Annotated in this window: 221 protein-coding genes, 2 tRNA genes and 1 pseudogene (2 of these 224 cut by a window edge); 89 read left to right on the top strand and 135 right to left on the bottom strand. The window is 72.1% G+C overall.

The window, feature by feature from the left end:
• The 7 genes from ACQPZP_RS15005 to ACQPZP_RS14975 all read right to left on the bottom strand — a co-directional run.
• A protein-coding gene (locus ACQPZP_RS15005) for a response regulator (protein WP_433478222.1) crosses the window boundary here: on the bottom strand, nucleotides 1-138 show its 5' portion. 519 nt of this gene lie to the left of the window's left edge; the window shows 138 of its 657 coding nt (coding positions 1-138); the start codon lies at nucleotides 136-138; the stop codon falls past the left edge of the window.
• Complete coding sequence (locus tag ACQPZP_RS15000; RefSeq protein WP_433478221.1) at nucleotides 135-1,367, bottom strand: sensor histidine kinase; 1,233 nt, start codon at nucleotides 1,365-1,367, stop codon at nucleotides 135-137. Before ACQPZP_RS15000 ends, ACQPZP_RS15005 begins: the two co-directional genes overlap by 4 nt.
• Nucleotides 1,368-1,422: 55 nt before the next feature.
• Entirely contained in the window at nucleotides 1,423-3,465 is a 2,043-nt protein-coding gene (locus ACQPZP_RS14995) for a cytochrome c oxidase assembly protein (RefSeq protein WP_433478220.1), read from the bottom strand.
• The gene (locus ACQPZP_RS14990) at nucleotides 3,458-4,081 is read right to left on the bottom strand and encodes a copper resistance CopC family protein (RefSeq protein ID WP_433478219.1); all 624 of its coding nucleotides are present in this window, start codon (nucleotides 4,079-4,081) and stop codon (nucleotides 3,458-3,460) included. Before ACQPZP_RS14990 ends, ACQPZP_RS14995 begins: the two co-directional genes overlap by 8 nt.
• An 80-nt stretch (nucleotides 4,082-4,161) precedes the next feature.
• On the bottom strand, nucleotides 4,162-5,271 hold the full coding sequence (locus tag ACQPZP_RS14985; RefSeq protein ID WP_433478218.1) for a DUF5685 family protein: 1,110 nt from the start codon (nucleotides 5,269-5,271) through the stop codon (nucleotides 4,162-4,164).
• 69 nt (nucleotides 5,272-5,340) lie between these two features.
• Nucleotides 5,341-6,639 carry a tetratricopeptide repeat protein gene (locus ACQPZP_RS14980; RefSeq protein WP_433478217.1) on the bottom strand — a complete coding sequence of 433 codons (1,299 nt, stop codon included), beginning with the start codon at nucleotides 6,637-6,639 and terminating at the stop codon, nucleotides 5,341-5,343.
• 14 nt (nucleotides 6,640-6,653) lie between these two features.
• Nucleotides 6,654-6,980, bottom strand: a complete 327-nt coding sequence (locus ACQPZP_RS14975; RefSeq protein ID WP_433478216.1) for a PucR family transcriptional regulator — start codon at nucleotides 6,978-6,980, stop codon at nucleotides 6,654-6,656.
• A 193-nt stretch (nucleotides 6,981-7,173) separates the two neighbouring features.
• Here ACQPZP_RS14975 and ACQPZP_RS14970 point away from each other — a divergent pair, with 193 nt between their 5' ends.
• From ACQPZP_RS14970 to ACQPZP_RS14950, 5 genes are all read left to right on the top strand, one after another.
• Nucleotides 7,174-8,619, top strand: a complete 1,446-nt coding sequence (locus ACQPZP_RS14970; protein WP_433478215.1) for an NCS2 family permease — start codon at nucleotides 7,174-7,176, stop codon at nucleotides 8,617-8,619.
• A 123-nt stretch (nucleotides 8,620-8,742) separates the two neighbouring features.
• Complete coding sequence (locus ACQPZP_RS14965) at nucleotides 8,743-9,930, top strand: glycerate kinase (protein WP_433479612.1); 1,188 nt, start codon at nucleotides 8,743-8,745, stop codon at nucleotides 9,928-9,930.
• A gap of 77 nt (nucleotides 9,931-10,007) precedes the next feature.
• The gene (gene ald / locus ACQPZP_RS14960) at nucleotides 10,008-11,123 is read left to right on the top strand and encodes an alanine dehydrogenase (RefSeq protein WP_433478214.1); all 1,116 of its coding nucleotides are present in this window, start codon (nucleotides 10,008-10,010) and stop codon (nucleotides 11,121-11,123) included.
• A 23-nt stretch (nucleotides 11,124-11,146) separates the two neighbouring features.
• Nucleotides 11,147-11,737, top strand: coding sequence for a histidine phosphatase family protein (locus tag ACQPZP_RS14955; protein ID WP_433478213.1), 591 nt, complete (start codon nucleotides 11,147-11,149; stop codon nucleotides 11,735-11,737).
• An 86-nt stretch (nucleotides 11,738-11,823) separates the two neighbouring features.
• The gene (locus tag ACQPZP_RS14950; protein ID WP_258938790.1) at nucleotides 11,824-12,123 is read left to right on the top strand and encodes a metal-sensitive transcriptional regulator; all 300 of its coding nucleotides are present in this window, start codon (nucleotides 11,824-11,826) and stop codon (nucleotides 12,121-12,123) included.
• 3 nt (nucleotides 12,124-12,126) lie between these two features.
• Here ACQPZP_RS14950 and ACQPZP_RS14945 read toward each other — a convergent pair whose 3' ends face one another.
• Nucleotides 12,127-12,657: a MarR family winged helix-turn-helix transcriptional regulator gene (locus ACQPZP_RS14945; RefSeq protein WP_433478212.1), complete on the bottom strand. Its 531-nt coding sequence runs from the start codon at nucleotides 12,655-12,657 to the stop codon at nucleotides 12,127-12,129.
• Between the two features lie 115 nt (nucleotides 12,658-12,772).
• Between ACQPZP_RS14945 and ACQPZP_RS14940 the strand changes: the two genes are divergently transcribed.
• Nucleotides 12,773-14,311 (top strand): DHA2 family efflux MFS transporter permease subunit, encoded by a 1,539-nt coding sequence (locus ACQPZP_RS14940; RefSeq protein WP_433478211.1) that lies wholly within the window; start codon nucleotides 12,773-12,775, stop codon nucleotides 14,309-14,311.
• Nucleotides 14,312-14,314: 3 nt separating this feature from the next.
• On the opposite strand, the gene ACQPZP_RS14935 is transcribed toward ACQPZP_RS14940, so the two are convergent.
• The 3 genes from ACQPZP_RS14935 to ggt form a co-directional block, all read right to left on the bottom strand.
• On the bottom strand, nucleotides 14,315-15,181 hold the full coding sequence (locus ACQPZP_RS14935; RefSeq protein WP_433478210.1) for an oxygenase MpaB family protein: 867 nt from the start codon (nucleotides 15,179-15,181) through the stop codon (nucleotides 14,315-14,317).
• 179 nt (nucleotides 15,182-15,360) lie between these two features.
• Complete coding sequence (cutA, locus tag ACQPZP_RS14930) at nucleotides 15,361-15,720, bottom strand: divalent-cation tolerance protein CutA (RefSeq protein ID WP_433478209.1); 360 nt, start codon at nucleotides 15,718-15,720, stop codon at nucleotides 15,361-15,363.
• The gene (ggt, locus tag ACQPZP_RS14925) at nucleotides 15,696-17,669 is read right to left on the bottom strand and encodes a gamma-glutamyltransferase (protein WP_433478208.1); all 1,974 of its coding nucleotides are present in this window, start codon (nucleotides 17,667-17,669) and stop codon (nucleotides 15,696-15,698) included. Before ggt ends, cutA begins: the two co-directional genes overlap by 25 nt.
• A 397-nt stretch (nucleotides 17,670-18,066) precedes the next feature.
• On the opposite strand from ggt, the gene ACQPZP_RS14920 reads away from it, so the two are divergent.
• From ACQPZP_RS14920 to ACQPZP_RS14895, 6 genes are all read left to right on the top strand, one after another.
• Nucleotides 18,067-20,316: an amino acid permease gene (locus tag ACQPZP_RS14920; protein WP_433478207.1), complete on the top strand. Its 2,250-nt coding sequence runs from the start codon at nucleotides 18,067-18,069 to the stop codon at nucleotides 20,314-20,316.
• Between the two features lie 198 nt (nucleotides 20,317-20,514).
• Complete coding sequence (locus ACQPZP_RS14915; protein WP_433478206.1) at nucleotides 20,515-21,348, top strand: NUDIX hydrolase; 834 nt, start codon at nucleotides 20,515-20,517, stop codon at nucleotides 21,346-21,348.
• A 49-nt stretch (nucleotides 21,349-21,397) separates the two neighbouring features.
• A complete protein-coding gene (locus ACQPZP_RS14910) occupies nucleotides 21,398-22,108 on the top strand; it encodes a J domain-containing protein (protein ID WP_433478205.1) in 711 nt (236 codons plus the stop codon).
• The gene (locus ACQPZP_RS14905; RefSeq protein WP_433478204.1) at nucleotides 22,024-22,482 is read left to right on the top strand and encodes a hypothetical protein; all 459 of its coding nucleotides are present in this window, start codon (nucleotides 22,024-22,026) and stop codon (nucleotides 22,480-22,482) included. Before ACQPZP_RS14910 ends, ACQPZP_RS14905 begins: the two co-directional genes overlap by 85 nt.
• Nucleotides 22,483-22,494: 12 nt before the next feature.
• Nucleotides 22,495-23,466, top strand: a complete 972-nt coding sequence (locus ACQPZP_RS14900; protein ID WP_433478203.1) for a hypothetical protein — start codon at nucleotides 22,495-22,497, stop codon at nucleotides 23,464-23,466.
• A gap of 2 nt (nucleotides 23,467-23,468) precedes the next feature.
• A complete protein-coding gene (locus ACQPZP_RS14895; RefSeq protein ID WP_433478202.1) occupies nucleotides 23,469-24,794 on the top strand; it encodes an adenylosuccinate synthetase in 1,326 nt (441 codons plus the stop codon).
• Here ACQPZP_RS14895 and ACQPZP_RS14890 read toward each other — a convergent pair.
• Together ACQPZP_RS14890 and ACQPZP_RS14885 are read right to left on the bottom strand one after the other, a co-directional pair.
• Nucleotides 24,749-26,185 (bottom strand): purine-cytosine permease family protein, encoded by a 1,437-nt coding sequence (locus tag ACQPZP_RS14890; protein WP_433478201.1) that lies wholly within the window; start codon nucleotides 26,183-26,185, stop codon nucleotides 24,749-24,751. The genes ACQPZP_RS14895 and ACQPZP_RS14890 overlap by 46 nt on opposite strands.
• Before the next feature lie 56 nt (nucleotides 26,186-26,241).
• Entirely contained in the window at nucleotides 26,242-27,204 is a 963-nt protein-coding gene (locus ACQPZP_RS14885; protein ID WP_433478200.1) for an isopenicillin N synthase family dioxygenase, read from the bottom strand.
• A 143-nt stretch (nucleotides 27,205-27,347) separates the two neighbouring features.
• Here ACQPZP_RS14885 and ACQPZP_RS14880 point away from each other — a divergent pair, with 143 nt between their 5' ends.
• From ACQPZP_RS14880 to ACQPZP_RS14870, 3 genes are read left to right on the top strand one after another with little or no spacing between them, the layout of a single operon-like run.
• A complete protein-coding gene (locus tag ACQPZP_RS14880; protein ID WP_433478199.1) occupies nucleotides 27,348-27,878 on the top strand; it encodes a hypothetical protein in 531 nt (176 codons plus the stop codon).
• Between the two features lie 58 nt (nucleotides 27,879-27,936).
• Nucleotides 27,937-29,187 carry an RNA-guided endonuclease InsQ/TnpB family protein gene (locus tag ACQPZP_RS14875; RefSeq protein ID WP_433478198.1) on the top strand — a complete coding sequence of 417 codons (1,251 nt, stop codon included), beginning with the start codon at nucleotides 27,937-27,939 and terminating at the stop codon, nucleotides 29,185-29,187.
• 12 nt (nucleotides 29,188-29,199) lie between these two features.
• Nucleotides 29,200-29,904: a 3-keto-5-aminohexanoate cleavage protein gene (locus tag ACQPZP_RS14870; protein ID WP_433478197.1), complete on the top strand. Its 705-nt coding sequence runs from the start codon at nucleotides 29,200-29,202 to the stop codon at nucleotides 29,902-29,904.
• Between the two features lie 6 nt (nucleotides 29,905-29,910).
• Here the strand turns inward: ACQPZP_RS14870 and ACQPZP_RS14865 are convergent, their stop codons facing one another.
• The 3 genes from ACQPZP_RS14865 to ACQPZP_RS14855 are packed head-to-tail and all read right to left on the bottom strand — an operon-like array spanning nucleotide 29,911 to nucleotide 32,841.
• A complete protein-coding gene (locus tag ACQPZP_RS14865; RefSeq protein WP_433478196.1) occupies nucleotides 29,911-30,522 on the bottom strand; it encodes an Rv1733c family protein in 612 nt (203 codons plus the stop codon).
• Nucleotides 30,523-30,565: 43 nt separating this feature from the next.
• On the bottom strand, nucleotides 30,566-32,167 hold the full coding sequence (locus ACQPZP_RS14860; RefSeq protein ID WP_433478195.1) for an MFS transporter: 1,602 nt from the start codon (nucleotides 32,165-32,167) through the stop codon (nucleotides 30,566-30,568).
• Nucleotides 32,164-32,841 carry an LppX_LprAFG lipoprotein gene (locus tag ACQPZP_RS14855; protein ID WP_433478194.1) on the bottom strand — a complete coding sequence of 226 codons (678 nt, stop codon included), beginning with the start codon at nucleotides 32,839-32,841 and terminating at the stop codon, nucleotides 32,164-32,166. The genes ACQPZP_RS14860 and ACQPZP_RS14855 overlap by 4 nt, the downstream gene beginning before the upstream one ends.
• Nucleotides 32,842-33,000: 159 nt before the next feature.
• Between ACQPZP_RS14855 and ACQPZP_RS14850 the strand changes: the two genes are divergently transcribed.
• The 3 genes from ACQPZP_RS14850 (at nucleotide 33,001) to ACQPZP_RS14840 (ending at nucleotide 36,414) form a co-directional block, all read left to right on the top strand.
• Nucleotides 33,001-33,074: transfer RNA gene (locus tag ACQPZP_RS14850), tRNA-Ile, on the top strand.
• Between the two features lie 151 nt (nucleotides 33,075-33,225).
• Nucleotides 33,226-33,396, top strand: a complete 171-nt coding sequence (locus tag ACQPZP_RS14845) for a hypothetical protein (RefSeq protein ID WP_433478193.1) — start codon at nucleotides 33,226-33,228, stop codon at nucleotides 33,394-33,396.
• A gap of 42 nt (nucleotides 33,397-33,438) precedes the next feature.
• Nucleotides 33,439-36,414 (top strand): WD40 repeat domain-containing protein, encoded by a 2,976-nt coding sequence (locus tag ACQPZP_RS14840; protein ID WP_433478192.1) that lies wholly within the window; start codon nucleotides 33,439-33,441, stop codon nucleotides 36,412-36,414.
• Nucleotides 36,415-36,451: 37 nt separating this feature from the next.
• On the opposite strand, the gene ACQPZP_RS14835 is transcribed toward ACQPZP_RS14840, so the two are convergent.
• From ACQPZP_RS14835 to ACQPZP_RS14805, 7 genes are all read right to left on the bottom strand, one after another.
• Nucleotides 36,452-37,609: a Glu/Leu/Phe/Val family dehydrogenase gene (locus tag ACQPZP_RS14835; protein WP_433478191.1), complete on the bottom strand. Its 1,158-nt coding sequence runs from the start codon at nucleotides 37,607-37,609 to the stop codon at nucleotides 36,452-36,454.
• Between the two features lie 93 nt (nucleotides 37,610-37,702).
• Entirely contained in the window at nucleotides 37,703-38,389 is a 687-nt protein-coding gene (locus ACQPZP_RS14830) for a GntR family transcriptional regulator (protein WP_433478190.1), read from the bottom strand.
• Nucleotides 38,386-39,552, bottom strand: coding sequence for an N-methyl-L-tryptophan oxidase (gene solA, locus ACQPZP_RS14825; RefSeq protein ID WP_433478189.1), 1,167 nt, complete (start codon nucleotides 39,550-39,552; stop codon nucleotides 38,386-38,388). Before solA ends, ACQPZP_RS14830 begins: the two co-directional genes overlap by 4 nt.
• Nucleotides 39,553-39,557: 5 nt before the next feature.
• A complete protein-coding gene (locus ACQPZP_RS14820) occupies nucleotides 39,558-40,385 on the bottom strand; it encodes an amino acid ABC transporter ATP-binding protein (protein ID WP_433478188.1) in 828 nt (275 codons plus the stop codon).
• A complete protein-coding gene (locus ACQPZP_RS14815; RefSeq protein ID WP_433478187.1) occupies nucleotides 40,382-41,329 on the bottom strand; it encodes an amino acid ABC transporter permease in 948 nt (315 codons plus the stop codon). The genes ACQPZP_RS14820 and ACQPZP_RS14815 overlap by 4 nt, the downstream gene beginning before the upstream one ends.
• A complete protein-coding gene (locus ACQPZP_RS14810; protein WP_433478186.1) occupies nucleotides 41,326-42,909 on the bottom strand; it encodes an aldehyde dehydrogenase family protein in 1,584 nt (527 codons plus the stop codon). The genes ACQPZP_RS14815 and ACQPZP_RS14810 overlap by 4 nt, the downstream gene beginning before the upstream one ends.
• A 28-nt stretch (nucleotides 42,910-42,937) precedes the next feature.
• Entirely contained in the window at nucleotides 42,938-43,966 is a 1,029-nt protein-coding gene (locus tag ACQPZP_RS14805; protein ID WP_433478185.1) for an ABC transporter substrate-binding protein, read from the bottom strand.
• Nucleotides 43,967-44,180: 214 nt separating this feature from the next.
• On the opposite strand from ACQPZP_RS14805, the gene ACQPZP_RS14800 reads away from it, so the two are divergent.
• The 3 genes from ACQPZP_RS14800 to ACQPZP_RS14790 all read left to right on the top strand — a co-directional run bounded on the left by ACQPZP_RS14800 (nucleotide 44,181) and on the right by ACQPZP_RS14790 (nucleotide 48,438).
• Nucleotides 44,181-45,803, top strand: coding sequence for a thiamine pyrophosphate-binding protein (locus ACQPZP_RS14800; RefSeq protein ID WP_433478184.1), 1,623 nt, complete (start codon nucleotides 44,181-44,183; stop codon nucleotides 45,801-45,803).
• Between the two features lie 200 nt (nucleotides 45,804-46,003).
• Nucleotides 46,004-47,242, top strand: coding sequence for a CaiB/BaiF CoA transferase family protein (locus ACQPZP_RS14795; protein WP_433478183.1), 1,239 nt, complete (start codon nucleotides 46,004-46,006; stop codon nucleotides 47,240-47,242).
• A complete protein-coding gene (locus tag ACQPZP_RS14790) occupies nucleotides 47,239-48,438 on the top strand; it encodes an acyl-CoA dehydrogenase family protein (protein ID WP_433478182.1) in 1,200 nt (399 codons plus the stop codon). The genes ACQPZP_RS14795 and ACQPZP_RS14790 overlap by 4 nt, the downstream gene beginning before the upstream one ends.
• A gap of 45 nt (nucleotides 48,439-48,483) precedes the next feature.
• Here ACQPZP_RS14790 and ACQPZP_RS14785 read toward each other — a convergent pair whose 3' ends face one another.
• Entirely contained in the window at nucleotides 48,484-49,257 is a 774-nt protein-coding gene (locus ACQPZP_RS14785) for an enoyl-CoA hydratase-related protein (protein WP_433478181.1), read from the bottom strand.
• Nucleotides 49,258-49,319: 62 nt separating this feature from the next.
• Here ACQPZP_RS14785 and ACQPZP_RS14780 point away from each other — a divergent pair, with 62 nt between their 5' ends.
• Complete coding sequence (locus ACQPZP_RS14780; protein WP_433478180.1) at nucleotides 49,320-49,712, top strand: DUF7715 family protein; 393 nt, start codon at nucleotides 49,320-49,322, stop codon at nucleotides 49,710-49,712.
• 17 nt (nucleotides 49,713-49,729) lie between these two features.
• A complete protein-coding gene (locus tag ACQPZP_RS14775) occupies nucleotides 49,730-50,026 on the top strand; it encodes an MTH1187 family thiamine-binding protein (protein ID WP_433468315.1) in 297 nt (98 codons plus the stop codon).
• Nucleotides 50,027-50,035: 9 nt separating this feature from the next.
• Here the strand turns inward: ACQPZP_RS14775 and ACQPZP_RS14770 are convergent, their stop codons facing one another.
• The 6 genes from ACQPZP_RS14770 to ACQPZP_RS14745 form a co-directional block, all read right to left on the bottom strand.
• Entirely contained in the window at nucleotides 50,036-50,782 is a 747-nt protein-coding gene (locus tag ACQPZP_RS14770; protein ID WP_433478179.1) for a neutral zinc metallopeptidase, read from the bottom strand.
• Nucleotides 50,783-50,851: 69 nt separating this feature from the next.
• Nucleotides 50,852-51,289 carry a MarR family winged helix-turn-helix transcriptional regulator gene (locus ACQPZP_RS14765; RefSeq protein WP_433468313.1) on the bottom strand — a complete coding sequence of 146 codons (438 nt, stop codon included), beginning with the start codon at nucleotides 51,287-51,289 and terminating at the stop codon, nucleotides 50,852-50,854.
• Entirely contained in the window at nucleotides 51,286-52,752 is a 1,467-nt protein-coding gene (locus ACQPZP_RS14760; RefSeq protein WP_433478178.1) for a DHA2 family efflux MFS transporter permease subunit, read from the bottom strand. The genes ACQPZP_RS14765 and ACQPZP_RS14760 overlap by 4 nt, the downstream gene beginning before the upstream one ends.
• Nucleotides 52,753-52,812: 60 nt before the next feature.
• Complete coding sequence (locus ACQPZP_RS14755; protein ID WP_433478177.1) at nucleotides 52,813-53,622, bottom strand: ABC transporter ATP-binding protein; 810 nt, start codon at nucleotides 53,620-53,622, stop codon at nucleotides 52,813-52,815.
• A 1-nt stretch (nucleotide 53,623) separates the two neighbouring features.
• Nucleotides 53,624-54,673, bottom strand: coding sequence for a FecCD family ABC transporter permease (locus tag ACQPZP_RS14750; RefSeq protein ID WP_433478176.1), 1,050 nt, complete (start codon nucleotides 54,671-54,673; stop codon nucleotides 53,624-53,626).
• On the bottom strand, nucleotides 54,670-55,719 hold the full coding sequence (locus ACQPZP_RS14745; protein ID WP_433478175.1) for a FecCD family ABC transporter permease: 1,050 nt from the start codon (nucleotides 55,717-55,719) through the stop codon (nucleotides 54,670-54,672). The genes ACQPZP_RS14750 and ACQPZP_RS14745 overlap by 4 nt, the downstream gene beginning before the upstream one ends.
• 134 nt (nucleotides 55,720-55,853) lie before the next feature.
• On the opposite strand from ACQPZP_RS14745, the gene ACQPZP_RS14740 reads away from it, so the two are divergent.
• The gene (locus ACQPZP_RS14740) at nucleotides 55,854-56,876 is read left to right on the top strand and encodes an ABC transporter substrate-binding protein (RefSeq protein ID WP_433478174.1); all 1,023 of its coding nucleotides are present in this window, start codon (nucleotides 55,854-55,856) and stop codon (nucleotides 56,874-56,876) included.
• Between the two features lie 11 nt (nucleotides 56,877-56,887).
• Nucleotides 56,888-57,712: a siderophore-interacting protein gene (locus ACQPZP_RS14735; RefSeq protein ID WP_433478173.1), complete on the top strand. Its 825-nt coding sequence runs from the start codon at nucleotides 56,888-56,890 to the stop codon at nucleotides 57,710-57,712.
• 1 nt (nucleotide 57,713) lies between these two features.
• Here ACQPZP_RS14735 and ACQPZP_RS14730 read toward each other — a convergent pair whose 3' ends face one another.
• On the bottom strand, nucleotides 57,714-58,328 hold the full coding sequence (locus tag ACQPZP_RS14730) for a response regulator transcription factor (protein ID WP_433478172.1): 615 nt from the start codon (nucleotides 58,326-58,328) through the stop codon (nucleotides 57,714-57,716).
• A complete protein-coding gene (locus ACQPZP_RS14725) occupies nucleotides 58,313-59,467 on the bottom strand; it encodes a sensor histidine kinase (RefSeq protein ID WP_433478171.1) in 1,155 nt (384 codons plus the stop codon). The genes ACQPZP_RS14730 and ACQPZP_RS14725 overlap by 16 nt, the downstream gene beginning before the upstream one ends.
• Before the next feature lie 74 nt (nucleotides 59,468-59,541).
• Between ACQPZP_RS14725 and ACQPZP_RS14720 the strand changes: the two genes are divergently transcribed.
• Entirely contained in the window at nucleotides 59,542-59,715 is a 174-nt protein-coding gene (locus tag ACQPZP_RS14720; protein WP_433478170.1) for a hypothetical protein, read from the top strand.
• Between the two features lie 583 nt (nucleotides 59,716-60,298).
• On the opposite strand, the gene ACQPZP_RS14715 is transcribed toward ACQPZP_RS14720, so the two are convergent.
• A tRNA-Asn gene (locus ACQPZP_RS14715) sits at nucleotides 60,299-60,371 on the bottom strand.
• Nucleotides 60,372-60,511: 140 nt separating this feature from the next.
• On the opposite strand from ACQPZP_RS14715, the gene ACQPZP_RS14710 reads away from it, so the two are divergent.
• Nucleotides 60,512-60,790, top strand: coding sequence for a YtxH domain-containing protein (locus ACQPZP_RS14710; RefSeq protein ID WP_433478169.1), 279 nt, complete (start codon nucleotides 60,512-60,514; stop codon nucleotides 60,788-60,790).
• Here ACQPZP_RS14710 and ACQPZP_RS14705 read toward each other — a convergent pair.
• The 10 genes from ACQPZP_RS14705 to ACQPZP_RS14660 all read right to left on the bottom strand — a co-directional run bounded on the left by ACQPZP_RS14705 (nucleotide 60,787) and on the right by ACQPZP_RS14660 (nucleotide 70,197).
• Nucleotides 60,787-61,281, bottom strand: coding sequence for a hypothetical protein (locus ACQPZP_RS14705; RefSeq protein ID WP_433478168.1), 495 nt, complete (start codon nucleotides 61,279-61,281; stop codon nucleotides 60,787-60,789). The genes ACQPZP_RS14710 and ACQPZP_RS14705 overlap by 4 nt on opposite strands.
• Nucleotides 61,282-61,299: 18 nt before the next feature.
• Entirely contained in the window at nucleotides 61,300-62,619 is a 1,320-nt protein-coding gene (locus tag ACQPZP_RS14700) for an amylo-alpha-1,6-glucosidase (protein ID WP_433478167.1), read from the bottom strand.
• 126 nt (nucleotides 62,620-62,745) lie between these two features.
• Nucleotides 62,746-63,552, bottom strand: coding sequence for an HAD family hydrolase (locus ACQPZP_RS14695; protein WP_433478166.1), 807 nt, complete (start codon nucleotides 63,550-63,552; stop codon nucleotides 62,746-62,748).
• Nucleotides 63,549-64,661 carry a cysteine protease StiP family protein gene (locus ACQPZP_RS14690; RefSeq protein WP_433478165.1) on the bottom strand — a complete coding sequence of 371 codons (1,113 nt, stop codon included), beginning with the start codon at nucleotides 64,659-64,661 and terminating at the stop codon, nucleotides 63,549-63,551. Before ACQPZP_RS14690 ends, ACQPZP_RS14695 begins: the two co-directional genes overlap by 4 nt.
• Nucleotides 64,658-66,010, bottom strand: a complete 1,353-nt coding sequence (locus ACQPZP_RS14685; RefSeq protein ID WP_433478164.1) for a phosphoribosyltransferase family protein — start codon at nucleotides 66,008-66,010, stop codon at nucleotides 64,658-64,660. The genes ACQPZP_RS14690 and ACQPZP_RS14685 overlap by 4 nt, the downstream gene beginning before the upstream one ends.
• On the bottom strand, nucleotides 66,007-67,164 hold the full coding sequence (locus ACQPZP_RS14680) for an HpcH/HpaI aldolase/citrate lyase family protein (RefSeq protein ID WP_433478163.1): 1,158 nt from the start codon (nucleotides 67,162-67,164) through the stop codon (nucleotides 66,007-66,009). The genes ACQPZP_RS14685 and ACQPZP_RS14680 overlap by 4 nt, the downstream gene beginning before the upstream one ends.
• Before the next feature lie 24 nt (nucleotides 67,165-67,188).
• Nucleotides 67,189-67,767 (bottom strand): TerD family protein, encoded by a 579-nt coding sequence (locus ACQPZP_RS14675; RefSeq protein WP_433478162.1) that lies wholly within the window; start codon nucleotides 67,765-67,767, stop codon nucleotides 67,189-67,191.
• 53 nt (nucleotides 67,768-67,820) lie between these two features.
• The gene (locus ACQPZP_RS14670; RefSeq protein ID WP_433478161.1) at nucleotides 67,821-68,951 is read right to left on the bottom strand and encodes a DUF475 domain-containing protein; all 1,131 of its coding nucleotides are present in this window, start codon (nucleotides 68,949-68,951) and stop codon (nucleotides 67,821-67,823) included.
• A 60-nt stretch (nucleotides 68,952-69,011) separates the two neighbouring features.
• Nucleotides 69,012-69,590: a TerD family protein gene (locus tag ACQPZP_RS14665; protein ID WP_433478160.1), complete on the bottom strand. Its 579-nt coding sequence runs from the start codon at nucleotides 69,588-69,590 to the stop codon at nucleotides 69,012-69,014.
• A 31-nt stretch (nucleotides 69,591-69,621) separates the two neighbouring features.
• Nucleotides 69,622-70,197 (bottom strand): TerD family protein, encoded by a 576-nt coding sequence (locus ACQPZP_RS14660; RefSeq protein WP_433478159.1) that lies wholly within the window; start codon nucleotides 70,195-70,197, stop codon nucleotides 69,622-69,624.
• A gap of 219 nt (nucleotides 70,198-70,416) precedes the next feature.
• Here ACQPZP_RS14660 and ACQPZP_RS14655 point away from each other — a divergent pair, with 219 nt between their 5' ends.
• A complete protein-coding gene (locus tag ACQPZP_RS14655) occupies nucleotides 70,417-71,667 on the top strand; it encodes a molecular chaperone DnaJ (RefSeq protein WP_433478158.1) in 1,251 nt (416 codons plus the stop codon).
• A gap of 13 nt (nucleotides 71,668-71,680) precedes the next feature.
• Here the strand turns inward: ACQPZP_RS14655 and efeB are convergent, their stop codons facing one another.
• The 20 genes from efeB to ACQPZP_RS14555 all read right to left on the bottom strand — a co-directional run bounded on the left by efeB (nucleotide 71,681) and on the right by ACQPZP_RS14555 (nucleotide 83,946).
• Nucleotides 71,681-72,913 (bottom strand): iron uptake transporter deferrochelatase/peroxidase subunit, encoded by a 1,233-nt coding sequence (gene efeB / locus ACQPZP_RS14650; RefSeq protein WP_433478157.1) that lies wholly within the window; start codon nucleotides 72,911-72,913, stop codon nucleotides 71,681-71,683.
• A 26-nt stretch (nucleotides 72,914-72,939) separates the two neighbouring features.
• A complete protein-coding gene (gene efeO, locus ACQPZP_RS14645; protein ID WP_433478156.1) occupies nucleotides 72,940-74,070 on the bottom strand; it encodes an iron uptake system protein EfeO in 1,131 nt (376 codons plus the stop codon).
• Nucleotides 74,071-74,180: 110 nt separating this feature from the next.
• Nucleotides 74,181-74,645, bottom strand: coding sequence for a YbjQ family protein (locus ACQPZP_RS14640; protein WP_433478155.1), 465 nt, complete (start codon nucleotides 74,643-74,645; stop codon nucleotides 74,181-74,183).
• 218 nt (nucleotides 74,646-74,863) lie between these two features.
• Complete coding sequence (locus tag ACQPZP_RS14635; RefSeq protein WP_433478154.1) at nucleotides 74,864-75,787, bottom strand: hypothetical protein; 924 nt, start codon at nucleotides 75,785-75,787, stop codon at nucleotides 74,864-74,866.
• Complete coding sequence (locus ACQPZP_RS14630) at nucleotides 75,784-76,122, bottom strand: hypothetical protein (protein ID WP_433478153.1); 339 nt, start codon at nucleotides 76,120-76,122, stop codon at nucleotides 75,784-75,786. Before ACQPZP_RS14630 ends, ACQPZP_RS14635 begins: the two co-directional genes overlap by 4 nt.
• Complete coding sequence (locus tag ACQPZP_RS14625) at nucleotides 76,122-76,556, bottom strand: hypothetical protein (protein ID WP_433478152.1); 435 nt, start codon at nucleotides 76,554-76,556, stop codon at nucleotides 76,122-76,124. The genes ACQPZP_RS14630 and ACQPZP_RS14625 overlap by 1 nt, the downstream gene beginning before the upstream one ends.
• A gap of 1 nt (nucleotide 76,557) precedes the next feature.
• Nucleotides 76,558-77,295, bottom strand: a complete 738-nt coding sequence (locus ACQPZP_RS14620) for a hypothetical protein (protein ID WP_433478151.1) — start codon at nucleotides 77,293-77,295, stop codon at nucleotides 76,558-76,560.
• 7 nt (nucleotides 77,296-77,302) lie between these two features.
• Nucleotides 77,303-77,668 carry a hypothetical protein gene (locus tag ACQPZP_RS14615; protein WP_433478150.1) on the bottom strand — a complete coding sequence of 122 codons (366 nt, stop codon included), beginning with the start codon at nucleotides 77,666-77,668 and terminating at the stop codon, nucleotides 77,303-77,305.
• Nucleotides 77,669-77,674: 6 nt separating this feature from the next.
• A complete protein-coding gene (locus tag ACQPZP_RS14610) occupies nucleotides 77,675-78,481 on the bottom strand; it encodes a fibronectin type III domain-containing protein (protein ID WP_433478149.1) in 807 nt (268 codons plus the stop codon).
• Entirely contained in the window at nucleotides 78,481-79,329 is an 849-nt protein-coding gene (locus tag ACQPZP_RS14605; protein WP_433478148.1) for a hypothetical protein, read from the bottom strand. Before ACQPZP_RS14605 ends, ACQPZP_RS14610 begins: the two co-directional genes overlap by 1 nt.
• 2 nt (nucleotides 79,330-79,331) lie before the next feature.
• Complete coding sequence (locus ACQPZP_RS14600; RefSeq protein ID WP_433478147.1) at nucleotides 79,332-79,487, bottom strand: hypothetical protein; 156 nt, start codon at nucleotides 79,485-79,487, stop codon at nucleotides 79,332-79,334.
• Nucleotides 79,488-79,491: 4 nt separating this feature from the next.
• Entirely contained in the window at nucleotides 79,492-79,746 is a 255-nt protein-coding gene (locus tag ACQPZP_RS14595) for a hypothetical protein (RefSeq protein ID WP_433478146.1), read from the bottom strand.
• A 1-nt stretch (nucleotide 79,747) separates the two neighbouring features.
• Complete coding sequence (locus tag ACQPZP_RS14590; RefSeq protein ID WP_433478145.1) at nucleotides 79,748-80,380, bottom strand: NlpC/P60 family protein; 633 nt, start codon at nucleotides 80,378-80,380, stop codon at nucleotides 79,748-79,750.
• Between the two features lie 89 nt (nucleotides 80,381-80,469).
• Entirely contained in the window at nucleotides 80,470-80,676 is a 207-nt protein-coding gene (locus ACQPZP_RS14585) for a hypothetical protein (RefSeq protein ID WP_433478144.1), read from the bottom strand.
• A gap of 1 nt (nucleotide 80,677) precedes the next feature.
• A complete protein-coding gene (locus ACQPZP_RS14580; protein ID WP_433478143.1) occupies nucleotides 80,678-81,862 on the bottom strand; it encodes a hypothetical protein in 1,185 nt (394 codons plus the stop codon).
• Nucleotides 81,859-82,221 carry a hypothetical protein gene (locus tag ACQPZP_RS14575; protein ID WP_433478142.1) on the bottom strand — a complete coding sequence of 121 codons (363 nt, stop codon included), beginning with the start codon at nucleotides 82,219-82,221 and terminating at the stop codon, nucleotides 81,859-81,861. Before ACQPZP_RS14575 ends, ACQPZP_RS14580 begins: the two co-directional genes overlap by 4 nt.
• A gap of 32 nt (nucleotides 82,222-82,253) precedes the next feature.
• Nucleotides 82,254-82,985: a hypothetical protein gene (locus ACQPZP_RS14570; RefSeq protein ID WP_433478141.1), complete on the bottom strand. Its 732-nt coding sequence runs from the start codon at nucleotides 82,983-82,985 to the stop codon at nucleotides 82,254-82,256.
• Nucleotides 82,986-82,988: 3 nt separating this feature from the next.
• Nucleotides 82,989-83,189 (bottom strand): hypothetical protein, encoded by a 201-nt coding sequence (locus tag ACQPZP_RS14565; protein ID WP_433478140.1) that lies wholly within the window; start codon nucleotides 83,187-83,189, stop codon nucleotides 82,989-82,991.
• On the bottom strand, nucleotides 83,189-83,812 hold the full coding sequence (locus tag ACQPZP_RS14560) for a hypothetical protein (RefSeq protein WP_433478139.1): 624 nt from the start codon (nucleotides 83,810-83,812) through the stop codon (nucleotides 83,189-83,191). Before ACQPZP_RS14560 ends, ACQPZP_RS14565 begins: the two co-directional genes overlap by 1 nt.
• The gene (locus tag ACQPZP_RS14555) at nucleotides 83,812-83,946 is read right to left on the bottom strand and encodes a hypothetical protein (RefSeq protein WP_433478138.1); all 135 of its coding nucleotides are present in this window, start codon (nucleotides 83,944-83,946) and stop codon (nucleotides 83,812-83,814) included. Before ACQPZP_RS14555 ends, ACQPZP_RS14560 begins: the two co-directional genes overlap by 1 nt.
• A gap of 48 nt (nucleotides 83,947-83,994) precedes the next feature.
• Between ACQPZP_RS14555 and ACQPZP_RS14550 the strand changes: the two genes are divergently transcribed.
• The 4 genes from ACQPZP_RS14550 to ACQPZP_RS14535 all read left to right on the top strand — a co-directional run bounded on the left by ACQPZP_RS14550 (nucleotide 83,995) and on the right by ACQPZP_RS14535 (nucleotide 85,382).
• Nucleotides 83,995-84,345, top strand: coding sequence for a hypothetical protein (locus tag ACQPZP_RS14550; RefSeq protein ID WP_433478137.1), 351 nt, complete (start codon nucleotides 83,995-83,997; stop codon nucleotides 84,343-84,345).
• Complete coding sequence (locus ACQPZP_RS14545; protein ID WP_433478136.1) at nucleotides 84,342-84,779, top strand: hypothetical protein; 438 nt, start codon at nucleotides 84,342-84,344, stop codon at nucleotides 84,777-84,779. Before ACQPZP_RS14550 ends, ACQPZP_RS14545 begins: the two co-directional genes overlap by 4 nt.
• A 118-nt stretch (nucleotides 84,780-84,897) precedes the next feature.
• Nucleotides 84,898-85,089, top strand: a complete 192-nt coding sequence (locus ACQPZP_RS14540; RefSeq protein WP_433478135.1) for a hypothetical protein — start codon at nucleotides 84,898-84,900, stop codon at nucleotides 85,087-85,089.
• Nucleotides 85,086-85,382 (top strand): hypothetical protein, encoded by a 297-nt coding sequence (locus tag ACQPZP_RS14535; protein ID WP_433478134.1) that lies wholly within the window; start codon nucleotides 85,086-85,088, stop codon nucleotides 85,380-85,382. Before ACQPZP_RS14540 ends, ACQPZP_RS14535 begins: the two co-directional genes overlap by 4 nt.
• A gap of 93 nt (nucleotides 85,383-85,475) precedes the next feature.
• On the opposite strand, the gene ACQPZP_RS14530 is transcribed toward ACQPZP_RS14535, so the two are convergent.
• Both ACQPZP_RS14530 and ACQPZP_RS14525 read right to left on the bottom strand, forming a co-directional pair.
• Nucleotides 85,476-85,670, bottom strand: coding sequence for a hypothetical protein (locus tag ACQPZP_RS14530; RefSeq protein WP_433478133.1), 195 nt, complete (start codon nucleotides 85,668-85,670; stop codon nucleotides 85,476-85,478).
• On the bottom strand, nucleotides 85,663-85,929 hold the full coding sequence (locus tag ACQPZP_RS14525) for a hypothetical protein (RefSeq protein WP_433478132.1): 267 nt from the start codon (nucleotides 85,927-85,929) through the stop codon (nucleotides 85,663-85,665). Before ACQPZP_RS14525 ends, ACQPZP_RS14530 begins: the two co-directional genes overlap by 8 nt.
• A gap of 112 nt (nucleotides 85,930-86,041) precedes the next feature.
• Here ACQPZP_RS14525 and ACQPZP_RS14520 point away from each other — a divergent pair, with 112 nt between their 5' ends.
• Nucleotides 86,042-86,293, top strand: coding sequence for a GntR family transcriptional regulator (locus ACQPZP_RS14520; RefSeq protein ID WP_433478131.1), 252 nt, complete (start codon nucleotides 86,042-86,044; stop codon nucleotides 86,291-86,293).
• Between the two features lie 318 nt (nucleotides 86,294-86,611).
• Here the strand turns inward: ACQPZP_RS14520 and ACQPZP_RS14515 are convergent, their stop codons facing one another.
• Nucleotides 86,612-86,794, bottom strand: a complete 183-nt coding sequence (locus tag ACQPZP_RS14515; RefSeq protein WP_433478130.1) for a hypothetical protein — start codon at nucleotides 86,792-86,794, stop codon at nucleotides 86,612-86,614.
• The gene (locus ACQPZP_RS14510) at nucleotides 86,791-87,129 is read right to left on the bottom strand and encodes a hypothetical protein (RefSeq protein ID WP_433478129.1); all 339 of its coding nucleotides are present in this window, start codon (nucleotides 87,127-87,129) and stop codon (nucleotides 86,791-86,793) included. The genes ACQPZP_RS14515 and ACQPZP_RS14510 overlap by 4 nt, the downstream gene beginning before the upstream one ends.
• Nucleotides 87,130-87,315: 186 nt before the next feature.
• On the opposite strand from ACQPZP_RS14510, the gene ACQPZP_RS14505 reads away from it, so the two are divergent.
• Nucleotides 87,316-87,462, top strand: coding sequence for a hypothetical protein (locus ACQPZP_RS14505; protein WP_433478128.1), 147 nt, complete (start codon nucleotides 87,316-87,318; stop codon nucleotides 87,460-87,462).
• Nucleotides 87,463-87,612: 150 nt separating this feature from the next.
• Here ACQPZP_RS14505 and ACQPZP_RS14500 read toward each other — a convergent pair whose 3' ends face one another.
• From ACQPZP_RS14500 to ACQPZP_RS14450, 11 genes are all read right to left on the bottom strand, one after another.
• Nucleotides 87,613-87,918, bottom strand: coding sequence for a hypothetical protein (locus ACQPZP_RS14500; RefSeq protein WP_433478127.1), 306 nt, complete (start codon nucleotides 87,916-87,918; stop codon nucleotides 87,613-87,615).
• 182 nt (nucleotides 87,919-88,100) lie between these two features.
• On the bottom strand, nucleotides 88,101-89,399 hold the full coding sequence (locus ACQPZP_RS14495) for a hypothetical protein (RefSeq protein WP_433478126.1): 1,299 nt from the start codon (nucleotides 89,397-89,399) through the stop codon (nucleotides 88,101-88,103).
• Complete coding sequence (locus ACQPZP_RS14490; protein WP_433478125.1) at nucleotides 89,396-90,232, bottom strand: bifunctional DNA primase/polymerase; 837 nt, start codon at nucleotides 90,230-90,232, stop codon at nucleotides 89,396-89,398. Before ACQPZP_RS14490 ends, ACQPZP_RS14495 begins: the two co-directional genes overlap by 4 nt.
• Entirely contained in the window at nucleotides 90,229-90,393 is a 165-nt protein-coding gene (locus ACQPZP_RS14485; protein WP_433478124.1) for a hypothetical protein, read from the bottom strand. Before ACQPZP_RS14485 ends, ACQPZP_RS14490 begins: the two co-directional genes overlap by 4 nt.
• 104 nt (nucleotides 90,394-90,497) lie before the next feature.
• Nucleotides 90,498-90,773, bottom strand: a complete 276-nt coding sequence (locus ACQPZP_RS14480) for a hypothetical protein (protein ID WP_433478123.1) — start codon at nucleotides 90,771-90,773, stop codon at nucleotides 90,498-90,500.
• 482 nt (nucleotides 90,774-91,255) lie between these two features.
• Nucleotides 91,256-92,152 carry a tyrosine-type recombinase/integrase gene (locus tag ACQPZP_RS14475; RefSeq protein ID WP_433478122.1) on the bottom strand — a complete coding sequence of 299 codons (897 nt, stop codon included), beginning with the start codon at nucleotides 92,150-92,152 and terminating at the stop codon, nucleotides 91,256-91,258.
• 92 nt (nucleotides 92,153-92,244) lie between these two features.
• Nucleotides 92,245-93,390 carry an RNA polymerase sigma factor RpoD gene (gene rpoD / locus ACQPZP_RS14470; protein ID WP_433479611.1) on the bottom strand — a complete coding sequence of 382 codons (1,146 nt, stop codon included), beginning with the start codon at nucleotides 93,388-93,390 and terminating at the stop codon, nucleotides 92,245-92,247.
• Nucleotides 93,391-93,462: 72 nt separating this feature from the next.
• Nucleotides 93,463-95,430 (bottom strand): DNA primase, encoded by a 1,968-nt coding sequence (gene dnaG, locus ACQPZP_RS14465; RefSeq protein WP_433478121.1) that lies wholly within the window; start codon nucleotides 95,428-95,430, stop codon nucleotides 93,463-93,465.
• Between the two features lie 201 nt (nucleotides 95,431-95,631).
• Nucleotides 95,632-97,170, bottom strand: a complete 1,539-nt coding sequence (locus tag ACQPZP_RS14460; RefSeq protein ID WP_433478120.1) for a M20/M25/M40 family metallo-hydrolase — start codon at nucleotides 97,168-97,170, stop codon at nucleotides 95,632-95,634.
• 80 nt (nucleotides 97,171-97,250) lie between these two features.
• Nucleotides 97,251-97,892, bottom strand: coding sequence for a Rid family hydrolase (locus ACQPZP_RS14455; protein ID WP_433478119.1), 642 nt, complete (start codon nucleotides 97,890-97,892; stop codon nucleotides 97,251-97,253).
• Nucleotides 97,889-99,496, bottom strand: coding sequence for an FAD-dependent oxidoreductase (locus ACQPZP_RS14450; RefSeq protein ID WP_433478118.1), 1,608 nt, complete (start codon nucleotides 99,494-99,496; stop codon nucleotides 97,889-97,891). The genes ACQPZP_RS14455 and ACQPZP_RS14450 overlap by 4 nt, the downstream gene beginning before the upstream one ends.
• 318 nt (nucleotides 99,497-99,814) lie before the next feature.
• Between ACQPZP_RS14450 and ACQPZP_RS14445 the strand changes: the two genes are divergently transcribed.
• The 7 genes and pseudogenes from ACQPZP_RS14445 to ACQPZP_RS14415 form a co-directional block, all read left to right on the top strand.
• Nucleotides 99,815-100,117, top strand: a complete 303-nt coding sequence (locus ACQPZP_RS14445; RefSeq protein ID WP_433468283.1) for an urease subunit gamma — start codon at nucleotides 99,815-99,817, stop codon at nucleotides 100,115-100,117.
• Nucleotides 100,114-100,440, top strand: coding sequence for an urease subunit beta (locus tag ACQPZP_RS14440; RefSeq protein WP_433468282.1), 327 nt, complete (start codon nucleotides 100,114-100,116; stop codon nucleotides 100,438-100,440). The genes ACQPZP_RS14445 and ACQPZP_RS14440 overlap by 4 nt, the downstream gene beginning before the upstream one ends.
• Nucleotides 100,433-102,163, top strand: coding sequence for an urease subunit alpha (locus ACQPZP_RS14435; protein WP_433478117.1), 1,731 nt, complete (start codon nucleotides 100,433-100,435; stop codon nucleotides 102,161-102,163). The genes ACQPZP_RS14440 and ACQPZP_RS14435 overlap by 8 nt, the downstream gene beginning before the upstream one ends.
• The gene (locus ACQPZP_RS14430) at nucleotides 102,163-102,855 is read left to right on the top strand and encodes an urease accessory protein UreF (protein ID WP_433478116.1); all 693 of its coding nucleotides are present in this window, start codon (nucleotides 102,163-102,165) and stop codon (nucleotides 102,853-102,855) included. Before ACQPZP_RS14435 ends, ACQPZP_RS14430 begins: the two co-directional genes overlap by 1 nt.
• A 60-nt stretch (nucleotides 102,856-102,915) precedes the next feature.
• Nucleotides 102,916-103,608 (top strand): urease accessory protein UreG, encoded by a 693-nt coding sequence (gene ureG / locus ACQPZP_RS14425; RefSeq protein ID WP_433478115.1) that lies wholly within the window; start codon nucleotides 102,916-102,918, stop codon nucleotides 103,606-103,608.
• Entirely contained in the window at nucleotides 103,605-104,417 is an 813-nt protein-coding gene (locus ACQPZP_RS14420; protein ID WP_433478114.1) for an urease accessory protein UreD, read from the top strand. The genes ureG and ACQPZP_RS14420 overlap by 4 nt, the downstream gene beginning before the upstream one ends.
• 41 nt (nucleotides 104,418-104,458) lie before the next feature.
• Nucleotides 104,459-104,923, top strand: a pseudogene (locus ACQPZP_RS14415) (ATP-binding cassette domain-containing protein); the annotation flags it as partial.
• 297 nt (nucleotides 104,924-105,220) lie between these two features.
• Here the strand turns inward: ACQPZP_RS14415 and ACQPZP_RS14410 are convergent.
• Nucleotides 105,221-105,373, bottom strand: coding sequence for a hypothetical protein (locus ACQPZP_RS14410; protein ID WP_433479787.1), 153 nt, complete (start codon nucleotides 105,371-105,373; stop codon nucleotides 105,221-105,223).
• A 4-nt stretch (nucleotides 105,374-105,377) separates the two neighbouring features.
• Between ACQPZP_RS14410 and ACQPZP_RS14405 the strand changes: the two genes are divergently transcribed.
• Nucleotides 105,378-105,773 carry a hypothetical protein gene (locus tag ACQPZP_RS14405; RefSeq protein WP_433479786.1) on the top strand — a complete coding sequence of 132 codons (396 nt, stop codon included), beginning with the start codon at nucleotides 105,378-105,380 and terminating at the stop codon, nucleotides 105,771-105,773.
• On the opposite strand, the gene ACQPZP_RS14400 is transcribed toward ACQPZP_RS14405, so the two are convergent.
• Nucleotides 105,774-107,183, bottom strand: coding sequence for a PLP-dependent aminotransferase family protein (locus tag ACQPZP_RS14400; protein ID WP_433478113.1), 1,410 nt, complete (start codon nucleotides 107,181-107,183; stop codon nucleotides 105,774-105,776). It abuts the gene before it with no gap.
• A gap of 83 nt (nucleotides 107,184-107,266) precedes the next feature.
• Here ACQPZP_RS14400 and ACQPZP_RS14395 point away from each other — a divergent pair, with 83 nt between their 5' ends.
• Together ACQPZP_RS14395 and ACQPZP_RS14390 are read left to right on the top strand one after the other, a co-directional pair.
• Complete coding sequence (locus tag ACQPZP_RS14395) at nucleotides 107,267-107,872, top strand: TIGR03086 family metal-binding protein (protein WP_433478112.1); 606 nt, start codon at nucleotides 107,267-107,269, stop codon at nucleotides 107,870-107,872.
• Nucleotides 107,869-108,288, top strand: a complete 420-nt coding sequence (locus tag ACQPZP_RS14390; RefSeq protein ID WP_433478111.1) for a hypothetical protein — start codon at nucleotides 107,869-107,871, stop codon at nucleotides 108,286-108,288. The genes ACQPZP_RS14395 and ACQPZP_RS14390 overlap by 4 nt, the downstream gene beginning before the upstream one ends.
• Here ACQPZP_RS14390 and ACQPZP_RS14385 read toward each other — a convergent pair.
• Nucleotides 108,237-108,629, bottom strand: a complete 393-nt coding sequence (locus tag ACQPZP_RS14385) for a MerR family transcriptional regulator (RefSeq protein ID WP_433478110.1) — start codon at nucleotides 108,627-108,629, stop codon at nucleotides 108,237-108,239. The genes ACQPZP_RS14390 and ACQPZP_RS14385 overlap by 52 nt on opposite strands.
• Nucleotides 108,630-108,760: 131 nt before the next feature.
• Here ACQPZP_RS14385 and ACQPZP_RS14380 point away from each other — a divergent pair, with 131 nt between their 5' ends.
• Nucleotides 108,761-109,630, top strand: coding sequence for an LLM class F420-dependent oxidoreductase (locus ACQPZP_RS14380; RefSeq protein WP_433478109.1), 870 nt, complete (start codon nucleotides 108,761-108,763; stop codon nucleotides 109,628-109,630).
• A 19-nt stretch (nucleotides 109,631-109,649) separates the two neighbouring features.
• Here the strand turns inward: ACQPZP_RS14380 and ACQPZP_RS14375 are convergent, their stop codons facing one another.
• From ACQPZP_RS14375 to ppdK, 6 genes are all read right to left on the bottom strand, one after another.
• Nucleotides 109,650-110,102 carry a GtrA family protein gene (locus tag ACQPZP_RS14375; protein WP_433479610.1) on the bottom strand — a complete coding sequence of 151 codons (453 nt, stop codon included), beginning with the start codon at nucleotides 110,100-110,102 and terminating at the stop codon, nucleotides 109,650-109,652.
• A gap of 80 nt (nucleotides 110,103-110,182) precedes the next feature.
• The gene (locus ACQPZP_RS14370) at nucleotides 110,183-111,373 is read right to left on the bottom strand and encodes an MFS transporter (RefSeq protein WP_433478108.1); all 1,191 of its coding nucleotides are present in this window, start codon (nucleotides 111,371-111,373) and stop codon (nucleotides 110,183-110,185) included.
• Nucleotides 111,374-111,406: 33 nt separating this feature from the next.
• Nucleotides 111,407-112,633, bottom strand: a complete 1,227-nt coding sequence (locus ACQPZP_RS14365) for an NAD(P)/FAD-dependent oxidoreductase (protein WP_433478107.1) — start codon at nucleotides 112,631-112,633, stop codon at nucleotides 111,407-111,409.
• A gap of 112 nt (nucleotides 112,634-112,745) precedes the next feature.
• Nucleotides 112,746-114,020: a deoxyguanosinetriphosphate triphosphohydrolase gene (locus ACQPZP_RS14360; protein ID WP_433478106.1), complete on the bottom strand. Its 1,275-nt coding sequence runs from the start codon at nucleotides 114,018-114,020 to the stop codon at nucleotides 112,746-112,748.
• A gap of 33 nt (nucleotides 114,021-114,053) precedes the next feature.
• The gene (locus ACQPZP_RS14355; RefSeq protein ID WP_433478105.1) at nucleotides 114,054-114,821 is read right to left on the bottom strand and encodes a YdcF family protein; all 768 of its coding nucleotides are present in this window, start codon (nucleotides 114,819-114,821) and stop codon (nucleotides 114,054-114,056) included.
• Between the two features lie 139 nt (nucleotides 114,822-114,960).
• The gene (gene ppdK / locus ACQPZP_RS14350) at nucleotides 114,961-117,657 is read right to left on the bottom strand and encodes a pyruvate, phosphate dikinase (RefSeq protein ID WP_433478104.1); all 2,697 of its coding nucleotides are present in this window, start codon (nucleotides 117,655-117,657) and stop codon (nucleotides 114,961-114,963) included.
• A gap of 324 nt (nucleotides 117,658-117,981) precedes the next feature.
• Here ppdK and ACQPZP_RS14345 point away from each other — a divergent pair, with 324 nt between their 5' ends.
• A complete protein-coding gene (locus ACQPZP_RS14345; protein ID WP_433478103.1) occupies nucleotides 117,982-119,868 on the top strand; it encodes a glycoside hydrolase family 15 protein in 1,887 nt (628 codons plus the stop codon).
• Nucleotides 119,869-120,018: 150 nt separating this feature from the next.
• On the opposite strand, the gene secD is transcribed toward ACQPZP_RS14345, so the two are convergent.
• Nucleotides 120,019-122,289 carry a protein translocase subunit SecD gene (gene secD, locus ACQPZP_RS14340; RefSeq protein ID WP_433478102.1) on the bottom strand — a complete coding sequence of 757 codons (2,271 nt, stop codon included), beginning with the start codon at nucleotides 122,287-122,289 and terminating at the stop codon, nucleotides 120,019-120,021.
• Between the two features lie 61 nt (nucleotides 122,290-122,350).
• On the bottom strand, nucleotides 122,351-122,770 hold the full coding sequence (locus tag ACQPZP_RS14335; protein ID WP_433478101.1) for a hypothetical protein: 420 nt from the start codon (nucleotides 122,768-122,770) through the stop codon (nucleotides 122,351-122,353).
• Nucleotides 122,771-123,070: 300 nt separating this feature from the next.
• Between ACQPZP_RS14335 and ACQPZP_RS14330 the strand changes: the two genes are divergently transcribed.
• Nucleotides 123,071-123,745, top strand: a complete 675-nt coding sequence (locus tag ACQPZP_RS14330; protein ID WP_433478100.1) for a hypothetical protein — start codon at nucleotides 123,071-123,073, stop codon at nucleotides 123,743-123,745.
• 106 nt (nucleotides 123,746-123,851) lie between these two features.
• Here ACQPZP_RS14330 and ACQPZP_RS14325 read toward each other — a convergent pair whose 3' ends face one another.
• The 3 genes from ACQPZP_RS14325 to ACQPZP_RS14315 form a co-directional block, all read right to left on the bottom strand.
• Nucleotides 123,852-125,240 carry a glycine--tRNA ligase gene (locus ACQPZP_RS14325; protein WP_433478099.1) on the bottom strand — a complete coding sequence of 463 codons (1,389 nt, stop codon included), beginning with the start codon at nucleotides 125,238-125,240 and terminating at the stop codon, nucleotides 123,852-123,854.
• A gap of 176 nt (nucleotides 125,241-125,416) precedes the next feature.
• On the bottom strand, nucleotides 125,417-126,817 hold the full coding sequence (locus ACQPZP_RS14320; protein WP_433478098.1) for a DUF1906 domain-containing protein: 1,401 nt from the start codon (nucleotides 126,815-126,817) through the stop codon (nucleotides 125,417-125,419).
• Nucleotides 126,818-126,947: 130 nt separating this feature from the next.
• Complete coding sequence (locus tag ACQPZP_RS14315) at nucleotides 126,948-127,232, bottom strand: antibiotic biosynthesis monooxygenase family protein (RefSeq protein WP_433478097.1); 285 nt, start codon at nucleotides 127,230-127,232, stop codon at nucleotides 126,948-126,950.
• A 28-nt stretch (nucleotides 127,233-127,260) separates the two neighbouring features.
• Here ACQPZP_RS14315 and ACQPZP_RS14310 point away from each other — a divergent pair, with 28 nt between their 5' ends.
• The 7 genes from ACQPZP_RS14310 to ACQPZP_RS14280 all read left to right on the top strand — a co-directional run bounded on the left by ACQPZP_RS14310 (nucleotide 127,261) and on the right by ACQPZP_RS14280 (nucleotide 132,915).
• Nucleotides 127,261-127,569 carry a DUF6703 family protein gene (locus ACQPZP_RS14310; protein ID WP_433478096.1) on the top strand — a complete coding sequence of 103 codons (309 nt, stop codon included), beginning with the start codon at nucleotides 127,261-127,263 and terminating at the stop codon, nucleotides 127,567-127,569.
• Between the two features lie 32 nt (nucleotides 127,570-127,601).
• Nucleotides 127,602-128,552 carry a metal ABC transporter substrate-binding protein gene (locus ACQPZP_RS14305; protein ID WP_433478095.1) on the top strand — a complete coding sequence of 317 codons (951 nt, stop codon included), beginning with the start codon at nucleotides 127,602-127,604 and terminating at the stop codon, nucleotides 128,550-128,552.
• Complete coding sequence (locus tag ACQPZP_RS14300; protein WP_433478094.1) at nucleotides 128,549-129,268, top strand: metal ABC transporter ATP-binding protein; 720 nt, start codon at nucleotides 128,549-128,551, stop codon at nucleotides 129,266-129,268. Before ACQPZP_RS14305 ends, ACQPZP_RS14300 begins: the two co-directional genes overlap by 4 nt.
• Entirely contained in the window at nucleotides 129,265-130,164 is a 900-nt protein-coding gene (locus tag ACQPZP_RS14295; protein ID WP_433478093.1) for a metal ABC transporter permease, read from the top strand. The genes ACQPZP_RS14300 and ACQPZP_RS14295 overlap by 4 nt, the downstream gene beginning before the upstream one ends.
• Nucleotides 130,161-130,547, top strand: a complete 387-nt coding sequence (locus tag ACQPZP_RS14290; protein WP_433478092.1) for a Fur family transcriptional regulator — start codon at nucleotides 130,161-130,163, stop codon at nucleotides 130,545-130,547. The genes ACQPZP_RS14295 and ACQPZP_RS14290 overlap by 4 nt, the downstream gene beginning before the upstream one ends.
• A gap of 227 nt (nucleotides 130,548-130,774) precedes the next feature.
• Nucleotides 130,775-132,388, top strand: a complete 1,614-nt coding sequence (locus ACQPZP_RS14285) for a M4 family metallopeptidase (protein WP_433478091.1) — start codon at nucleotides 130,775-130,777, stop codon at nucleotides 132,386-132,388.
• 101 nt (nucleotides 132,389-132,489) lie between these two features.
• Nucleotides 132,490-132,915: an OsmC family protein gene (locus tag ACQPZP_RS14280; RefSeq protein WP_433468252.1), complete on the top strand. Its 426-nt coding sequence runs from the start codon at nucleotides 132,490-132,492 to the stop codon at nucleotides 132,913-132,915.
• Between the two features lie 173 nt (nucleotides 132,916-133,088).
• Here the strand turns inward: ACQPZP_RS14280 and ACQPZP_RS14275 are convergent, their stop codons facing one another.
• Both ACQPZP_RS14275 and recO read right to left on the bottom strand, forming a co-directional pair.
• Entirely contained in the window at nucleotides 133,089-133,895 is an 807-nt protein-coding gene (locus tag ACQPZP_RS14275) for an isoprenyl transferase (protein ID WP_433478090.1), read from the bottom strand.
• Nucleotides 133,892-134,668, bottom strand: coding sequence for a DNA repair protein RecO (gene recO, locus ACQPZP_RS14270; RefSeq protein ID WP_433478089.1), 777 nt, complete (start codon nucleotides 134,666-134,668; stop codon nucleotides 133,892-133,894). Before recO ends, ACQPZP_RS14275 begins: the two co-directional genes overlap by 4 nt.
• A gap of 200 nt (nucleotides 134,669-134,868) precedes the next feature.
• Here recO and ACQPZP_RS14265 point away from each other — a divergent pair, with 200 nt between their 5' ends.
• Nucleotides 134,869-135,894 carry a M4 family metallopeptidase gene (locus ACQPZP_RS14265; RefSeq protein WP_433478088.1) on the top strand — a complete coding sequence of 342 codons (1,026 nt, stop codon included), beginning with the start codon at nucleotides 134,869-134,871 and terminating at the stop codon, nucleotides 135,892-135,894.
• Nucleotides 135,895-135,896: 2 nt separating this feature from the next.
• The gene (locus ACQPZP_RS14260) at nucleotides 135,897-136,151 is read left to right on the top strand and encodes a protealysin inhibitor emfourin (RefSeq protein WP_433468248.1); all 255 of its coding nucleotides are present in this window, start codon (nucleotides 135,897-135,899) and stop codon (nucleotides 136,149-136,151) included.
• 46 nt (nucleotides 136,152-136,197) lie between these two features.
• Here ACQPZP_RS14260 and ACQPZP_RS14255 read toward each other — a convergent pair whose 3' ends face one another.
• The 4 genes from ACQPZP_RS14255 to ACQPZP_RS14240 form a co-directional block, all read right to left on the bottom strand.
• Complete coding sequence (locus ACQPZP_RS14255) at nucleotides 136,198-137,394, bottom strand: erythromycin esterase family protein (RefSeq protein ID WP_433478087.1); 1,197 nt, start codon at nucleotides 137,392-137,394, stop codon at nucleotides 136,198-136,200.
• 197 nt (nucleotides 137,395-137,591) lie between these two features.
• Entirely contained in the window at nucleotides 137,592-139,304 is a 1,713-nt protein-coding gene (gene leuA / locus ACQPZP_RS14250; protein ID WP_433478086.1) for a 2-isopropylmalate synthase, read from the bottom strand.
• A gap of 242 nt (nucleotides 139,305-139,546) precedes the next feature.
• Complete coding sequence (gene ddaH, locus ACQPZP_RS14245) at nucleotides 139,547-140,323, bottom strand: dimethylargininase (RefSeq protein ID WP_433478085.1); 777 nt, start codon at nucleotides 140,321-140,323, stop codon at nucleotides 139,547-139,549.
• Nucleotide 140,324: 1 nt separating this feature from the next.
• On the bottom strand, nucleotides 140,325-140,936 hold the full coding sequence (locus ACQPZP_RS14240; protein WP_433478084.1) for a hypothetical protein: 612 nt from the start codon (nucleotides 140,934-140,936) through the stop codon (nucleotides 140,325-140,327).
• Nucleotides 140,937-141,037: 101 nt separating this feature from the next.
• Here ACQPZP_RS14240 and ACQPZP_RS14235 point away from each other — a divergent pair, with 101 nt between their 5' ends.
• Entirely contained in the window at nucleotides 141,038-141,877 is an 840-nt protein-coding gene (locus ACQPZP_RS14235; protein WP_433478083.1) for a hypothetical protein, read from the top strand.
• A 30-nt stretch (nucleotides 141,878-141,907) separates the two neighbouring features.
• Here the strand turns inward: ACQPZP_RS14235 and era are convergent, their stop codons facing one another.
• From era to ACQPZP_RS14220, 3 genes are all read right to left on the bottom strand, one after another.
• Entirely contained in the window at nucleotides 141,908-142,828 is a 921-nt protein-coding gene (gene era, locus ACQPZP_RS14230) for a GTPase Era (protein ID WP_433478082.1), read from the bottom strand.
• Between the two features lie 245 nt (nucleotides 142,829-143,073).
• On the bottom strand, nucleotides 143,074-146,451 hold the full coding sequence (locus ACQPZP_RS14225; RefSeq protein WP_433478081.1) for a BTAD domain-containing putative transcriptional regulator: 3,378 nt from the start codon (nucleotides 146,449-146,451) through the stop codon (nucleotides 143,074-143,076).
• Between the two features lie 52 nt (nucleotides 146,452-146,503).
• Nucleotides 146,504-148,636 (bottom strand): MMPL family transporter, encoded by a 2,133-nt coding sequence (locus tag ACQPZP_RS14220; RefSeq protein WP_433478080.1) that lies wholly within the window; start codon nucleotides 148,634-148,636, stop codon nucleotides 146,504-146,506.
• A gap of 132 nt (nucleotides 148,637-148,768) precedes the next feature.
• Here ACQPZP_RS14220 and ACQPZP_RS14215 point away from each other — a divergent pair, with 132 nt between their 5' ends.
• Nucleotides 148,769-149,104 carry a cytidine deaminase gene (locus tag ACQPZP_RS14215; protein WP_433478079.1) on the top strand — a complete coding sequence of 112 codons (336 nt, stop codon included), beginning with the start codon at nucleotides 148,769-148,771 and terminating at the stop codon, nucleotides 149,102-149,104.
• 120 nt (nucleotides 149,105-149,224) lie between these two features.
• Nucleotides 149,225-149,944, top strand: a complete 720-nt coding sequence (locus ACQPZP_RS14210) for a hypothetical protein (RefSeq protein ID WP_433478078.1) — start codon at nucleotides 149,225-149,227, stop codon at nucleotides 149,942-149,944.
• Between the two features lie 12 nt (nucleotides 149,945-149,956).
• On the opposite strand, the gene ACQPZP_RS14205 is transcribed toward ACQPZP_RS14210, so the two are convergent.
• From ACQPZP_RS14205 to ACQPZP_RS14190, 4 genes are all read right to left on the bottom strand, one after another.
• Nucleotides 149,957-151,285 carry a hemolysin family protein gene (locus ACQPZP_RS14205; RefSeq protein ID WP_433478077.1) on the bottom strand — a complete coding sequence of 443 codons (1,329 nt, stop codon included), beginning with the start codon at nucleotides 151,283-151,285 and terminating at the stop codon, nucleotides 149,957-149,959.
• Complete coding sequence (ybeY, locus tag ACQPZP_RS14200) at nucleotides 151,285-151,761, bottom strand: rRNA maturation RNase YbeY (RefSeq protein WP_433478076.1); 477 nt, start codon at nucleotides 151,759-151,761, stop codon at nucleotides 151,285-151,287. The genes ACQPZP_RS14205 and ybeY overlap by 1 nt, the downstream gene beginning before the upstream one ends.
• Nucleotides 151,758-152,834 (bottom strand): PhoH family protein, encoded by a 1,077-nt coding sequence (locus tag ACQPZP_RS14195; protein WP_433478075.1) that lies wholly within the window; start codon nucleotides 152,832-152,834, stop codon nucleotides 151,758-151,760. The genes ybeY and ACQPZP_RS14195 overlap by 4 nt, the downstream gene beginning before the upstream one ends.
• Before the next feature lie 121 nt (nucleotides 152,835-152,955).
• Nucleotides 152,956-153,300, bottom strand: a complete 345-nt coding sequence (locus ACQPZP_RS14190; protein ID WP_433478074.1) for a histidine triad nucleotide-binding protein — start codon at nucleotides 153,298-153,300, stop codon at nucleotides 152,956-152,958.
• A 300-nt stretch (nucleotides 153,301-153,600) separates the two neighbouring features.
• On the opposite strand from ACQPZP_RS14190, the gene ACQPZP_RS14185 reads away from it, so the two are divergent.
• Together ACQPZP_RS14185 and ACQPZP_RS14180 are read left to right on the top strand one after the other, a co-directional pair.
• The gene (locus ACQPZP_RS14185; RefSeq protein WP_433469970.1) at nucleotides 153,601-154,188 is read left to right on the top strand and encodes a SigE family RNA polymerase sigma factor; all 588 of its coding nucleotides are present in this window, start codon (nucleotides 153,601-153,603) and stop codon (nucleotides 154,186-154,188) included.
• Nucleotides 154,185-154,877, top strand: a complete 693-nt coding sequence (locus tag ACQPZP_RS14180) for a hypothetical protein (protein WP_433478073.1) — start codon at nucleotides 154,185-154,187, stop codon at nucleotides 154,875-154,877. Before ACQPZP_RS14185 ends, ACQPZP_RS14180 begins: the two co-directional genes overlap by 4 nt.
• Nucleotides 154,878-154,883: 6 nt before the next feature.
• On the opposite strand, the gene ACQPZP_RS14175 is transcribed toward ACQPZP_RS14180, so the two are convergent.
• From ACQPZP_RS14175 to hrcA, 3 genes are all read right to left on the bottom strand, one after another.
• On the bottom strand, nucleotides 154,884-155,615 hold the full coding sequence (locus ACQPZP_RS14175) for a 16S rRNA (uracil(1498)-N(3))-methyltransferase (protein ID WP_433478072.1): 732 nt from the start codon (nucleotides 155,613-155,615) through the stop codon (nucleotides 154,884-154,886).
• A 96-nt stretch (nucleotides 155,616-155,711) separates the two neighbouring features.
• A complete protein-coding gene (gene dnaJ, locus ACQPZP_RS14170; protein ID WP_433468232.1) occupies nucleotides 155,712-156,848 on the bottom strand; it encodes a molecular chaperone DnaJ in 1,137 nt (378 codons plus the stop codon).
• The gene (gene hrcA, locus ACQPZP_RS14165) at nucleotides 156,849-157,859 is read right to left on the bottom strand and encodes a heat-inducible transcriptional repressor HrcA (protein ID WP_433468231.1); all 1,011 of its coding nucleotides are present in this window, start codon (nucleotides 157,857-157,859) and stop codon (nucleotides 156,849-156,851) included.
• Between the two features lie 204 nt (nucleotides 157,860-158,063).
• Here hrcA and ACQPZP_RS14160 point away from each other — a divergent pair, with 204 nt between their 5' ends.
• A complete protein-coding gene (locus ACQPZP_RS14160) occupies nucleotides 158,064-158,876 on the top strand; it encodes a DUF3097 domain-containing protein (RefSeq protein WP_433478071.1) in 813 nt (270 codons plus the stop codon).
• 12 nt (nucleotides 158,877-158,888) lie between these two features.
• Here the strand turns inward: ACQPZP_RS14160 and hemW are convergent, their stop codons facing one another.
• Entirely contained in the window at nucleotides 158,889-160,097 is a 1,209-nt protein-coding gene (gene hemW / locus ACQPZP_RS14155) for a radical SAM family heme chaperone HemW (RefSeq protein ID WP_433478070.1), read from the bottom strand.
• A 39-nt stretch (nucleotides 160,098-160,136) separates the two neighbouring features.
• Entirely contained in the window at nucleotides 160,137-160,577 is a 441-nt protein-coding gene (locus ACQPZP_RS14150) for a hypothetical protein (RefSeq protein WP_433478069.1), read from the bottom strand.
• 156 nt (nucleotides 160,578-160,733) lie between these two features.
• On the opposite strand from ACQPZP_RS14150, the gene ACQPZP_RS14145 reads away from it, so the two are divergent.
• The 3 genes from ACQPZP_RS14145 to ACQPZP_RS14135 all read left to right on the top strand — a co-directional run bounded on the left by ACQPZP_RS14145 (nucleotide 160,734) and on the right by ACQPZP_RS14135 (nucleotide 163,843).
• Complete coding sequence (locus ACQPZP_RS14145) at nucleotides 160,734-161,711, top strand: hypothetical protein (RefSeq protein ID WP_433478068.1); 978 nt, start codon at nucleotides 160,734-160,736, stop codon at nucleotides 161,709-161,711.
• A 75-nt stretch (nucleotides 161,712-161,786) separates the two neighbouring features.
• Nucleotides 161,787-163,193 carry a hypothetical protein gene (locus ACQPZP_RS14140; RefSeq protein ID WP_433478067.1) on the top strand — a complete coding sequence of 469 codons (1,407 nt, stop codon included), beginning with the start codon at nucleotides 161,787-161,789 and terminating at the stop codon, nucleotides 163,191-163,193.
• Nucleotides 163,194-163,330: 137 nt separating this feature from the next.
• Nucleotides 163,331-163,843, top strand: coding sequence for a DUF4870 domain-containing protein (locus ACQPZP_RS14135; RefSeq protein WP_433478066.1), 513 nt, complete (start codon nucleotides 163,331-163,333; stop codon nucleotides 163,841-163,843).
• 3 nt (nucleotides 163,844-163,846) lie between these two features.
• Here the strand turns inward: ACQPZP_RS14135 and lepA are convergent, their stop codons facing one another.
• Nucleotides 163,847-165,691: a translation elongation factor 4 gene (gene lepA, locus ACQPZP_RS14130; RefSeq protein ID WP_433478065.1), complete on the bottom strand. Its 1,845-nt coding sequence runs from the start codon at nucleotides 165,689-165,691 to the stop codon at nucleotides 163,847-163,849.
• A gap of 238 nt (nucleotides 165,692-165,929) precedes the next feature.
• Between lepA and rpsT the strand changes: the two genes are divergently transcribed.
• Nucleotides 165,930-166,202 (top strand): 30S ribosomal protein S20, encoded by a 273-nt coding sequence (gene rpsT, locus ACQPZP_RS14125; RefSeq protein ID WP_433478064.1) that lies wholly within the window; start codon nucleotides 165,930-165,932, stop codon nucleotides 166,200-166,202.
• 51 nt (nucleotides 166,203-166,253) lie between these two features.
• Nucleotides 166,254-166,790, top strand: coding sequence for an RNA 2'-phosphotransferase (locus ACQPZP_RS14120; RefSeq protein WP_433478063.1), 537 nt, complete (start codon nucleotides 166,254-166,256; stop codon nucleotides 166,788-166,790).
• Here ACQPZP_RS14120 and ACQPZP_RS14115 read toward each other — a convergent pair.
• Nucleotides 166,732-167,259: a hypothetical protein gene (locus ACQPZP_RS14115; RefSeq protein ID WP_433478062.1), complete on the bottom strand. Its 528-nt coding sequence runs from the start codon at nucleotides 167,257-167,259 to the stop codon at nucleotides 166,732-166,734. The two genes, ACQPZP_RS14120 and ACQPZP_RS14115, sit on opposite strands and share 59 nt — an antisense overlap.
• A gap of 70 nt (nucleotides 167,260-167,329) precedes the next feature.
• Here ACQPZP_RS14115 and ACQPZP_RS14110 point away from each other — a divergent pair, with 70 nt between their 5' ends.
• Genes ACQPZP_RS14110 through ACQPZP_RS14100 form a run of 3 tightly spaced genes read left to right on the top strand, consistent with a single transcriptional unit; the run spans nucleotide 167,330 to nucleotide 168,610 of the window.
• The gene (locus ACQPZP_RS14110) at nucleotides 167,330-167,635 is read left to right on the top strand and encodes a helix-turn-helix domain-containing protein (protein WP_433478061.1); all 306 of its coding nucleotides are present in this window, start codon (nucleotides 167,330-167,332) and stop codon (nucleotides 167,633-167,635) included.
• Nucleotides 167,568-168,278, top strand: coding sequence for a substrate-binding domain-containing protein (locus ACQPZP_RS14105; protein ID WP_433478060.1), 711 nt, complete (start codon nucleotides 167,568-167,570; stop codon nucleotides 168,276-168,278). The genes ACQPZP_RS14110 and ACQPZP_RS14105 overlap by 68 nt, the downstream gene beginning before the upstream one ends.
• Complete coding sequence (locus ACQPZP_RS14100) at nucleotides 168,191-168,610, top strand: SRPBCC family protein (RefSeq protein ID WP_433478059.1); 420 nt, start codon at nucleotides 168,191-168,193, stop codon at nucleotides 168,608-168,610. The genes ACQPZP_RS14105 and ACQPZP_RS14100 overlap by 88 nt, the downstream gene beginning before the upstream one ends.
• A gap of 37 nt (nucleotides 168,611-168,647) precedes the next feature.
• On the opposite strand, the gene holA is transcribed toward ACQPZP_RS14100, so the two are convergent.
• Nucleotides 168,648-169,601, bottom strand: a complete 954-nt coding sequence (holA, locus tag ACQPZP_RS14095; RefSeq protein ID WP_433468218.1) for a DNA polymerase III subunit delta — start codon at nucleotides 169,599-169,601, stop codon at nucleotides 168,648-168,650.
• A 353-nt stretch (nucleotides 169,602-169,954) separates the two neighbouring features.
• Nucleotides 169,955-170,752, bottom strand: coding sequence for an NAD(P)H-binding protein (locus ACQPZP_RS14090; protein ID WP_433478058.1), 798 nt, complete (start codon nucleotides 170,750-170,752; stop codon nucleotides 169,955-169,957).
• 77 nt (nucleotides 170,753-170,829) lie between these two features.
• Here ACQPZP_RS14090 and ACQPZP_RS14085 point away from each other — a divergent pair, with 77 nt between their 5' ends.
• Nucleotides 170,830-171,342, top strand: coding sequence for a TetR/AcrR family transcriptional regulator (locus ACQPZP_RS14085; protein WP_433478057.1), 513 nt, complete (start codon nucleotides 170,830-170,832; stop codon nucleotides 171,340-171,342).
• A 205-nt stretch (nucleotides 171,343-171,547) separates the two neighbouring features.
• Here ACQPZP_RS14085 and ACQPZP_RS14080 read toward each other — a convergent pair whose 3' ends face one another.
• From ACQPZP_RS14080 to hflX, 5 genes are all read right to left on the bottom strand, one after another.
• Nucleotides 171,548-173,932, bottom strand: coding sequence for a ComEC/Rec2 family competence protein (locus ACQPZP_RS14080; protein WP_433478056.1), 2,385 nt, complete (start codon nucleotides 173,930-173,932; stop codon nucleotides 171,548-171,550).
• A gap of 50 nt (nucleotides 173,933-173,982) precedes the next feature.
• Nucleotides 173,983-174,576 carry a helix-hairpin-helix domain-containing protein gene (locus ACQPZP_RS14075; protein ID WP_433478055.1) on the bottom strand — a complete coding sequence of 198 codons (594 nt, stop codon included), beginning with the start codon at nucleotides 174,574-174,576 and terminating at the stop codon, nucleotides 173,983-173,985.
• 266 nt (nucleotides 174,577-174,842) lie between these two features.
• Entirely contained in the window at nucleotides 174,843-175,688 is an 846-nt protein-coding gene (locus tag ACQPZP_RS14070; protein ID WP_433478054.1) for a DegV family protein, read from the bottom strand.
• A gap of 134 nt (nucleotides 175,689-175,822) precedes the next feature.
• Nucleotides 175,823-177,037: an imidazolonepropionase gene (hutI, locus tag ACQPZP_RS14065; RefSeq protein WP_433468212.1), complete on the bottom strand. Its 1,215-nt coding sequence runs from the start codon at nucleotides 177,035-177,037 to the stop codon at nucleotides 175,823-175,825.
• Nucleotides 177,038-177,488: 451 nt separating this feature from the next.
• Nucleotides 177,489-178,925: a GTPase HflX gene (gene hflX / locus ACQPZP_RS14060; RefSeq protein ID WP_433478053.1), complete on the bottom strand. Its 1,437-nt coding sequence runs from the start codon at nucleotides 178,923-178,925 to the stop codon at nucleotides 177,489-177,491.
• 221 nt (nucleotides 178,926-179,146) lie between these two features.
• Here hflX and aceB point away from each other — a divergent pair, with 221 nt between their 5' ends.
• The 5 genes from aceB (at nucleotide 179,147) to ACQPZP_RS14035 (ending at nucleotide 185,560) form a co-directional block, all read left to right on the top strand.
• The gene (gene aceB, locus ACQPZP_RS14055) at nucleotides 179,147-180,754 is read left to right on the top strand and encodes a malate synthase A (protein ID WP_433478052.1); all 1,608 of its coding nucleotides are present in this window, start codon (nucleotides 179,147-179,149) and stop codon (nucleotides 180,752-180,754) included.
• Nucleotides 180,755-180,807: 53 nt separating this feature from the next.
• Entirely contained in the window at nucleotides 180,808-182,256 is a 1,449-nt protein-coding gene (locus tag ACQPZP_RS14050) for an FAD-linked oxidase C-terminal domain-containing protein (protein ID WP_433478051.1), read from the top strand.
• On the top strand, nucleotides 182,256-183,452 hold the full coding sequence (locus ACQPZP_RS14045) for an FAD-binding oxidoreductase (protein WP_433478050.1): 1,197 nt from the start codon (nucleotides 182,256-182,258) through the stop codon (nucleotides 183,450-183,452). The genes ACQPZP_RS14050 and ACQPZP_RS14045 overlap by 1 nt, the downstream gene beginning before the upstream one ends.
• Nucleotides 183,452-184,738: a (Fe-S)-binding protein gene (locus ACQPZP_RS14040; protein WP_433478049.1), complete on the top strand. Its 1,287-nt coding sequence runs from the start codon at nucleotides 183,452-183,454 to the stop codon at nucleotides 184,736-184,738. Before ACQPZP_RS14045 ends, ACQPZP_RS14040 begins: the two co-directional genes overlap by 1 nt.
• 108 nt (nucleotides 184,739-184,846) lie before the next feature.
• Complete coding sequence (locus ACQPZP_RS14035; protein WP_433478048.1) at nucleotides 184,847-185,560, top strand: hypothetical protein; 714 nt, start codon at nucleotides 184,847-184,849, stop codon at nucleotides 185,558-185,560.
• A gap of 3 nt (nucleotides 185,561-185,563) precedes the next feature.
• On the opposite strand, the gene ACQPZP_RS14030 is transcribed toward ACQPZP_RS14035, so the two are convergent.
• From ACQPZP_RS14030 to ACQPZP_RS14010, 5 genes are all read right to left on the bottom strand, one after another.
• Entirely contained in the window at nucleotides 185,564-187,096 is a 1,533-nt protein-coding gene (locus ACQPZP_RS14030) for an ABC transporter family substrate-binding protein (RefSeq protein WP_433478047.1), read from the bottom strand.
• Between the two features lie 137 nt (nucleotides 187,097-187,233).
• On the bottom strand, nucleotides 187,234-188,934 hold the full coding sequence (locus tag ACQPZP_RS14025; protein WP_433479609.1) for a dipeptide ABC transporter ATP-binding protein: 1,701 nt from the start codon (nucleotides 188,932-188,934) through the stop codon (nucleotides 187,234-187,236).
• Between the two features lie 44 nt (nucleotides 188,935-188,978).
• On the bottom strand, nucleotides 188,979-189,812 hold the full coding sequence (locus ACQPZP_RS14020; protein WP_433478046.1) for an ABC transporter permease: 834 nt from the start codon (nucleotides 189,810-189,812) through the stop codon (nucleotides 188,979-188,981).
• Nucleotides 189,809-190,804 carry an ABC transporter permease gene (locus ACQPZP_RS14015; protein ID WP_433479608.1) on the bottom strand — a complete coding sequence of 332 codons (996 nt, stop codon included), beginning with the start codon at nucleotides 190,802-190,804 and terminating at the stop codon, nucleotides 189,809-189,811. Before ACQPZP_RS14015 ends, ACQPZP_RS14020 begins: the two co-directional genes overlap by 4 nt.
• Before the next feature lie 101 nt (nucleotides 190,805-190,905).
• The gene (locus tag ACQPZP_RS14010; RefSeq protein ID WP_433478045.1) at nucleotides 190,906-191,883 is read right to left on the bottom strand and encodes a hypothetical protein; all 978 of its coding nucleotides are present in this window, start codon (nucleotides 191,881-191,883) and stop codon (nucleotides 190,906-190,908) included.
• A gap of 104 nt (nucleotides 191,884-191,987) precedes the next feature.
• On the opposite strand from ACQPZP_RS14010, the gene ACQPZP_RS14005 reads away from it, so the two are divergent.
• Complete coding sequence (locus ACQPZP_RS14005) at nucleotides 191,988-192,599, top strand: TetR/AcrR family transcriptional regulator (protein WP_433478044.1); 612 nt, start codon at nucleotides 191,988-191,990, stop codon at nucleotides 192,597-192,599.
• Nucleotides 192,600-192,979: 380 nt separating this feature from the next.
• Entirely contained in the window at nucleotides 192,980-194,941 is a 1,962-nt protein-coding gene (locus ACQPZP_RS14000; RefSeq protein ID WP_433478043.1) for a histidine kinase, read from the top strand.
• Between the two features lie 286 nt (nucleotides 194,942-195,227).
• On the opposite strand, the gene miaA is transcribed toward ACQPZP_RS14000, so the two are convergent.
• Entirely contained in the window at nucleotides 195,228-196,118 is an 891-nt protein-coding gene (miaA, locus tag ACQPZP_RS13995; protein WP_433479607.1) for a tRNA (adenosine(37)-N6)-dimethylallyltransferase MiaA, read from the bottom strand.
• A 149-nt stretch (nucleotides 196,119-196,267) separates the two neighbouring features.
• On the opposite strand from miaA, the gene ACQPZP_RS13990 reads away from it, so the two are divergent.
• On the top strand, nucleotides 196,268-196,495 hold the full coding sequence (locus tag ACQPZP_RS13990) for an antitoxin (RefSeq protein ID WP_433478042.1): 228 nt from the start codon (nucleotides 196,268-196,270) through the stop codon (nucleotides 196,493-196,495).
• Nucleotides 196,496-196,676: 181 nt separating this feature from the next.
• Here the strand turns inward: ACQPZP_RS13990 and miaB are convergent, their stop codons facing one another.
• Complete coding sequence (gene miaB / locus ACQPZP_RS13985; protein WP_433478041.1) at nucleotides 196,677-198,218, bottom strand: tRNA (N6-isopentenyl adenosine(37)-C2)-methylthiotransferase MiaB; 1,542 nt, start codon at nucleotides 198,216-198,218, stop codon at nucleotides 196,677-196,679.
• Between the two features lie 272 nt (nucleotides 198,219-198,490).
• Between miaB and ACQPZP_RS13980 the strand changes: the two genes are divergently transcribed.
• From ACQPZP_RS13980 to ACQPZP_RS13960, 5 genes are all read left to right on the top strand, one after another.
• Entirely contained in the window at nucleotides 198,491-199,213 is a 723-nt protein-coding gene (locus tag ACQPZP_RS13980; RefSeq protein ID WP_433479606.1) for an amino acid ABC transporter ATP-binding protein, read from the top strand.
• A gap of 38 nt (nucleotides 199,214-199,251) precedes the next feature.
• A complete protein-coding gene (locus tag ACQPZP_RS13975) occupies nucleotides 199,252-200,121 on the top strand; it encodes a glutamate ABC transporter substrate-binding protein (protein WP_433478040.1) in 870 nt (289 codons plus the stop codon).
• Between the two features lie 102 nt (nucleotides 200,122-200,223).
• The gene (locus ACQPZP_RS13970; RefSeq protein WP_433478039.1) at nucleotides 200,224-200,907 is read left to right on the top strand and encodes an amino acid ABC transporter permease; all 684 of its coding nucleotides are present in this window, start codon (nucleotides 200,224-200,226) and stop codon (nucleotides 200,905-200,907) included.
• Nucleotides 200,904-201,887 (top strand): amino acid ABC transporter permease, encoded by a 984-nt coding sequence (locus ACQPZP_RS13965; protein ID WP_433478038.1) that lies wholly within the window; start codon nucleotides 200,904-200,906, stop codon nucleotides 201,885-201,887. Before ACQPZP_RS13970 ends, ACQPZP_RS13965 begins: the two co-directional genes overlap by 4 nt.
• Nucleotides 201,888-202,076: 189 nt before the next feature.
• A complete protein-coding gene (locus tag ACQPZP_RS13960; RefSeq protein ID WP_433478037.1) occupies nucleotides 202,077-204,089 on the top strand; it encodes a prolyl oligopeptidase family serine peptidase in 2,013 nt (670 codons plus the stop codon).
• Between the two features lie 8 nt (nucleotides 204,090-204,097).
• Here the strand turns inward: ACQPZP_RS13960 and ACQPZP_RS13955 are convergent, their stop codons facing one another.
• From ACQPZP_RS13955 to ACQPZP_RS13935, 5 genes are all read right to left on the bottom strand, one after another.
• Complete coding sequence (locus ACQPZP_RS13955; protein ID WP_433478036.1) at nucleotides 204,098-205,333, bottom strand: glycerophosphodiester phosphodiesterase family protein; 1,236 nt, start codon at nucleotides 205,331-205,333, stop codon at nucleotides 204,098-204,100.
• 73 nt (nucleotides 205,334-205,406) lie between these two features.
• Nucleotides 205,407-206,966 carry a ribonuclease Y gene (gene rny / locus ACQPZP_RS13950; RefSeq protein WP_433479605.1) on the bottom strand — a complete coding sequence of 520 codons (1,560 nt, stop codon included), beginning with the start codon at nucleotides 206,964-206,966 and terminating at the stop codon, nucleotides 205,407-205,409.
• Nucleotides 206,967-207,416: 450 nt separating this feature from the next.
• Nucleotides 207,417-207,968, bottom strand: a complete 552-nt coding sequence (gene recX / locus ACQPZP_RS13945) for a recombination regulator RecX (RefSeq protein ID WP_433478035.1) — start codon at nucleotides 207,966-207,968, stop codon at nucleotides 207,417-207,419.
• Nucleotides 207,969-208,170: 202 nt separating this feature from the next.
• Nucleotides 208,171-209,283 (bottom strand): recombinase RecA, encoded by a 1,113-nt coding sequence (gene recA, locus ACQPZP_RS13940; protein ID WP_433478034.1) that lies wholly within the window; start codon nucleotides 209,281-209,283, stop codon nucleotides 208,171-208,173.
• A gap of 10 nt (nucleotides 209,284-209,293) precedes the next feature.
• Nucleotides 209,294-209,437 carry a hypothetical protein gene (locus ACQPZP_RS13935; RefSeq protein WP_433478033.1) on the bottom strand — a complete coding sequence of 48 codons (144 nt, stop codon included), beginning with the start codon at nucleotides 209,435-209,437 and terminating at the stop codon, nucleotides 209,294-209,296.
• Nucleotides 209,438-209,525: 88 nt separating this feature from the next.
• On the opposite strand from ACQPZP_RS13935, the gene ACQPZP_RS13930 reads away from it, so the two are divergent.
• The 3 genes from ACQPZP_RS13930 to ACQPZP_RS13920 all read left to right on the top strand — a co-directional run bounded on the left by ACQPZP_RS13930 (nucleotide 209,526) and on the right by ACQPZP_RS13920 (nucleotide 212,030).
• Nucleotides 209,526-210,395, top strand: coding sequence for an ATP-grasp domain-containing protein (locus ACQPZP_RS13930; RefSeq protein WP_433478032.1), 870 nt, complete (start codon nucleotides 209,526-209,528; stop codon nucleotides 210,393-210,395).
• A 108-nt stretch (nucleotides 210,396-210,503) separates the two neighbouring features.
• On the top strand, nucleotides 210,504-210,869 hold the full coding sequence (locus ACQPZP_RS13925; RefSeq protein ID WP_433478031.1) for a hypothetical protein: 366 nt from the start codon (nucleotides 210,504-210,506) through the stop codon (nucleotides 210,867-210,869).
• Between the two features lie 3 nt (nucleotides 210,870-210,872).
• Nucleotides 210,873-212,030 (top strand): glutathionylspermidine synthase family protein, encoded by a 1,158-nt coding sequence (locus ACQPZP_RS13920; RefSeq protein ID WP_433478030.1) that lies wholly within the window; start codon nucleotides 210,873-210,875, stop codon nucleotides 212,028-212,030.
• A 9-nt stretch (nucleotides 212,031-212,039) separates the two neighbouring features.
• Here the strand turns inward: ACQPZP_RS13920 and ACQPZP_RS13915 are convergent, their stop codons facing one another.
• Nucleotides 212,040-212,234: a DUF3046 domain-containing protein gene (locus tag ACQPZP_RS13915; RefSeq protein WP_433478029.1), complete on the bottom strand. Its 195-nt coding sequence runs from the start codon at nucleotides 212,232-212,234 to the stop codon at nucleotides 212,040-212,042.
• 9 nt (nucleotides 212,235-212,243) lie between these two features.
• Entirely contained in the window at nucleotides 212,244-213,518 is a 1,275-nt protein-coding gene (locus tag ACQPZP_RS13910) for an alpha/beta hydrolase fold domain-containing protein (protein WP_433478028.1), read from the bottom strand.
• 120 nt (nucleotides 213,519-213,638) lie between these two features.
• On the opposite strand from ACQPZP_RS13910, the gene ACQPZP_RS13905 reads away from it, so the two are divergent.
• Nucleotides 213,639-218,396, top strand: coding sequence for an Lhr family helicase (locus ACQPZP_RS13905; RefSeq protein WP_433478027.1), 4,758 nt, complete (start codon nucleotides 213,639-213,641; stop codon nucleotides 218,394-218,396).
• A gap of 3 nt (nucleotides 218,397-218,399) precedes the next feature.
• Here ACQPZP_RS13905 and secA2 read toward each other — a convergent pair whose 3' ends face one another.
• Entirely contained in the window at nucleotides 218,400-220,739 is a 2,340-nt protein-coding gene (gene secA2 / locus ACQPZP_RS13900; RefSeq protein WP_433478026.1) for an accessory Sec system translocase SecA2, read from the bottom strand.
• A gap of 234 nt (nucleotides 220,740-220,973) precedes the next feature.
• Between secA2 and ACQPZP_RS13895 the strand changes: the two genes are divergently transcribed.
• Nucleotides 220,974-221,111, top strand: coding sequence for a hypothetical protein (locus tag ACQPZP_RS13895; protein WP_433478025.1), 138 nt, complete (start codon nucleotides 220,974-220,976; stop codon nucleotides 221,109-221,111).
• 86 nt (nucleotides 221,112-221,197) lie between these two features.
• Here ACQPZP_RS13895 and ACQPZP_RS13890 read toward each other — a convergent pair whose 3' ends face one another.
• Nucleotides 221,198-221,746 carry the final stretch of an ROK family transcriptional regulator gene (locus ACQPZP_RS13890; RefSeq protein WP_433478024.1) on the bottom strand. The gene runs 675 nt beyond the window's last position, so the window shows 549 of its 1,224 coding nt (coding positions 676-1,224); its start codon lies off the right edge, out of view; the stop codon is at nucleotides 221,198-221,200.

The raw sequence follows: 221,746 nt of genomic DNA, 5'->3' as shown, positions 1-221,746 counted from the left end.
CCGCCGCACCTCGCCCGGCACCTCCGACCCGTCGGACGCCTCGCCGACGACGGTCAGGTCGTCCTCGGCGTCGATGATGGCCGCGAGCCCCGCCCGGATCAGCCGCTCGTCGTCGACCAGCAGAACCTTGATCGTCATGTTCCGGACCTTAGCGGCAGCGAGACCCGGAACCGCCAGCGGTCCCCGTCGGCCCCGGCGGTCATCTCGCCGCGCAGCACGGTCACGCGCTCGCGGACGCCGCCGAGACCGCGGCCGCCGCCGTGGTCGGCGCCGTCCCCGCGGTGCTCGCCGAGCGGGTTGCTCATCTCGACCTCCAGGCGTTCGCCGTCCGTGCCGAGCCGGAGCCGCACCGGCACCTTCCCGGCGTGCCGCAACGCGTTCGTCAGGCCCTCCTGGACGATCCGGTACGCCTCCCGCGACACCGCCGCCGGCACGTGCTCCACCCCGGGGTCCACCTCCGCGTCCAGGGTCACCCCGGCGATGCGCGTCTGCTCCAGCAGCCGGCCGAGGTCCTTCAGCGTCGCCTGCGGCGCCGGACGGGACGGGTCGTCGCGCAGCAGCCCGAGCACATGGTCGAGGTCCTCCAGCGCGGAGCGGGCCGACTCCTCGATCGCGCCGAGGGCCTCGCGGGCGAACCCGGGGTCGCTGTCGAGAACCCGCCCGGCCGCGCCGGCCTGCAGCGTCACCACGCTCAGCGCGTGCCCGACCGAGTCGTGCAGCTCCCGCGCCAGCCGGTTGCGCTCGGCGAGCCGGACCGCCTCGGACTCGACGGCGGCGAGCCGCTCGGCGGCGGTCGGCCCGAGGAACCACGGCGCCAGCCGGGACAGCAGCGCGCCGGCCGCGACGATCAGCGCGAGCAGCACCGCCAGCGACGCCACCCCGACCGGCGGGGCGGGCCACTGGTGCCAGGCGTCCTCCCAGCCCCAGGCCTCCAGGAACCGGGTGTCCCAGCTCACCCCCGGCGCCAGGATCATCACGACGGCGAACGGCGGCACCGCCAGGCTGAGCCCGCTGACCACCACCCCGACGCCGAGATGCAGGGTGAACCAGGCGGCGGCCCGGATCCGGCTCTCCCACGAGGCCGCCGACCCGGGCACGAGCGCCGCGGCCGGGCCGTTCAGGAGTTCCTTGGCGAGCGAGCTCTCCAGCAGCCGCACCGTCGGCACGAGCCCGGTGACGAACGTCGCCGCCGCCGGCACGACGGTCAGCATCACCACGGCCTTGGCCGCGCCGTCGCGGAACGGCAGCAGCGGCATCATGCTGATCGCGAGGAACCAGTACGGCATCAGCAGCGCGCCGCCCACGACCAGGTGGGACCAGCGCCGCCAGGTCGTCCGCTCGATCAGCGGCCGGAGCACACGGAGCACACATCGATCCTGGCAGACGGAGCGGCACGGCCACTCCCCCGCGAGAGGGAGAAGCTCAGGCGTTGCCCCTGCTCGTCTGCTCCCCTGCGGCCCGGTCGCGCTCGGCGAGCTTGGCGAGGCGGGCGTTGTAGGCGGCGAGCTCGTCGTCCTCGGCGCGCCCGCCGGGCTTGGCGGCCCGGTCGGCCTTGCGGTCCATGCGCCGCGCCTGCCGCTGATCGTCCAGGTACCACTGGACCGCCAGGACGAGCAGCACGATGAACGTCGGCACCTCGCCGAAGCCCCACGCGATCGCGCCCCCGGTGTGCTGGTCGTGCAGGATCGTGGTGCCCCACGGCGGGTCGACGGAGGTGTACCAGCCGCGGGCGAGCGCCTGGCTCATGTTCATCAGGGCGATGCCGAAGAACGCGTGGAACGGCATCGTGACGAACAGCAGCAGGAGCCGCCCGGGGTAGGGCAGCTTCCGCGGGGCCGGGTCGACGCCGAGCAGCACCCAGAAGAACAGCGACCCCGAGGCCAGGAAGTGCACCGTCATCGCGATGTGCCCGAGATGGTTGCGCATCGCGGCCTCGAACAGCGGCGTGAAGTACAGCACGAACGTGCTCGCCACGAAGATGATCGTCGCGACCGCCGGATGCGCGATGACCGCGAGGGGCCTGCTGTGCAGCACGGCGGTCAGCCATTCGCGCGGGCCGCGGTCGCCGCGGATCCGGGCGGGCTTCATTGCCCGCAGCGCCAGCGTCACCGGCGCGCCGACGACCAGGAAGATCGGCGTCAGCATGTTCAGCACCATGTGCTGGGCCATGTGCACGCTGAACAGGATCGGCGCGTACCTGGCGACGCCGGTCTGGGTGACGGCCACGATCGTCACGAGCCCGAGGAGCCAGGACACGGTGCGGGCCAGGGGCCAGGAGTCGCCGCGCCGCCGCAGCCGGACGACGGCGGCGAGGTAGGCGCCGCCGAGGACGACGACGAGCGCGGCGAAGAACAGGTCGAACTGCCACAGCGTCAGCAGCCGCGCCGGGGTGACCTCCGGGGGCATGTCGTAGCCGAGCAGCGCCTTGACCGCGGACTCGGGCTCGGCCGGCGCGGGCGGCGCGGTGCGGGCGAGCGCGACGGCGAGGCCCGTCGCGGCGGCCATCACGGCCGCCTCGGCGGACGCGAACCGGGCGAACGCCCGCGGCCTGCCGGCGTCCAGCGCGGGCAGCGTCCGGTTCCGGTGCCAGTGGCCGAAGAAGCCGAGCACGCCGAAAGCGACGATCTTGCCGAGCGCCAGCCGCCCGTAGTTCGTCTCGACCAGTTCCATCGGGTCGGGCAGCCGCGCGATCACGTTCACCAGGCCGCTGACGCCGACGGTGATGTAGCACCACACGGCCATGCGGCTGAACCGGCCCGCCATGAGCGGCAGCCGGTCGCGGCGCAGCAGCGCGTGCACGCCGACGATGGCGAGCCCGCCGACCCACGGGGCGACCGCGGCCACGTGCAGGGCGACCCCGGTCGTCGCGACGGAGTGGTTGGCGGCCGAGGCCGAGTGCCCGGTAAGCGGCGCGGGCAGCAGCGCGATCCCGCCCATGGCGAGCAGCCCGAACGCGGCGGTCGGCGTCGTGGTGGTGCGCGCCAGCAGCGCCACGACCACGGCGAGCAGCACCACGATCATGAGGGCGGTGCCCTGCGGCAGCGAGCCGACATAGCTGCTCAGCTCGCTGCCGGTGAGGACGTCCCCGACCGGCTGCCCGAGGACGTCCGCGACGGTGAACACGAGGGTGGCCGCCGCGGCGGCGGCCCAGCCGGCGGCGATCCAGGACGCCGCGTTCAGATAGCCGACGGCGTCCTTCGACAGCCGCGCGGCGCCGCGCCCGCCCTCGACGGGCAGGAACGCGGCGGCGGCGAGCAGGGCGCCGACGGTCAGCGCGGACAGCACGTCCATCGCGGTCCGGGAGACGGGCAGCCCCCACCGGGTGAGGGCGCCCGCGTCGCCGAGGCCGGGGATGACCTTCTCGGTGACCGAGCCGCCGAGGACGAGCCCGGCCACGAGAACCGCGGCGGAGGCCGCCAGGGCGACCGCCCCGGCCCGCCAGACGCCCAGGCTGCCTTTACTCACTTCCGGTTGCCGCCTGGTGCTTGCGCTTGGCGCCGTACACGATGCCGACGCCGATGCCGACTCCGACGAGCAGGCCGACGACGATCAGCACCCACAGCACGGCCCCGGAACCGGACTCCTCCGTCGCGGCGGCCTTTTCCTGGTCGGCCTTGGGCTGCTGCTCGCCGCCGGCGGCGGCGGACTGGGACGGCGCGGCGCCGGTCCCGCCGCCCACCACGGTGAACGTCAGGTCGTTATTCTCGATGGGGTGCCCGTCCCCGCCGACGACCCGGTAGGCCACCGTGTAGGACCCGGCGGGCAGCGGTCCCGACAGCTTCTGCGTGACCGTCGTCCCCGCGTGCTCGGCCGCCCCCGACTGGAACTCCTTCTTCGCGCCGTCGGTGACGACGACCTTCGCAAGGCTGATCTTGTCGCTGAAGACCAGCTTGACCTCGGTGACCGAGGCCGCCTCCTTGCCCTTGCCGGGCGTGCTGCTGACGAGCTGCGTGTGGGCCAGGGCGGGCGAGGCGGTGACGGCGCCGAACGCGAGCGCGAGGGCGGCGACGAGACCGAGACGGCGCACGGGCCGGCGGGGCTTGAGGATGTTCATGGACGGCCGGGCTCTCCAGTGGGTCAAGGGCTTCGTCTACCCTACTGAGCCCGCCGCCATGGCCCGTCCCGGGTCGGACGGAGGGGTGTACCGGGGGGCGCCGCCTGTCAGTCGCACCCGCAGTCACAGTCGCAGCAGTCGCAGTCGCAGCAGTTGCAGCAGTCACAGCAGCCGCCGTCACAGCCGTCGCACCCGTCACAGCCGTCGCAGTGCCGCGTGCACCAGCAGCGGTCGTCGCACGACTCGCCGTGGTACTTGCTCCACTCGGGCTGGAAGAGCCCGCAGGTCCCGCAGACGAGCGTCCCGGTGAAGCACGGGATCGGCAGGCCCGGACGCGGCGGCCGCGGCCCGTGCCTCGACAGCTCGGGCGCGGTGAAGGTGCGGTCGACCGAGCGGCGCACCTCGCGGTCCAGCAGCGCCCGGACGAGGCGCGGCCTCTCCAGTTCCACGTCGGCGAGGGCGAGCCGCAGGCCGTGCAGCGCGTCGTCGGCGTGCCGGCGGGCCTCGGCGGGCGTGGTGCCGGTGGCGAGCAGCGGGTTGTAGGCGCCCGCGGCCTCGTCCTCCGCGAGGTCCTCGACGGCGTCGAGCAGGTGCGCGAGGCGCCCGAAGAACCGGCCCGCCTCGGCGAGCGCCTCGGCGTTCGCCTCCCTGCCCGCGACGACGGCGGTGTGCGCGAACACGGCCGCGACGGCCGTCTCCGTGGGCTCGGTCAGGTCGAGGAGGCCGAGGCCGGGCGCCGCCTCCAGGGCGGGCTGCCGGGCGACGGCGTCGCGCAGCACCGACGGGTCGAAGCCGACGGCGGCGCCGGTCCGGACGCCCGCGGCGTCCCACCGGTCGGCCATCCGCCCCGCCGCGGCGGCGACGAGGCGCCGCGCGTACGGCCCGTCGCCGTCCGCCACGTGGTCGCGGGTCTTCCCGGCGGCGAGCAGCAGGGACGCGGCGGCGGCGAGCCGGGCGCCCTGCGCCTTCGCCGTGACGACCTCGGCGGTCTTCATCCCGCGCAGCGCGCAGGGACCGGCCTTGCGGCGCGGCGACGGCTCCGGCGCCTGCGCCTCCACCAGCACCGACACGAGCAGCCCGTCGTAGTTCGTGACGAGCCGCGCGGCCTGGCCGTGCTCCGCCCGCAGCGTCAGGCACAGCCCGCACAGGTGGGCCATCCAGTCCTTGAACAGAGAACCGCACAGAACATGCCGGCATGGCCGGACGATACCGAGCACCTACAAGTCCCCCATCTCAGGCGACCGCAGCATTTACTCATGGACGCGGCGGCGCCCTGAACGGTTCGGCTAGACCCCGACGCAGGTCAGCGCGCGGCGGTAGGCGGCCATGCGGGGCTCCTCGGCGGCACCGGTCCCGGCCAGCACCTCGGCGAGGTCGAACCACGCCTGCGCGGCCTCCCGGGAGGACTCCATCTCCTCCAGGCAGGTCGCGGCGCGGGTCAGCACCTCGACGGCCCGGTCCCGGCGTCCGAGCCGCACCGCCGCCTCGCCGAGCACGGTCAGCGCCCCGGCGGTGGCGCGGCGCGGGGCGTCCCCGAGCAGCTCCAGGGCCTCTTCGGCGAGCGCCACCGCCTCGGCGGGACGGCCGAGCGCGGTCTCCGCGCGGGCCAGCTCCGTCAGGCACCAGGCGACGTCGATCTCCCCGGACGAGCTGGCGCTGATCTCGCCTCGCACCCGGGTGAGCAGCTCGCGGGCGCGGGCGGCCTGGTCGGGCCGGGCGCGCAGCAGCAGCCCGGCGTAGATGACGCGGAGCCGGCCGAGGTTGCGGGGGTCCTCGCCGTCCCCGGCGAGCATGAGCGCGCGCTCGGCGAGCGCGACGCCGTCCTCGTACTCGCCGCGGATCTCCGCGACGTAGGCGGCCTCCCAGTAGGCGATCATGCGGGCGCGGGGGCTGCCGATCCGCTCGGCCCGCTCGACCAGCTGGCCGGCGAGCTGGCGGGCCCGGACGAGGTCGCCGCGCTCGATGAACGCCGACAGCAGCGCCGCGCCGAGGTGCACGGCGGCGTCGGTGGAGTCGGCGCCGGTCGCGATGAGGTGCCGCAGCGCGCTCTCGGCCGCCTCCACCCCGGCGCTCAGGTCGCCGCGCTCGCGCAGGCAGCGGCTCAGCGCGACGTGGACCTTCGCCCAGTGGTCGAGGTCGGCCTCGGCGGACGCCTCCTCGGTCAGCGCGGTCAGCCCGGCGATGGCCTCCTCCAGCTCACCGGCGGCCTCCAGCGCGAGGGCGTGGCCCCAGCGGGCCTGGTGCAGCATCTCCGGCAGCGCCACCGCGTCGGCGCTGGCCAGCACCTCGGCGAACCGGGCCCGCGCCTCGGCCGCCGCGCCGTTGCTCAGCGCGATCTCGGCGTAGTCGAGCGTGACCCGCAGCTCGTCCACGACGTCCTCGCTGACGCCGCTGACGAGGTAGGTCGCCGAGCAGTTCAGTTTCGCAGCGAGAAGCTCGACCACGCTCGGGGCCGGCACCCGCTTGTCGCTCTCGATCAGCGAGATGTAGCTGTCGGACAGCTCGGGGAAGGCGAGCTGCGCCTGGCTCACGCCCTGCCGGATCCGCAGGGCGCGGATGCGCTGCCCCAGTGTCTCCCGATCCATCGTGTGACCACCGCCTACAGTCTGCTACGGGTGCTCGCCGGCCGCGTCGCGCGAAGGGCGAGGAAGAAGTCGACTCGATCCTCAAGTGTGCCGAGATCCCGGCCGGTCAGGTCCTCGATTCGCCGGATTCGGTACCGAAGCGTGTTCACATGGACGTGCAGCCGCGTCGCGCTGCGGCTCCAGGACCCCGAACAGGACAGGAACACCTCCAGCGTGTGCACGAGCTCGGCCTGCCTGCTGCTGTCGTACTCCTCCAGCGGCCCGAGCATCCGGGCGCGGAACGACGAGCGCGTCCGCTCCGGTACCGAGGCCAGCAGGCGCACGTAGGAGTCCAGGGTCACGTCACCACTCCGGCCGGGGCTCGCATTCGCACCAGGGCAGGCTATAGCGGACGCATCGCCCCCGTCACGCTGCGAAGAGCGGGAATCACGTCGCGACACCTCCCGCGGGTCAGCCGGTCCCTCGACGGCCGGCCGGGACGGCTAACCTGTGCTCGCCCAGCCCGAGATCACGCTGCGGAAGCGGAGCGCCCTCATGCCCAAGACCAGTACCGCGAAGACCGACGACCCGCCGCCGGCCGGCGGGCGCGGGCCGCTGGAGCGGCTGTTCGACCTCACCGGCCGCGGCACGACCGTGCCGCGCGAGCTGCGCGGCGGCGTCACCACGTTCTTCGCGATGGCCTACATCATCCTGCTGAACCCGATCATCCTCGGCGGGGCGAAGGACGTCACCGGAGCGACGCTGTCGATCCCGCAGCTGACCACGATGACGGCGCTGTCCGCCGCGGTCACCACGGTGATCATGGGATTCGTCGGCAACGCGCCGCTCGCGCTCGCCGCCGGGCTCGGCATCAACGCCGTGGTGGCGTTCCAGGCCGCGCCGGTGATGACCTGGCCGCAGGCGATGGGCCTCGTCGTGATCGAGGGCGCGGTGATCGTGCTGCTCGCGCTCACCGGGATCCGCGAGCGGATCATGAACTCGATCCCGCTGGCGCTCAAGCACGCGATCGCGGTCGGCATCGGCGCGTTCATCGCACTGGTCGGCTTCTACGACGCGGGATTCGTCACCTCCAGCGCGACGAGCCCGCCGCTGACCCTCGGCACCGGCGGCCACCTGCGGACGTGGCCGGCGCTGGTGTTCGCGCTCACCCTGCTGCTGATGATCGTCCTGTACGTGCGGCGGGTGCCCGGCGCGATCCTGATCAGCATCATCGCCGGGACGATCGGGGCGGTCGCCGTCCAGGAGAACGTGTCCGTCAAGGAGGGCGGCTGGGGCGTGGTCACCCCGAACATGCCCGACAAGCTGTTCGCCGTGCCCGACTTCGGGCTGTTCGGAGAGATCGACCTCTTCGGCGGGTTCGGCCGGGCGGGCGTCATCACCGCGCTGGTCGTGCTGTTCACGCTGGTGCTGTCGGGCTTCTTCGACGCGATGGGCACGATCCTCGGCATCAGCGACGAGGCCGGCCTGGTGAGCGAGAAGGGCGAGGTGCCGCGGCTCGGCCGGATCCTGTCGGTGGACGGCCTGTCCGCCGCGTTCGGCGGCATCACGAGCTCGTCCGCCAACACGGTGTTCGTCGAGTCGGCGGCCGGCGTCGGCGAGGGCGCCCGCACGGGCCTGGCCAACATCGCGACCGGCGCGCTGTTCACGGTGACGCTGTTCCTCACCCCGCTCGCCGCGACCGTCCCGGCGCAGGCCGCGGCGCCCGCGCTGGTCGTCGTCGGCGCGCTGATGATGACGCAGGTCGCCAAGGTGACCTGGGACGACACGGACATCGCGATCCCGGCGTTCCTCACGATCGTGCTGATGCCCTTCACCTACTCGATCACCATCGGGATCGGCGGCGGGATGGTGACCTACGCGCTCATCAAGCTCGCCCGGGGGAAGGTCCGCGAGGTGTCGGTCTGGCTGTGGCCGGTGGTGGCGCTGTTCCTGGTCTTCTTCGCGATCGACCCGATCGAACAGTGGCTGAACGTGCGGTGACCGGCGCGCGACACGATTCTCCGGCCCATTCGGAAGTCTCGGGTGCTCTGGCGGGTGTCAAATAGTGCCGACATGGCGTAAGCAGAAGGTAGGGCCTTACCCCCCGGCGTGAAAGGCGTGGCTGTGGTGTCCGCGGACTCTCCCTCCCACCCGTCTCCGCCAGGTCACGTCCTGCTGGCGCCTGACAGGTTCCCGGGAGCGCTGACCGCGGCGCGGGCGGCCCGGCATCTCGCGGCCGGGCTGCGCCGCGCGCGTCCCGGCGTGCCGGTGGTGGAGCTGCCCGTGGCCGACGGCGGCGACGGCACCGTCGAGGCCGCGGTGGCGGCGGGCTGGCGGCGGATCGACGTCGAGGTCTGCGGGCCGACGGGCCGCCCGGTCGCCGCCCGGCTCGCGCTGAACGGGCACAGCGCGGTGGTCGAGCTCGCGGAGGCGTCCGGGCTGCGCCGGCTGCCGGACGGCAGGCCGCGCCCGCTCGTCGCGTCCAGCGTCGGGACCGGGCAGCTGGTCGCGCACGCGGTCCGGCTCGGCGCGCGCCGGATCGTCCTCGGCCTCGGCGGCGGCGCCTGCACCGACGGCGGCGCCGGACTCGTCCAGGGGCTCGGCGGCCGGCTGCTGGACGCGCTCGGCAAGGACCTGCCGCCCGGCGGGGCGGCGCTGCGCTCGCTGCACGCCCTCGACCTGCGCGGCCTCCCCGACATGTCGGACATCGAGGTGGTGGTGGCGGGCGACTCGGCCGGGCCGCTGCTCGGCCGCACCGGGGCCGCGGCCGTGGACGGCCCGCGCCGCGGCGCGACCCGCGACGAGGTGCGGCTGCTGGACGCCGGGCTGCGCCGCTGGGCCGACCTGGCAGAGGCGGCTGCCCGCACGGCGGCCCGCGACCTGCCCGGCGCCGGCACGTCCGGCGGCGTCGGCTTCGCGGCGCTCGCCTTCCTCGGCGCGACGATCGAGCCCGGCCCCTCGCTGATGCTCGATCTGCTGGGGTTCGCCGAGAAGGCGCGGGGCGCCCGGCTGGTCGTCACCGGCGAGGGCACCCTCGACACCCGGTCGCTGCGCGGCAGCGCGCCGATCGGCGTGGCCCGCGCCGCCGCCCGCGCGGGCGCGCCCGTCGTCGCCGTGGCCGGCCGCCGCGGCCTCACCGGAGAGCAGCTGCGCAAGGCGCGGATCCAGGCGGCGTACGCGCTGGCCGACATCGAGCCCGACGACGAGCGCCGCGTCCGCCGCGCCGGGCCGCTGCTGGAGCAGCTGACCGTCGCCATTGCCGACGAGTGGCTCCCGCCTTACATGGTGTCGTCGAAATGGTCGATGCCTTGACACACTGCACATAGCCGGAGGGTTTCTCCGCCACGCACGCTGTAGATAGGTCCTGGTCAGCGTTGACGGAGGAGCCTGTGAAGATCGGCGTCCCACGAGAGATCAAGAACCGCGAGTACCGGGTGGCGATCACCCCGGCGGGCGCGCACGAGCTCACCCGGCACGGCCACGAGGTGTTCGTCGAGCGCGGCGCCGGGCTCGGCTCGGCGATCCCGGACGACGACTACGCCGCCGCGGGCGCCAAGATCCTGGACGGCCCGGACGAGGTCTGGGCCGAGGGCGACCTGATCCTCAAGGTCAAGGAGCCGGTCGCGCCCGAGTACCACCGGATGCGGGACGGCCAGGTCCTGTTCACCTACCTGCACCTGGCCGCCTCCCGGGAGTGCACCGACGCGCTCCTGGCGGCCGGCGTCACCGCGATCGCGTACGAGACCGTCCAGCTCCCCGACCGCTCGCTTCCGCTGCTCGCCCCGATGTCCGAGGTCGCCGGGCGGCTCGCCCCGCAGGTCGGCGCGTACAACCTGATGTCCTTCAACGGCGGCCGGGGCGTCCTGCCGGGCGGGGTCCCCGGCGTCGCCCCGGCGAAGGTCGTCGTCATCGGCGGCGGCGTGTCCGGCCTCAACGCCGCGCAGATCGCCGTGGGCATGGGCGCTGACGTCACGGTCCTGGACGTCGACGTCGACCGCCTGCGCCACATCGACGCGATCTACCAGGGCCGCCTGCGGACGCTCGTGTCCAGCGCCTACAGCGTGGAGCAGGAGGCCCGGGCCGCCGACCTCGTCATCGGCGCCGTCCTCATCCCCGGCGCGCGGGCGCCCAAGCTGATCTCCACCGACCTGGTCGCCGCCATGAAGACCGGCTCCGTGCTCGTGGACATCGCCATCGACCAGGGCGGTTGCTTCGAGGACTCCCACCCCACCACGCACGACGACCCCACCTACAAGGTGCACGGCTCGACGTTCTACTGCGTGGCGAACATGCCCGGTTCCGTCCCGAACACGTCCACCTACGCCCTCACCGGCGTCACGCTTCCCTATGCCGTCCAGATCGCCGACAAGGGCTGGCGCAAGGCCCTGCACACCAACGCCGCCCTCGCCCTCGGCCTCAACACCCACGCCGGCACCCTCGTCTACGACCACGTGGCCGAGGCCCACGGCCTCCCCTACACCCCCCTCACCTCGATCTTGGCCTAGGGACGCCCCTCTAGAGTTGGGGCGTGGGCGAACTGATCCTGGTACGGCACGGGGAGACCGAGTGGAGCCGGGCGCGCCGGCACACCGGGCGGACCGACCTTCCGCTGACCGCACAAGGCGAGAAGCAGGCGCGGTCGCTGCGCGGGGCGCTGGACGGGCGGCGCATCGTGCGGACGCTGGTCAGCCCCGCGGAGCGGGCACGGCGGACGGCGGAGCTGGCGGGGCTCGGGGCGGACGAGGTGGACGCCGACCTGTGGGAGTGGGATTACGGCGGCTACGAGGGGATGAGCACGGCCGTGATACGCGAGGAGCGTCCCGGCTGGTTCCTGTGGGACGACGGGATCGTCCCGGGCGACGCCGAGCATCCGGGCGAGACGGTCGAGCAGGTCGGCGAGCGGGCGGACTCGGTCCTCGCGCGGGCACGGCCGCTGCTCGCGGACGGCGACGTCGCACTCGTCGCGCACGGTCACGTCCTGCGCGTGCTGACGGCGCGTTGGCTGGGCCTGGAGCCGGCGCAGGGACGGCTGTTCGCCCTCGGCACCGGGACCGTGTCGGCGCTCGGCACCGAGCACGAACGGCCGGTGATCAGCGCCTGGAACGTCCCGGCGCCGTAGTCCGGGCCAGCGCATAGGGTACCTGGTGGGGGATGTCCCCCAGGGGTACCCGGGCGTGCGCCCTTGGAAGGATTGCGAGGACGGAGATGGCGACCAGCGAGACCCCCACCCGCGGGTACACCGCCACGAAGGACCAGCTGCAGACCCGGCTGGCCCGGATCGAGGGCCAGGTGCGCGGCATCGACCGGATGGTCGACGAGGACCGCTACTGCATCGACATCCTCACGCAGATCAGCGCCGTCCAGGCGGCGCTGGACAAGGTGGCGCTGGGCCTGCTGGACGGGCATGTGCGGCACTGCGTGGCCGAGGGTGCCGAGGAGGGCAAGGGCGAGGCGATGTCCACCGAGCTGATGGCGGCCGTCGGGCGGCTGATGCGCCGCGGCTGAGCGTCACAGGCCCGGGTGACCGCCCGGGCAGCCTCCGCCGTCCGGGGCGCGCAGCCCCGTGCGCTCCATGGCCTCGACCAGGATGCGCCAGCCGCGCAGGAAGTGCGCGCGCTCGTCGGGGGCGAGCCGCTCCAGCGTCATCCGCAGCGGCCGCAGCCGGCGCCAGGCGAACCGCTCGATCATCTCCCGGTGCGCCTCGGCCAGGCTGACGATCATGCGCCGGCGGTCCCGCTCGTCCGGGCGGCGCTCGACGAAACCGCCGCGCTCCAGTTCCCCGACCAGCTGGCTGACCGTGGCCGGGTTGAGCGCCATGTGCCGCGCGAGCACGCCCACCGGCATCGGCCCGTTCAGCACGAGTTGCATCAGCGCCGGGACGTGCCGGGGTCCGAGCCCGGCGGCCTTCACCCGGTGGACGAGCTCTTCGGCGTCCGCGTGGCCGCCCTTCATGCCGCGGACCATCCGGCCCATGAGCTGGACCAGTTGCTCCAGGTCGGCGTCGACCGACGCGCCGGCGGCAGAGCGATCCTCGGACATACCTTGAAGTTCAACATATTCCGTGATGCACTGCAAAATGTTGAACTTCAAGGCGTTTCACGCCTTGACCGACGGGGACACGGGGCAACCGAGACTGCAGGCAAGGGGGCCGACCATGGCCGAAAGCCCGTCCACCGAACTGGCGCCGCCGGGCGGCGCCCCCGGCTCCGAACGTCTCGACCGGCAGACGATCCTGCTCGGCCTGGTGATCGTGTCGGGGACCGTGATGGCGATCCTCGACACCACGATCGTCAACGTCGCGCTGGAGACCCTCGGCCGCGACTTCTCCACCGACCTGTCGACGATCCAGTGGGTCATCACCGGCTACATGCTGGCGATGGGCACCGTCATCCCGCTCACCGGCTGGGCCGTCGACCGGTTCGGCGGGCGCCGCGTCTGGATGACGTCGATCGTGCTGTTCGTGTTCGGGTCGGCCCTGTCCGGCGCGGCCTGGAACATCGAGTCCCTGATCGTCTTCCGGGTCGTGCAGGGGCTCGGCGGCGGCATGCTGATGCCGACCGGCATGGCCATCCTGACGATGGCGGCCGGGCCGCGCCGGATGGGCCGCATCATGAGCATCGTCGGCGTCCCGATGCTGCTCGGGCCCGTCCTCGGCCCGGTGCTCGGCGGCTGGCTGGTCGAGGACGTCGACTGGCGCTGGATCTTCTTCGTCAACCTGCCGGTCGGCGCGCTCGCCCTGGCGCTGGCCTGGTGGAAGGTGCCGCACGACCACGGGGAGCACACCGCGCAGGCGCTGGACTGGCGCGGGCTGATCCTGCTGCCGCCGGGGTTCGTCCTGCTGATCTACGGGCTGTCCACGGCGAGCAGCAACGGCGGGTTCGGGGAGCCGTCCACGATCGCCTGGCTCGCCGGCGGCGTCGTCCTGGTCGGGCTGTTCGCGCTGCACAGCCTGCGGCTCCGGGAGCGCTCACTGATCAACGTGCGGCTGTTCGCCGACCGGACGTTCGCGACCGCCGCCGTCGCGGTGTTCTTCGTCGGCATCGCGCTGATGGGCTCGATGCTGCTGATCCCGCTGTACTACCAGACCGCCCGCGGCGAGGGCGCGTTCGCGGCGGGGCTGCTGCTCGCCCCGCAGGGCCTCGGCGCCGCGACCGCGATGCCGCTGGCCGGCGTGGTCACCGACAAGCTCGGCGCCGGGCGCATCGTGCCGGTCGGCATCGTGATCCTCGTGCTCGGCACCGTCCCGTTCGCCATGGTGGGCGCCGACACGTCCTACTGGCTGCTCGGCGGCGCACTCTACGTGCGGGGTCTCGGGCTCGGGTGCACGATGATGCCGACCATGTCGGCGGCGCTCACGACACTGAGCCGGGCGATGGTGTCGCGGGCCAGCAGCACCCTGAACATCATCGTCCAGCTCGGCGGGTCGGTCGGCACCGCGCTCCTCGCCGTCATCCTGTCCCGCCAGATCACCGACCGGATCCCGCAGGCCGCGGGCGGCGGCGCCGAGGGCGGCATGGGCGGCATCCCCGAACAGGTACGCGAGCAGGTCGCGCCGAAGCTGGCGGACGCGTTCGGCCACACGTTCTGGGTCGCGCTGATCCTCACCGCCGTGCTCATCCTCCCGGCGCTGCTGCTGCCGCGCCACGGCGCCCACGAGAACGACACGGTGCCGGACGCGCCCCCGACGGGGTGAGCCTCAGGAGGCGATCGACCAGGGGGCCAGGCCCGCCTCGTGCGCACGCGTGAGGCGCCTGGCCCTCCGGGCGTCCGGCGAGTACCGGAACCGCTCGGGGACGACGTGCGTGGTGCGGTACAGGCCCTTCAACGTCAGCGTCGCGGCCAGGTCGGACGTCGGCAGCCCCGGCAGCCCGTACATGCGGCGGGCCCAGCGCGGCAGCGTCGAGACGACCAGCATCCCGAGGCCCGGCGCGGCGAGCTTCAGCGGCAGCAGCGGACGCGGGACCACCGGGCTGAACATGCGGCGCAGCCCCTCGCGCGCCTCCCGGCACGCCCAGATCCGCCGCCGCATCTCCTCGTAGTACTCCCTCATCTCCGCGACGGAGGCGGGCACATCGGCCGGGTCGAGGCCGACGACGGCGGCGGCCCGGCGCTGCTCGTCCACGAACGTGTCGGCGTCCCGCGCGGTCAGCGGCACCCCCGCGCGGCGTGCCACGTCCAGGTACGAGTCGACCTCGCCCATGTGGACCCACAGCAGGTTCTCCGGATCGTCCACCGGGAACGTCTCGCCGGTCCGCATGTCGAGGCCGGTCAGCTTGGAGTGCAGCCGGCGCACGCGGCGGCCCACCCGCTCGACCTCCTCCTGCGTCCCGTAGGTGCGGACGCGGACGAACTCGACCGTCCGGCCGAGCCGCGCCCAGGCGGCGGCGGGGTCCATGAGCTCGGAGTTCTGCGCGGTCCCCCACATCGTCCGCGGATGCAGCGCCTGCAGCAGCAGCGCCCTGATCCCGCCGATGAACAGCACGGGCTCGCCCATGACCTCCCAGGTCACCGAGCCCGGCCCGAACAGGCCGTTGTCCGCCCGCTCCTCGCTCGTCTCGTGCACGCCGACCGCCTTCCGTCGCCGCGGCCGGCGAAACCGCGCCGACCAGGGTAATCAGACATTTACCCTGCCATGCCCGGCGCCACACGATCTAGAGGGAACGGCGTCATTGTGGGGGGACGCCCCCCACCCCCCGGCAGGAGCGGACTGACCGGCGCCCTCCGCTCCGCTCCGGTCGCCGGTCAGTCGTCGGCGTCCTCCACCGCTTCGTCACGCTCGCCGGGCTCGGTCTGCTCGGTGACCCAGGCGAGGTAGTCCATGCTGCCCGCCACCACCGGCGTCGCGATGATCTCCGGGGTGTCGTAGGAGTGCCCCTCGGTGATCAGGGAGGCCAGCTCGTCGAACCGGTCGGCGGAGGTCTTGAAGAGCACCATCCACTCCTCCGCCGACTCGATCTCGCCCTCCCACCAGTAGGTGCTGGCGATCGGACCCACCAGCTGCGCGCAGGCCGCGAGCCGCTCGGCGACCGCCGACCGGGCCAGCTCGGCGGCCTCGGCGCGGGAGTCGGTCGTGGTCGTCACCTGCACGTAAGAACGGGCCATGGCACGACTCCTTCCCGTTCGCCGTCCGCGCACGCCCGCGGCACGGAGGGCGATCGGGCCGGCCGGACGACCAGCGCGCTGCCACCGCCCCGCCGGGTCGGCTCCGCCACCGCCTGGACGAGACCGGGCCGCAGGAACTCCAGTCCCGTCGCGGCGCCGATCACGCCCGTCGGCGGGCCAGGGAAGAGTTCGAGGCGGTGCCCGCGCGCGGCGAGGTCACGGCCGTACCGGTCGATGAAGGCCTGCTCGGCGAACACCTGCGGGGTGTTGCGCTGCGTCGCGCGCGGCGCGCCGAGCGCTGCGGGCAGGTCCATTCCGAGGTCGATCCGGTTCATCAGGATCTGCAGCACCGTCGTGATGATCGTCGACCCGCCGGGCGTGCCGAGCGCGAGCTTCGGGCGGCCGTCCTGGAGCACGAGGGTCGGGGACATGCTGCTGCGCGGGCGCTTGTGCGGGCCGGGCAGGTTCGGGTCGGGCGCCTGGCCGGGCGCCGGCGGCTGGAAGGAGAAGTCGGTCAGCTCGTTGTTCAGCAGGAACCCGCGCCCGGGGACGGTGATGCCGCTACCGCCGAACTGCTCGATCGAGAGGGTGTAGGAGACGACGTTCCCCCACTTGTCGGCGACGACGAGGTGGGTGGTCTGCGGACCCTCCAACGCCAGCGCCCTGGTCTGGGTGCCCGGCGGGACGCACGGCTCGTAGCTCCCGTCCGGCGAGCCGGGGGCGACGGGCGCGGCGGCCGCCTGGTCCGGCTTGATCAGGCAGGCGCGCTCACGGGCGAACCCGGACGACAGCAGCTCGTCCAGGGGAACGTCGACCTTGTCGGGGTCGCCCACGTAGCGGCCGCGATCGGCGTAGGCGAGCTTGGACGCCTCCAGGTAGTAGTGCAGGGCCGTGACCGGGTCACGGGGGTCGAGCCGGAAGTTGCCCAGGATGTTGAGCGCCTCCCCCACCGTGGACCCGCCGGACGACGACGGCGGCATGCCGTACACGTCCGTCCCCCGGTAGGGCACGTGGGTGGGCGTGCGCCGCACCGCCCGGTAGTCGGCGAGGTCGTCCCGCTCCATCAGCCCCGGACGGACGGTGCGGGTGGCCTTCGGGTCGACCGGCGGCCTGGCGACCGTCCGGGCGATCTCCGCGCCGAGCCCGCCCTCGTAGAACCAGTCCGTGCCGCGCCTCGCCAGCTGCCGGTAGGTGGCGGCCAGGTCCGGGTTGCGGAACACCGAGCCGACCTCGGGCACCTTCCCGCCCGGCAGGAACAGCTTCCGGGTCGGGACGATGTCGCGGAAGCGCGCCTCGTTCACCGCGGTCTGGTCGTGGAACTCCTGGTCCACCACGAAGCCGCGGTCGGCGACCTTGATCGCCGGGCGCAGCAGGGTGCCGAGGTCGCGGCTGCCGAACCGGCCCAGCGCGAGGTCCCACTGGGCCAGGGTGCCGGGCACGCCCACGCCGAGGCCGCTCGTCACGGCCTGGTCGAACGGGAGGGGCTTGCCGGTCGCCGGGTCGATGAAGGAGTCCTGCCGCATCCGCGCCGGCGCGAACTCGCGGCCGTCGAGCGCGTAGACGCGGCGTGTCTTCGCGTCGTAGTAGGTGATGTAGCCACCGCCGCCGATCGCCGACACGTACGGCTCGGTGACCCCGAGCGTCGCACTCGCCGCGACGGCCGCGTCCATGGCGTTGCCGCCGCGCTTGAGGATCTCCAGGGCCGTCCGGCTGGCGTCCGGATCGACCGTGGAGACGGCGCCGCCGTACCCCGTCGCGACCGGCTGCCTGGCCGGCGGCTTCGGGTGCCCCGTGCCCGGCGCGGCGGCCGGCGCGGCGCCCGCGGCGGCGGGGACGGTGAGGGACGCGGTGACCGCCAGCGCGGCGACGAGGGCCGTGCGGCGCGTGCCCCGCGACCGCCTCGGGGACCGGAACGTGGACGACGGGCGCAAGGGCGATGAGCGGAACACCGGACCTCCAGACGAACGCGGCGTCCTTACGGTGCCACCGATCTTCGCCCGGCGCCACCGTCCGCACCGGCCGACCCCGGACGCTTCGCGGCCCATGGCGGCGACCCGGCGGAGAAAGATCATAAAGCGCTTTCCCCTTTGGAAATGGGGCGCATTCGATCGGAACGGTCCATCGGAAAAAGGTGTTCGGCGGCACCGCACCGAGCGTGAGGAAATCACCGGGGCACGCCGCCGACCTGCGGCTTGGCAGTATCCGACAACAGCGAGAGGCCATCAATCCTGACCAAAACGTTGCGATTATGCTCATACCTGGTGAATTCTTAGGGACTTCGGCAAGCCGTCACCTCGCGAACAGCGGCGCGGGTTCGGGCCTTGGGGGACACCTATGACCTTGGACATGCGCATGCGCAACAACATGTTCCGCCGGCTGCCGGTCGAGCAGGCGACCGGCAGGCTCTACGGCGGCCGGCACCGGCTCCGCGTGGTCTACCGGACCCGCGATCTCGTGGTGCTCGGCCTCGGCGTCATGATCGGCTCCGGCATCTTCAAGATCGCCGGCGAGCAGGCGTCCTCGACCGCGGGCCCCGGCGTGCTCGTCTCGTTCCTCATCGCGGGCGGCGTGTGCGTGCTCGCGGCGCTCGCCTTCGCCGAACTGTCCTCGATCATCCCGGTCGCGGGCAGCGCCTACTCCTTCAGCTATGTCGCGTTCGGCGAGGTGTGGGCGTGGGTCGTCGGCTGGGCGCTGATCATGGAGCTGCTGCTGGCCTCCTCGGTGCTCGCGCGGGTCTGGTCCCTCTACGCGACGCAGGCGCTGCACGACTTCGGGGTGCCGATACCGGCCTGGCTGGGCGACCTGATCGGCCAGCAGAAGGGCCCGGACCTGTTCGCGCTCGGCATCCTGCTGCTGGTCATCCTGATGCTCGCCACCGGCAGCCGGATGAGCCTGAAGTCCCTGTGGTTCATGGTGCTGGCCAAGGTCATCGTGATCGGGCTCGTCATCGCCACCGCGCTGAAGTTCTTCCACCCCGGCAACCTCACCCCGTTCCTGCCGCCCTCCCAGCCCGCGCCGAAGGGCGACCAGACGGTGCTGGACGCGGTGCTCGGCGCGGTCGGCGGCGGGAGCCCGCACGTGTTCGGGGTCTGGGGCATGTTCGCGGCCGCGCCCGCCATCGCGTTCGCCTACATCGGGTTCGACCTGATCGCGACGGCCTCGGAGGAGACCGACGACGCCCCCCGCAAGGTGCCGCGCGGCATCCTGACCGCCCTGGTCACCACCATCGTGCTGTACGCCGCCGTCGCGGTCGCGCTCGTCGGCATGGTCGGAATGGACGGCATCGCCGATCTCAACCCGGACAAGCTGCTGCTCGCCGCCGCGTTCGACTCGGTCGGCGCGGGCGCGATGGGCAAGATCGTCGACGTGGGCGCGATGCTCGCGCTGACCACCGTCATCCTGGTCCTGGTGATCAGCCTGACCCGGGTGGTGTTCTCCATCTCGCGGGACGGGCTGCTGCCGCGCCCGCTCGCCGCGATGAGCCGCTACAAGGTGCCCTCCCGCGCCACCCTCCTCGCGGGCGGCGCGGCCGTGGTGACGTCGCAGACGATCGACGTGCTCACGCTGGAGCAGCTCGTCGTGCTCGGCTCGCTGTTCGCGTTCCTGTTCGTCGCGGCCGCGGTGCTGGCGCTGCGCCGCACCCGGCCCGACCTGCACCGGCCGTTCCGGATGCCCGCGGCGCCGCTGGTCGTCATCGTGACGATCTTCGCGGTCGGCTGGCTGATGCTGAACCTGAACGTCCAGACGTGGGAGTACTTCGCCGTCTGGATGGCCGGCGGGATCGTGCTCTACCTGGCCTACGGGCGCCGCAAGAGCCAGATGAAGCTGCTGCTGGACGCTCCGCCGCCCGCGCGCCGGGCCGCCGCGTCGCCGGCCCCGGCCCCGCCGCCGGGCATGCTCCCCGCACCCGGGTCGACCCCGCCCCCGGGAGCGCGCGACGCCTATCCTTCCCCCGGACAGTATGGGACCGGACCGCGGCCGACCGGCATGCCGGAGAGCCCCTACCCGCCCGGCCGGTACTCGGCGGGACGGCAGCCCGGCGGCCGGTTCCCCCGCCCCGGCGAGACCGCCCCGGAACGCTACGGGCGCGAGAGCCGCACGCCGCAGGGCCGCTACTCCCCCGGCCCGTCCGACACCCCGCACGCGATCGAACCGGGCGACCACGAGCCCGGCGGCCACAGCCCCAGCGGTCCCCCATCCGGTGGCCCCCAACCCGGCGGTCGCGAGACCGGCGGGTACGAGCCCGGCGGCTACCCATCCAGTGGGTACCGGTCCGGTGGTCCTCAGCCAGGCGGTCGCGAGTCGGCCGGGTACGAGACAGGCGGGTACGAGCCCGGCGACTACCGATCCGGCGGCCCCCAACCCGGCGGTCACCAGCCGGGCGGGCGCGAGACGGGCGGGTACGAGACAGGCGGCTACGGGTCTGGCGGTTACGACTCCGGCGGCTACCAGTCGGGTGGCGGCGAGCCGGGCGGCTATCCGTCCGGTGGCTCGGAGTCCGGCGGTTATCCGCCCGGCCCGTACCAGTCCGGGCCCTACGGCTCCGAGGGCGGAGAGCCTCAGGAACCGCCGCAAGGCGGGCGCCACCGCCGCTGAGACCGCACCGGAGAGAACTTCCGTTTTGTGAGGTTCCGCCGAACACCGAGGGCGCCACCCCGATGCCGGGGAGGCGCCCTCGACTCGTCTCCGGGAAAACGCACTGGACAGCCGCCCCGCTCCGGGTTATGTTCTTCTCATATCGAGACGAACTCATCCTGAGATTTACTCACCACGAGATCAACGAGAGGGACGCGGATGATCCCGGACCCGAAGCGCGACGAGAGCGAGTTCCTGGCGAACTACGACCCGCGCGACTACGACCCGGTCTCCGTGACGGTGGACGTGGTCGCGCTCACCATCCGCGACGGCGCCCTGCATGTTTTGCTCGTCCGGCGAGGAAATGCTCCGTACGCAGGGATGTGGGCGCTGCCCGGCGGCTTCGTCCAGGCGGGCGGGCCGCTCCAGGGCACCGACGCCGAGGACCTGCCCGACGCGGCCGTCCGCGAGCTGGCCGAGGAGACCGGGCTCAGCGCCAAGGGCGGTGTGCTCGGCCGCGTCCACCTGGAACAGCTCGGCACGTACGGCTCTCCGGGCCGCGACCCGCGGATGCGCGTCATCTCGGTCGCCTACCTGGCGTTCGCGCCCGAACTGCCCGATCCCGAGGCGGGCGGCGACGCGGCCGACGCGGCGTGGGTGCCGGTCGGCGCGCTGGGCCTGACCGAGTCCGGGGACCAGCGGCCCGGCACCACCCGGCGGCTGGCGTTCGACCACGCGCGGATCCTGTCGGACGGGCTGGAGCGGGCGCGCGGGAAGCTGGAGTACACCCCGCTCGCCACGGCCTTCTGCGGCGGCGAGTTCACGATCCCCGAGCTGCGCGCCGTGTACGAGGCGGTGTGGGGCGAAGAGCTGCACGCCGGCAACTTCCATCGCAAGGTCCTTTCGGTGCCCGGCTTCGTGGAGAGCACCGGCACGACGTCCGATCGCGGCGGCCGGCGCGGCGGACCCCGGCCCCGGCTCTACCGGGCCGGCGACGCCCGCCTCCTGCACCCCGCCCTGCTGCGGCCCAGCCGTGAGGAGGAGATCAGATGAGCGGAGCGAACCGGGGGGTGTGGGGGTCGCCCCACCACAAGGAGCACAGATGAGCGAAGCGAACACGCGGAGTGGAACGGCTCAGTGCGAACTGGACGACGCGCTGGCGCGGCTCGACCGGGTCCGCGTCCCCGCCGATCTGTTCGGCGACGACGAGGCGGAGGCGGTCCGGCGCTACCGGCGGCTGGCCAGGCTCGTCCACCCGGACGCGACCGGCGGCCGCACCCGCGACGCGTTCATCAGGCTGAACGCGCTCTGGCGCACATACCGGCGCGGCGACGCGGCGGTGATCGCGACGCGCCGCCGCACGTACCGGCTGGACGGCGACCCGATCAGCGGCGATCTCGCCGAGCTGTACTCGGCGAGATCGGAGCCGAGTGGGGGGACGGCCCCGCACACGTCCCGGAAGGGCCGGGCGGTGCTGCTGAAGATGCCGCGCGACCCGCGCGACGGGGACCTGCTCGAACGCGAGGCCGTGGCGCTCCGCCAGCTTCCCAGGGACGGCGACGGGAAGTACCTCCCGTACGTCCCGCGGCTGGTCGAGTCGTTCCGGCACCGGGACGCCTCCACCGGCAGGCAGCGGCAGGTCAACGTGATCGCCGCGCTGGGTTCCACAGCCTGGCCGCGGTCGGGCGGGCGTTCCCGGACGGCGTCGACCCCCGCGACGCGGCCTGGATGTGGCGGCGGCTGCTCGTCGCCCTCGGCTTCGCGCACCGCGCGGGCGTCCTGCACGGCGCGGTGCTCCCCGACCACGTGCTGATCCATCCGGAGAAGCACGGCCTGGTCCTGGTCGACTGGTGCTACTCCGTCCCCGGCTGCTACGCCCACGCCGACCCCTCCGGGCGCGTGCCCGCGATGGTCGGCCGGTACGCCGACCGGTACCCGCCCGAGGTGCCGGGACGGCGTCCGGCGAGCCCGGCGACCGACATCTTCATGGCCACCCGGTGCATGACCGACCTGATGGGCGACAAGGCGCCGAAGGCGATGCGCTCGTTCGCGCGCGGCTGCACGCTGCCCGCGCAGAACCGGCGCCCCGCCGACGCCTGGCGGCTGCTGGCCGAGTTCGACGAGCTGCTGGAGCGGCTCTACGGCCCGCGCCGCTTCCGCCCCTTCCACCTGCCCGTTCCCCGCTGAAGGAGAGAGATCATGGGAAGCGGAAACTGGTCCACCGACGTCTACGCCGCCGGCGCGAGCTATCGCGCGTCCACCGGCGCCAGCGCGTTCGCCTACTCCGACGGCGGCGCCACCGCCGTCCATCCCGACCTCGACCCCCGCGGCGTGACCGCCAGGGAGAGCCGGGACTCGGGCGACCACCCCGAGTCACTGGCGATCGGGGTCCTGTTCGACGTGACCGGCTCGATGGGGACCGTGCCGCGGACGCTGCAGACCAAGCTGCCCGACCTGCTCGGGCTGCTGCTGCGCAAGGGGTACGTCGAGCACCCGCACATCCTGTTCGGCGCGGTCGGCGACGCGACCTGCGACCGGGCGCCGCTGCAGATCGGGCAGTTCGAGGCCGACAACCGGATGGACGACGACCTCGGCAAGATCCTGCTCGAAGGCGGGGGCGGCGGCCAGATGCGCGAGTCCTACGAGCTGGCGATGTACTTCATGGCCCGGCACACCTCGATCGACTGCTTCGAGAAGCGCGGCAGGCGCGGCTACCTGTTCATGATCGGTGACGAGCTGGCCTACCCGCAGGTCAAGCGGCGCGAGATCGCCGGGATCATCGGCGGCGAGCCGGACGAGGACGTCCCGGTCGCCGGGACCGTCCGCGAGCTCCAGCGGATGTACGACGTGTACTTCATCATCCCGGAGGGCGCCTACCACGCCGGCAGCCGCGAGCTGAAGGACTTCTGGCAGGGGCTGCTCGGCCAGAACGTCCTCTACCTGGACGACCTGGACGCGGTCTGCGAGACGATCGCGCTGACCATCGGCCTCGCCGAGGACGCCATCGACCTGGGCGAGGGCCTGGAGCACCTCGCGGAGGCCGGTTCGGACGCCGGCGCCTCGGTGTCGCGCGCGCTCGCCCGGCTGGACGCGTCCCGCGCACCGGTCGCCGTCTCCTCCACCCCGCCGGGCCTGGACGGGGACGGCCCGTCCAGGACGACCCGCCTCTGACCATGGGCCACGTGATCGTCGTCGACCTCGGCTACGGGGACGCGGGCAAGGGCACGGTCGTCGACTACCTCTGCTCCGCGACACCTGCCGGTCTGGGCGGCCGACTCTCCGGACCCGCCGGTGAGCAAGGGGTGGCCGCGGTCGTCCGGTTCAACGGCGGCGCCCAGGCGGCGCACAACGTCGTCGCGTCCGGCGGGCGGCACCACACGTTCGCCCAGTTCGGCTCGGGGACGTTCACGCCGGGCGTCCGGACCCACCTGTCGCGGTTCATGCTCGTCGACCCGCTCGCGCTCGCCGCCGAGGCGGACCACCTGCGGTCGCTGGGCGCCGGCGACGCCCTCGACCGGCTCACCGCCGACCGGGACGCGCCGCTGACGACGCCGTACCACCGGGCCGCCAACCACGCGCGCGAGTCGGCGCGCGGCGCGGCCCGGCACGGGTCGTGCGGAATGGGCATCGGCGAGACGGCGTCCTACGCCCTCGCGCACGCCGACGCGCCGCGCGTCGGCGACTGCCTGTCGCCCTCGCGGCTGCGGCGCCGGCTCGCCGCCGTCCGCGACTGGTACCGCGACACGTTCCCGGACGGCGGAGACGTCCCCGGCGTCGACGCCTGCGCCGACGCCTTCACCGCCTTCGCCGGACGTGTCCGGATCGTCGGCGCCGAGCACCTCCACGGCCTGCTCCGCACCGGGAACGTGGTGTTCGAGGGCGCCCAGGGCGTCCTGCTGGACGAGTGGCACGGCTTCCACCCGTACACGACCTGGTCGACGACCACGTTCGCCAACGCGGAGACGCTGCTGGCCGAGGCGGGCGAGTCCGCGGCGCGGCTCGGGGTGCTGCGCGCGTACGCGACCCGCCACGGCCCCGGGCCGTTCGTCACCGAGGACCCGGCGCTGACCGCGGACCTCCCCGATCCGCACAACCGCACGGGACGCTGGCAGGGCGCGTTCCGCGTCGGCCACCTCGACGCCGTCGCGCTCCGGTACGCGCTGGACGTGACGGGCGGCGTGGACGGCCTGGCGGTCACGCACCTGGATGTAGCGGGGGCACGTCCAGACCTGCGTGTCTGCCTGTCCTACGACATGGACGCCGGACGGGTCGAGCGGCTGGAGACGGGCCCGCCCGACCTGGACCGCCAGGCCGCCCTGACCGCGCGCCTGCTCAGGGCACGCCCCGTCTACGCGCCGTTCGGGCCGTCGGCGGAGACGATCGGGGACGTGCTGCGCGTCCCGGTCGTCCTCCGCTCCCACGGCCCGTCCGCGGCGGACAAGCGCACGACCGGTCAGCCGTTCGCGCGGAACCCGGGCACCTTGCGCAACACCAGGTAGAGGACGGCGGCGAGGACGAACCCGGCCGCGAACGTGATGTCGCCGAACGACGGGTGAGCGTCCGGGACCATGCCGACGTACTTCTCCTGGTTCGAGAACAGCCAGACCGAGATGACCATGGCCGCCGCCATCGCCGCCGGGCCCGCCCAGCTGCGGTGGCGGGTGTCGAACATCATCCGCTCCAGCGCCTCGTCCGGGGCCGGGGAGCGGCGGCGCAGCAGCATGTCGGCGAGGACGACGCCCAGCCACGGCCCGATCCAGTAGGCGATGACCAGCAGGAACGCCTCGTAGTCGTGGCCGGCGTCGTCCAGGCCGAAGTAGGCGACGACGAGCCCGACCGCGCCGAACCCCAGCGCGACCAGGGCGCGCTGCAGGCCCACCGGCAGCGGCAGCCTGATGCCCGTCGCGACGAACGACATCGAGCCGGAGTAGATGTTGATCGCGTTGGCACCGATCGCGCCGATCGTGATGACGAGCAGGGTGAGGTTCGCGACGAGCGACGGCAGGTGGCCGGTGAACGCGCCGGTCGGGTCCGCGAGGGCCTTGCCCCCGAGAGTGACCGACGCCGCGCCGACGATCTGCAGGACGGTGCAGCCGGCGAAGATGCCGAGCCCCGCCGACAGCCCGGCCGCGCGCGGGCTCGTGCCGGGCGGCAGGTAGCGGGTGTAGTCGGCCGCGTAGGGGTTCCAGCCGGCCGCGTATCCGAAGCTCGCCCCCACCACGATGAGGAACGCCCCGACGCCGCCCGGCCCCGAGCCCGCGGGGGCGGGCGCGCCGAAGTCGGCCTTGGCCAGGATGATCACGGACGCGACGGCGAAGACGACCGCGAGCACCGGGAACGCGTACCGCTCGTAGGTGTGGACGAGGTTGTGCCCGAAGAACGCGACGCCCGCCTGGAGCGCGACCACCACGGCCAGGCACAGCGGCTTCGGCAGCCCGGTCAGCGTGTTCAGGGCGAGCGAGCCGCTGACGCTGTTGACCGCGAACCAGCCCACGCCGCCCGCGATCGAGTTGATCGTGGACGGCAGCGCGTTCCCCCGGTGCCCGAACGGGACGCGTCCGAGCACCATCTCCGGGACGCCGTAGCGGGGGCCGCGCGCCGACAGCACGCCGTGGGTCACCGAGCCGAGCGCCGTCCCGGCGACGATCGCCGCGGTGGCCTGCCAGAACGTCAGCCCGAACGCGGCGACGGCGAGCACCCCGAGGAAGATCGTCGCGAACTCCAGGTTGGGCGAGGCCCACGTCCAGAACAGCTTGCGCGGCCGGCCGTGCCGCTGGTCGAGCGGGATGAATCCGGCGCCGCCCGGCTCGACGGCGGCCACCCGGTCGCCGTACTCGCCCTCCCGGACGACGATGCCGGCGACGTCCCGCGGTTCCCTGGTCTCGGTCATGGGGGCCTCTCAGATGCGGGGGTACATCAGGTGCAGGAGTTCGTCCAGAGCAGGGGTCAGCCGATGGTGATGGCGTTGAGGCGTTCGAGCAGGAACTCGTGGGCGCGGACCGGCCCGCCTCCGGCCGACCGCCCGGCCGGCGGGGCGAGCGGCTCGATGCGCGCGTCCGGGTCGCACTCGTAGAAGAACACCAGCGACACGAGCTCCTCGTCGGGCGCGCTCGGGTCGGGCGGCAGGACGCGGTGCCGGTTGGACGTCCAGCGTCCGCCCGTCCAGTGGGCGAGCAGGTCGCCGACGTTGATCGTGAAGGAGTCCTCGACCCAGGGGGCGTCCACCCACCCCGCCTCGGCGGAGTACACCTGGAGGCCGCCGACGCCGTCCTGCCGGTCCAGGACGGTGACGGTGCCGAAGTCGGTGTGCGGGCCGATCCGGAACTGCCCCGGCTCCGGCTCCCCGAGCTGCGACATCGGCGGGTACCGGTTGATGTTGAGGGTGAAGGACGGATGGCCGGCGCGTCCGGTGAAGAAGCCGTCCGGCAGCCCGAGCGCGGCGGCGCAGAGCCTCAGCAGCTCGTCCGACAGGTCCTTCATCCGGGCGAGGTAGCCGGTGAGCAGCGGTTCCAGCTCCGGGACCTCGCCGGGCCACACGTTCGGCAGGAACCACTCGTCGTCGAACACCGGGTCGCCGATGCGGCGGTCGGCGCCGACCGCGAACGTCTCCTTCAGGTCGGGCGGCGTCTCCGTGCCCTCGGCGTACCCGTTGGCCTCGACGCCGGGCGGCAGCCAGCCCCGCTCCCCCACCGTCACCGCGTACGCGCGCTTGGTCTCCTCCGGCAGGGCGAAGAACCGCTTGGCGGCGGCGCGGATCGCGGCCCGGTCCGCGGCCGGCACGCCGTGCCCGGTGATCACCAGGAAGCCGATCTCGCTCAGCGCCGCGTCCACCCGGGCGGCCACCGCGGCGCGCTCCCCCTCATCGCCGTGGAACCAGGGGGTCAGGTCGATGACGGGGACGGCCTTCATGGAACGTTCCTTTCGGACGATGAACCAGGCGATGCGCCTACTATCACCCGAGATCGACTCCGGATCATCCCCCGTCCCGGACACGAAACCGTCACGCCGCAAGATTTAACGGCGCGGCAACATCACCCCGGGGCGGGCTCTGCATGGCCGGTTCCGGACGCCCATTGATCCACGGCCCGCGCGAGACCAAGATCTCGCTGAACGATCCCGAAGCACGGCGGATCATCCGGAGGTGGACCTCGCGTCTCCCCCAGCGCACCCTGTCGGGGTTCGCGGCGCTCGCCGCGTCCCTCGCCCTCCTGACCGCCCCGGCTTTCCCGCCGGCCGCCATGCCCGTCGCCGCTGCGGACACCGGCGACGGCTGCGACCCGATCGACCCGGCCGCGTGCCTGCTGCCCTTCCCGAACGACTGGTACACGGTCGCGGACGGCGGCACGGCGACGGGCCGCCGCGCCCACCTGCGCACGACGCTGAAGAACGCGCTCGGCGTCCCGGTGCCGCCGGACGAGTGGAACCGCGCGGACGGCTTCTCGCCCGGCTCGATGCTGCTCAGCCTGGTCCCCGGCGTCGACCTGGCCCGCACGGGCGCCGCGCCGATCGGCTTTACCTGTTGCCTTCAGCGTGGAGGCCCCGCCCTTCATGGCGGGGAGGAAACGCGACACGGTGCAGCATGACGTTCTCCGGGTTTTGTCGGTCCGGGTTTTGTCGGTGGCGGCCGGTAGCTTTCCGGGCATGTCCCACTACCGTCTGCAGCTGACTCCCGCGCAAGAGCAAGCGCTCCTGCAGCATTGCAGGCACGCCCGATTCGTCTGGAACCTGGCTGTGGAGCAGCATGCCTGCTGGCGGCCGGGCCGCCGGTCGGCGCCGGGGTTCGCCGAGCAGTGCCGCCAGTTGACGCAGGCCAGGGCGGAGTTCGCCTGGCTGCGGGCGGGGTCGGCGGCGGTGCAGCAGCAGGCGCTCAAGGACTTCCACCAAGCCATGAGCAATTTATTCGCCGGTACCCACCGGCGTCCCACCTGGCGTAAGGCCGGACGGCATGAGGGGTTCCGGATCGTGGCGGTCAAACCCGGCGACGTGCGGCGCGTCTCCCGGGGGGTGGGTCAGGTGAAGATCCCGAAGGTGGGGTGGGTGCGGTTCCGCTGGTCCCGGCCCGTCCCCAACGGCGCCAGAACATTCCGGGTCACCCTGGACCGGGCGGGGCGCTGGCATGTGGCGTTCGCCGCGATCCCCGACCCCATCCCCGCACCCGGCACGGGCAACGTCGTGGGGGTGGACCGGGGCGTGGCGGTCAGTACTGCGCTGTCGACCGGCGACCTGCTCAGTGCGCCTGGCCTGCGGGCCGGTGAGCGGGTCCGGCTGGAGCGGCTGCTGCGCAGACTCGCCCGCGCCCGGCCGGGGTCCAGGCGGCGGGCCAGGGTCAAGGCCGCGATCGCCCGGCTGCGGGCCCGGGAGACCGACCGGCGCAAGGACTGGGTCGAGAAGACCTCCACCGATCTGGCCCGCCGGTTCGACGTGATCGGCGTCGAGGATCTCAACATCGCGGGGATGACGCGGTCTGCGCGCGGGACGATGGAGGCGCCGGGCCACAACGTGCGGCAGAAGGCCGGGCTGAACCGGGGCATCCTGGCCAACGGGTGGTGCGCTCTGGTGCGGCGGCTGGAGGACAAGGCGCCCGGACGCGTGGTGAAGATCGATCCGCGTAACACGTCACGGACCTGTAACGCCTGCGGGCATGTCGCCGGGGAGAGCCGCAAGAGCCAAGCGGTCTTCTCGCGCGTCGCCTGCGGGTTCGGGGTCAACGGCGGGCGGGATCATAGGCGGCGCGCCCACGGCCGTCTCCCCCGACGTCCGCCGCGGCCGTCCTCGGTACCCGCGCAACGACGCCGGCGCCCGCAGGCAGAAGGCGACGTTCCTCAAGACCGGCACGGTCGTGGACGTGTGCGGCGGGGCACCCTGCGTCATCACGCCCTGACCAGCACCTGAGAGGATCGGTCCATGCTCCAGGTCTGCCCGAACGGAAGCCGGGCCGAGGGCGTGCCCACGTCCCCGGACGAGATCGCCGCGGCGGTCCGCGCCGCCGTGGACGTCGGCGCGGAGGACGCGCACCTGCATCCGAAGGACGACGCGGGGGCCGACACGCTGGAGGCGTTCCATGTCGCCGAGACCGTCACCGCCGTCCGCGTGGCGACCCCGTCCATCCGCGTCGGCGTGACCACCGGCGCCTGGACCGAGCCCGACCCGGTCGAGCGCGCCGCGCTGATCCGCTCCTGGACGGTCCTGCCCGACCACGCGTCGGTGAACTTCCACGAGGAGGGCGCCGAGCTGGTCGCCGAGGCGCTGTTCGAACGCGGCGTCGCCATCGAGGCGGGGATCTTCTCCGGCACCGGGGCCGCGGAGCGGTTCCTGCGCTGGCCGCACGCCCACCACGTGCTGCGGATCCTCGCGGAGGTCACCGACACCGACCCGGAGACCGCGACCGGCGCGGCCAAAGCGCTCCTGCACGAGCTCGGCACGCACCTCTCCCGCCCGATCCTGCTGCACGGCGAGGACGGCGGTGCCTGGCCCGTGCTGCGCCTCGCCGTCCGGCTGAACCTGGACGTGCGCATCGGGCTGGAGGACACCCTCGACCTTCCGGACGGCTCCCCCGCCGCCGACAACGCCGCCCTGATCCAGACGGCCCGCGCCCTCCTCGCCCCCTGAGGGGCGTCAGGACCGCGGGTTGTGGCCGGCGGAGTCCATGCGCGCCCAGTCGGCTTCCCACAGGTCGTCGCGGTGCCGGTCGCAGCGGCGGCGGACGAGGGCGTACACGAACAGGAGGGGCAGCGCGCAGCCGAGCACGGTGGCGCCGGCCGCGTAGGCGGCGTCCGTCACGGTGCGGCTGTGCGGCCGGGGACGGACGGTCGGGTCGCCCTGCCGGTCCACCCAGATCGTCCGGTGCGCGCCGACCTTCGCGTTCTTCCAGCTCGGCAGCGTCCCGATGCGGGACTTGCCGCCCGCGCCCGGCCAGCTGGCCTGGACGGTCTCGTGGATGTAGCGGTCGCCGGAGGAACCTATGCCGCCCGTCGAGGTGACCGTGGCGACCACCTGGTGGCGGTCCGCCCGCTCCGCGTGCTCCGCGGTCTTCCCCGCGGAATAGGACCAGGACGCCGTCCAGGCCGCGAGCGGCGGCGCGACACCGAGCAGCACCAGGAGGAGCCCGAGGGCGATGAGCCGCTGGACGCGGTCGACACGGCGGCGCAGCTCGTTGTGCTCCCAGCCGAGTCGCCGGCGCAGCCTGACGAGCGGCGTGCCTCCGCGGCCGATGCCGGACCTGCGCATCTGCTCTCACCTCCCCGGGGAGTGCCCTCCCGGCAAGAGGCCATTAGCCGTCTTTTCTCAGAATATTCCCGCGTTCGTTGATCGGCACATCGGGTCTGCCCGAATCATGTGCCGACGTGGGCCCGATATGCCCGGTCGATGACCGAATCCGGCCGCCGGCCGGGTCTTCGCGGCTCCGCCGCGTCCCGGTGCCCAGCGCCAGCAGCGCCCCGAGGACGCACATCCCCGCGGTGATCCAGAAGATCTCCCGGTACTCGGTGCGCAGCGCGTCCTGCAGCGCCGCGTTGTAGACCTCCATCCGGCGCGCGAACTCGCCCTTCGACATCAGGAACGGCAGCGGCGGCTTCAAGTCCGCCGTCAGCGCGTGGAAACGGTGGAACCCCCACGCCGTCAGGGCCGAGATGCCGAGCAGCATCCCCATCATCCGCGCCACGACCACCGCCGCCGACGCGACGCCGTGCCGCGCCGCCGGGACGAACCCCAGCACCGCCGACGACACCGGCGCGATCACCAGGCCGAGACCGAGGCCGGTCACCACGAGATCGGCGTCCATCCTCGGCAGCGGCCCGTACGAGGCGTTCGCCAGGTCGGCCGGCCAGCTCGCGATCAGCAGGTAGCCCCCCGCGGAGACCGCCATGCCGGCGACCATGGGCCACCGCTCCCCCACCCGCTTGGCGATCAGGCCGCCCACCACCGCCGCGACCGGCAGCGCCACCAGGAACCGGGTCAGCAGCAGCGCGCCCTCCGTGGCGTCCTTGTGCAGGACGGTCTGCGCGACCAGGACGACGTCCACGAGCGTCACCATCAGCGCCGCACCCGACAGCAGGCTCACGCCCAGCGTCGCCAGCAGCGGCCCGCGCCGGACGCCCGACAGGTCCAGCAGCCGCGTCCCGGACCTGATCTCCCAGAAGACGAACAGCACGAGGCCTGCGGCGCCCGCACCCAGCATGGGCGGCCCCCACGACGGCAGCGCCGCCTTCTCCGGCTCCGGGTTGTAGACGGCCGCGACCAGCAACCCCAGACCGAGGGCCAGCAGGAGCCCGCCGACGACGTCGACGCCCGGCCGCGGCCCCTCCCGGCGTCCGCCCGGCACCGCGTACTGGACGGCCGCCATCGCCGCCACCACCAGCGGCAGGTTGATCCAGAAGATCGCCCGCCAGCCGAGCGCCGCCGCGACACCCGCCCCGTACAGCGGGCCGAGCACGCTGCCCAGCTCCTGCGCCGCCCCCACCGCGCCCAGCACCACCGGCCGCTGCCGCTCGTCCCACAGGTCACCGGCCAGCGCCATCGTCACCGGCAGCAGCGCGCCGCCCGCCACACCCTGCACCACCCGTCCCGCCGTCAGCACCGGGACGTCGTGCGCCAGCGCCGTCACCACCGACCCCACGGCGAAGAACACCAGGCACGCCTGCAGCAGCGGCCGCCGCCCGAACCGGTCCGACAACTGCCCGAGCAGCGGCATCGCCGCCACGTACCCCAGCAGGAACCCCGTCAGGACCGGCGTCACCCGCTCCAGCCGGTTCACCGGAATCCCGAGATCCTTCACGATCGGCACCAGGATCGTGGTGACGACATAGGCGTCCAGCGCGGCCAGCAGCACCACCGCGCCGCCGGCCCCGATCGCGACCCGGCGACGCTCCCTCACTTCGGCGCGCTGATCTTGTAGGGGGCGTCGAACCCGGTGAACGAGATCACCACCGCGCCCTGCCCTTCCGGGAACGCCCCCCGCACCTTCACCAGCCGATGATCGGCCCGGTTCACCCAGACCTGACCGTCCATGTCGTCGTTGATACCCGGAATGAGGCCCGCGACCTGCTCCTTCGGGAGCTTCGCGGCCACCCGGTAGGTGTCCTTGCCGTCCACCTTCTCCACCGCCTCCGGGCGCGGCGACCGCGCCGACGTCAGCAGCTTCGCGATCCCCCGCTGCGGATCGAGCACCGCCGACGGGTCGTACACCCGCGCCGCCAGCGCCTTCGGCAGCTTCCGCCAGCCGCCCGTCCCGGCGTCCAGATAGATGCTGTCGCCCACCGCGACGACCTTCATCTCCACGTTCTGGCCCTGCTGCTCGATCGTCAGCGTCCCCTGCGCGTCCCCGCCGCGCAGCAGCTTCATGTCACCGCTCTTCACGAGCACCGGAGTCCGGCCGTCCGACTTCAGCGTGAACGCGGCGCTCTTCAGGCCCCCCATGGCCTGCGCCGCCTGCCGCAGCGTCTGCGCGGCGTCGAAATCCGCCTTCTTCCCGGATCCGCCACCACCACACGCGCCGGCGAACACCAGCGCCAGCAGCACAGGACCAAGGACGAAGATGCGTCTCGACATACGCCGGACCCTACCGACGGGTACCCGCACCCGTCACTCGGTATCAGGTATGACATCGCCCCATCCGAAGGATGACATCCCCGTTCACGGTGGCCGCCCCGAAACGGCCGCCGCTAAGATGACACCCGGCAACGCCCCCACCGTCACGGGGGACGCCCTGGGGCGGTAGCTCAGCTGGTCAGAGCAGGAGACTCATAATCTCCCGGTCGCGGGTTCGAGTCCCGCCCGCCCTACGGATCCGGCCCCGCATGGTCGGAGCCCCTGGCTCCTTCCCCTCGGGGTCCTTCGGTGCGCCTTCCCGGGGGGCGACCCCCGGACCCCCGATGCGGGGGCTCCGCCCCCACGCCCCCTCCCGGCTGAGGTCCCTGTTCAACTTTTCGTTGAGTGCAGGCTGCGGTCCGTTCGGGGCAGGCGGCGAAGGTCGTTGCGAAGATCACCGCCGCCTTCGGTGATCTCCAGGGCCGTCCCGACGACGGCGTCCTGCGTCAGAGCCCGCCGCCCTCGCCGCGCGGCGACCGAAGGGACGGTGAACCCGCGGTCGCGAGGGTTCTGTGATGTGCGGGCGGTGTCGGTTCGCGCCTGTAGGGTCTCCTGATCATGAAACTGCTAGGGCGCACGGTCGTGTTGTACGGCGACTTCCGGGAGATCGAGGGCGCGAGACTGCGGCTGGAGGCACTCGGCGCGCGGGTGGCGGACGAGGTGACCGAGGAGACGGACCTCATCTTTCTCGCCCCCGGCGAACGGGGGCCCATTCCCCGCACCGACAAGATGCTCCGCACGCCGTACTTCGATGAAGAGGCCCTGATCGGCATGCTGGAGCGGGACGAGGGAGTGACCCCTCCGGCTCCGGCGCGCCCTCGGCCGTTCCTGTCGGCATCAGAGCTGGCAGGCGCACAGGGCACGGGCCTGTACGCACTCCTGGACGGGGCCGACTGGTCGGCCTTCGCGCCCGAGCGGGACGTCCCGCCGCTGCGCGCCCGGCTGGCCGAGCTGGAGCGGGCCGAGGGCGTGACCGACGTCCACCGGCTGGCCACCCGGCGGCTGATCGACACCGGTGCGGCGCGGCTCCTGCACCCCTACGGCCACGACGTGGAGATCGTCGCCCACGCGATGAGCCCGGACGGCCGCTACCTGGCCACCGGCAGCTGGTGCGGTGACGACTATGACGCGGGCGGCGTCCTCCAGATCTGGGAGGTCGCCACCGGACGGTGCGTCAACACCGTGCGCCGCATCGAGGGCGGCATCGGGTGGCCCGGCTACGGCGGCACGATTCAGTGGTCCGCCGACTCGTCCCGCCTCGCCATGGCCCACGGGACGAACATGGTGGGGGTCTGGACGTTCGACGGCGAGCTGCTCGCCACGATCGACGTGTCGGACGGCAATTCCCGGCCGTCGGAGTTCGCGCTCTCCCCCGACGGCCGCAGCGTCTACTACCACTGCGGCACCAACGGCGACGGCGGGCTCCAGGGCTGCGTCGTCCCGCTGGATCGCGGCCGCCTGCGCTGGCTGCCCAACCATGTGGATACCGATCACCCGTACCTGATGGCGCGCCGGCTGCCCGACGCCGTCCGGGACGGCTTCGCCCGGCGTGAAACGCCCGGCGACGACTGGAGGGTCGGGCAGTGGATCGAGGACCCGGAGTGGTCGCCGGACGGCACGCGCCTGTTCGGTTCCAACGCCATCAGCGTGGACGCCGAGACACGCGAGGTCGTCTGGTACGCGCCCGGCAGGCTCGCCAGGCTCAGCCCGGACGGCCGGCTCGCCGCCGCCGTCACCCGCCGCGGCCTGTTCCTGCGCGACGCGTCCAGCGGGCGGATTCGCTGCGGTCCCTTCGCGCTCGGCAAGCCCTGCTCGCTGCACTGGGCACCCGGCCGCGTCACGAACCGGCTGGCCGTGCTGACGCCTCCCACGGGCACCGCCGAGACGGGAGGCGTCCACGTCTTCGACGACGACCGCTTGGTCTTCAGCGCCCAGACCCCGCATGCGGGGTGGGGCGATCGGGACGGTGACCACAATGCCTGGGCCTGGGCTCCCGGCGGGGAGCAGGCCGCCTTCCTGACCATCGAGGGGTCCGCCGAGATCTGGTCGTTCACCGACCCGGCGCACCCCCGGCGGCTCCGGACGGTGCCGGCCGGGGGCGCCGCGGCCGTGTACTGGGGCGCCGACGACACGCTGGTGCTGTTCGACGACGTGGTCATGCAGTTCGTCAAGGCCGAGACCGGCGAGGTCATCGGCGACTTCTACTCCTTGTACGTCCCGGTGGGCCCGCGTCCTGTGGAAGGCGAACTCGTCGAGGAGTTCGAGGGGCGGATCTTCGCCTTGGACGAGGACAACTGGGCGATGACCCTCCAGCCCGACGCCGTCATCGCTCCGGCGGGCAGCGAGGACGCGCTGGACGCCCTCCTGGCCTGGGGTGTCGGACGGCGCCACTCCTGGCCGGTCCGGTGGGGGGAGCTTCGCATGCTGGACGACGCTCTCACCGCCGCCGACGTCCTCGGCTCCGAGGACGGCGAACTCCTCCGCGAGTACCGCGACGAGCTGGAGTCCGCCGCCGACGACGAGCCCACGGAGTGGCCGCCGGGCAACACCGCGAGCGTGGACGACCTGTTCGAAGCGGCGCGCAGTTCGCTCACCGACCTCGACCGGCACGGTTGGGGCCACCACATCGGGACCCACCTGCGGGCCGCCGCGCGGCTGCGCGCCCGTCACGGCGGACCCGATGCCGCGATGGTCCTGGTCGAGGACATCCCCGAACCGGCCGAACGGCTCGCGGCCGCGTCCGACGTCGCCGTGATCCTCGCCGGGGCAGGGCGGACGGGCCCGGCCCGGGCAGCCTTCGCCCTCGCGCGGTCGCTGACCGCCTCGGTGGACCAGAAGCTGTTCGACGCCGACAAGTCGGCCTCGCTCGGCGCGGCCTGCCAGGCGCTGGGCGAGACGGGCCGCGCCGAGGAGTGGTTCCGGCGCGCTCGCGCGTCCATCACCGTCGAGCCCAACCCGTGGGAGGACCACCTGGCCGTCATGCACTCGATGCTGGAGTGCGGTCGGGACGACCTCGTGCGCGCCGTCCTGGCCGACCGCGCCGGGCATCCCGAGCCCGGCTTCCACTCGGAAGCGGAATGGCTGGTGTACCTGCTGCGCGCCGGCCGGCTCGACCTGGCCCGCGAGTTCCAGAGCCTGCCCGGCTGGGACGTCCCCTACGAGGTGCTGACGGTCCTGGCCGAGACCGGACGGGCCGACCTGCTGGAGACCTGGGGCGGCCACAACTGGGCGATCGGCGATGAACTCGCCGACCTGGCCCGCCAGGGCACGCCGCCGGTCCGGCCACCGACGCCGGCCGACCGGGACGTCCGGGAGCTGGCCAAGGGGTACGCCCGGCTTCAGGGCATTCCGCACTCGCGGCGCGCGCATCCCATCGAGCAGCTGATCCAGCGCGCCGCGGAATGCGGTCACATCTCCGCCGTCCTCGACCTCCTGGAACTGCTGCCGGAACGCGGCGACTTCAACGACCGTCCCAAGTCGGCGTTCGGCGCGCTCTGGCTCCTCTACACCGGCTTCAACCACACCCCGTTCTAGCGACTCCACGCGGAACTTCACGTGGCGGACATGAACGCTAGCCCGGGATGGCGGGGGCGGATCGGCCCTTGAGGGCCATGGCCTCACGGACGCGTCCTCGGGCGAGCGCGTACGCCGCGTCGTGGGGAAGGACGCCGGTCCGGGCGGTCTCGTCGAGGACGAGCCGGGTGTTGGCGCGCATCCGTTCCGAGACGCTGCGGAACACCTGGTCGGCGTCCGGCCGGAACGCGGACGCGCGCATGTCCATGGCGAAGGCGGCCGCCACCACCCCGCCCGCGTTGGCGATCACGTCCGGGACGACGGTGACGCCCCGTCCGGCCAGGATCCGCCGCGCGTCCGGGCTGGTCGGCAGGTTGGCGCCCTCCACCACGAGGCGCGCGGGCAGCTCGGCCGCCACGTCCGCGTCGATCACGTCCTGGGTGGCGGCGGGCACCAGGATCTCGGCGGGGACCAGCAGCTCCGCGCCGGGGTTCTCCGGGCTCCCGCCGTAGGCCTTGACCAGCGCGTCGCCGTGCTCGGTGCGCAGCCGGAGGAGCCGGTCCACGTCGAGGCCGTCCGGGTCGGTCAGGGCGCCGAAGCGGGTGGACACCGCGACGATGACGGCGCCGAGCTCGGTGAGCCGGCGGGCGGCCGCCGCGCCCACGGCGCCGAACCCCTGGATCACCGCCCGGGCGCCGGCGACGGAGATCCCGGACCGCGCGGCGGCGGCGTCGGCGGCCTCGGCGACCCCGTACCCGGTCACGCCGAGCTGGTCGTAGGGGAGGCCGCCGAGCGCCGCCGGGGTCCCGACGGCGGCGCCACGCGTCCCGAGCTCGTCCTGGACGACGGCGGCGTCGCGTTCGGTGAGCCCCATGTCGAGGCCGAAAACGTACTCCTCGGGCACCTCGTTGTGCAGGGCCCGGGCGAACGCCCGGAGTACGGCCTCCTTGTCGGCGGACTCCGGGTCGTACCGGATGCCCGCTTTGGCCCCGCCGTAGAACAGATCGACGGCGGCCCACTTCCAGGTCATGTTGCGGGCCAGGCGGGCCACCTCGGCGACCGTCACGCCGGGCGCCATCCGGGTGCCGCCCTTGCCCATCCCGCGGGCGGTGTTGTCGATGACGAGGACGCCGCGCATGCCGGTGGGCTCATGCGAGACGCACACCACCTTCTCGGGGCCCCACTCGTCCATGGATTCCAGCGGTTCGTAGCTCATGTGTCCTTTTCCGTGGGAAGGCAGGCGGCAGCGGTCCGCGCGGGTGACGGACTCGAAGCAGGGCGGTCGAACGGAGGGGCGAGCCCCCGGGGGTCAGCTCTCGTCGGCGATGATCTGGCGCAGCGCCTCGACCGCGTGGTCGCGGTGCTCGGCCAGTGCCTTCACCAGCCGGTCGCCGTCGCGGTCGCGGACCGCGTCGACGATGCCGGCGTGCTCGTGCTCGACCAGGTCGCGGTTGCTCGGCGCGTTGTAGTAGACCGAGCGGTAGGCGTCGGTGGAATCCCAGAGGGAGCGGATGATGCGGACCAGCCGCGGCATCCGGGACGCCTCCAGGATCGTGAAGTGGAACCGCCGGTTGGCCGCCGTCATGGTCAGCAGGTCGCCGCGCGCCGCGGCCTCCTCGACCTCGTGCTGGGCCGCCACGATCCGCTCCAGGTCGGTGTCGGTGACCCGCTCGACGGCCAGCCGCGCCGCGTCGGACTCCAGCAGCGCGCGGATGCGGTAGACCTCCAGCAGGTCGGGCAGGGACAGCTCGGCCACCATGTAGCCGTGGTGCGGCCGGTGCACGACCTGGCCCTCGCCCTCCAGGATCTTCAGGGCCTCGCGCACCGGCGCCCGGCTCACGCCGAGCCGTTCCGCGAGGGACTCCTGCCTGATCGCCTGGCCCGGCTTCAGCTCCCCGGCGATGATGATCTGGCGCAGTTCGGCGAGGACGTACTGCTGCACCGTCAGCGGCCGCGGAGCCGCGCCGATCCGCCCGCCTCCCGGCACTGTGCTCATCCGTCCTTCCCGGGGTCCGGCGGGTCGCCCGCCGCGAACCGCTCCGGCGCCATGAAGTCCAGTGGGGCGCCGGTGCCGTTCGCCAGCATGTCCGCGACGTCCGCGGCCAGCGCGGAGGCGTACTTGAAGCCGCGGCCGGAGAACCCCGATGCGATCGAGAGCCTACCGCCGCCGATCCTGCCGACCAAGGGGTCCCCGTCGGGGGTGTAGAGATCGGTGAAGGCGTCGGCGCGGATCGGATCGGGGTGCAGGCCCGGGAGCAGCTCGGCCACGGCCGCGGAGACGGCCGCGATCTCGTCGGGGCTGTGCCGCCGCTCGATCGCGTCCGGGTCCGGCACGGGCATGGCGGGGACGGCGCCCGCCACCTTGACGCCGGCGCCGTCCAGGGACGGCGCCCCGTAGAGGTGGACGCCCGCGCTCTCCCGGATGAAGATCGGGAAGCGGGCGGGCGTGTACTCCTCGGGCCGCCGGGCGAGGAACCAGGTCAGCAGCAGGCGGTGCGGCCGCAGCCGCCGCCGCAGGCCGTCCGGCAGGAACCGGCCGGTCCACGATCCGGCGCACAGCACCGCCTGGCGCACCCGCCACCGCTGCTCGCCCGCGCGGATCTCGACGTGGTCGTCGTGCTCGACGACCGCGTCGATCTCGGTGCGGCGGAGCACGCGCGCGCCGTGCCGTTCCGCCTGGTCGGCCGCGGCGACGACGGCGGCCTCGCAGCGCAGGAACCCGGCCTGCTCGTCCAGCACCCCGACCTCGCCCTCCAGCAGGCGGTGCTGGGGGTAGCGGGCGCGCATGGCGGGACGGTCGAGCACCTCCACGGGCGTGCCCGACTCCCGGGCGCTGGCCAGCAGATTCCGGATGTAGTCCTGCTCGGGGCGGCCGATCGACAGCCCGCCGCACGCGCCGAGCAGCGGCAAGCCCGCCGCGGCCTCCAGTTCCCGCCACTGGCCGAGCGCACGCCGCAGCAGGCCGGTGTAGCGGGCGCCCTCGGCGTAGGCGACCCGGAACAGCCGGCTCTCCCCGCCCACCGCGGCCCGGTCGTGGCCGGGGGCGTACCGCTCGAACCCGATGGCCGGCACGCCGCGGCGCGCGAGCTGCCACAGCAGGGCGGCGCCCACCGTCCCGACGCCGATGACGCCGGTCTCGGCGTCGATGGATCCGGTCATCGCGATCACAGCACCTTCGACAGGAACGCGCGGGTCCGCTCGTGCGCGGGCGCGGCGATGACGTCGCGGGGCGGCCCCTGCTCGACGATCACGCCGTCGTCGATGAAGACCAGCGAGTCGGCCACCTCCCGGGCGAAACCGATCTCGTGGGTCACGATGATCATTGTCATGCCCTCCTCGGCGAGCGTCCGCATCGTCTCCAGCACCTCGCCGACCAGCTCCGGGTCGAGCGCCGAGGTGGGCTCGTCGAAGAGCATCACCTGCGGCCGCATCGCCAGGGCGCGGGCGATGGCCACCCGCTGCTGCTGCCCGCCGGACAGTTGCGCCGGGTAGTCTCCGGCCCGGTCGCGCAGCCCCACCCGGTCCAGCAGCTCCAGCGCCCGTTCGCGGACGCCGGCGGCGGGCTCGCGTTTCACCTGCCGGGGCCCCTCCATCACGTTCTCCAGCGCGGTCTTGTGCGGGAAAAGGTTGAAGCGCTGGAAGACCATGCCGATGCCGGCGCGCTGCCGCGCCACCTGCTTCACCGAGAGCTCGTGCAGCTTCCCGCCCGCCCGGCGGTAGCCGATCAGCTCGCCGCCGACGCGGATCTGGCCGCCGTCGAGCTTCTCCAGATGGTTGATGCAGCGCAGCAGGGTCGACTTGCCCGATCCGCTCGGGCCGATGATGCAGCACACCTCGCCGGACGCGACGTCCAGGTCGATTCCCTTCAGCACCTCCTGCGGGCCGAACGACTTGCGCACGCCGCGCGCGCGGATCAGCACCTCGCCCTGCGTCCCTCCCGAGCGCGCCGCGGTCTGCGCGCCGGACTTCATGGTCGCTCGCGTTTCGGTCATGGTGACACCGCCTTCTCCGGTGCGGGCTCCTCCACGATCGTCCGCCGCCCGCGCCACGGGGGGCGGCGCCGGGACGCGCCCGCATCGCCGCGGCCGTAGAAGCGCTCCAGGTAGTACTGCCCGACGCTCAGCAGCGAGGTCATCGCGAGGTACCACAGGGCGGCCACGATCAGCAGCGGGACCGTCTGGTACGTGCGGGAGTAGATGATCTGCGTGGCGTGCAGCAGATCGGCCGCGCCCAGCACGCTGACCAGCGAGGTGTTCTTCAGCATCGACACCGTCTGGTTGGCGGTGGGCGGCACGATCACCCGCATCGCCTGCGGCAGCACGATCCGGCGCAGCGTCTGGGCGGGCCGCATGCCGATCGCCTGGGCCGCCTCGGTCTGGCCGCGGTCGATGCTGAGCAGGCCGCCGCGCACGATCTCGGCCATGTAGGCGCCCTCGTTCAGCGACAGCCCGAGCAGGGCGGCGACGAACGGGGTGATGAACCCGTTGGCGCTGCCGGAGACGAACTCGGGGCCGAACGGGATCCCCAGCGAGAGCCGCGGGAACAGCGCCGAAAGGTTGAACCAGAAGATGAGCTGGATCAGCAGCGGCGTGCCGCGGAAGAACCACACGAACGCCCACGAGGTCGAGGACAGCACCCGGCTCCGCGACAGCCGCATCACGGCGAGCACGATGCCGAGCAGCACGCCGAGCACCATGGAGATCGCGGTGAGCTCGACGGTGAGCCACGCCCCCTTGGCGATGGCCTGCGCGTTGAGGTAGAGCCGGACGACGCCCCATTCGAAGTTCTCGTTGGTCACGAGCGTGTGCGCGAGCATCGCCCCGAGCACGCCGATGACCACGATGCCGACCAGGTTGAGCGGGCTGCGCCTGGGGACGACGGGCAGCTCCTCGTCGCGGTCGGCGGCGGCCGTCCCGACCCGGTCCGCAGTCGTCATCGGCCGTTCCCGGCGGGCGTGGGGCGGCCGGCCTCGGGGAGGGTGAAGCCGAGGTCCACGGTCACCTCCGCCACGTCCATCTGGGCGCGCTGGAGGACCCCGGAGTAGTCCCAGTTGACCGACTGCCAGCTGGTGAACTGGTCGATGACCCACTGGCCCGACTGGCGGCTGCCGTTGCCCGACAGGCCGTTCCCGCCGAACGGCAGGTGCGCCTCGGCGCCGACGGTGGAGTTGTTGACACTGATCATCCCGGCCCGGCAGCCCCGCCGGAACCGGTGCGCCGCCGCGACGTCGCGCGTGTAGATCGCCGCCGACAGCCCGTAGCCGTGCCCGTTCGCCAACTCGATCGCCTCGTCGAGCGAGCCGTACCGGCCGAGCCCGACCAGCGGGCCGAACGTCTCGGTGCTGTAGAGGGCGTCGCCCGGCCGGATGCCCGACACGACCGCCGGGTGGCAGTACAGGCCGGCGGCCGGGTCGCCGGTGAACCCGGCGCGCGGGTTGTCCGCGGTGATGCGTCCGGTGCCGGTGGAGCCGTGCAGCTTGTGGTGCCGCTCCACGAGCCCGAGGTAGGACTCGAAACGCGGCAGGTAGCGCGGCTCGATGAGCGGGCCGTAGAACACCTCGGCGTTCGGCTCCCCGATGGGCAGGGCCGAGACGGCGTCGGCGAAGCGGCAAAGGAACTCGTCGTGCAGCGAGTCGTGGACCCAGACCGTCCCGAGGGAGGTGCAGCGCTGCCCCGCCGTGGCGAAGCCGGAGAAGACCGCGCCCCGCACGGCCAGGTCGAGGTCGGCGTCGGGCTCCACCACCATGGGGTTCTTGCCGCCGAGTTCCAGGCAGGGCGACTGCAGGTGCTCGCCGCACAGCGCGCTGATCCGCCTTCCGACCTCGGTGGAGCCGGTGAACCCGACCTTGTCGACCAGGCCCTGCTCCAGTGCCCGCGACAGCCCCTCGAACGTGGCGGGCCCGTCGGCGTGGACGAGCTGGACGACACCGGCGGGCACCCCGGCGTGCGCGAAGATCTGGGCGAGCGCGTCCGCCACGGCCGCGGCGGGCTCGGCAGGTTTCCACACCACCGTGTTCCCGCACAGCAGCGCGGGGACGATGTACCAGGACGGCACCGCCGCCGGGAAGTTCGCGGCGGTGATGACGGCGGCCACGCCGAGCGGCTTGCGGTAGGTGTAGAGCTCCTTGTCCGGCATCTCGCTCGGCACGGTCTGCCCGTACAGCCTGCGGCCCTCGCCGAGGAAGAAGTCGCAGGTGTCGATGATCTCCTGGATCTCGCCGAGCGCCTCCCCCGCCGGCTTGCCGATCTCCCGGGTCAGCAGGGCGGCCAGCGCCCGCTTGTTGGCGCCGACGAGCCGTCCGATGTTGGCGATCACCTGGCCGCGCACCGGCGCCGGGGTGGCGGCCCAGCGGCGGCTCGCCTCCCGGGCCTGGCGGCAGGCCTCGGCGAACGTCTCCGGGCCCGCCAGCTCCACGGTCGCCACCACGTCGTCGAGGTCGGCCGGGTTGACCGAGGCGTAGGTGCGGGCGCCCGGCCCCGCGGGCTTGCCGGCGAGGAGGGAGGAAAGGGTCTGCATCGTGATGGTCTCCAGACGGATGCGGGGGTCAGGACGCGGACTTCTCCAGGTTCGGGCGGTCGATCATGGCCGACTTCAGCCCCCACTTGGCGAAGATCTGCTGGGACGTGCCGGACTTCGTCAGGGCGGTGAGGCCCGCCTGCACGGCCGGGGTGAGGTCGGAGCCCTTAGGCAGGCCGACGGCGACCGCGCTGCGGTTCATCTCGGTGACGAGCTGGAACTTGCCGGGCGTCTGGACCGCCGCGTACGCGAGCACCGGGGTGTCGGCGAGGACGCCGTCGGCCCGGCCGCTGCCGAGCTGCACGAGCGCGTCCGTCTGGCTCGGCAGGACGACGGGCTGCACCGCGGGCTTGCCCGCCGCCTGGCACGCCTTGGAGAAGCCGGGCAGCCGCACCGCCTCCTGGATCGAGCCCTGCTGCACGGCGATCTTGTGCCCGCACAGGGTGTCCGCCGACAGCTTCTCCGGGTTGCCCTTGGCCACCGCCAGCGAGGTGCCCCACGCGCCGTAGTCCACCATGTCCAGAACCCTCAGCCGTTCCGGCGTGGCCGACATGCTGGAGATCGCCATGTCGTACCGCTTGGCACCGAGACCGGGGATGATGCCGTCGAGCTGGACGTCCTGGATCTGCGTCTGGACGCCGAGGACGCGCCCCAGCGCGCGGGCGAGGTCGGCGTTGAGCCCGATGATCGTCTTGTTGTCGGACGCGTAGAACTTGGTCGGCGGGCTCGACACGTTCATCACCACGACGAGCTTCCCGGCGGACTTCACCCGCGCCGGCAGCTTGCCGGCGGCGGCCGGGTCCGGGGCCACCTTGTCGAACGCGTCGAACTTCGCCGCACCCGCGGCGTCCGCCTTGCCCTTGCCGTCGCCGGTCGTGCCCGGCTGCCCGCTGCTGCAGGCGGCCGCCGCCAGGGCGACCGCGAGCGCCGCGGCCGGAACGCCGAGGAGGCGGATGCGGCGTTCTGCGGACCGGGACGTGCCGGACCGCGGGGTGCGCTCGCCGGAACGGTGCACATGCTCGGCCGGGTCCGTGGGGCGTCGGGGCGAGTGGGTCATGGCGTGGCCTCCTCAGGGAGCGGGCCCTGTCGTTTCGGTGGCGGAGCTGTGCACCGCCATCCGTTTCATTGGTTCGGAACTCTTGTCGTCGAACGGGATGGCGGGCTAGGACGGTCAGGCGAATGTATAGTGGATCCAATTTTCTGCGCAAGACCCTTCTCGGCTGCTTTCGAGACCGCCGGGGGCGGGGATGGGAGTGGCTCAGGTGAAGCGGATGACCGTCGCGGGAAGCATTCTGGACGCGCTGGCGTCGGCCGGGACCGAGCGCGTGTTCGGCCTTCCGGGCGTCCACAACCTCGCGTTCTGGCAGGAGCAGGCCCCGGGACGGCCGGACATCGTCGGGGTCAGACACGAGCAGACCACCGTGTACGCCGCCGACGGCGCCGCGCGCGCGACCGGCTCGCCGGGCGCGGCCCTGACGACGACCGGCCCGGGCGCCGCCAACGCGGTCGCCGCGTTCGGCGAGGCGGCCGCCTCGCACAGCCCGGTCATGCTGGTCGCCAGCGAGATCGCCACGACGCTGCGGCGCCCGGGCGTCGTCCGCGGCGTCCTGCACGAGAGCGCGGACCAGGCGGGGCTGTTCGAGCCGCTCGCCAAGGCCGTCTACCGGCCGCGCACCGCCGCCGAGGTCGCCGAAGCGGTCTCCGAGGCGCTCACCACCGCGCTCACCTGGCCGCAGGGCCCGGTCTACCTGGACGTTCCCACCGACGTGCTCGCAAGCCCGGGCGTCCCCGTCCCGCCCGCCGGCCCGGCGCGCACCGCGACCGACCCCGCCGCGCTCGCCGCCGCCGTGGCCGAGATCGACCGCGCCGGACGGGTCGTGCTGTGGGCGGGCGGCGGCGTCGTGCAGGCCGGCGCCGGAGCCGAGCTGGACGCGCTGGCCCGCCGCCTCAAGGCCCCAGTGGTCGCCACGTTCGCCGCGCGCGGCGTGCTCCCGGACGGCCACCCGTACCTGGTGGCCGCACCGCCGCACGAGCCCGAGGTCGCGGCGCTGATCGCCGACGCCGACCTGATGGTGGCCGTGGGCACCGACTTCGACGGGATGAACACCCGCAACTGGACGATGCCGCGCCCGCCCCGGCTGGTGTCGGTCAACTGCGACCCGGTTGACCTGGCCAAGAACTACCCGCCGGACGTCGCCGTCCGGGCGGACGCGCTGGCGGCGCTGCGCGAGCTGTCCGGCGCGGACCGCCGCGAGGGCGTCGCCGCGCGGCCGGAGGGCTGGGCCGACCCGGCCGCGCTGCGCGCGAAGGTCCGGGCCAGGCTGCGCGCCGAGGACGGCGACGGGCCGCTCGACCTGGTCGAGGCGGTCGAGGACGCCTGGCCCGCCGAGGGTGCGATCGTGGCGGACATGGCGGTCGCCGGTTACTGGATCGGCGGGTACGCCTCGATGGGACGGCCGCGCCGCCTGCAGTACCCGGTCGGCTGGGGCACGCTCGGCTACGCCCTCCCCGCCGCCATCGGGCCGGCGGCGGTGTCCCGCACGCCGACCCTGGCCGTCTGCGGGGACGGCGGCCTGATGTTCGCGGTCGGCGAGCTGGCGACGCTCGCGCAGGAACGCCTGCCGGTGACCGTCCTGGTCGTGGACGACGCCTGCTACGGGATGCTCCGCTACGACCAGGAGCGCTTCGGGCATCCGGAGCAGGGGGTCCACCTGGCGACCCCCGACTTCGTCGCCCTGGCCGGGAGCTTCGGCATCGACGCCCGCGACGTGGCCGGGCCCGGCGAACTGCCCGCGGCGCTGCGGGAGTCCGCGGCCCGCGGCCGCCCCGCGCTGCTGCGCCTTCCCGCCGCACTGATCCCGCCCCGCACCACGTCCCCGCGCTGGCGCGACTGACCCGCGGCCACCTCGCCCAGGCCGTCCCGTCCACCCCTCCATGCCGATCCACGAAAGTGAGCCGCCAATGACTGCGGTCTCCGCCAGCAGAGATCCGCGCACGGCCCTGAGCCGCATCCAGGTACCCGGCTCCTCCCCGGGCTCGTCGCCGAGCGCGCCGCCGACCCCCGGCACAACCGCCAGGAGGACGGAGACCGGCCGTGAGTGAGCACCAGCGCGAGCATCCGGCCGAACACGCGCGTGTGCGCGATCAGCCGACCGGGGACGGCCCGCTGGCGGGACTGCTGGTCGCCGATTTCAGCAGGGTCCTCGCGGGCCCGCTCACCACCATGACGATGGCCGACCTCGGCGCTACCGTGATCAAGGTGGAGCGGCCGGGCGAGGGGGACGACACGCGCGGCTGGGGACCGCCGTGGACCGCACGTTCCAGCTCCTACTTCGAATGCCTCAACCGCGGCAAGCACAGCATCGCGCTCGACCTGGCCGACCCCGCCGACCGCGAGGTCGCCGCGGAGCTGGTGCGCCGCGCCGACGTGCTGGTCGAGAACTTCCGGCCCGGCGTGCTCGCCCGGCACGGGCTGGACTACGACGGCGCCCGCAAGCTCAACCCCCGCCTGGTGTACGCGTCCATCTCCGGCTTCGGCAGCGCGGCGGGCGCGGACCTGCCCGGGTACGACTTCGTCGCGCAGGCCGCGGGCGGCCTGATGAGCATCACCGGCGCGGCCGACGGCGACCCCATGAAGGTCGGCGTCGCCCTGGTCGACGTGCTGACCGGCAAGGACGCCCTGATCGGGATCCTCGCCGCGCTGCGCGGCCGCGAGCTGACCGGCGAGGGCGGGCACGTCGAGGTGAGCCTGCTGACCAGCCTGCTCGGCGGCCTGGCCAACCAGGTGTCGGCGTTCCTGACGACCGGTGAGGCGCCCGTCCGGATGGGCAACCGGCACCCGAGCATCGCGCCGTACGAGACGCTGCGCTGCGCGGACGGGCTGCTCGCGGTGGCCGTGGGCACAGACGCGCAGTTCCGCCGGTTCGCCGAGGTGCTCGGCCTGCCCGGCCTCGCCGGCGATCCGCGGTTCGCCGCCAACGCCGACCGCGTCGCGCACCGCGCGGAGCTGGCCGAACGGCTGGAGGACGCGCTGGCGGCCCGCGGCGTCCGCGAATGGGAACCGGAGCTGGCCGCCGCGGGGATCGCCTGCGCGCGGGTCAACGACATCCCCGCCGCCGTCGAACGCGCCGTCGAGCTGGGCCTCGCCCCCCTGCTCGACCTCGGCGACGGGCACCCGCCGCAGGTGCGCTCGCCCATCACGTTCTCCGGGGCGACCGCCGGGCCGCCCGTCCCGCCCCCCGACCTGAACGAGCACGGCGACCTGATCCGCGCGTGGCTGCGGTCGCCGGGCCCCTTCCCCGACAGCCCGACCACGTCCGAGGAGAAACGATGACCCAGGAGGGCCCGCCAGTGACCACACCGTTCAACCCGTCCGACCCGCTGGACATCGACACGTTGCTGAGCGACGAGGAACTCGCCGTCCGCGACACGGTGCGCGGCTTCTGCGCGGACCGCATCACCCCGCACATCGCGGACTGGTTCGAGCGCGGCGAACTGCCCGCCGCCCGCGAGCTGGCCCGCGAGATGGGCAAGCTGGGCCTGCTCGGCATGCACCTGGAAGGCTACGGCTGCGCCGGGACGAGCGCGGTCGCCTACGGCCTGGCCTGCCTCGAACTGGAGGCGTGTGACTCGGGCATCCGCTCGCTGGTGTCAGTGCAGGGCTCGCTGGCGATGTTCGCGATCCGGCGTTTCGGGTCGGAGGAGCACAAGAGCCGGTGGCTGCCCCGGATGGCCGCCGGCGAGGCGATCGGCTGCTTCGGCCTCACCGAGCCCGACGCCGGATCCGACCCGGGCTCGATGCGCACCACCGCCCGCCGCGACGGCGGCGACTGGGTGCTGAACGGCCGCAAGATGTGGATCACCAACGGGTCGATCGCCGACGTGGCCGTCGTATGGGCGCGGACGGAGCAGGGCGTCCAGGGATTCGTCGTCCCGACCGAGACCCCCGGGTTCGCCGCGCCGCTGATGCACCGCAAGCTCTCGCTGCGCGCCTCGGTCACCAGTGAGCTGATCCTCGACGACGTCCGCCTGCCCGCCTCCGCAGCCCTCCCCGAAGGCACCGGCCTGCGCGCGCCCTTGAGCTGCCTGAACGAGGCCAGGTACGGGATCGTCTGGGGCGCCACGGGAGCGGCCCGCTCAGCGCTGGAGACGGCGCTGGACTACGCCAAGTCCCGGGAGCAGTTCGGCCGGCCGATCGCGGCGTTCCAGCTGACCCAGGCCAAGCTCGCCGACATGGCACTGGAGGTGCACAAGGCGCTGCTGGTGGCCCTGCACCTCGGCCGCCTCAAGGACGAGCACCGGCTCCGGCCCGACCAGGTCAGCTTCGGCAAGCTCAACAACGTCCGGGAGGCGCTGGACGTCTGCCGCACCGCCCGCACCATCCTCGGCGCGAACGGCATCTCCCTCGAATACCCCGTGATCCGCCACATGGCCAACCTCGAGTCCGTCCTCACCTACGAGGGGACCTCCGAAATGCACACCCTCGTGCTGGGCCAGGCCCTGACGGGAACCCCCGCCTTCCGCGGCTGACCAAGACCCCCGAGGCCCTGCCTCCCCTGCCGAGGCAGGGCCTCTTCAGGCGGGCCAAGTGGGGTGGCGCTTTTCCAGGAAGGCGGTCATGCCCTCCTGGGCTTCCGGGGTCTGGCTTGAGGCGGCCATCACCTCGATCGCGTAGGTGTAGGCGTCCTGTTCGGGGCGGTCGAACTGGGCGTACATGGCCTGCTTGCCAAGGGCCTTGCTGCGCGGGCTGCCCTGGGTCGCGCGCTGGAGCAGGTCCTGCGTCGCCTTGTCGAGCTCGTCGTCGGGGACCGCGTAGTTGATCAAGCCCCACTCGGCGGCCGTGCTCGCGTCGAAGATCTCGCCTGTGAGCGCCATCTCGGCGGCGCGCTTGCGGCCGACGTTGTGCGAGATGGCGACCAGGGGCGTGTGGCAGAACCAGCCGCCCTTGCCGCCGGGCGCGGCGAACCCGGCGCTCTCGGCGGCCACGGCCAGGTCGCAGCTCGCCACCAGCTGGCAGCCCGCGGCGGTGGCCAGGCCGTGCACGCGGGCGACCACCACCTGCGGGATGGACTGCATGGTCCGCATCAGCTCGGTGCAGACCATCAGGAGGTCCCGGACGTCGGCGTGGGACGCCCCCGCCATGTCGGCGAAGTCGTGCCCGGCGGAGAAGACCGGGCCGTTCGCGGCGAGGATCACGCCGCGGGCGTCGGTGGACCCGGCCTCGCGGAACGCATCCGTGAGCTCAAGGAGGAAGGTGCGGCTCAGGGCGTTGCGGCGACGGGGCCGGTTCATGGTGATCGTGGTGAACGGGCCGTCACGATGAAGCAGGACGTCATTGTCTTCGCTCATGGTCCAGACGTTACGTCAGACCCTCGTCGTACGGTGGAGTCGCGTCCACGTGCCGAGGGGGTATGGCCTTGAAACTGCTCACCGCCACCAACTCCAGCCAGGGATTCCGCGACAACGACTTCGACTGGTGCGTCGAGGGCGAGCTCGTCCACATCGGGATGGTGTGCGCCAGCGACCGGGACGACCCGGACGGCGGCTGCGGCTGCGGCCGCTCCTTCGCCGGGCTGAACTCGCACCGCGCCACGACCACCGCGATGGTCCGGGAGATACCGGGCTTCACCGACGAGGACTACGTGCTGGCGATCCGTTCCAGCCTTGAGCAGCAGGGGTGCGACGCGTCGTTCGCCGAGCACGAGGCGGCGCTGCTGCGCTGCCTCGTGCGCGACTGGCCGGTGGGGGTGATCGTCGAGCGCCGGCTGGATGAGATCGTGGTACGGCAGGTCGTCCAGCCCTAGATTTCGGGAGGTGCGCGATGCTCGTCGCGTTCTCGGTGACCCCGCTCGGCGCGGGCGAGGAGGTCGGCGAACTCGTCGCCGAGGCGGTCCGGGTGGTGCGGGCCAGCGGCCTGCCCAACCGGACCGACGCCATGTTCACCACGATCGAGGGCGAATGGGACGAGGTGATGGCCGTGGTGAAGGCCGCCACCGACGCCGTGGCGGCGCGGGCGCCCAGGGTGAGCCTGGTCGTCAAGGCCGACATCCGGCCCGGCGTGACGGGCGCGCTCGACGCCAAGGTCGAGTCCGTGGAGCGGCACCTCCGCCGGTCGTGAGCCCCGCCGTCAGGTGAAGCAGGCCCGCACGCCGTTCTCGCCGCCGCGGGAGAAGCTGCGGAGCCGCTGGACGGACGAGCCGTGGTCGCCGGGCTTCGTCCACGGCGCCTTGTCGCCGATGACCTGGAAGGCGTCCACCAGCTCCTGCTCGTCGCCGTCCTCGAACTTCAGCGTGCCGTCGTCGGACGAGCCGTAGAGGACGGCCCCGGCCAGGCAGTCGGCCTGGAGTTCGGCGGCGGGCGACACGAGGCCGCGGCGGAGCCGGTTCTGCACGGCATGGCCCCACTCGTGCGCGATCACCAGATAGACCCAGGCGTCGCCGCGGGCGTAGCCGGATCGCATGAGGTGGGCGTCCCAGGCGACGAAGTCGCCGGCCGGGCAGTAGGCGGCGTTGTCGCGTTCGAGGGGCTCGCCGTCGCAGGTCGGCGTCGAGCCCGGGTCGCGGCCGTTGTAGAGGCCGACGACGCGCGGTGAGCTGTACGAGCCGGTGAACAACCGCTCCCAGTGCCGCCGCCAGTAGTCGTCGGTGATGGTCTCCGCGGTGCGGACGTCCTCCTGGAACTCGTTCTCGTCGACCTTCCCCGGGGGCGACTCCTGCGAGGCGGGTGCGGGGGTCGCGACCCGCGTGCCCTGCGCGCCGGGCGCCGCCGGGGCGACCTCGAAGCCGCAGGCGCCCGCCAGGGCGGCCACCAGCGCGGCCGCGCCGGCGAGCGCGGCGAGCCGCCACCGCGAACAGTTCCGTGCCGTCTCCCTCATGCCGGGACATACGCACGCGAACCCATGGAAGGCCGAACACCCGCCCGATTCGACCGGCCAGGCGGGCGGCTAGGTCTCCTGAGGGGTCGCGACGAGACGGGCGGCGACGCGGTCGAGGACGGCCAGGTCCTCGGGCGGGAGGTCGTACAGCTCCGGCGGCGGGGTGTCGAGGATGCGCTCGGCCTCCGCCGCCGCGGCGCGTCCGGCCGCCGTCACGGTCACGATCTTGGAGCGGCGGTCGGCGGGGTTCGGGGTCCGCTCGGCCAGGCCGCGCCCGACCAGGTCGTCCACCACGATCGTGGCGTAGGGGCGGTCGGTGACCAGCGCCTCGGCGAGGTCGCGCAGCGTCAGCGGCCCGGTCGCCGCGGCGATGCGGCGCAGCGCCTTGACCCGGAAGAAGCTCATGCCGAGCGCCTCGGACGCCTCGCGGCGCCGGTCGCCCCGCTCGTGCAGCAGGATCCGCAGGTTGTGCCACGCCCGGGCGGCGGCGTCGGCGGGCTCGGTCATCGGGCACTCGCTCCCGTCTCCTGGCGTGCGTCCGGTGCCGCGTCACCCGCCTCGAACAGGGCGGAGGTGCGTGCGGCGCTGCGGGCGGCGCGCCGGCCCGTGGTGACCGTGCCGAGCACCAGGACGGTGGCGGCGCACCCGGCGAGGATCCAGTATGCCGGGCGCGCGGCCGACACGAAGGTCGACGCGGCGTACGAGCCGGACGTCCCCGCGGCGAGCACGGCGCCGATCACCGCGACGCCGAGCGCCTGCCCGACCTGCCGGCTGGTGGAGGCGACGGCGGCCGCGACGCCCGCCTGGGCGCGCGGCATCCCGGACACGGCGGTGTTCGTGATCGGCGAGTTGACCATGCCGAACCCGGCGCCGAACAGCACGTACGCCGCGACCAGCGTGAGGTCGCGGGTCTCGGCGTCGAACGCGGCGAACAGCAGGGCGCTGGCGAGCATCGCCCCGCCGGCGATCTGGAGCGGGAGCCGCGGGCCGCAGCCGCCGACGAGCCGTCCCGACAGCGGGGCGGCCGCGGCGGTCATCGCGGCCATCGGCAGCAGGTACAGCCCCGCCTGCAGCGCGGACATCCCGCGCACGTTCTGCAGGTAGAGCGTGTTGAGGAACAGGAACCCGCCGAGCGCCGCGAGCCCGCTGACGGCGATGACGGTCGCGCCGGAGAACGGGACGCTGCGGAAGAAGCGCAGGTCGATCAGTGGTTCGGGGGTGCGCAGGGCGTGCAGGACGAACCCGGCGAGCGACGCCACGGCCAGGATCGCGGCGCCGAGGACGGCGGGGTCGCGCAGGCCGCGCCCGGGCGCCTCGATGATCGCGTAGGTCAGCGAACCGAGCAGCACGATCATGAACGCCTGTCCGGCCGGGTCGAGCCGGCGCGGCCGCGGGGCCCGCGACTCGGGGACGAACAGCGCGGTCAGCGCGAGCGCGGCCAGCCCGATCGGCACGTTCAGCCAGAAGATCGAGCGCCAGCCCACGGAGTCGACCAGCAGCCCGCCGACGAGCGGTCCCATCGCCATGCTGAGGCCGACGACGGCGCTCCAGACGCCGATGGCGCGGGCCCGCTCGCGCGGCTCGGTGAACACGTTGGTGATGATCGACATGGCGACCGGGTTGAGCATGGAGCCGCCGACCGCCTGCACGACGCGGGCGCCGACGAGCCAGCCGAGGGACGGCGCGAGGCTGCACAGCACCGATCCGGCGACGAACAGCGCGAGGCCGGTCTGGAACACGCGGCGGCGGCCGATCCGGTCGGCGGTCGAGCCGGAGAGGATCAGCAGCGACGCGAGGACGATCAGGTACGCGTCGATCGTCCACTGGAGCCCGGAGAGCGAGCTGCGGAAGTCGTGCTGCAGCGACGGCAGGGCGACGTTGAGGATCGTGTTGTCGAGGCTGACGATGAGCAGGCTCAACGAGCAGATGGCCAGCACCAGAAGCCGGCGCCGGGGGCTGAGTTCGGGCACACCGCCTCCAATCGTTGTAGCCCTACAATCATTTGAAGCCTACAACGATTCCCGGTGTGGTCAGTGCGGCGCGGGCGTGCGGGCGCGGGCGGCCGGAACGACCAGCGGATTGCCGGTCTCCGGGCAGTCGATCACCCGGCAAGGCAGCCGGAAGACCTGCTCGACCAGCTCGGACGTGACGACCGCGGCCGGTTCGCCCTCGGCGACGATCCGGCCGTCCCGCATCGCGATCATGTGCGTGGCGTACCGGGCGGCGTGGTTGAGGTCGTGCAGGACGGCGACGACCGTGCGGCCCTCCTCGTGCAGCCGCGCGCACAGGTCGAGCACCTCGATCTGGTGGGCGATGTCGAGATAGGTCGTCGGCTCGTCCAGGAGCAGCAGCGGCGTCTGCTGGGCGAGCGCCATCGCGATCCAGACGCGCTGCCGCTGTCCGCCCGAGAGCTCGTCCACGTGCCGGTCGGCGAGATCCTGGACACCGGTCGCGGCCATCGACTCGGCGACGACCCGCTCGTCCTCCTTCGACCACTGCCGCAGCAGGCTCTGGTGCGGGTACCGGCCGCGCGAGACCAGGTCGGCGACCGTGATGCCCTCCGGCGCGATGGACGACTGCGGCAGCAGGCCGAGCGTCCGCGCCAGCTTCTTGGCGGGCCAGCCGGCGATCGGCCGGCCGTCCAGGACGACGGTCCCCGCGGACGGCTTGAGGATCCGGGCCAGCGCCCGCAGCAGCGTCGACTTGCCGCACGCGTTCGGGCCCACGATCACCGTGAAGGAGCCCTCCGGGACGGCCACGTCAAGGTTCTCGGTGATGGTGCGCTTGTCGTAGGCGAGCGTCAGCCCGGTTCCGGCGAGGCGCGCGTTTCCGTCCTTCAATTCAGATCCGTCCCGTCTTGCGTTCGGTCACGAGGAGCCAGACCAGGTATCCGCCGCCGAGCAGCCCGGTCACCACGCCGACCGGGAGCTGGTGCCCGGGGAACGCGCGCTGGGCGACCCAGTCGGCGGCCACCAGCAGCGCCGCGCCCACGCACGCCGCGGGCAGCAGGTTCGGCCCGGCCGTGCGGGTGAGCCGGCGGGCGAGCTGCGGCGCGGTCAGCGCGACGAACGCGACCGGACCGGCCGCCGCCGCGGCGAGCGAGGTGAGCAGCACGGCCGCGGTGAGCAGGAGCAGCCGGACCCGCTCGATGGGGACGCCGAGGCCGTGCGCAGCGTCGTCGCCCATCTCCAGCATCCGCAGCGCCCGGCCGCAGCCGGCGAGGACGAGCGGGCCGAGCACGCCGAGCACCGCGATGACGGGCGCGGCGTCCGCCCAGTCGCGGCCGTCCAGGCTGCCGGTCAGCCACAGGACGGCGCGCGCCGCGTCGGTGATCTTCGCCTGGGTGAGCAGGTAGCCGTTCACGCCGGTGAGGATCGCGGCGACGCCGATGCCGACGAGGATCAGCCGCTGCCCGTGCGCGCCGTGCCGTCCGGCGACCGCGTACACGACCAGCCCGGTCGCGAGGCCGCCGCCCGCCGCGCCGGCCGCGACCGCGACGCTGCCCGCGCCCGTCAGCACGATCACGGCGAGGACCCCGGTGGCGGCGCCCTGGCCGAACCCCAGGATGTCGGGGCTGCCGAGCGGGTTCCGGACGAGCGACTGGAAGATCGCCCCGGCCAGGCCGAGGGCGGCGCCGACCGCGAGCGCGGCCGCCACCCGCGGCAGCCGGATCTGGTTCACGATGAGGGAGTCGGCGGGCGAGCCGTGCCCGAACAGGGTCCGGACGACGTCGGCGGGGCTCATCGGGAAGTCGCCGCTGCCGATGAGGAGCACGCTCGTCCCCAGCGCGATGCCGAGGCAGACCGCCGCGACGGCGAGAGCGCGCGGGCGGAAGCGGAACGACGGCCCGCCGGGCGCGCGGATGACGGCGAAATGCGGCGTCCTGCTCATGCGGCGGCCTTCCGCGGGCGCCGGACGAAGTAGAGGAACACCGGGCCGCCCGCGACGACCATCACGATGCCGACCTGGAGCTCGGACGGCCGGACGACGACCCGGCCGAGGACGTCCGCCGCGAGCATGAGGGCCGGCGAGAGGAGCGCGCAGTACGGGATCAGCCGCCGCAGGTCGGGGCCGGTCAGCGCACGGACGAAGTGGGGCACCATCAGCCCGACGAAGATGATCGGCCCGCACGCCGCCGTCGCCGCCCCGCACAGCAGGGTGACCGTGACGATCGCGGCGACCCGGGCCCGGCCGGGGGACGCGCCGAGCGCGCGGGCCGCCTCCTCGCCCATGGCCATCGCGTTCAGCGGACGGGCCAGCAGCAGTGCCGTGACGAGCCCCACCAGGACGAACGGCGCGACCCGGACGACGGTGTACCCCTGCGCGGAGGCGAGGGAGCCGACCGTCCAGAAGCGCATACGGTCCAGCGACGCGGTGTCGAGGAGCTGGACCGCGTTCACATAGGAGAACAGCGCCGCGTTCAGCGCCGACCCGGCGAGCGCGAGCCGGGCCGGGGTCGCGCCGCGCCCGCCGCCGACCGCGTAGAGCAGCACCGCGACCGCTCCGGCGCCCGCGAACGCGAACCAGACGAAGCCGGTGAACGAGGTGACGCCGAGGAACGAGATCGCCGACACGACGGCCGCGGACGCCCCCGCGTTGATGCCGAGGAGCCCGGGATCGGCGAGCGGGTTGCGGGTCAGCGCCTGCATCACGGCGCCGGCGAGCCCGAGGGCCGTCCCGGCGAGGAGGCCGAGCAGCGTGCGCGGGACGCGCATGTCATGGACGACCGTGTAGGCGGCCGAGTCGGTGTGGAGCAGCCCGTCCCACACCTGCGCGATCGACAGCGGCTTCGCGCCGACCGCGAGGCTCAGCACGACCGTTGCGAGCAGGAGCAGCACCGCGGCGATGAGCCCGGCCGCCCACGGCGCGCCCCGCACCCGTCCGGCGGACGGCCGCTCGGCGGGTGGCGTCAGCGGCGGCGACTTCGTCGACAACACCTGGTGGGCTCCGGGGGGACGTGCCGGGGACCGCCGTGACGGGTCCCACTCTGGACAAGATCTTAGGTTAGGTTAACCTAAGCTCGCATCGGCCACCATCCGGCCGCAGTAGTTGATTTGGGAGAACGTCCGTAATGTCGAACATCGGTGCTCGGCACCTCACCCGCCGCGGTTTCCTGGGCGCGAGCGGCGCCGTCGCCCTCGGCGCGTTCATCAGCGCGTGCGGGGACGGCGGAGGCGGAACGGCCTCGCCCGGCAGCGGCGCGTGGGAGTTCACCGACGACCGCGGCACGAAGGTCGGCCTCAAGGCGCGCCCGACGCGGGTCGTCGCCTACGTCGGCGCCGCGGCCGCCCTCTACGACTTCGGCGTCGACCGGCAGCTCGTCGGCGTGTACGGCCCGACGAAGCTCAAGGACGGCAGGCCCGACCCGCAGGCCGGGAACCTGCCCGTCGGCCGGCTGGAGATCATCGGCAACGCCTACGGCGAGTTCAACATCGAGAAGTACGCGGCGCTCCGCCCCGAGCTCCTCGTCGACAACATGTTCGTACCGCCCGACCTGTTCTACGTCCCGGCCGAGAGCAAGGACAAGATCTTCGCGCTGGCACCGAGCGTCGCGATCTCCACCGGAGCCGTGTCCCTGCCGAGGCCGATCGAGCGGACCGCCGCGCTCGCCGCCGCACTAGGCGCCGACCTGAAGTCCGCGAAGGTCACCGCCGCCAAGGCCCGGTTCGAGAAGGCGTCCGAGACGCTGCGCGCGGCGGCCGAGGCCAAGCGCGGGCTGAAGGTGCTGGCGGCGTCCGCGAGCCCCGACCTCTTCTACGCCTCAAGCCCGGGCAAGAACACCGACCTCATCTACTTCAAGGAACTGGGAGTCGACCTGATCGTCCCGGAGAAGCCGGGCAAGGACGGCTACTTCGAGGAGCTGAGCTGGGAGAACGCCGGCAAGTACAAGGCCGACGTCATCATGCTCGACTCCCGGACCCAGGCGCTCCAGCCGAAGGACCTCGGCTCCAAGCCGTCCTGGAAGGACCTGCCCGCGGTGAAGGCGGGGCAGGTCATCGCGTGGCAGCCCGAGCCCCGCTTCTCCTACGAGGGCTGCGCGCCGATCATCGAAGCCCTCGCCACGTCCCTCCGGTCCGCCGGGAAGACCGGCTGAAAGGAAGCGCGATGACGACCCCGGCCCATCCGTACGCGTTCTTCGACCTGCACGTCCTGCGGTCCGAGCGGCTCGGCCCGTCCATGGTCCGGATCACCTTCGGCGGCGCGGCCGGTTTCGGCACCGGCGGACGCGACCAGCGCTTCAAGCTGTTCCTCCCGCACCCGCACCAGGACGCCCCCGTGATGCCGGAGGACAGCGACGGCGACACGTGGTTCGCCGACTGGCGGGCGCTCGACCCGGCCGAGCGCGGGATCATGCGCTCCTACACCGTGCGCGGCACGCGTCCCGGCGAGCTCGACGTCGACTTCGCGCTGCACACCGACGGCGCGTCCGGCCCGGCCGCCCGCTGGGCCGCGGCGGCGAGCGCGGGCGACCGCGTCACCGTCCTCGGCCCGACCGGCCCCGACAACGGCGGCTACGACTTCCGGCCGCCGCCCGGGAGCCCGGTGGTGATCGCGGGCGACCTGACCGCGCTGCCGGCCATCGCCGGGAACCTCGCCTGGCTGCCCGCCGGGACGCCCGCCCAGGTGTGGATCGACGTCCCGCACCCCGAGGACCGGCAGGAGCTGCCGGCGGGCGCCGACGCGGAGATCACCTGGGTCTCCCCCGGCGGCCTGGTCGACGCGGTCCGCGCGGCCACGGTCCCGGGCGGCGCCTACGCGTGGATCGCGGGCGAGTCCGCCGTGGTCAAGGCGCTGCGCCGGCATCTGGTGAACGAGCGAGGGCTGGACCGCCGCGCCGTCACCTTCACCGGCTACTGGCGGCGCGGCGCCACCGAGGAGGACCTGCTCTCCGAGGTCGTCGCCGGCGGCAGCCCCGCAACGGAGGAATGAGTCACGGCGCCGGCAGGATGCCGTGCTCCAGCGCGGCCATCACCGCCGCCGTCCGGTCCGAGACGCCGAGCTTGCCGAAGATCCGCAGCAGGTGCGTCTTCACCGTCGCCTGGCCGATGTAGAGGCGCCCGCCGATCTCGGCGTTGGTGAGGCCCTCCGCGACCAGGGCGAGCACCTGCGACTCCCGCGCCGACAGGACGGGCGGCGGCGCCGCCTCGCTCGCCGCCGCCAGCCGGGCCGACACCTCCGGCGACAGCACCCGCCGGCCGGCCGCGACGTCCCTGACCGCCGCGGCGAGGTCGGCCCGCGAGGCGTCCTTGAGCAGGTAGCCGGCTGCGCCGGCCTCGATCGCCCGGACGATGCCGGCGTCGTCGTGGAACGTCGTCAGCACGAGGATCCGGTGCCCGGGCAGCCGCTCGATCGCGCTCACCCCGTCCCCGGACGGCATCCGCAGATCCATCAGGATGACGTCGGGACCGACGATCGGGACCACCGCGACGGCCTCGTCACCGGACGCGGCCTCCGCCGCCACCTCGATGTCCGCCTCCGCCGCGAGCATCCCCCGCAGCCCCTCCCGGACGATCGGATGATCGTCGACGATCATGACGCGGAGCACGGCACCGCCACCTCGACCCTCGTGCCGTCCCCGCCCGTGACCGCGAACGTCCCGCCGGCCTGCTCGACCCGGCTCCGCATCCCGCGCAGCCCGAACCCCCGGCCGGCCTCACCCGGCTCGAACCCGCACCCGTCGTCGGCGACGGTCAGCCGCACCGGGTCGCCGTAGACCAGCGACACCCGCACCGACCCCGCCCCCGAATGCTTCCGGACGTTCGCGAGCGCCTCCTGCGCCACCCGCAGCAGGACGACCTCCACCGCGTCCAGTGGCCGCGGCTCCCCCTCCACGGCCAGATCGACGGGAAGGTCGAAGTCACGGGCCATCTTCCGCAGCGCCTCCACGAGCGAACCGCCGTCCAGCGCGGGCGGCGCCAGCGCCGCGACCAGGCCGCGCGTCTCGGCCAGGTTCTCCCGCGCCGCCCGGGCGGCGAGCTCCAGATGCCGGTTCGGGCCGACCTCCGCCTCCGCCGCCTGCAGCAGCATCGTGATGGACGTGAACCCCTGCGCGATCGTGTCGTGGATGTCGCGGGCCAGCCGCTCGCGCTCGGCGAGCACGCCCGCCTCCCGGCTGACGCCGGCCAGCTCGTCCCGCGTCCGGTCCAGCTCCTCGATCAGGCGCATCCGCTCGCGGTTCTGCCGGCCGAGCCGTCCGATGAACACGGCGAGCAGAACGCTGCACGCGAGCGCCGCCGTGATGATCACGACCGTCACCGCCCGTCCCGCCCCGGACGCCGCCAGCGCGAGCCCGACCGGCCCGGAGAACAGCACGGACATCAGCGCGAAGCCGCGGGCCGTCCCGTACATCATGTAGACCTGCGGCGCCAGCGCGGCCAGTCCCGTCGCCGTCACCGGCGCGATCAGCGTCGCGGGGACGAACATGCAGATCAGCGCGACCGCGTAGATCCTGCACCCGGGCCGCGGCACCTCCTGCGACCGCAGCGCCTTCCGGCCGATCGCCACGTACACCAGGCTCAGCAGGACGAGCAACGCGATCGCCGCGGCCCGCCTGCCCGGCGGCACCTCGTCGGCGGCCGTCGCGGCGATGGTCCCGACGAGCACCATCGCGAAGTAGGCGTCCCAGAACGGATACGAGCGCTGCCAGACGTTCTCCGCCCGCGCCACCCCCGGATCACCGGTCATGCCCCGATCACCCGCCCCCGTGTCCACCGACCGGTGGATAGTACTGCCCTCCACGTCACAGGATCATCGTGACCATGAACAAGAGCCCCGTCCGGCAGGCCCTCTTCGTCCTCACCATCGTGTACGGCCTCGCCATCGCACTCCTCGCAGTCCTCGACGTGGACGCCCTCGGCGTCGTCGCCGCCGCGGGCGCGGTCCTCATCGGCCTCGGCTGGGGCTTCTCCGGCAGGTTCACCCGCCAGAACTGACCAGGCCCGAATCGGCTCGCTCCTCACCGAGGGCCCGGCCCCATCGCCGGGCCCTCTTCACGCCGTTGAGCCCACGAGGAACATCGCGCCGCCCCAGCGGCTCAGCCAATGGGCATCTCATGCCGCCTCACGGCTGTTAATGACCCCATGTGGCCTTCGATGCCCTCAGACGTGTGGCCCCCAGAGCCACCCTGAAGGCAGGGTTCGTCGTCCGCCCAATTCCACCCCGCCGCACGCACCGACCGTCCTGGAACCGATAAAGGCATAAATCACGATCTGTACGATCGGCATCTGACCTGCCTGACGCTCCGACCACCCCCGCAAGCAACTACGGCCGATGATCATGCAAAGGTGCCGAAGCGATGGACGCATTTTTCGTGATGAGTAGGCGACTGGCTCCCCTCCCCGGGAAGCACGAAGGGCCCCTGCCCACGATCGGAGCGGAGCCTGCCCCTGAGCGGCAACCGGGAGGGGGCGTGGGGGCGGAGCCCCCACATCGGGGGTCCGGGGGTCGCCCCCCGGGTAGACACTGCGGGCCCCGGCGAAAGCGAGCGAAGCTCGCTGAGCAGGCGAAGCCGCCTCGCTCCCGCGATTGGACTCGAACCAATAACCTGCCGGTTAACAGCCGGCTGCTCTGCCGATTGAGCTACGCGGGATCGTGCGTCCGGTGGGGTCGTGGCCCCTGCCGGCGGGTCTAGGTTAGCGCATGTCCGGGGCTGTTCGCGCACCGTTATGGGTGGGGGCGGCGCTGGCGGGTATGGGGGTGTCACGATTCCGCCGTCAGTGGGAGTTGGACATGAAGACCCGCATGATGTTCATGGCAGGCGCCGCGATCGGCTACGTCTTCGGGACGCGGGCCGGGCGTGAGCGGTACGAGCAGATGAAGCGGTTGTCGAAGCAGGTGTCGGAGAACCCGAACGTGCAGGAGGCCGCGGGGATGCTGCGGTCGAAGGGCGAGGAGTTCGCCGGGGCGGCGCGCGGCAAGGCCGGGCAGTTGAAGGAGCGGGTGCCGGAGCAGATGCCGGGGCGGCACAAGGTGTCGGACGAGGAGCAGCCGCCGGTGTATCCCGGTTAGAGGCCGGTCTGGCGGCGCAGGTCCTCAAGGACCTGCTCGGCCTGGGCGCGCAGGCCCGGGTCGGTGGGGTCGAGCCCGGCGTCGAAGACGAACGTCCAGCGCACGTCGCCCCCCGCGGCGGGGCGCCGGCCGGCGATGCGGACCTTTCCGCCGCCGGGTAGCACCGCCTGGTGGGTGACGGCGATGGTGGCGGTGACGCGTTCCCGGACTGTCTCCGGCACGGAGCCCGGGTCGGTGAGGCGCACGTGGTGCTCGGTGCCCCCGGAGGTCTCCTTGACGTGCAGCCAGCCGTCCTTCCAGGTGGCGTGGTCGACGCGTTCCCAGGGGACGCGGGCGAAGCCGCCGGACGGGGTCGGGACGTGCAGCGCGGTGACGGTGGCGACGACGTGGGAGCCGCCGCGGGTGGGGGCCGCGGCGAGGACGCGCTCGCCGCGTTCCAGCGCGAGCGTGCCGCGGACCGCGGCGGGCAGGGGGCCCCGGAGTAGGCGCATGGCCTCAACGGTAGGCGATCAGGCGGCCTGCGGGGCGCGCCGGGCCCCGAGGAGGTCGAGGACGAGGGCGGCCGACCAGGCGTAGTCGTGGCTGCCGCGTCCGGTGCCGTCGAACGGGTCGAAGAACTCGCGGAAGCCGGACTGGCGGACGAGCCGCATGGTGGAGCCGTAGAGCAGGTCGGCGACGACGGGGAGCCCGTGGCCGAGGGCGCCGTACCAGACGAGCCAGTTCGTGCTGATCCAGGTGGGGCCGCGCCAGTATCCGCCGCGGTCGAAGGCGGGCGCCTGGATGTCGCAGGTGGGGACGGGGTAGCCGGCGGCGCCGGCGAACCGGGCGGACAGCAGCAGGTCGACGAGGCTGCGGACGATCGGGGCGGGCAGTTCGGGGTCCAGGAGCGGGCCGAACGCGCCGACGGTGATGACGGGGAGCAGCCGGTCGTCGCGCAGGTCGCGGGCGCGGAAGCAGCCGGTCTCGGGGTCCCAGAGCCGGTCGAGCATGGCCTGGTGGACGCGCTCGGCGCGTTCGCGGTGCGGGACGGGGTCGGCGCCGACGATCCGGGCGATGTCGGCGAGGGCGTGGGTGGACGCCAGGTATGTGGCGTTGACGAGGGGATCCTCGACGGCGAAGGGGTGCGTGTCGCGGAAGTAGCCGGGCCGGTAGCCCGCCTCCCGCATGAGCGCGACGAGCCGCACGTAGCGGTCGTAGTCCTCGCCGTTCGGCAGCGTGTGGGGGCGGAGGCCGGGCGCGTAGGAGGACGGCGGGAGCTGCAGGGCGCCGAGGGGGCGGTCCCAGGCGGGGCTGTTGTCGAGGCCGGACTCCCACGGGTGGCAGATGGCGACGAGGCCGCCGGCGCCGAGGTCGCGGCAGCGGGCGAGGTAGCGGTGCTGGGCGGCCAGCATCGGGTACAGGCGGGCGAGGAAGGCCCGGCTGCCCTCGCCGTCGGCGGCGCATTCGTGCAGGCGGAGGGCCGTGAGCGCGTGCAGCGGCGGCTGGGTGAGGCCGGAGGTGTGGACGCCGCGCGGCGCGTCCGGCTGCCGTTCGCTGCACCACAGTTCCGGGCCGGGGAAGAAGGCGTGCCGGTCGAGGCTCGTGTTGAACACGATGTGGGGAAGCATCCCGTCCGCCCACTGGCCGCGGAACAGGGAGAGGAGTTCGGCCTCGGCGCGGTCGCGGCGGTGGCGGGCGAGCCCCATGCTGATGAAGGCCGAGTCCCAGCTCCACTGGTGCGGGTAGAGGCCTGGCGACGCGGCGGTGGCGGTCCCGGTCCAGTTCGCGTCGAGCACCCGCGCCGCGGCCTTCCACAGCGCGGTCTCGTCGCCGGTCAGACGGGAGCTCATGTGGTCCAGGTGACCTCCTCCTGAGCGAGAGAAGGGTTCACCGTGATTGTCGCCTCAGATGGCGGCCACGGCGACCCCTGGAGCGGCGTCGGTTCTCAACCGACGACTACCTTGGTTAGTGATTATTTACGGTGCGGCCGCGCGTTCCAAGAGCCAATGGGCGATCTCCTCGCCGGCGGCGATGCCGCGTGCGGCGGTGACGGCGGTGTCCGGGGACGTCCAGCCGGTGTCGTGCAGTTCGCCGTGGGCGGGGCGGATCGACCGGGCGGCGGCTTCGAGGAGCTCGATGTCCAGGAGCGAGTCGCCGGCGGCGAGCATCGTGGACGCGCCGGTGCGGCGGGCGACCTCCTCTGCGGCGGCGGCCTTGGACAGGCAGGCGGGCAGGCAGTACACCTTCCGGCCCTGCAGTGACGTCCGCCAGCCGCGTTCGGCGCACCATCCGGTGAGGTCCTCGACCCACCCGGACGGCAGCGAGGCGCGGTCCACGACCGTGTAGGCGAACAGGCCGGACGCGGTGCGCCGCTTCAGCACGAAGTCGCCGGAGACACGGGTGAGGTGGTCCTGGACGTCCGCGAGCGGCGCGCACCCGTCCGAGACCCGGTTCCGGACGGTCGCCGCCCATTCCGGGTCGTCCTCGCCGTCCACGAGGAGGTGGCCGCCGTTCGCGCAGATGGCGTACGAGGGCGGCTTCTCCAGCAGATGCACGCGCCGGTACTGCTCGGGTGTGCGGGTCGTCGTCGGGACGAACGTGGCCGCCGTCGAGAGGGCTTCCAGCGTGCGCGCGGCCGGCTCGGTCAGGTAGGAGAGCGGCGCGCCCTGGTAGAACTCCACGCACAGCAGGCGCGGCATCGTCTCGTCCGGCCCGTCCAGGCCGAAGGCGGCGGCGGAGTAGATGAGCGTGCGGTCCAGATCGCAGCACACGAGGACGGTCACTGGACGGCCCCCTTGCCGAACCGCGGGTGTATCAACCCCATGCACGCATAGGGGAACCTGCCGGGCTCCACTTCCTGGACGGGCACACCGCGTTCGCCGGCGAGCAGCCTGATGTGCGTCACCTCGGGTCCGGCGTCGGCCCGCACGAGCACCTTCCATGGGACCCGCCGCAGCAGCACCCGCGTGGTCTCCCCGATCCCGGGCTTGACGAGGTTCAGGTCGTCGATCCCTTCCGCCTCGGCGCAGCGCCGGACGGCCTCCCACCCCGACCAGTCGGGCGCGCGGCCGGCCGCGCGGAACCCGGGCAGGTCCTTCGCCACGCGCTCGGCCACGTCCGGGAACCGCGCGCACACGGTGTCGAGGAAAACGGCCGACACGTCGTCCGGGGCCAGTTCGGCATAGAACTTCGCGCCGTGGAAGTCGCCGGGCCCGATCAGGGAGTCGTTCAGGACCGTGCGGCTCACCAGGCCCGACACGGTCGAGTTGAGGCAGGCGGAGGGGATCAGGAAGTCGTCCCGCGTGCCGTAGAGGGACGTGCACCGCCCCGGATCGGCCAGCACCGCCAGATCGGGCGGGAACGGATGCGATGCCAGGGCGGCGGTGAGCTCGCGCGTGATGGCGCCCTTGCCCGTCCAGCCGTCCACGAACATCACGGACGCCGGGTCGTGGCGCCCGGCGAGATATCGCAGCGCCACGGTGTCGATGCCGCGCCCGCGCACGATGCTGACCGCGTAGTGCGGGAGGTCGAGGCCGTGGACGAACCTCGCCCAGCGGCGCATCAGGATCCCGACCGGCGTCCCGGCCCTCGCCAGCGACACCAGGACGGTGCCCGGTCCGCGCTCGGCGAGGATCATCTCGGTGACCAGCCCGGTCGCGTAGGCGAGCCGTTCGGCGGACGCCTCCAGCGCCTCGTGGAACAGCCGCCGGTACTCGGGGCCCGGCTGGTACTCGACCGGAAGCGACTCGGCGTAGTGCGCCCGGCCCGACTGGATCGCCGCCTCACGCTCCTCTGTGGGCGCTTCGAGCCGCACATGGGAGAGGTCCTTGAGCAGCCACGTGACGTCCTCCGCCGGGTAGCTGCCAAAGGACGGCCCGTACAGCGGCTTCACGCACACCTCCCATAGGCGGGGACGGTCGCGACCAGAACCGGCGCAAGCGCGCGCAGCCGTTCCAAGAGCCCGTGAGCGAGGGCCGAGGTGTCGCCGACGTCGTCCACGACGAACACGATCCGATCGAACCCGGGTTGACCGGCTCCAGGAGCGACGTTGTAGGCGTACCGCTCCCCTGGCCCGTCAGAGGGATCGTCATGCGATGGGAAGTCGAGCCGCGTGCGGATCGCATAGCCAGGGTCGTCCACGGCCAGGACGGGTGAACGCGTCGTCGTCGAGTAGCGGACGTCGACGTACGGCAGCGCGTCTGCGAGCGCCTCAGCGAGACGCAGCGGCGCGTACATCAGCTCCTCGAAACCGAGCACGAGGACGCGGGAGGCTCCGTCGAGCCCCGCCGTGAGAACGTCGCCCATCCGCTCCAAGTCCTTCTCCAGCCGCGCCCGGTGCTCGGGCAGGAAGCCGTGGCGCCCCCCATCCGGCAATCCGGCGGGCCATTCCAGCCCGACCCGGGAGACCTCGAACCGTGGGCCGAAGTCCTCCGGCACATCTGAAGGGATTCCGGCGACGAGTTTCTTCCCCGCTTCCAGGATGCCGTCCGGAAGCTCGACATGCCCTCCCGCCAACGCCACCGCGTCAATGCGGGCACCCAGCCGGGCGGCGAGCGCGTCCATGCGGGCCCGATCGGCAGCGTCGCGCAAGTCGACCAGGGCCGCCAGAACGTAATGGCTCCTGGGACGGACGGCATGCAGAGCCTCGATGGTGTTCAGCACCGTCCGGCCGGTGGAGAGCTCGTCGTCCACCAGAACCACCGGGGCATCACGGTCGAACGCGGTCGCGTCGCCAGGCAGCAGCAGATGGCTGGTGGCGTGACTGTGCTCCTCCTCGAACCCGCCATAGGTGACGAATCCTTCAACGGGACGCCTCGTGGAGTGCAGGTAGTAGGCGCCGCCCAGAGCGTCCGCGACCGAATGCCCCAAGGCCGTGGCGGTCTCGGCATAGCCCAGCACGATCGCGTCCACGGGTGCCTGAGGTGCGCGCATGAGATCGCGAAGAGCGGAGGCCGCCCCCGGAACACCATGCAAACCGTCCAGGAGAAGCGAACCGGGATGGGATGGCTCCTCCCCTCGCAGGCACGCGCGCACAAGCTCGCCCAGCAACAATCCCGACCCGTACACAAGCCGCGGATCGGTCGGGACATGCTTGCCCAGCACGGCGGAGACCAGCAGATGCGCCCGCTTCGGGTTGCGGCGCACGGCGAGCCCGACAAGAGCCGAGAGCCCGGCACCGCCGGGGCCGGCGCCGTCGGTGAGGCGTACGCCGAGACGGGACGCGACCCAGGAGCCGGTCACCGGATGTCCGCCGCTTCCAGCAGCTCGACGAACGTGACGCCTTCCGCGGCCACCCCGAACACCCGGGCGCGCAGCATCAGCCGCTGGGCCCACGCCCGGTGCGGCTTGGCCTCGTTCATCTTGTTGGCGTACGAACTGGCCATCGCCCCGCCCCCGGTGACACCGAGGATGTCGGCGGCGTCGCAGTACTCCTCGTGCGTCACCACCGACAGGGCGTGCACGGCCGCCACATGGCTCGGATGGATCACGGTCTTGCCGGTGAGGCCGTTCGCCTTGTCCAGGTGCACCTCGCGGATCAGCCCGTCCAGGTCGGAGGTGATCAGCCGCTGCCGCAGCGGCGCGGCCCGCTGCCGGTCGAACGGCGACTGCCGCAGCTGCGGCTTGAACATCCGCTCCCCCTGCGAGAAGTACTCCCAGACGGGTCCGGTCACGACGTATCCGGTGCCGTCGGCGCGGCCGAGGATGTTGACCACGTCGCAGATGACGCCCGCGACCGGTCCGATGTCGTAGATCGTCAGGTCGGGCGGACGGCGCAGCCCGTAGGCGGCGGACATGTCGGTCGCGCCGAGCCGGACCGCGAGGATCCGCGACCGGTGCTTGGCGAGCAGCCGCGCCACGTCGTACAGCATCTCCGCGCGCGTCTCGGCGTACACCGCCTCCGGGCTCTCGATCACCGGCATCGCCAGGAGCCGGCGCCCGGAGCGGGCGGCCGCGTCCTCCAGCGCGTCCAGGAACGCTCCACCGCCCGTCGCGGTGAACTTCGGCAGCACGAACCCGGTGACCAGCTCGGCGGCGTCGCCGAGCCGGGCGACCAGGTCGGCGATCTGCCGGGGGTCGCGGACCCGGACGAACAGCAGCGGCACGTCCCCGCCGCGCTCGCGCAGCGTCCGCAGCTGCGCGACGAGGTTGGCCTCCCCCGTCCCGACCTCGTCGTCGCCGATCGCGTCCTCCAGGCACACGACCATGCTCATCACGCCCCGCCGCGCGGCCCGCCCGATGTCGGCGGCGAGGCCGGGTCGCGTGGCGGGGCAGTACAGCGTCGCGCCGAGCGCCACCGCCAGCACCGCCGGGTCGTCATGGCGTCCGAACGGGCGCGGATGCCGGTAGAACAGGTGCTTGCGACGCGCGGCGTCGATGTGGTCGAAATGCCGCATGGGCGACCTGTCAGACGTCCCGGATCACAGGTGGGTCGACACGGCCGGCAGCAGGTGCTGGAACGTGCGCCCGGTCGCGGTCGCGCCGATCGCGGTCATCGACCAGCCCTGGCCGTCCCGCGACACCTTGGCCATGATCTGCGCGCTGTGCTGCCCGGCGCCGCTCAGGTCGTAGCGCGCGATCTCCTGGCCGGTGCTCTCGTCCACCAGCCGGCAGAACGCGTTCGCGATCTGGGAGAAGTCCTGGCCGGTGAACGAGTTGACCGTGAACACGAGCTGGGTGACGTTGGCCGGGATGCTCTGCAGGTCGACGTTGATGACCTCGTCGTCGCCCTCCCCCGCGCCGGTCAGGTTGTCGCCGGTGTGCTGGACGGACCCGTCCTTGCTGCGCAGCTGCCGGAACCACACCTGGTCGGAGAGGTTCCCGCCGGCGTCGAACAGCAGGCAGGACGCGTCCAGGTCGATGGACTGCGTCTTGCTCTTGCCGAACATGCCCTTCTTGGCGACGGCGTCCCAGCCGAGGCCCATCTTGACCCGGGTGAGCGTGCCCCCGCCCGGCTTGGCCAGCGAGACCTTCTGCCCCTTCTGCAGCGAGATCGACATCGTCGGCTCCTTTGGTGATCGATGTGTGTCGCGGGGTGGGGGGAATTCGCCGGTCAGACGTTGCTGGAGTGCAGCTGCTTGTCTCCGCCCGACGCCGCGCCCGAGGAGTCCGAGTCCTCGTTCCGGTTGCGGAACACGGAACTGGCGAACGCGGCGATGATCAGGCCGGCGCCGAGCCCGCCGGTGATCCACTCGGGCACGTGGTGGCCGATGCTGACCAGCATGCACACCGCGAGGGCCCCGATCGCCCAGTGCGCGCCGTGCTCCAGGTAGATGTACTCGTGCAGGGTGCCCTTGCGGACCAGGAACACCGTCAGCGACCGGATGTACATGGCGCCGATGCCGAGGCCCAGCGCGATGACGATCGGGTCGGTGCTGATCGCGAACGCGCCGATGACGCCGTCGAAGCTGAACGAGGCGTCCAGCACCTCCAGGTACAGGAAGAGGAAGAACCCCGCCTTGCCGGTGGCCAGCGCCAGCGAGCTCGGACCCGAGCGCCCGCCGCTCTCCCCGGCCTCCCCGGCCTCCCCGCCGTCCTCGTCGTCCTCGTCGTCGTCCTCGCTCGCCTCGGAGAACAGCTCGCCGAGCCCGTTGACCAGGATGTAGGTCACCATGCCGAGCACGCCCGCGATCATGACGTTGCCCGGGTCGTCGGCCGACAGCCACGACACGAACGCCAGCGCGCCGCCCGCGACGACGACCGACAGCTGGTCCAGCTTGCCGATGCGGGCGAGCGGCCGCTCCAGCCACGGCAGCCACTTGTCGGCGCGTTCCTCGAACACGAAGTCCAGGAACAGCATCATCAGGAACATGCCGCCGAACGCCGCGATCATCGGGTACGCGTCGTTCATCAGCTGGTGGTAGCGGTGCGAGTCGTTGAGCGCCAGGTCGAACGCCTCGTAGGGGCTCAGCTTGGCGGTGATCCCGACGATCAGCAGCGGGAACACCAGCCGCATGCCGAACACCGCGATCGCGATGCCGACGGTGAGGAAGATCTTCTGCCAGAAGGCGCTCATCCGGTCGAGCACCTTGGCGTTCACCACGGCGTTGTCGAAGGACAGCGAGATCTCGAGTACGGCCAGCACGGCGACCAGGGCGAGCCCGGTCGGCCCGTCGTAGAGCAGGGCGATGAGCAGGCCGACGACCGTGACGCCGAAGGACCACCCGAAGGTGCGAAGAATCATGCGCGTATTTCTGCTAGAGAGGACGGCCGGGCGGGGCGGCCGGGGTGCGGGGGCCGGCGGTCAGCCGACGTTGACGCCGAAGTCCATCGCGATGCCGGCGAGACCGGAGGCGTACCCCTGGCCGACGGCCCTGAACTTCCATTCGCCGTTGTGCCGGTACAGCTCGCCGAAGACCATGGCCGTCTCGGTGGACGCGTCCTCGGTGAGGTCGAAGCGGGCGAGCTCGTTGTTGTCCGTCCGGTTGACGATCCGGATGTAGGCGTTGCGGACCTGCCCGAAGCTCTGCTGCCGGTTGTCCGCGTCGTAGATCGAGACGGGGAACACGATGCGGTCGCACGGGGCGGGCACCGCGGTGAGGTTGACGTGGATCGACTCGTCGTCGCCCTCGCCCTCACCGGTCAGGTTGTCGCCGGTGTGCTCGACCGAGCCGTCCGGGCTCTTCAGGTTGTTGAAGAACACGAAGTGCTGGTCGGACATGACCTTGCCGGTGCTCGCGAGCATCAGCGCGGACGCGTCCAGGTCGAAGTCGGCGCCGGTGGTGGCGCGGACGTCCCAGCCGAGGGCGACGGTGACAGCGGTGAGGTTGGGGGCGGCCTTGCTCAGTGAAACATTGCCGCCCTTGGCGAGTGAGACTCCCATGTTCGGGCCAGTCCTTTCCTGATGAGCCTGTTCAGATGTTGACGCCGAAGTCGGCCGCGATGCCCGCCAGACCGGACGCGTACCCCTGGCCGACCGCCCTGAACTTCCACTCCGTCCCGCTCCGGTACAGCTCTCCGAAGACCATCGCGGTCTCCATCGAGGCGTCCTCGGACAGGTCGTAGCGCGCCATCTCCGTGCCGTCGGCCTGGTTGAGGACCCGGATGTAGGCGTTGCGGACCTGCCCGAAGTTCTGCCCGCGGCTGTCGGCGTCGTAGATCGACACCGCGAAGGCGACCCGCTCGGCCGTGCCCGGCATCGCGCCGAAGTCGACCTTGAGCTGCTCGTCGTCGCCCTCGCCCGCGCCGGTGGTGTTGTCGCCGCTGTGCTCGACCGCACCGTCCGGCGTGCGCAGGTTGTTGAAGAAGACGAAGTGCTGATCGGTGATGATCTTGCCGGAGGCGTCCAGGACCATCGCGGAGGCGTCGAGGTCGAAGTCCGTTCCGGTGGTGGTGCGCAGGTCCCAGCCGAGACCGACGTTCACCGCGGACAGGCCGGGGGCCTGCTTGGTGAGCGAGACGTTGCCGCCTTTGCTCAGGCTGACGGGCACGATGGGCCTCCCAGATCACATGCCGTATCGGACGCCGTCCCGGCGCCCAGCCTTATCGACGTAGCAGCGATGCTATCCGTTCCATCCTTTATGAAGGGATGACGGCGACCTTTGTGATCGGGTTGCCGCTCGGCGGACGCTCCGCGCTCCGCCGGCACCACCCGTCTCACGCATGCGGGGGGTTTGCGCAAGACTGGGGGCGGACGAAGGGAGGCAGCGTTGCGGGGACCGGGTGACCAGCGCCGCCGGAGCGGCCGCGGGGCACAGGCTGCTGCCGGGGCCGTCGAGGCCAGAGAGGCGGCCGCGGCCGCCTTCTACGACATGGACCAGGCACAGAAGTACATCGACGGGCGCGTCACCGTGTTCGAGGACCTGGACGCCAAGGCCGCCGCGCCCGCGCGGCGGGAGTTCAGCGGGCTCGCCGAGGCCGCCGACGCCGCGTCCGTCGCCTACATCTCCGTCCTGGACGCGCACGACCTCGATGACCGGGACCGGTCACCGGCCGAGTACGACGCCGCCCGGCGCGCGTTCGTCGCGTCCACCGAGCGGCTTCAGCACATCACCCGGAACCTGAACGGCTTCGCCGAGCGGCTCGCGCCGCAGATGGCCCGGCTGGAGTCCGCGCTCGACCAGCTCCCGCCGCGGCTCACCGCCGCCCGCGACGCCGTGGCCGCCGCCGACACCGCCGTGGCCGCGGCGAAGGAGGCCGGGATGGACGCCGCCGAGCCGGAGGCGGAGCTGGAGCGCGCCCGGCAGGTGCTGGCGCAGCTCGGCTCGCAGGGGCTCGGCGGGCTCGGCCTGGACGGCGCCATCCGCAAGGCCGACGAGGTCCGCGAGATCGCCGAGCGGGCGCGTGAGGCCGCCGCGGAGCTGCCGCAGATGGCGCAGAAGGTCCGCAACTCGCTCGCCTCCGCCCGGACGCGGGTGGACGTCGTCGCGAACCGCGCCGGGCCCGTCAGGGAGGCGATGCGGATCCTGGTCCGCGGCTACTCCCAGTCGTGCTGGCAGGACCTGAAGGGCGCGCCCGAGTCCATCGAGGCGGCCGTCACCCGCGCCCGCGAGCGGCTGAACGAGGCGTCCGCGTACGCGGCCCGCACCGAGTGGCGGCAGGCGCAGCAGGCGCTCACCGCGGCGCGCACCGAGCTGAACGCCGCCGACCGCCGCGCCGGCCAGGTCACCGGCCGGGTGGACGAGCTGAAGGCGGTGGCCGAGGACCCGTCCCGGCCGGCCGAGAGCGTCCACTTCGCGGTGCGGGACGCGCAGCGGCTCGCCATGTCGCAGCCGGGCGGGCCCGCGCCCCGGCACGCCCAGGTGCTGGACTCGCTCGTCGAGCGGCTGGAGCGCGCCCCGGACCGGCTCACCGGGGCGCACCCGGACTACTGGGCCTACCTGCAGGAACTGGAGTCCATCAAGACGACCGCCGGCGACGTGGTGGCGCGCATCCGGGCGGAACGCGCGCAGCAGGGCTAGACGAACAGCACGGCTAGGCGAACAGCGTGTCGCCCCAGTGGCCGCCTTCGCGGACGCCGGGCGGGCACGCGTAGACGCCGGATCCGACGTGCTGGATGTACTCGTTCAGCGCGTCGGCGGCCAGCGAGTTCTGGATCTTGATGAACCCGGTGCGCGGGTCGCGCTGGAAGGCGATGAAGAACAGGCCCGCCTCCAGCCGCCCGAGGCCGTCGGACCCGTCGGTGAACGAGTAGCCGCGGCGCAGGATCCGCGCCCCGTGGTTGGAGTCGGGGTGGGCCAGCCGGACGTGGGCGTCCGGCTTCATCTGCGACAGGACGGGCTTGTCGCGCTCCCTCTCCTGCCCGACCGGCGCGCCCTCGCCCTTGTTCCGGCCGAAGATGTCCTCCTGCTCGCGCAGCGACGTCCGGTCCCAGGTCTCGATGTGCATCCGGATGCGCCGCGCGACGAGGTAGGAGCCCCCCTCCATCCAGTCGGCGCCGTCGCCCTTGCCCGCCCACACGTGCCGGTCGAGCAGCGTCTTGTCGGTCTCGGCGATGTTGTCGGTGCCGTCCTTGAACCCGAACAGGTTGCGCGGGGTCTGCGCGCTCGGCGTCGTCGAGGACGTCTTGCCGAAACCCAGCTGGGACCAGCGGACCGCGACCACGCCGAACCCGATGCGGGCCAGGTTCCGGACGGCGTGCACCGCGACCTGCGGGTCGTCCGCGCACGCCTGGACGACGATGTCGCCGCCGCTGCGGTCGGGGTCGAGGCCGTCGCCGGGGAAGTGCGGCAGGTCGACGAGGGCGGGCGGGCGGCGCGCCTTGATGCCGAACCGGTCCTTGCCGTCCTTCTCGAACAGCGTCGGGCCGAACCCGATCGTCAGCGTGAGCCGGGACGGCGGCAGCCCGAGCGCCTCGCCGGTGTCGTCGGGCGGCGCCACCGCCGGCCCGGCGACCGCGCCGTCCCCGACCGGCTTTCCGGCGGTCATGGCGGCGGCCGCGTCCGTCCACTCCTTCAGCATCCGGACGAGCCGGTCGCGGTCGCCGGTCGTCACGTCGAACGCCGCGAAGTGGAGCCGGTCCTGGACGGGCGTGGCGATGCCCGCCTGGTGGGCGCCGCGGAACGCGATCGCCGCGCCCGCGCCGGTGTCCTCGTCGGCGGACGCCACCCGGTCCAGGCCCGCCCCCGCGGCGGCGCCGACGAGCAGGCTCGCACCGGAGAAGCCGAGCATCCTGCGCCGGGACAGCCCCGGCCGTGTCTCCGTCATCTCGCCACCGTCCCCTTCGTCCCGGGTCACTTCGCGACGGCTTCGGCGAGCTTGGAAAGGGGCTCGCCCAGCGCGTTCACGGCGTCGGCCAGTTCCTTGCGGTCGCCCTTGCCGACCTTGTCGTAGGAGACGTAGCCGTCGCCCTTCTCGTGCTTCTTCAGCAGCGCCTCGACGGCGGCGAAGTTCTCGTCGAGGTCCTTCGCGAGCTGCGCGTCCCGCTCCTGGACGACCGGCTTGAGCAGCTCGTAGATCTTCTTGGCGCCGTCCACGTTGGCCTTGAAGTCGACCAGGTCGGTGTGGCTGAACGCCTCCTCCTCGCCGGTGACCTTGCCGGTGGCGACCTCGTCCAGCAGCTCCTTCGCGCCGCCGGCCATGTCGTTGACCGGGTCGAGGGTGAGGCCGGGGAGCCGCGACTTCAGCGACTCCAGGTCCTTCAGCAGCTGGTCGCCGTACTTCTCCTTGCCCTTGACCGAGCCGTCCTTCCAGAGGGCCTTCTCCAGCAGGTGCCAGCCGGACCAGTCCTTCTTCTCCTCCGGCTTGAGGTCGGCCTCGCGGGCGTCGACCTTGGGGTCGATGTCGCCGAACTTCTCCGCGACCGGCTCGATCGTCTCCCAGCCGACGCGGGACGGCGCGTACAGCTCCTTGGCCTTCTCGACGTCGTCGGCCTTGACCGCGTCCACGAACTGCTTCGTCTTGGCGATCGTGTCGTCGAGCCGGACGACGACGAACGCCTTGTAGTCGGCGGCGGCCTTGTCGAGCCGCTGGTCGCCGCCGGCCGCGGCCCCGCTGACCGTGACGTTCTGGGACGGGCCCTTGCCGGTCTGCCCGGCGCTGCACAGCAGCTTGAACCGGCCGGCGGGCAGGTTCACGACGAAGTCGACGCTGGTGCCGGGCCCGATGTTCTCCCGCTCGGCGAGGATCTTGCCGTCCGGCTTGAGGACCTCGAACTCGTTGACCTTCGAGCCCTTGTTGGTGACCTTGAAGGTGGTCTTGCCCGCGGGCAGGTCGGTCTTGGCCACCTCGCAGGAGTCGTCGGTGGCCGTGACCGCGATGCCGCCCGCCGCGTCCGCCTTGTCGCCGTCACCGCCGCACGCCGTCAAAAGGGACATCGACACCGTTGCGGCGCCGGCGAGCGCGAGGACGGACACAGGACGCATCAGGGACTCCAGGGGGCGTGCGATGGTTAGGCTTACCTAAATTAGCGAAAGCTAACCTCACCACGTCAAGTGGCCCCCGCGACAGTGAGTCATCCCACGTCGCGGGCCCCTCAGCGCGGGCGGTCCTGGAGGCCCATCGTGAGGTTGCGGGCGACCATCGGCGGGCCGCCGGCCTGCGGCTCCCCGTACGGGGGCATGTGCCCCTGCTGCGGGGGCTGCTGCTGGTACTGGGGCGCCTGCTCGCGCTGCTGCCCCGCCGGCTCCGCCCAGACGGCCGTCCCGTAGGCGCAGACCTCCAGGGCGCCGCCGACCGCGGCGGTGTCGAACCGCATGCCGACCACCGTGTTCGCGCCCTTGCGGCGCGCCTCCTCGCCGAGCCGGTCCACCGCCTCCCGGCGCGCCGCGGCCAGGCTCACGCCCGGCTGCTCCCCCGTCACCCGGAACGTCGCACTGCTACCGGCCTGCCCGGGGTGCGGAGCCGAGCCCTGATCCGCTTGGACGGCCGTACCGAGGACCTCCCCGAGCACGCTCCTGATCTCGTACCCCGCCACGCCATCAGTCGTCACGATCAGCATGTCCACCACGGTAAATCAACGTTCGGACGAAATGCGACGCAATGCCCAGATGACGGCCGGCGTTGGACGGTCCTCCCGGCCGCGCGGCGGCGCCGCCGGGAGGACGCCCGTCAGTCCAGGTACTCGCGGACTATGAACGTCCGAACGCTGTGCATCACCGCTTACTAGCAGGCCGCCGGAAAGCGTTGTTGGGCTGAATATCCTTGACTGAACGGGCCCTACGTCTCGTAGCTGCCGCTGATGATCAGCCCGTCGCCCGTCGCCCACGTGAACGGCGACGTCGACGACGTCCCGAAGCTGCCGCTGGTGTTGAGGACGCGGAAGATGCCCGACCCGGCCGTCAGCCACGCCGTGCCCGGAAGCCGGTTGCTGGCGGAGGAGTCGGCGAGCACCGCCGAGGCCGCCTGGGGGCTGATCGGCGCGACGGGCAGTGAGAACCCCCACGCCCCCGACCCGAAGTTCGTCGTCGACCCGAACACGTAGCTGATCCGGAAGAACACCGTCGACCCGCACACCCGGTACGCCGCGTCGACCGTCCCGTTGCCGAGCGACGGGTTGGTCGTGCTCGCCGTCCAGGTCGGCGTGAAGCTCGTCCAGGCCCCCAGGTTCAGGTCGCCGGTGACGTCCACGCTCCCGTCGAACAGCGAATCGCCCGTGACGAAGAACGACCCGGTGACGTTCACCGTCGTGTCGGTGGGCGACGACCCCTTGCCCATGTCGATGGAGTTGGCGCGCAGCGAGATCGCGTTCTGGTCGAGCTCACCCGGCCCCAGCATGAAGATCTCGGCGGCCGGCTCAACACTGCCCTGGGCGGCAGGCGACCGGATCGTCAGCGCGGGAATGTCGGTCCCGACGTTGCCGGGGTCGACGTCGGCGGTGAGGACCGCCGGGTCCCACGTCTGCCCGACGACGTCCTGCGGGTTCAGCAGCACGTCGGCGTGGCCGCCTTGGGCGACCGCCCGCACGTACGACCCGTCGGTTCCGGTCACGTCCAGTTCCCCCCGTACCACCACGTCGTTGAACTCCGCATCCCCGTCGCGCTCGATCCGCCACCCGGTCACCCCGGTCTGGAACCCCTCCGACTGCATCGCCTGCCGGACGAGGGTGTCGTTGCCGCCGATGATCGGGTTCTGGAAGCTCACTGTGTCTCCTCGTCGCCGCTCCACGTCGCCGTGGCGATCGCTCCGACGTCGCCGCCGGTCCAGGCGACGGTGAGGTACTCGCCGTTCTCGAGCTGCTCGTCGAGGCCGTCGTCGGCGTCGAACGACCCGACGAACGTCCCGGAGATGAATGAGGCGTCACCGACCCCGCCGCGGTACACCTTGGCGAGCGGGACGAGCGTCGCCGTCGACGTCTGGACGGTGATCCGGCGGATGATCCACCGGACGCCGTGCCGGCTCGGCCCGAGCCGGACCGTGCCCGCGCCGGAGGCGTTCAGCGTGACCCGGGCCGAGTCGTGCAGCTGCCGGGTGGGCATCAGTCCGCCCACTGCTCGGCGACGTACTGGACGTCGACGGTGCCCGTGCCGGCCTTGACGTAGAGCGCTTCGCAGTGCCGGAGCTCCAGCACCTGCGGGAGCGCGGTCGCGTCGTTCTTCACCGCGACGAGCTTGGCCGCGGTGCCGGCCGTGACCTCGTCGTCGCGGGTGCCGACGTAGAACAGCGCGGCCGACGAGGCGTACCCCCACAGCATGACCCGGCCGCGGCGGGGGTCGCGGCCGAGGATCTGTGTCGCCGCCGTCCCCACCGTGACGTTGTGCATCACGCAGGTGCGGGCCGGGAGCGGGTGCACCTGGACGGGGCCGACCACGTCGACGTCGAGCGCGGGAACCTCGGGGTCCTGCTGCTGCAGCTCGTCCAGGTCGGGCGTCACGTCGGCCGGACCCCCCGCATGCATCTGGTCAGTGTCCATGTCACTTCCCCTTCACTGCGCTCGTCGCGAGCTTGGTCACCTTGCCGCCCGGGACGACCGCCCGGACGACCTGCCCGCCGATCTCCATGACCTGCTTGTTGAACGCGATGCGCAGGCCGAGCCCGAACAGCAGCGTCCCGCCGATCACCTCGGCGACGCGGATCCACGACTGCGGGTCGGCGATCCACCCGCCGACCCGGTTGGCGAAGTCGACGATCGCCTTGGCGAACCCTGCGATCGCACCGGCCGCGTCCATGGCGCCCTGCAGCGGCGCCAGCGGGTTCGGGACGTCGATGCCCTCGACCCCGCCCGACCCCGCCATGGACTGCAGCGTCTCCCCGGCCTGCTGCCGCCGCTGAACCTCGGCGTAGGCCTTGGCGCCCTCGGCGAGCTTGGTCTTCCAGGAGCCGGTCAGGTTCGACACGCCGTACGCCTGCCACGGGTTGCACTGCCCGACCCGGCCCGTCGTGCACCACCCGCCGGCCGCCGCCCAGATCTCGTGCGCGATGGTCGCGTTGACGACCGGGTCCTTCAGCTTCGCCAGCCCGCCATGCCGGGCGATCTTGTCGGCGTGCGCCGTCCGGTGGACCTGCCACAGGCCCGTGCAGCACGAGTTCTCCGACCCGGTGTTGTACGACGACTCACCGCGCGCGACGGCGACGGCGGTCGGCACCTGCGAGGCGGGGAACCCGCCCAGCAGTGCCGCCGCCGCCACCTGGTACGGCTTCAGCGTCGCCACAGCGGCCTCAGAACGACGGGGCCATGGCGGCGCCCTCGGCGTCGACCATTTCCGGCTCTCCGCCGAACTGAGGGACGAGGCCGGACAGCTCGGGGACGACCTGGTCGGCGTGCCGGTACCACCACGACAGGGCGATCGTCATCCCGCCGCCGACGATGAACACGTTCATGTCCTTGGCGATCAGCGCGATACCGGCGACCGCGACGGCGCTCGTCCAGGTCGCCATCTTGTTCGCCGAGTCGACATCGGGGTGGTTCTCGGCCGAGGTGCGCACGTCCGCGACGGACGGCAGCGCCAGGTTGTAGACGCCGTACACCAGCGCGCCCGTGGCGAGCGCGACCGGGATCGAGACGTCAGGCTTCAGGACGCTCATGGTTCCTCACTTCTTCGTTCGCACGGTGACGCGCGCGGCCGGCCCGCGCTCGTGGTCGTCCTTGCCGACGCTGATCACGTCGAACGTGTAGCTCGTGTTCGGCCGCAGGCCCTGCGCGGTGTACTTCGAATACCGGACGGTCTGGTGCCGGGCGCCGTTCTTGTACACCGTGTAGCCCTCGGCCCGCGCCGCGGGCGGCCAGTCCAGGGTGATCGAGGTCTTCGCGACCGCCGTCGCCTTCAGGGTCTTGACCTGGTCGGGGGGCGCGTCGGTCGGGGTGTTCCCGGTCCCGTTGTTCCCCGACGGCGCCGACGGGCACACGATGATGGAGAAGCTGCCCTGCGGGGGCGTGCCGAGCGCGGCGACGGCTTGGCGGACAAGGTCGGCCTGCGTCGCCGTCACGCACTCCTTCAGCAGGTACCGGGACACGGCCAGGCTGGCGGCCTGCGCCTCGACGCCGATGTTCTCCAGCTGCTCGATCGAGCGCTGCGTCCACTCGCTGTTGGTGACCGGGTCCGGCGTCTGCGTCGTCGTGGTCACCCCGTACGACGGCGTCGTGTAGGACGGGTAGGGGTAGGCGCCGCCGTTGTAGGAGTCGTCCGCCGCGTAGTCCGTGGCGTACGCCGGGTAGACCGTCTCCGACTCCCCCGTGGTGTCGTTGACGGTCGGCGTCGACTCCTCGGCGATAGCGGCCTTGTTGTTGGAGTACCGCCAGTAGGCCACGCCCGCGATGCCGACGACCGCGACACCGCCGGCGACCGCCCACTTGGTCGGCACCGACCCGACGCCGGGGATCTTCACGGTGCCTGCCATCAGAAGCCCCCCACGAACTGGTTGCCGGTGTCGTCGGTGAAGTCGGTCCGGTCGTCCTCGTCCCAGGGCCGCGGCTCACGCCGCACACCCGGGCGGGCGGTGCCGACCCGCAGCGACCCGAACGAGGCGAACGGCGAGGTGTACGGCCCGGGCAGGCCGGGCGCCTCGACACCGACCTCGGCCGTGTTGACGTGCAGCTCACGCTTGGTGTGCGACAGGCCGCGGCGCCGCATCGGCCGTTCGGTCCACCGGGAGATCTCCCAGCCCTGCCGGACGTAGTTGCCGGTGTCCGGGCCCTCCTCGGTGCCGGGGTTGTTCACCGCGAGCGAGTTGCGGCCCCGCAGCGCGCGCAGCGACTGCCCCGTCAGCGGCCCGCCGGTGCCCATCGGCGTCTGCGGGAGCGACTGAAGCCGCACCGTCTCGATGCGGTCCATGAACCCGCGGGCGACCTTCGTGGCCATCTGGGACGGGAACACGCGCTTTTGCGCGCTGTGAGCCGCACCCGAGATGCGCCGCAGCCGGTCGTTGTCCGGCGTGCCCCACGGGATCGTCGGCGCGTCGTGCTGAGCGAGCGACGCCTCGACGGGCGCGTACCCGTTGTAGTCGGCCGTCTCGGTGTCGGCGTCCCCGTAGTTGGGAGGCTGCCGGGACACATCGAACATGTCCTCGATGAACGGCGGAACCTCCAGCCGGTGCACGGGCGCCGGCTCGGGGAACCCGGGCGGCCCCGGGGTCCGGTCGTCGTGATCGGAGTCCGCGCCGACACCCCAGTTCCGCGCATTGCCGCGCGCGTCCGGCCGGTACCCGATGTACCGCGCGGACGTCTTGAACGAACCGGAGATCGCCATGGCTACTGCCGCTTCGTGGCCATGGCGGTGGCCAGGCCGCCGCGGAACAGGCCGGACACGGCATTGATGACCTGGACGGTCTGCCGCTTGGGCAGGATGAGCGTGGTGACGAGGCCGATCATGATGACCCCGCCGACGAACTTCTGGGCAACAGGCATGTGATCACTTCCAGTACTTCAGGAGGGTCTCGGCAGGGCTCGGGACCTTCGGGTCGACTCGAGTCAGGCACACGGTGACGAGCGCGATGTAGGCGACCCCGACCGCCAGCCCCTCATGCACCCGCTCGGCCAGGGACAGCAGGATCGCCGCCAGGCCGGTACCGACGGGGATGCGGATATCGACGTCACCGGAGTTGATCAGCTTGTTCGTGAACGTGATCCCGCCGACGGCGAGAATCGGGCCGGTCGTCTTGGCCACGTCACACCTCCCCGACCGGGGCCGAGCTCGACGAGGCGCCCCGCACCCGGCGGACGGTGTACTTCGAGCTGTAGGAGGACACCTTCACCGGCCCGCACGCCGTGCACGCCGCGTTCCACATCCGGTTGCCGTCGATCGCGATGCCCATGTGGGTCGTGGTGACGAGCAGGTCGCCCGGCTGCCGCTGGGAGAACGGGACCGTCACCGCACCCTTCCAGGCCAGGAACCCCAGGGTCGTCATGGACCCCTTCAGCAGGCCGAGCCGGTTCAGCACGCACGAGGCGTAGCCGCTGCAGTCGAAGCACTTCGCCGAGCACGGGGACGAGGTGTGCCCACCGCCCCAGCAGTACCGCGACCGGCCGGCGGGGGACCCGGCCACCTGCTGCGCCATGGCCAGCACCGACCCGCCGCCCGACCCGATCGTCTGCAGGCCCGGCCCGCCGACCGTCCCCGACGAGCCGGAGAACGTGACCGGCTGAAACGCCGGCTTGGGGTTCGCCTCCGGGGCCTTGCCCATCACCAACTGCTTGAACGCCTCGATCGGGGACACGTTCCGGAAACCGGCCCAGGTCAGGACGAGACCGGCGGCGGCGATACCGACGCCGACGCCGTTGATGTCCTTCCCCAGTGCCATCTACCCGGCCCGCTTCTCCTGGATCACGCGCAGCAGCCACGGAGCCACGAAGTAGCCCAGCAGCGCCCCGACGACGATGTTGATCACGGTCAGAGCTTCTTCAGCACCAGCGGCACCACGACGGCGCCGATCGCCAGCCACACCAGCGACTTCATGTCGGGACGCAGGATCTCCGGCATCTTGTCCATCTCCTTCTTGATCGGTTCGGCTACCTCGGCGACCGCGTCGCCGAGCCCGGGGACCTGGCCGTTCAGCCACTCCTGCCGGGCCCGGCATCCACAGTCGTCGGAGGCCATGTCAGGCGGTGATCGCCGCGTCGTCCATGCGGGCGGGGGCGATGTAGTTGGCGAGCACGACGAAGTTGGACGCGGCACCGAAGGTGCCGCGGAACTCCAGCCGGGACCCGTCGGAGGTGGCCAGGTAGCCGCGGCGGGTCTCCGCCCCGGGGACGAGGCCGAAGTCGTCGGTGAACGGCAGGGGGTAGACGCTGTAGTCCCGGCCGCCGCCGCCCGTGGCCGCCACGACGTCGGAGGTCGCGACCGGGACCTTCAGGTTCCAGTAGCGGAAGATCCGGTCACGCCACTGGGTGCGCAGCCGGTCGAACAGGATGTTCGCCTCGAACTGGATCGACGCCGGGTCCGGGAAGTTGCCATCGGAGGTGCTCGACCGCAGGTCGCCGGTCGTCCGGTTGATGAAGACCAGGTTCCGCAGCAGGTAGCCCATGCCCTGCTGCACCTGGATCCGCGCGTCACCGGCGTTCACCTGGTAGACGCCCTTCGTCCAGTACTGCGTCGTCTGCGACGCGGGCGGCGACTGCTGCAGCGGCCGGCCCTTCAGGTCCTGGGCGTCGGGCTCCCACCAGTTCTCGGGGACCATGCGCAGGCGGCACGACATGGCCTCGGTCGGCGCCGTCGCGAACACGGTGGCGATCGCGGCCATCCGGACCTTGATCCGGAACTTGTTCGTGCCGCTCTTGTTCGGCAGAGCGCCGAGCGTGTCCCGGGCGACGATCTCGACGGGGATCCGCAGCACGAAGTTGATGTTGATGTCGTTCGCGCCCGTGTCGGCCGCGTACTCCGGGGACTCCTTCGGGTCCTGGCCGAAGCTGTAGCCGCCGTACTTGTTGACCAGGTACAGGTCGTACCCGCCGAACGGGCCGACGATCGGCTTGCCGTTGGTGTCCTCCAGGACGACCGTGTCGAGGATGTTGAACGGCGCGTCCAGCTGGTTCGCGGCGTAGGCCGCGGTCGCCGCCGAGTTCGTCGAGAACGCGTCGAACTGGAGGTAGACGCCACGGAGGTAGCCCTGCGCGGGCAGCTCGAACACCGGGTAGTCCTGGGTGCTCGACGTCTGCGTCAGGGTCTGGTCGTAGTTGGTCTCTTCGTGGCTCTGGACACCGACCCGGAACGGGCGCGGCGGAACGGCCGGCGCCTGCTTGGCCGGCGCCTTGCCCCGCGCGGGGGCCTGCATCGGAGTCGTCATCTGCTCCCCTTCATGAATCCCCGGAACGCTTCGAGGGTGTAAGGCATGATCGGCTGGCGCCGGTCGTCGGGATCGGACAGCCGGAGACCGGCGTCATAGCACTTCCGGTGGAAGGCCAGAAACCGCTCGGCGTGTTCGGGCGGCATGTTGTCGCGCGGGATCTGAACGTACGCGCACAGGGTCTCGTGCAGCTGATGGCGAATGGCGTCCGCGCGCGTGTCATAGACGGCGTTGTCGCTGCCGCCATCCGACAGCCGAATGGCGCACCACCGGCCCGCCTGCCCCGCCACGATGTGCATGGTGACGATGTCCGAGCAGCGCTTAGCCGCGTCGGAGTAGGGCATCGTCTGTACGCTCACGCTCATATGGTACGGCTCCTTACCAGTTCATGTCACGCTTCGACAATGGCGTACGTCGGGCCGTCCCGGTGGATGTACAGCCACTCGTATTTGGCGAGTCCGGCGACCGTGGACTCGACGAGTTTCGCGTCGATGCCCCCGATTTCCCCGAACCGTTTCCGGTTCCTTTCATCAGGGTCCCGGCCGAGAAACGTGTGCGTCGGCGAGTTGTACATGAACGACGGCACCGTTCCCTGCTGCGTTCCGCTGGGTTTCTGCGTCGCGCTCCACAGGCCCGAGCCCATTCCCGCACCCTGCGTCCAGTGCTGCGTGAGTTCCTCGTTCAGGTTCAGCACGGCGCACAGGTGGTAGATCTCGTCCGCGACCGTGACCGTGTTGCCCTTCCAGAACAGGTCACGCAGCGCCGGACGGAAAGCCCGCGCCAGGTGCGCGTTATTGACCGACGTCTCGACGTTCTTCAGATGCCGCGGCCAGTACCCGTAACCGTAGGGGACTTCACGCGTCCACTTCTTTTTCGGCGGCCAGCGGTGAATCTCCTCCCACTGCAGCATGTCCAGCCCTTTGACGACCGTCGGGTCCTGAGGCTTGGCGATCAGCATCGTCGGCGGAATCGTGCACCACGACGTGTCAGTGAACCGCAGCAGGTCGAACATCATCGTCGTCTTCCCGTTCTGGGTAGGCGCGATAAGGCTCACGTGCTCCCCGGCCCGGTAGTCCCAGTAATCCTCAAGGAAGGCGTCACGGGGAATGCGCTCGATCTGCATCGGTCACCACTTCCTGCGGTCGACCTTGACCCTCGTCACGTCGCCGTCGAGGAAGCCACGGATCCGCTCGGCGAGGTTCCCCGCGTTCGCGCACTCGGTGTGGAAGTCCTCCATGCTGTAGCGCGGGCCCTCGACAGTGACCTCGATGTATTCCGCGCCCTGCTCGACCGGCCTTTCGCACGCGTCACAGAACCGCTGAATCATCAGACTTCCCCCTGCTCTGCCATTCCGCGAACGGTGTCGTGGGCGAGCTGGGCGAGCGCGGCCGGCTCCTGGACGCCGAGCGGCGCCAGGCGCTCGCCGGGGAGCACGCCGTGGTTGGCGAGCAGCTGCAGGACGAGCGGGGCCGTGGTCATCACGACGGCGCCGTACGCGCTGCCGGTCGTCAGCCACTCGATGCCCTTGGCGACCTGGGCGTTCTCGGCCGCGAGGTCGTTCCACGCCTTCACGAGTCCCGGGCCGTGCACCTGGATCGCCCCGGCGTCGGCCGGCGCGAACGCTGCCGTCGCACCCCAGAGCGTTTGCACGAGGCCGGTCAGGTCGGCCGTGTAGTCCTTCTTCGCCTGCGCGCCCTTCGGTGACTGCACGCGCGGCTTGGTCGCCTCGTCCTTCTTTGGCCGGCCCGCGGCCTTCTTCGGCGTCCCGTCCGCCTTGTAGCCGTACGGGGCCGGGTCCTTCTTCGGCGGGCTCGGCGCCTTCTCGGTGGGCTTGGAGTCGGCCGCCGCAGCGAGACCGGCCTGCAGCTTCGCGAAGTCGGCTTCCTCGTTGCCGATCGGCGGAACGTCGGTGACCGGAGTTCCGTCGCCGGTGGTCAGTCCTTCAGCCATCAGTTCCCCTTCGAAACGGCGACGGCGAGCGCCACCACGGCGACCGCCAGGGCCACGACCGAAATCACGGCGGCCGTCGAGACGGTGCGCTTCGCGTCGTCGACGGCGGCCTGTGCTTTCTTCAGTCCGAGCATAAGCGGAGTCTATACTCCGGAAAGAAGGCTTTCCAGATAGGAGGGGCTATGCCAAAGGGACCGGGTTCACCGCTACGGCCGAGGAAGCACCCGCTCACCGATGACCACATTCAGGCGTCCGTCGCACGCGGCATGGACCCCGTGACCGGCCATTACGCGGAACTGATCTACGGCGGGTGCGAGACCCACGACCGCGCCCTGGAGATCAAAAGGTCGCTGTACCGGTGCGCGAAGTTCCTCGGCTACTCGATGAAGGCGGACATCGAGTCGACCGCCGAGGGCTACCAGGTGCGTTTCCGTGCGATCGACAAGGCCAGGGCCCGCGCGCACATCGCCGCCGAGTACAAGCGCACCGGACAGATTGCTTACAACCCCTACGCCAAGGGAGCGGCGAAGTGACCGAGGGACAGCACAGCCACGACGAGCTGCGCAGCGAGATCGACGCGCTGAAGACCCAGCTCGAACAGAACGCGCAGCAGGGGGACGCCGTGACGCAGGAAGCCACCACCGCCGCCGTCAACGCGCAGCAGGCCGCCGAGGTGGCCGTCACGGAAGCCGCGGTGACCCGGGCCGACCTGGAGTCGCTGAGGGACGAGCTGAAGGCCGCTATCGCCGAAGTCCGGACCGCGCCGGCACCAGGGGCGTCCACGGACACGGACACCCCTGCCGAGGGTCCCCAGGATGTGGGTACCCCTGCCGCTCCCGCAGACCTTCCCGACCCGCCCGCCGGCGAGGTTCTCGACGAGGGCGCCCCGCAGGAGGCCCCGGCCGTCGAGGAGAAGGACACCAAGAACCGTCCGCCCCGCAAGCGCAAGTCCGCTTGGTGGGGATAACCGGTCCGGCTTTCACCGTTCTGAGCAGGACCTTTCACCCGGCGGCCCAACTTGGGGCCAGCAACTTGCCCGACGCCGGGACATGACCTATCACGCGCGTGCGCGCGAGGGAGAGACCATGAGCGAGCCGACGGCCACCGACCGGCTGACGAGGATAGAGACCAAGCTCGACGTGCTGATCGCGCAGCACGACCGGGTGACCGCCGACCATGAGCAGCGTCTCCGCGCGCTGGAACGGGCGCGGTGGCCGCTCCCCTCGTTGGCGATCCTCGTCGCCGCGGCGTCGGCCGCCGCCTCGTTCCTGACATGAGTGAGGCCGAGCTTGAGCGCGCGGTCCGGGACCTGCTGAAGTGGCTCGGCCTGCACGGGTTTCACGCGCACGACTCCCGGAAGTCGGCCGGCCCCGGGTACCCGGACTGGACGATCTGCGGGACGGGCGGGCTGATCTTCCGCGAGCTGAAGTCGGAGACGGGGCAGTTGTCGCCGGAGCAGCGGCGGTGGCGGAACGTGCTGCAGGCGGCGGGGGCGGACTGGGCGGTGTGGCGGCCGGTCGACCTGCGGGACGGGCGGATCGAGCGGGAGCTACGGGCGGTCGCCGGATAGGGGTGCTCATTGGGCGAGCACCCCTGGCGGTCGCTGGATAGGCCGAGACCCCGGACACCCGCGCTTGGGTCCGGGGTCTCGGTGTCTCGGGGTCTACGTCTGCCGCTTGGCGCGCTCGGCCGCGCGCTCGATGATGTCGCCGAACGCGGCGATCTTGTCCTCGTCCGCTACGCGCGTGCACAGCTGGGACTCGGGGACGACCTCGTCGAGCATCGCGTTGAACGCTGCGAGCGCTTCGGCCAGGCCCGGCTCGGCGAGGTTCGCCGCGCGGCGCTCCCGCCTAGACATTGATGCCCGACCCGGGGCCGTTGGTGCGCCACTCGCGGCCGGGCTCGGCCATCCGGATGGCCAGTTCCTCGGCTGCCTCCCGCAGGTCGGCCGAGATGCGCGCACCCACGCATGACCAGGCCAACTCTCGCCAGTCGTGGTGTTCGAGGATCAGCGACCGGTCGCGCTTGTGGACGGCACGCCATCGGCCGTCGAGTTCGTAGACGTTGTACCCGGGTATCTGGCGCTCTGCTTCGAGCGCATGCCGTGGCTCATCCATGGGGTCCCTTCCCATCGCTGAACGTGACGGCAACGGTACTCCGGAATACCCTGGAACACCATGGCACACCGTATCTTGGAAGGGTTTCCCCTGGTCACCTAGCGTCCCGACCATGACGATCAACCCCGACGACGTGACCGCGCCGTGGCTGCAGCTCGCCGAGATCCTGCGCGGGCGGATCCGGTCGGGCGAGTACGGGCCGGGCACGCGCCTGCCGTCGTTGGTGGCGCTCGTCGAGGAGTTCGGGCTGAATGCGAAGACGACGAAGAAGGCGGTCGACGCGCTGCGGGACGAGGGGCTCGTCGTGACGTCGCCCGGCCGCGGGACGTTCGTGAAGCCGGCCGCAAGCGACAACCCCAGTTGACAGGCTCTGCCTGGTACCTCCGCCAGGCACTGCCCGGTGGTTCGATCCGGCAGGCGGATGGTTTCGCCCTGCGGGTGTCCGTCCGGCCGCCAGAGGGCGGGGGGCGCACATTCTGCGCACCCCCCGAAACCTCGAAACATCGCAGGTCACACGGTAAACCGGACTCGAAACCGGTTTCGGGGTGGGCGGAACCGGCCTGCACGAGTTGAGACCGCCCCAACTCGTGCAGGCCTGCGTCGTGCTGGTCGCGACGCAGACACGCCAGCGCCCCCGCCGCGTGGACGGGGGCGCAACTGTTCACGGCCGTGAACAGTTCGGCTACTGGACGGCGCGTAGGTGCCGCTCCCGGCGCGGCGCGGGCCGCCGCTCGTCGAGGATCACCCGCAGGGCGTCGTTCATCTCCTCGCCGAGCTGGAGCTGGAGCTGGAGGACGTCGCCGAGTTGCCGCTGGAGCTGCTCGACGCGCGCCTCCAGGAGGGCGATGCGCTCGGCGTCGGTCATCGCCCGGTCTCCTCGCGGTCGGCGAGGTCGCGGACGGCCTCGGGTTCGCCGTCCGGCCACGTCGCAGACTTCCCGACGGTCGTGCACGACGCGCGGACGATCATCCCGGCGACGACCGCGATCACCTCGGGCTCCCAGACGCTGAGCCACTCCAGGATGCGGAGGTCGTACGCGCCCAGCTCGACGCCGGCGGACTCGCACGCCTGGGTGAGGCGGGCCCGGTTGTAGGCCTTCATGTGGCCGGGGAAGTCCGGGTGCCCGTAGGCGTCCCGGGTCATCTCGGCCGCCTGCTGCTCGGTCTCGTACGGGCCGGGGTGGGTAGGCTCTGTACTCACGGCGGAGTCCCTTTCCGTCCAGGCCCCGGCCGGTGCTTCCATCACCGCGTCCGGGGCCGCCTTATGTCCAGGTCATCCTGAACTTTCGTATTACGGTAACCCTTGATTCGGGTCGTCTGCAACCAGAGTTTCCCCGGTAGATGTGGGTTTTCGTATTACGCTTGGTCGGACGAGAGGGGAGCGACGATGGCCGAGAAGCCCGTCCGGTCGGTGCGCATGCCTGATGGCCGCTGGCAGGCCGTCAAGGACCTGGCCAAGGAGGAGAAGAAGACGGCGAGCGACGTCGTCAACGAGGCCGTCGAGGGCCATCTGAAGAAGAAGGGCAAGAAGTAGCCCGGGCATGACGAAGGGGGTCCGGACTGGTCCGGACCCCCTTCCGTGTTCCCTCCTACCGGCCGGTGAAGTAGCGAGTCCAGCGGACGGCGACGAGCGTGACCGACGACCCGATCACGTAGCCGCCAAGCAGGGCGAGCATGACGGGGGTCACGGGGTCTCCTCCTCGACGAGCCGGCGGCCGGGGAAGGCGTCGGCGATGTGGGCGGCGGCGTCGTAGGTGCCGAGCCGCGCGGCGGTCGCCTTGGCGCGGCGGCGGGCCTCCTGCAGCCACGCGTGCGGCATCCGGAACGGGGCGCCGGGGTTCATGGCCTGCTGCAGGTCGTACTCGGCGCGGACGGCGTCGGGGTCCTGACCGATGAAGGTGGCGAAGTCGGCCAGCGACATGACCTCGTGCTGATGGCCACCGGCTTCCACGGTGCGGACGACGGGCTCGGGGTTGTCTTGCTGAGTCACTGCGGTCTCCCTTGGCGAAAGAAGCGAAATAGCGAAAGAAGCATCTGACCTGCGGGTTCTTGACCCCCCTTTCTTCGCCCCGGCGAAAGAAGGTCCCCGGGGGCCCGCCCCCTTCTTTCGCCGGGGCGAAAGAAGGGGGGAGGATGGCGAAGCGTCTGACCTGCGAAGACGACCTTCTTTCGCTACTTCGCTTTTTTCGCCCTGTAGACGGTGGCCTTCCGCCCCGGGGTGTCCCGGGTGACGGCCTCGAAGGCGTCGGACTTGACCAGCTCGTCGAGCAGTTCGTCGAGCTGGTCGGCCTTCCGCTTCCCCTTGAAGCACTTCGTGGAGATCACCGACCGCGACACTCCGTCCGGCCCGGCGTTCATCACGAACAGCTTGAGCCGGTTCAGGTCGGGGTTCTCGGCGAAGACGTGCCATGCGCTGTCCACGACGTAGCTCCAAACCGCCTCCGCGGCCCTGATGTGCTTGACGTCGATGACGGCGCTCTCATCGAGCAGGGCGTACATCACGCTGAGGCGCAGCAGTTGCGGTCGCCCCCGGGCGATGATCTCCCCCACCGGGTGTTCCCCGATGCCGTCCTCCTCGGCGGCGAGCCTGCGATAGAGCGCGTCCCAGTACTCCTCCGCCGCCGCGTTGCGGCGCATGGCCCCGACGTCGCGCCCCCATGCGACCGCCTTGGCGACCCTCTGGGCGAGCCGCTCGACGTCCCGGTGGTCGAGGTTCCCCCCGGACGGGAGAAGCTTGGACCGCCTCGACAGGACCGGCAGGAACCGGTTCGCCGTGCCGCCCGCCCGCTCGGTGTCCGCCAGCTTCGAGCGCAGCTCGGTCGGGGTGATGTGCCCGATGATGACGATGTGGGGGTCGGTGGCGATCCGCGGGTTCACGGTGAGGTTCGACAGGGTGCCCCCGTCCCATGCGGCCCGGATGGTCGGCAGCAGGGTGTTGCCGTCCCGCTTGCCCTGGGCGAGGACGGACGCGAACTCCGTCTCCACGATGAGCAGCCGCTTGTCGGTCACCCCGGGGTCGTAATGCTTCTCGTCCTCAGGGTCGCCCGACTCGTCCCGCACGGCCGAAAGTAGGCCCTCAGCCGAGGACAGGCCGCCCTTGACGTGGTCGTGGAAGAACATCGGGTCCACCTGGCGGAGGATGTGCTTGATCTCCGCCCAGCTCGTGCCCTTCATCCCCCCGGCCGTCCGGCCGATGACCAGCGGCCAGACGCGCGCGCCGTGCTTCACGCCGCCCACCCAGATGTGCGGCTTGTCGCCGACCATCGCCGCGGTGCCGGCGAGGACCGACAGCAGCAGTGCGGCAGGGTCCGCCTCGGTGTGCGGCAGGACCGTCCGCACGATGTCACCGGCGAGCCCGTGCAGTGCGGCTTCCGGCAGTTCCGGCCAGTGCCCGACGCCCTGCGGGGGCTTCAGCTGGTCGTCCTCGACGTAGACCCCGTGGGAGTTGAGGATGTCCTCTTCGACACTCACCGTGCACCCCTGATTCCTGACGTGATGGTTGCGCGCGCCTCTTTCTCCGTGCGGCGCCCTCCGTGCATGGCGGCATCGAGGAGGATCTCCTCAGCCTTGGCCTGGTCGATCTCCCCGGCGGCGACCATCTCCCCGGCACGGCAGGACGCCCAGTGCAGGAGTGAGTTCCCCTGGCTGGCCGGGGCGTTCACCACCTCCCTGACCAGGCCGAGCATCCGCGTAGCCCTGCCCGCCTCTCCGGTGAACTCCTGGGCGACGTACTGCGGCTTGGGTGGCGGTGGCGGGTCGGCGCGCTCGGCGAGCCATTGCGGGAGCGGCTCGACCTCAGCCGGACCGAAGTCGATGTAGGTCCCGGCGGGGGTGACCGATCCGGCGGCGACGACGTATCCGCCGGCCGCCCGGACGTCGACCATCGGGCCGATCTTCCCGGCCGAGTTGCGGATCTCCCGTCCCTCGATGGCCCGGTAGTAGAAGTGCGTCCCCCTGCTCGGCGTCATGGCCGTGTAGGTCGTCGGCCACTCCAGCACGCCCGCCTTCTCCGACAGGTAGGCGAAGACGTCGGCGCCGTCGTTGACGCCGTCCTTGTCGGCCCACTCGGGCGGCATCTCCTTGCCGTCCTTGGGCATGTCCAGGTCGATGACGACGAGCCCGGACGGCCCGCACGCGATGCCGATGTTGTGCCGCGGGCTCGGCCAGTACCGCGCGACCCGCTCGGGGTCGGCGATGGCGCGCTGCTCCCACTCGTTGACGGCGGGGCGCTTGTCGCCCGGACGGCATGGGAAGACGGCGAACCCGCGGGCGGCGAGCTTGGCGGCCTGCTCTGCGAGGTTCATGGGTTGAGCACCTCGCTGACGGCCCGGTCGACCGCGTCGACCATGTCGGTTCGGAGCGCGTTCAGCGTGACCTTGACGACGTCCGGTTCCGCCCGCAGGAGGTCCAGCCGGTCGACCGCGATGTCGACGAGCTGCCCGGCGACGTACCGGAACACGTTCATGGCGATCAACTGCTCGTTAAGCAGAGAGAGGGCCGTTATGCTGCTACGTGGGTTGTCTGAGGTAGGCCCGCCCTGCGCAGGGCGGGCTTTCTTCATGTCCGGCATCACTCGCCCCCCGTCTGGACGGCGAGACGAGCGCGCTTGGCGGCGAGCCGCTTCTCTGTCAGCTCGATGTAGAACAGGCGCTTCGCGTTCGCGGCGGCCTTCTCCCGGTCCGCGTCGCTCATGACGCCTTCGGGGTCGACCTTCTTCGCCCAGTAGTCCAGGGAGCCGGGCCCGTTCGCGCGGGCGGCGGCAGTCTGGGCGGAGCGGTCGGGGCAGTAGGCCCACAGGGTGAGCGCGGCCTTCTGGTGCTGGCGGCTCTTCGGCGCGTCGGCCATCGGAATCCTTCCGATCGGCCAGCCCACGCCAGGCTGCACATCGTTAAGAGAGCCCTAAATGAGGCTCATCACGTCGCATGTAGCTTGCGCTGCATACGGGCATGTCATACGTTGTGCGCGCGGTTTCTCGCCTGCCAGCGAGTCCCCGCGCCTAGCGTGAGCTGGGCTTATATGGGAAGGCAGCTTCCACCGGTCGGACCCTCCGGTTCGGCTGGGGAAGCTGCCGATCCATGTATACGCCCGGTACGCCCCACGCTCAACGTGAACACACCCGAGTCCCGAACTGGACATCAGGGAACGGAACGCCTAATTCAGACATCGTCGTGATCATGGAAAGTTTCGCCGTGACCTGCGACGACGCGGTTCTGACCTGCGCCGACCCTCTAACGACGCTCCGTAGCGAAACGCCGAATACCGTTCGGTCTCTCGATGTCAAATAACAACGGCGTAACTCCGCTGTGAGGGAGATCACAGTGACGGGGTCACAGGTCCCCGAGTCCGAGCCTGCGCGCCTCCTCGGCCGCCCGCCGCTCCGACGTCGCCCGCGTGTACCGGTCGATCATCTCCCTCGACGACCACCCCGCCACGGCCATGAGCCCCTGCTCGCTGCCGCCCGCGGCCAGCCACCGGCCCGCGCCGGTGTGGCGCAGCCAGTGCGGCGAGAACCCGTCCGGCAGGCCCGCCGCCTGCGCCCGGCCCGTCAGCGCCCGGTACAGCCCGTCGTAGCCGAATCCGCGCCCCGACTCCCCCAGCCACAGCGCGGGCGTGTCTGCGAGGCGGTGGGAGCGCCGCGCGCGTAGGTAGCGGTCGAGGGCGCGGCCGGTCTGCGGACCGAACGGCACCCGGCGGCCCTTCCCTCCCTTGCCGCGGCGGACGACCGCCGTACCCTCCTTTAGATCGACGTCACCGACCTGCATGTCGACGACCTCACCGGCCCGCGCGGTCGTCTCCGTCATGAGCCGGACGAGCGCCTCGTCGCGGCGGTCCCGCAGGCTCTTGCCCTGGCACGCCTTCAGCAGCGCGCGCAGCTCGTCCTCCGACAGCTCGGGGACGACCTTCACGTCCAGCTTCGGGGGCTTCAGCCCGACCAGCTGGTCGACGTCGATCTCGTCCTCCTCGGCCAGCCAGCGGGAGAACCGGCGGACGGCGGCCTGTCGGGACTTCACCGTCGCGCTCTCCGCCCCGGCGTCGACGAGGCCGGCGACGAACGCGTTCACGGTCGGCCGGTCGAGGAGCGGCGCCCGGTCGTTGGCGTCCGCCCAGCGGCCGAAGGCGCGGACGCCGTCGCCGTAGACCTTCAGGGTGCGGGGGCTCTTGCGCTCGGCCGCCAGGTGCAACAGCCAGGAGTCCAGCAGGGCCAGGAGGGTTGTCGAATCCATGGCCGATATTCTTGACTGTACCGTTGTGCAAGGCAAGCGAAAGCCCGGTGACCGGCATAACACCAGGTCACCGGGCTTTTCACGGTCAACCGTCAATCAAGATACTCGCGGAGCACCTGCGCCCGGGACGGGTGGCGCAGTTTCGCCAGCGTCTTGGACTCGATCTGGCGGATCCGCTCCCTCGTCACGCCGAACTCCCGCCCGACCTCCTCCAGGGTGCGCGGATGCCCGTCGGTCAGGCCGAAGCGCAGCTGGATGATGCGCTGCTCCCGGTCCGACAGGGTGCCGAGGATGTCCTCCAGCTGGTCCTGCAGAAGGATGAACGCCGCGGCCTCGATCGGCACCACGGCGTCCGCGTCCTCGATGAAGTCGCCGAGGTCGGAGTCCTCCTCGCCGATCGGAGACTGCAGCGACACCGGCTCCTGCGCGATCCGCTGGATCTCCACCACCCGGACGGGCGACAGCCCCATCTCCAGCCCGATCTCCTCCGGGCTGGGCTCCCGGCCGAGATCCTGGTGCATCTGCCGCTGCACCCGGACCAGCTTGTTGATCGTCTCCACCATGTGCACCGGGATGCGGATCGTCCGGGCCTGGTCGGCGATGGCCCGGGTGATCGCCTGCCGGATCCACCAGGTGGCGTAGGTCGAGAACTTGAACCCCTTGGTGTAGTCGAACTTCTCGACCGCACGGATGAGTCCGAGATTTCCCTCCTGGATCAGGTCGAGGAAGAGCATTCCCCGGCCGACGTAGCGTTTGGCGATCGAGACCACCAGCCGCAGGTTGGCCTCGATCAGGCGTTGCTTCGCCCGCGTACCGTCGCGGGAGAGCAGTTCGAGGTCGATCAGCTCGCCGCGGGCGAGGACGGCGGTGCGCGCCATCTTCTCCTCGGCGAACAGTCCCGCCTCGATCGATTTCGCGAGTTCTACTTCATCTTCTGCCGTGAGCAGCGGTACGCGACCGATCTCTCTCAGGTAGATCCGAACCAGGTCGCTCGTCGGCGCCCGCTTGCCGAGGTCTCCCTCATCCGCTCGCGTGACGTCCTCGGTCTCCTGCTGAGACTCGAGGACATCCACCCCCTGCTCTGCGAGCATCCGGACGACCCGCTCCAGGGAGTCGTCCGGCAAGTCCGAGCGATCGAGCGCGGCAGCGACGTCCTCGACGGTCACACCGCCGCGTTCTCTGCCACGTGCGACGAGGTCCGCCACCTGATCAACCGATGGCGCCTCGCTTGGCAGCACCGAAGGGCCCACGCAGACAGTCTGCGTCAAACGGGGCCTAGATCACAGGACCTATTTTTGCGGTCCGTTGACCTACTGTGATCCAAGCCCTCTCTCCCGCAACACCCGTCTCTGCTGCTCAAGCGCGACAAGATCGCCGAAGAGCCGGTGGTACTCCTCCTGCGCCCCGACCGGATTCAGCCGCCCGAGTTTAGATTTCGCGTCGGCGATCATCCGGGTGAGCTGGCGTTCCTGTATCCGGGCCAGCAGTTCCGCGGCATAACGGTCGTCCGATTCCTGGGCGGACCGGACCGGTTCCACCCCGAGCTTGGTGATCATGTCCCTGACCTGGTCGTTCGGCGCCCGCTCCAGCAGGAGCGAAATCCACTCCTGGACGTTCCCCGCCGCCGTCACACCGCCCGCCTCGCCGATCACCGCGCGCACCGCCGCGTGCGGCGGCGCGATGAACGCCTCCGCCGGGACCTCCTCGAACGCCGGCCCGAGCAGCGCCGGCCGCTGGACGGCCAGTTTCAGCAGCTCACGCTCGCGCTGGACCTCGGGATCGGCCGGGTCGAAGGCCGGCCGCCGCGGCTCGCCGCCGTCTCCGTTCTCGCCCCGCCCGTTCTGCGCGTGCCCGGCGGCGGGACGGCCGTGCGCGGACTGGCCCCGCGGGTCCGGCCCGCGGCCGTTCTGCCCGCGGCCGTTTCCGGCCTGGGGGCGGCCCTGCCTGCGGGCGGCCAGCTCCCGGACGCGGCGCAGCACGAACTGCTCGTCCATGATGCCGAGCCAGCGGTCCAGGTTGACCGCGTACATGTGCCGCCGGGAGCGGTCCTTGATCGCGGCGACGACGGGGGCCGCCGCGTCCAGCGCGCCGAGCCGTCCCTCGACCGTGTCGAGGTCGTGCTGCTCGATCGCGCTGCGCACCGCGAACTCGAACAGCGGCAGCCGGGACGCCACGAGGTCGCGCACCGCCGCGTCGCCGTGCCGGATCCGCAGGTCGCACGGGTCGAGCCCGTCCGGCTGGACGGCCACGAACGTCTGCGAGACGAACTTCTGCTCGTCGTCGAACGCGCGCAGCGCCGCCTTCCGCCCGGCCGCGTCGCCGTCGAAGGTGAAGATCACCTCGCCGCGGAACTCGTCCTGGTCCATCAGCAGCCGGCGCAGGACCTTGATGTGGTCGTCGCCGAAGGCCGTCCCGCAGGTGGCGATCGCCGTCGGGACGCCCGCCAGATGGCAGGCCATCACGTCGGTGTAGCCCTCGACGACCACGGCCTGCCGCCGCCGCGCGATCTCCTTCTTCGCGAGGTCGGCCCCGTACAGGACCGAGCCCTTGTGGAAGAGCGGCGACTCGGGGGTGTTCAGGTACTTGGGGCCGTCGTCGTCCTCGTAGAGCCGGCGCGCGCCGAACCCGATCACGTCGCCGGACAGGTCGCGGATCGGCCACATCAGCCTGCCGCGGAACCGGTCCATCGGGCCGCGCCGCCCCTCCTTGGCGAGGCCGCCGGCGATGATGTCGCGGTCGGCGAAGCCGCGGCCGCGCAGGTGCCGGACGAGGCCCTCCCACTCCCGGGGCGCGAACCCGACGCCGAAGTGCTCCGCGTCGGCCTGCTCGAAGCCGCGCTCGGACAGGAACGTCCGGCCGATCATGCCCTCCGGGGAGGCCAGCCGCTCGGTGTAGTACTCGGCGGCGGCCCTGTGCGCCTCGACGAGCCGGGCGCGCTGCCCGCCGTCCTGCCGGGGGCCGCGCCCGCCGCCCTCCTCGTAGCGCAGCTGGATCCCGGCCTGGGCCGCGAGCCGCTCCACCGACTCCCCGAACGACAGGTGCTCGATCTCCTGGACGAACTTGATGACGTCGCCGCCCGCCTCGCAGCCGAAGCAGAAGTACAGCCCGCGCGAGGGCGTCACGTTGAACGACGGCGACTTCTCGTCATGGAACGGGCAGAGGCCCTTGAGGTTCCCGCCGCCCGCACTGCGCAGCTGCAGGTACTCGCCGATGACGTCGGCGATGGACGAGCGCTCCCGAACGAGTGCGATGTCCTCATTGCGAATCCGGCCTGCCACGACCAAGGAGTCTACGGCGGCCCCACGACATCCGGCGCATCACACCGCAAGTGGCATCGGTGCCGGACGGCGCCGGCACGATGCCGGCGATCCCGGACTCGTTGGTGACGCGGTCCCGGCGAACGTACAGGCTCGTCCGCCGGGACCGCCCCGTCGCGTATTACCCCTCGATCGGGCGCTCTGTCAACGGACCCTGAACCGTCAGCGGACCCTGAACCGGTCGAAGAGCCGGTACATGAACTCCGTGCCCTGGCCGAGGGCGGCGACCGAGATGCGCTCGTCGTTGCCGTGCATGCCGATCAGCTGGTCGTTGTCCAGGACGTAGGGGTAGACGCCGTAGCCGGGCACGCCGCGGGACGTCCACGGGTACAGGCTCGTCCCGGCCTCGAACAGCGCGGGGGCGAAGACCGCCTCGGGGTAGGTCTTCCCAGCGGCGTCCTTGATCGCGGTGAACAGCGGGGAGTCGATGCTGGACGGTGGTTTCGCGAAGGTGTCGTCGAGGCGTTTCAACGCGTCCTCCTCGGTCTCGCCCGCCGCGCCGACCAGCTTGACCTGCACGTCCCGGTCGGCGAGCAGCTCTCTGACCTTCGCGAGGAAGTCGCGCGGGCGCTGGCCTCCCGGAACCCCGCGGCAGTTGACGCGGGCGGTGGCCGTCGAGGGGATGACGTTCTCCTTGTAGCCCGCGTTCTCGATCACGAAGGCATGGGTGGTGCGCAGCAGGGCGCGGTGGAGCCAGGGATACGAGCTGCGCCGGACGACGACCGCCGCGGCCCGTTCGCGGGCCTCTTGGGATTTCGCGTTGAGGAGCAGTTCGATGGCGTGTTCGAACGGACGGTCCTCGGTGGCCTTGGCCAGAGCGGAGAAGTACTCGCGGGTGACCGGGGTCAGGGTGACCGGGGCCAGCCAGCCGTCGAGCTCGGCGATCGCGCGCGACAGCTTGGCGATGGCGGAGTCGGGGTTGGGCTTGGACGAGTGGGTGGCGGTGCCGTCGGCGACGAGGTCGAGGTTGAAGTAGACCTTGTCCTGGCGGGTCACCGTGATGAGCATCGGGGTCGTCCGGTCCTTCTGGGCGAGGAACCAGCCGCCCTCGGTGAGCACCATGCCCGCGTCGATCTTGTCCCAGTGGTTCTCGGCGAGCCAGCGGGAGCCGTACTGCCCGGCCTCCTCGTCGCAGTCGGTGAGGACGATGATGTCCCGGTCGAACCGTCCGCCCTCTTTGAGGTGGCGCAGGAGCGCGGTGACGAACGCGGCGTTGGCCCCCTTCATGTCGAGGGCGCCGCGGCCGTAGATCTCGCCGTCCTTGACGACCCCGGCGAACGGGTCGACCGACCACTTGGCGCGTTCCACCGGCACGACGTCGGAGTGGCCGAGCAGGAGCAGCGGCGGCGCCGCGGTGGTGCCCTTGATCCGGGCGATGAGGTGGACGTTGTCCGCCTTGGGCGTGGGGACGATCTCGGCGGAGACGCCCGCCGACTCCCACACCGCCTTGAGCATCTCGGCGTGCGGGCGGGTGACGCCGCCCTCGCCGAAGTTCTGGGTGTCGAACGACAGCATCTTCTTGAGCAGGGCGAGCGGGTCGAGGTCGGGCGCGGCGATCCGCCGGGCGGGCACCGTGGTCCCGCGTGCGGGCGCGGCGGCGGCGGTGCCGCCCGCGAGGACGCCGCCCGCGAGCAGGACGGCGCCCGCCCCGGTGCGGTGCAGGAAGTCGCGGCGGGAGACGGGGGACGGGGAGTCGGACAAGGGAGCTCCTCCTTCGTTGGACGGGAGCGCCCGGCGGTGAGGCCGCCGGACGCTCCCGGACCGTGGACGGACGGGCCGCGCTACCGGAACGCGGCCACGACCTCCACCTCGACGAGCCAGCCTGGCACGGGGAGGTTCTCGATCTCCAGAGTGACCCGTGACGGCCGGGCGGGGTTGACGTACAAGGGAGGGGCGGGCGGCGCGGTGCCGAGCGGGACGTTCACGGGCGCGCCGGTGGACAGGTCGGTGTTGGCGAAGTACTGCCGGTAGGCGCGGTTCCATCCGGCGAAGTCCGCCGTGTCGGCGCCGGGGGCGTTGGCGAGGTAGGCCCGCATGGAGATCACGTCCCGGAGCGTGAGGCCCTGGACCTTGAGATTGTCGGTGATCTGCTTGAGGACGTTCAGCGACTGGGCCTCGGTGATGGTGACGCCGGGCGGCGGCGTCGTGTACTCGCTGTAGCGCTCGGGGCTGCCCGCCGGGGCGGAGGCGTTGACCTCCTTCGGGCCGAGGCCGCTCGCGGTGTAGGTGGCGACGCGTCCTCCGACGGCGACGCCGCCCGCGATGGCCGGGTTGTTCTGCCCGGCGGGGAGCGCGGGACGCACCTCGTTGGGACGGGGCGGCTTCTCGGGGCCTTCGGGCGCGGCGGACGCGACCCCGGCGACCCCGACGAGCACGGCGGTGACGAACCCGCCGACGAGAATCCTGCGTGGAAGCACGGTCATCCCTTCAGGACGCGCTGGTGGAGCTCGGTCACGACCTTGCGCGCGGACTCGAAAGAGCCGTGCTGCCAGGCGATCTCATAGCTGAGCCAGTCACCGGCGTAGTAGACGTTCCCCTGCGGCTGGTTGAGGAGCTTGTACTCGGGGCCCCGGGACGGCCAGCTCACCCAGCCGCCCTCGATGTGCGGCTGCCGGATCCAGGCGATGGACGCGGACGCGGCGATGCCCTGGCGGTATCGGTCGCCATGGATCTTCGCCCCCTGGTCGAGGGCGCGGGCGAGCCGTCCGGCGTGCCCCAGCTTCGCGTAGGTGTCGGCCTGCGCGCCGAAGTTGTAGTAGCCGACGAGCAGGCCGGAGCGGCCGTGGTAGTTGTACGAGGGGTACCAGATGGTGGAGATGTCCAGATCGGTGTTCGTGATGCCGCCGTAGATCTTCTCCTCGGTCTCCCACCAGCGGTTCCGGTACTCCAACCCGATCTTGCCTGTGGAGACCGGGACGGGCGTTCCCAGGGCGGACTGAACCGCGGCGCCCAGGTTGTGCGGGATCTTCGCGAGGACCTGCGGCGGCAGGGCGGCGATGCAGTAGTCCGCCTCCAGCAGCCGGGTGCGTCCGTCCGCCTCGTACTGGATCCGCACGCCCTCGGCGAGGTTCGTGATCTTCGTGACCTTGGCGCCGGTGCGGATCCGGTCCTGCCCGACGGCCTTGGCCAGCGCGCGCGGGATGGCGTCCATGCCGCCCACGGGCTGGAACATCAGCATCGCCTGGCTGTAACCGAACTCGAAGGAGAAGTAGCGGCCGACGTCGCTGGTCAGGACGTCCGACAGGGAGGGCGGGGGCCCGAGGATCGTCCCCTCCACGTCGGCCGCCCCCGGGTCGACGCTGAAGCCGCGCCGGTCGCTGCCCTTGTACGCGTACCCGTCGGTCTTGGCCCCGATGGCGCCGAAACCCGACAGGAACGACAGCAACTTCTCCTTGTCGGTCGAGGTGAGGCGCTCGTTGAGTGCGCCCTGGTCGGTCGCCTTGGCGAGCAGTTCGGAGATGTACCCGTAGACGTCGGCCTTCGCGGTGCGCCACCGCACAGGGGACTTCATCCCGGCCGACTCGTTGAAGAGATATGCCTGGGCGTTCGCGTTGGTGAAGACCTCCAGCGGGACGCCCAGTTCCCGGCAGTAGTCCATCGTCGTCATCCACTGCGCGATGCGCGCCGGGCCCGCGTTCATGTAGGTGCCGTCACCGAACCCGACCCGCTGGGTCTCGCCGCCCGTCTCGGTGAGGCGGTCGCCGCCGCGCAGCGTGCGGTTGCGGCCCCCCACCCGGTCCTGCGCCTCCAGCACGGTGACCCGGTAGCCGGCCTTGCCCAGTTCGTACGCCGTGGCCAGCCCGGCGACGCCGGCGCCGAGCACCACGATCTTCGCGGCCGCACGGCCGCGCAATCGGAAGTCCGATTCCTGCGGGGGCTGGAAGGCGACGCGGGTGCGCGCCTCCGCGCTCGGGGCGAGGCCCAGCGCGCCCATGGTGGCGAACATGGCGCCCGCCCCGCCGGTGGCCCCGACCCGGGTGAGGAAGCCACGTCTGCTGACACTCGCCGGCTCAGCCGAAGTCGCCAAGGAGCACCTCCAAGATCTCGTCGTCCGGGCAGTCTGGGACCGTTCCATTTCGAGGGACGCCGCGATCTATAAGAGACGTGTTGCCGACCGGCTCGTCCGGTGATCAACCGGTTTCGGAAGCCTCACAGGCACCGACGGGGAACCATGCCGCGGCCGGCCTGATGCCACCGATCGGCCGGTCGTCGACCCGCCGCCCGGTCGCCGGGGTTCGCGCCCCACGTGACGGAAATGTTTCGGCGGCGGCCGGATGTGAAATTGCTGTTAAAAGCACAACCCGGCCGGTCATCACGGTTCGGCGGGGGGTTAGCGTCCTGAGGTGTGCTGATCACTCCACACGAGCAGGAACGCCTGCTCATCCACGTCGCGGCGCAGGTCGCGCGGGACCGGCGGGCGCGCGGGCTGCGGCTCAACCATCCCGAGGCGACCGCGATCATCGCCGTCCACGTCCTGGAGGGCGCCCGGGACGGACGGACGGTGGCCGAGCTCATGGAGTCCGGCCGGACCGTCCTCACCCGCGAGGACGTCATGGACGGCATCCCGGAGATGCTCGACTCCGTCCAGATCGAGGCGACGTTCCCCGACGGCACCAAGCTCGTCACCGTCCACCGGCCCGTCCCATGAGCGGCGAAGCCGTCGTCCCGGGCGAGATCGTCCACGGGGAGGGGGCCGTGGAGCTCAACCCCGGCCGCCCCCGCGTCATCGTCACCGTGGTCAACACGGGCGACCGTCCCGTGCAGGTGGGGTCGCACTACCACTTCGCCGTGGCGAACCCGGCGCTGTCGTTCGACCGGGACGCGGCGTGGGGCCACCGGCTGGACGTGGCCGCCGGGACGGCCGTCCGGTTCGAGCCCGGCATGACCCACGAGGTCGGCCTCGTCCCGCTGGCGGGGCGGCGGGACGTCCCCGGACTGCGCAAGGAGAAGGCGGGGCCGCTCGATGACTGAACCCTCTCCGCCCGTCCTCTCCCGCGCGCGCTACGCGGCCCTGTACGGCCCCACTGCCGGGGACCGCATCAGGCTCGCCGACACCGACCTGTTCGTCGAGGTGACCGAGGACCGCAGCCGCGGACCGGCGGGTGCGGGCGACGAGGTCGTGTTCGGCGGTGGCAAGGTGATCCGCGAGTCGATGGGCCAGGCGCGCACCACCCGCGCGGACGGCGCGCTCGACCTTGTCATCACCGGCGCGGTCGTCCTGGACCACTGGGGCGTCGTCAAGGCCGACGTAGGCGTCCGGGACGGACGGATCGTCGCGCTGGGCAAGGCCGGAAACCCCGACACGATGGACGGCGTCCATCCGGACCTCGTCATCGGCCCGACCACCGAGGTGCTGGCCGGAAACGGGAAGATCCTCACCGCCGGGGCGGTGGACTCGCACGTCCACCTGATCTGCCCGCAGTTGCTGGAGGAGGCGCTCGGCTCCGGAGTCACCACGCTCATCGGCGGGGGGACGGGGCCCGCGGAGGGCACCAAGGCCACCACCGTGACCGGCGTCTGGTACCTGCACCGCATGCTGGAGGCGCTGGACGGGTGGCCGGTCAACGTGGCGCTGCTCGGCAAGGGCAACACCGTCTCCGAAGAGGCCATGTGGGAGCAGCTGCGCGCCGGGGCGTCCGGCTTCAAGCTGCATGAGGACTGGGGCTCGACCCCGGCCGCGATCGACGCCTGCCTGCGCGTCGCGGACGAGTCGGGCGTCCAGGTCGCGCTGCACACCGACACGCTCAACGAGGCCGGATACGTGGAGTCCACCCTGGCGGCCATCGGCGGACGGTCGATCCACGCCTACCACACCGAGGGCGCGGGCGGCGGGCACGCGCCCGACATCATCACCGTCGCGTCCCACCCGAACGTCCTGCCGTCCTCGACGAACCCGACGCGCCCGCACACGGTCAACACGCTCGACGAGCACCTCGACATGCTGATGGTGTGCCACCACCTCAACCCGTCGGTGCCCGAGGACCTGGCGTTCGCCGAGTCCCGGATCCGGCCGACGACGATGGCGGCGGAGGACGTCCTGCACGACCTCGGCGCGATCGCGATGATCGGGTCGGACTCGCAGGCGATGGGGCGGATCGGCGAGACCGTGATCCGCACCTGGCAGACCGCGCACGCGATGCGGCGCCGGCGCGGCGCGCTGGAGGGCCCGGCCGACAACCTGCGGGCCCGCCGGTACGTGGCCAAGTACACGATCAACCCGGCGATCGCGCACGGCCTGGACGCCGAGATCGGCTCGGTCGAGCCCGGCAAGCTCGCCGACCTCGTCCTGTGGGACCCGGCGTTCTTCGGGGTGCGGCCCCACGCCGTCCTGAAGGGCGGGGTGATCGCGTGGGCGGCGATGGGGGACGCGAACGCCTCGATCCCGACGCCGCAGCCGATCCTGCCGCGCCCGATGTTCGGGGCCGCTCCGGGCGTCGCGGCGGGCACGTCCGTGCATTTCGTGTCTCCCGCCGCGCTGGACGACGGGCTCGCCGGCAGGCTCCCGTCCGTCCGGCGGAGGCTCGTCCCGGTCAAGGACACCCGGCTGGTGGCCAAGGCCGACATGCGGCTGAACGACGCGATGCCCAGGATCGAGGTCGACCCGGACACGTTCACGGTGTCGATCGACGGTGACGAGGTCGAGCCCGCCCCGGCCACGGAGCTGCCGATGGCGCAGCGCTATTTCCTCTTCTGATGACCGGGCTGCCCGCACGGCTGCTGCTGCTCGCCGACTCGCGCCTGCCGGCCGGCGGGCACGCGCACTCCGGCGGGCTCGAACCGGCGGTCGCGGCGGGGACGGTCCGGGACGTCGCGTCCATGGCCGACTTCCTTCGCGGGCGCCTCGCGACGGCGGGTCTCGTCGCCGCGGCCCTGTCGGCGGCCGCCTGCCGCCACGCCGCGGAGTCCGGCCCGGAAGACGAGGCGTCCTGGCATCTCCTGGACGCCGAGACCGATGCCCGGGCGCCCTCCCCCGCACAGCGCCGCGCGTCCCGCGCCCAGGGCCGGTCCCTGCTGCGGGTCGCGCGGACGACCTGGCCGCATCCCGCTCTCGACGTCCTCGGCGCCCTGTCCGGGGGGCCGCACCACCCCCTCGTCCTCGGCGCCGCCACGGCGGCCATGGACGGAACGCCGGAACAGGCCGCCGCCGTGACCGCGTACGGGACGGTGACCGGCGCCGCGTCCGCCGCCGTCCGGCTGCTCGGCCTCGACCCGCTTGCCGTCAACCGGGCCCTCGACTCGCTGGCCTGCCGGGTGGACGCGGTCGCGGCCGAAGCGGCGACGTATGCGGGACGTCCCTGGGCGGAGCTCCCCGCGGCGTCCGCACCCATGCTCGACCTCTACGCCGAGCTCCACCTGAGCGCCGACCTGCGCCTGTTCGAATCCTGAGACCGCGACCGTGAACCGCACGCCACCGAGACGCACGCGCCCGACCCCGACGGAGGAGCCATGGGAGCCGTTCACCACCACGACCCGTACGAGGCCGCGCCCGCGGCGGACCGCGCGCTGCGGCTCGGCATCGGCGGCCCGGTCGGCAGCGGTAAGACCGCGCTGACCGCCGCGCTGTGCCGGATGCTGCGCGACGAGCTGGAGCTGGCGGTGGTGACCAACGACATCTACACCACCGAGGACGCCGACTTCCTGCGCCGCGAGGCCGTCCTGCCCGACGACCGGATCACGGCCGTGCGGACGGGGGCCTGCCCGCACACGGCGATCCGCGACGACATCTCCGCCAACCTGGACGCGGTCGAGGCGCTGGAGGCGCGGCACGGGCGGCTCGACCTGATCATCGTGGAGAGCGGCGGCGACAACCTGACCGCGCTGTTCAGCCGCGGCCTCGCGGACCGGCAGATCTTCGTGCTGGACGTGGCGGGCGGCGACGACGTCCCCCGCAAAGGCGGTCTCGGCGTCGCGGCGGCCGACCTGCTCGTCGTCAACAAGACGGACCTGGCGCCGCTGGTCGGCAGCGACCTGGACATGATGGCCCGCGATGCCGCCCGGGTCCGCGACGGCCGCCCGGTGGCGTTCACCTCGCTCCGTGAACGCCCGGACGCCCCGGAGGTGACCGCGTGGATCCGCACGATCCTCGACGAAGCCCGCGGACACACGCACCCGGACACCGCCACCGCGGCCGCACCGTGACGCGCGGGTACCGGGCCCGGGCGGCCGTGGCCGCCGAGCGCGCCGCGGACGGCCGGACCCGGTTGACACGGCTGCGGTCGGACGGCCCCCTCGCGCTGCGTGCGGCGGATGACGCGGTCTACCTGGTCGGTGCGGCCGCCGGTCCGCTCGGCGGCGACGAGCTCGACCTCGAACTCACCGTGGGGGCGGGCGCGCGTCTCGCGGTCCGCTCGTCCGCCACATCGGTCGCGCTGCCGGGCGACGGCCCGTCCGGGCTGACGGTCCGGGCCGTGGTCGGGCCGGGCGGCCACCTCGACTTCGCGCCCGAGCCGACCGTCGCGGCGGCGGAGTGCGATCACCGTGCGGCCGCCTCCGTCGCGCTCGCCGCCGGAGCGACGCTGCGCTGGCGCGAGGAGCTGGTCCTCGGCAGGTACGGCGAACGGCCCGGCCGCCACACCGGCCGGCTCGACGTGACGTACGGCGGCGCGCCCCTGCTCCGGCACGAACTGTGCCTGGACGACCCCGGGACCTACGGGAGCGGCGCCGTCCTGGGCGGTGCGGGGGCGTCCGGTGCCGTCCTGCTCGTCGGCGAGGGCCTGACGCGGGAGCCGTACGCCGCCGAAGGCCTGTCCCTCCTCCCCTTGGCCGGCGGCGGCGCGCTGATCAGCGCGACGGCGGAGAACTCGGCCGTGCTCCGACAACGGCTCGTCCACGGGGAGTCCGTGGCATGGACGGCCGGCGAACAGGCCCCGAACAAGACCATGTCAACTGACATGTCGCCCGGCATGGCCAGCGGCATGGCCGGACCCGGCCTAGTTAACTATTGGTAACTCTTGGTGGGCTATGGACAAACGCACCGTCGCACGATGGGATGACGGACCGAAGTTCTGCCCACTCCCAGGCGGCCCCGATGACGGAAGTTGTGCTCGACGGTGTCGACAAGGTCTATCCCGGCGGGCAGGTGGCCGTCCGCAACGTCCGCCTGCGCATCAACGACGGGGAGCTGTTCGTCCTGCTCGGGCCGTCCGGGTGCGGCAAGTCCACCATCCTGCGGATGATCGCCGGCCTGGAGGAGATCACCAGCGGCGACCTGTGGCTGAACGGGATCGTCGCCAACCAGCTTCCGCCGCGCGACCGGAACGTGGCGATGGTGTTCCAGGAGGGCGCGCTCTACCCGCACCGCACGGTCAAGGGAAACATGATGTTCCCCCTGGAGGTGTCGGGGGACGACCGTGCCGAGGCCACCGCGAAGGTCGTCGAACTGGCTCGCGCGCTCGGCATCAACACGATGATCGACCGGATGCCGGGCACGCTGTCCGGCGGCCAGCGGCAGCGGGCCGCGATCGGGCGGGCGCTGATCCGCGAGCCGTCGCTGTTCCTGATGGACGAGCCGCTGTCGAGCCTGGACGCGGGGCTGCGCACCGAGCTGCGCGTCGAGATCGCCGCGCTGGTCCGGTCCACCGGCACCACCACCGTCTACGTCACCCACGACCAGGTCGAGGCCATGACGATGGCCGACCGGATGGCGGTGCTGCGGGACGGCGTCCTGGAGGACGTCGGCACCCCCGAGCAGATCTACGAGGACCCGGCGACGGTGTTCGTGGCCGCGTTCCTCAGCTCGCCGCCGATGAACCTACTGCAGGCCACGCTGTGGGCCGTCGAGGGCGAGGGGCTGCTGCTCGACCTCGGGCCGCAGCGGCTGACCGTCCCGTGGGACGACCCCCCGGGCGTCGGCGCTGATCAGCCAGCACGGCCGGCCGGTGATCGTCGGGATCCGGCCGGACACGCTGATGCCGATCGCCCCCGGCTCCCCGGCACCGCCCGGCACCGTCCTGTCCGGGCAGGTCCGCGCGCTGGAGTTCCACGGGCACGAGTGGCTCGCCTACGCCGAGGCGGGCATCCCGACGGTCGACGCGAGCGAGGTGGGGCGGCCGGAACCGGCGGAGGCGTACGCGCCCGAGCGCCCGGGGCTGCGCGGCCGGCTGCGGGCGATGCTCGGGAGGGCGCCCGAGGAGGCGGACCCGGCCGAGGAGCACGCCGGCCACCACCGCCGGTCCGACCTGGTGTTCCGCATCGCGCCCGGCGGCCGCCCCAACCGGGGCGACCATGTCGCCCTGACCGTCGACATCGGCCGCGTCCTGTTCTTCGACGCGGCCGGCCGGCGCGTCACGCCCGTCCACCGCTAGTCAGGCCAGGATCTCGCGGAGCCTGCGCATTCCGTCCTCGATCTCGGGCGGCGTCACGGCCCCGTAGCCGAAGACCAGGCCCGGCGCGGCCGGCGCCGACACGGCGAACTCCGACAGCGCGAACAGCCCGACGCCGGCGTCGAGCGCCTTCGCGGCGATCGCGGCGTCGTCGGTCCCGTCCGGGAGGGTGGCGCTCAGATGCAGCCCCGCCTCGGACGGGACCAGGGTCAGCCGATCTCCCAGCAGGCCCCCGGCGAGCTCCGTGACGCGCTCGTGCCGCGCCAGGTACTCGCGGCGCGACCTGCGGATGTGCCGGGCGAGCAGGCCCTCGTCGATGAACCGGGCGAGCGCCGCCTGCGCGGGCAGCTCGGCGTGCCAGGACGAGACGTACCGCGCCATCCGGAAGGCGTGGTGCAGCGACGGCGGCGCAACGAGGAACCCCAGCCGCAGCACCGGCCGCATGATCTTGGAGAAGGTGCCCGTGTAGAGGACCCGGCCGTCCTCGTCGAGGCTCTGCAGCGGCTCGATCGGACGTCCGCCGTACCGGTACTCGGTGTCGTAGTCGTCCTCGACGATCAACGCGTCGCGGCGCCGCGCCCAGCCGAGCAGCGCCCGGCGGCGCGGCAGCGACATCGGCATGCCCAGCGGGAACTGGTGTGACGGCGTGACGTAGACGGCCCGCGCCTCGCCGGGCAGCGCGTCCACCCGCAGCCCCTCCGCGTCGACCGGCACGCCCCGCACCCGCATCCCGGCGGCGGTGAGCAGCATCCGCACCGGCGGGTATCCCGGATCCTCCACGGCCACCACGTCGCCCGGTTCGAGCAGCACCCGGACGATCAGGTCGATCGCCTGCTGGATGCCGGCGGTGACGACGATGTCGCGGCCGTTGGCCCGCACCGACCGGGAGAGGCCCGCGTGCCGGGCGATCGCCTCGCGCAGTGCGGGCAGGCCGGCCGGGTCACCCGCGGAGGCGGGGTCCGCCAGCGACGACGGCCGCAGCAGCCCCGCCATGATCCGCCGCCACGCCTCGTACGGGAACAGCCGCACGTCGGGCAGGCCGGCGCGGAAGTCCCACCTGATCCCCGGCATCCGCGCCGGCCAGGCGGACACCTCGTCCCAGATCCCCCGCGGCCGCAGCGGCGACGCGGCCGGCGCGCTCCGGGCGGCGGACCCGGTCTCCCGGACGAACGTCCCCGCGCCCACCCGGCTCGTCAGGAACCCCTCGGCGGCGAGCCGGTCGTAGGCGACGCCGACCGTGTTGCGGGAGATCGCCAGCCGTCTCGCCAGCTCCCGGGTCGGGGGCAGCGCCTCCCCCGCGCGCAGCCGCCCGTCCAGGATCGCGGTGCGCAACTGCCCGTAGATCTGCCCGGCGAGGTCGCGCCGGCCCACCAGGCTCACATGCAGATCCACGGCACCGACCCTAAATCGACTCAGTCATTCTTCGCAATTTTGGACCTTTACCTGGGCCTCTCGTAGTTCCTAGCGTGGGCGGTATGGATCTGCTGACCGAACTGCTCACCACCGACTTCCGTCCACTCGACCGGAAGGCGGCCGACCTCTATCTCGGCACCGTCGCCCAGGTGAAGCCGGACGCGCTCACCCTGCCCACGCCGTGCCCCGACTGGACGCTGCACGGTCTCCTGCGCCACCAGGTCAGCCAGGACGAGGGCTTCGCCGCCGCCGCCCGGGGCGAGGGCGCACGGCTGTCCGCCTGGCGCGCAGGCGACCTGGGCGACGACCCCCACGCCGCCGCGAGGACCTCCGCCGACCTCGTGACGCGCGCCTTCGCGGACGTGGCGCTGGACGCCGAACTCGTCCTCCCGGAGATCCGGGACGGCGGCGCGTTCCCGGCGTCCCTGGCGATCAGCTTCCACTTCGTGGACCTGGTCGTGCACGCGTGGGACGTCGCGGCCACGATCGGCGTCCCGTGGGAGCCGCCGGAGGAGCTCGTCACCGCGTCCCTCAAGGTCGCGGCCATCGTCCCCGAGGACGGCCGCGGCCCCGGCGAGTCGTTCGCCCCGTCCGTCCCCTCCACGGACGGCACCCCGCCGGCGGACCGCCTCCTGTCCCTCCTCGGCCGGTCCCCCTCATGGCGATGAGAAGCCCTTGGCGCGCAGGCCCGGCCGCCGGAGACGGGCCGGTCCTCGTCAGCGTCACCGACTTCACCTGCGCGAATCCCCTCGACCTGCCGAAGGTCTTCCGCGCGGGCATGGACCTCCGCCGGGCCTGGCCGGACCTGGAGGGCGCCGTCGGCGTCTGGCTCTGGGCCCGCCCCCTGCGACGCCGATGCGGCTCGGTCTCGGTCTGGACGGACGAGGCTGCGCTGAAGCGCTTCGTCGGCTGGCCCCCGCACGTGGCGATCATGCGCCGCTTCCGGAACCGCGGGACGATCCACGCCCACACCTGGGAGGCGGACCGCTTCGACCCCGCCGAGACCTGGGCACGGGCCGGGCGCCTGCCGGCTCAGGCCGAGGCGCCGGCGGGCGCGATGTCGCAGACGACGACGTCGCGGTAGAAGCCGATCTTCATCTTGACCTGCTCCTGCTGGATGCGCAGCGTGGCGATCTGCTCCTCTACGCGGCGGTCGTGCTCCTGGAGCAGTTCGAGCCGCTCCTGGACGGTCTCCGCGCCGCCGCGGGCCAGCTCGGAGTACCGCAGCATCTCGGCGATCGGCATCCCGGTGCCGCGCAGGCAGCGCAGCATGCCGAGCCACTGCAGGTCGTCGTCGCTGAACACGCGCCGCCCGGACGCGTTCCGCGCGATGCCGGAGAGCAGCCCGATCTTCTCGTAGTAACGCAGCGTGTCGATGCTGAAACCGCTCTTCTCGGCGGTCTCGGCGGGAGAGTAGGAGCTCACGCCGTCCAGGATCGCACCTGGAGTGCACTCCAGGTCAACGCCCCGGCCGGTGGGCCCCCCTTGACCTGGAGCGCGCTCCAGGTCTCAGAGTGGAAGGAGACAGCCGACCACGAGAGGCGCGAGGAACGGCCATGCGCATTGGACTTCAGGTACCGAGCTTCACCTTTCCCGGCGGACCCGAGCAGATCGGCCCGACGTTCGGCCGCATCGCCCGCGAGGCCGACCAGGGCGGGCTGGACTCGCTGTGGGTGATGGACCACTTCTTCCAGATCCGCGGAGTGGGGCCCTCGGAGGACCCCATGCTGGAGGGCTACTCCGCGCTCGCCTATGCGGCGGCGCTGACCGAGAGGATCACCCTGGGGACGATGGTCACCGGCGTCACCTACCGGGAGCCCGGCATCCTGGTCAAGACGGTGACCACGCTCGACGTCCTGTCGGGCGGACGCGCCTGGCTCGGCATCGGCGCGGCGTGGAACGAGGAGGAGTCGCGGGGCCTCGGCGTCCGGTTCCCGCCCGTCGCTGAGCGGTTCGAGCGGCTGGAGGAGACCCTGCGGATCGCCCACCAGATGTGGAAGGGCGACGAGTCGGCGTTCGAGGGCGAGCACTACAGGCTGGAGCGGCCCCTGAACTCGCCGCCGGCGCTGCGGCGCCCGCACCCGCCCATCCTCATCGGCGGGGGCGGCGAGAAGAAGACGCTCCGGTTCGTCGCGAAGTACGCCGACGCGTGCAACCTCTTCGACGGCGACGAACTGCCGCACAAGCTGGACGTGCTCCGCGAGCACTGCGAGCGCGAGGGGCGCGACTACGCCGAGATCGAGAAGACGTCGCTGAGCCTTCTCGCCGGCCGGCCGTCGGTCGACGCGGCCGTGGACGCCATCGGGCGGCTCGCGGAACGCGGCATCGACCACGCGATCTTCTCCCAGGCCACCGGGCAGGACCTCGCCGGCATCCTGGCCGAGGCGCGCACCCAGACCGAGAAGATCGTCCCGGCGGGGCGGTGAGAGCGGGGGGACGGTGCGGCTAGGCGGCCGCGGGCGTGAACACCCACTTCTTGTACGACCAGTAACGGAACGCCGACCCGAGGCCGACGCCTGCGAGCAGCCCGAGGTTGTAGGCGATCCCGCCGTGCAGGCCGAGGGTGTAGTAGGTGAAGCCGGTGCACAGCACCTGGATGAGCAGCCCGACGCCGTTCAGTGCGAAGAAGATCGCGACCTCCCGGCCGGAGCCGTCGCTGTCCCGGTGCCGGAACGTCCAGAACCGGTTGAGCAGGTAGGACGACAGCGTGGACGCCGCGGCCGGCACGACGACGCTGGTGACCGGGCTGCCGCCGAGCCACGCGCGCATCAGGTTGGCGCCGAAAATCATGATCAGAGTGCCGACGCACCCCACGAAACCGAAGCTGAGCAGTTCGCCGAGGAATGTTCGGTAGGCAGGGGTGGACGAGACCGTTTGGTCCGGTCTTGACCGCTGCATGGTGTTCACTCGCCCAGACCTTACCTGAGTAGGACATTTGCGGAGTCACAACCCCGCCACAGATCGGAATCCCCGGACGGTCAGCGTCCCGCCGTGGCGGTCGCCGGGGCGAGCAGGACGATCAGGCCGACCAGGACGACGGGCACCGCCAGCGCCCACGTCAGGCCCACCCCCTGGGCGATGAACCCGATGACGGGCGGGCCGCCGAGCAGGCCGAGGTAGCCGACCCCGGTGACCCGGGAGATCCCGGCCGCCGCGGGGACGCCGGGCATGTTTCCGGCCGCGCTGAAGGTGACGGGCGCCACGACGGCGGCGCCGAGGCCGAACAGCGTGAATCCGGCCACCGCCGCCGTCGGGTCGCCCGCCGCGAGGCCGAGCCCGAGGCCGAGCGCGGCGACCAGCGACCCGGCCCGCAGCACCGGGACGGGCCCGAACCGGGCCACGACCTGGTCGCCGGTGAGCCGCCCGACGGTCATCGCCACCGCGCAGCCGGCGTAGCCGAGCCCCGCCACGCCGGGCCCGGTGCCGAGGTTCTCCCGCAGGTAGACCGCGCTCCAGTCGGCCATGGCGCCCTCGCCGACGAACGAGCACAGGCCGATGATCCCGAGCAGCGCCAGCGGCCACCGGCCTGACCGGTAGGTCTCCCCGCCGGGACGACGGGCGCCGGGCGCGTCCTCGTCCGGCTCGGGAAGGGCGTCCGCGGAACGGTCCAGCAGGCCCCGGCAGCCGAGGACCACCAGCACGGTCAGCACCCCCGCCGCGGCCGCCAGGTGCAGCGGCACCGGGACGTCCGCGTGCGCGGCGGCCGACCCGATCAGCGCGGCCAGCAGCGTCCCCACGCTGTAGGAGCCGTGCAGCCCGGACATGATCGGACGGCCGTAGCCGCGTTCCACGGCCACGCCCTGGGCGTTCATCGCCACGTCCATCAGGCCGAGCGAGGCGCCCATCAGCAGCAGGGAGACGATCAGCGCGCCGAGGTTCCCGGCGAGGCCGAGCGGGACCAGCGACAGGGCGCCGGCGACCCCGGCGGCGGTGGTCGTCGTCGCGCTCCCCCACCGGCCGACGATCCGCCCGGCGAACCGGACGGCGGCCACGACGCCGACGGGAGCGCCGAGCAGCGCGACGCCCATCGCGCCCTCGCCCAGCCCGAGATGCTCCTTGATCTGCGGGATGCGGGCGACCCAGGCGGCGCCGAGCAGGCCGTGCGCGGCGAACGCCAGCGTCACCGCGACGCGCGCCCGGCCGAGCGCCACGATCTCGTCCGTGACCACCCGGCCGACTGTACGTGGCCTACCGGACGTGCCTCACGCCAGTTCGGCGAGCGGCACGCCGGGGTCGGCGAGACGGGCGGTGTCCACCGGGCGCCCGGAGCGGATCAGCGCCTGGACGTCCCCGGTGACGTCCCACACGTTCACGTTCATCCCGGCGACGACCCGGCCGCCCGACAGCCAGAACGCGATGAACTCCCGGCCCGGGACGTTCCCGCGGTACACGACCTCGTCGTACTCCCCCGGCGCCGCGACGCCGGACGTCTCCATGCCCAGGTCGTACTGGTCGCTGAAGAAGTACGGGAGCTGGTCGTAGACGACGTCCTGGCCGAGCATGGCGCGGGCGGCGGCGGGCCCGCCGTTCAGCGCGTTCGCCCAGTGCTCCACGCGGACCCGGCGGCCGAGCACCGGGTTGAAGGCGTTGGCCACGTCCCCGGCCGCGTAGATGTCGGGGTCGGACGTGCGCAGCGACTGGTCGACGAGGATCCCGTCCGACACCTCCAGGCCGGCCTCCTCGGCGAGCCCGCTGTCGGGCCGCACCCCGATGCCGACGATCACGACGTCCGCGGGGATCTCGGCGCCGCCGGAGGTCACCACCGCCGACACCTGCCCGGCGCCCCAGAACCCGGCGACGCCCTCGTCCATCCGCAGGATCACGCCGTGCTCGCGGTGCAGGTCGGCGAACATGCCGCCGAGCTCGGGCCCCATGGTGGCGTGCAGCGGCGTCGGCTCCGGCTCGATGACCGTCACGTCGTTGCCGTACCCGCGGGCGGCGGCGGCCGTCTCCAGCCCGATCCAGCCCGCCCCGGCGACCACGACGCGGCGGCCGCCGTGCGCGAGCGCCTGCTTCAGCGCCGCCGAGTCGGCCATCGTCCGCAGGTAGTGGATGCCCTGCAGCTTGGACCCGGGCACGTCCAGCCGCCGCGGAGACGCGCCCGTCGCCAGCAGCAGCCTGTCATAGGAGATCGGTTCCTTGGTGGACAGCCGGACCTGGTGCGCGCCCCGGTCGATGGACGCGACGGACGTGCCGACCCGCAGCTCCACGTCGTGCTTGTCGTACCAGTCGGCCTCATGGACATGTGCCTTCTCGCGGGGTTCCTTGTCCAGCAGGAACCCCTTGGACAGCGGTGGCCGCTCGTAGGGCCGCTCGATCTCCGCACCGACCAGCAGCACCCTGCCCGCGAAGCCCTCCTCGCGGAGCGTCTCCGCCGCCTTCGCACCCGCCAGGCCGGCGCCGGCGATGACGAACGTCTCCTCGGGCATGGCGACCTCCTGTAGTTGACCTGTAGCTATCCCTACAGCGGCGTCTGTAACGAGACAAGGGCCACCGTCGGGCGCGTCGGGGCGGAATTCTCCCCGAACTTCGCACAGGACCTCAGTGGGCGCGTCCGCCCAGCAGGCGGTGGCGGGCCATGGCGGACAGGTCGGTCAGCGAGGCGATCTGGTCGATGACGGCCCGCAGCCGCGCCGCGTCGTCGCCGGCGTCCGTGAACGCGTCACGGAACCCGGGGTCGAGGCTGCCGGGCGCGCCGGCGAGCATCAGCTCGGCCAGCTCGGTGATCAGCGTCCGCTGGCGCGCCCTGATCTCCTCGTGACTGATCCACACGTAGTGCGCCGTGATGCCCTTGAGCAGGGCGTTCTCCAGCCGCTGCGGCCGCGGGACGATCAGTTCCGCGGCGTACCGGGTGAGCGGCCGGTCGCCGTAGGCCTCCCGGGTCGCGGTCTCGGCGGCCATGCAGAACCGCCCGATCAGGGTGCTGGTCAGGTTCTTGAGAGCGGCGAGGCTGCGCGGGGTGCCGTCGTAGCGGTCGGGCCAGTACGGCTCGGCGAGCAGCGCCGCGAAGCACTCCTCCAGCTCGGCCAGGCCCGCGTCGGGGCAGTACAGCTTCGCCGCCGTGGCGGCGACGAGCCGGCGCTCGGCGGGATCGGCGAGCCGGACGAAGTCGATGTGCCCGGCGACCAGCGCGTCCTCCAGGTCGTGGACGGAGTACGCGACGTCGTCGCTCCAGTCCATGACCTGAGCCTCGAAGCACGTCCGGCCGGGCTCGGCGCCGTCCCGCACCCAGTGCGCCACGTCCGCGTCGTCGTCGTAGACGCCGAACTTGCCGTTCACCGCCGCGGCCTGGGGCCACGGGTACTTCATGGCGGCGTCCAGCGCGGCGCGGGTCAGGTTGAGGCCGACGCTGCGGCCGTGCAGGGGCGGGCCGTCCGGGGCGAACGACTTCGGTTCCAGCCGGGTCAGGACGCGCAGGCTCTGCGCGTTGCCCTCGAAGCCGCCGCAGTCGCGGGCGACGATGTCCAGCGCGTACTCGCCGTTGTGGCCGAACGGCGGATGCCCGATGTCGTGGGACAGGCACGCCGCCTCCACCAGGTCCGGGTCGCAGCCGAGCGACTTGCCCAGCTCGCGGCCGACCTGGGCGCATTCGAGGGAGTGGGTGAGCCGGGTGCGCAGGCTGTGCACGGTGTCGGCGGCGGCGTCCGCGCCGGGCGAGGCCACCTGCGTCTTGGCGGCCAGCCGCCGCAGCGCCGCGCTGTGCAGGACGCGGGCCCGGTCGCGTTCGAACGCCGTCCGGTCCCGGCGCTTGGGGGGCTCGGGCGCCCAGCGCTCCCGGTCGCGGCCGGTGTAGCCCTTGTTCGCGTTGCTCGTCATGTCCCTATCCAGGGTAAAGGGGCGCGAGGGGCGTCAGCGGCGCGGCGAGGTGGAAGGGGCCGACGAAGGGGTCCCGGAGGGGTCTACGTGAATGCGCTTGATGGTCTCGTCCGGCACCTGGACGCTCTTGCCCAGCAGCACGTACGACAGGTACCCGCCGGTCTCCCGGACGATGTAGTGGAACTGGGTGTCGCGGGTCTGCACGCTCGGGCCGCTGCGGGTCGGCGAGGCGGCGGCCTCGATCCCGTTGTCCTCGGCCATCTTCTTGGCGCGCAGCCCGTGCCACGGGTCGGTGACGATCACGCCGGACGACCAGTGGTGCCGGCCGAACTCGTCGCCGACGGCCTTCATGCTCTCCAGCGTGTCGCGCCCGACGGGAACCGCGAAGACCTTGGACGCGGGCACGCCGCCCTTCTCGATCAGCCAGGCGCGGCCGGCCCCCGCCTCGGTGTAGTTGTCGCCGGTGGCCTGACCGCCGACGGTCACGATGACGGGTGCGACGCCGTGCCGGTAGAGGTCCAGAGCGTGCTGGAGCCGCCATTTCAGCGTCGGGGACGGCACCCCGTTGTACTGCGCGGCGCCCAGCACGATGATCGCGTCGGAGCGGGGCCGCTCGTCCTGGCGGGCCTGGTACCAGATCCGCGTCCCGACGGTGACGGGCGTCAGCACGGCGATCGCGAGCAGGCCGAGGACGACGCTCACCGGGATGGTGAACCAGAGCGACCGGCGGCGCCGGCGGCGCTTGCGCGGCCGGTCCTCGGGCTCGTCCGTCCCGGGTTCGTCGGGCAGAGACTCTGGCAATTCGACTTCCAACGTCATCGCATCGGCCACGTTAGTGAGATGGTCCGGCCGGCGTGCGAAGTTCGCCGTCACGGCGTGTCGCGGCGCTCACATCCGCCGCCGGCCGGTCCCCGGACCTGCGCGGACCGGCCGGCTCGGATCAGCGGCTGTCACTGCCGCCCGCCGCGTTCGCCGCCTCGATGGCCGCCCGCCCCGCCTCCAGCCGGGCCACGGGGATGCGGAACGGCGAGCACGAGACGTAGTCGAGGCCGACCTCGTGGCAGAAGTGGATCGAATCGGGGTCGCCGCCGTGCTCGCCGCAGATGCCGAGCTTGATGCCGGGCCGCGCCTTGCGGCCCTCCTCGGCGGCGATGCGGACGAGCCGCCCGACGCCCTCCCGGTCGAGGGTCTCGAACGGCGACACCCCGAAGATGCCGAGCTCCAGGTAACGGGAGAAGAACGCCGCCTCGACGTCGTCGCGGGAGAAGCCCCAGGCGGTCTGGGTGAGGTCGTTGGTGCCGAAGGAGAAGAACTCGGCGGCCTCGGCGATCTGCCCGGCGGTCAGCGCGGCCCGCGGCAGCTCGATCATGGTGCCGATCAGCGCCGGTACGTCCACTCCGGAGGACTCCCTGACCCGGTCGAGGATGCCGCGCGCCTCGTCCCGGACGGCCTCCAGCTCCTGGACGGCGCCGACCAGCGGGATCATGATCTCCGGGCGCGGATCCCCGCCGGCGAGCCGGCGCGCCGCCGCGGCCTCGGCGATCGCGCGGACCTGCATGCCGAACAGACCGGGAATCGCCAAACCGAGCCGCACTCCGCGCAGCCCCAGCATAGGGTTCTGCTCGTGCAGTCGGTTGACTGCGTCGAGCAGTCTCCGGTCCTTGGCGTCCGCGTCGTCGCCCGCGAGCGCGACCCTGACCGACAGCTCGGTGATGTCGGGGAGGAACTCGTGCAGCGGCGGGTCGATGAGCCGGATCGTGACGGGCAGTCCGTCCATGGCCTCGAAGATGCCCTCGAAGTCGCTCCTCTGCAGCGGCTCCAGGGCGTCGAGCGCGGCCTGCCGCTCGGTGTCGTCCTCGGCGAGGATGAGCTCCTCGACGAGCTGCCGCCGGTCGCCGAGGAACATGTGCTCGGTGCGGCACAGCCCGATCCCGGCCGCGCCGAACCGGCGGGCCCGCGCCGAGTCCTCCGGGTTGTCGGAGTTCGCGCGCACCTTCAGCGCGGCCCGCGAGTCGGCGTGCTCCATGACGCGGTCCACCGCCTTGACGAGGTCGCTGTCCCCGGGCGACAGCCGGCCCTCGAAGTACTGGACGACGGGCGAGTCCTCGACGGGCACCTCGCCGAGGTAGACGTCGCCGGACGACCCGTCGATCGAGATGACGTCGCCCTCGCTCACCGTGACGCCGCCGGGGGCGGTGAAGTGACCGGTCTTGACGTCGACGTCCAGTTCCTCGGCGCCGCACACGCACGTCTTGCCCATGCCGCGGGCGACGACGGCGGCGTGCGAGGTCTTCCCGCCGCGGGACGTCAGGACGCCCTTGGCGGCGACCATGCCGGAGAGGTCGTCCGGGTTGGTCTCGCGGCGGACGAGGATCACGTCCTCGCCCTGCCCGGCCAGCTCCACGGCCCGTTCGGAGCTGAACACGGCCTTGCCGACGGCCGCGCCGGGCGAGGCGTTCATGCCCTTGGTGAGCCTCTGGACGCCGTCCACCCTGCTGGCGAAACGCGGGAACATGAGCTGGGCGAGCTGGTCGCCGGTGACGCGCCTGGCGGCCTCGTCCAGGTCGATGAGCCCCTGGTCGAGCAGCTGGCAGGCGATCCGGAACGCCGCGGCGGCGGTCCGCTTGCCGACCCGGGTCTGCAGCATCCACAGCTTCCCGCGCTCGATCGTGAACTCGATGTCGCACATGTCGCGGTAGTGGTTCTCCAGCGTCTCCATGATCTCCAGGAGCCGGTCGTAGGACGCCTTGTCGATCCGCTCCAGCTCCGTCAGCGGGACGGTGTTGCGGATGCCGGCGACGACGTCCTCGCCCTGCGCGTTCTGCAGGTAGTCGCCGTAGACGCCCTGCTGGCCGGACGCGGGGTCGCGGGTGAACGCGACGCCCGTCCCGGAGTCCATGCCCATGTTGCCGAAGACCATCGAGCAGATGTTCACGGCCGTGCCGAGGTCGGCCGGGATGCGCTCCTGGCGCCGGTACAGGATGGCGCGGGGCGCGTTCCACGACTTGAACACCGCCTCGACGGCGAGGTCCATCTGCTCGCGCGGATCGTCCGGGAAGGCCCGGCCCGCCTGTTCCCGGACGATGGCCTTGAACCGGTCGACGAGCTCCTTGAAGTCCTCGGCGGTCAGGTCCACGTCGTCGTCGCTGCCGCGGGCCCGCTTGGCGTCCTCGACGGCCTCCTCGAACAGGTCGCCGTCGATGTCCAGGACGGTCCTGCCGAACATCTGGATCAGCCGGCGGTAGGAGTCCCACGCGAACCGCTCGTCGCCCGCCTGAACGGCGAGGCCGTGCACGGACTCGTCGTTCAGCCCCACGTTGAGGACGGTCTCCATCATGCCCGGCATGCTGAACTTGGCCCCGGAACGTACGCTGACCAGCAGCGGGTCGTCGCTCTGGCCGAGCTTCTTGCCCATCGCCGACTCCAGGTCGGCCAGGTGCCGGTTCACCTCGCCCGCCAGCCCCTCGGGCAGGCTCCCGTGCTCGAGGTAGTACCGGCAGGCCTCCGCGGTGATCGTGAACCCGGGGGGCACGGGCAGGCCGAGGTTGGTCATCTCGGCCAGATTGGCGCCCTTGCCGCCCAGCAGATCTTTGAGGTCCTTGTTTCCCTCGGTGAAGTCGTACACGAACTTCGGCACGGGGAGCTCCTTCTCGCTCCGGTTCCCAGCGGCAGTTCCGGACCCGCCCGCAGGGGGGCGCGCGGCACGCGTTCCCCCAGGCGGCAGCGGGTCCGCCGCCCTGTTTGCGGGGACTGTACCCGCGAACTCAGGACATGCTCGGCGCCCGGTGTGCCGCGCGGTGTCCTCCCAGCTCAGACCCCGGATAATGGTCTATTCCAATAGGTCTATTCCACTGCGGAGACCGGGGACGCACACGGGCCCGGACGCCCGTCCGGGAACAGCTCGCACCAATGACATACCCACTGCGCGGGAGAGGGAATGATGGATCAAGGAGGTGAGGTTGTGAGGCCGAGAGTCGCCGGCGGCCGGGCGGGAGATCCGTTCGCCCCCATAGCCGATTTCGGATTCCTGTCCGACTGCGAGACGACCGCCCTGGTCGCGCCGAGCGGCAACATCGAGTGGATGTGCCTGCCGAGGATGGACTCGCCGAGCGTGTTCGGCTCCATCCTGGACCGCGACGCCGGCTATTTCCGGGTCGGCCCGGCGGGCGTGGAGGTGCCCGCCGCGCAGCGCTACATCCCCGGCACCATGGTGATGGAGACCACCTGGTGGGTGCACGGCGGCTGGCTCGTGGTGACGGACGCCCTGCTGATGGGGCCGTGGCACCACGAGACGGAACGTTCCCACACCCATCGCCGGGCGCCCACGGACTACGACGCCGACCATGTCCTGCTGCGGATGGTCCGGTGCGTGAACGGGCAGGTCCAGGTCCGGCTCGACTGCATGCCGGTGTTCGACTACGGCCAGACGCCCGCGCGCTGGGAGCACACCGGCTCCGGCTACCACGAGGCCGTCGCGCGCGGCAACGGCGTCGGGCTGCGGCTCACCACCGACATGAACGTCGGGTTCGAGGGGTCGCTCGCCACGTCCCGGACGCTGCTGAAGCAGGGCGAATCCCGCTTCGTGGCGCTGTCGTGGAGCGAGCACGAGGCGCCCTCGTCCTGGGAGGACGCACAGGAGCGGCTCGTCTGGACCGTCCACCACTGGCAGCACTGGCTGGACCGGGGCCGCTTCCCCGACCACCCGTGGCGCAGCCACCTGCAGCGCAGCGCGCTCACCCTGAAGGGGCTGACGTTCGCCCCGTCCGGCGCGGTGGCGGCCGCGGCCACGACCTCGCTGCCGGAGGCGCCGGGCGGCGACCGGAACTGGGACTACCGCTACACCTGGATCCGTGACTCCACGATGGCGCTGTGGGCGTTCTACACGCTCGGCTACGACTGGGAGGCCAACGACTTCTTCTACTTCATCACCGACGTCGCCGAGGCCGCCGAGGGCAAGCTGCAGATCATGTACGGGCTGGACGGGCGGGAGGAACTGCCCGAGTCCACGCTCGAACATCTCACCGGCTACGACAACGCCCGCCCCGTCCGCATCGGCAACGAGGCGTACATGCAGGCGCAGCACGACGTGTGGGGCGCGATCATCGGCTCCATCTACCTGTTCGTGCGGCGCCGGGACCGGCTGGACGACCGGCTCTGGAAGATCGTCGTCCGGCAGGTGGAGGACGCCCTCGCCAACTGGCGGACGCCCGACTGCGGCATGTGGGAGGTGCGCGGCGAACCGCAGCACTTCACCTCGTCCAAGATCTTCTGCTGGGTGGCGGCCGACCGCGGCGCCCGGCTCGCCCGCGTCCGCGGTGACCAGGAGCGGGCGCGCCGCTGGCAGGCGGCCGCCGACGAGATCCACGCCGACGTGCTCGCCAACGCGCTGGACGAGCGGGGCGTCTTCACCGCCCACTACGGCGCGACGGCGCTGGACGCCTCGGCGCTGCTGATCCCGCTGCTCGGCTTCCTGCCCGCCGACGACAAGCGGGTCCGGGAGACCGTGCTCGCCATCGCCGACGAGCTGTCGGAGGACGACCTCGTCCTGCGCTACCGGGCCACGGAGACCGACGACGGCTTCGAGTCGGAGGAGGGCACGTTCACGATCTGCTCGTTCTGGCTGGTCAGCACCCTGGTGATGATCGGTGAGCTGGAGCGGGCCCGTGCCCTGTGCGAGAAGCTGCTCTCCTACGCGAGCCCGCTGCAGCTGTACGCCGAGGAGATCGACCCGCACACCGGCCGTCACCTCGGCAACTTCCCGCAGGCGTTCACCCACCTGGCCCTGATCAACGCGGTCATGCAGGTGATCCGGGCCGAGAACGACGAGCCCCAGCCGCCCCTGGCCTGACCGGCCGCGCCGGGACCGGCCCTTCCCCGGTCCCGGCGGGCCGTCCGCGCCGAGCCGGTCAGGTGCCGGGCGGCCCGCCGCTCAAGCGGCCGGTCGTCCCGCACCGATGACCGCAGGCGTCCGGGATGGGCGCCGGCGGCGGGTGGGCGGTCAGACGACGGCGCCTGAGCTGCCGGATGTGCGGTGGACGGGCTTGGGCTTCGCCTTCGCCTGGGGCGGCGGGGCCTTCGCGTGGCGTTCCAGGACGACGGCGAGCGGCGTCGCCGTGAAGACGCTGGAGTAGGTGCCGACGACGATGCCGATCAGGAGCGCGACGGCGAAGTCGGTCAGCGAGTCGCCGCCGAGGACCGCCAGCGCCGCCAGGATGAACAGCGCGCCCATCCCGGTGTTGATCGTCCGCGGGACGGTCTGCAGGGTGCCCCGGTTCGCGATGTCGGCGAACCGGCCCTTCGGGTTCGCCGCCCACATCTCGCGGACGCGGTCGAACACGACGACCGAGTCGTTCACCGAGTACCCGATGATGGTGAGCAGCGCGGCGAGGAAGACCCCGTCGACGGGTTTGCCCAGCCACGCGAAGATCCCGGTGACGATCGTGACGTCGTGGAACATGGCGATGACCGAGCCGGCCGCGAACGTCCAGCGGAACCGGATCGTCAGGTAGGCGAGCTGCACCAGCAGGGCGACGCCGAGCGCGATGAGCGCCTTGGTCCGCAGTTCGCTGCCGAGGCTCGGGCCGATCAGCTCGTCGCGCTGCTTGGTGGCGCCGCCGCCCTTCTCCGCGAGCGCGTCATGGACGCGGTTCTCCTCCGCGTTCGTCAGGCCGGCCGTCCGGACGGAGATGTCGTCCTTCCCGGACGTCTGGACGACCGCTCGCGGGAACCCGGCGTCGGCGACGGCGGCACGCGCCGTGTCGATGTCGACGTGCCTGCTCGTGGAGTACTCCACGAGGCGTCCGCCCGTGAACTCCACGCCGAAGTTCAGCCCGCGGCTGAAGATCCCGGCCGCCGCGAGGACGACCGCGAGCGCCGAGATCCCGAGCCACAGCCGGCTGCGCTTCATCAGGTCGGGGCCGCTGTTCTCCAGCCACCGCCGGACCCGCCCGGCGCCGGCGAGGCCGCCGGCCCCGCCCTTGCTGAGCCTCGGCATCCGCGCGGCGGCCGCGTCGGTGAGGACGCGGCTGAGCAGCATCGCGGAGACCAGGGAGCCGAGCACACCGATGGTCAGCGTGACGCCGAAGCCCCGGACGGGGCCGGAGGCCAGGAAGAACAGCAGGCCGCCGGCCAGCAGCGTGGTGACGGCCGAGTCGGCGATCGCCGACCACGCCTTGGTGAACCCGACCGCCAGCGCCGCCCGCGCACTGCGCCCCGGGGCGGCGGCTCGCTCCTCCCTCGCGCGTTCGAAGGCCAGCACGTTCGCGTCGATCGCCATGCCGATGGCGAGGACGAATCCGGCGAGGCCCGGCAGCGTCAGCGTCGCGCCGACGGCGACGAGTGCGCCGTAGGAGATCAGCGCGTATCCGGCGAGCGCGACCGTGGCGAGCAGGCCGGCGAGCCGGTAGACGGCCACGATGAACAGGCCGGTGAGGACGATCCCGATGACCGCCGCGCGGGCGCTGGCGTCGATGGCCTCGTCGCCGAGCGTCGGGCCGACCACCCGCTGCTCGATGATCTTCACCGGGACGGGCAGCGACCCGCCCTGGATGAGCGCCGCGAGGTCCTTGGCCTCGCCGGCCCCGAAGTCGCCGGTGATCTGGGTGGAGCCGCCGGTGATGCCGACCCCGCACGGCACGCTCTCGGTCACCTGCGGGGAGGAGATCACCTTGCCGTCCAGGACGATCGCGACGCGCCGCTCGTCGCCGGCCGCGCAGGCGGCCTTGGCGGTGATCTTCTCCCAGGTCCGGCCGCCGTCGCCCTTGAACTTGACGTTGACGGCCCAGCCGCCGATGTTCTCCGGGTCGTAGGAGGCGTTCGCCTCGCCGACGCCGGCGCCGGTGAGCGCGGCCGGGCCGATGAGGACCGGCCGCCCGCTCTCGTCCGGGAGCAGCTGCTGGCCGCTGCCCGCCTTGCCGGTGCCGGGCAGCACGGGGTGGGCGGTGAGCTGCGCGGTCTTGCCGATCGCGGCGGCGGCGCCGGCCGGGTCCTGGACGTCGGGCAGCTCGACGATCAGCCGCCGGTCGCCGGACCGGGTGATGGACGATTCGGCGACGCCCAGCGCGTCGACGCGCCGGTGCAGCACCTCCCGGGCACGGTCGGTGGACTCCCGGTCGGCCTTCACCGTCGGGGAGTCCTGCGTTTCGAGGACGATCTGGGTGCCGCCGCGGAGATCGAGGCCGAGGCGGGCGGGTGTGGACCAGGCGAAATAGAACGATGTGGCGAGCACGGCGAACGCCAGTACCGCCCGCACCACGTTGGCGCGAGTCAAAGGGAACCTCCACACGGGGGATACGGCACCGCACGTCGGCGTGCGGTACCGGGGACAGAGCTCAGATCCGTGTGGAAGCGGGGGGTGCGCGCCCGCGCGGCCGGCCCCTGGGGACGACGCCGGCCGACGCGTGCGCGGAGCCGGGCCGGGTGACCCGCCAGGCCGGCGGCCGGACCTCGATGCCGGACGCCGGGAGCGCCGCGTGGGCCGTCTGGGCGTTCGGTGCCGCCGCGCCCGCGGCATGGAGCGCGACGGCGGTGATGACGGCCTGGACCCGGCCCGGGCCGCGCGGCTTGGTGGAGATCCGGGTGCGGGCGGGCGCGCCCTGGACCGGCGCGGTCCGGGCGCCGGAGATCGTCCCGGTGGAAGGCGTCCCGCCGTGCGCTCCGGCGCCGGCGGGCCCCGTGACGAAGCCGAGGAGGCCCAGCGCGACGATGAGCAGCCGGGCGACGGACGGGACGGGGCGGCGCGAGTCGCGCATGCCGCCTCCTCCCCGATCGCCTGCGGAGCCTCCGCCCGGCCGTTCCCGCCAACCTAGCCCAGGATCGCCGGGGCGCGGATGCCCTTCGCGCTCAGCGGGGCGAACCACGGTGGGAAGAGCCCGTCAAGACGGGGTGGCGTGACAAAGACCTTCCCCACCCTCGTCCGTACGGCCTTACCAGCAGACACTGGCGCGTGTCCCAATCCGGCCAGGCCGCATTCGGCCGCCATCCATTGCCCGGGCCCCATACGCGAATTACTTTCGCGTATGCCCACCCCGAACCGGACAGAGGAGTTTCCGGTGGCACGTATCAGACAGACCGCGATCATCGGGACCGCCGCCCTGGCCGTCCTCGCCGCGGGCATCGCGCCCGCGTCGGCCGCGACCACGACGGTCCGCAAGGGCTCGGCCACGGCCGACGCCTACTCCGGCAACGTCCAGGCCTCGCTGCTCGGCACCGCCACGGTCTCGACGTCGATCGGCAGCGGTTCCTGCAGCGAGTCGACGATGACCGGGTCCATCAACTCCGACGGCAGCAATCTCAGCGTGAGCAGCGCCACCTTCAGCGGCGACGGCGGCGGCCCCTGCACCGGGAGCACGAGCGCGACGATCGAGACGCAGAACCTGCCCTGGTCGGGCGGCAGTGTCGCCTACGACGCCGGGCACACCGGCGGCCGCGACGCCACGGTCACGATCGCGAACTTCAGCGTGAAGGCCACGGTGGACATCTTCGGCGGCATCACCTGCCAGTTCGGCGGCAACCTGACCGCCAACGGCTTCAACGGCGACAACGCCTCGCGCCCCGACACGAGCAGCTCCGAGGCACAGGTCGGCGTCCAGAACGCCCAGGTCAGCAAGACCGGCGGCAGCTTCCTCTGCCCGTCCACCGCCACCGTCACGGCGAACTACGCGCTGAAGGGCGAGACGGCGGCCGGGTCCGGCACCTACGACCAGTCCCTCTACGTCACGGGCTGACGGGCGCTCCCAAGGTAGAACGCTCCCACGAGGACACGCTCCCTGACGCTCCCAGAAGCGGGCCGCCCCACGACCGGGGGCGGCCCGCAGCGGTGCCGGGCGGGTGTCAGCAGCCGACGAGCTGCGCCGCGAGGAACGCCTCGACCTGGCCGATCGCGATGCGCTCCTGGCTCATCGAGTCGCGCTCCCGGACGGTCACCGCGTCGTCGTCGAGGGTGTCGAAGTCGACGGTGACGCAGAACGGCGTGCCGATCTCGTCCTGGCGGCGGTAGCGGCGGCCGATGGCGCCGGCGTCGTCGAAGTCGACGTTCCAGTTGCGGCGCAGCCGGGCGGCGAGGTCGCGGGCCTTCGGCGACAGGTCGGCGTTGCGCGACAGCGGCAGCACCGCGACCTTCACCGGGGCCAGCCGGCGGTCGAGCCGCATGACGGTCCGCTTCTCCAGCTTGCCCTTGGCGTTGGGCGCCTCGTCCTCGGCGTAGGCGTCCATCATGAACGTGAGCGTGCAGCGGTCGACGCCGGCCGCGGGCTCGATCACGTACGGGGTGAAACGGTCACCGGACTCCTGGTCGAAGAACGACAGGTCGGCGCCGGACGCCTTGGAGTGCGTGGTCAGGTCGTAGTCGGTCCGGTTGGCGATGCCCTCAAGCTCGCCCCACTCGCTGCCGACGAAGTCGAACTTGTACTCCACGTCCACGGTGCGCTTGGAGTAGTGCGACAGCTTCTCGGCCGGGTGCTCGTACAGCCGCAGGTTCTCCTTGCGGATGCCGAGGTCGACGTACCACTGCATGCGCTCGTCGATCCAGTACTGGTGCCACTCCTCGTCGCTGCCGGGCTTGACGAAGAACTCCATCTCCATCTGCTCGAACTCGCGGGTCCGGAAGATGAAGTTGCCGGGCGTGATCTCGTTGCGGAACGACTTGCCGATCTGCCCGATGCCGAACGGCACCTTGCGGCGCGCGGACTGCTGGACGTTCAGGTAGTTGATGAAGATGCCCTGTGCGGTCTCGGGGCGCAGGTAGGCCAGGCCGGACTCGTCCTCGACGGGGCCGAGGTAGGTCTTCAGCAGGCCGTTGAACATCTTCGGCTCGGTGAAGGAGCCCTTCACACCGCAGTTCGGGCAGGAGATGTCGGCCAGGCCGTTCGCCGGCGGGCGGCCGTGCTTCTCCTCGTACGCCTCCTCCAGGTGGTCGGCCCGGAAGCGCTTGTGGCAGGACTGGCACTCGGTGAGCGGGTCGACGAACGCCTGGACGTGGCCGCTGGCCTCCCAGACCTCGCGCGCCAGGATGACGCACGAGTCGAGGCCGACGATGTCGTCGCGGCCCTGCACCATGGACTTCCACCACTGGCGCTTGACGTTGTTCTTCAGCTCGACGCCGAGCGGCCCGTAGTCCCAGGACGCGCGGAGCCCGCCGTAGATCTCGCTCGACGGGTAGACCAGCCCCCGCCGCTTGGCGAGGTTGACGATCGTGTCCAGCACATCGGAACGGCGTGCCATGAAATATTCTCCATCCGGCTGGCGGTCGGCGGGACAGTGAGTGCGCCCCGGTCCCGCGCGGGAACGGCGGGCGGCGGCGAGTGTGATCCCCGGTGATGTGCCCCGGCGCGGTCGTCGCCGGCGCCGGAGAGTGCCCCCCAGCTTAGGGCACGGGGGCGGCTGAGCAGGCCCGAGTGCTAGTAGACGCGCCCGTCGACGATGTTGCTGTCGATGTTGAGCCGCACGCCGCCGTGCCTCTCCTTGTGGGCGCCCCGGTACTGCTTGATGCGGCGGTGCGGGGCCCACCAGTGGTCCGGCAGGAACGGGTCGCCGTAGACATCGGCGCGGCCGTCCCAGTTGGCGAACCAGACGCAGGAGGGCCTGCTGATCTGCGCCCGGCCCACGTCCCGGATGCCGGACTTGGCGCTGCTGTAGAGGCAGGGCTGGTAGCCCTCGGCCTGCAGCCGGTCGACCCACCTGTCCACGAACCGCAGGACCGCGGCCTTGCACGCGCTCTTCTTGTGGTTGTACGCCTCCATGTCGAAGTAGATCGGCCTGCCGTCCGGAATGCCGAGCGCCCGGGCCTTGCGGGCCGCGTCCACGGCGGACCTCGCGCCCTCCGAGGCCGCGCTCTTGGCGGTGAAGCGCTGCGGGCGACTGCCGCAGGGGGCCTGCAGGCCGACGTAGGTGGGGGTGATGCGGTAGCCCATCCGGCGCACCTGTCTCACCCAGGAGGCGGTGAGGTTCGGCTGGGCGCATCCACGCGCCGCGCCGCCGATGTAGATGTTGGTGACCTTGAACGAGGGCCGCCACGCCTTCATGGTGGCGAGGGAGGGGGCCGTGCAGGTGTCGAACCCCTTACCGCGCACCCACGGGCGCTCCAGCGCCTGGTCCGGCACCGTCCCGTTGCCCGGTGCCGCGCCGGCACCGTCCGCCGCACCCGCCTCGGACGGCGTGCTCTGACCGAACGGCGTGTCCGGAACGGGCGGCGTGCTCTCGGCGAGCGGCGCGCTCTGGTCCGGCGCCTCGGGCGTCGTGGTCGCCATCCGGCGGACGTCGGATCTCGGCGGCGCTGCCGGCCGGCTCGCGGACAGCCGGGCGCCGCGCAGCACGCGCTGGAGCCGCCCGGGATCCGACCCGTACACGCCGGTGATCGTGACCCCGGCCTCGGGAAGGGCGAGGCGCGTCTCGTGGTCGACGGTCGGCGCGACGACGAGGGAGGCGAGCTTGTCGCCGCGCACGACCGTCCGCGCGGCCCGGCCGTCCCCGGCCGGCTCGATGTGGACGGCCTCGGTGCGGCCGACGACGCGGGCCGGGCAGTCGGGCTGCGGCCCGGGCCGGCCGAGGTAGACCGCGTGCCGGTCGTAGCGGACGCAGCGGGCCGGGTCCCGGTCGAGCCGGTGCACCTCCCAGCCCGCCGGCACGGGGACGCGCAGGCCGCGGTACTCGACGACGCGCGGGCCCTCCAGGCTCCCGGCGGGGCCGCTCAGCGCGGCGGGCCGGTGGGACGCCGGCCGCCCGGGGACCGTCCCGGCGACGGCGAGGGCGGCGGCGACCGCGCCTCCGGAGAACACGCTGAACAGGACGGCGCGACGCATCACATCTCCCCCGGCGGACCACGGCATGATCGTGTGCGGCAAGGATGACCATGGCCGGGGTGCCCGAAACCGGGGCAGGACGCTTCTTGCCCGGCGGTTTCCCGCATTCTGAAGGTGGCCGCCGCGGGGCTCAGGCGGAGCTGACGACCTCGTAGGCGCCGGGTTCGTCCACCGCCAGGGCGGCGAGCGGCATGAACTGGAGCCGGACGCCGTACTCGCCGAGCGCGCGGCGGTAGTGCCCGGCGCCGTCCCATTCGGTGACGAGGGCCCACAGGCCGGGGTCGTCGACGGTCCTGGCGAGGCGGCCAGAGCGGAAGCCGGGGCTCGCGGACAGCGCCGTCAGCACCGCGGTCATGCGCTCGGCGAAGCGGTCGGACTCCTCGCCCGGCACCCGGTACCGGGTTATCGCGATCATCCGTCCATCCTGGCAGTACGTTGGGCACGTGGAGACGAGAGGTGAGCGGGGGACGGGGCTGCGGGCGGCCGTCGAGCGGCGCAGCGCGGTGGCGGTGGTGTTCCTGCACCGGATGCCGCGGTGGATCCTGCTCGCCGCGGTGTTCGTGCTGCTCGTGATCGGCATGGCCGGGACGGGCTGGGTGGCCGCGGCCGGGCTGCTGGTGCTCGCCGCGGCGCTGGGCTGGTTCGCCTATCTCAACTGGCCCTCGCTGGACGGCTCGGGCCGGGTGCTGCGGCTCGTCGCGCTGGCGGTCCTCGTGGGATTCGCCCTGGGGCGCGGCATTGGCCGGTTTTGACAACCATTTTCATCTTCGTCCATAATCGGGACGTGTCCCGTGTCCGCAGGCCCCTCCGAGCCCTGCCCGCGACGGCCCTGGCCCTGGCCGGGCTCGCGGCGGGCCTCACCGGCTGCGCCGACGCGGACGCGGACGTCCCGCCCGGCAAGGCCGCCGTCGTCGCGTCCTTCTACCCGATGGCGTGGCTGGCCGGGAAGGTCGGCGGGGGCGACGTCTTCGTCCGGACGCTCACCAGGCCCGGCACGGAGCCTCACGATCTCGAACTGACCGCCCGGCAGGTCGCGCAGGTCGCGGACGCCGACTTCGCCGTCTACGTCAAGGGCGTCCAGCCCGCCGTCGACGACGCCGTCCGGGGGCACGCGAAGGCCAGGTCGCTCGACGCCGCGAGCCTGGTGCGGACCCTGCCGCCGCCGGGCGAGACCGACGACGAGGAGGCCCACGACGGGATACGGCACCGGGAGGCGTCCTACGACCCGCACATCTGGCTCGACCCGAGCCGGATGGCGACCGTGGCGACCGCGCTCGGCGACCGGCTGGCCGCCGCCGACCCAGGCCACGCGTCCGGCTACCGGGAACGCGCACGGTCCACCGCCGAGGCGCTGACCCGGCTCGACCGCGAGTTCCGGGACGGCCTGGAGTCCTGCGCGCGGCGCGAGATCGTCACCGCGCACGCCGCGTTCGGCTACCTGGCGGACCGCTACGGGCTGCGGCAGATCCCGGTCGCCGGCGTCGACCCGTCCGGCGAGCCGTCCCCGAAGCGGCTGGCCGGGCTGACCCGGCTGGTGTCCGCCACCGGCGCGACGACGATCTTCACCGAGACGCTGGTCAGCCCGAAGGCCGCCGAGTCGCTGGCGCGGGAGGCGGGCGTGCGCACCGCCGTCCTGGACCCGGCCGAGGGCGTCGGGGACGGCGCGTCCGGCGACTACATGACGATCATGCGACGGAACCTGGGGACCCTGCGTCCCGCCCTGGAGTGCACATGACCGAGGACACCGCTCCTCCGTTCGCGATGACCGGCGGGCTCGTCCGGCGGGACGGCCGCGAGGTGCTCGCCGGCATCGACCTGCGGGTGGGGGCCGGCGACGTGCTGGCGATCCTCGGGCCGAACGGGGCGGGCAAGTCCACGCTGGTCAAGGCGCTGCTCGGGCTCGTCCCGCTGGCCGCCGGCCGGACCGAGATCTACGGCGAGCCGCCCGCCCGGTTCCGGGACTGGAAGCGGATCGGCTACGTCCCCCAGCGGCTGCCGATGGGCGGCGGCGTGCCGGCGACCGTCCGGGAGATCGTGGCGTCCGGGCGGGTGGCGCGGCGGTCCCGGTGGCGGCCGGCGCCGTTCGCCGACCGGGCGGCCGACCGCGCCGCGGTCGACCGCGCACTGGAGACGACCGGCCTCGCCGGACGCGCCCGCGACTCGGCGCACCTGCTGTCGGGCGGCCAGCAGCAGCGGGTGCTCATCGCCCGCGCCCTGGCCGGGGAGCCCGACGTCTTCGTGATGGACGAGCCGACCGCCGGTGTGGACGCGGGCAGCCAGGCCGCGCTCGCGTCGGCGCTGCACGGGCTGGCCCGGGACGGACGGACCGTCGTCCTCGTCGCGCACGAGCTGGGGCCGATGGAGCCGCTCGTCACCCGCACCGTCGAGCTGGGCCACGGCCGCGTCGTCCGCGAGGCCGGCGTCCCGCAGACCCTCGAAAGGCCCGCGTGAGCGAGATGCTGCAGTACGACTTCATGCGCGTCGCCCTGGTGATGGCGGTGCTCATCGGGCTGACCGCCCCCGCCGTGGGGACGTTCATCGTCCAGCGCAGGCTGTCGCTGCTCGGCGACGGCATCGGCCACATCGCGCTGACCGGCATCGGGCTCGGGCTGCTCACCAGCACCTCCCCCGTCCTCGGCGCGCTGGTCGTGTCCGTCGTCGGCGCCGTCGCGATCGAGGTCCTGCGGGCCCGCAGCCGCAGCGGCGCCGACGTGGTGCTCGCCCTGCTGTTCTACGGCGGCCTCGCGGGCGGCGTGATCCTGACCAACGCCGACGGGGGCGGGTCGGCGAGCCTGCAGTCCTACCTGTTCGGCTCGATCAGCAGCGTGACGGCGGCCGACCTGTACGTGGTCGCGGGGCTCGCCGCCGTCGTGCTCGCCATCGTCGCGCTGTTCGGCCGGGAGCTCTTCCTGCTGTGCCAGGACGAGGAGGTCGCGCGGGCGGCCGGGCTGCCCGTCCGGTTCCTCAGCGTGCTGATCGCGGCGACCGCCGCGGTCACCGTGGTGATCTCGATGCGCGCGATCGGGCTGCTGCTGGTCAGCGCCCTGATGATCGTTCCGGTGGCGGCGGCGCAGCAGCTCACCCGAGGGTTCTGGAGCACCATGCTGGGCGCGATGGGGATCGGTGTACTGTCGGCCGTGACGGGCCTGGCGGGTTCCTTCCAGTACGATCTCCCCCCGGGCCCCTCGATCGTGCTGCTCGCGCTGGCGGTGTTCGTGGTCGCGGTCGCCGGGGGTTCGGTGGTGCGCCGCAGGCGCGCCCGCGCCGTCGCGGCCGGGGACGCCGTCCCCGCCGGGCCCGGCGTCGAGAGCCGCATGGATGCCGAGGCGGAGGTGCTAGGGGGATGACAACGGCCCGCCGGGACGCGGTCCGGCAGGTGCTCGCGGGCTGCGAAGGCTTCCGCAGCGCGCAGGACATCTACGCCGACCTGCGCGCCGACGGCTCCAAGATCGGCCTCACCACCGTCTACCGGGCGCTGCAGGCGCTCAGCGACGCCGGCGAGGTCGACGTGCTGCGCACCGACGAGGGCGAGGCCGTCTACCGCGCCTGCCGCACCGAGCAGCACCACCACCATCTGGTCTGCCGCGGCTGCGGCCGGACGGTCGAGGTCGAGGGCCCGGCCGTGGAGCGCTGGGCGGACGCGATCGCCGCCGAGCACGGCTTCGTCGACATCACCCACACCGTCGAGGTCTTCGGGACGTGCGCCGACTGCAGCACCCGGGCCTCCTGACCCGCCCCCTCCCTCCCGATGGGTCCTTCTGACGCGGGGTTTCTGTACACCGGCTGAAGGTCCGCTGACCGGCGGCAAGTCCCGCAGTTCACACGCTCCGTAGGCGTTTCTTGGCAAATTGTCACATCTACTTCTGAGTAGCTATATGTCATAAATGTCCCGTCGCCACGGCTGGCCCGACGGCGGGCCCTCGGGGAAGTGCGTGGCGCCCGCACGAGAGGGCGTTCATGACAAGACGGGCGTTCACCAGCCGAAGGGCCGTGCTCCTGGCCTCGGCGACCCTGCTCGCGGCGAGCGGCACCGCGCTGCCCGCGTCGGCGCGGCAGGCACCGTCCCCACCCGGCCCGCGTGCCGCCGCGGAGCACGCGCTGCGCGCGCTCACCGGACGCGGCGCCGAGGTGCGCGGCGGCGCCGGCCAGGCGTTCCAGGTGGTCCGGGTCACGATGGACCGGGACGGCACCTCCCACACCCGGATGACCCGCACCTACAACGGCATGCCCGTCCTGGGCGGCGACATCGTCGTCCACCAGACGGCCTCCGGAAAGTGGCGCGGCAGCAGCCTCACCCTCGCCAAGACGCCCGCCGACTCCAGCCCGGAGGTCTCCGCCAAGACCGCCGAGAAGCGCGCCGCCACCAAGCAGCGCAAGGCGGAGGGCTCTCCCGCGCTCGTCGTCGAGTCCCGCACGGCCGACCATCAGCCGCGCCTCGCCTGGCGCGTGCAGACCGTCGGCAAGCAGGCCGACGGGACGCCCAGCCGCTTGTTCACCTCGGTCGACGCCGCGACCGGCAAGGTCCTGCTGCGCGAGGAGACGATCCGCACCGAGGCGGGCGACGGCAAGTCCCTCTACACCGGGACGGTCCCGCTGGAGACGACGAAGTCCGGCAGCACGTACCAGCTGAAGGACCCGACGCGCGGGAACACCTACACCGGGGACGCCGAGAACAAGGCCGACCTCTGCTTCCTCCTCTGGTGCATCCAGCGGGCCCCCGCCACGCTGTTCACCGACGCCGACAACCACTGGGGCACCGGCACGACCTCCAGCCGCGCCACCGTCGCCGTGGACGCCCAGTTCGGCACCAGCACGACCTGGGACTTCTACAAGAACGTCTTCGGCCGCTCCGGCATCGCCGGCGACGGCAAGGGATCGTTCAACCGCGTCCACTACGACAACGCCTACGCCAACGCGTTCTGGGACGACTCGTGCTTCTGCATGACCTACGGCGACGGCGACGGCTCCCAGCTCGGCCCGCTCACGTCCCTGGACGTGGCCGCGCACGAGATGAGCCACGGCGTCACGAGCTCGACCGCGAACCTCACCTACAGCGGTGAGTCCGGCGGGCTGAACGAGGCGACGTCCGACATCATGGCCGCCGCCGTCGAGTTCTACGCGAACAACGCCAACGACAAGGGCGACTACCTGGTCGGCGAGGAGGTCGTCCTGCCCGGCTTCGGCCGGCCCGCGCTGCGCTTCATGGACAAGCCCAGCAAGGACGGCAGCTCCGCCGACTCCTGGTCGTCGAACACCAAGAACCTCGACGTGCACTACTCCTCGGGCGTCGCCAACCACTTCTTCTACCTGCTGTCCGAGGGCAGCGGCGCGAAGACGATCAACGGCGTCTCCTACAACAGCCCCACGTCCAACGGCTCCACCGTCACCGGCATCGGCCGGGACGCCGCCACCAAGATCTGGTATCGGGCGCTGACCACGTACATGACGTCCTCGACCGACTACAAGGGCGCGCGCACCGCGACCCTCAACGCGGCCAAGGACCTCTACGGCGCGGGCAGCACCCAGTACAACACCGTGGCCGCCGCCTGGTCCGCGGTGAACGTGAGCTAAGGCCCCCGTCCCCGGGCACAACGCCCCGCGCCGGCCGCCGGCGCGGGGCGTTACGGCGGTTCGGGTGATCCGCTCACCCGGCCATGGTGGAGAATCGGGGCATGGCTACGACACGTACCGCAAACGCGCATTGGGAAGGCTCTCTGCTGGAGGGCCAGGGGACCGTCTCGCTGGACTCCTCGAAGCTCGGCACCTACGACGTGACCTGGGCATCGCGGTCCGAGGAGCCGGGCGGCCGGACGAGCCCCGAGGAGCTGATCGGCGCCGCGCACTCCACCTGCTACTCGATGGCCCTCTCGCACGCCCTCGCGGGCGCCGGGACCCCGCCGGAGAAGGTGGACACCAAGGCCGAGGTCACGTTCCAGCCGGGCGAGGGCATCACCGGCGTCCACCTGACCGTCCGGGCGAGCGTGCCCGGCCTGTCCGCGGCCGACTTCGAGAAGTTCGCCCAGGACGCCAAGGCAGGCTGCCCGGTGAGCAAGGCCCTCGCAGGCACCACCATCACCCTGGACGCCAGCCTGGTCTAAGACAGCTCGACGGCAAGAACCGGCGATCAAGCCCAGCCGGCTCCCCAGCCACGCACCAACCTGGGCCATCGCGATCGCGTCCGAAGGCAGTTTCGAGCGAAGCAAGAAACTGATCGCGCAGTGAGCCGCCAGGCGAGCCGGAGCGATGCAGCGATCGCACCAGTGGTTTTGGGTCAGGCGCCCCCAGGCGCCTGACCCAAAACCGCTGCATTAGGTACCGCTCCGCCGTAGCGGCGGTCGCGGGAGGCGTAGATCTCGCAGGCGTGCCACAGGTGGCGCCGGTCGAAGTCGGGCCAGAGGGTGTCGAGGAACACCATCTCCGCGTACGCCGACTGCCAGAGCAGGAAGTTGGACGTGCGCTGCTCCCCCGATGAGCGCAGGAACAGGTCCACGTCCGGGATGCCGGGCTCGTCCAGGTAGCGGGCGAAGACCTTCTCGTTGATCTTGTCGGGGTTGAGCCGGCCGTCCCGGACGTCCCGGGCGATCGCCGCCGCCGCGTCCGCGATCTCGGCGCGGCCGCCGTAGTTCACGCAGAACTGCAGGGTGAGGACGTCGTTGTGCCGCGTCATCTCCTCGGCCGTCTCCAGCTCCTTGATGACGCTGCGCCACAGCCGCGGCCGCCGGCCCGCCCACCGCACCCGCACGCCCATCGAGTGGAGCTGGTCGCGGCGGCGGCGGATCACGTCCCGGTTGAAGCCCATGAGGAAGCGCACCTCGTCGGGCGAGCGCTTCCAGTTCTCCGTGGAGAACGCGTACGCCGACAGATACGGGACGCCGAGCTCGATCGCGCCCATGATCACGTCGAAGAGCGAGTCCTCGCCGCGCCGGTGCCCCTCGGTGCGGGGCAGCCCGCGTTCCTTGGCCCAGCGGCCGTTGCCGTCCATGACGATGGCGACGTGCCGCGGCACCAGGTCCGCGGGGATCGGGGGCGGCGTCGCGCCGTCCCGATGCGGTTCCGGAGGCGATACGGCCCTGCTCAAACTCTCTCCCTGTCGGTCTCGTCGTCGCGCGCTTCACCGCGCGTCTCGCGTTCCACATGGCGCAGCGAACGGATCCCGTGCTCCAGATGCCACTGGAGGTAGGCGGCCACCAGCCCGCTGGTCTCCACCCGGTGCCGCTGCTCGCTGCCGTCGGCGTACTCCCAGTCGCCGCGCAGCAGCGCCAGCATCAGCGCGAACGTCGGCGGCGCCGGGGTGGCGGCGCCCGGCCGGCGGCAGTTCGCGCACACGGCGCCGCCCGCCGCGATGGCGAACCCGCGCAGCCCGCCGCGGCCGCCGCACCGGCAGCACTCGTCGAGCGCGGGCGCCCAGCCCGCGACCGACAGTGAGCGCAGCAGGTAGGCGTCCAGGACGAGCCGGGGGTCGTGGGCCCGCTCGGCGAGCGTCCGCAGCCCGCCGACCAGCAGCAGGAACTGCCGCAGCGCGGGCTCGCCCTCCTCGCTCGTGAGCTTCTCCGCCGTCTCCAGCATCGCCGTCCCCGCCGTGTAGCGGGGATAGTCGCTGACCAGCGCCTCACCGTACGGGCGCAGCGTCTCGGCCTGCGTGATCAGGTCGAGGGAGCGCCGCTCGTACAGCTGGAGGTCCACGTGGGTGAACGGCTCCAGCCGCGCGCCGAACCGGGACTTGGTCTTGCGGACCCCCTTCGCCGCGGCGCGGATCCGGCCGGTGCGCCGGGTCAGCACCGTCACGATGCGGTCGGCCTCGCCCAGCTTCTGGGTGCGCAGGACGATGCCTTCGTCGCGGTACAGGGTCACCCGTTCATTCTGACGCACGCCGCCGGATGCGTCGGCGCAGCGTCCGGGCATCTCCCCAGGATCTTCACAAGTCGCCCGGGCGATGCCGCTGCGCTGCATAACAATCACGTACCGTGACCGGATTCGGCCGTAGCGTCCCGCCGAAAGTTGTGGCTCGAATCACAAGGAACTGGCAGCGTTGTGGCATGAGATGCCACATCGTGCCACCGCACATGCTGGAGCGGATCGCCCGCGACGCCGACGACCCGGCGATGCGCGACCGAGCCCGCCGTACGCTGGCGCTCACCTCCGCGCAGTTCACCGAACGCCGGACGACCGCGGCCGGGGCCCCCTCCCCGTCCGAGGACTTCGTCCCCGACCGGACGATCAACGACGCCGGGCACCGCGAGGAACTGCCCGGCCGGACCGTCCGGGCCGAGGGAGCCCCCGCCACCGGCGACCAGACCGCCGACCGCGCCTACGACTGGCTCGGCGCCACCTTCGACTTCTTCGAGGCGGCGTACCGGCGGAACTCGATCGACGGCGCCGGGCTGAAGATGATCTCGACGGTCCACTACGGCGAGAAGTACGACAACGCGTTCTGGAACGGCGAGCAGATGGTGTACGGGGACGGCGACGGCGTCCTGTTCACCGACTTCACCGGCCCCCTCGACGTCACCGGCCACGAACTCGCCCACGGCGTCACGCAGTACACCGCGAACCTGGAGTACTACGGCCAGTCCGGCGCCCTCAACGAGTCCATGTCGGACGTGTTCGGCTCGCTCGTCAAGCAGTGGCATCTCGGTCAGACCGCCGATCAGGCCGACTGGCTCATCGGCCAGGGCCTGCTCGCCGCGAGCGTAAACGGCGTCGCGCTGCGCTCGATGAAGGAGCCCGGCACCGCCTACGACGACCCGCAGCTCGGCAAGGACCCGCAGCCCGCCCACATGGACCACTACGTCGAGACGTACCGCGACAACGGCGGCGTCCACATCAACTCGGGCATCCCCAACCACGCGTTCTACCTCGCCGCCACCGGCATCGGCGGCAACGCCTGGGAGAAGGCCGGCCGCGTCTGGTACGACACGCTCACCGGCGGCTCCCTGGCCACCGACGCCGACTTCGCCGGATTCGCCGCGGCGACGATCCAGACCGCGACCGGGCTCTACGGCGCCGACGCCGTCGAGACCAAGGCGGTGAGCCGGGCCTGGACGGGGGTAGGGGTGCCCTTGGAGGCGAACGGATAGCAGTGAAAGTGACAGTCGTCCGCAGCGGGGGATTCGCGGGAATCGAACGGCGCGCCGAGTCCGACAGCGTCAGCGATCCCATGCTGTCGAGGCTCGTCGGCCGCGTCGACCTGAAAACCGTCCCGCCGCCGGGCCGAATCCCCGACCAGTTCCTGTACGAGATCGACATCGACGGCGACCGGACCACCGTCGGCGAGGCCCAGCTCCACGGCCCCCTCCGCGAACTCGTCCACCACGTCCTCGGCCGAGCCCGCTGAGCGTGGCGCCGCTCCGCCCCGGGCGGTCGGGCCGGGGGCGGAGCGGCTAGGGCCGCGGGACGTCCTTGACGAACACGATCCCGTCGCTCCCGGCCAGGTGGTCCGGATCGAGCGGGGAATAGCCGTAGTAGGGGGACACGCGAGGGACGGGAGGCTCGTCGCCGACGGCGGTGGCCAGGCGGCGGGCGTCGATGAGGCAGCGGTCGTCCGGGAGGGCGTACAGGAGGCCTTCGACGGTGCCGGGGGGCGGGGCGTCCACTCCGTGGTGCTGAATCGTGCCCAGGGCGGTGGCCAGGAAGGCGTACTCCTGGCCCAGGCGGGTGCTCACGAGCGCGCCGGCGCCCCACCACTCCACCGGCGGGCCGCCCATCCGCATCGTGCTCTTGGCACGCTGGAGATGACCGTTGTGGCCGTTGACGAACGCCGCACCTCGTTCGGCGATGGCGAGGAGATTCCCGGCCATCATCCGGCTGCGCAGGCCCACCAGCCACGCCATGCGGGCGGGCGAGGTGTCGGCCATCCAGTAGTGGTAGCGCAGCAGGCCGGTGGCGGTGCGGCCGTACAGGCGCGCCCGGTCCCGGTCGTCCCGCGAGGCGGCCGGGTCCGGCGCCCGCCCGTCGAGCAGCACCACGAGGTCGTCGGCCAGCAGCCGCAGTTCCCTGGCGTCGGACGAGCGCCCCACCGACCGGGACGGGTCCATCATCGCGCCGGGATCGGTCCACCGCTCGTCGGCGCCGAGCAGGCGGTCGAGCGTTTCCGCGGTGCAGGGGAGCAGGTCCGCGTCCACCCGGGACGCGAGGTGATCGTGGAGCGCGGTGAGGGCCTGCCGCGGGCTCGCGGCGTGAGTGATCTCCAGCGGGCCGTCGAAACCGGCGAAGCGCACCTGCTCGGACGCGGGCCGGCCGTCGTTGTGGTCGCGCATCCAGCGCACGAGTTCGCGGTTGCCCGCGAACGCGCCCCACTCGTGGCTGAAGCCACGCTCCATGGCCTCGTCGAGGGTGCCCGCGCCCGAGGTGACGTAGTCGTCCACGACCAGGCCCATCATGCAGTCGCTCTCGATCGCGAACGTCCGGTAGCCCTCGTGCTCGACGAGCCCGCGGAAGAGGTCGTTCCGCACGCCGAGCAGGATGTCCGCACCATGGGTGGGCTCGCCCAGACCGAGCAGCCGCGGCCGGGCCGGGAGCAGGCTCATGACGGCGGCGGCGTCGACGGCATGGGCGGCGTCCTTGATTCCGGTAACCATGACTTAAACGGTATCGTTGAAGTTCAATTAGAGACTTTGTAGAGATCTCGCTGCGCCCACGAAAAGAAAGCCTCAAATAGCCGGTCGCATGCCCTCGTATTGAGAACAGCGAAAGCCGCCCTGCGTGAGGGCGGCTTTCGGAAGTCGCTGGGCGAGGACGGCCGCGCGGGGTCGCGTCCGGCACGCCGGTCTTGTCGTTACATTTCTTGCGCGCGGGCCACCCGGTTGACGGCGGACAGCATCGCCTTGAGGGACGCGGTGACGATGTTGCCGTCGATGCCGACGCCCCACACCGTGGTGCCGTTCACGTCGCACTCGACGTAGGCGGCCGCGCGCGCGTCGCCGCCCGCGCTCATCGCGTGCTCGGCGTAGTCCAGCACCCGGACGTCGATGCCGACCGTGGCGAGGGCGTCCTCGAACGCCGAGACGGGGCCGTTGCCGACGCCCTCGATCTCGCGGATCTCGCCGTCCACCCGGACGTCGCAGCTGAGCGCGTCCTTCTCGTCGACCCGGGACGTCGTCCGGTGGGCCAGCAGCCCCGCGCGCGGTCCGTTCGCGAGGAACTCCGACTCGAAGATCTCCCACATGCGCTCAGCGGTGACCTCGCCGCCCGCGCTGTCGGTGTGCTCCTGCACGACCCGGGAGAACTCGATCTGCAGCCGGCGCGGCAGCTCCAGCGAGTGCTCGGTCTTCATGATGTAGGCGACACCGCCCTTGCCGGACTGGCTGTTGACCCGGATGACGGCCTCGTACGTCCGGCCGACGTCGTGCGGGTCGATCGGCAGGTACGGGACCTCCCAGCCGTACTGCTCCACCGGTGCCCCGGCGGCCTCGGCGTCGCGCTTCAGGTGGTCGAAGCCCTTGTTGATGGCGTCCTGGTGGGAACCGGAGAACGCGGTGTAGACCAGGTCGCCGCCGTAGGGGTGCCGCTCGTGGACGGGCAGCTGGTTGCAGTACTCGACCGTCCGGCGGATCTCGTCGATGTCGGAGAAGTCGATCTGCGGGTCGACGCCCTGGGTGAACAGGTTCAGGCCGAGCGTCACCAGGCACACGTTGCCGGTGCGCTCGCCGTTGCCGAACAGGCAGCCCTCGATGCGGTCGGCGCCCGCCATGTAGCCCAGCTCGGCGGCGGCGACGGCCGTCCCGCGGTCGTTGTGCGGGTGCAGGGACAGGATGACGGAGTCCCGGTAGGCCAGGTTCCGGTTCATCCACTCGATCTGGTCGGCGTAGACGTTCGGGGTGGCCATCTCGACCGTGGCCGGCAGGTTGACGATGACCTTCTTGTCCGGGGTCGGCTTCCACACGTCGTTGACCGCGTTGCAGATCTCGACGGCGTACTCCAGCTCGGTTCCGGTGAACGACTCCGGCGAGTACTGGAAGAAGATCTCGGTGTCGCCCATGTCCTCGGCGAGCTTGGCGCACAGCTTGGCGCCCTCGACCGCGATCGCGGTGATGCCGTCGCGGTCCTGCCCGAACACCACCCGGCGCTGCAGCGTGCTGGTGGAGTTGTACAGGTGGACGATCGCCTGTTTGGCGCCGCGGACCGACTCGAAGGTCCGCTCGATCAGCTCGGGACGGGCCTGCGTCAGCACCTGGACGACGACGTCATCGGGGATGCGATCCTCGTCGATGATCTGCCGGACGAAGTCGAAGTCGGTCTGGCTGGCCGCCGGGAACCCGACCTCGATCTCCTTGTACCCCATCCGTACCAGCAGCTCGAACATCTTGAGCTTGCGGTGGGCGTCCATCGGGTCGATCAGCGCCTGGTTGCCGTCGCGCAGGTCCACCGCGCACCAGCGCGGCGCCTCGGTGATCACGCTGTCGGGCCAGGTGCGGTCGGTCAGCCTGATGGGCGCGAAGGGCTTGTAGCGCTGGAAGGGCATGCCGGAAGACTGCTGTTGCGGATACATCCGTTGAGATCTCTCTGCTCGAACCTCGCGGCCGACGTCCACGTCGAACTCCCGCAGCGAGGGAGCCGACCTGGTTACAGGCCCCCGCTGCGGCCGCTAAGGAGGAGCAGCTCACGCAACACGTTCGCCAAGTTAACAGATGCCATCCGTGTTACGGAAACGACGTCCGGATTCTGAGACGCCGTGCCCCTCCGCCGTCCCATCCTGAACGCCGTCCGGTCGGCGGGCCATTCCCGGCGGGGTCAGGGGACGAGCACGGAGAGGCAGGTCACGCAGCCGTCGAGGGCCTCGAACTCGCTGATGTCGACGCTCGTGACGCGCAGCCCGTCCTCCGCGAGCCGCGCGGCGGTGCGCGGCGCCGACGCGGACATGAGCACGTGGTCGGGCCCGAGCACCACCACGTGGGCGCCCTCCGGCTCCTGGACGACGCGCAGGAACGGCAGCACCGAGGTGTCCACCATGTCGGGGACGCCGATCAGCTCGCCGTCCGGCAGCGCGGTCATCGCCGACTTCAGATGCAGGCAGCCGCTGATGTCCACCGGGACGACCTTGCGCCCGCCCAGCAGGTGCGCGAGCCGGCAGATGCCCTCCTCGTTCGTCCGGTCCCCGCGTCCGACGTAGACGGTGTCGCCCACGGCGAGGACGTCCCCGCCGTCGAGGGTGCCCGGCGCCTCGATCCGCTCGACGCGCAGGCCGAGCTCCCGCGCCGCCTGCTCCGCGCCCGCGACCTCGTCCCGGCGGCGCTCCTCCCCGGACCGGCCGAGGATGGCGAGGTCGCCGAAGACGAGCAGGGCGTCCTCGATGAACACGGCGTCGGGCAGGTCGTCGGCGGGAGCGACGGCGCGGACCTGCCAGCCGGCCGACCGCAGCGCCGCGACGTAGGCCTCGTGCTGGCGCGCCGCCAGGGCGGCGTCCACCGGACGGGGCACCGCATGCGTGACGATCCCCTCGGCGAGGCGCGGGCCCGGCTCCCGGACCAGCGCCCGGCCGGCCGCGTTCGGGACGGTGGCGGGATTCATCTCAGCGTGCCGCCCCCTCCGTGGTCACGATGACACCGAGCGCGTAGGCGCGGGACATGCCGAGCAGGTCCGCCACGCCGTGCAGGGCGAGCCGCTCCCCCTCGCCCAGGGAGCCGTCCGCGAGCCCGATCCGGACGGCCTGCGCGAGGAACCACTCCTTGGCCTCCACCGCGAGCAGGGCCCCCGCCTGGGCGACCTCCTGCTCCAGGAACGTCCGGCGCAGCGCGAGGTCGGCGTCCACGGCGTCCCCGTCGTACTCGGGCTCGCCGTACCCGGTCACCGTCGTGATCGCGCGGGCGCGGGCCGCGGCGTCGGAGGGATCTCCGGCGCGCAGCACCAGGGCCGCCGCCGCGCGCATCCCCGCGGCGAGCGCCTCGGCCATCTGCCGCGCGGTCGGCGTCCGCAGCGCCGAGACGGGGAAGCGGCCCCGGCACGTCCGGCATTCCACGGCATGGGCGAGCCGCCACAGCGGCACCATGGGGACGAAGAACACCGAGAACCAGCGGCGCCCGGCGCGCCTCCGGTAGGCACGGTCACCCCCGCACTGCGGGCAGTGGAACGTCCCCTCACTGACGGTGCGGAACACCGCCGTCAGCCCGAAAACGAGCAACACCGGGGCTCTCCTCCCATAACGGACCTCGTTCCAAACTACCGACCCCCGGGCCCCGACGTGGCCGTCCCGGCCAATGCCGCGCCTGCGTTTACGCTGGGTTCATGACCGGTGACCTGGGATCCGACGCGGAACGGGCGCGCCCGCGCCCGACCTTCCTGCCGCCCGTCGACGGCTATCCGCCACAGCCCGGCGACCCAGCCGAGGCCGCCGTCGCCGGGCCCGGCCCGTACCCGCCGCGGCGCGGCACCGCCTGGATCGCCGCCGTGATCGCCGCCGCGTCGACGCTGCTGGTGTCGGCGTTCCTGCCGTGGGCGCGCGCCGAGGTCGTCGTCGACCTGTTCGGACGCACGCTCACCCGCGACATCGGCAGTGTGGCGGGCATCGACGCCGACGACATCGTGCTCGCCGTCCCGGTCCTCGCGGTGATCGCGATCGCGCTGGCCGCCTGGGACCTGATCGGACGGGACGCGCGGATCGGCACGCTCGCCGCCGTCCCCGGCATGCTCGCCCTGCTGGTCTCCGGCGTCTTCGTGCTGCGGCTCGGCGACGTCCGCGACCGGCTGCCCGCCACCGGCCTGGACGTCGGCTACCAGATCACCGTCCGGTACGGCTGGTACCTCGCGGTCATCACGTCCCTGTTCGTGGTTGGTTTCAGCCTGGCCCGCCCCATCAGCGAACGGGTGTCGAAGACGCAGGGGGAAGCAGGCCAGGACCCTGCGCAGTACCCCTACACGGACCAGCAGTACGCCGGCTGGCAGTACACGGACCAGCACCACGCCGACCAGGGGTATCCGACCGGCGAATCCCCCGCATGGCCCTCAGAAGACGAGGTGTGGGGCCGCCGCGAACCCGCGGAGGAAGAGACCCCACCGAATCGGGAAGACCCCCAGAAGGATCGGGATCAGTCCGAGGAGGCGCCCCCTCGGAAAGAGCCGGAGTGAGGGCCGCCCTCGCCCCGCCCAGGGCGCGGGTCAGTCGAAGCCGAGGCGGCGGAGCTGTTTGGGGTCGCGCTGCCAGTCCTTCAGGACGCTGACGCGCAGATCGAGGAAGACCTTGGTGCCGAGCAGCGCCTCGATCTGCCGCCGCGCGGCCGCGCCGACCTCGCGCAGCCGCGCGCCCTTGTGCCCGATGATGATGCCCTTCTGGCTGGAACGCTCGACGAACAGGTGCGCGTAGACGTCGATGAGATCGTCGCGGCCCTCGCGCGGCGTCATCTCGTCCACGACGACGGCGATCGAGTGGGGCAGCTCCTCCCGGACGCCCTCCAGCGCGGCCTCGCGGATCAGCTCGCCGACGAGGACCTGCTCGGGCTCGTCGGTCAGGTCGTCCTCCGGGTAGAGCGGCATGCCCTCCGGCAGATGGGAGATCAGCAGGTCGCCGGCCAGGCCGACCTGGAAGCCGCTCTCGGCGGAGCACGGAACGATGTCGGCGAACTCCCCGAGCCCGCCGACCGCGAGCAGCTGCTCGGCGACCCGCTCCGGCGCCGCCAGGTCGGTCTTGGTCACGATCGCCACCACGGGCGTCTTCTTCACCCCCGCCAGCTCCCGGGCGATGTACCTGTCCCCCGGCCCGACCGGCTGGTCCGCGGGCACGCAGAACCCGATCACGTCGACCTCGGTCAGCGTCGACCGGACGAGGCTGTCGAGCCGTTCCCCGAGCAGCGTCCTCGGCTTGTGCAGGCCGGGCGTGTCGACCACGACGAGCTGGGCGTCCGGCCGGTGCACGATCCCGCGGACGGCCCGCCGCGTCGTCTGCGGACGGCTACTGGTGATCGCCACCTTGGTCCCCACCAGGGCGTTCATCAGCGTCGACTTGCCCACGTTCGGCCGCCCGATGAAACACGCGAAACCGGCCTTGTACCCTGCGGGCACATCACTTCCCAGAGCTGTCACCCCCCAATTGTCGCCCACCCCGAGCCCGCAACGCCCATTCCGCCTGCCGCTCCAAGCCAGGCGACGACCGCGGGCCGGGCGACCGGGGGGCGCTCAGCGCCCGGGAGCCGCACGGCCCGCCGAGCCGGGCGACCGCAGCGGCACGTCGCAGACCCGGACGGTCACAACGACCTCAGACGTGCCGTGAGATCGACCGGCTCGCGGCGGGGGTTCCAGGGGGCCGCCCCTCAGTGCCAACACACCCCTCAGGCCGCGCCCGCACCGTGGCGTGAGGATCGACCGGCTCGCGACGGAGGTTCCAGGGGGCCGCTTCCCTGGGCGGACACCGCCTTCTCGACCCAGTATGCGGCGCCGAGGCGGCCGGCCACCTCGGCCGCTCTGCGGTAGTGGGCGGCGGCGACGGTCGCGGGGCGTCCCAGGTAGTGGGCGAGATCGCCGAGGATGTGCGCGACCGGGCCGACCGTGGCGACGGCGGTGGCGCCGCCGGTGAAGTGGTCCTCGTACGGCAGCAGCGCCGCGTAGGCGTCCTCGGCCATGGGACGGTCGTCGAGCGCCACGGCGCGGAGCCCGCGGATCGCCATGGTGAGGTCGAAGAAGTAGTCGAGCCGGACGGGTCCCGCCCCGGACGCGACCCGCCGGGCCTCGGCGGTGCGGCCGGCGGCGGCCAGGGCGAGGGCGTGCACGTCCGCGGTGGCGGCGACGTGCCCCCACTGCTCGTGCAGCCAGGCGGCCTCGTCCAGCATCTCCCCGGCCCGGCCCTGGACGACGCGCAGGCAGAACGGGCCGAGGACCGCCATGCCGCGCTCGCTGAACCAGATCCGGGTCCGGTCGATGGCGGCGCCGACCTCCGCGAACGCCCGTTCCGCCTCGTCGGCGGGCGCGGCGAAGGCGCGCACCAGGCCCTCGTACCAGTCCGAGATCCGGGCGAGCAGCGGCAGCCCGTACTGGTCGGCCAGCCGCCGTCCCTCCGCGAGGCTGCGGTGCGCGGCGGGCAGGTCCAGCGCGGCGACGTTCGCCTGCTGCAGTTGCAGGTGGGCGAGGACGCGGTAGGTGCCGAGGTCGTGCTCGGTGGCCAGGTCGAGCAGCTCCGACGCGATCCGGATCCGCCCGGCGAGCCCGTCCGCGGAGCGGTAGTGGTTGATGTAGGCGCCGTTGAGCGCGGCGGCGATCAGTTCCGGCGCGTCCAGTGAACGGGCCGTGCTCAGCGCCTCCTCGGAGGCCCTGGCGCCCCGGTCGTGCTGCTCGCCCTCCAGTTCCATCGCGAGCGTGGTCAGCAGCCGGACGCGCAGTTCCCGCTCGTCCGCCGGGAGCCGCGCGAGCGCCTCGTCGGTCGCGTCCACCACGGCCTGGTCGAGGCTGCCGTACTCGCGGCTCGTCCACAGCGTGGGGACGTCGAAGCCCGCGATGATCCGCGCGAGCAGCCGGACGTCTCCGAACGCGCGGGCGTCGGCGATGGCGGCGCGCCGCCGGTCCCGGGCGTCCACGACCTGCCCGGCGAGCGCGGTCGAGCGGATCGCGGCGGCCTCCGCCTCCAGCCGGTCCCGGGTCGCCTCCGGCCCCCGCGCGCGCAGCGTCTCAACGGCCCGGACCCAGAGGTCGGCCGCGGCGGTGTGCGCGTAGCGGGCCTCGGCGGCCGCGGCGGCACGGCGGGCGTACCGGACGGCCCTGGCCGGGTCCGTGCCCGCTTCGAGGTAGTGGTGCGCGATCGCGGCGGCCTCGTCGGGGGCGTGCCGTTCGAGGGCGGCGGCGACCCGGCCGTGCAGCCGGGTCCGGCGGGCCCGCGAGACACCGTCGTAGAGGGTGTCGCGGACGAGCGCGTGCGCGAACCGCATCCGGCCGGGCGCGGGCTCGGTGACCAGGCCGGTGCCGAGGCCCGCCTCGACGGCGTCGATCACCGTCTCCTCGCCGCCGGCCAGGTCGGACAGGACGCGCAGGTCCGCGTCCCGGCCGATGACGGCGGCGTCCCGCAGCACGGTCTGGACCGGGCCCGGGAGCCGGGCGATGCGGCGCCGCAGCACGTCCCCCACACCGGCGGGCACCTGGCGCGTGGCGGCGGACAGGCCCTCGGCGTCCAGCAGCCGGGCCGTCTCCCGGGTGAAGAACGGGTTGCCGCCGGTCCGTTCGGCGATCGCGGTCAGCTCGGCGTCGTCCAGGGCGGTGCCGCACGTGGCGCGGACCAGCACGGCGACCTCGGCCGGCGACAGCCCGCCCAGCTCGATCCGCGCGGGCTCGCAGCGGGCGAGCGCGGCCAGCGCGGCGGCGAGGCCGTCGGGGACCTCCGTCTGCCGGAACGTGGCGAGCAGCAGGACGCGGCGGTCCCGGAGCCTCCCGGCGAGCCGGACCAGCAGGGCGAGGGTCTCCTCGTCGGCCCAGTGCAGGTCGTCCAGGACGAGCAGGAGCGGGGCCGTTTCCGCGACGCCGGCGAGGTAGTCGCCGACGGCCAGGTGGAGCCGGAACCGCCCGGTGCCGACGTCGCCGCCGGCGGGGCCGGTGACGGCGTCGTCCAGCAGCGGGCCGAGGCGCTCGATCAGCTCGCCGGCGGGCGGGGCGGCGGTGGCCAGCTCGCGCAGCAGCTCGGCCCAGGGCCAGGCCGCGGGCGCTCCCCCGGTCTCCGGAGCCCGCCCCCAGGCGCAGGTCCAGCGCCGGCCGGCGAGATCGCGCGCGAACCTCTCGGCGAGTGCGGTCTTGCCCATGCCCGCGTCGCCGCCGACGAGGACGACGCCGCCGCGGCCCGCCTCGGCGCCGCGGGCGGCGTCCTCCAGGCGGGCCAGTTCCTGGACGCGCCCCACGAAGGCGGGGCCCTCCACGGGCTCGGGCGCCAGCCGCAGAGCCGGACGGACCCGCACCGGTTCCGTCCCGCCCAGGGCGGGCGACTGAGCGAGGATGTCGGTCTCCAGGCGGCGCAGGGCCGGGCCGGGGTCGACGCCGAGTTCCTCGGTCAGCGTCGCCCGGGCGCGGCGCAGGGCGGCGAGGGCGTCGCCCTGCCGTCCGGCCTGGTAGAGGGCGAGGGCCAGCAGCCGCCACGCCTCCTCGCGCAGCGGGTTGTCGGCCGCATGGGCCTCCAGGTCGGGGACCGCCTCGGCGGCGGACGCGAGCCGGAGCATCGCCGCGCCCCGCCGCTCGACGGCCAGGCGGCGCCGCTCGTCCAGGCGGGCGGCCTCGGCGGCGGCCCACGGCAGGTCGGCGAACTCGGCGTAGGCGGGCCCGCGCCACTCCGCGAGCGCGGCCTCCGCGCGGCGGCGCGCCTCCGGCGGGTCGCCGGGCAGCAGCTCGGCGGCCTCGTCGATCAGCGCGTCGAACCGCCACGCGTCGACGGCGCAGTCCGGCAGCCGGAGCGCGTAGCCGGGCGGCTCGGTGACGAGGATTCGCGCGGGCGTGCGCGGCGGGCGGTCCGGTTCGAGGGCGCGGCGCAGGTGCGAGACGAAGGACTGCAGGCCGGCCGCGGCGCGGGGCGGGGCCGTGCCCGCCCACAGGTCGTCGACGAGCCGGTCGGCGGGCACCATCGCGCCCCGCGCGGCGACGAGGCGCGCGAGGACGGAGCGCTGCCGGGGACCGCCGAGGTCGGCGGCAACCCCCGCCACCTCGGCGCCGAAGGCCCCGAGAACGCGTACGACAGGCGACATGTCCCGATCAGCCTAACCGGGACATGCCGCACCATCGTGATCACTCCCCCGGTTACGCGTTGCTGGGCTCGGGCTCCCGCTCGGCGGTCCCGGCGGGCTCGGCCCCGCCGTGCAGATCGATGTTCGGGAGAATGCGGGCGAGCGGCCGCGGCAGCCACCAGTTCGCGCGCCCGAGCAGCGCCATCGTGGCGGGCACCAGCACCAGCCGGACGACCGTCGCGTCCAGCGCCACGGCGACCGCGAGCCCGACCCCCATCTGCTTGATCACCAGCCCGGGGTCGGCGGCGAAGCCGAGGAACACCGCCACCATGATCAGCGCCGCGCTGGAGATGACCCGCCCGGTCGCGGCGAGTCCGCTGGTGACCGAGCCGCGCGCGTCGCCGTGCAGCAGCCACTCCTCCCTGACCCGCGAGAGCAGGAAGACCTCGTAGTCCATGGACACGCCGAACAGGACCGCGAACATCAGCAGCAGGATGAACGACGACACCGGCACGCTGTGCGGCAGGCCGAGCAGCCCGGCGCCCCAGCCCCACTGGAACACGGCCGTCAGCACCCCGTACGCGGCGCCGATCGACAGCAGGTTCATCGCGGCGGCCTTCAGCGGCGCCAGCAGCGACCGGAACACGATCATCAGCATGATGAAGGACGTGGCGACGACCGCGCCGATCACGGGCCAGAGCCGGTCGGACAGCATCCGGGACAGGTCCACGTAGGCGGCGGTCAGCCCGGTGATCTCCGTCCCCGGCGGCAGGACGTCCGCGCGGATCCCGTTGACCAGGCCGGTCACCCGCTGGTCCTGCGGCCCGTACTCCGGCGTGACGATGATCACGGCGGCGTCGCGGCGCGGGGACAGCTGGGGCGGCGACACGGCCGTGACGCCGTCCGTGCGGGCGAGGCGCTCGCGCAGGCCCGGCAGGGCGCTCTGGTCCGTCTTCTTCAGGTCGACCGCGACGATCAGCGGGCCGTTGGCCCCGTCCCCGAACCCGTCCGCCACCAGGTCGTACGCCTGCCGGACGGTGTTGGACGTCGGCTCGCTGCTCGCGTCGCTCGGCCACGTCCGCATGCCGAGCGCGGGCGCGGCGAGGGTGAGCATCAGCACGGACGCGGCGAGCAGCCACGGCCACGGGTGCCGCCCGACATGCCCGGCCCACCGCCGCACCCGCGGCGACTCCACGCTGATCGTCGCACCGGCGGCCCGGTCGCGGCGGCGCAGCACCCGGCGCCCGGCGAGGCCGAGCACGGCGGGCAGCAGCGTGACGGCGCTCAGTACGGTCGCGGCGACGACGAGGCCGGTGGTGAAGCCCATCGTCATGAAGACCGGGATCCGGGACAGCACCAGCCCGCACAGCGCCAGCAGCACCGTGAACCCCGCGAAGAGCACCGACAGGCCGGCGGTCGCGATGGCGCGGCCCACCGACTCGGGGACGTCCAGCCCCTCCGCCAGGCCCTCGCGGTGCCTGGTCAGGACGAACAACGCGTAGTCGATGCCGACGCCCAGCCCGACCATGGTGGCGAGCGTCGGCGCGGTGGTCGCGACGTCGGTGAAGGCGGCCAGCAGCGTGATCCCCGACACGCCCGCGCCGAGGCCCGCCAGCGCGACGGCCAGCGGCAGCCCCGCCGCGACCACCGACCCGAACGCCAGCAGGAGGATGATCAGCGCGGCGACGATCCCGATGCCCTCGGCGACGCCGCCGGGCGCCGTCACGTTCTCGGGGACCTGGCCGCCGAACTCCACCTGGTAGCCGGCCGCGTCCAGATTCCGCGTCGCCGACCGCAGCAGGTCGAGCGTGTCCTTGGGCTTCAGGTCCGTGACCGGCACGGAGTACCGGACGGTCAGCAGCGCGGTCGCGCCGTCCTTCCCGACCTGCGCCGGATCGACCTCGCTGACATGCGGCAGCCCGCGCAGCTCGCCGGACGCCGCGGCCAGCTTCGCCTGGTCGACCGTCCCGGACTTCGCGTGCACGACGACCCGGGCGTCGGCCCCGGACAGCGCCGGGAAACGTTGCTCCAGCAGGTCGGTGGCCTGCTGCGAACCCGTCCCGGCCAGCGTGTAGTTGTCGTGCAGGGCACCCCCGGCGACGCCGGCAAGGCCGGCCATCGCCGCCACGAGCACCAGCCACACCACGATGAACCGCCAGGGCCGCAGGGCGGCGGCCCTCCCCAGGCGGTAGAGCAGTCGGGACATCACTTCTCCCCCAGAACGGCATTGTTCGACGCCCTACAGCCTCACGCGCACCCCTTGCCGTCCACTTGGCACCGACTTGCGGACCTCAGTACCGCCCGCCGCGCCCCCGCGCGGTCCCCGTACGCTGGGGGCGTGAGCGAGCTGAACGCCGAGGACGCGAAGATCATCACCCTGGCCAGGTCGGCGCGGGCCCGCACGGGTGCCGCCGAGGGCGCCGCCGTGCGCGACGAGACGGGCCGCACCTACTCCGCCACGAGCGTGGACCTGCCGTCCCTGAAGCTGTCGGCCCTCAAGGTCGCCGTCGCGATGGCCGTCTCCAGCGGCGCCGAGGACCTGGAGGCCGCCGCCGTCGTCACCACCGCCGAAACACCGGACCCCTCGGACGTCACCGCCGTCCGCGACCTGGGCCCCAAGGCCCCCGTCCTCGTGGCCGCCCCCGACGGCACCCTCCGCACCACCCTCACCTGACACGGCGCGACCACTTTGGGGCCCGTGTTCTCTCTCGTTGGGGCCCTACGGCCCTGGGGCGCCTCCTGCGTCGTTCCTTAGCGTTTCGGGCACGTCCGAACACGACGAACGAGGAGCGACATGAAGGCGACAAGACGGGGCGTCATGACCGGAGCGGCGGCAGGCACGATCGCCCTTGCCGGGACCGCGCTCGTGATGAGCCTGAACAGCGGCCCGCAGCAGCACGCGGAGATGGCCTCCGCCGCCGGGAAGGCGTCGGCCGCCGCCGCGGCGAAGCCCCCTGGGCCCTCGCTGGCCACCTACACACGTCCCTACGTGCTGACCGATTCCCATTACTCCAAGCCGCTCAAGCGCTGCGTCAAGACGACCGCCTGGGGCAAGATCAGCTTCCAGCTGAAGGCGCCTCCGCACGGGGTCACCGGCTACAACAAGGTCAGGCTGCACGATCCGGTCGTCCGCGCCAGCGTCCTGACCAAGTGCCGCGGCGGCAAGACCGCCAAGGCGACGTCGGCCACGCTCGTCCAACGCTGGTACGAGTCGAGCTGCAAGGCGTCGGTGGAGCTGAGCGGCGGGATCGACGCGACGAAGGTCTGGTCGGTCAGCGTGACGCCCACGATCAACTGCGGCACCCGCAAGGTCGGGCAGGGACAGACCCGGTACCCGCAGGGGTCGTACAAGACGTTCACCCAGTACAACAGCGGCACCAAGCTGAAGTTCGGCTTCGTGCCGAACGCGAGCAAGCCTCTGTGCCTGTCGGTCAAGACCAGCGCCATCATCTACGTCAAGAGCAAGTCCGACTCGTCGTACTCGCCGACCATGAAGGCGTGCGTCAAGTACTGAGGCGGCGGGCCGTCAGCGAGCGCGGCCGGCGGCGTCGGCACCGGTCTCCGGGGCCGCGCCGTCCAGCCGGCGGACGAGCACGGTGCCGATGCGGTTGCGGCGGCCGGCGATGGTCTCGGCCTTCAGGGAGAGGACGGGGCCGTCCTCGCCGGTGGCGATCTCGGCGGTGGAGCCCTCGATGGGGACGCGGCCGAGGGCGTGGGCGAGCAGGCCGCCCACCGTCTCGACGTCCTCGGCGTCGATCTCCACGTCGAACAGCTCGGCGAGGTCCTCCACGGGGAGCCGGGCCGTGACGCGGGCGGCGCCGTCCTCCAGCCAGGTCACCGGCGGGATCTCCACGTCGTACTCGTCGGTGATCTCACCGACGATCTCCTCCAGGATGTCCTCGATGGTGACGAGGCCGGCGGTGCCGCCGTACTCGTCGATGACGATCGCGACATGGATCTGCCGGGCCTGCATCTCGCGCAGCAGCTCGTCGATCGGCTTGCTGTCGGGGACGTAGGTGGCCGGCCGCATGACGGAGTCGACCGTCTCGACCGATTCGCCCTCGCGGTGCTCCTGGCTGCGGCGGACGACGTCCTTGAGGTAGGCGATGCCGACCACGTCGTCCTCGTTCTCGCCGACGACGGGGATGCGCGAGAATCCGCTGCGCAGCGCCAGCGACATCGCCTGCCGCAGGGTCTTCGTGCTCTCGATGAACACGATGTCGGTGCGCGGCACCATCACCTCGCGGACGAGGGTGTCGCCCAGCTCGAACACCGAGTGGATCATCTCCCGCTCGACCGGTTCGATCAGGCTGCGCTGCTCGGCGAGGTCGACAAGGTCGCGCAGCTCCGCCTCGGACGCGAACGGGCCCTCCCGGAAGCCCTTGCCGGGCGTCAGGGCGTTGCCGAGCGCGATCAGCAGCCGGGGCAGCGGCCCGAACACCCGCGTCACCGGATGGATCACCGCGGCGCCGGCCAGCGCGATCCGGTCGGCGTGCTGGATGCCGAGGGTGCGCGGCCCGACCCCGATCACCACGTAGCTGACCACGATCATGATCGCGGCGGCGGTGACGTAGGCCCGCCAGGTCTCGTCCAGCCAGGAGATGCACAGATCGGCGACGATCACGGTGGCGACCAGCTCGCAGCCGATGCGCAGCAGCAGCACCATGTTGACGTAGCGGGCCGGGTCGGCGACGACCTCGGCCAGCCGTACGGCGCCGCGCCGCCCCTCCCGGAGGGCCTCCTCGACGGTGACGCGCGACACGCGGGCGAGCGCCGCCTCGGTGCCGGCCAGCAGGCCCGCCATGAAGACCAGGCCCACCGCCAGGGCGGACAGCCACGCCTGCGCGGTGTTCATCAGCCGCCGCGTTTCTCCCGCCAGGAGGTGAGGAGCTCGGCCTGCAGGCCGAACATCTCCCGGTGCTCCTCCGGCTCGGCGTGGTCGTAGCCGAGGAGGTGCAGGATGCCGTGCGCGCACAGCAGCTCCAGCTCCGCCTCGGTGCTGTGGCCCGCCTCCCGCGCCTGCCGCTCCGCGACCGCCGGGCACAGGACGACGTCGCCGAGCAGTGCGGGGTCGGTCTCGCCCTCCTCGTCCGCGCCGCCGGACATGTGGCCGGGGCGCAGCTCGTCCATGGGAAAGGACAGCACGTCGGTGGGGCCCGGCTCGTCCATCCACTTCTCGTGCAGCTCGGTCATCGCGGCCTCGTCGACCAGCAGCACCGACAGCTCAGCCAGCGGATGGACGCGCATCCCGTCGAGGACGTGCCGGGACAGGCCGGCGAGCGCCTTCTCGTCGACCGGGGCGCCCGACTCGTTCAGCACCTCGATGGTCACTGCCGGCCCCGCTTGCGGGAGCCGCCGCGCGCCGCGCCCTGCTTCAGCTCGGGCACCTGCTTCTCGTCGAACCGGTTGTAGGCGTCGACGATGTCGGTGACCAGCTTGTGCCGGACGACGTCGCGGCTGTTCAGCCGGCAGAAGTGGATGTCCTCAACGCCGTCCAGGATCTCCTGCACGACGCGGAGCCCGCTCAAATGCCCGTTCGGCAGGTCGACCTGCGTGACGTCGCCGGTCACCACGACCTTGGACCCGAACCCGAGCCGGGTGAGGAACATCTTCATCTGCTCGGGCGAGGTGTTCTGCGCCTCGTCCAGGATGATGAACGAGTCGTTCAGCGTCCTTCCCCGCATGTACGCGAGGGGGGCGACCTCGATGGTGCCGGCGGCCATCAGGCGCGGGATCGAGTCGGGGTCGACCATGTCGTGCAGCGCGTCGTACAGCGGGCGCAGGTACGGGTCGATCTTCTCGTAGAGCGTTCCCGGGAGGAACCCGAGCCGCTCCCCCGCCTCGACGGCCGGGCGCGTCAGGATGATCCGGTTGACCTTCTTCTCCTGCAGCGCGCGGACGGCCTTGGCCATCGCCAGGTACGTCTTGCCGGTGCCCGCCGGGCCGATGCCGAACACGATCGTGTGCTTGTCGATCGAGTCGACGTAGCGCCGCTGGTTCAGCGTCTTCGGGCGGATCGTGCGGCCGCGGCTGGACAGCACGTCGAGGGTGAGGACCTCCGCGGGGCGCGCGTCGGTCTCGCCGCGCAGCATCGCCAGGCTGCGCTCGACGGCGTCCGGGGTGAGCTGGGTGCCGCCCTTCAGCAGTTCGAGCATCTCGGTGAAGAGCCGGGAGACCAGCTCGGTCTCGTCCTCCGGGCCGGTCACGGTGATCTCGTTGCCGCGGACGTGGATGTCGATGTCGCTGCCGAACGCGCGCTCCACCGCGTGGAGCAACTCATCCCGGGAGCCGAGCAGGCTCACCATCGAATGGTCGTCCGGCACCACGATCTTGATCTGTGAGCGCGAGCCTGCCGGGTCGTCGCGCCCCGTGCGAGTTGACCTCGTGTGAGTTGATTCGACCATCAGCCGGGCCTTGCGGCCTTCGGACCTGCCTTCTGTCTGCTCCGGGTGTCTGGGTGTGCCGGTTCCATCGTACCGACGACCCCCGACAGGCCACCGATGGTTTTCCCGCGGCGGAACCGGCTCAGCCGGGCGGCCAGTTCAGGCCACGTCCGCCAAGCACGTGGGCGTGCACGTGGAACACGGTCTGGCCCGCCTGGGCGCCGGTGTTGAACACGACCCGGTAGCCGGTCTCGGCGACGCCCTCGTCCACCGCGACCTGGTGGGCCTCGCGCACCATCTCGGCGAGCAGTTCGGCGTCGGAGGCGGCGAGCTCACCGACGGTGGGGTGGTGGTCACGCGGGATGACCAGCACGTGCGTGGGCGCCTGGGGGTTGATGTCGCGGAAGGCGACGGTCCCCGCCGACTCCCGGACGATCTTGGCGGGCACGTCCCCGGAAACGATCTTGCAGAACAGGCAGCCGGTCATCTGTCTCCCCTCCAGTACGGTCCGTGACCGCCCGGAATCCTATCGAGACCCGCGCGGGCATGGCCTCCCGCGCCGCGCAGTGGATAGGGTTTTCGGTGATCAACCTTCGGCGCCGGTCGGTATTCCGACCGGTCACTGGTTAAGGTTGTCAGCTCAAGGCGTACCCCCCGGTTCGCAAGGCATTGCGGCGCCCTCGCCCGGCCGGGGAACGCCCGGTTCACGCCGGCCGAGCGCGACCGTCCGAATGGACGGCGGGGGGCCGGCAAAGGCGGCGGATAGGTGACCGAGGCAAACCAGGACATGCCCTTTCGTAAACCGGACGACGAGGGTGCGCGTCCAACTGACGTGACCGAGACCCTCGTGGCCAGGGGCACGGCGGGAGCGGTGGCCGCCGCCTGGGATGCCGACCAAGCGGTGACCGCGCTCTACAGCGCCAACTACCGTTCGCTCGTGCGCCTTGCGGCCATGCTCGTCCGGGACGCGGGGACGGCCGAGGAGGTCGTCCAGGACGCGTTCGTCGCCATGCACGGCGGCTGGCGCCGGCTCCGCGATCCCGACAAGGCACTGTCGTACCTGCGCCAGTCGGTGGTCAACCGGTCGCGATCGGTGCTCCGGCACCGCGCCGTCGTCGAGAAGTACGCCCCGAAGGGCTTGCCGGACGCGCCGAGCGCGGAGGCCGGGGCCATCGGGGAGCTGGAACGCTCGGCGGTCATCGACGCGCTGTCCCGGCTCCCCGCCCGCCAGCGGGAGGCGCTCGTCCTTCGCTACTACGCCGATCTGTCCGAAGCGGAGATCGCCAACGCGATGGGCATCTCCCGCGGCGCCGTGAAGAGTCATACGGCGCGCGGCATGACCGCGCTACGCAACGTCCTGGAGCAGTTCTCATGACCACCGACCCCCACGACGAGCACGGCGAGATCCTGCGCCGCGCCCTGCACGCGGAGGCGGACTCGGTCAACCCCGCGGGCGACGGCCTGGAGCGCATCCGGGCCCGCATAGCCGACGGCCGGGGCCGCCGGTTCGGTCTCGGACGGTTCGGCCCGGCCCGCTTCGGGTTCGACCGGTTCACCGTGAACTGGGCGCGCCCCGTCCTCGCCGTGGCCGCCGCCGTCGTGATCGCCGGGATCGGCGTGACGGCCCCGCAGACGATCGACCTGATCCAGCAGTCGGTGGGCAGCAACAGCCCGTCCGGCGGCGGGCACGACAGCACCGACGGGGACCGGACGGGCGCCGGGGGCGGCCCGGAGTTCCCCGTCCCGTCGTCGGCGGGCGCCAGCGCGTCCGGCAGCCAGAGCACCACGCAGACGCCGAGCCCGAGCACCTCGCCGGGTCTGTCGTCCTGCAGCATCCCGTCGCCCGGGGCCTCCGCGGCCACCGCCTCGCCCGGCACGGCGAGCACCCCGGCCCCGGCCGCCACGCCGTGCCCGAGCGACACGCCGTCGCAGACGCCGACCACGACACCGACGCCGCCCACGTCCACGACGCCCGACCCGGGCAAGCCGACCGACCAGCCGACGCCGCCCGCGTCGAGCGAGCCCGCGAACACCACCGAGCAGGGCGCCGCCACCTCTCCCTGACGGGCGCTACCAGCGGCCGGTGGCGGCCAGCAGCACGCTGGCCGCGGCGACGCCGGCCGTCGAGGTGCGCAGGACGGTCGGGCCGAGCCGGGCGGCGCGCCCGCCGGCGTCGCGGAACCGGTCGAGCTCCTCGCCGCTGATCCCGCCCTCCGGGCCGACCACGAGGACGATCTCGCCCTCGGCGGGCGGCTCCACCGCGCTCAGCGGCGCCTCGGCCTCCTCGTGCAGGATCAGCGCCAGGGACGCGGCGGCGATCCGGCCGGCGACCTCCTCGGTGGACGCCAGCTCCGGCACCTCGGGCAGCCGGCCGCGCCGGGCCTGCTTGGCGGCCTCGCGGGCCGTCGCGCGCCAGCGCCCGAGGGCCTTGTCGCGGCGTTCCGGACGCCACCGGGTCACGCACCGGGCCGCCGACCACGGGACGATCTCGTCCACGCCGACCTCGGTCATGGTCTCCACGGCCAGCTCGCCCCGGTCGCCCTTCGGGAGGGCCTGGACGACCACGAGGCGAGGCGAGGGCGGCGGCTCCCGGTGCCTGGCCAGCACGTCCAGGGTGAGGGACGCGCGGTCGGCGGCGGTGACGACGCATTCGGCGAGCAGGCCCTCGCCGTCGGTCAGGTCGACGCGCTCACCGGGCCGCAGCCGCCGCACCGCCGCGGCGTGCCGCCCTTCGGGCCCGTCCAGCAGGACCCGGTCGCGTTCGAGCGCGTCCGTCCCCGCGAGGAAGACCGGCGGACTCATGCGCGCACTCCCGGTTCATGTGCGGGGTTCAGGTGGGCCCCCCGGATGCTCCGAATCGCCGCGGCGGCCCTCCTGGTAGGCCGCCGCCACTGCGCTTCAGTGCTGGTTGAACACGTCCTTGATGCGGGAGAACACGCCGCTGCGCTGCCCGGGGGCGAACTTGCCCGGGGGGCGTTCCTCGCCGCGCAGGGCGGCGAGGCGGCGCAGGAGCTCCTCCTGCTCCTCGTCCAGCCGGTTCGGCGTCTCCACGTTCACGTGGATCATCAGGTCGCCGCGGCCGCTCTCGTTGAGGTGCCGGACGCCCCGGTTGTAGAGCGTGATGACCTGCCCCGACTGCGTGCCGGGCTTGATGTCGACGCTCTCGGCCGCGTCCAGCGTCTCGATCGTGACGCTGGTGCCGAGCGCCGCCGCCGTCATCGGGATCTCGACCGTGCAGTGCAGGTCGTCGCCCTCCCGCTCGAAGATCGGGTGCGGCTTCTCCACGATCTCCAGGAACAGGTCGCCGGGCGGGCCGCCGCCGGGGCCGACCTCGCCCTCGCCGGCGAGCTGGATGTGGATGCCGTTCTCCACCCCGGCCGGGATCTTGACCTTGACGGTGCGCCGGGTGCGGACCCGGCCGTCGCCCGAGCACTCGGTGCACGGGTTGCGGATCACCGAGCCGAACCCGCCGCACGCCGGGCACGGCCGGGCCGTCATGACCTGGCCGAGGAAGGAGCGCTGGACCTGCTGCACCTCGCCGCGGCCGTGGCACGTCTCGCAGGTCTCCGGGTGGGTGCCGGGCGCGCAGCCCGAGCCCTCGCAGGTCGTGCAGGCGACCGCGGTGTCGATGGACAGCTCCCGGGTCGTGCCGAACGCGGTCTCGCCGAGGTCGAGCTCGACCCGCAGCGTCGCGTTCCGGCCGCGGCGTGCCCGCGACCGCGGGCCCCGCGACGTCGCGGTGCCGAAGAAGGCGTCCATGATGTCGCTGAACGGGAATCCGGCGCCGCCGAACCCGCCGGCCCCCGGGCCGCCCGCGGACGCGAACGGGTCCGCGCCGAGGTCGTACATCTCGCGCTTCTTCGGATCGGAGAGCACCTCGTACGCCTGGGTGATCTCCTTGAACTTCTCCTGCGTCTCCGGATCCGGGTTGACGTCCGGGTGGAGTTCCCGGGCGAGCCGGCGGTAGGCCCTCTTGACCTCGTCGGCGCTGGCGTCCCGCCGGACGCCCAGGGTCGCGTAGTAGTCGTTCGCCACTTACGACCCCGCCAGGATCTGTCCCACGTAGCGTGCCACTGCCCGTACCGCTCCCATCGTGCTGGGGTAATCCATGCGTGTAGGCCCGAGAACTCCAAGCCGGGCCAAGGTGAGATCGCCCACCCCGTAGTCGGCGGCGACCACCGAGGTCGATCTGAGCCCCAGGTCGGGGTTCTCGGTGCCGATCCGCACCGTAACTGTAGAGGAGTCGCCGGTCTCGCCGAGCAGCCGCATCAGGACGACCTGCTCCTCCAGCGCCACCAGTACCTCCCGCAGGCTCTGCGAGAAGTCCACGGCGGCGAGGTTGGCCGCCCCGGCGAAGACGATCTTCTCCTCGTGCTTCTCGACGAGTGTCTCCAGCAGGACGGACAGGACCGCCGCCGCGATCGGCCGGTCGTCCGGCCCCACCTTGTCGGGCAGGTCCGCGACGGCGGCCGGGACGTCGCCGAGCCCGAGCCCGTCCAGGCACGTGTTGAGCAACGCCCGCAGGTGCCCGATCGATTCCTCGGAGATCGACCCGGTCTCGATGACGCGCTGCTCCACCCGGCCGGTGTCGGTGATCAGGACGAGCAGCAGCCGCCCCTCCGCGACGGGGACCAGCTCCACGTGCCGCACCGACGAGCGGGTCAGCGACGGGTACTGGACCACCGCGACCTGCCGGGTCAGCTGCGCCAGCAGCCGCACCGTCCGGCCGACGACGTCGTCGAGGTCGTACGCGCCGGACAGGAACGTCTCGATCGCGCGGCGCTCGGCGACCGACAGCGGCTTGATCGTGGACAGCCGGTCGACGAACAGCCGGTAGCCCTTGTCGGTGGGGACGCGCCCGGCGCTGGTGTGCGGCTGGGCGATGTAGCCCTGCTCCTCCAGCACCGCCATGTCGTTGCGGATGGTCGCCGGCGACACGCCGAGGTTGTGCCGGTCCGCCAGCGCCTTGGAGCCCACCGGCTCGTTGGTGGAGACGTAGTCCTCGACGATGGCGCGCAGGACCGCGAGCTTCCGGTCGTCCAGCACGTTGTCACCTCCTTCGTCCGGCCGGCCCGTGCAACTGGCACTCCTTACTCCCGAGTGCCAAGTCTACGGCCCGGAGGGCTCGGCTGGAGCGTCCGCGCACTCCCCGCATGGCTGCGCGATCCTATCCGTATCGGGCGCGGACGCCACGCCGGGAGACGAGGGACGACGCCGCCCGGGCCTCCCGCCGGGTTAATGTGCGGACCCGTGCGGAGTAAGAATTACGGAAACGACGTGCTGGCCGGCGACTGGCGCCGGCCCCGCAAGGGACAGATCCCCGAAGTCCCGGCGGAGCCGGGCCTGGTGGCCGAGGACCCCGGCAGCGGCTTCTGCGGAGCCGTCGTCGGCTGCGACAAGTTCGGCGTCACCCTGGAGGACCGGTTCGGCAAGCGCCGGGTGTTCCCGCTGACCAAGTCCGGGTTCCTCATCGACGGCAAGCCGGTCACGCTGGTCAGGCCGGGCGCCGCGCCGAAGGGCCCGGCGCGCTCGGCGTCCGGGTCCATCGCCGTCGAGGGCCTGCGGGCACGGGTGGCCAAGGAGAGCCGCATCTACGTGGAGGGCGTCCACGACGCGGAGCTGGTCGAGAAGATCTGGGGCCACGACCTGCGGGTCGAGGGCGTCGTCGTGGAGTACCTCGAAGGCGTGGACGACCTGCCCGCCATCGTCGAGGAGTTCGCCCCGGACGAGGAGCGCCGCCTCGGCGTCCTCGTCGACCATCTGGTGGAAGGGTCCAAGGAGTCCAGGATCGCGGCGCGGGTCACGTCGCCGCACGTCCTCGTCACCGGTCACCCGTTCATCGACATCTGGGAGGCCGTCAAGCCCGCGGCCGTCGGCATCCGCGCCTGGCCGCGCATCCCGCGCGGCGTCTCCTGGAAGGAGGGCGTCGTGGCCGAACTCGGCTGGGGCGACGACACGGGCGCGGCCTGGAAACGCATCCTCGGCTCGGTCGACACCTACACCGATCTGGAACCGGCCCTCCTCGGCCGGGTGGAAGAGCTGATCGACTTCGTCGCCGGCTAGCCGCGGGGCCGGTCAGGTCAGGGTGCGGAGGACGGCGTCGGCCAGGAGGCGGCCGCGCCGGGTCAGGACGGCGCGGCCCCGGTCGTAGGGGGCGCGTTCGATCAGGCCGTCGTCGATCGCTCTGCGGACGGCCTTGTCGTCGAGGAGGTTCGCCGGGCAGCCCTGGGCCAGGCGGAGTTCGAGCATGATGCGCTCGAAGCGGCGGTCCTCGGCGTGCAGGATCTCCCTGGCGTGCGCGGGCGTGGTGCCCTCGGCCAGGCGGGCGGCGTACGCGGCGGGGTGCTTGACGTTCCACCAGCGCGTCCCGCCGACGTGACTGTGCGCGCCCGGGCCGACACCCCACCAGTCGGCGCCCGTCCAATAGAGCATGTTGTGCCGGCAGGCGGCGCGGGGGTCGGCGGCCCAGTTGGAGATCTCGTACCAGTGGAGGCCGTGGGATTCGAGCAGCTCGTCGGCGATCAGGTAGCGGTCGGCCATGGCGTCGTCGTCGGGGGCGGTCAGCTCGCCGCGTTTGACCTGTGCCGCCAGGCGGGTGCCCTCCTCGACGATGAGCGCGTACGCCGACACGTGGTCGGGCTCCGCCGCCAAGGCCGCCTCCAGAGAGGCCCTCCAGTCGTCGTCGGTCTCCCCTGGCGTCCCGTAGATGAGGTCGAGGTTGATGTGCTCGAAGCCCGCCTTGCGCGTCCACTCGACGACCTGCGGGACGCGTCCGGGCGTGTGCGTGCGCTCCAGGACGGCCAGGATGTGCTCGCGCGCGCTCTGCATGCCGTACGAGACGCGTGTGAACCCCTGCTCACGCAGGCGGTGGACGTACGCCTCGTCCACCGACTCGGGGTTCGCCTCCGTCGTGACCTCCGCGCCGGGAGCAAGCCCGAACTCGGCGTCGATCGCGGCCAGGACCCGGCCCAGATCCTCCGGCGGCAGCAGTGTCGGTGTGCCACCGCCCACGAAGACCGTCTCGACGGGCAGGTCCACGTCCCCGAGGACGCGCCGCGCCATGCGGACCTCCCCGATGGCGGTGTCGGCGTACGAATCGCGGCTCGCACCCGGCCCCAGCTCCGTCGCCGTGTACGTGTTGAAGTCGCAGTATCCGCAGCGTGTCACACAGAACGGCACGTGCACATAGAAGGCGAACGGCCGCTGACCCAGGCCGGCGAGGGCACTGCCTGGCAGCGCACCGTCGACCGGTACGGGATCACCATCGGGAAGAGTCGAGGGCACCCCTCAAGTCTGCCCCGCCTCGCCGCCTGCTCCGTCCGGTCAGGTCTCCGCGAGCTTGCCGCGGAGCCAGTCCGGGATGTGCTCGTCCGCCCGCGGGAACCGGTCGAGGTCCAGGGCGTAGGCGGACGGGGCGAGCGGCGGGGTGAAGTCGGGCTCGCCGTCGTAGTCGAACTCGGCGCTGAAATGGCCGGAGCGCTCGACCTGGAGGCGCGCGGTGAACCAGGCGCCCTTGTCGGCCCGGTACATGACGCGGCGAAGCTCGTCCATCTTCCCGACGGCCTGGCCGGGCGGCAGGGCCGTGCGGCGCCCGCCGTCCGGGCCCTCGACCTCGAAGGAGGCGCTGTCGATGCCGACCGTCGCGCGGAACTCGAAGTCGAGCCGCTCCCAGCCCGCGGGCGCGGCGGAACGCAGCGCGCGGACGGCGCCGTTCACCGTCTCCCGTTCCTTCGCGGAACGCAGAACCTGCTCGGGCTGGGTCACGCTACCTCCGCGAGGTCGGTCCGGGTCGCTTGATCAGGCACCGTACCCGTACGACCGTACCCGCGAACGCATCCGTACCGAGGGTCATCGCCGTGTCGCAGGTGACACGGCCGGAATGGAGCGTGGCGGCCCACTTGGGTCGATAAGGTCGTCGGGATGCGGAACGAGGGTGCGGGTGGCGGGGGGCGTGTGCCCGTGCGGGTCCTGCTGTGCGGTGAGCCGGACGGGTGGCACTGGACGGTGGTGGACGACGCGGGCGGCGAGCGGCGTTCGGAGTTCACCGGGGCGGGGACGCGCTGGTCGGCGGGCGGACGGTCCGATCCGGAGCCGGCGTGGTGGCACCGCAGGCTCGCCGAGACGGCCGAGGGGCTGCGGGAGGCGGTCGCCGAGCGGCTGACCGACGCAACGTTCCGCGAGTTCGGCGTGGAAGCCGTGATCACCTGGTTCGCGGTGGACGACCCGGTCGCCTGGGAGGGCATCGTCACCCTCGGGGAGGCCGACCCCGCGCGGTTCCCCGGCCGGGTGCCGCCGTTCGTGGTCACGCTGGAGCCCGGCCGCGGGGCGCTGCTGCCCGACGCGAACCTGCTGTTCTCCACGCGGGCGGCGGACGCCTGGACGACCCTCGACGCGGTCTCGCGGCGCTGCGGCACCCGTCCGCCGAAGCCGTCGTTCCTCTGCGGGTGGGCCGGGCACCGCAGCGTGCGGGTGGGGCGCGGCACGCTGTCGCTGTCCACCGGCCGGGACGAGAACGGCGTGGAACGGCTCGCCGAGATCTGCGGGACGCGGGCGCCCGGGTGGAGCGGCAACCCCGAGATGCGGTTCCGGCTGGACGGCGTCGACCTGCTCGACGAACCGGCCGGCGACGTCGTCGCGCTGCTGCGGGAACTCGACCACGAGATCGTCCGGCGGGGCCGGACCGTCCGGCTGGCCGCCTCCGGGCTGACCCTGTACGAACCGGATCCGTTTCCTGTGGGGGGACACCCCGCACCCCCCGAAAGGGCGGGCCGGTCCGGCTCCCTCCGCTCCGGCGGCGCTCCGCTCCGGGAACCGGACTGGCCGGGCGCGGCGGAACGGTTCACCGGCGTGTCCCTGGGGCCGCCGGCGGCGCTCGCGCCGCTGTGGACCGGTTCCTGACGCACACGAACCCGACACCCACGGGCGACCGCGCCGTCATCGGAACGCAACCCCGCCGCCCTAGGTTCGCCGATCATGAGAAGCCGTGCGCGTCATGCCGTGCTCGCCGTGACCGGCGCCGCCCTCGCCGGTGCTCCCCTCGCCCTCACCGCCTCCCCCGCCGACGCCGCCGGGCCGCCCGGCACGATCAGCGTCCACCGCGGCGGCCCCGCCCGGTCGCTGCCGTTCACCGCCCGCCGGGACGGCGAGGCCGTGATCTCCTTCAGCGCGTCCGCCCCCGGCGTCTCGTGGGTCCGCAAGGGCGCCGAGTCCGCCGTCGTGTCGATCGCCGTGGACGGACGCCACGTGACCGACCTCGTCGTCCCCTCGTCCGACCCGACACCCCGCAGCCTCGGGCTCGGGCATGTCGGCAAGGGCCGCCACAAGGTGACGCTGCGCTTCGCGAAGGGCAGCGCCCCCGCCGCCCGCCGCGTCACCCTCCGGCGCCCCCAGGTCCGCATGCCGGCGGCGGACGCGCTCGCCCTGCGGCACGCGCCCGTCGTCGTGGGCCGGACCGGCTGGCCGTTCGGCGACCCGTACCAGAACGCCACGACCGACACCCCGCTGATCGCCTGGCACGAGACGCGTCCCGCCGCCACGCCCGGGCACCAGATCATCGAGTACTCGGTGGTGTGGAGCAACGAGGACGGTGGCACCGACACGCCCGCGCTGATGGCCCGCTGGGGCCGGACGACCGACATCGAATGGATCTACCGGGTCGAGGTCGACGCGTCCGGCCGGCGCGTGGACGGCACCGCCGTCTACCAGGCGCCCATGCACCTGACCCTCAAGTTCACCGGCCGCTACGAGGGTGACCACCCGGTGCTGCAGACCTGCACCCAGAACAACAACATGTGCGACGTGATCTCGCCCGATCCTCCGCTGCGCTTCCTGCTCGACGCCTCCCGGACGCGTCCGGACGGGCGTGCCCGCGAGGTCGTCATGGACCGCGAACCGTGGACGTACCGCATCGCGGCGCAGGAGATGGTTCGCGAGGGGAAGATCGAGAACCCGTCCGATCCCGCGACGCGCGAGGTCGGCGACCAGCGCACCTACTTGTTCGTGGAGTTCGCCAAGGCGACCGGCGCGGCGACCGGGACCGGGTCGGTGCCGGGGGTGGCGCTCGGGGTCAGGCTCAGGTCCGCCCCGTCCACGCTGTACCGCTCCGACCACGACGAGCCGACCTGGTCGATCGATCGTGACGGCGCCGTCGCGACCACCGTCGAACTGCCCGAGGGGACGACGGTCTCCGACATCGCGAGCATCGAGGCCATTCGCCGTCCGACCGGATCCGGTGACAACGGCGCGCCCGCCACGGTCACGTCCATCAACAGGGGCTTCTTCCTGGACGACTCGTACTTGCCGCAGGCTTCGTCCATCGGGTGGAACGGTTCGGTCACTCTCACCCAGGCCGCCCCATCCGCCATCCTCTGGCACCCCTGAGCCGCCTGTAGGCCGGCCGTGGCCCGAAACGGTCACAGGCCGGACTACAGAGGGAACCCGTGCGAACTCCGAGCGCGTCCAAGGAGTCATACACTTCGCCAATAGCTCGCACAGCGAACCCTGAGAGGACCTTCGCCATGGCCTACGGGCCTCCTCCGTCGCCCGGCCAGGGACAACAGCCCCCGTGGCAGCAGCAACCGTCACCCTGGCAGCAGCCTGGCAGCGCCTGGCAGCAGCAGCCACAGCAGCCCCAGCCCGGCCCGGGCTGGCAGCAGCAGTCTCAGGGCGGAGCCGGCGCCCCGATGCCCGAGCACTTCGGCCCCGTCACCGACGATGACAAGACGTGGTCGCTCATGGCGTACGTGGGTCAGTTCCTCGTCGGCGCCATCGCACCGGCCGTCGTCTACCTCGGCAAGGCCCGCTCGCCGTTCGTGCGCAGGCACGCCGCGCAGGGCCTCAACATGGGCATCGCCGCCATCGCCGTCTGGATCGTCTTCGGGGCGCTGTCGCTGGCCGTCGAGTTCTTCATCTGGGTGCCGCTGCTCTTCACGGCCGTCGTGATGTTCTTCCTCGTGTACGCGGCGAGGGCCGCCAACCGCGGCGAGTTCCGCCGCGTCCCGTCCGCGGTGGCCTGGCCCCTGCTGAAGTAGCGGCTACTTCTTGCCCTTGTCGGCGTCGCCGCCCCCGCCGGTGGAGAGGGCGGCGACGAACGCCTCCTGCGGGACGTCCACCCGGCCGATGGTCTTCATCCGCTTCTTGCCCTCCTTCTGCTTCTCCAGCAGCTTGCGCTTGCGGGAGATGTCGCCGCCGTAGCACTTGGCGAGGACGTCCTTGCGGATGGCGCGGATGTTCTCACGGGCGATGATGCGGGCCCCGATCGCGGCCTGGATGGGCACCTCGTACTGCTGCCGCGGGATGAGCTCCTTGAGCTTGGCCGTCATCATCAGGCCGTACTCGCGGGACTTGTCCTTGTGGACGATCTGGCTGAACGCGTCCACCGACTCGCCCTGCAGCAGGATGTCGACCTTCACCAGGTCGGCCTCCTGCTCACCGCTGGGCTCGTAGTCGAGCGAGGCGTACCCGCGGGTCCGGGACTTCAGCTGGTCGAAGAAGTCGAAGATGATCTCGGCGAGCGGCAGCGTGTAGCGGATCTCGACACGGTCCTCCGACAGGTAGTCCATGCCGAGCAGCACGCCGCGGCGGCCCTGGCACAGCTCCATGATCGCGCCGATGTGCTCGGCCGGGGACAGCAGGGTCGCCCGCACCACCGGCTCGTACACCGCGCCGATCTTGCCCTCGGGGAACTCGCTGGGGTTGGTGACGGTGTGCTCGGTACCGTCCTCCATGACCACCCGGTAGACGACGTTCGGCGCCGTCGAGATGAGCGACAGGCCGAACTCGCGCTCCAGCCGCTCACGGACGATCTCCATGTGCAGCAGGCCGAGGAACCCGCAGCGGAACCCGAAGCCGAGCGCCGCCGACGTCTCCGGCTCGTAGATCAGCGCGGCGTCGTTCAGCCGCAGCTTGTCGAGCGCGTCGCGCAGCTCCGGGTACTGGTCGCCGTCCACCGGGTACAGGCCCGAGAACACCATCGGCTTCGGGTCGCGGTAGCCGCCGAGCGCCTCGGGCGCCGGGCGGGACGCGATGGTCACGGTGTCGCCGACCCGCGCCTGCCGGACGTCCTTCACGCCGGTGATCAGGTAGCCGACCTCGCCGACGCCGAGGCCCTGCACGGGCTTCGGCTCCGGGGAGATGACGCCGACCTCCAGGGTCTCGTGCGCGGCCCCGGTCGACATCATCAGGCTCTTCTCGCGGCGCGACAGGTGCCCGTCCATGATCCGGACATAGGTGACGACGCCGCGGTAGGTGTCGTACACCGAGTCGAAGATCAGCGCCCGGGCGGGGCCGTCGGGGGCGCCGACCGGCGCCGGCACCTCCTCGACGATCTTGTCGAGCAGCTCGCGGACGCCCTCGCCCGTCTTGCCGGACACGCGCAGCACGTCCGACGGGTCGCAGCCGATGATCCCGGCGAGCTCCTCGGCGTACTTCTCCGGCTGCGCCGCCGGCAGGTCGATCTTGTTGAGGACGGGGATCAGGTGCAGGTCGGCCTCAAGGGCCAGGTACAGGTTCGCGAGCGTCTGCGCCTCGATGCCCTGCGCTGCGTCCACCAGCAGGACGGCGCCCTCGCACGCTGCGAGCGACCGCGACACCTCGTAGGAGAAGTCGACGTGCCCGGGGGTGTCGATCAGGTTGAGGACGTGGTCGGTCCCGCCGGAGTTCCACGGCAGCCGGACGGCCTGGCTCTTGATCGTGATGCCGCGCTCGCGCTCGATGTCCATGCGGTCGAGGTACTGGGCGCGCATCTGGCGCTCCTCGACCACTCCGGTCAGCTGCAGCATCCGGTCCGCGAGGGTCGACTTGCCATGGTCGATGTGCGCGATGATGCAGAAGTTGCGGATGATCGCGGGATCGGTCTTGTCGGGCTGAGGCGCTGGCACCGGGGTCCGTTCGCAAACTCACTGGTGGACATGGATCTGTGCATCCCATGGTCCCATGCCCGGCGCGATGCTCCGTTCACGGCCTGGTTTGGGACGGGGCCTGGTGATTGGTAAGCTGTGCGACTGCGTGTGGCGTAGCGTCGTGCCCCGGGGGCACCGTCCCGCCCCCGTTCCGACATTCGTCAGAGCCTGCGCGGAGCGCAGGCCCAGGATCGCGACCAAGCTGAGGCACTACGACGTGGCTAACATCAAGTCCCAGATCAAGCGCAACAAGCAGAACGAGAAGGCCCGCCTGCGCAACAAGGCCGTCAAGTCCGAGCTGAAGACGGCGATCCGCAAGTTCCGCGAGGCCGCCGATGCCGGCAACCTCGAGGACGCCGTCGCCGCGCAGCGCAACGCCGCGCGCAAGCTGGACAAGGCCGTCAGCAAGGGCGTCATCCACAAGAACCAGGCCGCCAACCGCAAGTCGGCGATCGCCAAGCGCGCCGCCGCCCTGCAGGCCTCCGAGTAACAGCCGCACGCCCGGGGCCGGCTCTGGTGCGCCGGCCCCGACGCATGTCCGATGGACGAACGCCGGCTGGTCAAGATCTCCAAGTATCTCGCCAAGCATCTGCGGCACCGCCCGGAACGGATCGGCCTCACGCTCGATCCCGAAGGCTGGGCGGACGTCACCGAACTGCTCGCGGCCGCCGCGCGGCACGGTTTCGCGCTCACCCGTGCCGAACTCGAACAAGTCGTGGCCGTCAACGACAAGAAGCGCTATGAACTGGACGGAAACCGGATCCGCGCCGTCCAGGGCCATTCGGTTCCCGTCGCACTGAATCTGCCGGTGACGCCCCCGCCGGAGCTGCTCTTCCACGGCACCGCGGCCCGTTTCGTGGAGCCGATTCTGCGCGAGGGGCTGCTGCCCATGGGGCGGCATGCCGTCCATCTCTCACCGGACCGCGAGACGGCCCGGCGGGTCGGCGCCAGGCGCGGCGAGCCCGTCATCCTGGTGGTCCAGGCCGGGCGCATGGCCGCCGCCGGGCACGAGTTCCGGGTCAGCGCGAACGGCGTGTGGCTGGTCGGCTCCGTTCCGCCGGAATATCTCGGCGAATGATCTCGGCGGCCTCCCAGTCGGGCACGTGCCGCACCCATTCCGGCCCTCCCTTCGGCCCGAAAAGATACCGGTAGGGGACGATCTCGCGAATGGCGCGGTGCACGTCCAGCCGGTCGTCGATCATGTGCGTGATCCCCAGTTCGGCGCAGTGCCGCGCCTTCTCCTCCCGTTTCCGGCAGAACCGGACGTTTTCTCTGGGCAGGCCCGTCCGCTCATAGAAGTCGTGGTGGTCCAGCCACGCCAGCGTCCTTTTCCTGATCCGGTCGCCGCATTTGGAGATGATCCAGGCCCGCCCCCCGAATGCCTCGATCAGCCCGGGCAGCACCTCGTAGACGCCTTCGGTCGCGGGTGAGGCGAGGGCCTCCTCGAAACTCCCGTCGAGGAACACGGTGTCGTCGTCTCCAGGAGCCAGCAGGCCGCCATGGATGACCCGGCCGAAATCGACGCCGAGTCGCTGTTCGTTGTCCATGCCCCCACCTTCGAGCCGATCACCCCTAAAGCAGAACTATTAACAGCACGTGAAGCTATAGTTTCTCGCTATGGACCTGAGTCGCCTCTCCACGGACGCGCTCGCCTCGTTCGCCGTCTTCGCCGACCACCTCAACTTCACCCGCGCCGCGGAGGAACTGCACATCTCCCAGCCGGCGCTCCACGTCAAGGTGCAGAAACTGGCCGAGAACCTGGGCCGTCCCCTCTACACGCGGCAGGGGCGCCGCCTGACCCTGACCTCCACCGGCGAGCAGGTCGCCCGTTTTCGCCCGCGACCTCGACGCCCGCATGACGGCTTTCCTCGCCGACGTCCACGGCACCGCCCCCGATCGCGTCCCGACCCTGGCCGCCGGTGAAGGCGCCTACCTGTACCTGCTCGGCGACGCCGTCCACCCCGGCGTCCGGCTGATCAACGGCGGCCGCGCCCGCACCCTCGCCGCCGTCCGCACCGGCCGCGCCGACCTGGGCGTCGCGGTGCTGGACGTCCTGCCGCCCGACGTCGAAGCCGTCCCGCTGGCCTCCTATCCCCAGGTGCTGGTGATGCCGGACGACCATCCGCTCACCGCGCGGCCGCACCTCACGCTCGCGGACCTGGCGGGGGCCGCCCTCATCGTCCCGCCCCCGGCGGGCCCGCACCGCATCACCCTCGAACGCGCGCTGCGCGCCGCCGACGTGCCCTGGTCACTCGCGGTCGAGGCCGAGGGCTGGCCGCTGATGCTGCACTTCGTGTCGCTCCGCATCGGCCTCGCCGTCGTGAACGGCTGCGTCCCGCCGCCCCCCGGCCTGACCGGACGCGAGATCATCGACCTGCCCGCCGTCCCCTACTACGCTCTCCACCTGCCGGGCCGCGCCGACGACCCGCTCGTCACCGGCCTGCTGGCCGCCGTCCGCGCATCGTTGAGGAGCGCCCCGTGCACTTCGAGATCTCCGTCGACATCGACGCCGCACCCGAGACCGTCTGGAACCTCCTCACGGACGTCGAACGCTGGCCCGACATGACCGACTCGATGGACCGCGTCGAACTCCTCGACAAGCCCTTCGCCCTGTCCAGCCGGGCCCGCGTCCACCAGCCGAAGCTCCGCGCCACCGTCTGGACGGTCACGGCGATCGACGAGGGCAGGGCGTTCACCTGGGAGTCCCGCCTCCCCGGCGTCGCCACGACCGCCGTCCATGAGATCGTCTCCAGCGCCGGCGGCACGGTCACCGCCCGCCTGATCATCGACCAGACCGGCCCGCTGGCCCCCGTGCTCGGCCTCCTGACCGGCCGCCTCACCCGCCGCTACGTCACCATGGAGGCCAACGGCCTCAAAACCAAGGCCCAAACCCCATGACCACCGGCCCACGTCACGGTGGCGAGGGCCCCGGGTCTCAACCGCGGGCGGCGACGATCTGGGCGACGGTCTTCTCCAGGGCGTAGGCGGGGTCGGCGGCGCCGCCCTTGACCTGCTCGTCGGCCTCGGCGACCGCGGTCAGCGCGCGTGCGACCCCGTCGCCCGACCAGCCGCGCAACTGCTTCTGCACCCGGTCGATCTTCCACGGCGGCATGCCCAGCTCCTTCGCCAGCGCCGCGCCGCGCGCGCCCCGGGGCGCGCCGCCGACCTTCGCCAGCCCCCGCACGCCCTGGGCCAGCGCGCTGACGATCAGCACCGGCGCGACACCCGTCGCGAGCGCCCACCGCAGCTGCTCGAGGGCTTCGGCGAGCTGCCCCTCGATGGCCTTGTCCGCCACCATGAATCCGGTGATCTCCGCGCGGCCCCGGTAGTACCGGGCGATGGCGGCGTCATCGATCTTCCCGCCGGTGTCGGCGACGAGCTGGCTGCACGCGGCGGCCAGCTCGCGCAGGTCGTTGCCGACCGCGTCGATCAGCCCGCGCGCCCCGTCCGCCGAGATCTTCCCGCCGGACCGGCGGATCTCGGCCCGGACGAAGTCGACCCGCTCCCCCATCCGGGTGACCTTCGGGCACGAGATCTTGCGCGCCTTGAGCTTGGTCAGCCCGTCGACCAGCGCCTTTCCCTTGGCACCGCCCGGGTGGACGGCGATGAGCACGACGTCCTCCGCAGGCGCCTTGGCGTAGGCGAGCACTTCGGCCGTCAGGTCCTTGCCGAGGTCCTGCGCCGCCCGCAGCACGATCACCTTCCCGCCCCCGAACAGCGACGGCGACGTCAGCTCCGAGATCCGCCCGGGCTCCAGCCCGCCCGGCGCGAGATCGATGACCTCCGCCTCCGGATCCCCCGCCCGCACGGAGGCGGCGACCTCTCCGATCGCCCTCTCCGCGAGCAGCTCTTCGTCTCCGACGACCAGAATGATGGGCTCGACCGACACCCCTGCAGCATGCCACGTCCGGCACCCGCCCCGCGCCGCCCACACCCTTACCGGGCAGCGCCGACACCGTCCACGCCACCAGGGTCCCCGGCCCGGCCGCCTCCGGGTACGTGCCGTCCCCGGAGGTGAACTACCGGCCGGCGGCTGCTGGGCAGCGCGTCCGACACCCCCCGCGGCAGACCCGACTCGTCCCCGCCGCCAGCAGCATCCAGGCCGCGCAGCCGCTCAAAGCCGGGCCCGCGCCGGACAGCGTTGTCGGCACCTGATCGCCTTGATGGCCGGCTTGCCCCCTCGGTGGCACTGCGGAGGAGTTCCCGCGGGTTGCCAGGTCGTCGGCGCGTTGGTCCGGACGTCTAGCCAAGGAAATCCCGTAGCGAACACGGTTGGCGCCCCAGAATGTCGGCCACGGTCGTGGTCGTGCTCGCCCAGCGCCCATCACCGATCTGCGACATGAGTTCGGCCAGGTCACGGGCCGCGTTGGCGGGCATGCCGCGCTTTTCCAAGTGCACGGCGGCTTCCTCTACCGGCAGGTCCACGTAGCGCACGGGCCGGCCGAGCGCTCGGGTGAGCTCAGCGGCTATCTCGTCATGCGTCGGCGCCGCCGGCCCGGTGAGCTCGTAGGCGGCGTCGGCCCCGACGGGACGCGTGAGCAGCACGGCCGCGACCGCGGCGATGTCGCGTGCGTCGATGTAGCCGACCCTGCTCCTGCCGTACGAGCCGAAGATCCGCCCTTCCTCGTCGACGTCGCCCGCGAGATTCTGCATGAAGCCGACGGGCGCCAGGATCGCCCACGGCACGCCGGAGGCTCGGAGATGCTCGTCGACCTGTCCGTGCATGCCGAATCCGAGCAGGCTGCTCGACGTCACACCGCGCACGGAGACGGTCACCACCTGTCCGGCGCCCGCGGCCACGGCATGATCGATGACCGCCTGGTGGGCTCGCACGAAACCCGGCCACAGCGCACTGTTGAGAAACAGCCTGTCACCCGGTTCCAGCGGGATGGTCTCCGGCCGCTCCAGGTCGCCGACGACGTAGTCGCAGCCCAGTTCCTCGCCCTGTTCCGCGCGCCGCACCACGGCCCGGGCCGCACCGCCCAGTTCCTTGATCAGCGCACGCCCGATCGTGCCTGTCGCACCCGTCACAACGATCATCACGCAGCCTCCTAGGCGGAATGTCGGCTTCCACTTCTATACTAAGCGGAAGACTGTCGTCCATTTCGGAGGATCCAATGCGCGCCGACGCCCGCCGCAATCGGGACAGAATCCTGGAGGCGGCCCGCGACGCGATGGCCGAGCGCGGCATGGACGCGCCGATGGAGCTGATCGCCCGCCGTGCCGGCGTCGGCGTCGGCACGCTCTACCGCCGGTTCCCCGATCGCGGCGCGCTGCTCGCCGCCCTGGCCGAGCAGTACGTTCACGAGCTCATGGACGCCCTCGACCGCGCCGTGGCGGCCGAGCCCGACGCGTGGGCGGCCATTCGCGCCTTCGTGTTCCACAGCGTGGAGAAGAGCCGCGGCGCCATCGCGGCCGCGCTGGCCGGAACCTCCGCGCCGCAGGCAAGGCAGGCGCTGGTACAGCGCCTCGACGAGCTGGTCCGGCAGGCGCAGGCGGACGGTGCGATGCGTCCAGATGCGAGCACCGGCGACCTCATGGTTCTGCTCAAGGTGTTCGCCTGCCACCCAGGGGTCGTCCCGGAGCGTTTCCTCCCCCTCGTGCTCGACGGCCTGGATCGGCGCTCGTGAGGTCGGCGCGGCACCCTCACCGCCGAGCTCCGGGCGACGCCGGACCCAGGGCGGCCGCCTGAGCCGCGTCGCGGCAGAGGCATGCCCTGCAAGCACGGCGTAGGAGATGATTTAGCCCGCCACGACGAGTTGCAGCCCGGCGCCGGAGGCGTTGGGAACAACCGAGCGTGCCGTGTGAGCACGGCATCGGGCCCTTTGGCGGCGGTCAGTGGCGGGGGATGGCGGCTACGCCGGTTCTGGTGCGGACCACGGCTATGTCTCCTTCCTTGTCCGTGCGATGGATCTGGGTGCGAAGGCCGCGCAGGAGGCCGAGGGTGGTGGCGGACGGGTGGCCGTAGTCGTTGTGCTCGCCCACCGAGATCAGCGCGATGGACGCGTGGGCGGCGGCCAGGAATCGGAGGTCCTGGCTTCGTGAGCCGTGGTGCGGGACCTTCAGGACCTGCACGGACGGGACGCTCGATTCCAGGGCGCGTTGCGCGTCCAGTTCGACGTCGCCCGCGAGGAGGGCGCTGAAGCCGGGTCTGCGGGCCACGACGACCACGCTCGCGTTGTTGATCGTGGTGCCGTCGTCCTTGGGCGAGAGGACGGAGGCGGTGGCCGGCGGAGCCAGGACGGTAAGGGTGAGGTCTCCGACCTGCCACTGCTGGCCGGGCTCGGCGCGGGCGGTGTGGAGGCCGGAGGTGAAGCGCGCCTCGCGGCCCGGCGACAGGGGCGTCGTCAGTACCCCGCGGACGGTACGGCCGTGGCGGACGCCGGACGTGCCGTTGATGTGGTCGGCGTGCGGGTGGGTCAGGACGAGCAGCGGGACGTCCCGCACGCCGAGGCGCCGCAGGCAGCGGTCGACCGGCGCCGGGTCGGGGCCGGTGTCCACGACGACCGCCTGGCCGGGGCCGGCGGACAGCGCCAAGGCGTCGCCCTGGCCGACGTCGCAGGCGACCATCTGCCAGCCGGGCGGCGGCCAGCCGGGGGCCGTCACGCGGATGGCGACGATCGCGATCAGCACACCGGTCATGGCGGCGGCCGCGACGACGCGCAGGCGGCGGCTGCGCAGGATCAGGAGCGCGACCGCGCCGGCCAGCAGGAGCGTGACGGCGCCGAGTCCGCCGCTGGTCCACGGGATCGTCGCGTAGGGCAGCGCCGCGGCGGTCCGGGCGACCCAGATGATCCAGCCGACGGCGAGGCCGGCGGGCCCCACGACGGCCCGGGCGAGCGGCAGCGAGACGGGCGCGGTGGCGGCGGCGAGCGCGCCGAGGAGCGTGGCGGGGGCGACGGCCGGGGCGGCCAGCAGGTTCGCGAACACGGAGACGACGCCGACCTCGCCCGACAGCATCACCAGGACGGGGGCGACGGCCACCTCGGCGGCGGCCGCGACGGCGAGGGCGTCGGCGAGGGGACCGGGCAGCCGGCGGGCGAGCCGTTCACGCCACGGCGGCGCCAGGACGATCAGGCCGGCGGTCGCGAGGACCGACAGCGCGAACCCGTACGAGCGCGCCAGTTCCGGGTCGATCAGGACCAGGAGGAGAACGGCCGCGGCCAGCGCGGGGAGCCCCTGCCGCTGCCGTCCGGTGAACAGCGCCAGCAGGCCGATCGAGCCCATGACGGCCGCCCGCAGGACGCTGGGTTCCGGGCGCGCGACGACGACGAACGCGAACACCGCGAGGACGGCGACGGGCGGGGCTCGCCTGCGTCCGAGTCCCGCGACGCGGCACAGCGCCAGCACGGCCCCGATGACGATCGCCAGGTTCGCACCGGAGACGACGAGCAGGTGGGTGAGGCCCGCGGTGCGGAAGTCGTCCGCAAGCGACGGGTCCAGGCCGGAGGTGTCACCGACGACCATGCCCGGCAGTACTCCGCGCCGGTCGGGCGGAAGCCGGTCCACCGCCGCCCGCAGCCGCGCCCGCACGTGCTCGGCGGCGCGCTGGACCCTGGACGGCCCGCTGAGGACCGTGGGCGGACCTCTCACGATCACGACCGCGGCGAGCAGGCTGGCGCCCTTGGGCGTCGCGAATCGCCCTCGAAGCCGCACCCGCTGGCTGGGCACCAGGCGGAGCCAGCGAGGATCGCCCGCGATCAGCAGCACGGGCACGCGGACCCTGGACCGCCCCACCGCCTCCGCCCGTGCCCGGATGATGATCATCTGGCGGCCGTTGCCCGGTCTCGCCCGCGGGTCGCCGGTCAGCACCGCCTCGGCCGCCGCGAACCGCCCGGCGCGCGCGAGCCCCCGGACCGGGCCTCCGTCGACGGCCGTCGTCCGGAGCGCCACACCGCCCGCCGAGGCCGCCGCGCATGCCAGCACGACCCCCACGACGATCCGCCGTCCCCGTTCCGCGCCGGCAGCGGCCTTCGGCGTGTCCGCGGCGGGCGCAGGCTCGGCGGCCGCGTCTCCCCGCGCGCCCCTCGACGCGGTCGCGCGCCCGGCACTCTCCCGCGGGCGCACCGGCCGGTCTCGGTGGGCGATCAAAAGGTAGAGGGACGCGACGGCCGCGGTCGCCGCGACGGCATAGATGAGGGGCTGAGGCAGGCCGATCGTCGCGGCGGCGGTGAGCCAGGTGGCGAGGGCCGGGGCCAGCAGGCGGAGATCGTGGGTCATCTGGCACCTTCACTATGGGGACCTCCGCTCTCGGGCGAAGGATGGAACCGTCAAACACGGACCATCGATCTCAGGTCGGCGAATCGGTGGGAGCCGATGCCGCTGACGTCCTGGAGTTGCTCGACGGAGCGGAAACCGCCGTGCTGGGTGCGGTAGGCGACGATGCGCTGGGCGAGGACGGGCCCTACGCCGGGAAGGTCGTCCAGCTGGTCGGGTGTGGCCGCGTTGAGGTCCAGCGGGGTGCCGGGGCCGGCCGGTGACCCGCCGCCGGGCGAGACCGGCGCAGACGGCGCGGACGGTGCCGGGGCACGGATGCCGACCGGGATCTGCTCGCCGTCCACCAGCTTGCGGGCGAGGTTGAGGGTGCCGGTCTTCGCGCCCGGCCGCGCCCCGCCGGCGGCCTTGATCGCCTCCGCGACCCGCGAGCCGGACGGCAGCGTGACCACGCCCGGGTGCCTGACCTTGCCGAGGACGTGCACGACCACCGAGGACGATGCCGCCGCCGGGCTGACGGGCGGGACCGGCCGGGGCTCGGCGAGCGAGGCGGTCGCGGTGGGCGCCGCGGACGGCTGCGGACGCGGGCGGGCGAGCCAGAGGTAGCCGCCGGCCACCAGCGCGGCGACCACGCCGACGAGGACGAGCATGCGGACGTGCGATCTCTCGGGTGTCGCGCGTAAACGGGCCGCGGGTGGCGCGGCGGACGGCCTCAGCCGTCCTATGAGGGTGTGCAGGCGATCTTCCGTGTCGGGTCTCATGACGCCTGACGCTAAGGAAGGAGGCAGAACGGCCGCGACGGGTTCCGAAACTGTGGATAACCCGGTCTCAGCACCCCCGGGCGGGGGCCGCACCGGGCACGGGCAGAACCGCCTAAAGCCCGGTCATCCCCGGCGCCGCCTCCCGCACGGGTGGCTCAAAGTTGCGGAGCGACCACGACGCCGAGCATGCCGGGACCGACGTGGACACCGATGACGGGGCCGACTTCGCCCACATAGACGTCCTCGACGTGCGGCACGCGTTCGCGCAGCCGTGCGGCGAGAGCCTCGGCGCGGCCGGAGGCGGCGAGGTGCTGGACGCCCAGGTCGACGCGCCGGTCACCGGCCTCGGCGACGGCGAGCTCTTCCAGCCGGGCCAGCGCGCGCGAGGAGGTCCGGACCTTCTCCAGCGGCGCGATCCGTCCGTCCGCGATGTCGAGCAGAGGCTTCACCATCAGCGCGGAACCGAGGAGTGTCGCGGCGGCACCGATCCGGCCGCCCCGCCGCAGGTGCTCAAGGGTGTCGACATAGATGAGCGACCGTGTGAGCTCGGCCCGCCGGGTGGCGGCGGCCACGGCCTCCTCGGCGGAGCCGCCGGACATGGCGACGGCCGCCGCGGAGAGTGCGGCGAACCCGAGGCCCATGCCGATGGTTCCGCTGTCGACGACCCTCACGGGCACGGGTGCGTCGTCGGCCGCGAGCCGGGCCGCCTCCACCGTCCCCGACATGGCCGACGACAGATGTACGGAGACCACGGAGCGGGCGCCGGAGGACGCCGCGGCCTCGTAGACATCCGCGAAGCGCCGGGGAGCCGGACGGGACGTGGTGATGGGGTGCCATTCCTTCAGCGCCTGGGCGGCTTCGGCGGTGCTGATGTCGCCTTCGTCCCGTGTGGTGCCGCCGACGGCGATCTGGAGGGGGACGACGGTCAGCCCGTGCCGTTCGGCGAGGCCCGGCGGAAGATAGGCCGTGGAATCGGTGACGACGGCGACCGCACTGCCCATGGGGCGACATTACCCATCACCGGCGGGTTCGGCGACGGCCTCGCTCCCGGGATCGGCCGCGCGGAGGCGCGCGGAGGCGCGCGGCGCGGCCTCTGGGCGATGCGACGGGATCATCCGTGCCGCGGTGGGCCGGGTCAGGGCTGGACGGGGACGCCGCCGCGCCAGACGCGCAGGGCGCGGAGCCCGAACGCCCAGGCGAAGGCGCCCTCGTGGTCGGCGTCCCACAGGACGATGTCGGCGAGCATCCCCGGGGCGAGGGAGCCGCGGTCGCCGACGCGCAGCGCGGCGGCTCCGCCCAGCGTGGCGGCGCGCAGAGCCTCGGTCACGCTCAGCCCGAACATCGCGACGGACAGCCCGATGACGAGGGGCATGGACGTGATGCCGCACTGGCCGGGGTTGTGGTCGGTGCCGAGGGCGACGGTGACGCCGCGGTCGAGCATCTGCCGGACGGGTGCGGGGGCGCGGCTGCTGTTGAGGGCGCTGCCGGGGCAGACGGTCGCGGTGACGCCGGCATGGGCGAGGGCCTTGATGTCGTCGTCGCTGGCCTGGGTGAGCAGATCGGCGGACGCGCAGCCGACCTCGGCGGCGACCTGCGCGGCGCCGATGCGCTCGTTGGCGCAGGCGTGCATGCGGGCCTTCAGACCGGCGCGCTTGCCGGTGAGCAGCAGGGCGCGCGCCTCTTCGGCGGTGAAGTGGCCCTCGTCGCAGTAGACGTCGATCGAGTCGGCGCCGGCGACGGCGGCGTCGCCGGCCCACAGCCGGACGGCCTCGATGTAGTCGCGGCGCCGGCCGAAGAACTCCGGCGGCAGGATGTGCGCGGCGAGGAACGTGGCGTGGATGCGCGGCATGGAGGGCTCGCCCTCCAGCGACCGCAGCATCCGGATGTCGGCGAGTTCGCCGTCGCGGGTGAGGTGGTAGCCGGTCTTGGCCTCGACCGTGGTCGTCCCGGCGAGGATCCACTGGCGGAGCCGTTCGCGGACGCCGTTGCACAGCGTCCAGGGGTCGGTGCCCCGGGTGACGGTCACCGTGGAATTGACGCCACCGCCCGCGGCGGTGATGGCCGAGTGGGACGAGCCGCTCGTGCGCATCGCCAGTTCGGCCCACCGGTTGCCCGCGTAGACGGGGTGGGAGTGCGCGTCGATGAGGCCCGGCGTGACGAGGCCGCCGCCGAGGTTCTCCACGTGGTCGACGTCGACGATGTCGTCGATGATGCCGGGGACGCTCTGCGGGAGGTCGGATGCGGGCCCGGCCCAGACGACCCGGTCGTCGTGGATGAGCACCGCGGCGTTGCTGCAGACGTCGGTGCCCGTCCAGAGCCTGCCGATGTTCGTCAACAGCCGTACCGTCATAGGGTCACCGACCTGGGTGGGGCCATGCGCGCGTCAGCGCGGTTCCGGGCGCCTTCTGGCGATGGGACGGGGCGCCTGGCCTCGTGCCGGCGTTCGGACCTGCCATGGTTGGGCCACCTGCTCTCGATCCGAAACGCCGACTGGATGCCGGCGACTCCACCGTTGGAGGGTCGGGTGACCGGAAGGCCACCACTGGCAACAAGACCGGAGATATCGGTTTCGTCACGGTAGTGCACTGAAGGTCCGTCGGACAACCTCTGCTCGCAGCACATCGACACCCATCACCCCGCCCCTGGCTCTTCGACGGTACGGATTTCAACCGTGCCGTCAAGCGGATTGGACAAGCTGTCACCGTTCGGCGACCAGGGAGCGCCTTCGGACGTTCCCGAACCCGATCCGCCGGCGGCCCCAAACCCACCGGGATCCGTGAAAACCCCGGTGGGAGCGGGGTTCAGGCCGTTGGAGAGACGGTCTCGTACTGGGCCAGCTCACTCGCGAGAGCCGCCGGAACACGAGCGTGCAGGACGGTGCCCTCGGCGACGTGCTCCTGCTTGAGCACCTCGCCCCGCTCGTGCACCTGCGCGACGAGGTCGCCGCGCTCGTACGGCACCAGGACCTGGAGTTCGCTCTCCAGTCCCGGCAGGTCCGCCTCGATGGCGTCGCGCAGCTCGTCGATGCCGAACCCGGTGCGGGCGGACACGACGACGCTGTGCGGCTCGCGCCGCTGCAGCCGCGCGATCGCGAGCTCGTCGGCGGCGTCCGCCTTGTTGATCACGATGATCTCGGGGATCCGGTCGGCGTCGATCTCGCGGAGCACCTCGCGGACGGCGTCGATCTGCGCCTCGGGGTCGGGATCGGAGCCGTCCACGACGTGCAGGACGAGCCCGGCGTCGGTGACCTCCTCCAGCGTCGAGCGGAACGCCTCGACGAGCTGGTGCGGAAGGTGCCGGACGAACCCGACCGTGTCGGCGAGGGTGTAGCCGCGGCCGCCGGGCGTCTCGGCGCGCCGGACGGTGGGGTCGAGGGTGGCGAACAGCGCGTTCTCGACCAGCACGCCGGCCCCGGTGAGCCGGTTGAGCAGGGACGACTTGCCGGCGTTGGTGTAGCCGGCGATGGCCACGGCCGGGACCGCGTGGCGGCGCCGCTCGCCGCGCTTGGTGTCGCGGGCCTTGGACATGTCGGCGATCTGCCGGCGCAGCTTTGCCATCCGGGTGCGGATCCGCCGCCGGTCCAGCTCGATCTTGGTCTCGCCGGGGCCGCGGCCGCCGATGCCGACGCCGCCCGCGGCGCGCCCGCCGACCTGCCGGGACAGGTTGCCGCCCCAGCCGCGCAGCCGCGGCAGCAGGTAGTTGAGCTGCGCGAGCTCCACCTGCGCCTTGCCTTCGCGGCTCTTGGCGTGCTGGGCGAAGATGTCGAGGATGAGCGCGGTCCGGTCGATCACCTTGACCTGGACGGTCTCCTCCAGGTGCCGCAGCTGGCTCGGGGCCAGCTCGCCGTCGCAGATGACGGTGTCGGCGCCGGTGGAGATCACGACGTCGCGCAGCTCGGCGGCCTTGCCGGAGCCGATGTAGGTCGCCGGGTCGGGGCGGGACCGCCGCTGGACGAGCCCCTCGAGCACCTGCGAGCCCGCGGTCTCGGCGAGCAGCGCCAGCTCGCGCAGGGAGTTCTCGGCCGCCTCGGACGTCCCCTCGGTCCAGACGCCCACGAGGACGACCCGCTCCAGCCTCAGAGCGCGGTACTCGACCTCGGTGACGTCGGTCAGCTCGGTGGACAGGCCCGCGACGCGGCGCAGTGCCCGCCGGTCCTCGAGGTCGAGCTCGCCCGTCATGGGCTCGTACTCGATCTCTTCCGGATTCTGGGTCTGGTCTGCAGAGAAAGGTTGAGTCATATGTCCTCGGTAGAACGCCGCCTCGCGGCCGTATCTTCCCGGCGATCGTCTCACGCACCGTCCCCAGAGGTCACCTGGTTATCGCCCTGTTTCACCTTGGGTTGACGCAAGCGCGCGCGGGGAGGTCTGCGGGGGAACCCCGCTTTGACCGGGCTCAGTACCGGCGAGTACCGTTCTCCACGTAACAGAAGTCGAATTTCACTATACGAAAGGGCAGGGAGATGGCTGGACTGGAAGGCATCGAGGTCACCGGACCCCTCGGCGAGCGGTACGAGGAGATCCTGACCCCCGAGGCGCTCGGCCTCCTCGCCGCCCTGCAGCGCGAGTTCGGCGCCCGGCGCAAGGAGCTCCTGGAGGCCCGCGCGGAACGTCAGCGCGGGCTCTCCGCCGGCGGGACACTGGACTTCCTGCCCGAGACCGCGGGCGTCCGGGACGACGACTCCTGGCGGGTCGCCGAGCCGGCCCCCGGCCTGGTGGACCGCCGCGTCGAGATCACCGGCCCGACCGACCGGAAGATGACGATCAACGCGCTGAACTCGGGCGCCAAGGTGTGGCTGGCCGACTTCGAGGACGCCAACACCCCGCTGTGGAACAACATGATCGAGGGGCAGCTCAACCTGCGGGACGCCCTCGACCGCACCATCGACTTCACCGACGGCAAGAGCGGCAAGTCCTACGCGCTCAAGGCCGACGAGGAGCTCGCGACCATCGTCGTCCGGCCGCGCGGCTGGCACATGGAGGAGAAGCACCTCCTGATCGACGGCGAGCCCATGTCCGGGTCGCTGTTCGACTTCGGGCTCTACCTCTTCCACTCGGCCCGCCGGCAGCTGGCCAAGGGCAAGGGCCCGTACTTCTACCTGCCGAAGATGGAGAGCCACCTTGAGGCGCGGCTCTGGAACGACGCCTTCAACCTCGCCCAGGACGCCCTGGAGATCCCGCGCGGCACCGTCCGCGCGACCGTGCTGATCGAGACGATCCCGGCCGCGTTCGAGATGGAGGAGATCCTCTACGAGCTGCGCGACCACTCCGCCGGCCTGAACGCCGGCCGCTGGGACTACCTCTTCTCCGTGATCAAGAAGTTCCGGGACCGGGGCGCCGACTTCGTCCTGCCGGAGCGGAACGCGATCACGATGACCGCGCCGTTCATGCGGGCCTACACCGAGCTGCTCGTCCGGACGTGCCACAGGCGCGGCGCGCACGCGATCGGCGGCATGGCGGCGTTCATCCCGTCCCGCCGCGACGAGGAGGTCAACAAGGTCGCGCTGGAGAAGGTCCGGGCCGACAAGACCCGCGAGTCCGGCGACGGTTTCGACGGCTCCTGGGTCGCCCACCCCGACCTCGTCCCGGTCTGCCGGGAGGTCTTCGACGGCGTCCTCGGCGACCGGCCGAACCAGCTCGACCGGCTCCGCGAGGACGTCGACGTCACCGCCGCCGACCTGCTCAACGTCAAGGCCACCCCAGGCGAGATCACCGAGACGGGCCTGCGCAACAACATCGACGTGGCGCTGCGCTACCTCGCGACCTGGCTGGACGGCGCCGGCGCGGTCGCGATCCACAACCTGATGGAGGACGCCGCCACCGCGGAGATCTCCCGCTCCCAGGTGTGGCAGTGGATCTACAACGGCGTCTCCACCGCCGAGGGCCGGAAGATCACCAGGGAGTGGGTCGAGGAGCTGCTGGACGAGGAGCTCGGCAAGATCCGCGCGGAGCTGGGGCAGGCGTACAACGAGCCCCGCTACGACCAGGCCGTGGCCCTCTTCAAGCAGGTCACCCTGGCCGGCGAGTACTCCGAGTTCCTCACCACGCCCGCGTACCAGCGGTTCCCGTAACCCGGAGGCCCCCGATCTTGCGGGGGGATCGGGGGCGGAGGATCGTGGAGGTGATGGACACCATGCTCGCGGCGCTCGGTTCCCGGCTGGCGGCGCTGCTCGGGACGGACCGGGTGATCACCGACCCGGTGCGGCTGCGCACCTACGAGTGCGACGGCCTCACCAACCACCGGTCGACGCCCGGGATCGTCGTGCTGCCCGACACGGCCGAGCAGGTCGCGGCGATCGTCCGGGAGTGCGCGGCGGCCGGGATCCCGTACGTGGCCCGCGGGTCCGGGACCGGGCTGTCCGGCGGCGCGCTGCCCCGCGCGGACGGCGTGCTGATCGTCACGTCCCGGATGCGGCGCATCCTGGAGATCGACATCCCCGGTCAGCGGGCCGTCGTGGAGCCCGGCGTGATCAACCTGGACGTGACGCGGGCCGTCCGGCCGTACGGGTACTACTTCGCACCCGACCCGTCCAGCCAGCAGATCTGCTCGGTCGGCGGGAACGTCGCGGAGAACTCCGGCGGCGCGCACTGCCTGAAGTACGGGTTCACCGCGCACCACGTCCTGGCCTGCGAGGTCGTCACCCCGGACGGCGAACTGGCCGAACTGTCGGCGGACGCGCCCGGCTACGACCTGCTGGGCGTGTTCGTCGGGGCGGAGGGCACGCTCGGCATCACCACCAAGATCACGGTGCGGCTGACGCGGGTGCCGGAGACCGTGCAGACGCTGCTGGCCGCGTTCGGCTCGATCGAGGCGGGCGGCGCCGCGGTGTCGGCGATCATCGGCGCGGGCGTCGTCCCGGCGGCGATCGAGATGATGGACGCGCTCGCGATCGAGGCGGCCGAGGCGGCCGTGCGCTGCGAGTACCCGGCGGGCGCCGGCGCGGTGCTGATCGTGGAGCTGGACGGCCCGGACGCCGAGGTCGCGGCCCAGTTCGCCGAGGTGGAACGGCTGTGCCGGGACTCCGGCGCGTTCGAGATCCGGATCGCCGCCGACGACGTCGAGCGGGCCCTGATCTGGAAGGGGCGCAAGTCCGCGTTCGCCGCGGTGGGCCGGATCAGCCCGGCGTACCTCGTCCAGGACGGCGTCATCCCGCGGACGGTCCTCCCGGACGTCCTGGCCGGCATCGACGCCCTGTCGGCCGAGTCCGGCGTGCGGGTCGCGAACGTGTTCCACGCGGGGGACGGCAACCTGCATCCGCTGGTGCTGTTCGACGACTCCGAGCCGGGCGCCGAGGAGCGCGCCGAGAAGGTGTCGGGCGCGATCCTGGACCTGTGCATCGAGCACGGGGGCTCCATCACCGGCGAGCACGGCGTCGGCGTGGACAAGGCCCGCTACATGCCGCGCATGTTCACCGACACCGACCTGGACACGATGCAGATGGTCCGCTGCGGCTTCGATCCCGCGGGGCTGTGCAACCCGGGCAAGATCTTCCCCACCCCGCGCCTGTGCGGCGAGGTGCCCGGCAAACGCAAGGGCCCGCACCCGTTCGAGGGAAAGGCGGACATCTTCTGATGCGGCCTCTGGACGCCCTCGCGAAGGTGTGCGGCGATGTACGGCCCGGTGAGCCCGCGGAAGGCGTGCTCGGCGTGGAGCCGGCGTTCGTCGCGGCACCCGCGAGCCTCGCGGAGGCCGCCGACGTGATGCGCGTCGCCGCCGAGAAGGCGCTGGCCGTCGTCCCGCGTGGCGCCGAGACCCGCCTCGACTGGGGGACGCCTCCCGAACGCTGCGATCTGCTGGTCGACACCCACCGGCTGGACAAGATCGTCGAGCACACCGCCGGCGACCTGGTCGCCAAGGCGGAGGCCGGGCTGCCCATGGACCGGCTCAACGAGAAGCTGGCGGAACGGGGGCAGCGGCTCGCACTGGACCTCCCCCTGCCCGGTTCCACGGTCGGCGGGACGATCGCCACGGGCGCGGCCGGCCCGCTCCGCTCGCTGTACGGGACGCCCAGGAGCCTGGTCATCGGGCTCACGGTCGTCAGAGCGGACGGCCAGATCGCGCGGTCGGGCGGCAAGGTCGTCAAGAACGTCGCCGGGTACGACCTGGGGCGGCTCCTCTCCGGCTCCTACGGGACACTCGGCCTGATCGTGGAGGCGACGTTCCGGCTGCATCCGATCCCCACGGCGTCCGCATATGTGACATGTGCCGTGGACGGCCCTGAGGACACGCATGACGCGGTCCAGACCGTCCTCCACTCTCCTGTCGCGCCCAGCGCGGTCGAGTTCATCGCCCCCGGAACGGTCGCGGTCCTCCTGGAAGGCGTCCCGGACGGTGTCGCCGCGCGCGCTCGGCAGATCGCAGAACTGCTCGGCGAGAAATCCGAAATCGCCGAGAGCGCACCGGACGGCTGGGGCGCCTACCCGGAAGGCACCGCCCTCATCGACATCAGCGCCCCGCCCCCCGCACTTCCCGACGTCCTCACCACGCTCGGCCCGGACGTCGCCGCGACATGGAGCGGCAGCGGACACGGGTACGTGGGCCTCCCGGCCGAACTGGGACCGGACGGGGTGGCCGACGTCCTCGGTCGTCTGCGTGACGTCCTCACCCGGCATCGCGGCAACGCCGTCGTCCGCTACGCGCCGGAAGAGGTGCGCGCCGCGATCGACGTGTGGGGCCCGGTTCCGGCGCTCACGCTGATGCGGAGGGTGAAGGACCAGTTCGACCCGGACAACCGCCTGTCCCCCGGCCGTTTCGTAGGAGGAATCTGATGAGCACTCAGGATGACCTCCCGAATCTGCTCAACGACTGCGTGCACTGCGGTTTCTGCCTGCCCACGTGCCCGACGTATGTGTTGTGGGGCGAGGAGATGGACTCCCCCAGAGGTCGCATCCACCTCATGCAGCAGCATGTGGAGGGCGAGCCGCTGAGTGGGGCGATGGTCGAGCACTTCGACCGCTGCCTGGGATGCATGGCGTGCGTGACGTCCTGCCCCTCAGGCGTGCAGTACGACCGCCTCATCGAGATGACCCGTGCGGACGTCGAACGCGAGCACCCGCGCTCGCTGAAGGAGCGGGCCATACGGGAACTGGTCTTCCAGTTGTTCCCGTATAGGCGGAGGCTTCGTGCCCTGCGCGGTCCCCTCCGCGCGTACCAGCGATCGGGTCTGGAGTGGCTCGTACGGCGCAGCGGCGTCCTGGAGCGCATCTCGCCGTCCATCGCCGCGATGGAACGGCTCGCACCGCCTCTGGGCAAAGCGCCGAGGCTCCCCGAGCGTGTCGCCGCGCGCGGTGAGCGCCGCGCCACGGTCGGGATGCTGACCGGCTGCGTCCAGAGCGAGTTCTTCCCCGGCGTCAACGCCGCCACCGCCCGTGTCCTGGCCCTGGAGGGCTGCGACGTCGTCATCCCCAGGAACCAGGGCTGCTGCGGTGCGCTGTCCATGCATTCCGGACGCGAGGAGGAGGCCCGCGCCTTCGCCCGCCGGACGGTCGAGACGTTCGAGGGCGTCGACGTCATCGTGGTCAACTCGGCCGGCTGCGGCTCGGCGATGAAGGAGTACCGGGCGCTGCTCGCGGACGACCCCGCCTGGTCGGAGCGGGCGCGGGCGCTGTCGGCCAAGACCCGGGACCTCGCCGAGTACCTGGTGGAACTCGGGCCGCGCGCGGAACGAAGTCCACTTCCGGTCACCGTCGCCTACCACGACGCCTGCCACCTCGCCCATGCCCAGGGTGTGCGCCTCCAGCCCCGCGCGCTGCTCGCCGGGATTCCCGAGCTCACCGTCCGCGAGATCGACGAACCGGACATCTGCTGCGGTTCCGCCGGAACATATAACCTGTTCCAGCCGGAGGCCGCCGGCGAACTCGGCGACCGCAAGGCGGTGAACGTGGACGCCACCGGAGCCGAACTACTGGTCGCCGCCAACCCCGGCTGCTCGATGCAGATCGCCACCGCGCTGCGCCGGCGCGGCGCCGGCATCGCCGTCGCGCACACCGCCCAGGTGCTGGACGCCTCCCTGCGGGGGCTCGGCCGCGACGCCCTCGTCACGCACCGTTCGTAGTCCCTGACCTGGACCACCGACGATCCGGGCGTCGGGTATCGTTTCCTGCCGCCGAAGACAGGACGCGCTTACCGAGTCTGGAGAGGGCCCGAGGGAGCACGCACGACCATGTCCAACAGCCACCAGCCGTACCGCTCGCACCGCCGGAGGAAGAAGAGCCACGCCGGGAGGCTCGGCCTCGCCGGGGCGCTCACCGGGGCCGTCGGGATCGCCGCGGTGGCCGGGGCGATCGTGTACCTGCGGCCCGGCACGGGCGGCGGCGAGGACTCCACCCGGCCGACGCTCGCGAGCCAGGGCGACGGGCAGGGCTCGTCCGTCCCCGCCCCGAAGGCCGGGCCGCCCGTCAACTTCACGACCCCGGAGGGCTACGGCTACAGCCTCGCCGCGGTCATGGCCGGGACGAACCGGCAGCCGCTCGGCGCCACACAGGCCCCGCCGTCCGGGACGACGTACGCCTACGCCGACTACGTCCTCACCAACAGCCAGCGGCGGCCCGTCCTGCTGGACTTCCCCGGCGATCTGTTCATGCCGAAGGCGCAGGTCCCGGCGGACGCGCGGGAGCGGTGCATGCCGCAGGCCGGAATCCCGGACGACATGTGCACCCTGCCCAACCACAGCAAGATCACCGCCCGGGTGGACGGGTCGAAGGCGCCGATCGAGGAGAACGGCAGCGCGATGATGCCGGCGGGCGCCTCCTACATCGTCCGCATCGTCTCCGACCTCCCGGTCAAGGAGGACCTGTCCGCCGACGACCTCCGGCTGTACGTGTGGAACGCCCGCTTCACCAGCGACCGCAAGGGCGTCCGGCTCGCCTTCCCGTGATGCTCACCGTTTCGTGAAACCGATGTCCTGGTAAGCGGGCTCCAGGAACCCGCAAGCGCCCAGATTGGCCAGGTCCGCTCGGACGGCGACGAGCTGCGGACGCTGGTACAGCGGCAAGACCGACGCCTGGCGCCAGATCAGCCGGTCGGTCCTGTTCACGAGGGTGTGGACTCTCGCGGGGTCGACCTCTGCGATGGCCCGGTCCATCCCCTCGTCGATGGCGGCGCTCCCGATCCGGGAGTAGTTCTGCTGGACGCGGTGACCGTGCGGCCGCGCGAACACCGCTTCCATCGGCGACACCGGGAATGCAGTGCCGAGCCAAGAGAACGGGACGATGTCGAAGTTCCCAGGCGTGACGTAGCGTTCGAAGACGTCGTCGGCAGGGACGATCTGGATGTCCACCCGCACGCCTATGCGTTCGAGCAGCGCACGCGTCAGTTCCCCTTCTCGCTTGCCGATCGGGACCCCGGACGGCACGACGAAGCGCAGGGAGAGCGTTCGTCCGGCCTTGGTGCGGTACCTGCCGTGTGCCTTCCAGCCCGCCTCGTCCAGAAGCCGCCCGGCGCGCGCCGGATCGTAGGCGCCAAATGATCCGGAATTGTCCTGGTAGCCGTCCTGGGTGTTGACATAGAAATGGTTGCCCAGCGTCCTGACCGGCACGCCGAGCCCGGACAGGTCGGCTCTCGCGATGACGTGCCGGTCGATGCCGAACACGACCGCCTGCCGTACGCGCGGATCGGACAGGACGGGTCCTGCCGCGTTGAACGTGAAATTGCGCCAGTCAGGCCCGCCCGCCCTCCGGACGACACCGCCGCGGACCCGGCCGACGCGCTGTAACGCACCTGCGTCGAGGCCGACGTCCATCAGGTCGATCTCATGATTGGCGAATGCGCCCGGCATGGCACTGGTGTCCATGGCACGGAAGACGATGCGGTCGAGTTTCGCCGGCGCGCCCCACCACCCGGGATCGCGCACCAAGGTGACCGTTTTGGCCGTCCTGTCGATCCGCTGTTGCTTGAACGGCCCCGCGGTGACGGGCAGGCCGCTCGTCCAGCCGGTGTTGAACGTGCGCGGGCTGGAGTAGGCGGCGGCCGGATAAAGCGGGCTGAACAGGCTGCGCCATTCCGCGTACGTCTGGTCGAACGTCACTTTGACCACGTGATCGGTGGCGCCGCGTTCAATGCGCCTGATCTGCCGGTAGCCGGTAACGGTGGAGGCCTCGTACCTCGTGTCGCGTCCTGAGAGCGCATGGGCTTGGGCCACGAAGTCGGCGTATCCGATCGGCCGGCCATCCGACCACCTGGCGCGCGGGTTGAGCCGGTAGGTGACGGTCTGGCCGTGCTCGGAGCGCTTGACGGTGGCCGAATCCAGGTACTCCGGAACCGGATGCGGGACGGCCTTCTCGTCGGCGCGCATCAGATACGGCAGGACGCCCTGGATGACGCGCGCGACCGCGCCCTTGGCGCCGTTGACGTGATTGAAGTTCCACTGGGACGGAAACTCCGGCAACGGCCAGCGCAACGTTCCGCCGTTCACCACACGGCCTCTCGGAGCCGGGTTCACGTCCGACGCGGGAAGCCGATCCGACGAGCCGGCCGTGGGCGCCTCAGTGCCTCTGCATCCGGCCCCGGCCATCAGGGCGAAACCCACCAAGACGAGAGCGAGTGTCAGTCTCAATGTTCGACCTCTGCATTGAGGAGCGGATGATGGCAGGCGGCTGCCTGGTCTGCGTTCTTTTCGGATTTCACAGGGCGCTGTTCCGGATCGTCTTCTTCGCATTGGCGTTTGGCGGCGGCGCTCAGCGTGACGTAGTGCGGGCACCGGACACGGAACCGGCACCCGGAAGGCGAGCCGTCCGATGGGTCGTCCCGCAGGCGCCGGTTCGGCCGAAGATCTGGCGTCGGCAATGCGTTCAGCAGCGCGCGCGTGTACGGATGGGCGGGTGCGCGACACACCTCGGCCGTCGAGCCGATCTCGACGATGCGGCCCATGTGCATGACGGCGATCCGGTCGGCGATGGTGTGGACGAGGGCCAGATCATGGGCGACGAGAAGCAACGCCTGGCCGAGCCGTGCACGGAGACTCCGCAGAAGGTCCAAGACACGAGCCTGCACGGCAACGTCGAGGGCGGACACAGGCTCGTCCAACAACAGCAGCCGTGGTTCCAGGGCAAGTGCTCTGGCCATCGCCACACGCTGCCTCTGCCCGCCTGAGAGAGCACCGGGATAGCGGCGGGCATGGCCGGGTTCCAGACCGACCAGATTCAGCAGTTCCTCGACACGGTCGCCGATCGGCTGCCCATGCGTGGCCAGCGGTTCGGTGAGGATGTCGGACACCCGCATACGGGGGTTCAGCGACGCGCAGGTGTCTTGGAAGACGACCTGAACGTCCTTGCGCAGGGCTCTGCGGCGGGCGGCGCGCAGGAAAGCCGTGTCGTGACCTAGGACCGTGATGCGTCCCTTCTGGGGGCGCGACATCTGGAGGATCTCCATCAAGGTCGTGGTCTTGCCGCTTCCCGACTCCCCCATGAGCGCGAGGGTCTCCCCCTCCCTGACGTCGAACGTGATGCCGTCCACGGCACGCACCGTCCCGGCTCTGCGCCGCACCAGCGGCCCCTTGTGAAGCGAGTGGTGCCGGACGAGACCGTCCACACGCAGCACAACGGGGCGGTCCGGCCTGTCCGGAGGCGTTTCAGCAGGCTCGATTCGGGGCGGCCGCAGCAGATCCGCCGGGCCGGTCTCCGCGACTCGTCCCGCACGCATCACCATCACGCGATCGGCGAACCCCGCGGCCACCTGCAGGTCGTGGGTGATCAGCAGGATGGCCGCGCCGGTCGCCTTCTGAGCGACCCGCAGCACATCCAGGACCTCCGCCTGGACGGCCGGGTCCAGGGCGGTCGTCGGTTCGTCCGCCACGATCGCGACCGGATCGTTGGCGACGGCCATGGCGATCATCACGCGCTGACGCATGCCCCCGGAGAGCTGATGCGGATACGCACGGGCCCACCGTCCGGAGATGCCGACCAGGCGGAGCAGCTCAACGGCACGTGCACGCGCCGCCGCACGGCTCACTCGCCTGTGGATCCGGACGGCTTCGGCAATCTGGCCGCCCACCGTGTGGACGGGCGTAAGCGCCGACAACGCGTCCTGGAACACCATCGCGATGTCCTTGCCGCGTATCCGGGACAGGTCGGCATCGGAGCGTCCCAGCAGATCCTCTCCACGCAACCGCACCGAACCGGTCACGTGGGAGGCATCCGGTAAGAGCCCCATCAGGGCGAGAGCCAGGGCGGTCTTACCGGCCCCCGACTCCCCGACGATTCCGAGGGTCTCTCCTGCATCGACCGTGAAGCTCACTCCGCACACGGCACGCATGCCGGACGCATAGCCGACCGTGAGGCCGGCGGCCTGCAGAACCGTCAAGGCCCGTCCTCCCGGGCGAGGACGTCCCGCAACCCGTCGCCGAGCAGGTTCACCGCGAGCACGATCAGGACGAGCAGCCCGGCACCGGCCCCGAACGCCCACGGACACGCGGTGCCCTGGCCGTCTGCGATGAGCGTCCCGAGCGAGACGTCCGGCGGCCGCACCCCGAACCCGAGACAGGACAGCCCGCTCTCGGCGACGATCGCGACGCCGACGTTGAGGCTCGCGTCCACGGCCAGCAGCGAGGCGAGCTGCGGCAGCACATGCCGGACGATCACCCGCGGCGTGCTCATGCCGAGGAACCGGGCGGCGAGCACGTACTCGCGCTCCCGCAGCGAGACCGTCATCGCCCGGACCGTCCGCGCGGTCACCATCCACATGAACGCGGCCAGAAGCGGCACGAGCACCGGCCACCCTCCGCCCAGCCGGGGCACCAGGACGAGGACGACGAGGAAGGACGGCAGCACCAGCAGCAGGTCGGCGCCCCACATCAGCGTCCGGTCGGCCCGTCCGCCCGCGAGTCCGGCCGCGGTCCCGACGACGGCGGCGAGCCCGGTCGCGAGAACGGCGGCGAAGGACCCGATCAGCAACGACTTCCGCGCTCCGCGCAGGGTGAGGGCGAGGACGTCCCGCCCGGCCTGGGTCGTCCCGAGCCAGTGCCGCACGGACGGCCCCTGCCGGAACGCCGCGAAGTCCGTCTCGTCCCACCCCCACGGTGAAACGAAGGGCCCCGCGAACGCCAGCAGCACCAGCGCCCCGAAGAGGACCGCCCCGGCCGTCCCGCGCCGGCTCCCGCCCGGTCTCCGAGGCGACGCCCGTCCCACACTCATGACGCGAACCCCGGAACCGGCGCTCCCGTGCGGATACGAGGGTCGAGGACGAGGTTCAGTGCGTCCGCGGTCAGTCCGGCCAGCAGGACCGTGCAGGCGGCGACGCAGTCGACCGCCGCCACCGCGTTGACGTCGCCGCGCGTCACGGAGTCGACGAGCCATTCGCCGAGCCCGTGCCGGCCGTAGATCTTCTCGGTGAACACGGCGCCGAGGAGCAGGAGGCCGGAGGCATAGGAGAAGTAGGTCGTCAGCGGGATCAGCGCCGTACGGAGCCCGTGCCGCAGCAGCGCGCGGCGCCGCGGGAGCCCCTTGGCGCGTGCGGTCCGCACGAAGGCGGCGTTCAGGACGTCCAGCATCAGGCCGCGCTGGTAACGGCAGTAGAGGGCGAGTTGCGCGAGCATGATCGTGACCGACGGGAGCAGCAGGTGACGCGCCCGGTCCGTGAGCGCGCCGACCCCGGAGACCTCCGGTGTGGACTCCCCCACCCACACGAAGACCCGGACGCCCATGGCGTCGTTGGCCCCGCTCGCGGCGATCTGCAACAGGACGGCCAGGACGAACACCGGGGTGGCGAGCAGCAGGAGGGAGCCGAGCGAGATGAGGCGATCGGCCGCCCGCCCGCGCCGGGCGGCGGCATAGGCGCCGAGCGCGACGCCGAGGACGCCGCCGAGGACGGCCCCTGGGGCGACCAGCCGCAGGCTCACGCCGAGACGACGCCACAGCTCGCCGTTGACCGGTACCCCATCCCACGTCCGGCCGAAATCGCCGTGCAGGACACCGTCTGCCCAGGTGACGTATCGGTCGGCCAGGGGCACCCGGTCGTTGAGGTTGAGCGCACTGAGGCGAGCGTCGATCACGGCATCGGGCGGGCGAGGGGCACGGTCCTCGAAGCCGGCGCGCGGATCGAGTGCGGCGGCGGCGAGCAGGTAGCCGAGGCTCGCGGCCGCGGCGACCAGCACCAGGTGGTTCGCCAGGCGCCGCAGCAGGAACACCGCCAACCGTCTCCCCCTTCGCGACCACTCAAGAGTCACAGAATGCTATTGAGTGATCACGTTTCGCGCAGGGGAATGACCAAGAGTCACCCAAGCGGCCGTCAGGCAAGAGCCGGTTCGCGGCTGGGCGCCGGCTCCCTGTCCCGTGCGCGCAGGCCGCCGACCGCCAGGAGGAGGAGCCCGGCGACGGCCCAGGCGGCCAGCACGGACAGCGCCCGGGCACCGCCCGCGCCGTCGAAGAACGCCGCCGACCGCAGCAGGGTGGCCGACGCCCCCGGCGGCAGGAACTGGCCGATGGCGCCCCACGGCTGCGGCAGCAGCTCCGGCGCCGAGGTGGCGCCCGACAGCGGGTTGCCGAGCAGCAGCAGCGTGAGCGAGCCGACGCCGATCCCGGCGCGCCCGATGGCGGCGGCCAGTCCGGCGACCGTGCCGGTCACCGCGAGGACGGTCAGCGACATGACGCCGGCGAGCGTCAGGTAGGAGCCGGGCAGCAGCGACAGCCAGCCCTGCGCGATTCCTGCGGCGCCGAGCCCGCCCAGCACGGCGAAGAGCACCACGCCTGCGGCCCGCCACGCGGCGGACCGGATCGCGAACGTCAGCAGCACCGCGGCGGCGATCCCGGACATGATCAGCGGCAGCGCGAGGGCGCCGAAGCCCGCCCCGCGCGGGTCGCCGGGATCGGTCGCGACCACGTCCTGGACGGGTGCCGGGGCGGCGCCGCCCGGTCCGAGCCGCGCCGCCATCGCGCCGAGCTGCTGGGCGATCACCGGCGAGGCGGCGGAGGCGGTGAGCACCTTCGGGCCGGACGGCGCGGTGACGATGGCGCCGTACGCTTCGCGATCCTCGAGCGCGGCGCGCGCGGCTGCCTCGTCGGGCCGGGTCCCGACGTCGTAGGCGCCCGGACGCTCGTGGTCCAGCCGGTCCGCCACCGCGGCGGCGCCCGGGCCGGTCACGACGATCGGCACGTCGCGGGGGGCCGTGCGCGCCGCGGGCCAGGAGAAAGCGATGATCATGACGAGCTGGAGCAGCGCGGCCGCGACGGCGACGGCCGCCGTGCGCGCTGCGAGGGAGGACCGCATGGTGGTCGCCTCCAAAAACGAATGTCCGTTCTCTTTTACACCTCCACCGTGGCACCGTCTCTCCGAGCTTGTCAAGAAACGAACGTTCGTTTTATATTGGCCGCATGCCACGAGTGAGCGAGGAGCATCTGGAGCGCCGCCGCCGCCAGATCATCGACGCGGCCCGCGCCTGCTTCATCCGCAAGGGCATCCACGACACGTCCATGCAGGACATCTTCGCCGAGGCCGGTCTCTCCGCGGGCGCCGTCTACCGCTACTTCAAGAGCAAAAACGAGATCATCGAGGCGAACATCGCGACGGTGATCGGCGATCTCCACACGTTCTTCGCCGGTCTCGTCCACGGCGACCCCCTGCTTCCGCTGGACGAGATGATCGAGCGGCTCAGCTCCAGGGTGGTCGCGCTGTCCGGCGAGAACGGCCCGGTCCGGCTCGCCCCCGAGGCATGGGCGCTCGCCCTGCACGACCCGGAGCTCGCCAAGTACGTCGCCGACAACGTCACGGCTCTCCGCGGCACCTGGACGCTCTACCTGCGCCGCCTCGTCGACACCGGCCTGCTTCCGCCCGACACCGACGTCGTGGCCGTGGGCAAGACGCTTTTCGCCATCCTGCCGGGGTTCCTGATACAGCGCCTCATCATCAAGGACTTCTCCCCCGAGGAACTGCGGCGCGGGATCAAGGCACTGACCCGCGACAGCATGTTGACTCTGCGGGCCTGACCCGGCCGCCCGGCCGCCGAAGGGCGCGGGAGCGTCCCCGCGGGCCGCTCCGCCGCCCCGGCCGGCGCCGGCGGCGGCCCGAGCCCGCCCCTGTCAGAGCTCGGCCGCGCCGCCCGCGCCGTGCCGGCCGGGCGCCCGGCGGGCGGCCGCGGCGCGCCGCGCCCCCGCCGCCCGGCGGCCCCGCCGGACAAGTCTGACCTGCGGCTTCCGTTCTCCTCGCCGGATTCCGCGGTTACCATCACGGCACGCCCACATGCACGGTGACCGGGCCAGTCTCCGCCTAACCCGATCCCGGTGTCCTGAGGCGGACGCCCCTTTGTCTGCGGGACAGGGAGCAGGACGTTTTAACATTCCATTACTTTGGGGCGGGGAGCGGCTTCATGGAGACGGAAGAGCACGACCGCGGGGCGGGACGCCTGGGCGTCCTGCTCGCGCTCGCCGCGGTCGCCTCCGTCACCGCGTCGCTCGTCATCGGCGCCCGGATGCCCTCCGACCTGCGCATGGTGTGGTGGCACCCGGAGATCCTGGTCGCGCTCGCCTGGACGCCCGGGGGCGCCGTCCTGCTGCGGCACCGGCCGGGGCTGAGGGTCGCCTGGCTCATGGTCGGCGCCGGTTTCAGCGCCTCGGTGTACGTCCTGACCCTCAACCTCGGCCCATGGTTCGAGCTCCACCACTGGCCCGGAGCCGGGTTCGTCACGTGGCTCGGGACCTGGCTGTGGGCCATTGACACCTACGCCCTGACACTGATCCTGCCGTTGATCTTCCCGGACGGGCGGCTCGTGTCGCGCTGGTTCCGCCCGGTGCTCGTCCTCGCCTGCCTCGTCCCGGTGATCGTCTGCGTCCACCTGACGATCGACCCGGACGTGCGCAGCTGGCACAACGGCGTCTCGGTCTACTCCTTCGACCGGATCCCGGTGCCGATCAGCGCGATCATCATCGGGACCCTGGCCGCGGGCCTGTTCTCGGTGGCGGTGCGGTTCGTGCAGTCACCGCCGGACGTCCGGCGGCAGATCGGCTGGGTGGTCTATCCGGGCATCGTCGCGGAGGCCATCATCTTCGTCGGCGAGAACAGCCCCATCGGCGACCCGGTGCGCGACATCACCATCGTCGCCGTCCCGATCTGCATCGCGATCGCGATCACCCGCTACCGGCTGTACGACATCGACCTCGTGGTCAGCCGGACGCTGGTCTACGCCGGGCTCGTCGTCGTCATCACCGGCGTCTACTTCGCGCTCGTCGGCACCGCGAGCCTGCTGGCGCACGGCAGGGGCACCCTCGCCGGGCTCGCCGGGGCCATCGTCGCGGGCGCGGTGTTCGAACCCGTCCGGCGGCGGCTCCAGCGCACGGTGGACGGGTTCATCCACGGCGAGCGCGACCCGTACCGGATCGCCGACCGCCTCAACCGGCGGCTGCAGACCGCCGCGAACCCGGGCGCCGCGCTCGCCGTCGCCGCCGAGGTGGCGCGCTCGGCCCTGCACGCGAGCGGTGTCGCGATCGAGGTGCTGGACCGCGACGGCCGGACGATCTCGGCGGAGGACGGCGTGCTCGGCGAGCGGCCGCAGCTGATCCCGCTGGTGTGGCACGGGGAGCCGGTGGGCCGGCTGCTGTTCGGCGTCACCCGCACCCCCGACGCGCGGCTGTCCGGCATCCTGGCCCGCAACCTCGCGGAGCTGGCGAACGCGGCGCGGCTCGCCGCGGACGTCCAGCGGTCCCGCGAGCACATCCTGCGCACCCGGGAGGAGGAGCGGCGCCGGCTCCGCCGCGACCTGCACGACGGGCTCGGCCCGACCCTGGCCAGCCTCGCCATGACGGTGGACGCCGCCCGCATCACGCTGAAGACCGACCCCGAGGCGGTCGACGGGCTGCTGGAGGAACTGCGCGCCACCATGGGCCGCACCATCGGCGACATCCGGGAGCTCGTGTACGGCCTGCGCCCCCCGGCACTGGACGATCTCGGGCTGGAGGGCGCGATCCAGGCGCTCGGCGGCGTCGTCGCCACGGGCGACGGCCCCCAGGTGGACGTGCACGTGGAAGGCGATCTGAAACGGCTCCCCGCCGCCGCCGAGGTCGCCGCGTACCGGATCGTCCAGGAGGCGCTCACGAATGTGCACCGGCACGCCAACGCCGGCTGCGCGGAGGTGCGGCTGTACCTTAACGGCGATCTGCACGTCACGGTCGGCGACGACGGTGTGGGGCTGCCCGACCATGTGCGCTCCGGCATCGGCATGTCGTCCATGCGCGAGCGCGCGGCCGAACTGGGCGGATCCTGCACGGTGGGGCCCGGTCCGAAGGGCGGGACCCTGGTCCGCGCCAGGCTGCCGGTCAACGGCGTCCATCCCTGAGGCGCCGCCCTCCCGGTGGGAGGGCCGGTGACCGCCCCCCGCCAAGAAGGTCGCCACCGGCCCTCAGGCTCCGTACGGCTCCGGGGCTCCCATCCCGGTCCATACGGGCCATTCACCAGAGGGTGTGCAAGAGAGAAGTTATGCGGCGGAAGGTCCCGTTGGAGAGGGACCGTTGTCCCGTTCGGGCCGGGACCGCACCGGGAACCGCGGAGGCCCTGGTGAGAAGGGGATTCGGAACCACGCACCCCCTGCCGTGCGCCCCGGTCGCACGGGTTCGCGGCCTCCGTCAGCCGACCAGGGCCAGCGCGTGATCGACCAGGTCAGGGTCATCGTAGGGCAGCCACCGGACGCGAGGGTCCCGGCGGAACCACGACTCCTGCCGGCGCGCGAACCGCCGGGTCGTCCGGACGGTGTCCTCCCTGGCCTCGTCCTCCGTCGACTCCCCCGCCAGGAACCGGAGCACCTGTGCGTAGCCGAGGGCGCGGCCCGCGGTCAGGCCCTCCCTGAGGCCCCGCTTCTCCAGACCCCGGACCTCGTCGACCAGGCCCGCGTCCCACATCCGCCGCACCCGCAGGGCGATGCGCTCGTCCAGTTCCGCCCGCGGGACGCTCAGCCCGATCTGCACGACCGCGTCGTAGCGGTACCGGTGCTCGGGCAGGGTCGCGGTGAACGGGCGGCCGGAAATCTCGATCACCTCCAGGGCCCGGACGATCCGGCGGCCGTTGCTCGGCAGGATCGCCTCCGCGGCCGCCGGATCCAGGCCGCGAAGCCGTTCGTGCAGCGCATCGGGCCCGGCCTCGGACAGCTCCGCCTCCAGCCGGGCCCGGACGGCCGGGTCCGTCCCCGGGAACTCCAGGTGGTCGAGGGCCGCCCGCACGTACAGCCCGGAACCGCCCACCAGCACCGGAGTCCGCCCCCGGCCCCGGATGCCGGCGATCACCTCGGCGCTCAGCCGCTGGTACTCCGCGACGCTGGCGGTCGCGGTCACGTCCCAGATGTCCAGCAGATGGTGCGGCACACCGCGCATCTCGTCCGCCGTCAGCTTCGCCGTTCCGATGTCCATGCCGCGGTAGAGCTGCATCGAGTCGGCGTTGACCGCCTCGCCGCCCAGCCGGATCGCCAGCTCGACGGCCAGGTCGGACTTGCCGGCGGCCGTGGCTCCGACGACCGCGATCACCGGCGGGGCGGCGGGAGCGGGGACATGAGACGCATTGGGTGAGGTCACGGGCTTAATTGTGGCAAGAGAACGGGTATAGCCGGGTTGTACGGGCGTCGCGCGAGGTCGCGCGGCCCACGGACGAGACGAGGGATCCGGGGGGATACCGCATGTCCATCGTCGACAAGGTCAAGCAGATGCTCGGGCAGCACCCCGACCAGGCCAAGAAGGGCACGGAGAAGGCCGGGGACACGTTCGACGAGCGAACCGGCGGCCAGTACGCCGACAAGGTCGACCAGGCCCAGGACAAGGCCGGCGACTACATCGACCGCGAGGGCGGCGAAGGCGGCGGCCAGCCCGGCCAGCCCGGTCCGGGCGATCAGGGCCAGCCGACCTGACCCACCGGTTCCCGGCCGGCCCGCCGCGAGGCGCCCGACGCCGCACGGCCCCCTGCCGGCGAGCCGGTCGCCGCTGAACGGGCGGCACCGCCACAGCATCTCGCTGGGCCCGGTTCCGGCCCGGCCCGTCGAGACGGGGTAGGCCACGGCCCGATCGCGCCGGAGTTCAGGAGGCCGGGGTTCAGGGGCCGGTCGAGCAGCCTGACACGGGCGCGGCGGATTGGGCCGGCCGCCCGATCGACGGCATGCCCAGAGAGACGCCCTTCTGCCCGTCGTCCCGGCCTTGGCGGGCCTCCCATGCGTCTCCCGCCCGCGTCCGGCGGACGGCGGGCGCGGGCTTGTCGGCGACCAGGTGGTGCGGCGCGGCATAGGTGACCTCGACGGTGACCATGTCGCCGGGACGGACGGGCTCCTCGGGCGCGCTGAAGTGGACCAGGCGGTTGTCGGACGCGCGTCCCGACAGCCGTCGGGTCGCCTCGTCCTTGCGGCCCTCGCCCTCCGCGACCAGGACCTCCAGTGTCCGGCCGAGCTGCTTCTTGTTCTCCGCCCAGGAGATCTCCTCCTGGAGTGCGATGAGCCGCTCGTAGCGCTCCTGGACGACCTCCTTCGGCAGCTGGCCGTCCATGGTCGCGGCCGGGGTGCCGGGACGCTTGGAGTACTGGAAGGTGAACGCCGAGGCGAACCGGGCCTCCCGCACGACGTGCAGGGTCTCCTCGAAGTCGGCCTCGGTCTCGCCGGGGAAGCCCACGATGATGTCGGTGGTGATCGCCGCGTCCGGGATCGCGGCCCGGACCTTCTCGATGATGCCTAGGTAGCGCTCCTGCCGGTACGACCGGCGCATCGCGCGCAGTACCGCGTCCGACCCGGACTGCAGCGGCATGTGCAGCGACGGCATCACGTTCGGCGTCTCCGCCATCGCGGCGATGACGTCGTCGGTGAAGTCCTTGGGGTGCGGCGAGGTGAACCGGACCCGTTCCAGGCCGTCGACGCCACCGCACGCGCGCAGCAGCCCGGCGAACGCGGACTGCCCTCCGGCGGTCATCGCGCGGACCTCGTCCGGCGCCGCCGACAGCGCTCCGAAACCCGAACCGTATGCGTTCACGTTCTGCCCCAGCAGGGTGATCTCCAGGACGCCCTCGGCGACCAGCGCCTCGACCTCGGCGAGGATCTCCCCCGGGCGGCGGTCCTTCTCCTTGCCGCGCAGGGACGGGACGATGCAGAACGTGCAGGTGTTGTTGCACCCCACGGAGATCGACACCCAAGCGGCGTACGGGGACTCGCGGCGCGTCGGCAGCGTCGACGGGAAGGTCACCAGGGACTCTTCGATCTCGACCTGCGCCTCGCTCTGCACGCGCGCACGCTCCAGCAGCGCGGGCAGCGACCCGATGTTGTGGGTGCCGAACACCACGTCCACCCAAGGGGCGCGTTTGACGATGGCCTCGCGGTCCTTCTGCGCCAGGCAGCCGCCGACGGCGATCTGCATGCCCGGGTGGCCGTCCTTGACGGGCCGCAGGTGGCCGAGGTTGCCGTAGAGCCGGTTGTCGGCGTTCTCCCGCACCGCGCAGGTGTTGAAGACCACCACGTCGGGCTCGGCGTCCTCCGCGCGGACGTACCCGGCCGACTCCAGGAGCCCGGACAGCCGCTCGGAGTCGTGGACGTTCATCTGGCACCCGTAGGTACGGATCTCGTACGTACGGTGAGCCGTCTCCATTGGCGTACTCATGACAGTCACCAAGGGTACGGCTCCGCCGTGATATGACCGAACGGGTTACGCACCCCTGCGCCCAGCACGGATGATCACTCTCCGCCACGACGGCACCCCGTCCGACATGGGTATTCGTGATCGGATCGGTACCGCGCGGCAACTTTCGCAGTACTGCCGATGACATAGGGTCCGGGCTCATGACGGACAGCGAAAGCGGGCCCGACCTCACCAAGACCGGGCCGGAGGACTCCACCCCGGAGCCGGTTACCAGTGGTGACCGGCCCCTCGTCGTGGTCGAGCACGTCAACAAGCACTTCGGCGAGCTGCACGTCCTCAAGGACATCAACCTCACCGTGGACTCGGGCGAGGTCGTCGTCGTGATCGGCCCGTCCGGGGGCGGCAAGTCGACCCTGTGCCGGTCGATCAACCGGCTGGAGCCGATCGACGACGGCAAGATCCTCGTGGACGGCAAGGAGCTGCCCAAGGAGGGCAAGGACCTGGCGAGGCTCCGCGCCGACGTCGGCATGGTCTTCCAGTCGTTCAACCTGTTCGCCCACAAGACGATCCTGGACAACGTCACGCTCGGGCCGGTGAAGGTCCGCAGGCAGGGCAGGCAGGAGTCGCAGAAGCACGCGATGGAGCTGCTCGACAGGGTCGGCATCGCGAACCAGGCGAACAAGTACCCGGCGCAGCTGTCCGGCGGGCAGCAGCAGCGAGCGGCCATCGCGCGCTCCCTCGCGATGAAGCCCAAGGTGATGCTCTTCGACGAGCCGACCTCGGCACTGGACCCGGAGATGGTCAACGAGGTCCTGGAAGTCATGACGGGCCTGGCCCGCGAGGGCATGACGATGATCGTCGTCACGCACGAGATGGGGTTCGCGCGCAGGGCCGCGCGGAAGGTCGTGTTCATGGCGGACGGCCAGATCGTGGAGGAGAACACTCCCGACGAGTTCTTCACCAACGCGCGGACCGAGCGCGCGAAGGACTTCCTTTCCAAGATCCTCACGCACTGAGCCGCGGGGCTCCGGCAGAGAGCAGAGGTAGGACGAGAATGCGAGTACGTCGTTTCGGCGCCCTCATCGGGGCGGGGATGGCGCTGTCACTGGCGCTCAGCGCTTGTGGCAGCGACACCGAGAAGACCGAGGCCAAGACGGTCGTCCAGAAGGCCAAGGACGACAAGAAGCTGACCATCGGCATCAAGTTCGACCAGCCGGCGCTCGGCCTGAAGAAGCCGGACGGCACCTTCGACGGCTTCGACGTGGACGTCGCCAAGTACGTCGCCAAGTCGCTCGGCGTTCCCGAGAGCGGCATCACGTTCAAGGAGACGACGTCCGCGAACCGCGAGTCGTTCCTCGGCGGAGGCCAGGTCGACCTGATCTTCGCGACCTACTCCATCACCGACGCGCGCAAGTCGCAGGTGACGTTCGGCGGCCCGTACTACGTCGCCCACCAGGACACCATGGTCCGCGCGGACGACAGCAGCATCAAGAAGGCCCAGGACCTCAAGGGCAAGAAGCTGTGCAAGGCGGCCGGATCCAACTCCTTCCGCCGCGTCACCGAGGGCCCGCCGGACGGCAAGCTCAACATCAAGGGCGTCACGCTGGTCGACGCGAGCAGCTACTCCGAATGCGTGAGCAAGCTGAAGTCCAAGGCGCTGGACGCGGTCAGCACCGACGACCTGATCCTCGCCGGGTTCGCCAACCAGCAGAAGGGCGCCTTCAAGGTCATCAACGACCCCTTCACCGACGAGAAGTACGGCGTCGGCATCAAGAAGGGCGACACCGAGACCTGCGAGGCCGTCAACAAGGCCATCACCACGATGTACTCCGACGGCACCGCCAAGACCCTGCTGGAGAAGCACTTCGCCGGCACCGGGCTGAAGCTCGTCACGACCGTCCCGCAGATGGAAGGCTGCGCCTGACCTCAGGCCGCGCATGACGCCCGTCACGCCGGTGCGCCCCGCGAACGCCGGGGCGCACCGGCAGGCCCTGACCCTGCAGGAACGCAATGAAACAGCTGAGCAATGTTTGACTTCAGCCCGTTCTTCGACAACTTCAACGAGATCATGCAGGGCTTCTGGGCGACCCTCCGCCTCGCGGCGGCGTCCGCCGTGCTCTCGCTGATCATCGGAACGCTGCTGGCGAGCTTCCGCGTCGCACCCGTCCCCGTGCTGCGCGCCTTCGGCACGGGCTACGTCAACATCGTCCGTAACACGCCGCTGACCCTCGTGCTGCTGATGTGCAGCCTGGGCCTCAACGACATCCTCGCGCTGAAGTTCTCCGAGAACTCCTCGACCACCTACTACTGGTGGGCGGTCCTCGGGCTCTCCGCCTACACCGGGGCCTTCGTCTGCGAGACCCTCCGCTCCGGGATCAACACCGTCCCGCTCGGCCAGGCCGAGGCGGCGCGCTCGATCGGGCTGACCTTCACCCAGTCGCTCCGGATGATCATCCTGCCGCAGGCGTTCCGCGCGATCATCGCCCCGCTGGGCAGCGTCTTCATCGCGATGATCAAGAACACGACGGTGGCCGCCGCGGCGAGCTACGCGGAGGTCGCGCTGGTCACCAAGACCATCGTCGACAAGCCCACGTTCGCCAACGGGGTGATCCCGCTGTTCCTCGGCGTGGCCGTCGGCTTCCTGATCCTCACCCTGCCGACCGGATACTTCTTCGGCTGGCTGGCCAAGCGGATGGCGGTGGCGCGATGAGCAAGGAAGCGACCGTTCTCTTCGACGTCCCCGGGCCGCGGGCGCGCGCGCGGAACACGCTGCTGTCCGTCATCGTGTCCGTGGTGCTCGCCGCCGTCCTCGCCGCGCTCGTCTGGCGCCTGAACGACAAGGGCCAGTTCGAGGAGAAGTTGTGGACGCCGTTCACCGAGTGGACCGTCTGGCGGCACCTGCTCCTGCCCGGCCTGATGAACACCCTGAAGGCCGCCGCCGTCGCGACCGTGCTGGCCCTGCTGTTCGGCATCGTGTTCGGCCTCGCGCGGCTCTCGGACCACTGGTGGATCCGGATCCCCGCCGGGGCGGTGGTCGAGTTCTTCCGCGGCATCCCGCTGCTGATCCTGATCTTCCTGGCGTTCTTCGTCCCGAACAAGATCAGCCCGTCCATCGCCGAGTCCCCGTTCGGCCAGCTCCAGCGTATGTCGGTGGACTACTTCTTCTCGATCTTCGGGGTGGAGAGCAACGCCGGGACGGTCACGGTGCCGGCCTTCGCCGCGGTGGTGTTCGGCCTGACGATGTACAACGGCTCGGTGCTCGCCGAAGTGGTGCGGGCCGGCGTCCTGTCGATCCCGAAGGGCCAGTCGGAGGCCGCCTACTCCATCGGCCTCCGCAAGAACGGCGTGATGCGGCTGGTCCTGCTGCCGCAGGCGATCACGGTGATGATGCCGGCGATCGTGAGCCAGATCGTCGTCCTGCTCAAGGACACCGCGCTCGGGTTCATCATCGCCTACGGCGAGTTCCTGCAGGCCGGCTTCAAGCAGGTGCCGGCGAACTACAGCAACAACGTCCTGCAGGCCGGCGTCATCGTCGCGATCATCTACATCGCGATCAACATGTCGCTGAGCCGGGTGGCGACGTGGCTGGAGGCCCGCAGCCGCCGCAGCCGCAAGACCGAGGCCAAGACCATGACCACGGGAGGGCCGCCTCCCGTCCCCGGGGTCGGGGTCACCCAGCAGCCCGTCTAGCCGGTCTGAGGACCCGTTCCGCCGCGAAGGGCGCCGCCGGTTCCGGCGGCGCCCTTCGCCGTCCCTGCCACCGGACGAGGCGACCCTCGGCACCACCGGCGGGTTTCCGGACGGCCGGCGTGTATCTTTCCGACGTCAAACAGACCGTCATGGCCCCAACCGATCCCCGTATGCGGGACGATTCCTGTTATGACCGCTCGTGCGACCCTCCCCTACGGCTCATGGCCTTCACCCATCTCTGCGGCCGATGTCGCCCGCGCCCGGCTGCGCCTCAGTTTCCCTACCGTCGCGGGCGATGACGTGTGGTGGCAGGAGACCCGGCCCGAGGAGGGCGGCCGGACGACGGTCGTCCACCTGAACGGCGGTCGGCGCACGGAGCTGCTGCAGGCGCCGTGGGACGCCCGTACCCGTGTCCACGAGTACGGCGGGCGGTCGTACCTGCCCATCCGCACCGGCGGGAACTGGTCGATCGTGTTCTCCAACTACGAGGACCAGCGGCTCCACCGGCTCGACGAGGGCGACCCGAAGCCGTACCCGCTGACGCCGGAGCCGGCCGTCCCGGCGGGGCTGCGGTTCGCCGACTACGTCCTGTCCCCGGACAGGACGGAGATCTGGTGCGTGTGCGAGGGTCACATCGCGGAACCGGCGCAGGACGGGGAGGAGACGGCCGCGGGCGAGCAGGCCGCCACGGGCATCCGGCGCGCGATCGTCGCCATCCCGCTGGACGGCCGCGCGGCCGGGGACGCCGGCGCCATCCGTGAGCTCGTCACCGGCGCGCAGTTCTACGCCAGCCCTGCGCCGTCCCCCGGCGGCGGCCATCTGGCATGGGTGCAGTGGAACCACCCCCGCATGCCGTGGGACGGCACGGAGCTGCGCGTGGCGGCGATCGAGGACGGCGCGGCGGTCGCGCCCCGGACCGTCAAGGGCGGCCTCACCGAGTCGGCGCTGGCGCCGCTGTGGCGCGACGACCAGTCCCTGTACGTGATCTCCGACTGGCCCGGCTGGTGGAACATCTACCAGGTCGGCCTGCACGGCGAGTCCCCGCAGGCGCTGTACCCGGCCGAAGAGGAGTTCACCGGGCCGCTGTGGCAGCTCGGCGGCATGCCGTACGCGCTGCTCGGCGACGGCCGCCTCGCCGTCCTGCACGGTGAGGGCGACATGCGGCTCGGCATCTACGACCCCGAGACGCTCGACCTCATCGACCTGGAGGTCCCGTACGAGCACTGGGCGGCGCAGCTGTCCACGGACGGCACGACGATCGTGGGCATCGCGGGCGGACCCGACCTGCCGGCCTCGGTCGTGCGGGTCGACACCACGACGGGTCGCGTCGAGGGGCTGCGCCGGGAACTGCCCGAGCTTCCGGACGTCGCGTACCTGTCCAGGCCGCGGGCCGAACGCCTGGAAGGGCCGTTCGGACGTCCCGTCCACGCCTACGTGTTCCCGCCGACCAACCCCGAGGCGGCCGGGCCGGAGAAGGAACTGCCCCCGTACGTGGTCTTCGTGCACGGCGGGCCCACGGGGCGGGTGTCCACGGTGCTCGATTTGGAACGTGCGTATTTCACCAGCCGCGGCATCGGCGTCATCGACGTCAACTACGGCGGATCGGCCGGCTACGGCCGCGCCTACCGCGAGCGGCTGCGCCGCCAGTGGGGCGTCGTCGACGTGGAGGACGCCATCGCCGCCGCGCAGGCCCTCGTGGACGGCGGCATCGCCGACCCCGCCCGGCTGGCCATCCGCGGCGGCTCCGCCGGCGGCTGGACGACGCTCGCGTCGGTCACGCAGACCGACGTGTTCAAGGCCGCCACGTCCTACTTCGGGATCAGCGACCTGCAGAGCTTCGCCGAGGCCACGCACGACTTCGAGTCGCACTACCTGTTCGGCCTGATCGGGCCCCTGCCCGGCTTCGAGCGCGCCTACGAGGAGCGTTCGCCGCTCAACCGGGCGGGCGATACGGCCTGCCCCGTCCTGCTCCTGCAGGGCCTGAGCGACCCGGTGGTGCCGCCGGACCAGTCCGAGCGGTTCGCGCATGCGCTGGCCGAGAAGAAGATGCCCTACGCCTACCTCACGTTCGAGGGCGAGTCCCACGGCTTCCGGAAGGCGGCGACCGTCGTCCGGTGCCTGGAGGCGGAGCTGGCGTTCTACGGCCAGACCCTCGGATTCGAGCCGCGCGGCGTCGAGCCGATCGACCTGACGGTCGGCTGACCGCCGGATCAGGGGACGATGTAGGAGTAGATGTCGATCAGCGAGTGGTCGGCCCCGAAGAACGACACCGTGTCGCCTGACGTGTTGTTCAGGAAGCCGGCCGTCAGGCCGTTGTAGTAGGCGTCCGGGCGGTTCGTGCCGGGGCCGACGTGGACGCGCAGCAGGCTCCCGGGCCGGATCACGTACCCGGGGCCGATCTTCATCAGGTTGCTCGCCTGGTCGCGCAGGTAGCCGCCGCTCACGTCGATCGGCCGGGACGTGGTGTTGCGCAGCACCACGTGCTCGCTGTTCTCCGGCTGGGCGTCGTCGCCGCCCGGGTCGGGGAAGACGCTGTCGACCACGACGCCGTTCGCCGCGGGGAACGGCGCCCGGCCGTCCAGGATCCGGCGGGCCGTGGCCGGGAAGTTCGACGTGACCCAGTCGTAGCCCTGGTTCGCGGCCATCGGGACCTCGGCCGGGCTGTCCACCGGGTCGCTGAACACCTTCAGCCCCTTGGCGTGCGCGCGCCGGACGTCGGCCGCGCCGGTCACCCGCGGGTGCGCGTACACCCCGACCGTCCAGCCCGCCAGCGCGGCCAGTTCCTCGTCGCCGAGCATCCGCCCGCCGGTCAGGTAGGAGAGCTGCACCTTGGGCGCGGACGCGTGGAACTCCCTGAGCGCCTCCTGGTCCCGCGAGTGGACCTGCACGCGATAGGCGCCGGACCGCAGCGTCGCCCCGTCGGTGAGTCCCGCCGCGTTCAGCTCCCCGGCGAGCAGCGTGGCCACGCCCGGGCTGTTGGCCGGCGACTTGAGCTCCAGGCTGAGACCGGTCCGCCTGTCCACGACCGACAGCAGCTCCTTCAGAGCCGGCACCCTCTGGCCCGCGTACCGCGAGCCGAACCATGATCCGGCGTCCAGCCGCTTGATCTCGGCCAGCGTGAACTGCCCGACCCGCCACGGCGCCCGGTCGGGGTAGACCTCCTCCACGTCGGTCGTCCTCGCGAGCGTGTCGTCGTGCAGGAGCACGATCTGCCGGTCGGACGTGAGCTGGACGTCGCCCTCAAGCACGTCCGCCTTGTCGCGGAGCGCGTTGCGGTAGGAGGCGAGCGTCTCCTCGGGCGCCTGCCCCGGCGACCCTCGGTGCCCGACGACCACCGGGTGCGTCCGCTTCTTGACAGCGCTGTCGGGCGCGGCCTGGGCGATGCCCGTGACGGTGAGCGCCGCACCCATGACGACCGCGCACCCGAGCATGGAAACCTTGTTCACGACGCTCCTCCCGCCGGCGAATGCCTTGATCATCACGGCGGGAGGTGGCGAATGCCAGACGTGTCCCTGAACTTCAGCGGGCGAACTCGATCGCCCGGGATTCGCGGACGACGGTGACGCGGATCTGGCCCGGGTAGGTCAGCTCGTCCTCGACCTGCTTGGCGATGTCGCGGGCGATCACCTGCGCCTGGATGTCGTCGACCGCTTCGGGCTTGACCATCACGCGGATCTCTCGGCCGGCCTGCATCGCGAAGACCTTCTCCACGCCCTCGTGCTTGGCGCGGGCGATCTCCTCAAGCCGTTCGAGCCGCTTGACGTAGGCCTCCAGAGACTCCCTGCGCGCGCCCGGCCGGCTGCCGCTCACGGCGTCCGCGGCCTGGGTCAGGACGGCCTCGACCGTCCGGACCTCGACCTCGTTGTGGTGCGCCTCGATCGCGTGGACGACGTCCTCGTCCTCGCCGTAGCGGCGGGCGATCTCGGCGCCGATCAGCGCGTGGCTGCCCTCCACCTCGTGGGTGAGCGCCTTGCCGATGTCGTGCAGGAGCGTGCACCGCTTGGCGACCTCCACCGGGAGCCGCAGCTCGCTCGCCATGACCCCCGCGATGTGCGCGGACTCGATCAGGTGCTTCAGCACGTTCTGCCCGTAGGACGTCCGGTACCGCAGCTGCCCGAGCAGCGCGATCAGCTCCGGGTGCATGTCGGCGATGCCCACCTCGACCAGGGCGTCCTCACCGGCCCGGACGCACAGCTGCTCCACGTCGCTCTTGCTGCGCTCGTAGATCTCCTCGATGCGCTGCGGATGGATGCGGCCGTCGAGGACGAGCTTCTCCAGCGTGAGCCGCCCGACCTCCCGCCGCACCGGGTCGAAACAGCTCAGCAGCACCGCCTCGGGCGTGTCGTCGATGATCAGGTTGACGCCGGTCGTCGTCTCGAACGCGCGGATGTTGCGCCCCTCGCGGCCGATGATGCGGCCCTTCATCTCATCGCTCGGCAGATGCAGCACCGACACGACCGACTCGGCCGTCTGCTCGCTCGCGACCCGCTGGATCGCCAGCGTCACGATCTTGCGGGCGCGCTTCTCGCCCTCCGCCCGCGCCGTGTTCTCGATCTCGCGGACGATCGGGATGGACTCCCGCTTGGCCTGGTTCTCGATCGCCGCGACCAGCTCGCCCTTGGCCTGCTCCGCGGTGAGCCCGGCCGCCTGCTCCAGGACCTTGCGCCGCTCGTCCGCGACGCCGGCCAGCTCCTCCTTGCGGGTTTCGAGCGCCTTCTTGGTCTCGGCGAGCCGCCCCTGCCACTCCTCCAGGCGCCGCACCTCGCCGTCCAGCCGCTGCTCCCGCTCCGCGAGCCGCGCCTCCCGGCGCTCCAGGTCCTCCCGGACGGTCCGCAGATCGTCGCGGAGGAGGCGGCCCTCGGCGTCGAGTTCCGCGCGGGCGGTGGCGGCGATCCGCTGCGCCTCCCGCTCGGCGTCCTCCAGGACGTCCTGCGCCTCCTGCCCGGCCTTCGCCCTGATCTCGTCGGCCTCGCTCTGCGCGCGGGCGATCTCCGCCGCGGCCTTGCCGGGCATGCCGGGACGCCACAGGATGACGATCACGAGAGCGACCAGGGTCACCAGCAGCGCTGCACCCAGCAGGACGCTCTCCATGAGGCAGATCCTTCCTCGCCGCGGGCCCGTCCGGAGTGCGGGGCCCTGCCTAGCGAGGATTTACTCGCGCGCGGATGCACGACATCACGGGGCCGCGCGCGGCGCGCCCCCGGCGATCCGGCCGAATCCGGTCGACGAACCTGTCCTTTATGCCTCTCAGCTGCTGGAACGTGCTCGGTCGTATGGCAATCCGCGAGACGCGGAGTAACTCCTCACTGCCGTAACGGTAAGCGGCATAGAGGTAATGAGCAAGCAAACGACGGGCATTCCGGACTAACCGAACGTCGGCGTGAGTCCTTCCTTACCGCCCACCCTGACCGTCCGCCCCCGCCGCGACCTGCGGCATCGCGTCCCCGTCAGAGTCCGGAAAAAAATCACCACCCGGTCACCCGGCTCGCAACCCCGGCGTGTCGCGCCTCGGGCGCGCGGGTCGCGGGGTCAGTCGAAGGGGTCCGCGGGGTCGGGGACGGCTTCGAGATCGGCGCCCTCTTCCGCGAGGGCCTCCTTGACGACCCGGTAGGCGAGGCCGGGCGGGTAGCCCTTGCGGGCGAGCATGCCCACCAGGCGGCGCATGCGCTTGGCGGGGTCGGCGCCCCGTGTGGCGGGGAGCTTGCGGGTCACCAGGGCGCGGGCGGTGTGCTCCTCCTGAGCGGGGTCGAGGGACTCCACGGCGTCGTTGACGGTGTCGTCGGCCACGCCGCGGCGGCGGAGTTCGGCGGCGAGGGCGCGCTTGGCGAGGCCGCGCCCGGTGTGCCGGGACTGGACCCATGCCTGGGCGAACGCCTCGTCGTCGATGAGGCCGACGTCGGTGAAACGGCCGAGGACCCGTTCGGCGACCTCGTCGGGGATGTTCCTGCGGCGCAGCGCGTCCGCCAGTTGCGCGCGTGTGCGCGGCGACGCGGACAGCAGGCGCAGGCAGGTCTCCCGAGCCTTCGCCTCGGGGTCGGGAGGAGTGCCCTCATCTCCGCCGTCACGTGAGGCCCTCGTCATGGGCCCCCGCCTCGTTCAGCGCCCGCGGGGCGAGCGGGCGGCGGCCTCTGCCCGGCACGGGCGGGTGAGGCCGTGGGAGCGGCGGCGCCATCGGGGAAGGTCCGTGCACCGATCGCGCGGTGCCGGGTAAGGCGCCGCCGCCCTGCATACGAGATCATTGCTTACTCTTCGTCAAGAGTCACCCTTATCGGGGGATTCTCGGTCAGGAATCACCCGGCTTGGCCTTGGCGGTCTTCCTGCCGGCGCTCTTGGCGGGGGCCGCCGCGGGGGGCTCGGGCGTGGCGTCCGGGGCGGCGGCGGGCTCGGCCTCCTTGTCGACCTTCGGGCCGATGCCCAGCTTCTCCTTGATCTTCTTCTCGATGCCGTCGGCCATGTCGGGGTTGGCCTTGAGGAAGTTGCGGGCGTTCTCCTTGCCCTGGCCGAGCTGGTCGCCGTCGTAGGTGTACCAGGCGCCGGACTTGCGGACGAAGCCGTGCTCCACGCCGAGGTCGATCAGGCCGCCCTCGCGGCTGATGCCCTGGCCGTAGAGCAGGTCGAAGTCGGCGACGCGGAACGGCGGGGCCATCTTGTTCTTGACGACCTTGACGCGGACGCGGTTGCCGACGGCCTCGGTGCCGTCCTTGAGGGTCTCGATCCGGCGGACGTCGAGGCGGACGGAGGCGTAGAACTTCAGCGCCCGGCCGCCGGTGGTCGTCTCCGGGGAGCCGAACATGACGCCGACCTTCTCGCGGAGCTGGTTGATGAAGATGGCGGTGGTCTTGGTCTGGTTGATCGCGCCGGTGAGCTTGCGCAGGGCCTGCGACATGAGGCGGGCCTGGAGGCCGACGTGGCTGTCGCCCATCTCGCCCTCGATCTCGGCGCGCGGGACGAGCGCGGCGACGGAGTCGATGACGACGATGTCGATCGCGCCGGAGCGGATCAGCATGTCGGTGATCTCCAGGGCCTGCTCGCCGGTGTCGGGCTGGGAGACCAGCAGGGCGTCGATGTCGACGCCGAGCTTGGCGGCGTACTCGGGGTCGAGCGCGTGCTCGGCGTCGACGAACGCGGCGATGCCGCCCTTCTTCTGCACGCTCGCCACGGCGTGGAGTGCGACGGTGGTCTTGCCGGAGCCCTCGGGGCCGTACACCTCGACGACGCGGCCGCGGGGCAGGCCGCCGATGCCGAGCGCGATGTCGAGGGCGATCGCGCCGGTGGGGATCACCTCGACGGGCGCCCGCGCCTCCTCGCCCATCCGCATGACCGATCCCTTGCCGAACTGGCGCTCGATCTGGGCGAGTGCGGTCTCGAGAGCCTTCTCCCGGTCGTTCGCTGCCATTGAGATGTCCTTACGGTCGTGATGTCGGCTCTCGGCCGCTGTTTGCGATGTCGAGGGCGACGTTACGGCGGGCCACCGACACTTTTCGAGCCCGGCGCGGATTGTGGATGACGCCGCCGGCCGCGACCAGCTTACCGAACATCCGTTCGATCATCGTCTCGTACCTCGATTTGGGGTGGAATCTCCGTGCGCTCCCTGGTCCCGACCCCGTACGCTGGCGACGTCGACGGAGGGTTCCAATCATGACGCTGACCGTCCTCTTCTGCGTCGATCCGATCCACCCCCGGCGCGTTGACCCGCACTTCGCCCGTGAAGCCGCGGCCGTGCGGGACCATTACGGCGAGATCGCCCTGATCGACCACGACGCGCTGCGGCGCGGCGACGTGGACGACGCCGTGGAGGCGGTGCCCTCCGGCCTGGGTCCCGTCTGGTATCGCGGCTGGATGGTCTCGGCGGACGAGTACGGCGCGATGGCCGCCGCCCTGAAGCAGCGCGGGACGATCCTGCTCACGCATCCGGACGACTACCGCCGCGCGCATGAGCTGCCCGGCTGGCACGACACGTTCGCGGGACTGACCCCGCACAGCGTGTGGCGTCCCCTTGGCACCGGGCAGGACCCCGGGGATCTCAACGAGCTGGGGGAGCTCGTCAAGCCTCTGCGCAGCGGGCCCGGCGTGGTCAAGGACTACGTGAAGTCGTGCAAGCACGAGTGGGAGGAGGCGTGCTTCGTCCCCGACGTGAAGAACCTCCCGCGCCTGCACGACGTCGCGGCCAAGATGGTGGCGCTGCGGGACGACCATCTGGCGGGCGGTCTCGTAGTCCGCGAGTTCGAGCAGTACGACGGTGAGGGCGAAGCACGCGTGTGGTGGGTGGACGGCGAGCCCGTGCTGGTGGGCCCGCACCCGGACAGCCCTGGCGTGGAACCCGATCCGGACCTGGACGCGGTGGCCCCGGCCGTCCGCGTGCTGGGCTGCAGGTTCATCACCACCGATCTGGCACGCCGCACGGACGGCGCCTGGCGAGTCGTGGAGGTCGGCGACGGCCAGGTCAGCGACCTGCCATCGTCCGTGGACGCGATGGACCTCTACGCGCATCTCCCCGTGCCGGACTGACACACCCGCGCGACGCGGTGTGCTGCTGAACCGGATTAGGGTTTTCGTCGTCTTATGAGCGATGGCCTTGGGCCGTAGCGCGCCCCCACATGAGAAGGACGAATTCTCTTGCCCCCACAGGAGCCCACTCGCCGGCTCAGCTCCCGCGCCGTGAAGGTGGGGATGGTGAGCGCGCTGTCGTTGACCCTCGTCGCCTGCGGTTCCGGTTCGACCACGGCAAGGTGCGTCGACCGGAACGAGCCGGCCAAGGGCAAGAGCGGCTACAAGGTCGTCCCGGACGGCAACTGCGACACCGGCGACATCGACAGCGGCTCCCCCTCCTACGGCCGCTACTTCTGGTACTACGGCGGGAAGAGCAACTCCGGCTTCGTGTCGGGCGGCAGCAGGTACCGTCCCGACGGAAAGATCAAGTCCAGTGGCGGGCGGACGCTGAGCCGGGGCGGGTTCGGCGGCGGCGGCCGGAGCGGGAGCTGACCGATGCGCCGAGTCCGTTCCACCCCGCGCGACGGCTGGGCGGAGAAGGTCGAGGCGCACGGCCTGGCCTTCCACCGCACCGCGCACCCCGAGCATCTGACCCGGCCGTACTGGGACGAGTCCGTGCACTACGTCTTCGAAATGGACGAGGTCCTCGCGCTGGAAGGGGTCGTCGAGGAACTGCACCGGATGTGCCTGGAGGTGGTGGAGCACGTCGTCTCCACCGGCCGCTACCACGTCCTCGGCATCCCCGACTGGGTAGCGCCTCTCATCGAGGCGTCGTGGCGGCGCGGTGACCCGCACCTCTACGGCCGGTTCGACCTCCGCTACGACGGCCACGGCGACGCCAAGCTCCTGGAGTACAACGCCGATACACCGACCGCTCTGGTCGAGAGCTCCGTGGTCCAGTGGTACTGGCTGCAGGACACCCATCCTGGGGACGACCAGTGGAACTCCATCCACGAACGGCTCGTGACCCGGTGGAAGGAGATCGTCCCCGCCGTGAACGGCGGGCCGGTTCACTTCGCCTGGACGACCGGTGACGAGACCGGCGAGGAGGTCATGACGATCGCCTACATGCAGGAGACCGCTGAGGAGGCGGGCCTGCCGGGCGTGGCGATCGCCATGGAGGACATCGGCTTGGACTCCGCCGGCGCCAGGTTCGTCGACCTGGACGAGCGTGAGATCGGGACGCTGTGCAAGCTCTACCCGTGGGAGTGGGTCGTCGCGGAGCCGTTCGGGCGCAGCATCCCGGACACGTCCACATCGTGGATCGAGCCGATCTGGAAGATGGTGCTGTCCAACAAGGCGCTCCTCGTCCTGCTGTGGGAGCTGTTCCCCGGGCACCCCAATCTGCTGCCGACGTACCTGAACACGCCGTCGAACCTGACCTCCTACGTCCAGAAGCCGCTGCTCGGACGGGAGGGGGCGAGCATGCGCATCGTCACGCCGGACGGCTCCGAGCAGCGGACCCAGGGCGACTACGGCGCGGAGGGGTTCGTGTTCCAGGAGTTCTGCGCGCTGCCCGACTTCGACGGCGAGCATCCCGTCCTGGGGGCGTGGGTGGTCCACGATGGGGCCGCCGGGATCGGCATCAGGGAGACCTCCGGGCTCATCACCGACGACACGTCGTCGTTCGTCCCGCACCGGATCCCGCTGTAGCGGACGCGCCTACTGCAAGGTGGAGGGGACGTCGAAGGTGTGGACGACGGCCTGCCAGACCCTCTTGGCGGATTCACCGTCGGCAAGGGCCTGCTCGATTGTGCGGCCGTCCAGTTCGGCCATGACGTAGTCCTTGGCCACGCTCTGGGCGTAGCGCTCGCCGAACTGCTGATTCATCCGATCCCAGAAAACCGTGAGCCGCACACGTCCACGCTATCCGACGGACGGTTCTCCCAAGGACTGTGCGACCTCGCCGGGGACCGCAGGGGCGGCCCCCTGACGGTACTGGCGGTGCAGACCCGTCAGGTAGCGCTCGACGCCTTCGATGACGCGGGCCGTCCGGTAGGAGGGGAAGACGTCGAATGCATGCTGGGCGCCCTTCATCTCGGCGTAGATGACCGGCGATGTGGAGACGTCGCGTAGGCCTGCCACGAATCGGCGTGCCTCCGCCACGGGGATGAGCGAGTCGCGGCTCCCGTGAATGACGAAGAAGGGCGGCGCGTCCTCGCGGATGTACGTGACAGGGGACGCCTTGGCGTACACCTCCGGGTTCTCCGCGAAGGGCTGCTTCACCACCATCCGTTCCAGGAGATGCGTGGCGCCCATGGGCCGAGGCCAAGGTCCCGCCTCGAAGAGGTTGTACACGCCGTAGAACGGAACGGCCCCCTGCACGCTGGTGTCGGCGTCTTCGAAGCCGGGCTGGAATTCCGGCACGTTCGCGGTGAGCGCCACCATCGCCGTGAGGTGCCCGCCGGCCGAGCCGCCTGTCACGCACAGGAAGTCGGGGTCGGCCCCGTACTCCTCGGCGTGCTCCTTGTACCAGGCGACGAAGTGCTTGAGGTCGATCAAGTGCTCCGGCCAGGTGGCGCGGGGACTGAGCCGGTAGTTGACGTTGAAGCCGACCCATCCCTGGACGGCCATGTGGTTGAGCAGCGGCAGCCCCTGCTCGCGTTTGTCGCCGATGACCCAGGCGCCGCCGTGGATCTGCATGAGCCCGGGACGCAGGTCGCCGGTGCGCTCGCCCACCGGACGGAAGACGTCCAGCTTCAGGCGCAGCCGTCCGTCCTCCCGGTACACGATGTTGCGTTCGACCCGCACGCCCTTGCGCGGTATCAGGCACAACTGCGGTACGACCAGATGTGAGCGCGGATAGCGTGGTCCGCCCTCCGGGTCGAGGTCGAGAGGGGCACCACTGTCCCGCAAGGTGACGACCGTACGGCGCGACGCGACGAGAGTGGCCGCGACACCAGCCATGCCGAGGATCGCCAAGGCGAGCCCGGCCCAGCCGGCCCAGCCGGCCAGCCCTCCGAAGGAGGCGACGGCCGCCGTGGCGGCGGCCCAGAGGACGAGCACATGCGGCGCCATCTCGATCGTCAGCCAGCCGAGGAAGAAGCTCGGAGCGACGAGCACGGCATCGTGCCGGGGAGCGTGCGCGTTGGCGGCGACCAAGACGAGCAGGATTCCGAGGGCGAGGAGGACGTAGGGCATCGGGGACTCCCTTGGCGGAGCGTGTCCTACCCGTAGACCCTGCCCGGACAAGCGCTTGCTTACAATGTGACGCGCGCCACCCCGCGGCATTCTGTCGGACCCGCGAGGCACTATGGCGCCATGGGCGGTGACGTGCTCGAACGATTCTCCCCGGCGACCCGCGCCTGGTTCACCGGGGCCTTCGCCGCGCCCACCCCCGCCCAGTCCGGGGCATGGGAGTCGATCGCCGGCGGTGAGAACACGCTCGTCGTGGCGCCGACCGGGTCCGGCAAGACCTTGGCGGCGTTCCTGTGGTCCCTCGACCGGCTCGCCACCGAGACCGCGCCCGAAGAGCCGCTGCGCCGCTGCCGCGTCCTGTACGTGTCGCCGCTGAAGGCCCTCGCGGTGGACGTCGAGCGCAACCTGCGCGCTCCGCTGACCGGTATCCGCCATGCGGCGCGCCGCCTCGGCCTGCCCGAGCCCGGCGTCCGCGTCGGGATGCGCTCGGGCGACACGCCGGCCGACGAGCGCCGCCGGCTCGCCGTCAAACCGCCGGACATCCTGATCACGACGCCGGAGTCGCTGTTCCTGATCCTCACCTCGCGGGCGCGCGAGTCGCTGCGCGGCGTGGAGACCGTCATCGTGGACGAGGTGCACGCGGTGGCGGGCACGAAGCGCGGCGCGCACCTGGCGCTCTCCCTCGAACGGCTGGACGCGCTCCTCGACCGGCCCGCCCAGCGCATCGGCCTGTCGGCGACTGTCCGTCCCACCGGCGAGGTGGCGGCGTTCCTGGGCGGGCCGAGACCGGCCGCGGTCGTCCAGCCGCCTTCCGAGAAGGTCTTCGACCTCGACATCGTCGTCCCGGTGGAGGACATGGGCGAGGTCGGGCAGTTCGTGGACGACTCCGGGGCGCCCGATCCCCGCCAGCGCAGCATCTGGCCGCACGTCGAGGACCGCCTGCTCGACCTCATCCAGGCGCACCGTTCGACGCTGGTGTTCGCCAACTCCCGGCGGCTGGCCGAAAGGCTGTGCGGACGGCTGAACGAACTCGCCTACGAACGCGCCACCGGTGATCCTCTGCCCGAAGACCACTCCCCCGCGGCGACGATGGCCCAGGCGGGTGCGGCCAGAGGCGCTCCTCTGGAAATCGCCAGGGCGCACCATGGTTCCGTCTCCAAGGAGGAACGGGCCGGCATCGAGAACGCTCTGAAGGAGGGCCGTCTCCCCGCGGTCGTGGCCACGTCCAGCCTGGAGCTGGGCATCGACATGGGCGCGGTCGACCTGGTCGTCCAGGTGGAGTCGCCGCCCTCCGTCGCCAACGGCCTCCAGCGTGTGGGGCGTGCCGGTCACCAGGTCGGCGCCGTGTCCAAGGGCGTCATCTTCCCCAAGTACCGGGGCGATCTCGTCCAGACGGCCGTGGTGGCCGAACGCATGCGCGGCGGCGAGATCGAGGAACTGCGGTACCCGCGCAATCCCCTGGACGTCCTCGCGCAGCAGATCGTCGCGATGGTCTCGATGGACGAGTGGACGGTCGACGACCTCGAATCCCTCGTCAAGCGCGCCGCCCCCTACGCCACGCTCCCCCGGTCCGCGCTGGAGGCGTCCCTCGACATGCTCGCCGGACGCTACCCCAGCGACGAGTTCGGCGAACTCCGGCCCCGCCTGGTCTGGGACCGCGTCACCGGCGTCCTGCGCGACCGTCCGGGAGCGCAACGCCTCGCCGTGACCAGCGGTGGGACGATCCCGGACCGCGGCCTGTTCGGCGTGTTCCTCGTCGGGGAGGCTCCGTCCACCCGGGGGACGACCCCCGGAGCCCCCGGAGGGGCCCGAGTGGGGGAACTCGACGAGGAGATGGTCTACGAGTCGCGTGTGGGCGACGTGTTCGTCCTCGGCGCCAGCTCATGGCGCATCGAGGACATCACGCCGGACAGGGTGCTCGTCTCCCCCGCGCCCGGCCAGCCAGGCAAGCTGCCGTTCTGGCACGGCGACACCCTGGGGCGTCCGGCGGAGCTGGGGCGCGCACTCGGCTCGTTCACCCGCGAGCTGGCAAGCCTCCCCACGGAAGAGGCACAGCAACGCGTGACCACCGCCGGGCTGGACGCCTGGGCCTCCGTCAACCTGGTCTCGTACCTCAGCGAACAGAGGGAGGCCACCGGGCACGTCCCGGACGACCGCACGATGGTCATCGAACGGTTCCGCGACGAACTCGGTGACTGGCGCATGGTCGTCCACTCGCCGCTGGGCGCGCGCGTGCACGCGCCTTGGGCGCTGGCCATCGCGGGCCGCCTGCGCGAACGGTACGGCGTCGACGCGCAGGCCATGCACGCCGACGACGGCATCGTCATACGCATCCCCGACATGGACGAGCCCCCCGGCCTCGACCTCGCCGTCTTCGACGCCGACGACATCGAGCGCATCGTCGTGGACGAGCTGGGCGGTTCGGCCCTGTTCGCCGCCCGGTTCCGCGAGTGCGCCGCGCGCTCGCTGCTGCTCCCCCGCCGCCGCCCCGACAAGCGCATGCCGCTCTGGCAGCAACGCCAGCGCGCGGCACAACTCCTGGCCGTCGCGAGCAAGTACCCGTCGTTCCCGATCGTGCTGGAGACGATGCGCGAGTGCCTGCAGGACGTGTTCGACGTCCCCGGCCTGGTGCAGCTCATGCGCGACCTGTCGGGACGCAAGGTTCGCATGGTCGAGGTGGAGACGCCCGAGCCGTCCCCCTACGCGCGTTCCCTGCTGTTCCACTACATCGGCGCGTTCATGTACGAGGGCGACTCCCCCATCGCCGAACGCCGCGCCCAGGCCCTCGCGCTCGACTCGGCGCTTCTCGCCGAACTGCTCGGCCAGGCCGACCTCCGCGAGCTGCTCGACCCGGACGCCGTCGCCGAGACCGAACGCGAACTCCAGCGCCTCGCCGCCGACCGCCGCGCCCGCGACATGGAAGGCGTCGCCGACCTCCTCCGCGCCCTCGGCCCGCTCACCACCGCGGAGACCGCCGAACGCACCCTCCCCGCTGGCACCGGACCGCCCGGCCAGGAGACGCCGCGCCTCCCAGACGGTGTGGAGACGCCCGCCCACACCGGCGATCACCCGGACGCCGCCGGCCGCGGCCTCGCCGAGCCGGACGCCGCAGGCGCCACGCAGGCGGGGAATCCCGTTCCCGACGGGGTGCTCGTGGGGGTTTCGCGGTGGCTGGCGGAGCTGGAGGCGACCAGGCGGGCGATCCGGGTGCGGATCGCCGGGGAGGAGCGGTGGGCCGCGATCGAGGACGCCGGGCGGCTGCGGGACGCGCTCGGCGCGCCGCTGCCCGTGGGCGTGCCGGAGGCGTTCCTGGAGCCCGTGGACGACCCGCTCGGCGACCTGGTCTCCCGGTACGCGCGCACGCACGGGCCGTTCCGGGCCGGCGAGCCGGCCGCCCGGTTCGGGCTGGGCGTCGCCGTGGTGGTCGAGACCCTGCGCCGGCTGGCCGGCGCGGGGCGGGTGGTCGAGGGCGAGTTCCTGCCCGTCGAGGCCGTGGCGGGCCCGCTGACGACCGAATGGTGCGACACCGGGGTGCTGCGGACGCTGCGGCGCCGTTCTCTCGCGCGCCTCCGCGCCGAGGTGGAACCGTCGCCGCCCGAGTCGCTCGGCCGTTTCCTGCCGGTCTGGCACGGCATCTCGGGCGGGTCGCGGCTGCGGGGCATCGACGCGCTCGTCCAGGCGATCGAGCAGCTCCAGGGCGCGGCCGTCCCCGCGTCGGCGCTGGAGTCGCTGGTCCTGCCGTCGCGGGTGCCCGGCTACACCCCGGCCATGCTGGACGAGCTGACGTCCGCGGGCGAGGTCGTGTGGGCGGGCCAGGGCGGGCTTCCAGGCGGTGACGGCTGGGTGGCGCTGTTCCTGGCCGACACCGCGCCGCTCCTCATGCCGGAACCCGCGGAGATCACGCTGACGCCCGTCCACCAGGCCGTCCTGGATTCCCTCGGCGACGGCGGCGCGCTGTTCTTCCGGACGCTGTCCGACCGCGTGAACAAGACCGTCACCGCCAATGACGCCGACCTCGCCACCGCCGTGTGGGACCTCGTCTGGGCCGGGCACCTCACCAACGACACGATGGCTCCGCTGAGGGCCGCGCTGGGTTCCGGCCGTCCGACGCACCGTTCCCGGACGACACGCCGGGGGCGTCCCGTCCTGCCGTCCCGGACGGGTCCGCCCACGGTCGCCGGACGATGGTGGCCGCTCCCGGAACGCGAATCCACGGCGACCCTGCGTTCACACGCTCTCGCAGAGGCGCTTCTGGAGCGGTACGGCATCGTCATACGCGGCGCCGTCGCGGCCGAGCGCACCCCGGGCGGTTTCTCCGCCGTGTACCCGGTCCTGCGCGCGTTCGAGGAGACCGGCCGGTGCAGACGCGGCTACTTCGTCGAGGGTCTGGGGGCGGCGCAGTTCGCGCTACCGGGCGCCGTCGACCGGCTCCGCGCGCTCCGTCCGGCCCCGGCCACGGCCCCTGACGACATCTCGGCGCTCTGGGAGGCGCCGCGCAAGCCCGACATCCGCGCACTCGTCCTGGCGGCCGCCGACCCCGCCAACCCTTACGGCGCGGCCCTGCCCTGGCCGGAACGCGACGACGAGGTGGCCAGCGGCCACAAACCGGGCCGCAAGGCGGGCGCGCTCGTGGTGCTGGTCGAGGGGCGCCTCGTCCTCTACGTCGAGCGCGGCGGCCGAACGCTCCTGACCTGGGACGACGACACCGACGTCCTGCGTCCGGCCGTGGACGCGCTGGCCCTCGCCGTCCGCGAGGGGGCGCTCGGCAAGCTGACCGTCGAACGCGCCGACGGCGCGGCGATCAACGACTCCCCGCTGGCGGCGGCGCTGGAGGCGGCCGGCTTCCACCCGACCCCCCGCGGCCTCCGCCTCCGCTCCTGACGTTCAGCGGCGGCGGCCCTTGAACATGTTGATCAGGCCGCGCAGGGCCCGTTCGTCCAGGGACCCGAACGGGTTGTCGTGAACGAGGTAGGTCCAGGTCGCCGACGGGCGCTTCAGTCCGGCGGAATCGAGGTCGATGCCGTCCTCGGACGCCGTGAGCGCCTCGAACGCGGCCACCGACCGTTTCCGCACGTCCGCGAGGAGGCGCTTGCCCGCCGGGACCGCCTCCCGGTGGAACTCGGTCAGCGGGTCGAGGCCCCGGCCGAGCGACCGCAGGTGGATGCCCTCCCGCAGGTCGGCGAGATAGGCGAGGTGCTCGGCCCAGCAGCGGTCCAGCTGGTACAGGACGATCTGGCGGGCCGCGCCGGCCACCGCCTCGGCACCGGCGATCCTGGTCAGCTCGGCATGCCGGTCCGGGGCCGACGCCGTCATGGCCCGGTCGGCGGCGTCGTCCCGCAGGACGGCCTCGCGCTCGGCGAGCAGTTCCTGCCGCTGCAGCCCGATGAGGTGGTTGTACCGCCACGTGTTGCGGTGCAGTTCGAAGTCGACGCCCTCCGCGACGCGCTGGGCGTGACCGACGATCCATTGCGCGCCCTTGTCGGTGACGCGCCCGTCGTCGTCCGACGACGTCTTGCCCTTTTCCTGGTTCTCGTCCGGGGCGTAACGGGTGACGAGGTCGTCCTGGAGGCTCGTGAAGAAGACCGAGCCGCCGGGGTCTCCCTGGCGGCCCGCGCGCCCCCTGAGCTGGTCGTCCAGGCGGCTGCTGTGGTAGCGGCCCGTCCCGATGACCAGCAGGCCGCCGGCGGCCGCCACCCGGTCGTGGTCGGTGCCCTCCGCCTCGGCCGGGGCGGTGCCAGGCGCGGCGGAGGGGCTGCCGCCGAGGCGGATGTCCGTCCCGCGCCCGGCCATCTGCGTGGAGACGGTGATCGCGCCGAGCGCCCCCGCCTCGGCGATGATCGCGGCCTCCTCGGCGTCGTTCTTGGCGTTGAGGACGACCGGGTCCAGCCCGGTGCGGGCGAGGCGCCGCGCGAGCCGCTCGGACTCGGCGACGTCGCCGGTTCCGACCAGCACCGGCCGCCCGGCGGCGTGCGCGGCGGCGATCTCCTCGACGATCGCGACCTCCTTGTCGACGGTGGTCGCGTAGAGGCGGTCGGGCTCGTCCTCGCGCACGCGCGGCCGGTTCGGCGGGACGACGGCGATCTCCAGCGAGTAGAACTTCGTGAGCTGCCCCGCGACGGCCATCGCCGTGCCGGTCATGCCGCACCGGACGGGATAGCGCCCGATCAGCTCCTGGACCGTGATCGAGTCGAGGATCTCGCCGCTCGGGGACGCGTCGAGGGCCTCCTTCGCCTCGACCGCCGCCTGCAGGCCGTCCGGCCAGCGCTGCAGCATGGCGACCCGGCCCCGCGATCCGCTGATCAGTTTCACCGCGCCGTCCCGGACGATGTAGTCGACGTCGCGGTGCAGCAGGACCTCGGCGTGCAGGGCGACGTTCACCGCCGTGAGGACGCCGAGCCGTTCGGGCGCGTACAGGTCGACCCCGAGGACGCGTTCCACCTCCCGGGATCCGGCGGAGGTGAGCTGGACGTTCCGCGCCTCGTCGTCGGTGGCGTAGTGCAGCCCGGGGCGCAGCCGCCGCACCAGGTCGGCGTACTGGGGTTCGGCGGCGTCGAGGTCGGCGGCGCCCGCGAGGACGAGCGGGACCATGGCCTCGTCCACCAGCACCGAGTCGGCCTCGTCGATCAGCGCGACGGACGGCTCGGGCAGCACGGGATCGGCGGCGTCGGTGACGAGCCGGTCCCGGAGCAGGTCGAAGCCGACCTCGCTGACCGGCGCGTACGTCACGTCGGCCCGGTAGGCGGAGCGCCGCTCATCGGGCGTCGACGACTGGCCGACCCAGCCGGCCGAGACCCCGAGCATCGCGTACAGCGGGCCCATCCACTCGGCGTCGCGGCGCGCCAGGTAGTCGTTGACCGACATCACGTGGACCCGGCGGCCGCGCAGCGCGTATCCGGCCGCCGCCAGGGCCCCGGACAGGGTCTTGCCCTCGCCGGTGGCCATCTCCGCGACGTGCCCGGACAGCAGCGCGAGCGTCCCGACGAGCTGGACGTCGAAGGGCCGCTCCCCCAGCGTCCGCCGGGCGGCCTCCCGGCCGAGCGCGCACAGCTCCGCCAGGTCCTCCGTCTCGCGGAGGGCGGACGCGGCCTCGGTCAGCTCCGCGTCCGGCAGCTTCCGGACGCGGGACTCGCGCGCTCCCGCCTCGTCGACCACGGCGCGGAACGGCGCCAGGTCGACGCTGCCCGGCTTCTGGACGAGGCGGCGCAGCCGGTCACGCAGCGCCATGGCGTCCCCTCGTTTCGTCGCTCACGGTTCCCCCAACGGGCTGATACGAGACTGCGTTCCCCATGATCCCAGCGCGCACCCCCGGGGACCTCAGGGACGGCCTCCGCTGTTGGTCTGACCTCGATCTCATTCCTCGGACGGATCCCCTCGCCCCCCTTCCTTTGAGAGCATGAGGACCTCACGGGGTTTGCGGTGACCAAAGGGGAAAGCGTCACCGCGGAACGGGGTTTCGCCATGACACCTACGGCACGGAAGGCCGCCGCACTTCGGCGCAAGCGCCAGATCATCAGCCAGACCGTCATCGACCGCGCGCTCAACGACCCGCGGCGCCGCCCACAGCAGGTCGCCGTCGCGGTTTCCGCCGCGAAGTGACACGCACGAGGAACGCGCCGCCAGGCGAACACTGAGCGCCCCCGCCGCCCGGCGGGGGCGCTCGGTGCTTCTGCGGACGCGCCTTCCTAGGACGCCCCCGCGGCCGAGAAGACGTCGTCGCGGGCCTGCTCCAGCGCCGCGTACAGGGCGCCGCGCAGGACGGGGTTGCCCGTCACCCCGGTCACGGCGACGGCGGGACGGGTCGGGCTGATCCGGCCGACGATCTCCTCGATGCGGGTGGCGAGGGGCGGCCCGCCGGCCCGGCCGAGATTGCCCGACAGGACCACGAGCCCGGGGTCCAGGACGATGTTGACCGAGGTGACGCCGTAGGAGATCCGGTTGGCGAGCTCGTCGAGGAACGCGCCGCCGCGGGTCTCGTCGGCGGCGGCCGCGCGGACGCAGTCCACGGCGGTCGGCTCGGCGACGCCGTACTCGTGCGCGAGCGCGCGGACGGCGTCCGCGCCCACGAGGGCCCCGTAGCCGCCGGCGAGGGTGGGCGTTCCCCAGGTCATCGAGTCGGTCACGCCCTCGTCCGCCGGCCCGCGGCGGGCGGCTCCGAGCGGCAGCGGCGCGCCCGGGACGGGCAGGTAGCCGATCTCGCCGGCGCCGCCCCAGCGGCCGCGGTGCAGCCGGCC

Source organism: Spirillospora sp. CA-142024 (assembly GCF_050942325.1).
Taxonomy (GTDB): domain Bacteria; phylum Actinomycetota; class Actinomycetes; order Streptosporangiales; family Streptosporangiaceae; genus Spirillospora.
Note: the sequence above shows the minus strand (reverse complement) of the source record. Positions and strands in the feature narration are given on the sequence as shown.

Coding starts and splice junctions, on each gene's coding strand:
- ACQPZP_RS14585 (WP_433478144.1), bottom strand. CDS start 80,676: ATGGCCTCCGACGACTGTGGATGCCGGGCCCGGCAGGAGTGGCTGAAC.
- ACQPZP_RS14870 (WP_433478197.1), top strand. CDS start 29,200: ATGCTCCAGGTCTGCCCGAACGGAAGCCGGGCCGAGGGCGTGCCCACG.
- ACQPZP_RS14785 (WP_433478181.1), bottom strand. CDS start 49,257: ATGAGCGAAGACAATGACGTCCTGCTTCATCGTGACGGCCCGTTCACC.
- ACQPZP_RS14005 (WP_433478044.1), top strand. CDS start 191,988: ATGCCACGAGTGAGCGAGGAGCATCTGGAGCGCCGCCGCCGCCAGATC.
- ACQPZP_RS14555 (WP_433478138.1), bottom strand. CDS start 83,946: ATGCTCGGACTGAAGAAAGCACAGGCCGCCGTCGACGACGCGAAGCGC.
- ACQPZP_RS14895 (WP_433478202.1), top strand. CDS start 23,469: ATGGGCCACGTGATCGTCGTCGACCTCGGCTACGGGGACGCGGGCAAG.
- recX (WP_433478035.1), bottom strand. CDS start 207,968: ATGACGAGGGCCTCACGTGACGGCGGAGATGAGGGCACTCCTCCCGAC.
- ACQPZP_RS14325 (WP_433478099.1), bottom strand. CDS start 125,240: ATGGCACGCCGTTCCGATGTGCTGGACACGATCGTCAACCTCGCCAAG.
- ACQPZP_RS14140 (WP_433478067.1), top strand. CDS start 161,787: ATGAGAAGCCGTGCGCGTCATGCCGTGCTCGCCGTGACCGGCGCCGCC.
- ACQPZP_RS13920 (WP_433478030.1), top strand. CDS start 210,873: ATGCGCCGAGTCCGTTCCACCCCGCGCGACGGCTGGGCGGAGAAGGTC.
- ACQPZP_RS14395 (WP_433478112.1), top strand. CDS start 107,267: ATGGATCTGCTGACCGAACTGCTCACCACCGACTTCCGTCCACTCGAC.
- ACQPZP_RS14070 (WP_433478054.1), bottom strand. CDS start 175,688: ATGGGCAGTGCGGTCGCCGTCGTCACCGATTCCACGGCCTATCTTCCG.
- ACQPZP_RS14035 (WP_433478048.1), top strand. CDS start 184,847: ATGTCCAACAGCCACCAGCCGTACCGCTCGCACCGCCGGAGGAAGAAG.
- ACQPZP_RS13895 (WP_433478025.1), top strand. CDS start 220,974: ATGACACCTACGGCACGGAAGGCCGCCGCACTTCGGCGCAAGCGCCAG.
- ACQPZP_RS14710 (WP_433478169.1), top strand. CDS start 60,512: ATGAAGACCCGCATGATGTTCATGGCAGGCGCCGCGATCGGCTACGTC.
- ACQPZP_RS14210 (WP_433478078.1), top strand. CDS start 149,225: ATGAAGGCGACAAGACGGGGCGTCATGACCGGAGCGGCGGCAGGCACG.
- ACQPZP_RS14115 (WP_433478062.1), bottom strand. CDS start 167,259: ATGGACAACGAACAGCGACTCGGCGTCGATTTCGGCCGGGTCATCCAT.
- ACQPZP_RS14665 (WP_433478160.1), bottom strand. CDS start 69,590: ATGGGAGTCTCACTCGCCAAGGGCGGCAATGTTTCACTGAGCAAGGCC.
- ACQPZP_RS14630 (WP_433478153.1), bottom strand. CDS start 76,122: ATGCCCACCCGGCAGCTGCACGACTCGGCCCGGGTCACGCTGAACGCC.
- ACQPZP_RS14940 (WP_433478211.1), top strand. CDS start 12,773: ATGGCCGAAAGCCCGTCCACCGAACTGGCGCCGCCGGGCGGCGCCCCC.
- ACQPZP_RS14605 (WP_433478148.1), bottom strand. CDS start 79,329: ATGGCGATCTCCGGTTCGTTCAAGACGTCCGCGCGGTACATCGGGTAC.
- ACQPZP_RS14080 (WP_433478056.1), bottom strand. CDS start 173,932: ATGACCCACGATCTCCGCCTGCTGGCCCCGGCCCTCGCCACCTGGCTC.
- ACQPZP_RS14235 (WP_433478083.1), top strand. CDS start 141,038: ATGACCGGTGACCTGGGATCCGACGCGGAACGGGCGCGCCCGCGCCCG.
- ACQPZP_RS13935 (WP_433478033.1), bottom strand. CDS start 209,437: ATGATCGAACGGATGTTCGGTAAGCTGGTCGCGGCCGGCGGCGTCATC.
- ACQPZP_RS13930 (WP_433478032.1), top strand. CDS start 209,526: ATGACGCTGACCGTCCTCTTCTGCGTCGATCCGATCCACCCCCGGCGC.
- leuA (WP_433478086.1), bottom strand. CDS start 139,304: ATGTATCCGCAACAGCAGTCTTCCGGCATGCCCTTCCAGCGCTACAAG.
- ACQPZP_RS14105 (WP_433478060.1), top strand. CDS start 167,568: ATGACGGCTTTCCTCGCCGACGTCCACGGCACCGCCCCCGATCGCGTC.
- ACQPZP_RS14625 (WP_433478152.1), bottom strand. CDS start 76,556: ATGGACACTGACCAGATGCATGCGGGGGGTCCGGCCGACGTGACGCCC.
- ACQPZP_RS14050 (WP_433478051.1), top strand. CDS start 180,808: ATGGACACCATGCTCGCGGCGCTCGGTTCCCGGCTGGCGGCGCTGCTC.
- ACQPZP_RS14025 (WP_433479609.1), bottom strand. CDS start 188,934: ATGCGTGCCGTGTGCGGAGTGAGCTTCACGGTCGATGCAGGAGAGACC.
- ACQPZP_RS14285 (WP_433478091.1), top strand. CDS start 130,775: ATGACAAGACGGGCGTTCACCAGCCGAAGGGCCGTGCTCCTGGCCTCG.
- ACQPZP_RS14475 (WP_433478122.1), bottom strand. CDS start 92,152: ATGGATTCGACAACCCTCCTGGCCCTGCTGGACTCCTGGCTGTTGCAC.
- ACQPZP_RS14390 (WP_433478111.1), top strand. CDS start 107,869: ATGAGAAGCCCTTGGCGCGCAGGCCCGGCCGCCGGAGACGGGCCGGTC.
- ACQPZP_RS14490 (WP_433478125.1), bottom strand. CDS start 90,232: ATGAACCTCGCAGAGCAGGCCGCCAAGCTCGCCGCCCGCGGGTTCGCC.
- ACQPZP_RS13990 (WP_433478042.1), top strand. CDS start 196,268: ATGTCCATCGTCGACAAGGTCAAGCAGATGCTCGGGCAGCACCCCGAC.
- hflX (WP_433478053.1), bottom strand. CDS start 178,925: ATGACTCAACCTTTCTCTGCAGACCAGACCCAGAATCCGGAAGAGATC.
- ACQPZP_RS14110 (WP_433478061.1), top strand. CDS start 167,330: ATGGACCTGAGTCGCCTCTCCACGGACGCGCTCGCCTCGTTCGCCGTC.
- ACQPZP_RS14790 (WP_433478182.1), top strand. CDS start 47,239: ATGACCCAGGAGGGCCCGCCAGTGACCACACCGTTCAACCCGTCCGAC.
- ACQPZP_RS14580 (WP_433478143.1), bottom strand. CDS start 81,862: ATGACGACTCCGATGCAGGCCCCCGCGCGGGGCAAGGCGCCGGCCAAG.
- ACQPZP_RS14280 (WP_433468252.1), top strand. CDS start 132,490: ATGGCTACGACACGTACCGCAAACGCGCATTGGGAAGGCTCTCTGCTG.
- ACQPZP_RS14945 (WP_433478212.1), bottom strand. CDS start 12,657: ATGTCCGAGGATCGCTCTGCCGCCGGCGCGTCGGTCGACGCCGACCTG.
- ACQPZP_RS14190 (WP_433478074.1), bottom strand. CDS start 153,300: ATGACCGGCTGCCTGTTCTGCAAGATCGTTTCCGGGGACGTGCCCGCC.
- ACQPZP_RS14455 (WP_433478119.1), bottom strand. CDS start 97,892: ATGACCGTGCTTCCACGCAGGATTCTCGTCGGCGGGTTCGTCACCGCC.
- ACQPZP_RS14570 (WP_433478141.1), bottom strand. CDS start 82,985: ATGCAGATCGAGCGCATTCCCCGTGACGCCTTCCTTGAGGATTACTGG.
- ACQPZP_RS14020 (WP_433478046.1), bottom strand. CDS start 189,812: ATGAGTGTGGGACGGGCGTCGCCTCGGAGACCGGGCGGGAGCCGGCGC.
- ACQPZP_RS14905 (WP_433478204.1), top strand. CDS start 22,024: ATGTGGCGGCGGCTGCTCGTCGCCCTCGGCTTCGCGCACCGCGCGGGC.
- ACQPZP_RS14915 (WP_433478206.1), top strand. CDS start 20,515: ATGATCCCGGACCCGAAGCGCGACGAGAGCGAGTTCCTGGCGAACTAC.
- ACQPZP_RS14840 (WP_433478192.1), top strand. CDS start 33,439: ATGAAACTGCTAGGGCGCACGGTCGTGTTGTACGGCGACTTCCGGGAG.
- ACQPZP_RS14535 (WP_433478134.1), top strand. CDS start 85,086: ATGAGTGAGGCCGAGCTTGAGCGCGCGGTCCGGGACCTGCTGAAGTGG.
- ACQPZP_RS14255 (WP_433478087.1), bottom strand. CDS start 137,394: ATGGTTACCGGAATCAAGGACGCCGCCCATGCCGTCGACGCCGCCGCC.
- ACQPZP_RS14205 (WP_433478077.1), bottom strand. CDS start 151,285: ATGAACACCGCGCAGGCGTGGCTGTCCGCCCTGGCGGTGGGCCTGGTC.
- aceB (WP_433478052.1), top strand. CDS start 179,147: ATGGCTGGACTGGAAGGCATCGAGGTCACCGGACCCCTCGGCGAGCGG.
- ACQPZP_RS14815 (WP_433478187.1), bottom strand. CDS start 41,329: ATGACGACTGCGGACCGGGTCGGGACGGCCGCCGCCGACCGCGACGAG.
- cutA (WP_433478209.1), bottom strand. CDS start 15,720: ATGGCCCGTTCTTACGTGCAGGTGACGACCACGACCGACTCCCGCGCC.
- ACQPZP_RS14765 (WP_433468313.1), bottom strand. CDS start 51,289: ATGACCGAGCCCGCCGACGCCGCCGCCCGGGCGTGGCACAACCTGCGG.
- ACQPZP_RS14430 (WP_433478116.1), top strand. CDS start 102,163: ATGACCGGGCTGCCCGCACGGCTGCTGCTGCTCGCCGACTCGCGCCTG.
- ACQPZP_RS14515 (WP_433478130.1), bottom strand. CDS start 86,794: ATGACCGACGCCGAGCGCATCGCCCTCCTGGAGGCGCGCGTCGAGCAG.
- ACQPZP_RS14865 (WP_433478196.1), bottom strand. CDS start 30,522: ATGCGCAGGTCCGGCATCGGCCGCGGAGGCACGCCGCTCGTCAGGCTG.
- ACQPZP_RS14225 (WP_433478081.1), bottom strand. CDS start 146,451: ATGTCGCCTGTCGTACGCGTTCTCGGGGCCTTCGGCGCCGAGGTGGCG.
- ureG (WP_433478115.1), top strand. CDS start 102,916: ATGGGAGCCGTTCACCACCACGACCCGTACGAGGCCGCGCCCGCGGCG.
- ACQPZP_RS14805 (WP_433478185.1), bottom strand. CDS start 43,966: ATGACCCACTCGCCCCGACGCCCCACGGACCCGGCCGAGCATGTGCAC.
- ACQPZP_RS14770 (WP_433478179.1), bottom strand. CDS start 50,782: ATGAGGGAGACGGCACGGAACTGTTCGCGGTGGCGGCTCGCCGCGCTC.
- ACQPZP_RS14045 (WP_433478050.1), top strand. CDS start 182,256: ATGCGGCCTCTGGACGCCCTCGCGAAGGTGTGCGGCGATGTACGGCCC.
- ACQPZP_RS13965 (WP_433478038.1), top strand. CDS start 200,904: ATGAGCAAGGAAGCGACCGTTCTCTTCGACGTCCCCGGGCCGCGGGCG.
- ACQPZP_RS14970 (WP_433478215.1), top strand. CDS start 7,174: ATGCCCAAGACCAGTACCGCGAAGACCGACGACCCGCCGCCGGCCGGC.
- ACQPZP_RS14750 (WP_433478176.1), bottom strand. CDS start 54,673: ATGAGCAGGACGCCGCATTTCGCCGTCATCCGCGCGCCCGGCGGGCCG.
- ACQPZP_RS14670 (WP_433478161.1), bottom strand. CDS start 68,951: ATGATTCTTCGCACCTTCGGGTGGTCCTTCGGCGTCACGGTCGTCGGC.
- ACQPZP_RS14300 (WP_433478094.1), top strand. CDS start 128,549: ATGACCGAGGACACCGCTCCTCCGTTCGCGATGACCGGCGGGCTCGTC.
- ACQPZP_RS14180 (WP_433478073.1), top strand. CDS start 154,185: ATGACCACCGACCCCCACGACGAGCACGGCGAGATCCTGCGCCGCGCC.
- ACQPZP_RS14185 (WP_433469970.1), top strand. CDS start 153,601: ATGCCCTTTCGTAAACCGGACGACGAGGGTGCGCGTCCAACTGACGTG.
- ACQPZP_RS14680 (WP_433478163.1), bottom strand. CDS start 67,164: ATGCGGCATTTCGACCACATCGACGCCGCGCGTCGCAAGCACCTGTTC.
- ACQPZP_RS14775 (WP_433468315.1), top strand. CDS start 49,730: ATGCTCGTCGCGTTCTCGGTGACCCCGCTCGGCGCGGGCGAGGAGGTC.
- ACQPZP_RS14120 (WP_433478063.1), top strand. CDS start 166,254: ATGGACGAACGCCGGCTGGTCAAGATCTCCAAGTATCTCGCCAAGCAT.
- ACQPZP_RS14010 (WP_433478045.1), bottom strand. CDS start 191,883: ATGCGGTCCTCCCTCGCAGCGCGCACGGCGGCCGTCGCCGTCGCGGCC.
- ACQPZP_RS14725 (WP_433478171.1), bottom strand. CDS start 59,467: ATGACCGGTGATCCGGGGGTGGCGCGGGCGGAGAACGTCTGGCAGCGC.
- ACQPZP_RS14365 (WP_433478107.1), bottom strand. CDS start 112,633: ATGCCCGAGGAGACGTTCGTCATCGCCGGCGCCGGCCTGGCGGGTGCG.
- ACQPZP_RS14705 (WP_433478168.1), bottom strand. CDS start 61,281: ATGCGCCTACTCCGGGGCCCCCTGCCCGCCGCGGTCCGCGGCACGCTC.
- ACQPZP_RS14600 (WP_433478147.1), bottom strand. CDS start 79,487: ATGCCTGTTGCCCAGAAGTTCGTCGGCGGGGTCATCATGATCGGCCTC.
- ACQPZP_RS14360 (WP_433478106.1), bottom strand. CDS start 114,020: ATGACGAGCAACGCGAACAAGGGCTACACCGGCCGCGACCGGGAGCGC.
- ACQPZP_RS14720 (WP_433478170.1), top strand. CDS start 59,542: ATGAACAAGAGCCCCGTCCGGCAGGCCCTCTTCGTCCTCACCATCGTG.
- efeO (WP_433478156.1), bottom strand. CDS start 74,070: ATGCGTCCTGTGTCCGTCCTCGCGCTCGCCGGCGCCGCAACGGTGTCG.
- ACQPZP_RS14440 (WP_433468282.1), top strand. CDS start 100,114: ATGAGCGGCGAAGCCGTCGTCCCGGGCGAGATCGTCCACGGGGAGGGG.
- ACQPZP_RS14375 (WP_433479610.1), bottom strand. CDS start 110,102: ATGCAGCGGTCAAGACCGGACCAAACGGTCTCGTCCACCCCTGCCTAC.
- ACQPZP_RS14220 (WP_433478080.1), bottom strand. CDS start 148,636: ATGTCCCGACTGCTCTACCGCCTGGGGAGGGCCGCCGCCCTGCGGCCC.
- ACQPZP_RS14315 (WP_433478097.1), bottom strand. CDS start 127,232: ATGATCGCGATAACCCGGTACCGGGTGCCGGGCGAGGAGTCCGACCGC.
- ACQPZP_RS14135 (WP_433478066.1), top strand. CDS start 163,331: ATGGCCTACGGGCCTCCTCCGTCGCCCGGCCAGGGACAACAGCCCCCG.
- ACQPZP_RS14890 (WP_433478201.1), bottom strand. CDS start 26,185: ATGACCGAGACCAGGGAACCGCGGGACGTCGCCGGCATCGTCGTCCGG.
- solA (WP_433478189.1), bottom strand. CDS start 39,552: ATGACCGGATCCATCGACGCCGAGACCGGCGTCATCGGCGTCGGGACG.
- ACQPZP_RS14920 (WP_433478207.1), top strand. CDS start 18,067: ATGCGCATGCGCAACAACATGTTCCGCCGGCTGCCGGTCGAGCAGGCG.
- ACQPZP_RS13970 (WP_433478039.1), top strand. CDS start 200,224: ATGTTTGACTTCAGCCCGTTCTTCGACAACTTCAACGAGATCATGCAG.
- ACQPZP_RS14195 (WP_433478075.1), bottom strand. CDS start 152,834: ATGGTCGAATCAACTCACACGAGGTCAACTCGCACGGGGCGCGACGAC.
- hutI (WP_433468212.1), bottom strand. CDS start 177,037: ATGACGGTACGGCTGTTGACGAACATCGGCAGGCTCTGGACGGGCACC.
- ACQPZP_RS14910 (WP_433478205.1), top strand. CDS start 21,398: ATGAGCGAAGCGAACACGCGGAGTGGAACGGCTCAGTGCGAACTGGAC.
- ACQPZP_RS14640 (WP_433478155.1), bottom strand. CDS start 74,645: ATGCTGATCGTGACGACTGATGGCGTGGCGGGGTACGAGATCAGGAGC.
- ACQPZP_RS14040 (WP_433478049.1), top strand. CDS start 183,452: ATGAGCACTCAGGATGACCTCCCGAATCTGCTCAACGACTGCGTGCAC.
- ACQPZP_RS14700 (WP_433478167.1), bottom strand. CDS start 62,619: ATGAGCTCCCGTCTGACCGGCGACGAGACCGCGCTGTGGAAGGCCGCG.
- ACQPZP_RS14290 (WP_433478092.1), top strand. CDS start 130,161: ATGACAACGGCCCGCCGGGACGCGGTCCGGCAGGTGCTCGCGGGCTGC.
- efeB (WP_433478157.1), bottom strand. CDS start 72,913: ATGACGGAGACACGGCCGGGGCTGTCCCGGCGCAGGATGCTCGGCTTC.
- ACQPZP_RS14505 (WP_433478128.1), top strand. CDS start 87,316: ATGGCCGAGAAGCCCGTCCGGTCGGTGCGCATGCCTGATGGCCGCTGG.
- ACQPZP_RS14780 (WP_433478180.1), top strand. CDS start 49,320: ATGGCCTTGAAACTGCTCACCGCCACCAACTCCAGCCAGGGATTCCGC.
- ACQPZP_RS14085 (WP_433478057.1), top strand. CDS start 170,830: ATGCGCGCCGACGCCCGCCGCAATCGGGACAGAATCCTGGAGGCGGCC.
- ACQPZP_RS14800 (WP_433478184.1), top strand. CDS start 44,181: ATGACCGTCGCGGGAAGCATTCTGGACGCGCTGGCGTCGGCCGGGACC.
- ACQPZP_RS14525 (WP_433478132.1), bottom strand. CDS start 85,929: ATGGATGAGCCACGGCATGCGCTCGAAGCAGAGCGCCAGATACCCGGG.
- ACQPZP_RS14880 (WP_433478199.1), top strand. CDS start 27,348: ATGGCCGGTTCCGGACGCCCATTGATCCACGGCCCGCGCGAGACCAAG.
- ACQPZP_RS14560 (WP_433478139.1), bottom strand. CDS start 83,812: ATGGCTGAAGGACTGACCACCGGCGACGGAACTCCGGTCACCGACGTT.
- ACQPZP_RS14520 (WP_433478131.1), top strand. CDS start 86,042: ATGACGATCAACCCCGACGACGTGACCGCGCCGTGGCTGCAGCTCGCC.
- ACQPZP_RS14900 (WP_433478203.1), top strand. CDS start 22,495: ATGGGAAGCGGAAACTGGTCCACCGACGTCTACGCCGCCGGCGCGAGC.
- ACQPZP_RS13975 (WP_433478040.1), top strand. CDS start 199,252: ATGCGAGTACGTCGTTTCGGCGCCCTCATCGGGGCGGGGATGGCGCTG.
- ACQPZP_RS13960 (WP_433478037.1), top strand. CDS start 202,077: ATGACCGCTCGTGCGACCCTCCCCTACGGCTCATGGCCTTCACCCATC.
- ACQPZP_RS14480 (WP_433478123.1), bottom strand. CDS start 90,773: ATGGCCGACGCGCCGAAGAGCCGCCAGCACCAGAAGGCCGCGCTCACC.
- ACQPZP_RS14380 (WP_433478109.1), top strand. CDS start 108,761: ATGCGCATTGGACTTCAGGTACCGAGCTTCACCTTTCCCGGCGGACCC.
- ACQPZP_RS14875 (WP_433478198.1), top strand. CDS start 27,937: ATGTCCCACTACCGTCTGCAGCTGACTCCCGCGCAAGAGCAAGCGCTC.
- ACQPZP_RS14540 (WP_433478135.1), top strand. CDS start 84,898: ATGAGCGAGCCGACGGCCACCGACCGGCTGACGAGGATAGAGACCAAG.
- ACQPZP_RS14810 (WP_433478186.1), bottom strand. CDS start 42,909: ATGCAGACCCTTTCCTCCCTCCTCGCCGGCAAGCCCGCGGGGCCGGGC.
- ACQPZP_RS14855 (WP_433478194.1), bottom strand. CDS start 32,841: ATGTCGAGACGCATCTTCGTCCTTGGTCCTGTGCTGCTGGCGCTGGTG.
- ACQPZP_RS14615 (WP_433478150.1), bottom strand. CDS start 77,668: ATGAGCGTCCTGAAGCCTGACGTCTCGATCCCGGTCGCGCTCGCCACG.
- ACQPZP_RS14405 (WP_433479786.1), top strand. CDS start 105,378: ATGCCGATCGCCCCCGGCTCCCCGGCACCGCCCGGCACCGTCCTGTCC.
- ACQPZP_RS14675 (WP_433478162.1), bottom strand. CDS start 67,767: ATGTCGATCTCGCTGCAGAAGGGGCAGAAGGTCTCGCTGGCCAAGCCG.
- ACQPZP_RS14980 (WP_433478217.1), bottom strand. CDS start 6,639: ATGGATCGGGAGACACTGGGGCAGCGCATCCGCGCCCTGCGGATCCGG.
- ACQPZP_RS14485 (WP_433478124.1), bottom strand. CDS start 90,393: ATGAACGTGTTCCGGTACGTCGCCGGGCAGCTCGTCGACATCGCGGTC.
- ACQPZP_RS14000 (WP_433478043.1), top strand. CDS start 192,980: ATGGAGACGGAAGAGCACGACCGCGGGGCGGGACGCCTGGGCGTCCTG.
- ACQPZP_RS14550 (WP_433478137.1), top strand. CDS start 83,995: ATGCCAAAGGGACCGGGTTCACCGCTACGGCCGAGGAAGCACCCGCTC.
- ACQPZP_RS14335 (WP_433478101.1), bottom strand. CDS start 122,770: ATGCGCGACTCGCGCCGCCCCGTCCCGTCCGTCGCCCGGCTGCTCATC.
- ACQPZP_RS14435 (WP_433478117.1), top strand. CDS start 100,433: ATGACTGAACCCTCTCCGCCCGTCCTCTCCCGCGCGCGCTACGCGGCC.
- ACQPZP_RS14175 (WP_433478072.1), bottom strand. CDS start 155,615: ATGAGTCCGCCGGTCTTCCTCGCGGGGACGGACGCGCTCGAACGCGAC.
- ACQPZP_RS14735 (WP_433478173.1), top strand. CDS start 56,888: ATGACGACCCCGGCCCATCCGTACGCGTTCTTCGACCTGCACGTCCTG.
- ACQPZP_RS13910 (WP_433478028.1), bottom strand. CDS start 213,518: ATGCCCTACGTCCTCCTCGCCCTCGGAATCCTGCTCGTCTTGGTCGCC.
- ACQPZP_RS14565 (WP_433478140.1), bottom strand. CDS start 83,189: ATGATTCAGCGGTTCTGTGACGCGTGCGAAAGGCCGGTCGAGCAGGGC.
- secA2 (WP_433478026.1), bottom strand. CDS start 220,739: ATGGCGCTGCGTGACCGGCTGCGCCGCCTCGTCCAGAAGCCGGGCAGC.
- ACQPZP_RS13905 (WP_433478027.1), top strand. CDS start 213,639: ATGGGCGGTGACGTGCTCGAACGATTCTCCCCGGCGACCCGCGCCTGG.
- ACQPZP_RS14090 (WP_433478058.1), bottom strand. CDS start 170,752: ATGATCGTTGTGACGGGTGCGACAGGCACGATCGGGCGTGCGCTGATC.
- ACQPZP_RS14820 (WP_433478188.1), bottom strand. CDS start 40,385: ATGACCGAAACGCGAGCGACCATGAAGTCCGGCGCGCAGACCGCGGCG.
- ACQPZP_RS14590 (WP_433478145.1), bottom strand. CDS start 80,380: ATGGCACTGGGGAAGGACATCAACGGCGTCGGCGTCGGTATCGCCGCC.
- ACQPZP_RS14885 (WP_433478200.1), bottom strand. CDS start 27,204: ATGAAGGCCGTCCCCGTCATCGACCTGACCCCCTGGTTCCACGGCGAT.
- ACQPZP_RS14835 (WP_433478191.1), bottom strand. CDS start 37,609: ATGAGCTACGAACCGCTGGAATCCATGGACGAGTGGGGCCCCGAGAAG.
- ACQPZP_RS14740 (WP_433478174.1), top strand. CDS start 55,854: ATGTCGAACATCGGTGCTCGGCACCTCACCCGCCGCGGTTTCCTGGGC.
- ACQPZP_RS14075 (WP_433478055.1), bottom strand. CDS start 174,576: ATGCTCGTCCTCGTCGGCGTGGTCGCCGCGCTGGTGGCCGGCGGCTAC.
- recA (WP_433478034.1), bottom strand. CDS start 209,283: ATGGCAGCGAACGACCGGGAGAAGGCTCTCGAGACCGCACTCGCCCAG.
- miaB (WP_433478041.1), bottom strand. CDS start 198,218: ATGAGTACGCCAATGGAGACGGCTCACCGTACGTACGAGATCCGTACC.
- ACQPZP_RS14320 (WP_433478098.1), bottom strand. CDS start 126,817: ATGCGTCGCGCCGTCCTGTTCAGCGTGTTCTCCGGAGGCGCGGTCGCC.
- ACQPZP_RS14950 (WP_258938790.1), top strand. CDS start 11,824: ATGGCGACCAGCGAGACCCCCACCCGCGGGTACACCGCCACGAAGGAC.
- ACQPZP_RS14830 (WP_433478190.1), bottom strand. CDS start 38,389: ATGAGCACAGTGCCGGGAGGCGGGCGGATCGGCGCGGCTCCGCGGCCG.
- ACQPZP_RS14145 (WP_433478068.1), top strand. CDS start 160,734: ATGCGGAACGAGGGTGCGGGTGGCGGGGGGCGTGTGCCCGTGCGGGTC.
- ACQPZP_RS14610 (WP_433478149.1), bottom strand. CDS start 78,481: ATGGCAGGCACCGTGAAGATCCCCGGCGTCGGGTCGGTGCCGACCAAG.
- ACQPZP_RS14530 (WP_433478133.1), bottom strand. CDS start 85,670: ATGTCTAGGCGGGAGCGCCGCGCGGCGAACCTCGCCGAGCCGGGCCTG.
- ddaH (WP_433478085.1), bottom strand. CDS start 140,323: ATGAATCCCGCCACCGTCCCGAACGCGGCCGGCCGGGCGCTGGTCCGG.